Source organism: Paracraurococcus lichenis, from assembly GCF_030657435.1.
In the GTDB taxonomy this organism is placed as follows: domain Bacteria; phylum Pseudomonadota; class Alphaproteobacteria; order Acetobacterales; family Acetobacteraceae; genus Paracraurococcus; species Paracraurococcus lichenis.
Genome location: NZ_JAUTWS010000007.1, coordinates 1 through 219,308, shown reverse-complemented (window position 1 = coordinate 219,308; position 219,308 = coordinate 1). Strand labels below are relative to the sequence as shown.

The following is a 219,308-nucleotide window of genomic DNA, read 5'->3' as shown; positions in this document are numbered from 1 at the left end:
GCCCTGCTCCTGCAGCGCGCGCACGATCTTGCCCTGGGTCTCCAGCGGCATGTCGGCGACCTCGTCGAGCAGCAGCGTGCCGCCATGGGCGCGCTCCAGCACGCCGGCGCGGCGCGGCTGGGCGAGGGGGTCGGTGCCAGCCTCAAGGCCGAACAACTCCTCCTCGAAGCGGCCGGGGTTCAGGGTCGCGCAGTTCAGCGCGACGAAGGGCCCGTCGTTGCGGCGGCTGCGGGCATGGATCATGCGCGCCGCGACCTCCTTGCCCGATCCGGCGGGGCCGGTGATCAGCACGCGCGAGCCGGTGGGCGCGACCCGCTCGATCGCCCCGCGGAGCTGGTTGATCGACTGCGAGATGCCGACCAGCTCCGTCTCCGGCCCGGCGCGCAGCTTGAGCTCGGAATTCTCCCGCCGCAGCCGCGCCGCCTCCAGCGCGCGGGCGACGACCAGCAGCAACCGGTCGGAGTTGAAGGGCTTCTCGATGAAGTCGTAGGCGCCCTGCTGGATCGCCCGCACCGCGGTCTCGATGGTGCCGTGGCCGGAGATCATCACCACCGGGACCTGCGGCTCCTCCCGCGCCAGGGCGTTCAGGATGCCCAGGCCGTCGAGCCTGGAGTTCTGCAGCCAGATGTCGAGCACCACCAGCGAGGGGCGCCGCTGCTTGAAGGCCGCGAGCGCCGTGTCGCTGTTGTGGGCCTGCCGCGTCTCGTAGCCCTCATCCGTCAGGATGCCCTCGATCAGGGCGCGGATGTCCGGCTCGTCGTCGACGATCAGGATCTCATGCGCCATGCGCGCGCCTCATGCTCCCGTCCGGACGGTCAGTCTCGCTTGCCATAGGCCGGTCCTGCGCCGGCCGCCAGGGCAGGGTCAAGGTGGCCCGGGCCCCGCCGGAGGCCGAATCGGAGGCCGGATCGCGGGGCCTGTCCTCCAGCCCCAGCCTGCCGCCATGGTCCTCCATGATCTTCTTCACGATGGCAAGCCCGAGCCCCGTCCCCTTCGCCTTGTGCGTCACATAGGGTTCCGCCAGCCGCTCGCGCTCCTCGCCCTGCGGCAGGCCTATTCCGTCATCCTCCACCGCTATCGCCACCATGTCCTCGCCCGGCTCGATGCGCACGGTGATGTGTCCGATGACCTCCCCCGGTGCGCGCGACGGTGCATCAAGGGCCTCCGCCTGCGCACGCATGGATATCGCATCCGCCGCATTCTGCAGCAGATTCGTCAGCGCCTGGCCCAGCAGGCGGCGGTCGCAGGGGACCATCGGCGCCGCCTCGGGCAGCTCGATTCGGTACTCCAGCTCGGGATGCGCATCGCGCTGCAGCACCAGCGCCTCCCGCACCACCTGGCCCAGATCCTCCGGCCGGATCACCGGCTGGGGCATGCGGGCGAAGGCGCTGAACTCGTCCACCATCCGGCCGATGTCGCCGACCTGGCGGACGATGGTGTCGGTGCAGGCCCTGAAGGTGTCGGGGTCCGACTGGATCTCCTTGAGGTAGCGCCGCTTCAGCCGCTCCGCCGAGAGCTGGATCGGGGTGAGGGGATTCTTGATCTCGTGCGCGATGCGCCGGGCGACATCGGCCCAGGCCGCCTTGCGCTGGGCGCTCAGCAGCTCGGTGATGTCGTCGAAGGTGAGGACATAGCCGGCGACGCGCGGCGCGTCGCCCTCCGGTGCCGCCAGCCATTCCGTGCCGACCTGGGCCAGCAGCGTCCGGCGGTTGGAGGGCGGGCCGATCCGGATCTCGGCCGTGCCCGGCCGCGCCGGGCCCGCCGCATCCTCCTCGGCCGTCCCCCGCAGCAGCGGGGCGAATTCCGGCGCGACGGCCGCCATCGGCAGGCCGATCGCGGCGTCGAGGTCGAGGCCCAGCAGCTCGCTCGCGCGACGGTTGGGCAGGTTGATGCGGCCATCGGGCTCCAGCCCGACCACCCCGGCGGAGACGCCGGCCAGCACCGTCTCGGTGAAGCGGCGGCGGTCGTCGATCTGCCGATAGGCCTGCATCAGCTCCGAGCGCTGGGCGGCAAGCTGGTTGGTCATGCGATTGAAGGCGCGGGTGAGGCTCGACAGTTCCTCGTCGGTCGCCGACTCCTCGACGCGCGTGGCCAGGTCGCCCGCCCGCACGCGCTCCGCCGCGACGATCAGCCGCCCGATCGGCCGGGCGAGCTGGTTGGCGAGCACCAGGCCGATCAGTACCGCCGCCAGCAGCACCAGCAGCGCGGCCACGGCGAAGATCATGATGAAGGTGAACTGCAAGCCGTAGCGGTTGCGGTCGAGCTGCTCGTACTGCGCGACCTCGCGCTCCGCCCGCTGCTGGTTGTTCACCACCTCCGGGTCGACGGGGCGGCCGATCGCCAGCATCAGCATCGGCCGGCTGTCGAGCGCAACCACCGCGCGGACGCGGCCCGATTGCTCGTCGGGCAGGACCGCGACATCGCCCTGCCGGGCGATGTCGATGGCCCAGTCGGGCGGCGGGTCGAGCTCGAAATTGGCGGTCGGGCCATACTGCGCCATGGGGCGGCGGAGCGTCGGGTCGAAGACCACCGCCTCGGTCAGGCCGCGCAGCAGCGTGTGGGTCGCCAGCACCTGGGCGAAGGTCCGGCCCTGGTCGGCCAGCAGCAGGCTGCCGGCGCGGTTCAGGTCGTTGGCCATGGCCAGCGCATCGCCGCGGATGTTGTTGCGGTGCTCCTCCAGATAGGCCTGCGCGACCTGGCGGCTGGCCTCGAGCGCCGTCCGCACCCGGTCGCCGAACCAGGCCTGGATGCCAAGGTTGAAGAAGGCTGCCGCAAAGCCGGCGACCAGGATGGAAGGCACCACCGAGACCACGCTGAACAGCATGACCAGGCGCACATGCAGCCGGGCGCCGGCCGAGCCGCGACGCCGCTCCGCCCAGACCCGCACCAGCCGGCCGGCGAGCGAGGCGCCGAGCAGGCAGAGCACGAGGACGCTGACCAGCATCATCGCCAGCTCGACCCCCGGCCGGGTCGGGCCGAAGGGGCTGGCATTGGAGAGCACGGCGAAGGTGGCGATGCCGAGCAGCAGCGCCCCGACCGCGAGCCCGAGCGTCATCCCCCGGCCGAGCAGGATATCGGCGACGCGGCGGAGCAGGCCGCGCCGCCCGGGCGCCGCCTCCGGCGCCTCCGCCTCCCGCCGCGCCGCCGGGCGCAGGACCGGCATCAGCCGAGCCCGCGCACCACGGGCAGGTCGAGCTCGCGGATCTTCTTGCGCAGCGTGTTGCGGTTGAGGCCGAGCATGGCGGCCGCCTTGATCTGGTTGCCGCGCGTCGCGCCGAGGACGAGCCGCAGCAGCGGCCGCTCCACCTCGGCGAGCACCCGGTCATAGAGGTCGCGCACCGGCAGCCCGTCCTTCTGCGCCGAGACGAAGGCCTTGAGGTGGCGCTCGACCGCCTGCTCCAGCGTCTCCGGCCCGCGGGCGCCGGCCTCGGCCGGCGGCTCGGCCTCGGACAGCTCGGCGCTGACCGCCTCGGCGTCGATGGTCTCCTGCGGGTAGAGGGCCGCGAGGCGGCGCATCAGGTTCTCGAGCTCGCGGGCATTGCCCGGCCAGGAATGGCCCTTCAGCCGCTCCACCGCCTCCCCGCTGAGCTGCTTCTGCGGCAGGCCGGCGGTGCGGGCGCGGTCGAGGAAGTGGCGGGCGAGCAGCGGGATGTCCTCCAGCCGCTCGCGCAGCGGGGGCAGGCGGATGGGCACGACGTTCAGGCGGTAGAAGAGGTCCTCGCGGAACAAGCCTTGCCGGATGGACTGCCGCAGGTCGCGGTGGGTGGCGGCGACGATGCGGACATTCGCCTTGATCGGGTTGCGGCCGCCGACGGTGGTGAACTCGCCCTCCTGCAGGACGCGCAGCAGGCGGGTCTGCGCCTCGGGCGGCATGTCGCCGATCTCGTCGAGGAAGAGGGTGCCGCCGGCCGCCTGCTCGAAGCGGCCGATGCCGCGGTTGAGCGCGCCGGTGAAGGCGCCGCGCTCATGGCCGAAGAGCTCGCTCTCGATCAGCTCGCGCGGGATGGCGGCCATGTTGATGGCGACGAAGGGGCCGCCGCGGCGGCGGCCATAGTCGTGCAGGGCGCGCGCGACCAGCTCCTTGCCGGTGCCCGACTCGCCGGTGATCATCACCGTCAGGTCGGTGGTCGTGAGCCGCGCGACGGTGCGGTAGATCTCCTGCATGGCCGGGCTGCGGCCGACCAGCGGCAGGCGCTCCCCGGCCTCCTCGCCCTCCTCCTCGGCCGGCGGGGCGGCGGGGGCGGCGAGCGCCCGTTCCACCACCGCCAGCAGCTCCTTCAGGTCGAAGGGCTTGGGGAGGTATTCGAAGGCGCCGCGCTGGGCGGCCTTCAGCGCCGTCATGAAGGTGGACTGGGCGCTCATCACCACGACGCGCAGGTCGGGCCGCACCCGCTTGATCCGCGGCACCAGGTCGAGGCCGTTCTCGTCCGGCATGACCACGTCGGTGATGACCAGGTCGCCCTCGCCATCCTCCACCCAGCGCCAGAGGGTGGAAGCGGAGGAGGTGGCGCGCACCTGGTAGCCGGAGCGTCCGAGTGCCTGACTGAGCACGGTTCTGATGGCCCGGTCGTCATCGGCGACCAGGATGGTACGGCTGTCGTTCATCATCGACCCTTGGGGCGGATGCCGGGGCCCTTCACGGCCTCGGCGCGGCGCGGCGCGCTGGGCGGCATGGCCAGCGAAAGGCGGAAGACGGTGCGGCCCGGGCGGCTGTCGCACTCGATGAGGCCACCCTGGTCGGCGACCAGCTTGGCGACCAGCGCGAGGCCGAGGCCCTGGCCGCCGCGCTTCGTCGTCACGAAGGGCTCGAACAGGGTGGCGCGCACGTTCTCGGGGATCCCGGGGCCATTGTCGCGAACGCTCACCTGCAGCGGCAGGTGCACGCGCTCCCGGCTCCCCGGCACGGCGATCCGGACGCCGTGGTGATAAGCGGTGGAGAGGACGATCTCCCCGCCCAGTGGATCGACGGCCTCGGCGGCATTCTTCACCAGGTTCAGCAGGACCTGCACGAGCTGGTCGCGGTTGCCCCAGACCTGCGGCAGGGAGGGGTCGTAATCCTCGACCATGCGCAGATGCGTGGCGAAGCCGGTCTGGGCGACGCGCTTCACGTGGTCGAGCACCTGGTGGATGTTCACCGGGCCGAGCTCCACGGGGCGGTCGGAGAACATGTCCATCCGGTCCACCAGGCCGCGGATGCGGTCGGCCTCGTCCTGGATGAGTTGGCAGAGCTCCCGGTCGCCGTCGTCGGTGGCGGCCTGTTCCAGCAATTGCGCGGCGCCGCGGATGCCCGAGAGCGGGTTCTTCACCTCATGCGCCAGCATCTCCGCCATGGCCGAGGCGCCGCGGGCGGCGCCGAGGAAGTTGAGCTGGCGGTTCATCATCTGCGCGGTGGAGCCGTCCTGCAGCGTCAGCACCACGCCGCCCGGCATCTCCGGCAGCGGGCCGCCATGGGCGGAGACGCCGCGGCGATGCAGGCGCGGGCTGTCCAGCAGCAGGTCGTGGTCGGAGACCGGCGCCTCATGCTGGCGGACCTGGGCGAGGAGCGCGAAGAGCCGGCTGTCCTCCGGCAGCAGGTCGCCGAGCCGGAGCGTGGCGAGGGAGGGCAGGGAGAGCTGGAAGAAGATCTCGGCGGCCGGGTTGGCGTAGCGGAAGCGGTTCTCCGCATCCAGCACCACCGCCGGCATGGGCAGCGCCGAGAGGATCGCCGCCGCGTCCGGCAGCGGCTGGTTGCGGGCGGGCCGCACGGAGTCGGGCCGCAGGCGCGAGAAGAGGACGTCGCTCATGCCGCGATGCGCCCCATCTCGCCGCGCTCGTCCAGGGTTTCGGCATGGCCGCGGGCGTGGAACTCCGCCCGCACCTGCTCCAGCCCCTTGTCGAGCAGCGGCTGGTAATAGGCCTGGATCAGCCCCTCCACCGCCTCGGGCGTGTCGACCTGGTTGATGCGGGAGCGGAACTCGGCCGAGCCGGGCAGGCCCTTCGAGTACCAGGCGACGTGCTTGCGGGCGAGCCGCACCCCGGTCTGCCGGCCGTGGTGCGAGAGCATGTCGCGGTAATGCGCGAGCAGGATGTCGAGCTGCTCGGCGAGCGTGGGCTCGGCCGGCAGGACGCCGGTGCGGAGGTAGTCGGCGACCTGGCGCGGGAACCAGGGCCGGCCGTAGCAGCCGCGGCCGATCATGACGCCGTCCGCGCCCGAGAGCCGCAGCGCCGCGGCGGCATGCTCCGGGGTCAGGATGTCGCCATTGACGAGGACCGGGATCGAGACCGCGTCCTTCACCTGCCGCACGAAGCCCCAGTCGGCCTGGCCGGTATAGAGCATCTGCCGGGTGCGGCCATGGATGGTGACGAGGCGGATGCCGCAATCCTCGGCGATGCGGGCGAGGCGCGGGGCGTTCAGCGAGGCATGGTCCCAGCCCATGCGCATCTTCAGCGTCACCGGCACCGGGACGGCCCTGACCGTCGCCTCGAGGATCGCGGCGGCCTTCGCCTCGTCGCGCATCAGCGCGCTGCCGGCCTGCTGGCCGAGCGCGACCTTCTTCACGGGGCAGCCGAAATTGATGTCGACGATCGCGGCGCCGCGATCGACCGCGAGGCGGGCCGCATCGGCCATGACGGAAGGGTCGCAGCCGGCGAGCTGCACGGCCGAGGGCGCGCCGAAGCCGTCGACCTCCGCCATCTTCAGGGTCTGGCGGTTCTCCCGGACCATGGCCTGGGATGCAATCATCTCGGAGACGACCATGCCCGTGCCCTGGGCGCGGGCGAGCCGGCGGAAGGGCAGGTCGGTGACGCCCGACATGGGCGCGAGATAGACCGGCGTCGCGATCCGCACAGATCCGAGGTCAAGCGACCGCAAAGCGGGCACGGAGTCGGGCCGGGCGTCGCCGGGCGGCGGGGGGATGCTCATGATTTGGGCAAGGTAGGCGAAGTGATGTCGGACGGCAACGCGCCCCGACGCCCTGGACGCGGTTTTCCCGCAGCGACTCTCGCCCGCCCCAGCGTTCCCGCCGCGGGGCGTGCGGATGGAGCAGATTCGCGCCTCCGGCCGTTTCCGCCCTGCGGCGATCTGCTCTAGGGTCCGCCGCGATGACGACCGCCGCTCTCCTGATGGCCGCCGGCCAGGGCACCCGCTTCGGGGCCGACCAGCCGAAACAGTACCTGCCCCTGCTCGGCCGCCCGGTCCTGCGCCATGCCGCGGAGTCGCTGCTGGCCGAGGGCGGCGTCGCGCTGCTCCAGCCGGTCTGCGCCGCGGGCGAGGAGGCGCGGGTGGCCGCCATCCTCGAGGGGCTTCCCGTGCTGCCGCCGGTGCGCGGCGGGGAGACGCGGCAGGAGAGCGTCCGCGCCGGGCTGGAGGCGCTGGCCGCGCGCGACCCGGCGCCGGCGGTGGTGCTGGTGCATGACGCGGCGCGGCCGGTGGTGCCGCGCGGCACCATCCCCGCGCTGCTCGCGGCGCTGGACCGGGTGCCGGGCGCCATCCCGGCGCAGCCGGTGGCGGATACGCTGAAGCGCGGCGAGGCGGGGCTGATCGCGGAGACGGTGCCGCGCGCCGGGCTCTACCGCGCCCAGACCCCGCAGGCCTTCCGCTTCCCCGTGCTGCTGGCCGCCCACCGCGCCGCGGGCGGCGAGGCGACGGACGATGCGCAGTTGCTGGAGCGCGCCGGCGAGGCCGTCGCCCTGGTCCCGGGCGCGGAGACCAACGTGAAGATCACCTTCCCCGAGGACCTGGCGCGCGTGGAGGCGCAGTTCATGACCCGCCTGCTGCCCCGCATCGGCACCGGCTTCGACGTGCACCGGATCGAGGCGGGGCGCCCGATGGTGCTCTGCGGCGTGACCATCCCCTGCGAGTTCGGACTCGAGGGGCATTCCGACGCTGATGTCGGCATCCATGCGCTGTGCGATGCCATCTACGGCGCGCTGGCCGAGGGCGATATCGGCCGCTGGTTCCCGCCGTCCGAGATGAAGTGGAAGGGCGCCGACAGCGCGCAGTTCCTGCGCCATGCGGCCGGGCGCATCGCGGCGCGCGGCGGCGTGCTGGCCAATGCCGATGTCACGCTGCTCTGCGAGCGGCCGAAGATCGGCCCGCACCGCGACGCCATGCAGGCGCGGCTGGCGGAACTGCTAGGCGTCGAGCCGGGGCGCATCGGCGTGAAGGCGACCACCACCGAGCGGCTCGGCTTCACCGGGCGCGGCGAGGGAATCGCGGCACAGGCGGCGGCCATGGTGCTGCTGCCGATGGGCTGATGCGGCCCGGCGCTACCTGCCCGGCGCGACCTGCTCCCGCACCCAGGTGAGGAAGTCGGCATCGCCCTCCGCCGCCGGCAGGGCGAGGATCGCCGGCGTCTCGTAGCTGTGCAGGGCGCGGATGCGGCTGCGGAGATCCTCGAAGCGCGCGGCCGTGGTCTTGGCGATGAAGGCCACTTCCTCGTTCTCGTGCAGCGCCCCGTCCCAGCGGTAGATGGCGGTATGGCCGGGCAGGATGTTCACGCAGGCGGCCAGGTGCTCGCGCACCAGGGCGCGGCCGATCTGCCGCGCCTCCTCGGCATCGGCGGCGGTCACATAGACCCAGAGCACCTGGTCAGTCATGGCGCAGACCCACGGGATCCAAGGGCCTTAAGCCCTTGGCGGATGGGGTTTGGGGAAGGCAGAGCCTTCCCCAGGGATGGTCAGGCCCGCTCCAGGATGGAGACGTAGTTCGCCACCGCCGCCCCGCCCATGTTGAAGACGCCGCCGAGCTCCGCCTTCGGGAGCTGCATGGCGCCCGCATTGCCGGTGAGCTGCATCGCCGTCAGCACATGCATGGAGATGCCGGTTGCGCCGATCGGGTGGCCCTTCGACTTCAGGCCGCCGGAGCGGTTCACCGGCAGCCTGCCGTCCGCCGCGGTCCAGCCTTCCAGCACCGCCTTCGCCCCCTGGCCCTCGGGCGCGAGGCCCATCGCCTCGTATTCGATGAGCTCGGCGATGGTGAAGCAGTCATGCGTCTCGACGAAGGAGAGGTCGGTGACGGCGTCGAGGCCCGCCTGGTCGAGCGCGCGCTTCCAGGCCTCGCGCGGCCCCTCGAAGCGGATGACGTCGCGGGAGGCGATGGGGAGGAAGTCGTTCACCTGCACGGCGGCGCGGAAGCGGACCGCCTTCTGCATGGCCTTCGCCGTCTCGGCATCGGTGATGACCAGCGCCGCGGCGCCGTCCGAGACCAGGCTGCAGTCGGTGCGCTTCAGCGGCGGGGCGACGAAGGGGTTCTTCTCGGACTCGGCGCGGCAGAAGGCGAAGCCGAGGTCCTTGCGCATCTGCGCCCAGGGGTTGTCCACGCCGTTCTTGTGATTCTTCGCCGCGATGGCGGCCAGCGCGTCGGACTGGTCGCCGTGGCGCTGGAAATAGGCCTCGGCGATGCGGGCGAAGACGCCGGCGAAGCCGCCCTGGATGTCCTGCTCGGTCTTGCGGTAGCTGGCGTTCAGCAGGATGTCGCCGACCTGGGGCCCCGGGGTCGCCGTCATCTTCTCGGCGCCGAGGACGAGCGCGAAGCGGCCGCGCCGCGCCGCCAGGAAGTCGAGCGCGCCATGGATCGCCGCCGTGCCGGTGGCGCAGGCATTCTCGTAGCGCGTGATGGGCTTGAAGCGCAGCTCCGGCACGCTCTGCAGGATGAGCGAGCTCGGGAAGCCCTGGTTGGTGAAGCCCTCGCCGAAGACGCCGACGAAGCCGGCATCGATCTCGGCCGGGGAGATGCCGGCATCCTCGATGGCGGTGCGGCCGACCTGGGCGAGCAGGGTCTCGAGGTCCGGCGCCTCGCTGCGGCCGAAGGGAGTATGGGCCCAGCCGACGATGCAGGCGTCCGGGGCGGCCATGGTGGGGGCGGGCATGGGGTTCCTCCGTGCGGTTGGCGGGGAGGATAGGCCGCCCCGCCGGCCCCCGCCACCTCCCTACCCCTTGCGCCTCCCGCGTGCTGCAATGCGCGGAAAGAAGGGGATGGAGACGCATGAGCTGGCAGCCCGAACTGGACGAGCTCGCCCGCCGCCAGGCCATGGCGGAGGCGATGGGCGGGCCCGACAAGGTCCGCCGCCAGCATGAGGGCGGCCGGCTGACGGTGCGGGAGCGCATCGGCGCCATGCTCGACGCCGGCTCCTTCCATGAGGTGGGCGCCATCGCCGGCCGCGGCGAATACGGGCCGGACGGGAGGCTGGCGGGCTTCACCCCCTCCAACTGCGTCATGGGCCGAGGGCTGGTCGAGGGCCGCCAGGTGGTGGTGGTCGGCGACGACTTCACCGTGCGCGGCGGCAGCGCGGACGCCACCATCCGCGAGAAGCCGATCATGGCCGAGCGCATGGCCGCCGACCTGCGCCTGCCGATCATCCGGATCATCGAGGGCTCGGGCGGCGGCGGCTCGGTCAAGACGATCGAGACGACGGGCCGGGCCAACCTGCCGGGCGGCATCGGCGGGAACTGGCTGTACCACCACACCGGCGACAATCTCTCCCGCGTGCCGGTGGTGGGGCTCGGCCTCGGCTCCGTCGCCGGGCTCGGGGCGGCGCGGCTGGCGGCGACGCATTTCAGCGTCATGACCAAGGAGACGAGCGCGATGTTCGTCGCCGGCCCGCCGGTGGTGAACGCGCTCGGGCGGACGCCGGTGAGCAAGCAGGAGCTGGGCGGCTGGGAGATCCAGACGAAGTCCGGCGCGGTGGACCATGCGGTGGAGACCGAGGAGGAGGCTTTCGAGGCGGCCCGCCGCTTCCTGAGCTACCTGCCCTCGAACGTCTGGGAGCTGCCGCAGCGGCTGCCGAGCGAGGACGACCCGGACCGCACCGACGAGGGCTGGCTCTCGGTCATCCCGCGCGACCTCAGAAAACCCTACCGCGTCAGGCCGATCATCGAGGGGCTGATGGACCGCGGCTCGGTCTTCGAGATCGGCCGGTGGTTCGGCCGGCCGGTCGTGACCTGCCTCGCTCGGCTGGGTGGGATGCCGGTCGCGGTGCTGGCGGGCGACCCGATGCACTATGCCGGGTCCTGGACGGCGGATGCCTGCGCCAAGGTCATCCGCTTCGTGGACCTCGCCGAGACCTTCCACCTGCCGGTCGTCTACCTCATGGACTGCCCCGGCTTCATGATCGGCCTGGAGGCGGAGCAGCGCGCCACCATCCGCTGGGGCGTGCGCGCCATGGCGGCGGTGAACCAGACGACGGTGCCCTGGTGCACGGTGATCGTGCGGAACGCCTTCGGCGTCGCCGGCGTGGTGCACCAGCCGGCCAGCCGCTACTCCGTCCGCTATGCCTGGCCGAGCGCGCGCTGGGGCAGCCTGCCGCTGGAGGGCGGGATCGAGGCGGCCTATCGCGCCGATCTCGACGCCGCCGCGGACCCGGCGGCGAAGCTGGCGGAGATCGAGGCGCGGCTGCAGCAGCTCCGCTCGCCGCTGCGGACGGCGGAGGCCTTCTGGGTGGAGGAGATCATCGACCCGCGGCAGACGCGACGGCTGCTCTGCGAGTTCGCCGGCCTTGCGGAGCGGGTGCTGGAGCCGGGGATGCGGGCGCACGGGATCCGGCCCTGAGCAGGTTTTTGCGGGTTGGGCCACGCTTCTTGCGGCCCAACCCTTTGCAGCGAAAGCCTGCTCAGGGTTCTATTGCAGCGCAAACCCGAAGGGGTTTGCTTGGGGCCTTCCCGCGCGGATGACGCAGTGCGAGAACGCCCCGGGTTCGTCCCGGGTCGAGCGGCAGCGCGCCCAGGTGCGTGTCCGTTCCTCCAGCAACCCGGGCGCCGGGCGCGGCGCCGCGGTCAGCGCATCTCGAAGCCCTGGTAGCCGCTCGCGGCCACCTCGGCGCATTTCTGCCGGTAGGTGCCGACGCCGCCGGTATAGGAGAGCACGCGGCGCGGCTTACCCTGCACGTTGGATCCGAGATACCAGGACACCGTCTTCGAGATCAGGTTGGCGCTCGCCGTCTCGTCATGGTGCGCGACCCAGCGGTCCTCCATCTCCTTGCTCGGCTCGCAGACCGTCAGCCCCTTCGCCCGCATGTGCCGGATGCAGTCGCTGATCCACTCGGTCTGCTGCTGCAGGCAGGTGGTCATGTTGCAGAGCGCGGCCGAGGGGGCGAGGGGAGTCGCCGTCGTGAAAAGGTTCGGGTAGCCATGGACCTGCAGGCCCATGGTGGTGCGGATGTCGCGGCTCCAGTCCTCCTTCAGGCTCCGCCCGCCGCGGCCGCGGATGTCGATCCGGGTCAGCGCGCCGGTGCCGGCATCGAAGCCGGTCGCCAGGATGAGGATGTCGAGCGGATGCACCGTGCCGTCCGCAAGTTGGACGACCTCCGGCACCACCCGCTCGATCGGGTTGTCCCGGACATTCACCACCTCGACATTCGGGCGGAGATAGGCCTCGAGGTAGTTCATCTCGAGCGGCACCCGGTGCGTGCCGAAGCCGTAGTCCTTCGGGATCAGCAGGTCGATCAGCTTCGGGTCCTTGAGGCGCGCGCGCATCTTCTCGCGCACGAACTCCGACACCTCGGCATTCACCGCCGCGTCGAAGAACATCTCGGCGAAGGAGGCGAGCCAGAGCTTGAGCGAGCCGTCCTGCCAGCAGGCCTCCAGCACCTCGCGCCGCTGCGCGGGCGTGAGGTCGGCCCATGTATGGGTGAAGTCGTACTCGAAGCCGGTGAAGGTGTTCGGCAACGTCCGCTGCAGCTCCGCGAACCGCGCCTTGTAGGCCTCGGCCTCCCGGGGACCATAGGCCGGGTTCTTCATCGAGACGACGTATTGCGGCGTGCGGACGAAGACCGTGAGGTGTCCGACCTCGGGCGCGATGGTCTGGATCACCTGGATCCCGGTGGCGCCGATGCCGACGACGCCCACGCGCTTGCCGGCGAGGTCCACGGGCTCCTTCGGCCAGCGGCCGGTATGGATGACGCGGCCCTTGAAGCTGTCCTGCCCTGGGAAGACCTCGGTCAGGGGGGCGGAGAGCATGCCGCCGCAGGTCACCAGGAACTGCGTGTCTATCGTCTCGCCGGTGTCGGTCCGCACCGTCCAGCGGTCGGTCGCCTCGTCGAACCGGGCGCCGGTGATGGTGGTGCCGAACTGGATGTCCTTCTTCAGGTCGAGCCTGTCGGCGACATAGTTGAGCCAGCGCTCGATCTCCGGCTGGCCGGGGAATTTCTCGCTCCAGCTCCAGCCCTTGTAGAGCTCCTCCGAGAACAGGTACTGGTAGATATAGGATTCGGAATCGAACCGGGCGCCGGGGTAGCGGTTCCAGTACCAGGTGCCGCCGACGCCCGAGGCGGCGTCGTAGGCGCGGACCTTCAGCCCCTGCTGGCGAAGCTGGTGCAGCATGTAGAGCCCCGCCACGCCCGCGCCGATGATCAGCGCATCGAGGGTCCGCGCGGGCGCGGCGCCTTCCGCCGGCTTGGTGTCGAGAGTCGACTCGGTCATGTCTCGCTCCCCGTCCGTCGTCTTGCTTGGCGCGGGGGCGCGTCCTCTCGCCGCGCTGCCGCGGGCGGGGCGTCCCTCCGGCGCGCCCGGGCCGGTGGCCGATGCGGCGGCGCAGCCGGGCGCCGCACCGCGCAACCGGCCTGGGCACATCCGAGACTATTTGAAAATCTATGCTTCCGCCAAGCATCTCGTGCCTGGCCGGCCCCGACCCGGTGGCCCCCGCTTCCCTTTCCGCCCGCCCTCGGCCACACCATCCCCCGACCCACACCACCGCCGGGACGCCGCATGTCGCGCATCGCCTATGTCAATGGCCGCTACCTCGACCAACGCCTGGCCGAGGTGAACATCGAGGATCGCGGCTACCAGTTCGGCGACGGGATCTACGAGGTGGTGCACCTCCACCACGGCCGCTTCGTGGACGCGGACCGGCACCTCGACCGGCTGGAACGCTCGCTCGGCGAGATCCGCCTGCCCATGCCGATGACCCGCGCCGCGCTGCGCCACGTCCTTGCCGAGGTCGCGCGCCGCAACCGCGTCACCGAAGGGCTGCTCTACATGCAGGTCACCCGCGGTGTCGCCCGCCGCGACCATGCCTTCCCGGCGAAGCCGGTGCCGCCCGCCCTGGTCGTCACCGTCAAGCGCATCGCACCCTATCCGCAATCCGTGGAACGATGGGCCGCCGCCTGCATCACCCATCCGGACCTCCGCTGGGCGCGGCGGGACATCAAGTCGGTGAACCTGCTGCCCAATGTCCTTGCCCGCCAGGCGGCGCGGGAGGCCGGGGCGATCGAGGCCATCCTCTACGAGGAAGCGACGGGCATGGTGACGGAGGGCGCCGCCACCAGCTTCTGGATCGTCGACGAGCAGGGGGTGATCCGCACCCGCCACCTCGACCAGGTCATCCTGCCCGGCTGCACCCGCGGCGCGCTGATCGCTGAGCTCCAGGCAGCCGGCATCCGCTTCGAGGAACGCGCCTTTTCGCTCGAGGAGATGCGCCGCGCGCGGGAAGCCTTCCTGACCTCCGCGACCTCCTTCGTGAAGCCGATCACGCGCATCGACGGCGCCCCGGTCGGCGACGGCCAGGTCGGGCCGGTGGTGCGGCGGCTCTTCGACCTCTTCGCCCGGCACGTGAAGGGGAATGCGGCGTGAGCCTCCCGGCGCCGCGCGCGGTCCTCTGGGACTGGGACAATACCCTGGTGGATGGCTGGGCAGCGATCCATGCCGGCCTCAACGCCGCCTTCCGCGCCCATGGCCTGCCGGAATGGACGCTGGACGAGGTGAGGGGCCGTGTCCGCCGCTCGCTCCGTGAGACCTTCCCCGAGATGTTCGGGACCGCCTGGGAGGAGGCCCGCGACACCTTCTATGCCGAGGTCCGCGCGCGCCATCTCCAGGTCCTCACCCCCATGCCCGGCGCCGCCGCGGCGATCGAGGCCGTCGCGGCGGCCGGCCTCGGGCAGGGCGTCATCAGCAACAAGCAGGGCCCGCTGCTGCGGGCGGAGGCGGCGCATCTCGGCTGGGACCGGCATTTCGCCGCCCTGCTCGGCGCCGGCGATGCCGCGGCCGACAAGCCCGATCCGGCCCCCTTCCGCATGGCGCTCGCGGCGCTCGGGACGGAGGCCGGGCCGCAGGTCTGGTATGTCGGCGATACCGCGCTCGACATGCAGGCGGCGCGTGCCGCGGGCTGCACCGCCGTGCTGCTCGGCGATGCGGCGCATGACGGCGGCGTCGCCAATGCCCTGCCGGACCATGCCTTCGCGGACGGCGAGGCGCTGGCGGCCTGGCTGCGGCAAGGGTGACGCTGCCGCTCGCGCCTGCGCTTAATGCAATGCTGCAACGCAGCAAAATTCCGCACGGATGCGTCATCCATCCCTTGCAACCCGGCGGCCGGTATCGGATGTTCCCAACTGCCTGCGATATGGGGCATCCTGCCCCGGCACGCCGCGTCACGCGGCTGCCAAGAACAAGAAGGACCGCGCCGTGGCCGCCGAGAAGTCCCAGAACGTGCAGGACGTGTTCCTGAACCACGTTCGCAAGAGCAAGACTCCCGTGACGATCTTCCTCGTCAACGGCGTCAAGCTGCAGGGCATCATTACCTGGTTCGACAATTTTTCCGTCCTGCTGCGCCGGGACGGACATACCCAGCTCGTCTACAAGCATGCGATCAGCACCGTGATGCCGGGCGCGCCGATCCAGCTCTTCGACCCGAACGCCCCGCGCGAGGGCGCGACCGTCCGGACCGAGGGGACGACGCTGACCATGAGCAGAGAGGCCAATCCTGTCGGAAGCTGACCGCCACGGGCTGCCTTCGCCCGCCAATGACCGCGGCGACGGATCGGACGAGGGGCCGACCCGCGCCGCCGTGATCCTTCCCTATGATCGTCCCGGCCGCGCCGCCCCCGGTGGCGCGGAGGGCGCCGCGCGCGCGGCGGAAGCCCGGCTGGCCGAGGCCGTGGGCCTCGCCGCCAGCATCGGCGTGACCATCGTCCACGAGGCCATCTTCCCGCTGCGCGAGCGCCGCCCGAGCACGCTGCTCGGCGAAGGCCAGGTGCAGCTCGCGAAGCAGGCGATCACCGAGCACCGCGTCGGCGTCGCCGTGGTGGATGCCGCCCTGACCCCGGTGCAGCAGCGCAACCTCGAGCGCGAGTGGCGCTGCAAGGTCATCGACCGGACCGGGCTGATCCTCGAGATCTTCGGCGAGCGCGCCCGCACCCGGGAAGGCTCGCTGCAGGTCGAACTCGCCCATCTCGACTACCAGCGCACGCGGCTGGTGCGGTCCTGGACCCATCTCGAGCGGCAGCGGGGCGGCTTCGGCTTCCTCGGCGGCCCTGGCGAGTCGCAGATCGAGATCGACCGCCGCCTGATCGGCGAGCGGATGGTGAAGCTGAAGAAGGAGCTGGAGCAGGTCCGCCGCACCCGCGGCCTGCACCGCCGGGCACGGGAGCGCGTGCCCTATCCGGTGATCGCGCTCGTCGGCTACACCAATGCCGGCAAGTCGACGCTGTTCAATGCGCTGACCGGCGCCGGCGTCTATGCCCAGGACCAGCTCTTCGCGACCCTCGACCCGACCATGCGCGGCATCCGCCTGCCCTCGGGCCGGCGCGCCATCCTGTCGGACACCGTCGGCTTCATCTCCGACCTGCCAACGCAACTGGTGGAAGCCTTCCGCGCCACGCTCGAGGAGGTGGCGGCCGCCGACGTCATCCTGCATGTCCGCGACGTCGCCCATCCCGACACCGCGGCGCAGCGCAACGACGTCTTGCGGGTGCTGCAGGAGATGGCGACCGGCCCCGACCCGGCGCTCGACGAGGGCTGGGAGGGCCGCGTCATCGAGGTGCTGAACAAGGCCGACCTGCTCGGCGGCATCGGCGCCGTCGAGGGCGTGACCGGCGAGCAGGCCGTCGCCGTCTCGGCGCTGACGGGGGAGGGGCTGGACGCGCTCCGCGCCACCCTCGATGCCAGGCTGGCGGCGGGGCTGGAGACGGTGGATTACGCCATCCCCGCGGCCGACGGCGCCCGCCTCGCCTGGCTCTACCGCCATGGGGAGGTGCTGTCGCGCGCCGATGCGGAGGGCGACGTGCACGTCACCGTCCGCCTCAGCCCCGCCGACCGCGCACGCTTCGAGCAGCCGCCGGCCTGAGGCCTGACGCCGGGCCATGCGGCAGGGCGTTTTCGCGTTGCACCATGGCCGGGAAGCGGCTCTATCGGGCGGCGCGGCAGCGGAGCGGGATGGGATGCGGTTCGACCAAGGGGCGATGCAGGATGTCGCCCGGCTTTTGCGCGATGCTGCCATGGCCGAGATCATGCCGCGCTTCCGCCGCCTCGCGGCCGGCGCGGTGCGGGCCAAGACCGGGCCGCTCGACCTGGTGACGGATGCCGACGAGGCAGCGGAACGGGCGATCGCCGCCGGCCTCGCCCGGCGCTTCCCTGGCTGCCTGGTGGTGGGCGAGGAGGCGACGGCCGCCGATCCCGCCCTGCTCGACCGGCTCTGCCAGGCCGACCTCGCCTTCGTGGTCGATCCGGTGGACGGCACCGCCAATTTCGCCGCCGGCCTGCCGCTCTTCGGCAGCATGGCCGCGGCGGTGGTGCGCGGCGAGGTCGTCGCCGGCTGGATCCACGACCCGCTCGGCGACGACACGGCGATGGCGCTGCGCGGGGAAGGGGCCTGGATCGAGGCGCCGGACGGCCACCGCCACGACCTGCGCGTCGCCGCGCCGGTGCCGGTTGCCGAGATGGTCGGCGCCTTCAACTGGGGCTACCTGCCGGAGCCGCTGAAGAGCCGCGTGACTTCGCGCCTGCCGCGCATCCGCGCCTCCGTCACCTTCCGCTGTGCGGCGCACGAGTACCGAATGGTGGCCGGCGGCCATGCCCATGCGCTGCTCTACAACCGGCTGATGCCCTGGGACCATGCGCCGGGCTGGCTGCTGCACCGGGAAGCCGGCGGCTACAGCGCCCGCTTCGACGGCAGCGCCTATGGCCCGCATGTCACCGGCGGCGGTATGATCGTCGCGCCCGACCGGGCGAGCTTCGAGGCGCTGCGCGAGACACTGCTTGACCCCTGAGCAAACCCCTCGGGGTTTGCGCCGCAACGAAACCCTGAGCAGGCTTTCGCTTCAAAGGCTTGGGCCGCACGACGTGTGGCCCGACCTGCGAAAGCCTGCTTGGCGCGGCACCCCCGGCCGACAGCCTGCGGCCGGCTCGCGCGCCGCCGGGTGCGCCCGGCCGCGGGCCGCCTTGGCTGCCGTCCCGGCGCGGAGGGCGGTCTGCCCTTCTCCGGCGCCGGGCTCGATTCGGGCTTGCGTGGCGCGCCGCAATGCGCGAATGCAGGGAGTTAGCATCGCGAAGTCCCGCATCCTTGGAGCCTCCGTTCCGCGAGGCGGTCACCACCGCGCAGCTCGCCATTCTCTTTGCCGACATTGCGGGCAGCACCGAGCTCTACCACAGGCTTGGTGACCAGCCGGCGCGCGGCCTGGTCGGAGACTGCCTCGGTGCCATGGCCTCCGACGTCGCCCGGGGCGGCGGCCGGGTGGTCAAGACCATCGGCGATGAGGTCATAGCGACCTTCCCGACGCCCGAGGCGGCCTTGCGTACGGCGGCCGCCCTGCAGCAGGGGGCCGCCGACCGACCGCCGGTCGGCGGCAAGCCCCTCGCGATCCGCATCGGCCTGCATTTCGGCCCGGTGCTGCTGGAGGACGGCGACGTCTTCGGCGATGCGGTGAATGTCGCGGCGCGGCTGGTGGCCGGCGCCAAGGCCGGGCAGATCCTGACCAGCGGTGCGACCATCGCCGCCGCCGGCGGGGACTGGGGCCGCACCGCCCGGCTGGTCGACGTGACCGCTCTGCGCGGCCGGCGCGAGCCGATGGAGATCTTCGAGTGCCTCTGGGCCACGGGCGAGGAGACGCTGATGCGTGCGCCGCCGCGCGCCCCATCCGCCGACGTCGTCGCCTGGCTCACCCCGCCCCGCGGCGGCAGGCCGATCGGCCTGAGCGACCGGCAGCCCTCCCTGACCGTCGGCCGTGGCGAGGCGAGCGATCTGGTGCTGTCGGGCACCTTCGTGTCCCGGCTGCATGCCCGCATCGAGGTGCGCCGCGGCCGCTGCGTGCTGACCGACCAGAGCACCAACGGCACCTATGTGCGCGGGGAGGTGGGCCAGCCCGTCTTCGTCCGGCACGACAGCCAGGTGCTGACGGGACGCGGCCTGATCGGCTTCGGCGAACTGCCATCCGAGGGCGGTGCGACCGTCCTCCGCTTCGAGGTGCCGGAGACGATGTAACCGCCGGCCGTGTTGCAGCGCGAGCGCGATGCCCCAGGATGGCGGCCGGAGCGAGAGAGGACACGCGCATGAGCTGGCAACCTGCCGACGACCCCACCTGCACCGAGGCCTTGCCGCAGGACGTCTCGCTGGTCATCGTGCCGCGGGCGCATGACATCGGCGGCTTCGAGGTCCGCCGCGCCCTGCCGGCCAAGGAGCGGATGCTGGTCGGCCCCTTCATCTTCTTCGACCAGATGGGCCCGGGCGAGTTCCTGGCCGGCACCGGCCTCGATGTCCGGCCGCACCCGCATATCGGTCTCTCCACCGTCACCTACCTGTTCGAGGGGGCGATCCAGCACCGCGACAGCCTGGGGTCGAACCTGGCGATCCGGCCGGGCGATGTGAACTGGATGACGGCGGGGCAGGGGATCACCCATTCCGAGCGCTCCGCCGCCGCGGAGCGGGCCGCTGCCCGCAGGCTCTCCGGCATCCAGTCCTGGGTTGCGCTGCCGAAATCGGCCGAGGAGACGGCGCCCGCCTTCGCCCACCACCCGGCCTCCAGCCTGCCGGTCGGCGAGGAGGCCGGGCTGCACCTGCGGCTGATCGCCGGCGAGGGTTGGGGGATGCGGGCGCCGGTCGCCACCGCCTCGCCGCTCTTCTACGCTGATGCAGTGCTGGCGCCGGGCGCCCGGGTGCCCTTGCCCGACCAGCATGAGGAGCGCGCCGCCTATGTGCTGGAGGGCGAGGTCTCGGTCGGCGGCGAGAGCCACGCGCCGGGGCGGATGCTGGTCTTCCGCGCCGGCGACGGGCTGGCGCTGACGGCGGGGCCGCAGGGGGCGCGGCTGCTGCTGCTGGGCGGCGCGGCGATGGACGGGCCGCGCTACGTCTTCTGGAACTTCGTCAGTTCCTCGCGCGAGCGGATCGAGCAGGCCAAGGCCGACTGGCAGGCGCAGCGCTTCGCCAAGGTGCCGGGGGACGACCAGGAGTTCATCCCGCTGCCGGAGACGGTGCGGGTCCGGGGTGGGACCGCGAACTACCCCTGAGGCAGTGCCGACTACCGATCGGCCGCGCCCTTGCGCCGGCGCGGCTGAGGAGGCTCCGGGAGCGCCGCCCGGAGCCTGCCGCGTGACCCGACGACGGGCGCGAGGCCGCAGGCGCACCGACCCGACTTCCTTCACTGCGACATCCGAAGGCTGGTCCTGCGGGGGCGCGCCCGCTGCGGGCCGCTGCTGGCATGAAGCTTGTTCATGTTTTGTTCTGCATAGGTTCTGACGGAGGGTCTCCGGCACCCGCATCGGCACGCTTTGCGTAAAGAATTCTCAGGCGGCGTGTATTCTTTCCAAGTGTCGGCACGCCGAATGCGGTCGCGGCCTGGACGCCGCGACCGCGTGTGAACCGCTTTACAGTGTGTCGGGCGGCGTGCTCAGGCGCCGCCGCGCTCGGCCGCCTTCACCGCCTGCCACTCCGCCTCCATGGCCTCGAGCCCGGCATCCGCCGGGCTCTGCCCCTGCGCGGCGAGCCTCGACTCGACCGCCTCGAAGCGACGCGTGAACTTGGCATTGGCGCCACGCAGGCATTCCTCCGGGTCGAGGTCGAGCTTGCGGGCCAGATTGGCCAGGACGAAGAGCAGGTCGCCCACCTCGTCGGCCAGCCGGGTCGGATCGGCGGCCGGCAGCTCGGCACGCAGCTCGGCGGCCTCCTCCTCCAGCTTGTCGAGCACGGCGCCGGCATCGGGCCAGTCGAAGCCAACCCGGGCGGCGCGCCGGGTCAGCTTGTTGGCGCGCATCAGGGCAGGGAGGGCCGGCGGGATCCCGGCGAGGGTCCCGGTTTCGGCCCGGGCCGCCCGTTCCTGCGCCTTCTGCGCCTCCCACGCCGTGGTCTGCTCGGCCGCCGAGCGGGCCGATTCGTCGCCGAACACATGTGGATGGCGAGAGACCATCTTCCTGTGAATACTTTCCGCAACATCCGTAAAGGAAAAAATTCCTTCCTCTTCCGCCATGCGGGCGTGATAGACGACCTGGAACAGCAGGTCGCCGAGCTCGTCCAGCAGCGCCGGCCGGTCGCCGCGGCGGATGGCGTCGGCGACCTCGTAGGCCTCCTCGATCGTATAGGGCGCGATGGTCTCGAAGCTCTGCACCTGGTCCCAGGGGCAGCCGCCCACGGGGTCGCGGAGTCGGGCCATGGTGGCGAGCAGGCGCAGCAGCGCTTCGGCGGGGGCGGACGTCTCGGGCATGGGGCTCTCCGGCGGGACGCGGCGGCCCATGGCGAAGGCGGCGCAGGCTGGCAAGGCCCGGCGGCGCGGGGCCAGGGTCGGTGCCGCGGGCATGGGCCGGAGCGGCCGCGCCCGAGGGTGCCGTACCCGGGCGTCGGGACGGCCGCGCCGGGATGCAGCATGGCGCCGTCGGTGCCTCAGGCGTGGCGCGCTCGCATCACCGTGGTAACGCAGACACGTTGCGACATGCAGCGTCAGTGGACGGCAGGCCGGTTGGTGGGATAGCCAGGAAGTCGGGGGCCTGTGGGGGGTTCCGTAGACATGCTGGGTTGGAGGGACGGGCGGCCGCGCAGCGCGCGCGCCCGGGAATCCCCGGCTTATCCCCAGAGCGACCTTGCCGCATAAGATATATTATGGAAAAAAGAACCTGTGGATGGTAACGGGAAATCCTGCCTCCGGCCGTCCACCGGGTCCTGCCGGCCCTCAGCCCTCCGGCACCTCCAGCACCATGCCGTCGTAGCCGGGCTCGATGCCCGGCGGCAGTTCCCGCAGCAGGCTCCGGTAGTCCATGGCCGTGCCCATATGCGTCAGCACCGTCCGCCGCGGCCGCAGCACCTCCACCCAGCGCAGCACCGTCTCCAGGTTCGCGTGCACGGCATGCGGCCTGCGTTGGAAGCAGCCGACCACCCAGGTGTCGAGGCCCTCGAGCGCCCGCAGGCTCTCCTCCGGCAGCGCCACGACGTCGGTCGAATACGCGAACTTGCCGATCCGCAGCCCGAGGCTGTCCATGACGCCATGGTCCTGGCGGAAGACCTCCACGGTCATGCCCGCAGCCTCGAAACGTTCCCCGAACGCGATCCGTCGCGGTTCCAGCGCGGGACGAAAGAAGAACTCCGTCGGGCCGATGAAGGCGTAGTCGAAGCGCTCGTCCAGCTTCTGCAGCGTGATCCGCGTCCCCCAGGCATCGATTGCCCGGTTCAGGTTGCGGTTGACCTGGCGGATGTCGTCGATGCCCAGGATGTGGTCGGCATGCGGATGGGTGAAGAGCACCGCCTCGAAGCGGCCGAGCCGGCAGGCCAGCATCTGCTGCCGCAGGTCCGGCCCGGCATCCACCAGCAGCCGCTGCCCGCCCGGCCCCTCGATCATCGCCGAGGTCCGGGTGCGGCGGTTGCGCGGCTCGGCGGGGTCGCAGTCGCCCCACTGCCCGCCCTCGTCCTTTCCGCCGAGCAGCGGCACGCCGCCCGAGCCGCCGCAGCCGAGGATGGTGACCTTCAGCAAGCTCAGGCGGCCTTCCGGAACAGCCGGTGGAAGTTCTCCGTGGTCAGCGCCTCGACCTCCGCCTGGCCGATGCCGCGGGTCTCGGCGAGCACCTTCGCAGTGTGCACGACATAGCCCGGCTCGCAGCGCTTGCCGCGCAGCGGCACCGGCGCAAGGTAGGGGCTGTCGGTCTCGACCAGGATGCGATCGGCCGGCAGTTCCGCCGCGATCGCCCGGATCTCCGGGGATTTCGGGAAGGTCAGGATGCCGGAGAAAGAGACATAGCCGCCCATCGCGACCGCCTGCCTTGCAAGATCGGCGCCGGAGGAGAAGCAGTGCAGCAGGAAGTCGTAGGGACCGCCCTGCTCACGCTCCTCCCGCAGGATGCCGATCACGTCCGCATCCGCCTGCCGCGCATGGATGCAGAGCGGCAGGCCGGTGAGTCGGGCGGCCCGGATGTGCCGGCGGAAGCCTTCCTGCTGCGCCTCGCGCGGCGCCTTGTCGTAGAAGTAGTCGAGGCCGGCCTCGCCTATGCCGATGATGCGGGGGTGGTCGGCGAGCGCCACAAGCGCCTCGACCGTCGGCATCCCGTCCTCCTCGCCGGCATTGTGCGGGTGGACGCCGACGGTGCCCCAGACATCGTCGAAGCGCTCGGTCAGCGCCTTGACGGCCGCGGCCTGGTGGACGCGGGTGCCGATGGTGACCATGCGGCCGACGCCCGCCTCCCGGGCGCGCGCGACGATCTCCCCGACCTCCTCCTCGGAGAAGTAGTCGAGGTGGCAATGACTGTCGATCAGCATGGGTTACGCGGCGACCTCGATCTTCCGGAACAGCGGCGCCGGCGGCGGCAGCGGCCTGCCCTCCGGCAGCGGGGTCGCGAGGGCGGCGAGCCCCCTCGCCTCCTCCGGCACGCCGAGCTGGTCGAGCATGGCGGCCATGGTGCCGGGCATGAAGGGCTGCAGGACGGTGGCGAAGACCCGCAGCGCCGTGTGCAGGTGGCGCAGGACCACTTCCATGCGGGCCGGGTCGGTCTTCCGCAGCGCCCAGGGCTGCTGCGCCGTGATGTAGCCATTGGCGGCGCGGGCCTGGGCCATGATGGCCTCCAGCGCCAGGTGGAACTCCTGCGCCTCCAGGTGGCCGGCGACCGCCGCGGGCAATGCGGCCAGGGCCTGCAGCAGGTCGGCATCCGCCGGCGCGGCCTCCGCCACCGCCGGCAGCCTGCCCCCGCAGTTCCGCTGGATCAGCGACAGCGTGCGGTTGGCGAGGTTGCCGAGCGTATCCGCCAGCTCCCCGTTCACCCGGCCGATCAGCGCGGCGCGGGAGAAGTCGCCGTCATTGCCGAAGGGCACCTCCCGCAGCAGGAAGTAGCGCAGCGGGTCGAGCCCGTATTCCTCGATCAGCGCCAGCGGGTCGATGGCATTGCCGAGGGATTTCGACATCTTCTGCCCCTCGATCGTCCACCAGCCATGGGCGAAGACCCGCCGCGGCGGCTCGAGCCCCGCCGCCTTCAGGAAGGCCGGCCAGTAGATGGCGTGGAAGCGGACGATGTCCTTGCCGACGAAATGCACGTCGGCCGGCCAGAAGCGCCAGCGGTCGGCGCCGGTATCCGGGTAGCCGGCGGCGGTGATGTAGTTGGTCAGCGCGTCCAGCCAGACATACATCACATGTGCCGGGTCGCCCGGCACCGGGATGCCCCACTTGAAGGAGGTCCGGCTGATCGAGAGGTCCTGCAGCCCCGACTTCACGAAGCTGATCACCTCGTTGCGGCGGCTGCCCGGGGCGATGAAGCCGGGGTTCTCCTCGTAGAAGCGCAGCAGCCAGTCCTGCCATTTCGACAGGCGGAAGAAGTAGGAGGGCTCCTTCACCCAGGCGACCGGCGCGCCGGAGGGCGCGTACTTCACCCCGTCCCGCTCGGTCAGCTCGTCCGGGCCGTAGAAGGCCTCGTCGCGGACGGCGTACCAGCCCTCGTAATGGCCGAGATAGATCTCGTCGCGCCGGACCAGCTCCTCCCACAGCGCCTGGCAGGCGCGTCGGTGACGGGGCTCGGTGGTGCGGATGAAGTCGTCGTTGGAGTAGCCCATGCGCTCGGCCAGCACCCGGAAGCTCTGGCTCACCTGGTCGGTGAAGGCCTGCGGCTCCATCCCGGCATCCTGCGCCGCCTTCTCCACCTTCTGGCCGTGCTCGTCGGTGCCGGTCAGGAAGAAGACTTCGTGTCCCTCCAGCCGCTTCCAGCGCGCCAGCACGTCGGTGGCGAGCGAGGTATAGGCGTGGCCGATATGCGGCTTGTCGTTCACGTAATAGATCGGGGTCGTGTAGTAGACGCGTGCCATCCGGCTGCCCTTCGATCGGCCCGGCGCATCCTAAGGGTGCGCAGGGGCCAACGGTATGTCCTTTCGGGCATGCCCGGCCTGCGGGGCCGGCCGGCATGCCCGTCCTCTCCGGTCGCCTAACGCATGGAGAGCCAGCCGAGGCCCGTGAGCACCGCCTGCTTGCGGTCCAGGTTCAGTCGCTCGGTCTCGTCGGCCAGGCGGCCGAGCTTGTCCCACAGGGTGGACCACTCGGCAAGCGATCGCCCGGCGAGCCAGGGGGCGGCCTTACCCCCTCGCCCGGCCTGCCGCAGGCCGGCGGCGAGCGCCCGGCGAAGGAGGGAGAAAAAGACGGCCAGCGCCGCGGCGTCGCGCCGGCCGGCGACGCCGTCGGCGATCACATGCACCCGCCGCGCATCGAGCCGCGGCAGGCCCTCCAGGACCTGCTCCACCAGCCCCTGCAGCGCCAGCCCCTCGCCTTCCGCCAGCGCCAGCGCGGTGCCCGGGCAGCCATCGGCGATGCCGGCGAGGCGTATGCGGTCCGGCCCCGACATCTCCGGCAGCCAGCGGGCCAGCAGCGCCTTCATGACCGGCTGCGGCAGCGGGGCGAGGTCGAGCCGGCGGCAGCGGCTGCGGATGGTCGGCAGCAGCCGGTCCGGTGCGGCGGTGACGAGGAGCTGGACGGTCCGCGGCGGCGGCTCCTCCAGCGTCTTGAGCAGGATGTTCTGCACCGCCTGGGTGTCGGTGCGCTCGACATCCTCCATGACGATGGCGCGCCAGCCGCCCTCGGCGGCGGTCAGCGACATGAAGCGGACGGCGCCGCGCGCGTCGTCGGCGCGGAGGATCTCCTTCTTGCCCCGCTCCCCGGCATTGGGTGCGAGGGTGAAGAGATCGGCATGCGCGCCGGCGGCGATGCGGCGGAAGGCCGGGTGCGACTCGGGCAACTCGAGCGGCGGGCGGCCGGGGATCGCGTCCGGCAGGCCGGCCAGCAGCCAGCGGGCGAAGCGGTAGGCGAGCGTCGCCTTGCCGACGCCGGTCGGGCCGGCGATCAGCCAGGCATGGTGCAGCCGGCCGGAGCGCGCCGCTTCCTCCAGCGTGCGCGCGGGGTCGTCATGCCCGACCAGATCGGGATTGGCACGGGGTTCGGGGGGGAGGGTCACGCGGCGAGGTTAGGGCAGGCAGGTCCTGGCGGGAACGGGAGCGGCGGTCACCCCTTCGCCGCAGCCGGACGCGCCGCATGCTCCCGGGCACGACGGCGGCGTTGCCGGCGCTCCTCCCACAGCACATAGCCCCAGACGGAGACGACGAGCGGAAGCCCGATGCCCAGGGAAGCCGCGAGCAACTCCAGGTTCAGGGTCATGCCAGGCTCCGGAGCAGGCGTCGCGCCGCGAGATGGAGGACGAGGGCGAACACGGCAAAGATGTAGGCATTGGCCAGCACGTCCACCAGGGAGATTCGCCCGGGCAGCAGGGTCACCCCCGCCAGCGGCAGGATCACCCCGGCATTCAGCGTCGCCGTGGAGGCGCGGTCGATGGCATTCGCGGTCAGCTTCAGCCGCTCGGCCTCGCCTGGGCTCATGCCCCGAGCCGCGCCCGCACGACCTTCATGATCTCGGCCGCCACGCCCTCCGGCGCCGCCGTCGCGTCCACCATTGCGCAGCGCGCCGGCTCGGCCGCGGCGATGGCGCGGAACCCGGCGCGGACGCGCTCGTGGAAATCCGGGTCCAGCGCCTCGTAGCGGTTGGTCTCGCCGCGGGCCGCGGCGCGGGCCAGCCCCTCCGCCGGCCCGATATCGAGCACCAGCGTCAGGTCGGGTGCCAGCCCCTCCAGCGCCACCGCGGCGAGGGCGTCGAAGACCGCCCGCGGCACGCCCTGGCCGAAGACCTGATAGGCCATGGTCGAGTCGGCGAAGCGGTCGCAGACCACCCAGGTCCCGGCCTCGAGCGCCGGGCGGATGGTCCGCACCACATGCTCCCGGCGCGCCGCGAAATGCAGCATGCATTCCGCGATGCCGTCCCATTGCGCGATCCCCTGGGGACCCTGCCCGAGCAGCACGCCGCGGATCGCCTCCGCCCCCGGCGCGCCGCCCGGCTCGCGCGTCCGGAGCACGCGGCGGCCCTCGGCAGTCAGCGCCGCCTCCAGCAGCCGCGCCTGGGTGGACTTGCCCGCCCCCTCCCCGCCTTCCAGCGTGATGAAGCGGCCGCGGGCCACGCTAGCTGCCCGCGATCCAGGAGCCGATCACCGCGGGGATGCGCGGGATCAGGCCCAGCCGGTCGACATCGGCGCCGGCCAGCAGCGGCAGCGACAGGGTCGGCACGCCCTGGCCGCTCACCTCCAGCCGGCCGAGCTCCTGGCCCTTCAGCACCGGGGCGACGACCGGCGTCTCGTAGCGCAGCCGGGCCTGCAGCCGGTTCCGCCAGTTGCGCGGCAGGGTCACGACCATGTCCTTGCCGCCGACCAGCGGCACGGTACGGCTGCTGCCGAGATGCACCGGCACCTCCTCCACCACGTCGCTGGCGCGGAAGAGCACGACGTTCTCGAACTCGCGGAAGCCCCATTCCAGCAGCCGCTCGCTCTCCTCCGCCCGCGCCTTCATGCTGGGCAGGCCGTTGAAGACCAGGATCAGCCGGCGATCGCCGCGCTTCGCACTCGCGGTCAGGCCGTAGCCGGCCTCCTCGGTATGGCCGGTCTTCAGGCCATCGGCGCCCGGGACGCGCGCCAGGGTCGGGTTGCGGTTCTCCTGGCTGATGTTGTTCCAGGTGAAGCTGCGCTCGTTATAGATTCGGTAGTATTCGGGGAAGTCGCTGATCAGCCGCCTGGCCAGCCGGGCCAGGTCGCGGCAGGTCATCCGGTGCTCCGGGTCCGGCCAGCCGGTGGCGTTGCGGAAGGTGCTGTCGGTCAGCCCGATCTCCTTCGCCGTCTGGTTCAGCAGCTCGGCGAATTGCTGCTCGGAGCCGCTGATCGCCTCGGCAAAGACCACGCAGGCATCATTGCCGGACTGCACGATGACTCCGCGCATCAGCGCCTCGACCGGCACCTGGTTGCCGATCTGGACGAACATCTTGCTGCCGCCCATGCGCCAGGCGCGCTCGCTGACCGGAAGCTGCTGGTCGAGCTGCAGCCTGCCCTTCTTCAGCATGTCGAAAACGACATACATCGTCATCAGCTTCGACATGGAGGAAGGCGGCATCCGCTCGTCCGCGTTCTTCTCCAGCAGCACGGCGTCGGTATCGGCATCGATGATCAGCGCCTGCCGGGCGATGGTCTCGAAGGGGCCGAGCGGCGTGGTGGCGGGCGAACCCGGCGGCGGCGCGGGCTGGCGATTGGCGCCGGGGCGGCCGGGCGCCTGCGCGCGCGACTGCGCCAGGGCGGGCAGCGGCAGGGCGCCGGCGGCGAGCGCCGCGGCGGGCAGCAGGACGGCGCGGCGGGTGGTGCCCCTGGTGTCGGCGCGGGAACTCATGGCGGGGCGTGACTCCGGTGGGTCTCTCGCAGCACCGCATACGCCCGCGGGCCGCTTGCGCTCAAGCGTTTGGCGCGGACTACTCGACCAGAAGCTTAACCTCCGGCAAGCCGGCGGACAGCACCGCGGCGACGGCGCGGTCCGCGGCCGCCACGTCGCGGAACGGTCCCAGCCGCACGCGCCATTGCGGCGTTCGGCCCTCCCCGAAGGGCTCCACCCGGGCGCCGATCCGCGATGCCTGGCGCAGCGCGAGGTCGCGGCGGAAGAAGCTGCCGGCCTCCACGTAGAGATGGCCGGGCATGGCGGCGCGCTGCACCACCTGCTCCGGCAGCGGATCCGGCGGCAGGTCCCGGCTGCCGGCCGCGAGGGTGGCGACCGCCGGGCCGCGCGGCGCCTCGCGCACCCGCTCCGCCTGGCGGGCGCCGGGCGGCGGCGGCAGGCTCTCGCGCTCGACCGTGCCGACCTGCACCGCCTCCACCTGCGGGCCGAGGCGCTCGGTGCTCGGCAGGGCGCGGGCGAGCGCCCGGCTCGGCGCGTCCTCGACCGCGACGCGCACCTGCGCCGCCCCGCCGGGCGGGATGCCGAGCAGCGCGGCGGCGCGGGCCGAGAGGCCGATCACCCGCCCGGGCTGCGCCGGCCCGCGGTCGTTCACCCGCAGCCGCAGCTCGCGCCCCGTCTCCAGGTTCCAGACCGTGACGATGGCCGGAAGCTGCAGGGTGCGGTGGGCGCCGACCAGCCGGTCCGGGTCGAAGATCTCGCCATTGGCGGTGCGCCGCCCGGCGCGGCGGTCCGGCAGCACGGCGGCGAGGCCGGTCTCCACCCGCCCGAACTCCTCCTTCGGGTAGGACCAGAGCCCGCGGAGGCTATAGGGTTCGCCCAGCATGTAGCGGGCATCGGGCTTCGGTGCCGGCGCGCGCTCGCAGGCGGCGAGCGCCAGGGCCAAGCCCAGGGCAGCGAGCCTCATCCGAAGCGGTCGGAGAGCAGGCCGACCGCGAGGCCGTAATTGACCGGCGGGTTGTAGCGGCGGATGACCCGGAGGTTGTGGTGGCCGAGGAAGACCTGCCCGTTGGTGCGGTTCGGCAGCACCAGCCGCGCCTCGAGCTCCGAGCCCGGCAGCGGGCTGCCATCCTCGGAGCGGAAGCCGAGCCGCGCCCAGTCGCGCAGGCTCCGCGCGCTCTCGGTATCGGCGCCGTCCAGGGCGAAGCCCGGCGGCGGCAGGACGGCGCGGCCCCAGGGCTCGCCCTCCCGCCAGCCGGATTTCTGGAAGTAGTGGGCGATGGAGGCGAGCGCATCCGCCCGGCTGTCCCAGATGTCGCGGCGCCCGTCGCCGTCGAAATCCACCGCCATGCGTTCGAAATTGGTCGGCATGAACTGGCACTGGCCCATGGCGCCGGCCCAGCTTCCGGTCATGCGGGCGACCGCGATGTGCCCGCCCTCCAGCACCCGGAGCGCGGCCAGCAGTTCCTTGCGGAAATACTCGGCGCGGCGGCCCTCCCAGGCCAGCGTCGCCAGCGCCTCGATCACCCCGAAGCCGCCGGTATTGCCGCCGAAATTCGTCTCGACCCCCCAGATGGCGACGACGACGCGGGGCGAGACCCGGTAGCGCGCCTCGATGGCGCCGAGCAGGCTGCGGTTCTCCGCGTAGTTCCGCTGGCCGTTCTGGATCCGCGTCGGGCTGAGCATGATCCGGTCGCGGTACTCCTCCCAGGTCAGGAAGCCCTCCGGCTGCTTCCGGTCCAGCTCGATGACGCGCTGGTTCGGGCGGAGATTGGCCAGCGCCCGCTGCAGGGTGCCGGCGGAGATGCCGGCCCGCCGCGCCTCGGCGCGGACCCCTTCGAGGAAGGCGTCGAAACCACCCTGGGCGAGAGCGGCCGAGGCGGCGAGGCTGCCGACTCCGCCGAAGAATATGCGCCGTGAGACCATGGCGCGGGGCAATGCCATGCGGGCGGGGCTGTGCGCAACGCAGAGTTGCGGCGCTTGGCCCCGCCGCGGGCGGGGCCTAGGATCGCGGCAATCTCTGGGAGGACCGCCATGGCCGCCGTCACCGCCACCCTCGCCGAATACTGCGCCAGCCTCGACTTCGCCGCCCTGCCGGCCGAGGTGCAGGAGCGCACGCGCTTCCTCGTCCTCGACCTCGTCGGCAACATCGTCCGCGGCCGGCACGATGCCGAGAGCACCGCGCCGCTGCTGGAGGCGGTGCGCGCCCTCGGCCTCGCCGCCGGCGGCTCCGCCGTGCTTGGCGATTCCGCCCGCTACACGCCGGCCGGCGCGGCGCTGCTGAACGGGGCGCTGGCCCATTCCCTCGATTTCGACGACACCCATGCCGCCGGCACGCTGCATCCGGGCGCGCCGGTGATCCCGGCGGCGCTGGCCGCGGCCGAGATGGCGGGCGCCAATGGCCGGACCGCGCTCTCGGCCATCGTCGCGGGCTACGAGGTGACCTGCCGGCTCGCCCTCGCGCTGCCCGGCGGCGACCACTACGACCGTGGCTACCACCCGACGGCGACCTGCGGCGCCTTCGGCGCGGCGGCAGCGGCGGCGCGGGTCTTCGGCCTCTCCGCCAAGGCCATCGAGGATGCCTTCGGCATCGCCCTCTCGCAGGCGGCAGGCTCGCTGCAGTTCCTCGCCAACGGTGCCTGGACCAAGCGCTTCCAGGTCGGCTGGTCCGCCATGAACGGGCTCGCCGCCGCGACGCTGGCCCGCCAGGGCTTCCGCGGCGCCGCCGAAGCCTTCGAGGGCAAGGCCGGGTTCCTCCGCGCCTATGCCCCGAACCCGGTGCCGGAGCGCGCGCTCAAGGGCCTAGGCACCGAGTTCGAGCTGATGCAGACCGCGGTGAAGCCTTACCCGTCCTGCCGCTATGGCCATGCCTGCGTCGATGCGGCCATCGCGCTGCGCGCCGAGCACAACCTGCAGCCGGAGGAGATCGAGAGCGTCACCATGGGCCTGCCCAACAAGGGCATGCTGCTGGTCGGCGCGCCGCTGGCCTACAAGCAGAACCCGCAGAATGTCGTGGACGGCCAGTTCAGCGGCCCCTTCGTGGTGAGCTGCGGCCTGGCCCATGGCCATATGGGCTGGGACAGCTATGCCCATCTGCAGGACCCGGTGATCCGCAGCCTGCTGCCGAAGATCGACTGCGTCGAGGACCCGGAGATGCAGGCGCTCTTCCCGACCTACATGGCGGGCAAGCTGACGGTGAAGGCGCGCGGCCAGAGCTTCACCAAGATCGTTAAGGTGGCGAAGGGCGAGCCGGAGAACTTCCTGACCGAGGCCGAGCTGCGGGCGAAGTTCCACGGCCTAGCCGATGCGGTGCTGGGCCGGGAGCGGGCGACGCAGCTCGCGGATGCCGCCGTCAACCTGGACCGGGCGGGCGACGTGAACGGGCTGATGCGTCTCGGCGCGCCGATGATGGCGGCGCGGCTGGCCGGGGAATAGGCCCCGCCCGGCCTTTCCGGCATGGCCGGGCTTGACCCGGCCATGCGCCTCGCCGCATCTGCGCCGCGCGGGCGCTGGACAGGTGGCCGAGTGGTTTAAGGCAGCGGTCTTGAAAACCGCCGTGGGTTCACGCCCACCGTGGGTTCGAATCCCACCCTGTCCGCCAGCGCGGCACCCGGCCCCGCCCGGCCGGCGACGGCCTGCCCGTCCGCGGGCCCCTCCACATAGGTCGCGAGAAGCCGCGTCGGCTCGCCCTCGACCAGGGTCAGGAAGCGCCCGTCGCGCAGCACGGCGTGGCATCCCTCCCCCTCCACGCAGAGCCGGTCCCCCTCCACCCACCAGCGCTGGCTGGCCAGGCGCTGGCCGGGGTGTGCCGGCTGGTACTGGTCGCGCTGCCCGCCCTCGCCCCAGACGGTCGAGAGCGCGGCGCGGGTGCCCCAGTGGGACCAGGTCACCCCCTCCAGCCGCTGCCCCGCGAAGGCGGCGCGGATCTCCGCCCCGCTCAGCCTTTGCCCCCGCGGCTGCAGGATCGGCGTGCCCGCCTGCAGCGCGGCGCGCAGCCGCTCCGCCGTCCAGCCGGTGGCGCAGCCATAGGCCACCTCCAGGCTCCAGCGCGCGGTGATGTGGTAGGTCGGCCCGCCGCCGAGTTCCGGCCGGTCGCCGCCGCGGATCGCCGCCTCCGTCACCGACAGGCCCTCGGCGCGCGCCGCCCGGACCCAGGCGCCCCAGGCGGCATGCGGCACGCTGCGGTCGCGGCTGTCGCCGATGACGAAGATCTCGGCGCCCGGCCGGATCTCGTCCACCGAGCGCATGGGATCGGCGAGCGCGGCCTCGCGCAGCGCGAAATCCTCCGTCAGCATCCCGTTCGGGCCGCGATGGAAGAGCGTGAGGTCGAGCGGCGCCGAGGCGATGACGGCGCAGCGGATGTCGTGCCGCCGCGCCAGCAGGTTGGCGACGATGAGCCCGCCGGAGGAGAAGCCGGACAGCACGAAGTCCCGGAGGCCGTGGCGCTGCTTCAGCGCCGTCAGCGCGGCGTCCAGCAGGTCGACCTCCGCCAGGGTGTGGCGGTCCTCGCCATGATTGCCGGAGGAGCCGTACATGCCCGGTCGCGCCATCAGGAAGACCGGCACGCCCTCCATGGCGCCCGCCAGCGTCTCGGCCGCCACGCGGCGCGACTCGGCCGTCGCCTCGTAGATGGGGTTGACGCGGTCCACCTGCATGCGCCCGCCGGCATAGCGGTAGGCGATGCCGGCGGGGTCGCCCGGGATGTAGACGATCGCGGTGGTCGCGCCATGGCCGGTGCCGCCAACGGCGTAGCGCAGGCATTCGCGCCGGCCCCGCGCCTCGATCCAGACCGCATCCGGCAGGGCGCGGCAGCCCGCCTCGGTCGCGGTCGCGCCGCTGACCAGCCCGTCGCGGGTGAAGGTATCGGCGGAGAAGCCGGGCGGCGCCGTGGCGTCGCCCGGCGGCGCCGTGCATCCGGCGAGGATGGGCGCCAGCAACAGGGCCGCGGCACGGCGCAGCGGCGGCAGCCTGGGCCGGCGCGGTTGCATGTCGGACCTCCTCCCCGAGGTCCGCAGCATATGGGCCGCGCCGCGACCATGCCCAGCCCGATGAGGGGCCGGACGGCCAGGCTCTGCCCGCCCGCCGGGTCACGGCGCGAGGCGGGCGAGCACCGCGCAGAGCTCCGCCTGGCGTCGAACGCCGGTCTTCTCGAAGACGCGGTGCAGGTGCAGCCGCGCGGTGCCCTGCGTGATGCCGAGCGCGGCGGCGATGGTCACCGCGTCCTCGCCCAGCGCGGCATGCGCCGCGACCTCCGCCTCCGCCCGCGTCAGGCCGAAGGCATCGCGCAGCAGGCCGGTCGGCGGCGGCTCCGCCGGCAGTCCGGGCGAGGCGGCGAGCAGCAGTGCCACCGCCGCCGGCGGCAGGCCGGATGCCGCGCCGCCGCAGGCGCCGAGCGGCAGCACGGTCACCACCAGCGGTGGCCGCGGCGCCGGCCGCGCGAGGCAGAGCCGCGTCCCGCCCTGGACGCCCTGCCCCGCGCCATTGGCCGCGGCCACCAGCCGGCGCAGCGCCGCGGTGTCGGATGGCAACGCGGCGCGCAGCGCGCCGCCGCCACCATTGTCGTTCTGCAGCCCGTCGCGCGCCGCGAGCAGCGCGGCACCGGCGGCATTCGCCCGCAGCACCGTGGCGGCGGCGTCCACCACGAAGGCCGCGGCGGACAGCCGCTCCAGCGCCTCGGCCAGCGCATGGCGCTCGCCCTCGGCTTCCGCCACGCGGATCTCGACCGCGGCGGCGCGGCAGAGATGCGGTGCGAGACGGCGGTAGCGCGCGACCTCTGCCGGCCCGAAATCGCCCTGCGCGGCGGTGCGGAACAGGCAGATATTCGCCAGCAGCCCGTTCGGCTGCTGCGCGGCGCGGCAGTTCATCAGCGCATGCAGGCCGGCCGGCTGCAGGCAGTCCTGATAGAAGGACATGCGCATGAACTCGCCCTTCGGCATGATATCCGCGTCGGTGACGACGGCGCCGGCCGGCAGCGTCGAGGTGCGCAGCGCCAGCTCATTGCGGCCGGCATGCCGCTCCAGGTAGCGGGCGACGAGGACCGGGTCGGTGCCGGTATGCAGGATGCGGCCGGGCAGATGCGGCCCGACGATGCTGAAGGCGCCGACCGTCGCGTCGAAGTCCCGGACCAGCGTGTTCAGCGCCGCTTCCCAGCCGGTGATCCCGGCTGCCGCATCGTAGAGCAGGTCGACCACAGCATCGAAGCTGTCATCCTCGCCCGGCATCGGAGCACCACAGGTCTCGACCGCGTGACCCTAGACGCGTTGCGCCGCGACAAGTTTGGCGCGACCGCGCCGCGCCAGGCCGGGCTGTGACGCGGCGCACGCGCATCGCGCCGGTTGCAATGCCGCCTTGCGAGCAACGAATCGTCGCATATTCATTGTTTGGAAACGAGAACGGGTTTCATGCGGGTGGGCACACCCTGGCGCCGAGACATGATGACAAGCAAGGACTTGCGCGAGTTGCGGGACCCCTTGACGGGCACCGCGACGGCCGAAGCGACCCGGCGCTTCCTGGAGGCGGCGCTCGATCTCTCCGAATCGCATGGGCCGAGCGTGGTGCTCTTCGCCGTCGGCATCGACGGCCTGAGCCTGATCGAGGTCAGCCACGGCCCGGCGGTGGCGGATGCCGCGCTGCTCGGCGTCGCCGACCGGCTGCGGGCCGGGCTGCGCACGCATGACCTGGTCGGGCGGTTGCCGGCGGGCTTCACCGTCTGCCTGCCGGAGATCTTCACCGCCGAAGCGAGGCCTGCGGCGGAACGGCTGCGGCGGGTGCTGGAGGCAACGCCGGTCGCGACGGGGACGGGCCCGCTCGCCCTCCGCTGCAGCATCGGCCTGGCCTTCGGGCGCGGGCCGGGCAGTTCGGCCGACGACCTCATGGCGCGGGCGACGGCGGCGCTGGCCGCCGCGCAGGAGGCCGGCGGCAGCCGCATCGTCGTCAATTCCTGACGGCGGCTCGGCGGCGCCCGCAATTCGCCAGCCTGCGCCGCTTTCTGCTAGTGGCCTCCCGGGGCCGATCCGGCGCCCCCGGCCGGGATGCTGGCCCGGCCGTCGCAGACAGGCATGGTGCGTCAGGACATGGGCGAGGCGTCGTGGGATCCGTCGCGGCTGATCGGCAACGGCGAGGCCTACCAGGACATCGTCGCCCGGCTGTGCCGCGCCCTGCTGCGGCCCGGTGACCTCGCGCTCGACGGCGGCGCCGGCCAGGGCCGGTATGCCTTCGCCATGGCCGGACTGGTCGGCGAGAGCGGCCGCGTCATCGCCTGCGAGCCGATTCCCGGGCTGGCCGAGCGGCTGCGGATCGAGCGGCGGCGGCGCGGCATGCCGCACATGGCGGTGCATCGCGTGGCGCTGGCCGAGCAGGCCGGCGAGGCGGATTTCCTGTGGGTGTGCAATGCCGAAGGCTACAGCGCGCTGCGGCCCCGCCCCTATCCGATGACGCCCGAGATCGCCGAGATCCCGGTCACCCTCGCCACCATCGACGACCTGCTGGCCGGCGCGACGCGGCCCTGGCGCCTCGGCGTACTCGACCTGCAGGGCGGCGAGGTGCCGGCGCTGCGCGGCGCCGCGCGGGCGGTCGCGGCGCATCGGCCGGTGCTGGTCTTCCACCACTCGCGCGAGATCGCGGCGAGGGCGCATGACTACGATGCGGCGGCCTTCTTCGCGCTGTTCGAGCAACTGGGCTACCAACTGACGGACATACTCGGGCGCGCGTTCGGGCCGGCGGACTGGGACGATCCCTCGGTGCCATGGTTCGCCGTCGCCGCGCCGGCCGGGTCCGAGGCGCAGGCGGCGCTGCCGGACCTGCTGCGCCGGCTTGCCGCCGAGGTCGCAGGCTGCCACGGCCAGGCCGCGACGGGCGATCTGGAGGGCTGGCTGGCGAGGCAGGAGCAGGCGGAATCGCCCGCGCGGGACCGCGTCCTCGCCCTCGAGACATGGCAGCGCGTGGCGGGGCCGCTGCTGCGGGCGCGCGAGGTGGCCGAGCTTGGCGAGCCTTCCCCGATCGGCCGGTATCTCGAGGAGGAGCGGGGCGCGGCGCTGCGGTGGCTGCCGCTCGACCATCGGCATCCCCTCCCCCCGCTCGATGCCAGCGTCGATGCGGTGCTGGCGCTCGAGGTCCTGCAGCGCCTGCCGGACCACGCCGTCCCCGGCGCGGCGGCGGCAGCAGCGGGCGATCGTCCGGCCGGCGCGCGGCACCTCTTCGCCGAGGCGCAGCGGGTCCTGCGGCCGGGCGGCTGCCTGGTGGTGACCACGCCCAACCCGACTTCCCTGCAGGCGATCGGGCGGCTGCTGCGACGGCGGCAGGTCTTCGGCGATCCCGAGACCGTGCGTGAATACAGCCCGCGCGAGGTGCTGGGCCTGGCGGAGTCGGCCGGCTTCGCGACCGAGGCCGCCGGCCTCTTCGAGGCCCGGGAGCCGGAGCCCGACATCCATCCCGGCGCGCTGGCGGCCGGGCTGCGGGCCATGGGCTACGACATGCGCGACCGGGAGGAGCATGCCTGGTTCCTCTTCCGCAAGGCGTGAGAGGCGGCCGGCGGCGGCGCCGGGATCGGGATGGCTTCCGGACAGGGGGCGCGGCTAGACTGCCGGGGTGAACATCCTTGCCCCGCCCCGCGCCCGCCTGCCGATCGAGGTCGTCTTCGACCTGGTCTGTCCCTGGTGCTTCCTCGGCATCCGCCGGCTGCGGCGGACCTTGCGCAGCCGGCCGGACGTGGCGGCGGAACTGCTCTGGCGGCCCTTCCTGCTGAACCCGGACCTCGCCCCGCAGGGGGTGCCGCGGCAGGAATACCTCGTCCGCAAGTTCGGCGGCGAGGAGCGCGCCCGCCGCCTGCACGGCACCATCGCCGAGCTCGGCCGGGCGGAGGGGCTGGAGTTCCGCTTCGACCGCATCCGCCGCGTGCCGCATTCGCTCGACGCCCATCGGCTGGTGCGCTGGGCCGGCCGCTTCGGCCTGGCGGATGCGATGGTGGAGGCGCTGTTCGAGGCCTATTTCATGGATGGGGCCGATATCGGCGACCCGGCGACGCTGGCCGGCATCGCCGGGCGGCTGGGGCTGGAGGCCGCGGCGGCGCGGCGCTTCCTGGCCACCGTCGCCGAGGTGGAGGCGGTGCATGCCGACAACCTCCGGGCGCATCGGCTGGGCATCAACGGGGTGCCGTGCTTCGTGGTGGCGGGGCGGCACGCGATCGCCGGGGCGCAGGAGCCGGAGGTGCTGGAGCGGCTGCTGGACGTGGCGCTGGTGGAGGGGTAGCAGCGGCGGGGCATTGGGTTGCTTGATCGTCGCGGCGGGCGCTTGGCGAGCCACGGGCATCAGCGCCGGGTAGAGCATGCCTCCTCGCGGTTCGACGCGGTGATGTGCGCGGCATTCCCACTTTTTAGTGAGCACGCGCAGTGGCGAGGTTACGCCCGGGCAGCTAAACTCCTGGGCGAGGACCAGCCTGGAGTTCAGCCACATGCGCTGTGCGGTGTTCTGCAAGAGTTTCCGGGACGACTTCGACCGCCTGACCGCGCTTGTGGAGAGCTATGAGCGGTTCGTCGATCCCGCAGTGACCATGCTGGTTTCGGTGCCGGACCACGACATGGCGCTCGCCCGGCTGGTGCTGCGGGGGCACGACCGGGTCACCCTGGTGACCGATGAGTCCTATACCGGGGTGTCCGCCCGCAGCATGGGCGGCTGGGTGCATCAGCAGCTCTGCAAGCTTTCGGTCCATCGGACCGGTCACGCGGACAGCTACTTCGCTCTGGACTCCGACAGCTACTTCATCCGCCCCTTCGGACCGGCGGATTTCGTGAACGCCGACGGCTTACCACGCTTCGTCGCCTCCCCCGTCTATACCGTGTACCAGGCGGGTAATGACCTGCTGTTTCGGATACTCGAAGGGGCTGAGGTGCCGACGCTGCCGCCGGTCCTGGCCATTGAGGACGGGCCGCGGATCGACCTCAGAGCGGCGCGTGCTGCGTCTGCGGCGCAGCAGGACAACTCGCCGGGAGCCCGCGGTCCGTTGTTGGACCTTGTCTTCGGCGCCGAACTCCGCAGCCTTGCCTTCCAGCCGAGCCAATTCCTGATCGCCCCCGTGCTGCAGGCGATGGAAGAGGAACTTGCCGCTCAGGGCGGCAGCTTCGCTGAAGTGCTGAGCATCGCGCCGTGGGAGTACAATTGGTTCGCCAGCTACTGCCTGTATTCGCGTCGCTTCTCCTGCGCACCGATGATGTCACCTACTATTGCTTTTGTCAGTTCAGATACGGTGGCGGAGGCTCGACGGAAGGGCGTGACCCATACCTCGCTGTCGCGCCACTTCGCTGCTGTTCAGATGGCGGCGCGACATCACGAAGAGACAAGCCTCGATCGTTAATATGAAGTTATTTAATTGAGTTTGCACTTAGTATGCTGGCAGAAGCGCTCCGGACGGGCGCTGTCGCTAGCTTTTCCGAAAGCTCAATCGCGTCATGCGATGCAGACGAACTTGGTTCTGAATTCAATTCGCGGCAAGCGACGAATCCTACCAATGCAGCAGATGGAGGAAAGCGTTTTAGCGAGTCATAGACCGCGACAACGGCATCCGCGTTAGTTTTAGGAAGTACATTTATTCTCAGGAAATTTCTATGCGGTTTCACATGGTGTCGGAGCGGCCAAATCCCAAAAACTAGCGAATCCGAATCGCCTCTAAAGTGCTCGCTGGAAATTCCGAGACGGAAATTCGTTTCACCGCTAATGCTTAGTACGCCTTCGCTGTGGGCGAAGTCCATAACGACCGCTGCGAGTTCCCACTGGTCAGACAGGTAAACGTCGTATCCCATTGCCGGACCGAAATCGTGCACAGAGGCACTTACTAGTGACGTGGCACGCATCACCGGATGCGGCAACTCTTTTCCCAGCTCGGAACACGAAAAAAATCGATACTCTCGTCCTGCCAGCAAATGTCTTCTACTGGAGATTTTTTGATCCCATACAGCTTTGATCCGCTCACCAAGAGCTTGAGCTATCCCCTGAGCAACTGCTATATTAACGTGCATATAATCTTGGAATAGATCATTTTGTGTGATTCTACTATCAAAGCTCAGAATCTCTTCAGCGAAATGATAAGCATCAAAAAAAAGTACGCCCGACCGCTCACATATGTCTCGATACACTCTTCGAATCCAACTGGTTGTCAAAGAACCTGCATCGATCGGTAGTATAAGAACAATAGGTGTACTTCCAGCCATAATAACTTGACGAATTGCATCACTGACTGTACTCTGAATTTCCTGTTCAGAGAGAGCGTCCGAGTACAAAAGTGACCCATCGTTGCACGCAAAATCTAGAATGACATAGTCAAAATTAAGTAATTTTTTCTGATTTAGTGCATAGAAAAAAAGATGACTCGAAGAAAATCCAATGGATCTGTTCTCAAAATAGGAAAAATATGGCTGCTTGGCGAGCTCCGCCGCGTAACCATTCCTCATCACACCATTCGATGTTCCGATCAGGCACACGCGGGGCAGTATCTCATTACTCATAGGCAATTTCTCCGCTCTTCTCAACTTCAACCTTTTAGTCGGCAAAGATGACTGGTGGTCGACTGCGCGCTTGAGTCATCCCCACCAGCCACCGCGGCCCCTGCCACGGCCACACCAACACCCGGTAGGCCAGCAGCGACGCCACCGTCGCCCCGGCGGCGATGGCGAGCACCGAAGCCCCCTCCCCCCACCCCAGCGGCAGCACCGCCACCCCCAGCGCCAGCACCGGCACGTGGTGCAGCACATAGACGGGCATGGTCGCCTCCCCCAGCCAGGCCAGCAGCGGGGAGGGCCGCGGCGGGTGCCGCCCGGCAAAGCCGAGCCCCGCGCCGATGCAGCCCCAGGCGCAGAGCCCGACGCCGACCCGCCCGATCAGCCCCGGCCCGGCCAGCACCACCAGCGCCAGCCCCGCCGCCGCCAGCGCCAGCAGCCCCCAGGCCTCCGCCCGCAGCCGCGCCTCCAGCCCCGGCCAGGCCGCCAGCACGCCGCCCATGGCGAAGCAGGCCGCGAAATAGGCCAGGTTCGCCCCGTCCTGCACCAGGTTCGGCAGGAAGGGCCAGTAGCCCCCCGTCCCCGCCACCTGCGCCGCCAGCAGCCCGGCCGGGACATAGGCCATCGCCCGCCCGGGCACCGAGGCCTCCGGCGTCTGCCGCGCCAGCCAGCGCAGCAGCGGCAGCAGGACCAGCGAGATCAGGAAGAGGTAGGCCAGGAACCACAGATGGCTCCAGGTCATCAGGTTCATGCGGGTGAGATAGCGCGGCAGGAATTCGAGGAAGCCGTAGTCCGGCGGCGCCACCAGCCGGAACCCGCCGAGGCGGAGGTCGCGGCCCTGCCGCAGCTCGATCCACTTGATCACCGGCCCGAGCAGCAGGATGCCGGCCAGCAGCGGCACCAGCACCCGCGCCACCCGGTCCCGCACATAGCGCCCCATCGGCCGCCGGCGGAGCGAGGCGACGGCCGACCACCCCGCCAGGGTGAAGAAGATCGCCAGGGTGGCGATCCGCAACCCCTCATAGGCGATGGTCGCGGGCAGCCAGGGCACCGCGCTCTTGACGTGGTAGCGCGGCTCCTCCGCGAAGATCAGCAGCGCATGCGCCAGGATCACGGTGAAGCAGACCAGGACGCGCAGCAGGTCGAGGTCGGTGCGGCGGGCAGCGGCGGACATGCCGCCGGAATGACCTCGCCGCTGCCGCTGCCGCTAGTGCCCGCGCAACACAGCCGGCAGAAATCCGCGCGCGGGTTGGCGGATCAGGCCGCCCTGGCCTGCCCCGCCACCCGCGCCAGCGCCACCAGCAGGTCCTTCGCCACCCGCACCCGCTGCTCCAGCCCCATCTCCCGCAGCAGGGCCAGCTTGTGGTCCGGCCGCAGCTTCACCAGGCCCTTCTGCGCCGCGACCCAGCTCACCAGCCCGGCCGGATTGCGGAAGTGGTTGCGGAAGAAGCTCAGCACCACGCCCTTCGGCCCGGCATCCACCTTCTCCACCCCCGCCTCCCGGCAGAGCGCCTTGATGGCGACCACCTGCAGCAGGTTCTCGACCTCGGCCGGCAGCGGGCCGAAGCGGTCGGCGAGCTCGGCCGCCATGGCCTCGATCTCCGCCTCCGTCCCCAGCGCGCCGATGCGGCGGTAGAGGCCGAGTCGGACCGGCAGGTCGCGCACATAGCCTTCCGGGATCAGCACGGGCAGGCCGAGATTGATGTTGGGCGTCCAGGCGCCGGCATAGTCCAGCTCGGACTTCTTCTTCCCCTGCCCGGCCTTCAGGTCGGCCACCGCCTCCTCCAGCATCTGCTGGTAGAGCTCGATGCCGACCTCGCGGATATGGCCGGACTGCTCGTCGCCCAGCAGGTTGCCGGCGCCGCGGATGTCAAGGTCGTGGGAGGCCAGGGTGAAGCCGGCGCCGAGGTTGTCGAGGGTCTGCATCACCTCCAGCCGCTTCTGCGCCGCGGCCGAGAGGCGGTGGGTGGCGGGCCAGGTCAGGTAGGCATAGCCGCGCTGCTTGCCGCGCCCGACCCGGCCGCGGAGCTGATAGAGCTGCGCCAGGCCGAACATGTCGGCGCGGTGGATGATCAGCGTGTTCACCGCCGGCATGTCGAGGCCCGACTCGACGATGTTCGTCGCCAGCAGGATGTCGTGCTTGCCGTCGCCGAACTCGGTCATGACCTTCTCGAGGTGCGTCGGCGCCATCTGGCCATGCGCCTGCACCACGCGGGCATCCGGCACGATCTCGGCGAGGCGCGCCGAGACCTTCTCCATGTCCTCGAGCCGGGGGACGACGCAGAAGATCTGCCCGCCGCGGAACCGCTCGCGCTGGATCGCCTCCCGCAGCACCACGCCGTCCCAGGGCATGATGAAGGTGCGGACCGCGAGGCGATCGACGGGGGGCGTCGCGATGATGCTCATCTCCCGCACGCCGGTCAGTGCCAACTGCAGGGTGCGCGGGATCGGCGTCGCGGTCAGGGTCAGGACATGGACGTCGGTCTTCAGCGCCTTCAGGCGCTCCTTGTGGGCGACGCCGAAATGCTGCTCCTCGTCGACGATGACGAGGCCGAGATCGGCGAACTCCACGCCCTTGGCCAGCAGGGCATGGGTGCCGACGACGATGTTGATGCGGCCGTCCTTCAGCCCCTCCCGCACCTTGGCCGCGTCCTTGGCGGTGACCATGCGGGAGAGCTGCGCGACCTCGATCGGGAAACCGGCGAAGCGCGCCGTGAAGGTGCGGGTGTGCTGGCGGGCGAGCAGCGTGGTCGGCACCACCACCGCCACCTGCGCGCCGGACATGGCGACGACGAAGGCGGCGCGCAGGGCCACCTCGGTCTTGCCGAAGCCGACATCGCCGCAGACGAGGCGATCCATGGGCCGGCCGGCCGCCAGGTCCTCCAGCACGTCGCCGATGGCGCGCTGCTGGTCCTCGGTCTCGGCGAAGGGGAAGCGGCTGCAGAACTCGTCCCAGGCGCCCTCTGGCGGCGCTGCCAGCGTGCCCTCGCGCGTCGCCCGCTCGGCCGCGATGCGGATGAGCTGCCCGGCCATGTCCTGGATGCGCTGCTTGGCCTTGGCCTTGCGCGACTGCCAGCTCGATCCGCCGAGCTTGTCGAGGGCGACGCCCTGGGTTTCAGACCCAAATCGCGAGAGAACCTCGATGTTCTCGACCGGCAGGAAGAGCTTGTCGCCGCCGTCATAGACCAGCCGCAGGCAGTCATGCGGCGCGCCGCTGACCTGCAGCGTCTCGAGGCCGTCATAACGGCCGATGCCGTGGTCCTGGTGAACGACCAGGTCGCCCTGCTCGATGCCCGTGGCATCGGCGATGAACTGGTCGGCGCGCTTGCGCCGGCGCGGCGGGCGGGCGATGCGCTCGCCCAGCAGGTCCTGCTCCCCGACGACGGAGAGGCCGAAGCCGGTGCCGGTGGCCGTGGCGGGCGCGAGGAAGCCGCGCTCCAGCCCCAGCACCGCGAGGCCGACCACGCCCTTCGGCAGCCTCGCCACCTCGGCAAAGCTCTCCACCGCCTGGGCGGCCACCCGGTTCTCCCGCAGCAGGTTGCCCAGGCGCTCGCGGGAGCCGCGGGTCCAGGCCGCAACGACCGGGCGGCGGCCCTGTTCCAGCATCACCTGGGCGTGCTCGGCGAAGGCCTGGAAGACATTGCCACCGGTGTTGCGCACCTCGGTGAAGAGCCGGCCGGGGCGGCCGCCGGCCTCGACGCCCTCCGCCCCATCCGGCTGGGCGAAGGGGAAGAAGCGCAGCAGCGGCCCGCCCGAGAGCATCCGGTCCCAGGCGGCGCGCGTCAGGTAGAGGGTGCCGGGCGGCGCCGGGCGGTAGGGCACCTCGCCCTCGCTGCTGCGAACCGGCTGGCGGCGGGCCTGGTAGTGGTCCTCGATCATCTCGAGGCGGGCGGCCAGCACCTCGTCGGCCTGGTTGTCCAGGCTGACCGAGGCCCCCAGAGGACCGGTATTCAGATAGTCGAGCAGGGTCTCCATCGCCTCGTGGAACAGCCCCGCCCAGTGCTCCATGCCGGGATGCTTCCGGCCGGCGCTGACCGAGACATAGAGCGGGTCCTCCGTCGCCGCGGCGCCGAAGAGGTCGCGATAGGCCGTGCGGAAGCGGGCAATCGAGTCGGGGTCGAGGAAGACCTCCCCCACCGGCCGCAGCCAGAGTTCCGTCAGCGCCTCGCCGCTCCGCTGCGTCCCCGTGTCGAAGCGGCGCAGGCTCTCGATCTCGTCGCCGAAGAGGTCGAGGCGGACCGGATCCGGCTCGCCCGCCGGGAAGAGGTCGATGATGCCGCCGCGGACGGCGTATTCGCCCGGCTCCATCACCGTGCCGGTGCGGCCATAGCCATTGGCCTCGAGGAAGGCGGTCAGCGCCTCCGGCCTCACCCGCCCCCCCTTCTTCAGGAACAGGGTGGCGCCCGAGAAGGCCTCGCGTGGCGGCACCTTCTGCACCAGGGCATTGACCGTGGTGACGACGATGCGCGGCCGGTCCCCGGGCTCCAGCAGCCGGGTCAGGGTGGCGACGCGTTCGGCCACGATCTCCGGGTTCGGCGAGACGCGGTCATAGGGCAGGCAGTCCCAGGCCGGGAAGCGCAGCACCTCGACCTCGGGCGCGAAGAAGCCCAGCGCCTCCGTCAGCCGGGCGGTGCGGGCATCGTCGCGGCAGACATGCAGGACCGGCCCCTCCGTCTCCGCCCGCCGCCGCGCCAGCAGCAGGGCGTCGAACCCCTCCGGCGCGCCGTGGACGGTGAGCCCCTGGGTCCGCTCCCGCGTCTCGCTCATCGGGGCCGCAGCTCCTCCGGCAGGCCGGCGCCGCTGCCGGCGCATTCCACCGCCATGCGGTCCAGCATCGGCGTGCGGCATTCCGGCGGGATGGGCCGGCGGCCGGAGAGCCAGTCGGCCAGGTCCACGTCGGGGTATTCCAGCACCGCCTCCAGCTCGTCCAGCTCGGCTTCGGTGAAACCGGCGATGTTGCTGGCCACGAAGCGGCCGATCATCAGGTCCGCCTCCTTCGTGCCGCGGTGATGGGCGCGGAAGAGGAGGCGGCGGCGGCGGGGGTCGAGGGTGTCCGTTTCGGTCGGCATGTCGTCATCGGGCAATGTCGCTGGCATATAGGGGGGTGTGGGAATCCTGTCAGCCCGACGCGGCACCAGCGGTGGAAGTTGCGCGTGACCGAGCAGAGCGTGCCTGGGCAGGGCCTGGCCGATCCGCGCCTCGACCCCCTCCTTGCCCCCCTGGAGTCGCTGCCGGGCGTCGGGCCGCTGATCGCCAAGCGCCTGAGGGAGGCGGTGGGCGGAGAGCGGGTGCTCGACCTGCTCTTCCACCTGCCGGAGCGCTATGCCGAGCGCATCCGCATCGAGAGCCCGGTCGAGGCGCCGCTCGAGGCCGAGGTGATCCTGCCGGCCCTCGTGGTCTCGCTGCGGGCCGCCCGCTCGAAGCTCGGCCGCCCCTATGTCGAGGTCCGCACCGAGGCGGCCGGCCGGCGCCTGCTGATCCGCTACATCAACGGCAACCTGGGCTGGCTGCAGAAACTGCTCCCGGAAGGGACGGAGCGGCTCTTCGCCGGCAAGGTGAAGACCGAGGGCGGCATCTGGTCGATGATCAACCCCCTCTCGGCCAGCGGGCCGGAGGGCATCCCGGAACTGGAGCCGATCTGGCCGCTGGTGAAGGACCTGCGGCTGTCCCAGGTGGCCAAGGCCATGGCGGCGGCGCTGGAGCGGCTGCCGGACCTGCCGGAATGGCAGGACGCCGCCCTGCTGCGGCGGGAGGGCTGGCCGCCCTTCGCCGCGGCGCTGCGGGCCGTGCAGCAGCCGGAGCGGGCGCCCGAGCCGCCGGTGCGCGCGCGGCTCGCCTATGACGAGGCGCTGGCCGGGCAGCTTGCGCTCGCCCTGGTCCGCCGGCGGGTCCGGCAGCGCGCCGGGCGGCCTCTGGCCGGCGACGGGCATCTCCGCGCCCAGGCGTTGGCCGCCTTCGGGCATGCGCCGACCCCCTCCCAGGCGCATGCCCTCTCGGAGATCGATGCCGACCTCGCGGCGCCGCACCGGATGCTGCGCCTGCTGCAGGGCGATGTCGGCAGCGGCAAGACGCTGGTCGCGGTGCTCGCCATGCTGCGCGCCGTCGAGGCCGGCGCCCAGGCCGCGCTGATGGCACCCACGGAAATCCTGGCGCGGCAGCATATCCGCACGCTGGACCGGCTCTGCACCCCGGCTGGGGTACGGGTGGAGCTGCTGGCCGGCAGCGTGAAGGGGGCGCAGCGCAAGCGGGTGCTGACCGGCCTCGCTAGCGGTGCCGTGAACATCGTGGTCGGCACCCATGCCCTGTTCCAGGAGGGGGTGCAGTTCCGCGACCTTGGCCTGGCGGTCGTGGACGAGCAGCACCGCTTCGGCGTGGCGCAGCGGCTGATGCTGGCGGAGAAAGGCGATGCCGCCGACATGCTGGTCATGACGGCGACGCCGATCCCCCGCACCCTGCTGCTGACCCAGTGGGGCGAGATGGCGGTCAGCCGCCTGTCGGGCAAGCCGGCCGGGCGGCAGGCCATTAAAACGACGGTCCACAAACAAAAAAAAATAGAAGAAGTAATAAAAGCGGTAGGCCGGGCTATAACCAAAGGAGCAAGAGTTTATTGGGTCTGCCGCAGTATTACTGGAAAAGAAGAAGATGATGATGTTGCGGCATGCGATCGTTATGAAGAACTGCGAAAACGATTTGGAAGCTCCGTTGAAATTGCTCACGGCCAGCAACCTACCGACGTTCGTGAAGCCAGCCTCGGTAAGTTCGCGGCAGGTGAAGCCAACCTGCTAGTTGCGACCACAGTTATCGAAGTCGGTGTTGACGTGCCTCAGGCTACCGTAATGGTAATTGAGCACGCTGACAGGTACGGCTTGGCTCCTCTCCACCAACTTAGAGGCCGTGTGGGACGCGGGACCGAGCCAAGCTACTGCATGTTGCTCTATAATGAGGATGATTTGGGACCAATTTCAAAAGAACGGCTAGAAATACTACGTGACACAGAAGACGGATTTTTGATCGCAGATGCTGATTTTCACATTCGTGGAGGCGGTGACCTTCTGGGCACGCGCCAGTCCGGCGCGCCGGTCTTCCGCCTCGGCCTTTCCGAGGCGGAGGCGCAGGAGGGGCTGATCATCATGGCCAACCGCGACGCCGCCCTTCTGCTGGAGAAGGACCCGCTGCTGCAGGGGCCGCGCGGCCAGGCGGCGCAGGTGCTGCTGCGGTTGTTCGGCCGGGCGGAGGCGATGGCGACGCTGCGGGCGGGTTAGGGAACGAGCGCCCGGAGCCGCGCGATGGCGGCGTCCAGGTCGAATTCCTCGCCGAGGACGTCCTGCAGGGCAAAGGGGCAGGCCGCGGGGCAGCGCGGAACCCTGTTCCTGCAGGGCAGGACCGGCCTCGCGCAGCGCCCGGCGCCAGAGCGCGTCCATGTCCACCCGCTGGTGCATGAAGGCCGTCATGTTGTCCTGCACGTCGCCGTGACAGGTGACGATCTCCGTCCGCCAATGCGCCTCGTCCCGCGAGCCCGGCACGAAGGCGATCTTCAACAGGTGCAGCAGGATCAGCCGGATCGGGCTGGTGGCCGATTTCAGCTCCGTCCGCCCCAAGGCCTCGATCTCCTCGATGACGTTCGGCAGGTCGAGCGCGTTGGGCAGGTCCGGCCGGCCGGCGAGCGCCCGCAGCGCCGCGGCCTGCCGCTCGGTCCATTCCAGGATATCGGTCTCGTAGAGGCTGCTGTCGCCCATGGGGCCCTCCGTCGCGGAATCTGGCCCCGACGTCACGCGGCTGCAACCGCCGCATGAGCCTCCCCTTGCAAAGCCCTGTCAGGCTTGTACATCGGCCGGCCGTCGGCCTGCGATCGTCCCGGGCGACCAAGCCTGGGGCACCACTTGCCGGCGCAGCGAAGGTTGACACGGGGGGACCGGCATTGGCCGCGCTGATCGAGATCGACCACCTGACCAAGCGCTTCGGCGCCTTCACCGCCGTGGACGACGTCAGCTTCACGGTGGACCGGGGCGAGGTGCTGGGCTTCCTCGGGCCGAACGGCGCGGGCAAGTCCACCACCATGCGCATGCTCGCCGGCTTCATGCCGCCGACCACCGGCACCGCCCGCATCTGCGGCGCCGATGTCGTCGCCCGGCCGGTCGCCGCCAAGCGCAACCTCGGCTTCCTGCCGGAGGGCGCGCCGACCTATCCCGAGATGACGGTCACCGGCTTCCTCGCCTTTGCCGCCCGCATCCGCGGCTACCGCGGGTCGGAGCTGGACGATCGCGTCGCCGGGGCGATGCACCTCACGCAACTCGAAGGCGTCCGCCTGCAGCCCATCGAGACATTGTCGAAAGGCTTCAAGCGCCGCGTCGGCCTGGCCCAGGCCCTGCTGCACGACCCGCCGGTGCTGGTCCTCGACGAGCCGACCGACGGCCTCGACCCCAACCAGAAGCATGAGGTCCGCGAACTGATCCGCCGCATGGCGCCGCAGAAGGCGATCGTCATCTCGACCCACATCCTCGAGGAAGTCGGCGCCGTCTGCAGCCGCGCCATCATCATCGCCCGCGGCCGCGTGGTGGTGGACGCCCCGCCCTCCGTGCTGGAGCGCGAGGGCCGCAGCCTCGAGGATGTCTTCCGCAGCCTCACCCTCGGCGAACCCGCGCCCGCCGCAGCGAAGGAGGCCGCCTGATGCGCCCTGCCCTGGCCGTCGCCCGGCGGGAACTGGCCGGCTACTTCGCCACGCCCGTCGCCTATGTCTTCATCGTCATCTTCCTCGTCCTCGCCGGTGCGCTGACCTTCACGCTCGGCAATTTCTTCAACCGTGGGCAGGCGGACCTGCAGCCCTTCTTCTCCTTCGTCCCCTGGCTCTTCCTGTTCCTCGTGCCGGCGCTGACCATGCGGCTCTGGGCAGAGGAGCGCCGACTCGGCACGATCGAGCTTCTGCTCACGCTGCCGCTGGCGCAGTGGCAGGCGGTGCTCGGCAAGTTCCTCGCCGCCTGGGCCTTCTGCGGCATCGCGCTGGCCCTCACCTTCCCGCTCTGGATCACCGTGAACGTGCTGGGCGAGCCCGACAACGGCGTCATCCTGGCGGGCTATGTCGGCTGCCTGCTGGTGGCAGGCGCCTATCTCGCGGTCGGCGCCGCGGCCTCGGCGCTGACCAAGAACCAAGTGGTCGCCTTCGTCCTCGCGGTCGCCATCTGCTTCCTCTTCGCCGCCGCGGGCAGCCCGGTCGTGACGGAGTTCCTCACCCAGCGCCTGCCGGTGCTGGCTGATGTCTCGCGCGCCCTCTCGGTCTCCGACCGCTTCATGGGCTTCACCCGCGGCGTCATCGGCGCCCGCGACCTGGTCTTCTTCGCCTCCTTCATCGGCTTCTTCCTGTTCGTGAACGCGGTGGTGCTCGACCACCGGAAGGCTGACTGAGCGATGAGCGCGACGACCTCTTCCGCCGCCCGTCCCGGCACCGCGCGCCCGGGGGCGCGGCGCCTCTGGTCCTCGGCCATCGGCCTGCTGCTCGCGACCGTGCTGGCCGTCGGCGTGAACATGCTGGCCGACCGGCTGCTGCCGCGCGCCCGCCTCGACCTGACCGCGCAGCATCTCTACACGCTGTCGGACGGCACGCGGCAGGCGCTGGCCGGCCTCAAGGACCCGATCACGCTGCGGCTCTTCTACTCCCGCCGCCTCGGCGCCGCGGTGCCGGTCTACGGCGCCTATGCCGACCGTATCCGGGAGATGCTGGGCGAATACGTCTCTCTCTCCGGCGGCAAGGTGAAGCTCGAGGTCTACGACCCCGAACCCTTCTCCGAGCTCGAGGACCGCGCCATGGCGCTCGGCCTCCAGGGCGTGCCGGTCGACCAGTCCGGGGAGCAGGTCTATTTCGGCCTCGCCGGCAGCAACTTGGTGGACGACGAGCGCTCCATCGGCTTCTTCCAGCCGGACCGCGAGCGGTTCCTGGAATACGACCTGACGCGGCTGGTCTACGAGCTCTCCAACCCGCAGCGGCCGGTCCTCGGCGTCATGTCGCCCCTGCCGCTGAACGGCGATCCGCGGGCGATGATGATGCGCAACCCGGCGCTCGGCCAGCCGGCGGTCGTCATGACCCAGCTCCGGCAGTTCTTCACCGTCAAGGACATCCCGCTCGACGCCCAGGTGATCGAGCCCGACGTGCAGGTGCTGGTCGTCGCGCATCCGCAGGGCCTCGGCGAGGCCGCGCAATACGCCATCGACCAGTTCGTCATGCGCGGCGGCAAGCTCTTCGTGCTGGTCGACCCGCACAGCGAGAGCCAGGCGAGCCGGCCGGGCCCGACCGGCCAGCCGCCGGCCAATACCGCCTCCTCGCTCGACCGGCTGCTGAATGCCTGGGGCGTCGAGGCGCCGTCGGAGAAGGTGGTTCTCGATCTGCGCGGCGCCTGGCGGGTGCGGGCGAACCCGGGCGACCGGGTGCAGGCGGTGGACTACGTCGCCTGGTACAACCTGCAGGGCGACAGCCTGAACCGCGACGAGGTCTCGCTGGCGCAGCTCGACCAGGTGACGGTCGCCTCGGCCGGCGAGCTGCGCAAGAAGGACGGCGCGACGATCGACTTCGTGCCGCTGCTGACGACCTCGCCCGAGAGCATGGTGGTCGATGCCGCGCGGGTGCGGCAGGAGCCGAACCCGGTCCGCCTCCTCGCCGATTTCCGCAGCGGCAATGCGCGCCACGTCATCGCGGCGCGCCTCCGCGGCGAGCTCGCCTCCGCCTTTCCGGACGGCCCGCCCGCGCCGGCCGAGGGCCAGCAGCGGCCGGAGGGATTCCCCGCCCATCTCGCCCGCAGCCAGGGCGTGGCCAATGTCGTCGTCGCCAATGACAGCGACATCCTGGAGGACCGCTTCTGGGTCCGGGTACAGGACTTCTTCGGCCAGCAGGTGGCGACGCCCTTCAGCGGCAACGGCTCGCTGGTGGTGAACCTGGTCGATACGCTGGCCGGGTCGGATGCGCTGATCTCGCTGCGCTCCCGCGGCGAGAGCCTGCGCCCCTTCAACCTGGTCGAGGACATCCGCCGCAATGCCGATGCCGAGTACCGCCAGACCGAGCGGCAGTTGCAGCAGAAGCTGGAGGAGACGGAGAAGCGGCTGCGCGAGCTTCGCCAGGGGACGCCCGCGGCGCCGGGCGCCGAGCGCAACCAGAACCAGGCCGTCATCACGCCGGAGCAGCGCGCCGAGATCGACCGGGCGCGGGAGGAGATCATCGCCACCCGCCGGCAGCTCCGCGCCGTGCAGCTCGACCTGCGGCGGGACATCGAGGGGCTGGAGACGGTGCTGCGCATCGTCAACATCGCCCTGGTGCCGGCGCTGCTGACCGCCTTTGCCATCGGCCTCGCAGTGGTGCGGCAGCGCCGCCGCGCCGCGGCACGGGCCTGAGGGGAGGCGCGTCATGAACCGCCGGACCCTGGTGATCCTGGGCGGCGCGGCCGCCGCCTCGGTCGCCGCCGCCCTGCTGCTGACGCCGCGGACGGTCGAGAAGCAGGCGATGACGGAAGGCGGCCTCGCCTTCCCCGGCCTCGCCGCGAAGCTGCAGGACGCCCAGCGGATCGAGGTGACGAAGCCCGACGCCAGCCTGGTGCTGCAGCGCAGGGGCGAGACCTGGGTGCTGCCGGACAAGGGCGGCTATCCCGTGCGCGCCGGGAAGGTGCGGGAGATGCTGGTCGGCCTGACCGAGCTTCGCCTGGTGGAGGCCCGCACCGCCGACCCCGGGCAGCATGAACGCCTCGGCGTGGACGACCCGAAGCGGCCCGGCAGCACGGCGCTGCTGCTGCGCGTGCTGGACGGCGCCGGCGCGCCGATCGCGGAACTGGTGCTCGGCCGCCGGCGCGTGCGCACCCAGGGCGAGGTGCCGGAGAGCATCTATGTCCGCCGCCCCGCCGAGGCGCAGGCCTGGCTGGCGGAAGGACGGCTCGCGGTCGATGCCGACCCGCAGCTCTGGCTCGACCGCGACATCGCCAACCTGCCGCAGGACCGCGTGCAGCGCGTGGAGGTGCAGCGGACCGGCGAGCCGGAGCTGGTGCTGGCGCGGCCCGAGCCCGGGGCGAAGCTGCGCATCGAGGTGCCGGCGGACGGGCCCGAGCCCGACGAGACCTCGGTGGACGAGGTGGCGCGGGCCTTCGAGTACCTGACCTTCCTCGACGTGAAGCCGGCCGACCAGGTGCCCGGCGAGGCGGTGGGCGAGACGCGCGTCGCGCTCACCGACGACCTCCGCATCACGGTCTGGCCGAATGTCGCGGCGGGCGACGTCTGGATCCGCCTGCGGGCCGAGGGCGCGGGGGAAGAGGCGGCGCGGCTGAACGCGCGGTGGCAGGGCTGGGCCTATCAGGTCGGCGTCTGGAAGCTGAAGGCCTTCGCGCCGCGGGCCGAGGACCTGAAGCCACACGAGGTGACGCCGCCCGGTGCCGCCGCGCCGCCGAAGCCATGAGCCGGGAGTATCCGGACCGCCCCTGGGTCGGCATCGGCGTGGTCGCCTTCGACGGCGCCCCGGGCGAGGAACGCGTGCTGCTGGTCCGCCGCGGCAAGCCGCCGCGGGAGGGCATGTGGTCGCTCCCGGGCGGCGCGCAGCATGTCGGCGAGCGGGCCGAGGCGGCGGCGCGGCGCGAATTATTCGAGGAAACGGGGATCGAGGTCGGCGGGCTCGAACTGGCCGCAGTCTTCGACTCGATCAGCCATGACGAGGCCGGCGCAGTGCGCTGGCACTACACCATCATCGACTATTGCGGCCGCTGGACCGCGGGCGAGGCACGGCCGGGCGACGACGTGGCGGCGGTGGCCTGGGCGTTGCCGGAGGAACTGCCGACTTACGACCTGACGCCGGACGCGCTGCGGGTCATCGCGGAGTCGCGCGAACGGCTGAAGCGGGCCTGACGCCCCGCGATCCGGGGCGTCAGGCGACCCCAGGCCGAGGCCGTGTTTCCGGAGCGACGTCAAGGATCTGCCGAGGGTGGACCGCGCGCGGCGCGGCTGAGCGCTGGGCGTCGCTCCGGGACCATGGAAGCCATGCCGGGCACCGTCCCGGGATCGCCGGCATCGTCATGGCGGCAGGCAGGACGCCCATGCCGGCCTATGCTCATTCCCCTCATCCATGACCGGGAAGCCGCGCATGCCGGGACGCCGTTCCATCCTGCTCGGGGCCGCGGGGCTGCTGGCCGCGCCCGCCAACGTTACCGCTCCCTGGGCCCAGCCCCTCGCCGGCGGGCGGCCGATCCGCCTGATCGTCCCCTTCACGCCCGGCGGCGCGGTGGACATCCTCGGCCGGCTGCTGGCCGAGGCGCTGCCGGCGGCGCTCGGCCAGCCCGTGGTGGTGGAGAACCGCGGCGGCGCCGGCGGCAATATCGGCGCGGATGCCGTGGCGAAGGCCGTGCCGGACGGCAGCACCCTCGGCGTGATCGGCGTCACCACCCTCTGCGCCGCGCCCTTCCTCTACCGCAGCATGGCCTTCGACCCGCAGAAGGACCTCGCGCCGGTCGGCCAGGTCGTGACCGGCGCCGTGCTCTGCGTGGTGAACGCGCAGACGGCGGCGAAGCGCGGCTGGACGGATTTCCCGGCCCTGATCGCCTGGTCGAGGGCGCATCCGGAGGAGGTGCGCATGGGCTCCTCCGGCACCGGCACCACCAGCCACCTGACGATCGAGGCGGTGAACCGCGCGACCGGCGCGCGCATCACCCACATCCCCTATCGCGGCGGCGGGCCGGCCATCAACGACCTGCTGGCCGGCACCATCGACATGATGTTCGACGTCATGCCCGCGCTGATGCCGCATGTGGAGAGCGGGGCCTTCCGTGCCCTCGCGGTCAGCAGCGCGCAGCGGCTGCCGATCCTGCCGGAGGTGCCGGGGATGAGCGAGTTCGCCGCGCTCGGCCTCGGCGACCTCGACATCCAGAGCTGGAACGCGGTCATGGCCCCGGGCGGGACGCCCGGGCCGGTCGCGGCCAGGCTGCACGCGGCGCTGGGCCAGGTGGCGGCCGATCCCGCCTTCGTCGAGCGGCTGCGGCCGCTGGGCTACACGGTGGCGACCAGCGAGAGCCCAGCGGCCCTGGCAACCAGGATCCGGGCCGAGACGCCGCGCTGGCGGCGGCTGGTGGAGGTCTCCGGCGCCCGGCTGGACTGATGGCGGGATCTTGCCGCGACGGGCCTTGCGGCTGCTAGCATCGGGGCGGCCCAGCAGAAGGGAACGTCCATCATGCCGCTCGAGACCCATGCCGCCGCCGATCTGTCGCTGTCCGACCAGCGGCGGCAGGCCCGCATCGACCTCGCCGCCGCGCATCGCCTGGCTGTCAGGCACGGCTTCAACGAGGGGATCTTCAACCACTTCACCCTGCGCGTCCCCGGCACCGACGACCGCTACTACCAGATCCCCTTCGGCCTGCACTGGTCGGAGGTCACCGCCTCCTGCTTCATGGAGGTGGGCTATGACGGCACGCTCCTGGCCGGCGAGGGGCATGTCGAGCGCAGCGCCTACTGCATCCACGCGCCGATGCACCGGCTGCTGCCGAACGCGGCCGCGGTGTTCCACACCCACATGCCCTATGCCAGCGCCCTTGCGCGCCTCGAGGACCCGCAGATCCTGCCGATCGGCCAGACCGAGCTCGGCACCTCCATGCGCACCGCCTATGACGACATCTACACGGGTCCCGCCTTCGACCCGGCGGAGGGCGAGCGGCTGGCACGCGTGACCGGCGACAAGACCGTGCTGATGATGGCGAACCACGGCATCGCCACGGTCGGGAAGACGGTCGCGGAGGCCTATGACCGCCTCTACTACGCCGAGCGCGTGGCGCAGGTGCAGCTCTATGCCATGTGGACCAACCGGCCCCTGAAGATGCTGCCGAAGGAGGTGGTGGACCACACCATCGCCACCTATCGCGGCACGGCGCCGACCTATGGCGGCCGGTCCAATGCCGAGTGGCATTTCGACGCGCTGAAGCGGATCCTCGACCGCAAGGAGCCCGACTACCGGGACTGAGCCCCCCGGGCGCCGCGGCGCCCCGGCCGGTGCCCCCACTCCGCGGGCGGCGCCGGACGGGGTGACTGCGCCTGCATCCCGGGCAGTGTTGCACTCCGATCACAGCGGCCATGCCGGCCGGCGCGCCTCGCCTGCGCCATCGGGAGCCTGCGAGGCGGCGGTGCCGGCGGGACGGGCCTGTTTTGCGATGCCTGCCGATCCGTCATCCGACGGCAACCTGACGTATCCGGAACGTCCGTCGAAAAGCCTTCCTGGTCAATAGACTGTACAGGAATTCCCGCGACTGCCCCCAGGCTTGCCCCAAGCGCTGTGGGTAACGCGCACAGGCCCCGGTCGCCGGCCCAGCGCCGCCGCCGTCGATTTTTCCCGGCGGCCCTGCCGCCCCAGCGGCGCGGCGCCAGCTTTCATCGGCATTTCCGCGGCTCCGCCATGGCTTTGGCGCCCGGCGATCGTGTCCTGCCGGCCACAGTCCATCCCTGCTGCGGCGTCGGTCCGAGGCGGCGGAGAACGCCTCGGCAACCCGGGCCCGGAACAAGGGCTTGCGGGGCGATCCTCACAGCCTGTCCCCAGGCTTGTCCCGAGACCTGGGGAAAACCCTCGGACGGCCGCACTGCGGCACCGGGGACTTGCGTGCCGGGCCATGCCGCGCTCACAGAGCGGCATCCCATGCCCCGCCGCCGGCCCTCCCCACCGCCCCTCACCCTGCTGCCGCCAGAGGGCGCCCAGCCCGCCCGCGCGGCCACCCTGCCCCTCGGCGGCACGCGCGGCGTGCGCCTCGTGCTCGAGGCCGGCGACGCCGCCGCGGTCGAGGCGGCGGCCGCCGCGCTCAAGGCGCGCTTCGGGGCACGCTTCGCGGTCACGGGCCGCCGCCGCGGCAAGGCCGGGCTGCGGCTGACCGGCAGCCTGCAGGTCAGCGCCGACGAGGCGCTGGATGCCGGGGCGCAGGAGAGCGACGCGTAAGCCTCGCGGCAGGGCTCTGCCGGTTTCTCGACCCACGCCGCCGCGCAATGATGATTCGCCGGGCAGTTCCGGTCTGCGGGCCCAGGGCGCATCCGATCCGGCGGCTTGACCCGCTGGCGCAGCGACCCGCAGCATCGGCGCTCCACCTTGCCGGAAGGGATGGGCCATGCGCCGACGCAGTCTCCTCGCGTCCCTGGGGGCCACGATGGCCGCGCCGCGCCTCGCCGCGGCGCAGGGGGCGGCCGGGCGGCGCGTCCTGCGCTTCGTGCCGCAGGCCGACCTGGCGCTGCTCGACCCCATCCACTCCGTCGCCTTCGTCACGCGCAACCACGCGCTGATGGTCTACGACACGCTCTACGGCTGGGATGCCGCGCTGAAGCCGCGGCCGCAGATGGCGGACGGCATGCCGCTGGTGGAGGACGAGGGGAAGCGCGCCACCATCACCCTGCGCGAGGGGCTGAAATTCCATGATGGCGAGCCGGTGCGCGCGCGGGACTGCGTCGCCAGCATCCGGCGCTGGGCGACGCGCGACGCCTTCGGCCAGGCGCTCTGGGCCGCGACGGAGGACCTCTCCGCCGCCGACGACCGCCGCATCGTCTTCCGGCTGAAGAAGCCCTTCCCGCTGCTGCCGGACGCGCTGGCCAAGGTCGGCACGCATCTCTGCGCCATCATGCCGGAGCGGCATGCGAGCCTGCCCTCCTCCCAGCCCGTGCCGGAGATCATCGGCAGCGGCCCCTTCCGCTATGTGGCGAATGAGCGCGTGCCGGGCAGCCGCAACGTCTATGAGCGCAACCCCGACTACCGCCCGCGGGAGGAGGCGCCGAGCTACCTCGCCGGCGGCAAGGCGGTGCATTTCGACCGGGTGGAATGGCTGACCATCCCGGACGGCGCGACCGCCAGCGCGGCGCTGCAGCGCGGCGAGGTGGACTGGTGGGAACTGCCCGCGATCGACCTGGTGCGTCCGCTGCAGCGGACGCGCGGGATCAAGGTGGACATCCTCGATCCCAACGGCTCCATCGGCTTCCTGCGCTTCAACTGCCTGCACCCTCCCTTCGACAACCCGGTCATCCGCCGGGCCATCCTGCGCGGGACCAGCCAGGTGGATGCGATGACGGCGGCCGCGGGCGACGACCGCAAGTACTGGCACGTGCCCTACGGCTTCTTCGCCCCGGGCTCGGTGATGGCGAGCGAGGAGGGGCTGGATGCCTTCCGCACCCCGCTCGACAGCGCGGCGACGCAGCGGGCGCTGGCCGAGGCGGGCTACAAGGGCGAGCGGGTGAACCTCCTGGCCGCGACGGACTTCCCGGTCATCAACGCCATGAGCGAGGTCTGCGGCGACATGCTGCGCCGCGCCGGCGTGAACCTCGACTATGTCGCCACCGACTGGGGCACGGTGACGCAGCGCATCCTGAAGCAGGACCCGCCGGCCCAGGGCGGCTGGAACATGATGGTGAGCTGGACCGCCGGCAGCGCGCAGGTGAACCCGGCGGCGAACAACCTGATCCGCGGCCATGGCCGCGGCGCCATCTTCGGCTGGCCGACCATCCCGAAGCTGGAGGAGTTGCGCAACGCCTGGTTCGACGCGGCGGATGAGGCGGCGCAGGCCCGGATCGGGCGGGAGATGCAGCGGGTGGCCTTCGAGGAGGTACCCTATGTCCCGCTCGGGCAGTTCTTCTCGCCGACGGCGCTGCGCTCGGACCTCGAGGGCATGCTGCAGGGCGTGGCGCTGTTCTACGGCATCCGCCGGGCCTGACGCCGAAGGGCGGGACGGCGGCCCTGGCGCGCCGGCCCCGTCCCGCGCTACCCATGGCGCATGCATGATGCAGCGCAAGAGGACGCGGCGGACAAGCTGGACCGGCTCGTCCGCCATGCCGCCACCGGCCCCGCCCTGCCCTGCGCGGTGGTGCATCCGGTGGATGCCGCCGCGCTCGAGGGCGCCATGGAGGCGGCGGCGCATGGGCTGATCCGGCCCATCCTGGTCGGCCCCGCCGCCCGCATCCGCGCCGCGGCGGAGCAGGCCGGCATCGACCTCTCGGCCGCCACGATCGAGGACGTGCCGCACAGCCATGCCGCCGCCGAGCGCGCCGTCGCCCTGGTGCGGGAGGGCCGCGCCGGCGCCCTGCTGAAGGGCAGCCTGCACACCGACGAGCTGATGGCGGCCGTGGTGGCGCGCGAGGCCGGGCTGCGCACCGAGCGCCGCATCAGCCACTGCTTCATCCTCGACGTACCGCGCTACCACAAGCCGCTGGTCGTCACCGATGCCGCCATAAACATCGAGCCGGACCTCGAGACCAAGGCCGATATCGCGCGCAACGCCATCGACCTCTGCCACGCGCTCGGCATCGCCCGGCCGAAGCTCGCGGTGCTGGCGGCGGTCGAGGTGGTGACGCCGAAGCAGCCGGCGACCGTCGATGCCGCCGCGCTGTCGAAGATGGCCGATCGCGGCCAGATCGAGGGTGGGATCGTCGACGGGCCGCTCGCCTTCGACAATGCCATCAGCCTGGAGGCGGCGCGGTCCAAGCACCTGGAGAGCCCGGTCGCCGGCGACCCGGACATCCTGCTGGTGCCGGACCTGACCGCGGGCAACATGCTGGCGAAGCAGTTGCAGTACCTGGCCGGGGCCGAGAGCGCCGGCATCGTGGTCGGCGCGCGCGTGCCGATCGCGCTGACCAGCCGGGCGGAGGGGCCACGGGCGCGCCTCGCCTCCTGCGCCGTCATGCGCCTCGCGGTCGGGATGCGGGTGACGAAGCACGGCGACGATTGAGCTTGCCTGCGGCGCCAGAGGCACCCGCCGCCCCTTTTCCATTGTGCGCCGCGAAGCCGCGCCGCTAGCTTCGCCACGCATGGCCCCCCGGATCGTCACGCTCACGCTCAATCCCACCGTGGACATCGCGGCCGAGGCCGACCAGGTCCGCGCCACCCGCAAGACCCGCACGCGGAACGAGCACTTCGATCCGGGCGGCGGCGGGGTCAATGTCTCCCGCGTGCTGCACACGCTCGGCGGCGACACGCTGGCGGTGATCCTGGCCGGCGGGCTTGCCGGCGCGCTGCTCGAGGAATTGATGGATGCCCAGGGCGTGCCGCGGCACAGCATCCCGATCGCCGGCCGCACCCGCATGAGCCTGACGGTCGACGACCTCTCCACCAAGAACGAGTTCCGCTTCGTCCCCGAGGGCCCGCTGGTCGCCGAGGCCGAGTGGCGCGAGGCGCTGCGGGTGGTCGAGGCCGAGCGCGCGGACTGGGTGATCGCCAGCGGCAGCCTGCCGCGCGGCGTGCCGGACGATGTCTACGCGCTCGCCGCCGACCAGGCGGCGCGGCAGGGGCGGCGCTTCGTGCTGGACACCTCCGGCCCGCCCTTGCAGGCCGCGCTCGGCCACCGGCTCGCGCTGATCAAGCCGAGCCGCGGCGAGTTCGAGACCATGCTCGGCCGCCGCCTCGGCACGCCGCGGGCGCTGAATGAGGCGGCGCTGGAGGTGGTGCGCAGCGGCGCCGCGGAACTGGTCGCCGTCTCGCTGGGCCAGGAAGGCGCGTTGCTGGCCGAGCCGGAGGGCATCCTGCGGCTGCGCGCGCTCGACGTGCCGGTGCATGGCGCGGTCGGCGCCGGCGACAGCTTCCTCGCCGCCATGGTGCTGAAGCTGGCCGAGGGCGAGAGCCCGCGCGAGGCCTTCGCCTGGGGCATGGCCTGCGGCGCGGCCGCGGTCATGCGCGAGGGCACGGCGCATCCGCGCAGGGAGGATGTCGAGGCGCTGCGGCGGCAGATCGGCGAGGTCTGAGCGGGCGTCTCCGAGCGACGGCCGCAGGGGGCCGGCTCAGGCCACGCCGCCGCCCTGGGTGTCGCCGGCTTCCACGCGCTCCGGCTCGAAGGGACCCTCACGCGCCGTCGCGCCGCACCGCACGCAGATCACGGCAGGATCCGGCCGGTGGTCGCCCGGCCGGCGCGCGAAGCCGCGCGTCAGGCCAAGCAGTTCCCGACCCTGGCCACGCAACGCGTCGCGCCGCCAGAAGCCGGTGCCCGTGGCGCCACAATCCGGGCAGGTGATCCGGGCGCAGATGTCGAGGTCGCAGGTCATTCTGTCCAGGACGGCCTCATTGGGGGGGACCGGCCGCCCGGATCGGACTCTGGGCGGCGGAGCCAGGCATTTCAAACCGAAGCACGCGCTCTCACGCGACTGCGAACTGTGTTACAGATACGATCCGGCATGATCACAACATCGGTCACCGTCGGGCCGGCGGGAGGCTCGGCGACTGCGACCGGGGGACACCGCAGCAATCTCCGCCGCAAGGCACTGATGCTCACCATGGCCTGCCCGGCTCCGCCGTCGCTGCGCGGCCGCAACCCCGCCGCCGGCAAATAGCCAGTGGTATCGTGACCAGGGTATTGACCGGCCGGCGCGGCGGGGTGGCGAGGCGCGAGTTTCAGCGCCGGCCGGAGCATCGGGCGTGAGGCGCCGGACTGCGCCCGGAATGCCGGATGGGCCGGACCCGGCACTGGCCTGGCCGACCCGCCGGGCCCTTCGCGGCGGTGCCGCGAGCCCGGGGTCACCGCCCCCTCATACCGGCCAGCATAAATGCTGACCGGTATGGCTTTATGATTGGCGCGCAGCCGCCACACCAACCCTGCGCGCGATACCGGCCTGCAGAAGTCACAACTTCTGCAGGCCGGTGTCAGTCCCGCCGCTTCAGCGCCAGCCGCTTCGCCGGCCGCCCGGTGGCGCGGGCGGCAAAGCGTGCCAGCACATCCTCCGGCCAGGTGGTGACGCGCCGGACGCCGAGATCGACGCAGAGATAGAGAACCTCGTTCTCGGCGGCGAGCCAGCCCTCGGTCGCGTGGTGCATGCGGTGCACCGCGAGCAGCCGCTTGCCGTCATAGGCCAGCACCTCGTTGGTGCAGGCCAGCGGCATGCCCTCCGTCACCTCCCGCACATAGTTCACCCAGGCCTCGGCGGCGAAGGTGCCAAGGTTGCGGGCACGGAAGGGCGCGCCCAGGCCAAGCTCGGGCCAGAGCTGGTCGGTCGCGATGTCGAACACGACCATATAGAAGCCCATGTTCATGTGGCCGTTGTTGTCCACCCAATCGGGGCGGACCACCGCCAGTGGCGGCGGCAGGGCCGTGCTCTCCTCCGTCATGCTCCCCCTTGCTCAACCGCAGGCCGGACGGGCCGGCCAGCCCGGGATGCGCGCATCCGGCGCCTCGACGCGCCGGGCATCGCCGCAGCGACGTTCCAGGAAGGCGGCCGCGGCCGGCAGCAACGCCGCCCTCGCGGCCAGGTCCTCAGCGGATCTCGTCCTCAGCGGATCTCGTCCTCAGTGGATCTCGTCCGCCTTGGACAGCGCGTCCTTCAGCTTGTGGATGTCGAAGTCGTCGCGCTTGGCCATGTCGAGGATCACCGCCTCGCGCCGGGCGCAGAGGTCGATGGCCGCCGGCAGCGCCTTCACCGCCTCGGCCGGGATCACCACCGCGCCGTGCCGGTCGGCATGCACCACGTCGTCATGCATCACCGGCATGCCGTGCACGATCACGTCGCGGCCGAAATCGACCATGTGCACATGCGCATGGCTGGGGTTGATCATGCCGCCGATGATCTGGAAGCCCGGCGCCAGCATGTCGAGGTCGCGGAAGGACCCGCTGGTCACGCAGCCGAGGCAGCCGAGGCCCTTGTGGACGTTGCTGTTCACCTCGCCCCAGAAGGCGCCGAAGCCCGGGGTCTCGTCGAGGTCCTCGATCACCACGATGGTCGGCAGGTCGGCATCCGCCACGTATTCGTACCAGCCGATCCGGGCGGCGCGGTCCTGCTCCTTGCTGCGGCCGGAGGGGGCGGCGGCGCGGATCTGCCCGGTCCGGGCGAGGCCGCAGATCGGCGGCAGCGACGGGTCGGCGCAGACGAAGGGCTGCAGGGTGAAGCCGCGGCCGCGCCGGGCCGGCACCACCAGTTCCAGCGCATTGCAGATGGTGGGCGTGTCCCAGCGCCGCAGCAGGTCCAGGTCCGCGCGGGTGAAGGGGCGATCGGCCATGATGGGTCCTCCCGGAAGGCCCCAAGGATCGGGGACGGCGAGGCGCCGGTCAAATGCCGTGATGGCGTGACACGGCCGCGGCGGTCGCCGCGCCGCACCGGCCGATGCTGGTCGGCACGCGGCGCCGGCGGGCGGCATTCCAGGGGGGCAGCATGCCCGGTGTTGCGTGACGCTTCGGTGACGGACCGCCCGGGGCGGTTGCCCTGCCCGGCCACCGCGCCGTAACAGGCGCCGGGGTCGAGGGGTCGAGTGGATGAGTCTGTTCCGGGGGCGGGTTGCGGCCCTCTGCGGGATGGCGCTGGCCGCCTTGCTGGCCGCGCCCGGCGCCCAGGCCCAGCGCGGCACCGCCGGCCCGATCTACCAGCCGAACATCGACGCGCTGATCGCGGGCGGCGAGGACTGGCTCGCCCGACTGGAGCAGCAGGGCTGGTTCCTGCGCGGCCAGTTCACAGGCATCGTCCAGGCGCATCCCTCCTTCCGCTCGCCCTATCGCGGCCCGGCAAGCCTCAGCCCGAAGGACGAGACGCGGAACACGCAATCCATCGACATCGTCCTCGGCCGCCGCCTTTGGGACAATGCCGAGATCGTCGCGGTGCCCTCCCTCACCCGCGGCTTCGGCCTGTCGAACTCGGTCGGCGTCGCCAATTTCCCGAACGGCGAGGCCTTCCGCCTCGGCACGCGCGACCCCTCGGTCTGGCTCTCGCGCCTCTTCGTGCGGCAGACCATCGACCTCTCCGGCGACACGGTCCTCGGCACCGACCCGGACCCGATGCGCTTCACCGGGCCGCTCGCGCGCGAGCGCATCACCCTGACCGCCGGCCGCGTCTCGGTCTGGGACTTCTTCGACGACAACCGCTATGCGCATGACGCGCGGACGCAATTCATGGGCTGGGGCCAGGTCGGCGCCGGCGCCTTCGACTTCGCCGCCGACGCGCGCGGCTTCACCGACGGCCTGGTGGCGGAATGGGAGAACGGCACCTGGGCGATCCGCACCGGCGCCTTCCGGGTAGCGCGCGAGGCCAATTCGCTGGACCTCGAGCCGCGCTGGCTGAAGGGATGGCAGATCCTCGCCCAGGTCGAGCGCGCCTGGACGGCTGGCGAGCGGCCGGGGATGCTGCGCGTGCTCGGCGGCCTCTCGCGTACCCGCTCCGCGCGCTGGGATGCGCTGACGGGCGCGATCCTGGCCGGCGACGAGGATACCGAGCGGCTGCGCGCCTCCCGCACCAAGCAGATGCTCGCGCTGAACCTCGAACAGGAATTGACCCGCGAGCTCGGCGCCTTCGCGCGCCTCGGCTGGAACGACGGCCGGGCGCAGAACTGGATGTTCACCGAGATGGACTGGTCGGTCTCGGGCGGCCTGTCCCTCACCGGCCAGCGCTGGGAGCGGCCGGGCGATACGGTTGGCCTCGCCTTCAACCTCGGCGGCCTTTCCAGCCCGCACCGCCGCTTCCTCGAGGCCGGCGGCATCGGCTTCATCACCGGCGACGGGCGGCTGAACTACGCGCCGGAGACCACCTTCGAGACCTATTACGACGCGCGGCTGGCGCCCGGCCTCAACCTGGCGCTGGACGCCCAGCTCGTGGTGAACCCGGCCTACAACACGGATCGCGGGCCGGTGCCGATCGTGGCGCTCAGGCTGCACGCGGCCTTCTGAGCGGGCGCCGTCACTCCGCCGCCAGCCGCGCGCGTTCCAGCAGCCCGGCCTCGACCAACGCCGACTCGATCCGCCGGATCTCCGCCGGCTCGAGCTTCTTGAGCGGCGGCCGCACCACGGCGCGCGGCAGCTTGCCCAGCAACACCAGCGCCTCCTTCATGCGGTTGTGCATGTCGAAGAAGGGCTCGGCATAGAAGGCCTGCGCGGTCGGGCGGATGCGGGCGTTGATCGCCTGCGCCGCCGCCATGTCGCCCGCCTGCACCGCGTCGAAGAGCCGCGCCTGGAGATCGGCGATGACGCTGCCGGAGCCGGAGAGCAGCCCGGCCGCACCGGTGACCAGGGACGGGAACAGCCAAGCGCTGTGGGTGGACAGCACATTGACCGGCCGCGGCAGGCCCTGCAGCACCTGGATGTGCCGCTCGGCCAGCGCCGGGTCGTTGCACCAGTCCTTGATGGCGCGGAAGCTCGGGACCTCCTCGGCCAGCCGCACCAGTGTCTCCAGCGGATAGGTCAGCCCCGTCACCGCCGGGTACTGGAAGACGATCAGCGGCAGGTCGGTCGCCGCCGCGATGTGGCGGATATGGTCGGCGAGGCAGTCCGGCCGCGCCGCATTGCCGCGCGCGAGCACCTGCGGCGGGAAGACCAGCAGGGCGGAGGCGCCGTCCGCCGCGGCGCGCTTCGCGATCCGCGCCGCCTGCAGCGTGCCGTCGGCGTAGACGCCGTTCACCACCGGCAGGCGGTCGCCCACCGTCTCGAGCGTGAGCGCGAGCACGCGGTCCTGCTCCTCCGGGTCGCAGGAGGCGACCTCGGAGGCATGCGCATTGGTGGTGATGGCCGTCACGCCCCGCACCGCCGCGACGTCGGCGACATGCGCACGGTAGGCGGCCTCGTCGATCGAGAGATCGGCCTGGAAGGGCAGCAGCACCGCCGGGATCACGCCGCGGGGCTCGAAACCGGGGAAGCGGGCGGGCATGGGGTATCCTCCGTCGCGCCGGCTCTGGCGGCCGGCCAGGGCGGCAGCCTGGGGAACGGCCGCCGCCCCTGTCAAGCAGCAGGCCGGCCCCTCAGCCCGGCTGCAACTCGCCCAGCATGGTCGGGATCAGTTCCGACACGGTCGGATGGATATGCACCGTGCGCTGCAGCGTGGTGTAGGGCACCCCTGCCTGCATCAGGTCGAGCATGCCGTGCACCGCCTCGTCGCCATCGGTGCCGAGGATGGCGGCGCCGAGGATCCGGTGGCTGTCGGCATCGACCACCGCCTTCATCAGGCCGGTGGTCTCGCCCTTCTCCACCGCGCGGTTCACCCGCGTCATCGGCCGCCGGCCGACCAGCAGCCGGTGCCCGGCCTGGCGCGCCTCGGCCTCCGTCATGCCGACGCGGCCGAGCGGCGGGTCGGTGAAGAGGGCGTAGCAAGGGAGCCGGTCCGTCACCCGGCGCTGCTCGCCATCGAGCAGGTTGGCGGCGACGATCTCGTAGTCGTTCCAGGTGGTATGGGTGAAGGCGCCGCGGCCGTTGCACTCGCCGAGCGCCCAGACGCCCGGCACATCGGTCCGCAGCGCATCGTCCACCAGGATGGCGCCGCGCGCATCGCGCGCGATCCCCGCCGCCTCGAGGCCGAGGTCGTCCGTGTTCGGCCGCCGCCCCGCGGCGACGAGGAGATGGGAGGCGCGGATCTCCGGCCCGCCCTCCAGCCGCAGCAGCACGCCCTCCCCGTCCCGCGCCACGGCGGCGACCCTGGCGCCGAGATGGGAGACGATCCCCTCCGCCGCCAGCATGTCGTGGATGGCCTCCGAGATCTCCGGGTCCTCCCGCGCGATCAGCCGCGGCGAGGTCTCGATGATCGTGACCTCGGCGCCGAAGCGGCGGAAGACCTGGGCGAATTCCAGCCCGATATAGCTACCGCCGAGGATCGCCAGGTGGCGCGGCACGGCCTCGATCTGCAGCAGCCTGGCATTGTCGAGCCAGGGCACCGTCTCGAGACCGGGGACCGGCGGCGCCACCGCATGCGCGCCGACATCGAGGAAGATCCAGGGCGCCGCATGCCGCTCCCCGTTCACCTCCATCTCGTGCGGCGCGGTGAAGCGGGCATGGCCGCGGATGAAGGTGATACCCTCCGTGCTGCCGAGGGACTTGGTGAGGCCGTCGCGCGAGCGGGCGACCACCGCCTCCATCCGCGCCCGGACCTTCGGCCAGTCGATCCCGACCTCGCCCGGCAGCGTCACCCCGAAGTCGGCGGCGCGCCGCGCCAGGTGCGCGACGCGGGCGCTGGCGACCAGCGTCTTGGTCGGGGTGCAGCCGGTATTGACGCAGGTGCCGCCCGCCGGCCCGCGTTCGATCATCGCCACGCGCCGGCCGGAGGCCGCGAGCCGGAAGGCCAGCGCCGGGCCCGCCTGGCCCGCGCCGACCACGATCGCATCGAATTCCACCGCCGCCTCCCGCATTGCCGGTGCGAGCCTAGCGCGAGCGGCGGCGCGGCGCCCTTACGGTGCCGCGAGGCCGGCGCAGAGGAAGGGCACGATCTCCGCGACCGCGCGGTCGAAGTCGCCGCTGTCGCAGGCGCCGCCGCTCATCGCCTCCAGCCGCCCCGTGCGCAGCAGCGTGTAGCGATAGGCGCCCATCATGAAATAGAGCCGCCAGCACAGCGTCTCATGCGAGAGGTGCGGCAGCACCTTCCGGAACTCCGCGGTATAGGCGAGCGTGGTCTCGTCATAGACCGTGCCCAGCACCTCCTTGGAGATGTCGTCGGGCTCCGTGTGCAGCCGGGCATGCATGCGCATGGTGGCGCTGCCCTCGGTGGTCTTGCCGGCCAGCATGAAGGGCGTGACGAAGCTGCGGACCAGGTCTTGCAGCGGGATCGGCCCACCCTCATGCGCGGCGCGAAGCTCGGCGAGCGCCCGGCTGCGCGCTTCCGTCACCTGGCTGGCGCCGCGGAGATAGGCCGCCTTGAACAGGTCCCGCTTGGCGCCGAAATGGTAATGCAGCTGCGCGAGGTTCACGCCGGCCGCCTGGGCGATCGCCCGGGTGGAGGCGGCCGAGTAGCCCAGCTCCGCGAACAGCTCCTGCGCCACGCCCAGGATGCGCTCCCGGACGCTCGCCGCCGCCTCCTGCGCCGCCGGCCTGGTCTTCTCGGTCACCGTCATGCGTCGAATCGCCTACCCTCTGCCGGCGGTTGCGGTGCGCGCCCTATAGCGCGCCAGGGCATCCTTGACACGGACCCGCCGTCCCGTCGAGATTTGGTCGGGCGACCGAACACGGCGGGAGGCAGGGATGAGCGCAGCGTTGGAGATGGACGGGGTCACGCCGATGCGGGCCCGCCCCGACCCGGTCGCCCGCGCCCGGTCCATCGCCGCGCTGATCGAGCAGGACTCGGCGCGGATCGAGGCCGACAAGGCCCTGACGCCGGCGGTGCTGGATGCGCTGCACGGCCATGCGCTGTTCCGCACCCTCCTGCCCCGCGCCTACAATGGCGAGGAAGTGAAGCCCTCCGCCTTCTTCCGGATGCAGGAGGTGATCGCCGCCGCCGATGGCTCCACCGGCTGGTGCCTCTGCCAGGCCAGCGGCTGTTCCTTCGCCGCGGCCTATATGGCGCCGGAGGCGGCCCGGGAGGTCTGGGGCGATCCGCGCGCCGTCCTCGCCTGGGGCTTCGGCACCGGCACCGCGAAGGTGGTCCCCGGCGGCTATCGGGTCTCGGGCACCTGGGGCTTCGCCAGCGGCAACCGCCACGCGACCTGGATCGGCGGACACTGCAAGATCGTCGAGCCCGACGGCTCCGTCCGCAAGAATCCCGACGGCACCCAGCACGAGCGCAGCATGCTGGTGCGGCGGGAGAAGGTGCGCTTCCACGATGTCTGGAACGTGGTCGGCCTGCGCGGCACCAACAGCGACACCTATACCTTCGACGACCTCTTCGTGCCGGAGGAGCACGCGGTCTGCCGCGACAGCGACGAGGAACGGCGGGTGGACAGCCCGCTCTACAAATTCACCACCACCAACCTCTACGCCGCCGGCTTCGCCGGCGTCTCCATGGGGATTGCCCGCGGCATGCTGGACGCCTTCGTCGAGATGGCGAGGACCAAGACGGCGGCGGCCATGACGCGGCCGATGCGCGAGAGCGAGGTGATCCAGAATGGCATCGCGCAATGCGAGGCGAAGCTCCGCTCCGCCGGCGCCTGGCTGGTCGAGGTGCTGGACGAGGCCTGGGAGGTCTCGCGCGCCACGGGCCACATCACCATGCACGAACGCGCGCTGGTGCGGCTGGCCACCACCTCGGCGATCCATCGCGCCAAGGAGGTGGCGGAATGGGCCTATCACGAGGCCGGCGCCTCCGCGATCATGACCGGCGGCCCCTTCGAGCGCCGCATGCGCGACATCCACGCCTCCGCCCAGCAGGTGCAGGGGCGCACCGCTCACCTGGAGATGTGCGGCCAGCATTTCCTGGGGATGAACCCGTCCGGCCGCTTCTTCTGACGCGGACCGATCTCGCCCCGCCCGACAAGGAGGACCCGCCATGCCGCTCGAAGGCCTGAACCACTACACCATCCGCCCCGTGGACCTGGAACGGACGAAGACCTTCTACGAGGACGTGCTCGGGCTCGCGGTCGGCTACCGGCCGCCGCTGAACTTCCCGGGCTACTGGCTCTATGTCGGCGACAACCCGACGGTGCACCTGATCGGCCCGCGCAGCGACGACAGCCATCCGCAGCACCGCGAGGCCGGGCCGACCGGGCTGCTCGACCACATCGCCTTCACCTGCTCGGGCCTCGCCGAGATGAAGCAGCGCCTGGCGCAGCGCGGCATCAAGTACGAGGAGCGGGTGATCCCGCGCGACCGGCAGACGCAGCTCTTCCTGTTCGATCCCGATGGCGTCGCGGTCGAGCTGAACTACCCGCCGCAGGAGACGCCCGCCGCGGCCTGAGCCGACGCGGGCGGCAGGCACGGGCGCCATAGATCCCTTGGCGCCCTGCCCCGCCCTGCTATCCTCCACGTCACGGGCCGCGAAAGGCCGGCATGCGGGAGGAGCGGATGACCAGGATCGGAGCGGCCGGGATCGGCCGTCGCGGCGTCTTGGCGGCCGGCGCGGCCCTTGCGGCGCCCGCTGTGCGGGCGCAGGGCATCTTCCCGGACCGCACTGTCACCCTGGTCGCCTGCTTCCCGCCCGGCGGATCCACCGATCTCTCCGCCCGCCTCGTCGCGCCGGGACTCTCGGAGATCCTCGGCAAGCCCGTGGTGGTCGAGAACCGCGCGGGCGCCGGCGGCAATATCGGCATGGGCTATGTCGCGCGCGCCGCGCCAGACGGCCATACGCTGCTCGTCGCCAGCAGCGTCTTCGTCGTCAATGTCAGCCTCTACCGCAATCCACCCTACGACCCTTTCCGCGACTTCGTGCCGGTCGGCACGCTCGGCGCCTCGCCCAACCTCATCTGCGTGCGGACGGACAGCGGCATCACCTCGCTGCACCAGCTCATCGCCATGGGAAAGGCGCAGCCGGACCGCTTCAATTATGCCAGCCCCGGCATCGGCACGACGCCGCACTTGGCGGGCGAGGTGCTGAAGCTGCGCACGGGCCTGCAGATGCAGCACGTGCCCTTCCAGGGCGCGGGACCGGCGGTGCAGGCGATCCTCGCCGGCACGGTGGAGGTGCTGGTGGCCTCTCAGGGCGGCGCGGTGGAGACGGCGCACCGCAATGGCCAGACGCGGGTGCTGGCACAGACCGGCGCGCGCCGCTCGCCCGACCTGCCGGAGATCCCGACGCTCGACGAGCTCGGCGTCACCGAGGCGGTGTCGGAGACCTTCAACGCCATGTATGCGCCCGCCGGCACGCCGCAGCCGATCGTCGACCGCCTCGCCGCGACCGTGCTCGCGGTGCTGGCGCGGCCGGACGTGCAGCTCCGCTTCCGCACCGGTGGCGTGCCGGTGGTGCCGGAAGGGGCGGATGGGCTGCGCGCGCGGGTGGCGCGGGAGGTGCCCCTCTGGCGCGATGTCATCCGGCAGGCGAAGATCACGGCGGACTGAACGGGGAAACGGCGATGGCGCAGGCCTGGCACGAGATCGTGGTGGAGGTGCTGAAGGCGAACGAGGTGCGCCTGATCCCCTATGTGCCCGACAATGTCCTGAAGCCGCTGATCAATGCCATCCATGCCGACCCGTATTTCACCGCCTTCGCGACCGCGCGGGAGGAGGAGGCAATCGGCATCGTCGCCGGCGCCGTCATGGCGGGCATGCGCGGCATGGTGCTGATGCAGACCAGCGGCTTCGCGACGCTGGCCAATGTGCTGGCCAGCCTGCCCTGCGCCTACCAGATCCCGGTGCTGCTGATGGTGAGCGAGCGCGGCACGCTCGGCGAGTTCAACCTGGGCCAGGCTGCGGTCTGGCGCACCATGCGCCCGACGCTCGAGGCGCTGGCGATGGAGCACCATGTGATCACCCGCCTCGACGAATGCGAGTTCATCGTTGACCGAACCATCCGGCAGGCGCTGATGACGCAGATGCCGGCGACGCTCATCCTCTCGCCGCTGCTGACCGGCGGCAAGGCATCGCCCGTGAAGGCGGGGGGCTGAGCGATGTCGGTCACCACCGCTCATAACGCCAAGCGGATGTACCGCTTCGACTGCACGAAGCGCCTGGTCGCGCGCCTGACCCGCGAGGAAGCCGTCATCGGCGGCATCGGCCACAGCAATTTCGACCTCTGGGCCGCCGGCCACCGGCCGCAGAATTTCTACATGCTCGGCAGCATGGGGCTCGCCATTCCCATCGCGCTCGGCGTCGCGCTGGCGCAGCCGCAGCGCAAGGTCTTCGCGCTGGAGGGCGACGGCTCGCTGCTGATGCAGCTTGGCTGCCTGACGACGGTCGCCACGCTGAAGCCGCGCAACCTCGCCATCCTCGTCATGGACAACGGCGCCTACCAGATCACCGGCGGCCAGCCGACGCCGGCCGCGGGTGGCGCCGACTACGTGGCGATCGCGCGGGCCTGCGGGCTGGAGAACGCGGCCTGGGCGGCGGACGAGGAGGATTTCGAGCGGCTGGTGGACCGCTGCCTGACGACGGACGGCCCGCATGTCATCGGCCTGAAGCTCGACGAACAGGGCCCGGCGGCGCAGACCGAGCGCGACCCGCCGCAGATCCGCGACCGCTTCATGCGCGGCATGGGCGTGAAGAAGAGCAGGCTGCCGGGCTGAACCGGCAGGATCCGCAATCGCCCGCGACGCACGCCGCGTTCCGGATCAGCCGGTCGCCGGCACACGCCCCTCGATCGGGTATTGCGGGTCGTTGTAGCCGGGCGTCGAGGGATGGCCGGGCGCGACCAGCCCGTCGATCAGCGCCTCGTCCTCTGCGGTGAAGCGATAGTCCAGCGCCGCCAAGTAGTCCTCCAGGTGCTGCCCGGTCCGCGGGCCGACGATGCAGCCGGTGATCAGCCGGTTGTTCAGCACCCAGTTGATGGCGAGATGCGCCGGCGAGGTCCCGCGCGCCGCGGCATGGTCGCGGATCCTCTGCGCGATCTCGAGCGATTCCGGCCGCAGCTCCGTCTCCAGGATCCGCCGGTCCTGCCGCGCCGCGCGGCTGCCGGGCTCGGGCGCCTCGCCGGGGCGGTATTTCGCCGTCAGCACGCCGCGCGCCAGCGGCGAATAGGGGAACACGCCGAGCCCGTAATGCACGGCCGCCGGGATCTGCTCCACCTCCGGCTGGCGGTTCATGGCGTTGTAGTAGGGCTGCGAGACGATGGGGCGGTCGATGCCGGCCTCGTCGCAGAGCCGGCAGATCTCCGCGATCCGCCAGGAGCGGTAGTTGGAGACGCCGAAATGCCGGATCTTCCCCGCCCGCACCAGGTCGCCGAGCGCGCGCACCGTCACCTCCAGTGGCGTCGCGTGGTCCTCCTTGTGCAGGTAGAGGATGTCGATGACGTCGGTGCCGAGGCGGCGGAGGCAGGCCTCCGTTCCCTGCATCACCCATTTGCGGGACAGCCCGCCCTCGTTCGGCCCCTTGCCGACCCGGTTGGCGATCTTGGTCGCCAGCACCCAGGCATGGCGGTTTGCGGCGATGGCGGCGCCGACCACCTCCTCGCTCTTCCCGCCGTTGTAGGCATCCGCCGTGTCGATGAAGTTGATGCCGGCTTCCGCGGCGCGGGCGATCAGCCCTTCGCTGGTCGCGGCATCGGTCGGCCCGCCGAACATCATGGCGCCGAGGCAGAGCCGGCTCACGGCGATGCCGCTGCGGCCGAGGGTCCGGTACTCCATGGCGCGTCTCCCGATGCGGCGGCGACCGTCGCCGCCCCCGGGCGCGGGCGTCAAGCCATGGCGTAGCGCGACAGCGCGAGGTCGTCCGCGGCGATCTCCGGCGCCCGGCCGGTCATCAGGTCCGCGAGCAGCCGGCCGCTGCCGCAGGCCATGGTCCAGCCCAGCGTGCCGTGGCCGGTATTGAGGTGCAGGTTGCGGTAGCGCGTCGGGCCCACCACCGGCGTGCCATCCGGCGTCATCGGCCTGAGGCCGGTCCAGAAGCTCGCCTGCGCCAGGTCGCCGCCGCGCGGGAAGAGGTCGCCGACGGAATGCGCCAGCGTCTCCCGCCGCGGCTTGCGCAGCCGGAGCGAGAAGCCGGCGAGTTCCGCCGTGCCGCCGACGCGGATGCGGTCGCCGAGCCGGGTGATGGCGACCTTGAAGGTCTCGTCCATCACGGTGGAGACGGGCGCCCCGGCCTCGTCCGTGACCGGCAGCGTCAGCGAATAGCCCTTCACCGGATAGACCGGCACCTGCAGGCCGAGCGGCCGCAGCAGCGCCGGCGAATAGCTGCCCATCGCCACCACATAGGCATCGGCCGTGACCTTGCCCTCGGAGGTGGTCACGCCGACGACGCGGTCGCCCTCCGTCTCCAGCGCCGCGATGGTGACGCCCTGGCGGAACGTCACGCCGCGCGCCGTGGCCATCGCCGCGAGACGCTGGGTGAAGACATGCGCGTCGCCCGTCTCGTCGCCCGGCAGGCGCAGGCCGCCGACGAACTTGCCCTGCACGTGCCGCAGCGCCGGCTCCGCGCCGATGCAGCCGGCGGGGTCGAGCACCTCGTAGGGCACCTTGAAGGCGTCGAGCACCGCAGTGTCGCCGCCGACGCCATCGAGCTGCTTCTGGGTGCGGAAGAGCTGCAGCGTGCCCCTGGTCCGCTCGTCATAGGCGATGCCGGTCTCGGCCCGCAGGTCGCGCAGCACGTCGCGGCTGTACTCGGCCAGGCGGACCATGCGCGCCTTGTTGGTGCCGTAGGCGGCGGCGGTGCAGTTCGCCAGCATCTGGCCGAGCCAGCGATAGAGCCCGTGGTCGAGCTGCGGCCAGAGCACGAAGGGCCGGTGGCGCATCATCAGCCACTTCAGCGCCTTGACCGGGATGCCCGGGCCGGCCCAGGGGGCGGAATAGCCGGGGGAGACCTGGCCGGCATTGGCGAAGCTGGTCTCCATGCCGGCGGCGGGTTGGCGGTCCAGCACCGTCACCTCATGGCCGGCCTTCGCCAGGTACCAGGCGCTGGTCACGCCGACCACGCCGCTGCCCAGGACCACGACCCGCATCGCCGCCTCCGTTCATGTCCTGGCAAGGCTACGCGCCAGCGCCCGCGAATTTCCCGCCGAAGCGTCGAATTCCGTGCCTCGATCTGGCGGAATGCCGCATGATCTGCGAAGATTCCGCAGATAATTCGATGCACCCCCTGGACGAGACCGACCGGGCGATCCTCCGCCTCCTCCGCGCCGATGGACGGATGAGCAATGCCGCCCTGGCCGAGGCCGTCGGCCTCTCCCCCTCGGCCTGCCTGCGCCGGGTCCGGCTGCTCGAGCATCGCGGCGTCATCCGCGGCTATACCGCCATCATCGAGGAGACGGCGCCGCGCCCGGGCGTGGTGGTCATGGTGCGGATCACCCTGGAGCGCCAGACCGACGAGGCCATGCGCCGCTTCGAGGAGGCGGTGCGGCGCTGCCCGGAGGTCCGGGAATGCTACCTCATGACCGGCGATTCCGACTACATCCTGCGGGTCGAGGCGCGCGACGCCGCCGACTACGAGCGCATCCACAAGGAGGCGCTCTCCCGCATGCCCGGCGTCGCCCGCATCCAGTCGAGCTTCGCCATCCGCAGCGTCATCCGGGGCTGAGCTGCTCCGCCGGCGCGGCGACCCGCTGCAGCGCCTGCAGCAGCGTGGCGCGGCTGGCCGGCTTGGCCAGGTGCAGGGTCATCCCGGCCGCCTCGGCCTGCTCGCGCTCCTCGCGGGAGGTGCCGGCGGTGAGCGCGATGATGGGCGTGCGGGCATTCGGGCCATCGCCGAGGCGCAGCCGCCGCGTCGCCTCCAGCCCGTCGAGGCCGGGCATGTTCACGTCCATCAGGATGACGTCGAAGGCCCGCTCCTGCGCGGCGGCGACCGCCGCGATCCCGTCCTCGGCCAGCGTCACGCGGTGCCCCGCGCCGGTCAGGTAGGCGCGGATCAGCGCGCGGTTGGTGGCGACGTCGTCCGCCACCAGCACGTCGAGGGAGGGCCCCGCGCCGATCGCCGGCGCCTCGGCCTTCTCGGGCGCCGCGGCGCTCCGCAGCGGCAGCTCGCACCAGATCGTGCTGCCCCGCCCGATCTCCGAGGCCACGCCGATGCTGCCGCCCATCGCCTCGACCAGCCTTCGGCAGATCGCGAGGCCAAGGCCGGCGCCGCCGAGGCGGCGGCCGGATTCCGCCTGCTCGAACATCCCGAAAAGGCGCAACTGGGCCTCGGGCGGGATGCCGATGCCGGTATCCTCCACCTCCAGCCGCAGGCGCACCGCCTCCGGCCCTGCCGGGCCGAGGACCCGGGCGCGCAGGGTGATGCCGCCCCGCTCGGTGAACTTCACGGCGTTCGAGAGGAAATTGCCGAGGATCTGCCGCAGCCGCGTCGCATCGCCCAGCAGCCAGGCCGGCAGCGCGGGGTCGAGCTCGAGCGCCAGCCGCAGCCCCTTGCCGGTCGCCAGCGTCCGGTTGAGCGCGAGCGACTGCCGCAGCACCTCGGCCGGCTCGAAGGGCTGCAGCTCGATGCTGACGCGCCCGGCCTCGATCTTGGCGAGGTCGAGGACGTCGTTGACCACCGAGAGCAGCACCCGGCCGGTCTCCACCACCAGCTCGGCATGGCGCCGCTGCTCCGGCGGCAGGTCGCCGGCGGCCAGCAGCTCGCCGAAGCCCAGCACGCCGGTCAGCGGCGTGCGGATCTCATGCGCCATCACGGCCAGGACCTCCGCCCGCTGCCGCGCCAGCGCCTCCGCGGCCGCGATGCGCTCGCGCGCCAGCCGCTGCTGCCCGGCCCGCACGCGCTCCCGCGCCGACCAGAGCGTGAAGAGCGTGACCGCGAGGAGGGACAGGGCGGCGGCCCCGGCCAGCACGGCATTGCGCTGCTGCCCCCAGGGACGCAGTTCCTTGCTCAGTTCGAAGGCCACGGCGACGACCAGCGGCAGGCCCGGCGGCACCTGATAGGCCGTCAGGAGGTTCCGTCCGTCGCGGCTGCTGCTGTAGGTGATGCGCCCGGACGGCGCCGCCCGCGCCGCGATGACGAGGGCATGGTCGGGGCTCGGGTCCCGCCCGAGGGTCTGTTCCGGGTCGCGCCCGCGGAGGATCAGCGAGCCGTCCTGCAGCCGCCGCACCACCACCATGCGCCCGACGCCGTCGAGCTGCTTCTGCAGGGTCGCCGACAGGGCGATGGGATCCAGCGAGACGATCGCCACGCCATCGAATTGCCCGTCCGGTCCCTCAAGCGCCCGGGTCACCTGCACGCTCCAGCGGCCGGTGGTGCGGCCGATGACCGGCCGGCTGATGGCGAGGCCGCGCTCGCCCCCGAAGGCATGATCGCGGACATGGTCGCGGTCGGCGAGGTACGTGCCGACCGCCGCCGGCGCGGAGCCCCAGGGCATGATGCCGTCCGGCCCGACCACGCCGACCTGGACCACGCCGAAGCGGTCGTCCGCCGCGATCGCGACCAGATGCGCCTCGATGGCGCGGCCGCCGGCCGTGTCACCCTTCCGCAGCAGCGCCTGGCGGATGCGGATCAGGTCATGCAGGGCGTTCACGAGCTCGAAGGCGCGGGAGACCGTCTGGCCGGCGATGGCGGCCTGCGCCTCCGCCCAGCCGAAGGCGGCGTCCAGCGCGGCGGCACGGCTGCGGACCAGGAACACGGCCGCGCCGCCCCAGGTCGCGGCGAGCAGGCCAAGGAGGACGGCCAGCGCGAGCCGCCGTCGCCCGGACGCCAAAGCGGCCTCGTCCTGACTGGGACTCTGCATGCCGGTGCCTGTCCGCCCGATCCTTCGACAATGCGAACCGGGGCCGGCGATCAGCCTGCCGGCGAGTGGCCGCGCCGGGACATATCACGCAGATTCATGCCTGGGAACTGAATGGGGTGATGGCGCGCCCGGCAGGACTTGAACCTGCGACCCCACGCTTAGAAGGCGCGTGCTCTATCCAGCTGAGCTACGGGCGCGGACGCCGCCGGGACGAGGCGCGGCGGCACAGGTAAGGGTGGCGTGGCGGCGTCCGGCGCCGCCGGCCATCAATGCGTCCAGTTGTCGGTCCGGCCGAAGCGGAAGTTATCCGCATAGACCTTGGCCTTGATGCGGACCGGCTTGGGCTCCTCCACCTCGTAGCGCAGGCCGTTCGCCTCGGCATAGGCGATCGCTTCCTCCCGGGTGGGGAAGCGCAGCCGGACCTGGCCGCGGGTATCGCCCGAGCCCGACCAGCCCATCAGCGGGTCGAGGCGCTGCTTCTCGCCCGGCTCGAATTCCAGCACCCATTCCTGGGTGCGCCCGCGGCCGGACTGCATGGCATTCCGGGGCGGCATGTAGATGCGGGCGGTCTGGGCGGGGCCGGGCATGCGTCGTCCTTGGCAACACGAATCGGGGCGACTGGATTCGAACCAGCGACCCTCTGCTCCCAAAGCAGATGCGCTACCAGACTGCGCCACGCCCCGTCGGGCGCAACCTATGGGCCCGGCGCCCGCGGGGCAATGGGCAGGCGCTGGACTTTGCCGTTCCGCCGCTGTTTTGTCCGCCGATGCGCGCGCCCGCTCTGCCCCGCCGTGGCCTGATCGGCGCCGGCCTCGGCCTCGCCGCCTGCGCCGAGCCGCCGCCCGCTGGCCCGGGGCCGCAGGGCGGCGAGGGCTGGGAATTGCGCGAGCAGGTCTGGCGCATTCCCGTGCCCCGGCGCCGCGGGGCGGTGGAGACGGTGCTGCTGGAGGCGACGCTGTTCCGCCCGCCCGGGCCGGGCCCCTTCCCGCTGGTCCTGTTCAGCCATGGCCAGCCGCCGGGCGGCGAGGCCGGCCGGCGCCAGATGCAGCGGCCTCGCTACCTGCCGGCCAGCCGCTTCTTCACCGGCCAGGGCTTCGCCGTGCTGCTGCCGGTGCGCCGCGGCTTCGGGGGGTCCGAGGGCGAGTATCGCGGCGGCACCGGCGGGTGCGACCGGCTCGACCTCGAGAACAATGCCGACACCGCGGCCAACGACATCCTGGCGGCGCGGACCTGGGCGGTGGCCAATATGGGGTTCCTCGACCCGCGCCGCTGCCTGCTGGCGGGCCAGTCGGCCGGCGGGTTCGGGTCGCTGGCCGCGGCCGGCCGGGCGGAGGCGGCGGTCGCCGGCGTGGTCAGCTTCTCCGGCGGGCTGCGGGCGGGGGACGGCACCGCGCCCGGCGGCCGCTTCTGCGAGGGCTGGCAGGACCGGCTGATCCTGGCCATGGAGCGGCTGGGCGGCCGGCCCGGGGCCCGCGGCCTGCCGACGCTCTGGCTCTATGCGGCGAACGACGCCTATTTCGGCTATGGCCTCGCCGCGCGGCTGGCGGAGGCCTGGCGCCGCGGCGGCGGCCTGGCGCGCTTCGAGGAGGTCGCCTCCGCCGCCCGCGATGGCCACGGCTTCGTCGAGGACATCGCCACCGTCAGCCAGTGGCAGGGGCCGGTGCGCGAATTCCTCGCCTCGCTGCGCGCTGAAGGGCGGCTTTAGGCAGGGTCAGGGCGCATTGCCGAAGATCCGCTGCAGCACCCGGTCGCCCACCCGCAGCCCGAGCCGCTCCGCCGTGCCGGCCGCCACCTCCAGCGTCGCCCGGACCGGGCCGCGGCTCTCGATCGATGCCAGGGAATAGGGAACGGTTCGTTCCGCGATCCGGATGATGCGGCCATCCTGGGCGATGAAGAGCATGTCGAGCGAGGTGATGGTGTTGCGCATCCACATCGCCGATTCGCGCGGGCTGCCCCAGTCGAAGAGCATGCCCTCATCCGGCGCGACGCTCGGCCGGAACATCAGCCCGACCATCTGCTGCTCCGGCGTCAGCGCCATCTCCACCTCGAAATCATGGCGTTTCCCATCGCGGGTGACGATCGCCAGCGGCTCCTCCGGCAGCTTCGGCTGCGGCTGGGTCTGGGCGGCGACGGGTCCGGCGGCGGCAAGCGCGGCCAGGAGGAGGAGGGCGCGACGGAGCATGGCCGCACCATGCCACCCGGAACGGAGCCGGCCAACGCCCCTTCCCTGCCCCGCCCGGCCCGTCCCAGGATGCGGCCATGGCCACGCTCCGCACCGCCCGCACCCCAACCCTCGAGATCGCTTACCGGGAGCACGGCCCGCCCGACGGCCCGCCGGTCCTGCTGCTGCACGGCTTCCCCTACAGCCCGCGCGGCTATGATGCGGTCGTGCCGTCCCTGGTCGCGGCAGGGCGGCGGGTGATTGTGCCCTGGCTGCGCGGCTATGGGCCGACGCGCTTCCTCTCGGCCGCGACGCCGCGCTCCGGCCAGCAGGCGGCGCTGGGCCAGGACCTGCGCGACCTGCTGGACGCGCTGGCGATCCCGCGCGCGGTGCTGGCCGGCTATGACTGGGGCGGCCGCGCCGCCTGCATCCTCGCCGCCCTCTGGCCGGAGCGCTGCGCCGGCCTCGTCACCTGCACCGGCTACAACATCCAGGACATCGCGGCCTCGGCGCGGCCGGCCTCGCCCGAGCAGGAGCATCGGCTCTGGTACCAGTACTACTTCCACACCGAGCGCGGCCGGGCCGGGCTGGCCGCCAACCGCGCGGGGATCGCGCGGCTGCTCTGGCGGCTCTGGTCGCCGGAGTGGGATTTCGACGAGGCGACCTTCGCGGCGAGCGCGGCCGACTTCGACAACTCGGATTTCGTGGAGGTGGTGATCCAGTCCTACCGCCACCGCTACGGCTATGCCCCGGGCGATCCGGCGCTGGAGGGTATCGAGGCCCGGCTCGCCACCCAGCCGCCGATCGCCGCGCCGACCATCGCGCCGCATGGCGAGGCCGATGGCGTCGGGCCGGTCGAGGGCTCGGCCAGCCATGCCCGCTTCTTCACCGGCCCCTATGAGCGCCGGGTCATCCCGCGCGTGGGCCACAATGTGCCGCAGGAGGCGCCGGACGCGTTCGCCCGCTGCATCCTGGACCTGCCCGCTCAGTAGAGGCCGGTCAGGTAGTAGAGCGCGATCACCACGAAGACGGCGGCCGTCTTCAGGCAGGTGACGGCGAAGATGTCGCCATAGCTCTGCCGATGCGTCAGGCCGGTCACCGCCAGCAGGGTGATCACCGCGCCATTGTGCGGCAGGGTGTCCATGCCGCCGCTCGCCATGGCGGCAACGCGGTGCAGCACCTCGAAGGGGATGCCGGCCGCGGTCGCGGCGGCCTTGAACTGCTCCGCCATGGCGGCCAGCGCGATGCTCATGCCGCCGCTGGCCGAGCCGGTGACGCCGGCGAGCGCGGTGACCGTGATCGCCTCGTTCACCAGCGGGTCGGGGATGGCCGACAGCGCCTCCCGGATCACCAGGAAGCCCGGCAGCGCCGCGATGACCGCGCCGAAGCCGTATTCGGAGGCGGTGTTCATGCTGGCCAGCAGCGCGCCGCCGACCGCGGCCTTGCTGCCCTCGGCGAAGCGCGCCGAGACCGGCCGCCAGGCGAAGGCCAGCACCGTGAGGATGCCGCAGAGCAACGCAAGCTGCACCGCCCAGATGGCCGCGACCGGCGCGACCTGCGTCGTGATGGGGTGGTCGAGGCCGGCCAGCACCGCCTCGTGCCGGGCGCCGTACCAGGCCGGGATCCAGCCGGTGAAGAGCTTGTTCAGCACGCCGACCACGACGAGCGGCGCGACCGCGATGGCCGGATGCGCGAGTCGCTCATCCGTCGCCACCACCGGCTCCTCCGCATGGCCGGTGCCGTAGCCCTCCCCGCGCGCGGCGGCCTGGCGGACGCGCCAGGTCAGGTAGGCGATGCCGGTCGCGAAGATGAAGGCGGCGCCGGCGAGGCCGAGGATGGGCGCGGCCCAGCTATCGGTGCCGAAGAAGGCGCTCGGGATGATGTTCTGGATCTGCGGCGTGCCGGGCAGGCTGTCCATGGTGTAGCTGAAGGCGCCGAGGGCGATGGTCCCGGGGATCAGGCGCTTCGGGATGTTCGACTGGCGGAAGGCCTCGGCCGCGAAGGGATAGACCGCGAAGACCACGACGAAGAGCGAGACGCCGCCATAGGTCAGCAGGTTGCAGACCAGCACGATGGAGATGATCGCCCTCTCCCGCCCGACCAGGCCGATGACGGCCGAGACGATGGCGCGGGAGAAGCCCGAAAGCTCGATCAGCTTGCCGAAGACCGCGCCCAGCATGAAGACCGGGAAGTACAGCTTCACGAAGCCGACCATCTTGTCCATGAAGAGGCCGGTATAGACCGGCAGCACGGCGGCGGGATCGGTCAGCAGCACGGCGCCGAGCGCGGCGACGGGCGCGAAGAGGATGACGCTGTAGCCGCGATAGGCGACGAGCATCAGGAAGCCGAGCGCGGCGAGCGCGATGGCGAAGCTCATGGGGTTCCTCCCAGGCGGGTGCCGCCCGCCGCGGGTTGCGGAACCGCACAGGGGCGATCCGGTTCCGCCGGGGTCGTCGGTGTCCATGAAGGCGCGCAGAGGTGCCTGCGACGGCGTCGAAGACGGCCAATGCCAAGCCATGCGGCAGCGGCGGCGTCAAGGCTGCGCCTTCGGCGCAATGCGCGAGGTCGGGCGCGATGCCGCTCCGGCCGGATGGGGCGGGTTTCGGGGCGCCCGGTGCCAGCCGGGCGCGCATTGCGCGCGCCCGCTACGCGGCCTTCGCCGGCGCGGGCAGGTCGCGCAGGGCCGCCGCCGTCACCCGCTGCACCTCCGCCCGCACCACGCCCGGCCGCGGCGCGTCGCGCAGCGTTGTGAACCAGTGCTCCGGCGGGTTCCGCCCCGCGGCGCGATGCCAGGTCAGCGCCCGCAGCACCCGCTCGGCCGCCGGCGTCGCCCGTTCCGGGATCTCGATGCCGTTCAGCACCGCCCAGATCCCGGCCCAGCAGCGTCCGACCGCCCAGGGGTTGTAGCCGCCGCCGCCCAGCACGACGAGGCGCGGCGCCTGCCCCATCAGCGCCCGCACCACGCCCCAATGCGCGTTGTTGGAGAGCGCGAGGCGCGAGAGCGGGTCCTCCTCCAGCGCATCCGCGCCCGCCTGCAGCAGGATCGCCTGCGGCCTGAGGTGCCGCACGATGGGCAGGATCGCCTGGTGCAGCACCCAGAGCATCTCGCTGTCGTTGAAGCCGGCGGGCACCGGCAGGTTGCGGGCATGCCCGCCGGCACGGTCCGTCACCGCGCCGGTGAAGGGCCAGCGCGCGGCCTCATGCACCGAGAGCGTGAAGACGCGCGGGTCGTCGTGGAAGGCGTCCTGCACGCCATCGCCGTGATGCGCGTCGATGTCGATGTAGAGGATGTTGTCGAGCCCCCGGTCGAGCCAGGCGAGCAGCGCCAGCACCACGTCGTTCAGGTAGCAGAAGCCGCTCGCGCGGTCCGGCCGGCCATGATGCGTGCCGCCGCCGGGGCAATGCACCACCCCGCCCCCGGCCGTCAGCCGCGCCGCCAGCATGCAGCCGCCGGCGCTGGTCGCGGGGCGCGAGAAGACCTCGCGGTAGACCGGATTGCCATGCGCGCCGATGTGAAAGCGCGCCCTGTCCGCCGGATCGGCCTGCTGCGTCGCCTCCGCCCGCAGCAGCGCGGCGACGTAGTCCGGGTGGTGGAAGCGCGTCAGTTGCGCCGGCATCGCCTTTGGCGCCGGCACCCAGCCGCCCTCCGGCAGCCAGCCCATGGCCTCGATCAGGTCGAGCGCGGTCGAGACGCGCGGGATGGCCAGCGGGTGCTTCGGGCCATAGGTGGAGCGGCGGTAGATCTCCGACCCGATCAGGACGGGACGGAGGCGCGGATCGGGCAGCATCCCTGCCGATATGCGGCGCGCCGCCGCGAACGCAAGCGACCCGCCCGCCACGCAACTCTCCGGTTCTCGTGAATTCCTTCGGCGCAGCCGGCCCCGCAGGTTGGTCCCCGCGCCTGCCTCGGCGGGTGGAGGCGCGGGAGCATGCAACCAAAAGTCGAAGAGCGGCGTGCCCGGCCCAGGCGCCGGCATTCCCCGGGAATCGAGGCCGAGATCCGGGCGGAACGGGTCGCCGCCCTGTTCCGTCAGGTGCCACTGGCGGCGCTGGTCGGGGTGGTGACCGCCGGCCTGATGACGGCGCTGCTGACCTTCCGCGAGCACGACCAACGCGCCGTCTGGTGGTTCGGCCTCGTGCTGCTGGTCGCGGCGGCGCGCCTTGCTTCCGCCATGGCCTGGCGCCGCGACCCGGGCGCCCGCGGGCGGGCCGGCCGCTGGGGGGCCATCGGCACGGCCGGGGCGGTCGCCGCGGGCGCGGCGCTCGGCGGGGGCGCCGCCTGGCTCTGGCCGGAGGCCGAGGCCTGGCAGCTCTTCTGGGTCTTTCTCGGCGGCGGCATGTGCGCCGGCGCCGCCGCCCTGCACCACGCGCATCTTCCGGCGGCGCTCGGCTTCATCCTGCCGACGGGCCTCCCCTTCGTCGCCCGCTACGCGCTGGACGGCTCGCTGCAGGGCCTGATCGCGGCTGCCATGATCCTGGTCTTCCTCGCGGCGATCGCCGCCAGCGCCTGGCGGGCGAGCTGCGACTTCGGGACCAATGCGCGCCTCCGCCTCAACCTCGCGCAGCAGGCACGGGAGCTGGACGGGGCCAACCAGCGCCTGCGGGAGGAGATGCTCCGCCACCGCGCGACCGAGGCCAGCCTGCGCCAGGCGCAGAAGATGGAGGCGGTCGGCCAGCTCACCGGCGGCATCGCGCATGACTTCAACAACCTGCTCACCGCTGTGCTCGGCAGCCTGGCGCTGCTGGCCAAGCGCCTGCCGGCGGAGGATGCGCGCGCCGCGCGCCTGCTCGGCACCGCGCTGCAGGGCGCCCAGCGCGGCGCCGCCCTGACGAAGCGGCTGCTCGCCTTCGGGCGGCGGCAGACGCTCGAGCCGAGGGTGGTGGAGCTGCCGGCGCTGGTCGCCGGCATGGCGGAGCTGCTGCGCGGCGCGCTCGGCGGCGCCGCGCATCTCCGCACCGAATTCCCGCCCGGCCTGCCGCCGGTGCATGTCGATGCCAACCAGCTCGAGCTCGCGTTGCTGAACCTCGTCGCCAATGCGCGGGACGCCATGCCGGCGGGCGGCGAGATCGTCATCGGCGCCGCGGCGCGGGAGGCCGCGCCGGGCGAGGCCGAGGGCCTCGCGCCCGGCCCCTACGTGGTGCTGAGCGTCACCGATGCCGGCGAGGGCATGGACGAGGCGACGCTCGCCCGCGCCATGGAGCCCTTCTTCACCACCAAGGGCACCGGCAAGGGCACCGGCCTTGGCCTTGCCATGGTGCATGGCCTCGCCGCGCAATCGGGCGGCCGCCTCGCGCTGCGCAGCACGCATGGCCTCGGCACGGTCGCCGAGCTCTGGCTGCCGCGGGCCGCGGCGGCGGCGGAACCGCCCGCCGCGCCCGGGCCGGCGCCGACCGCGGCGGCGCGGCAGGCGAGCATCCTGCTGGTGGACGACGATCCGCTGGTCCTCGCCAGCACCGCCGCGCTGATCGAGGACATGGGGCATGTGGTGGTCGAGGCCGGCTCCGGCGCCGCCGCGCTGGAGCGGCTGCGCGGCGGCCTCGCCCCCGACCTCGTGCTCACGGATTATGCCATGCCGGGACTGACCGGGGTGCAGCTCGCGGCCGAGATCCGCCGGCTGCGTCCCGGGCTGCCCGTGCTGCTGGCCACCGGATATGCCGAGCTGGAGGGCGAGGCGCTGGCCGGCCTGCCCCGCCTCGCCAAGCCCTTCGAAGCCCCGGCGCTGGCCCAGGCCATCGCCGGCTGCCTGGAGCAGGTCGCCGCGGCCTGGAGGCGCTCCGAGGCGTGATCCTGCCCCGGCCCGGGCCGGGACGCGAGGCGGCGCCCGCTCAGCCCGCGGCGGCGGCGATCGCCAGGAAGTCGGCCGCGACCAGGCTGGCGCCGCCGACCAGTGCGCCATCCACATTCGCCAGTGCCAGGATCGCCCTGGCATTCCCCGGCTTCACCGAGCCGCCATAGAGGATGCGGAGCGACTCCCCGGCCTGGCCGAAGCGGGCGACGAGCCGGGCCCGGATGGCGCCATGGATCGCCGCGATGTCGGCCTCCGTCGGGGTGCGGCCGGTGCCGATGGCCCAGACCGGCTCGTAGGCGACGACGCCGCCGGCGGCGGCGAAGCCCTCCGGCAGGCTGCCCTCGAGCTGCGCCGTCACCACCGCCTCGGCCTCCCCGGCCAGGCGCTGCGCCTCGCTCTCCCCGACGCAGACGATGGGCGTCAGGCCGGCGGAGAGCGCCGCCTCCGCCTTGGCCCGCACCGCGGCATCGGTCTCGGCATGGTCGGCCCGCCGCTCGGAATGGCCGAGGATGACATGGCTGGCGCCCACATCCCTGAGCATGGCGGCCGCGACGTCGCCGGTATGGGCGCCCTTCGCCGCGGCGTGGCAGTCCTGCGCCCCGACCGCGACCGGCTGGCCGAGCATGGCGGCCGCGATCACCTGGACATAGGGGAAGGGCGGGCAGACCAGCAGGTCCACCCCCGGCGCGCCGCCGGCGCCGGCGCGGACCGCCTCGGCCAGGGCCGCGCCCTCGCGCAGGGTCCCGTGCATCTTCCAATTGCCGGCGATCAGCGGGCGCACTCCGGGGGTCATGCCGTCCTCCATTCCAACGCCCGCCCCTATCCGCCGTGACCTTGTTTGGCAACACGCCCCGGCCTCGGCTATGCCAGCCGCCGAACGCGCAGACGGACACCGATGCTCACCGCCCTTCGCCGCCTGGCCGGCACCTGGGTCGCCAAGGCCCTCTTCGTCCTGCTGATCCTCTCCTTCGGGATCTGGGGCATCGGCGACATGGCGCGCAATCTTTTCGCGCCCGACACCTCCCTCGCCCGCGTCGCCGGCCAGCCGGTGACGCTGGAGGAAGGCCAGCAGGTCCTGCGGCGGGAGATGCAGCGCATCGCCCGCCAGCTCGGCGGCCAGTTCGAGAACGACCCGCGCGTCCGCCGCGCCCTGGCCGAGCAAGCGGTGGACCAGCTCGTCCTCGACCGCGTGCTGCAGGCGGAGGCGGCGCGGCTGAAGCTCGCCGTGCCGGACGACGCGGTGCGCGAGGTGATCGTGAACGCCCCGGCCTTTCGCGGCGCGGATGGCCAGTTCTCCCGCGCCGTCTTCCAGAACTACCTGCGCAACGCCGACCTGACCGAGGACCGGCTGATCGCCTCGCTGCGCAGCGACATCGCCAAGCAGCAGATCGCCATGGCCATCCGCTCCGGCGCCGTCGGGCCGGATGCGCTGGCCAAGCCGCTGATGCGCTGGGTGGAGGAGCAGCGGACCGTCACGCTGGTCACCCTGCCCACCGCCACGGCACCCGAGCCGCCGGCGCCGGAGGAGGCGCAGCTCCGCCGCTTCCACGAGAACAACCCGGAGCGCTTCTCCTCCCCCGAATACCGGGAGGCGACGGTCGCGGTGCTGACCGCCGACCTGCTGTCGCGGGAGGTGGAGGTGACCGAGGCCGACATCGCCGCGGCCTATGAGGCGCGCCGCAGCCAGTACGAGACGCCGGAGCGCCGCAGCCTGGCCCAGGTGCTGGTCCCGGACGAGGCCAAGGCGCGCGAGATCGCCGCCGCCTGGACCGGCGGCGCGGATTTCGAGGCCATCGCCGCCCAGGCCCAGGCCGCCGGCGGCCAGGCGCTCGAGCTCGGCCAGGTGGACCGCGCCGGCCTGCCGGTGCCGGAACTCGCCACGGCCGCCTTCGCCGCGCCCGAGGGCGGGGTGACCGCCCCGGTGCAGAGCCCCTTCGGCTGGCACGTCTTCAAGGTGGAGAAGGTCGAGGCCGGCATCAGCCGCCCGCTCGCCGAGCTGCACGATCAGATCAAGCGCGACCTCGCCATGGAGAAGGCGGCCGACATCGCCTTCGAGCGGGCGAACAAGGTGGAGGACGCGCTGGCCGGCGGCGCGACCGTCGCCGAGGTGGCGAAGCAGTTCGGCCTCGGCCTCGCCACCGTCAGGACGGATGCCGACGGACACGACCCCGAGGGCAAGCCGGTCGAGTTGCCGGTGATCGAGGCCTCCCGCGCGCCGCTGCTGAAGGCGGTCTTCTCGACCGAGAAGGGCGCGGCGCCGCGGCTGCAGGAGACCGAGGCCGGCTTCGTCGCGATCGACGTCAAGGAGGTCATCCCGCCCACGCTGAAGCCCTTCGAGAGCGTGGAGCCCGCCGTGCGGGCGGCCTTCGAGGAGGACGCGAAGCGGCGCGAGCAGGAGGAGCGCGCCGCCGCCCTGCTCAAGGCGGCGAAGGACGGCAAGCCGCTGGCCGAGGCGGCGCAGGAGGCCGGCCTCGGCAGCCGCGAGATCGGCGCGGTCGGCCGCAACCCGCAGCAGGGCGCCGCCGTGCCGCAGGAGCTGCTGGCGCCGCTCTTCGAGTTGCCGGTGAAGGATGCCACCATGGTCCGCACCCGGGACGGCTTCGCCGTGGCCCAGGTGGTGGAGATCACGCCCGGCAATCCCGAGGCCGATGCCGCCGCCCTCGACCGCATCCGCCGGGAGCTGGAGCAGTCCATGGCGCAGGACCTGGAGGTGCAGTTCCTGACGGCGCTGCGCGCCCGCTCCGATGTGCGGCTGAACCCGCGGATGCTGGACGCGCTCGCGCAGCCCTAATGCAGCCTTGCAGACGGCGTGAGGTCTGCAAGGCTGCATGGCGCGCAGGGTTGGCGTGGCGGCTGCGTGCCTGACACACGCTCGGACCGGCCGGTCCGATGGGGGCGGGCGCCGCCCGCCCCGGATACGCTCAGGCGACGCTGCCCTCCATCAGCTCGCCGAAGCGGTCATAGGTCTTCCCGTTGAAGCGCTGGAGCTGCATCTGCCGGATCGGCCGGTAATTGGTCGGCGAGGAGTTCAGCCTGATGCCCGGCAGCAGCGTCGGGATCTCCACGTCTTTCAGGTTCGCGGCCTGGCGCATGATGTTCTCGCGCGAGGCGTCCTGGCCGCATTGCCGCAGCACCTGCTCCATCGCCCGCGCCGCGGTATAGCCATAGACCGAGTTGGCGTCCGTCAGGTCGGCATCCGGCATGTACTTCGCCATGAAGGCGCGCCATTCCAGCATGCCGGCGTCCTGCGCCCAGCTAGGATCGGTCGGGTCCTTGAGATAGGCCGCGGTGGTCAGGCCGACCGCCTTCTCCGGTCCCGCCGGGTTGATCACCACGCCGACGGAATTGGCGCCGTAGTGCACGCAGGTGGTCGGCTTCCAGCCGATCTCGTGCAGCTTGCGGATGGCCATGGAGGCGAACTTGGCCGTCATCGCCAGCACCAGCCCCTGCGCCCCGCTGGCCGAGAGGGTGATGAGTTGCTGGTCGATGGTCGGGTCGGTGCTCTCGTAGCTCAGCACCCGGGTCGAGTCCTCGAACCGCGCACCCAGCACGTCGCGTACGCCATGCACGTAGTCGCGGCCGAAATCGTCGTTCTGGTGGAGGATGGCGATCTTGCCGTTCGGATGCGTCGCCAGGATGTGCTTGGCGTAGAGCTGCGCCTCGATCCGGTAGGAGGGCGGCAGGCCGATGGTCCAGGGGTATTCCTGGTAGTTGCTCCACTTGTCGGCGCCGGTGGAGGGGAAGAGGTTCGGCACCTTGCGCTGGTTCAGGTAACGCAGAACGGCGCTGTTGGTCGGCGTGCCGAGGTTGCTGAAGAGGCAGGCGACCTGGTCCTGCTCCACCAGCCGCCGCACCTGCTCGACCGTCTTGGGCGGGCTATAGGCGTCGTCATAGGTCAGGAACCTGATCTTCCGCCCGGCGATCCCGCCCTCCTCGTTCAGCTTGCGGAAATAGGCGTCCATGGTCTTGCCCTGGATGCCGAGCGCCGAGACCGGCCCGCTATAGGACATGGTATTGCCGATGCGGATCTCGGTGGCGGTGACGCCGGGCGAGTCCTTCGCGGCGGCGAGCCTGGGCGCGGCCAGCGCGGCGGCGGCGCCCGCCAGCAGCCTGCGTCGCATAGTCATGAACGTTCTCCCTCTGTGTCTCTTGGGCGAAGCCGGTCGAGCGCCCCCGCCTGCCGCGAGCCTAGACTCGGGCGGGCGATCCTCGCCACGCAATCCGGCAGCCGCTAGAACCGGCATCGGAGGGGGCGCCGCCCCCTCCGAACCACCCCCGCCAGGGGGCCGTTGATCGCCTTTGGCGCTCAACCCCCTGGACCGGCCTGAGTCAGCAGGAACCAAACCGATGTCCGCTCCCGATTTCGCCAGCTTCAGCGCAGGTCTTGCCGCCGGGCAGGGCCAGGTGCTGTGGCGGGAGAGGGTCGCGGATCTCGACACGCCGGTCGGCACCTTCCTCAAGCTCGCGCATGGCAAGCCCAACAGCTTCCTGCTCGAGAGCATCGAGGGCGGCGCGGCGCGCGGCCGCTACTCCGCCATCGGCATGGAGCCGGACCTGATCTGGCGCTGCCGCGAGGGCCGCGCGGAAGTCAACCGCCACGCCCTCGCCGCGCCGCATGCCTTCGAGCCGGCCCGCGAGCCCGCCCTCGACAGCCTGCGCGCCCTGCTCGCCGAGATGCGCATGCCGCTGCCCGCCGGCCTGCCGCCGATCGCCGCCGGCCTCTTCGGCTATCTAGGCTACGACATGGTCCGGCTGATCGAGCGCATCCCGGCCAAGAACAGCGACGTCCTCGGCATCCCCGACGCCGTGCTGATCCGCCCGACCCTGGTCGCGGTCTTCGACCATGTGCGGGACGCGCTGAGCCTCTTCACGACAGTCTGGCCGCAGCCCGGCCTCGATGCGAAGGCCGCCTGGGAGGCGGCGCAGGCGCGCCTCGACGAGGCCGAGGCGGCACTCGACCGGCCCCTGCCCCGCCCGGCCGCGCCGGTCAGCCTGCCGACCCTGCCGGAGCCGAGCAGCAACTTCACCAAGGACGGCTTCATCGCCGCGGTGGAGACGGCGAAGGAGTACATCCGCGCCGGCGACTGCTTCCAGATCGTCCCCAGCCAGCGCTTCTCCGTCCCCTTCGCCCTGCCGCCCTTCGCGCTGTATCGCGCGCTGCGGCGGATCAACCCGGCGCCCTTCCTCTTCCACTTCGACTTCGGCGGCTTCGCCGCGGTCGGCGCCAGCCCGGAGATCCTGGTGCGTCTGCGCGACGGCACCGTCACCATCCGCCCCCTCGCCGGCACCCGCCGCCGCGGCGCGACGCCGGAGGAGGACAAGGCGCTGGAGATCGAGCTGCTGGCCGACCCGAAGGAGCGGGCCGAGCACCTGATGCTGCTCGACCTCGGCCGCAACGATGTCGGGCGCGTCGCCGCGATCGGCAGCGTCCGCGTGCCCTATTCCTTCCAGATCGAGCGCTACAGCCAGGTGATGCATATCGGCTCCGAGGTGCAGGGCGCGCTGCGCCAGGGCCTGACCTCCCTCGACGCGCTGGCGGGCGGCTTCCCCGCGGGCACGCTGACCGGCGCGCCCAAGGTCCGCGCGATGGAGATCATCGAGGAGCTGGAGCCGAGCCGGCGCGGCATCTATGCCGGTGGCTTCGGCTATTTCGGCGTCGATGGCGGGATGGATACCTGCATCGGGCTGCGGACGGCGCTGGTGAAGGACGGCGTGATGCATGTGCAGGCCGGCGCCGGCGTGGTGGCCGACAGCGACCCGGAGGCGGAGTACGAGGAGACGCGGCAGAAGGCCCGCGCGCTGTTCCGCGCGGCGGAGGAGGCGGTGCGCTTCGCGGCGGGGCGGAAATAGCCCGCCCGGCGGCGGGACGGTCCTCCCGCCGCCACACATCCTGGCCGGCCGGGGTTTGACAGCCGGCCGCACCCGCTCCCTACTGGCCGGGAGAGGCGGCGCAGGAGCCGCCCGACGTCCAGGAATCCGCGTTCGGGCCACCCTGCCGGGGGCGTGCACCCGCGCGCGCCAAGGGAGGGACTCCGGCCATGTTCGGCTGGCTACGCGAACTCGACGACAAGGAACGCAGGACGATGATCGGCTGCCTCGGCGGCTGGTCGCTCGATGCGCTCGACGTGCAGATCTTCAGCTTCGTCATCCCGACGCTGCTGACGCTCTGGGGCATCAGCCGCGCCGATGCCGGCCTGCTCGGCACCGTTACCCTGCTTGTCTCGGCGCTCGGCGGCTGGCTGGCCGGCGCGCTGTCCGACCGCTACGGCCGCGTCGCGGTGCTGCAGGTCACCATCCTCTGGTATGCCGGCTTCACTTTCCTCTGCGGCTTCGCGCAGGACTTCAACCAGCTCTTCATCTTCCGCGCCCTGCAGGGCCTCGGCTTCGGCGCCGAATGGTCGGCCGGCGCGGTGCTGATGGGCGAGGTGATCCGCGACCGCTACCGCGGCCGCGCCGTCGGCTTCGTGCAATCGGGCTGGGCAATCGGATGGGGCGCCGCGGCGCTGCTCTATACCGGCATCTTCGCCCTGCTGCCGGAGGCGACGGCCTGGCGCACCCTGTTCTGGATCGGCCTCGCCCCCGCCCTGCTGGTCTTCTGGGTGCGGAAGCACGTGGACGAGCCGGCGGTCTTCCAGGCCCGCCGCGCGAGCGGCGCGCATCGGGAGCGCTCGCCCCTCGCCCAGCTCCTGGTCGTGCTGAAGCCGCCCTATCTCGGCACCACCTGGAAGGTCGCGCTGATGGTCACCGGCGCGCAGGGCGGCTCCTATGCCCTATCGGTCTGGCTGCCGACCTTCCTCAGGACGGAGCGGCACCTCTCGGTGCTCAACACCGGCGGCTATCTCTTCGTCCATATCCTCGGCGCCTGGGTCGGCTTCATCACCGGCGCGGTGCTGGCGGATGCGATCGGGCGGAAGAACACCTTCCTGCTCTCGGCCATCGGCTCGGCGGTTTCCGTCGTCTGCTACGTCACCCTGCCGATCTCGGACGGGCTGATGCTGGTCCTCGCCGCGCCGCTCGGCTTCATCCTCTACATGATGTTCTCGGCCATGGGCCCCTTCCTGACCGAGCTCTACCCGACCGAGGTGCGCGGCAGCGGCCAGGGCTTCTGCTACAATGTCGGCCGGGCCTTCGGCGCGCTCTTCCCCGCGCTGGTCGGCTTCCTCTCGGCCAGGCTCGGCCTCGGCCCGGCCATCGCCGCCTTCGCCTTCGCCGGCTATGGGCTCATGGTCATCGCCCTGCTGATGCTGCCGGAGACCCGCGGCAGGCAGGTCGCCGCCATTCCCCAGGCCGATGACGCGGTGGCCGGCCCCGTCCTGCGGGGCGGCGCCAGCGCGGACGGCTAGACCGCGCGGTGCCGGTCAGCGCGCCAGGAAGGCGCGCGCCCGGGCGAGCTCCGGCCGATCCTGGCCCTCCGCCGCCAGGGTGAGCAGCCGGCCATAGTAGAGCGCCGCCTTGTCGCGGTCCCCGGCCGCCTCCGCCGCCTGCGCCGCACCCGACAGGCCGCGGAAGCGATTCGGCTCGCGCTGCTGCGACCGCTCGTATTCCGTGAGGGCGTCGGCCGGCCGCCCGGCCGCGACCAGCATGTCGCCCAGCAGCTCGCGCGCCGGCAGCATGCGGCCGGGGGTGACGATGTGCTTCTCGCTGCGGTCCTCGAGATCCGCGGCCTGCCGCATCTCCGCGATCGCGGGCGCGGTCCGGCCCTCGGCCTGGGCGATCCAGGCGGCGAGGACGTGCTGCTGCACCTCCACCTCGCGCGCCCAGTAGGCATTGCCGGCCTCGACCAGCGCGGTGCGCTGCTGCGCCAGTTCCGCCGCGGCGCGGCCCGCCGCCTCCACCTCACCAGCGCGGGCGGCGCCGAGGCCGCGGGCGAAGCTGCGCTGCGCCTGGGCATAGGGCAGCGTGCCGGGCGCGGGGCCGAGGGCCATGGCGCCGCGCCAGTCGCCGCGCTCGAGCGCGTAGCGGGACGGCATGGCCGCCGCCGCATAGGCCCAGGCGGGCGGCGAGGCGCCCGTCACCTGCACCTGGAACACCGCCGCGATCGCCGCCCGCGCCGCCTCGTCGCGCGCCATCTGCAGGTCGGCATACACGGCGTAGTCGCTGGCGTGATAGGCCTCCGCCCGGTCGCCCGCGCGCACCGCGACCTCGAAGGACCGCTGGTTGGTCGCCGCCGACTCTGGCCAGGCGCCGACGCGGGTGAAGATGTGGGAGGGCATGTGCAGCGCATGCGGCGCATCGGGCGCGATCGCCGCGTAGCGCCGCGCCGCCTGCAGCCCCTGCGCCGCCAGCGGCGGCGCGTCGTAGACATGGATCAGGTAGTGCGCGACCCCGGGATGGTCCGGATGCCGGGCGAATTGCGGCTCGAGGATCGCGGCGGCGCGGGCATAGGCGGCGTAGCTCTGATCGGCCTGCGACTGCGTGCCGGCGATGTAGAGCGCGCTGAAGATCTGCGCCTCGTCGTCATCGGGGTAGCGGGCGGCGAGCGCCTCGAAGGCCTTCGCGCGGCTCTCCTGCCGCTGCCGCTCCGGCCGCGCGGCCCAGTCCTCATAGTAAGCGGCGACCGCCTCGATGTAGTCCCGCTCGCGCGGCGTGCCGGCGCCGATGCGGCGGCCGAGCGCGATCGCCTCCTGCGCCCGCGCCGCCTCGGCCGGGCTCGGCCCGATGCCGGCGAGCGGGTTCTGCATCAGCAGCGCGGCGATGCCCCAGGTGGCGACGCCGCAGCCCGGGTCCTTCGCCAGCGCCTCGCGGAAGCTCTGCTCCCCGGCGCCGTACCAGAAGGAATGCAGCATCGCCACGCCCTGCAGCAGCGGCTCCTGCGCCGCGGGCGCGCAGGAATTGGCGAAGGCGACCTGGCCGACCATGTGGTGGCCGGCATGCTCGTCATGCGCGCGGGCCGCCGAGGCGGAGAGCAGGAGCGCCGCCGTGCCGGCGACGATGGCGTTGCGGCGCATGCTGGCCTCTCCTCTGTTCGGTGCCGGCGAGGCAGGCCCGGGCGGCGCCTCGCCGGGCCGCAGCATGCGCCGCGCGCCCGGCGCGATTCAAGCGCGGTCGGCGGCCCGGCGCTGCCGGGGGATTCCGCCGCGCCGGCCGGCATGGGAGGCTGGCCGCTCCCAATGAACCGGAGGAACCGCCCATGACCCGCCCCTGCCCCGGCCCGCGCGCCGTCACCTCCCGGCCCGGCTGGCGGGCGCCGCCCGGCGCCGCCGACTGCCACATGCACATCTTCGGGCCCTATGACCGCTACCCCCTCAGCCCGGGCCGCGGCTACACCCCGCCCGAGGCGAGCATCGCGATGTACCGCGACATGCTCTCGACCATCGGGCTGGAGCGCACGGTGGTGGTGCAGCCCAGCATCTACGGCACGGACAATGCCGTGACGCTCGACGCGGTGGAGGCGCTCGGCCGCGACCGGGCGCGGGCCGTGGTCGTGGTGGATGACGGCGTCGACGCGGAGGCACTGCGGGCCATGGGCGCGCGCGGCGCCTGCGGCGTGCGCTTCAACGCCGTCTCCGGCAATGGCACGCCGCTCGGGCAGCTCGAGGCGCTGGGCGAGCGGCTGAAGGCGCTCGGCTGGCACCTGCAGCTCTATGCCCATGCCGCCGAGATGGTGGCGCTGGAGAGCGTGCTGGCCCGCCTGCCCGTGCCGGTGGTCATCGACCATATGGGCGGCGTGCAGGCGGCCGAGGGCGGGGTCGGGAACCCGGGCTTCAGGGCCATGATCCGGCTGCTGGAGAAGGGCGCCTGGGCCAAGCTCTGCGGCTATCGCTCCTCGGCCGGCGCGCCCTATGCCGATGTGGCTGAGATGGCGCGGGCCATGATCGCCGCGGCGCCCGAGCGCTGCGTCTGGGGCACGGACTGGCCGCACCCTTCGCTGCATAGCCCGGAGGAAGTGCCCGACGACGGCGTGCTGCTGGACTGCCTCGGCGCCTGGGCACCGGCGGAGGCGCAGCGGCAGGCGATCCTGGTGGACAACTCGGCGCGGCTCTACGGGTTCTGAGCCAGGCTCGAACGCTTGGGTGCCGGTCGCGCAGGCCGGCCCCATGATAGTCCGGGCAGCGCATCGCCAGGATGCGTCACGCTCATGCCACGATCCTATTGCCCGGTTCTTCGCCGCGCATTAGTCTTCGCGGCATGTCCAGGGACACAGCCCCCGTCGCGCGATTTTGGTACCGCTGGTACACACCGGCGGCCTAGGACCTCGCGCACAGCAGAGAGACACCCAAGCCGCCACTCCCTGGCGGCTTTCGCGTCTCTGGACCCTATCTCCCGCGAAGCTGCCGGCCCGGTGACGGCCCCAAGGATCAAGAGGCCAGCATGCAGCGCAGCGATTTCGACTTCGACGTCATCGGCGGACCCTCCGCTCCGCCCCTCGCGGCCATCCTGCCGCCCCGCCCGGCCGTGCCGCGGCCTGCCGACGCCCGCCTGCCGGGAGCACCGCAGGACCGCTCGCTTGACCCGGCCGCGCACCGGCCCGAGAGTCGCACGCCATGATCCTGCTGATCGATAATTACGACAGCTTCACCTTCAACCTCTACCACTTCCTGGGCGACCTGGGGGTGGAGATCGAGGTCCGGCGCAACGACGCCATCACCAGCCAGGAAGCGTTGGCGATGCGGCCGGACGCCATCCTGCTCTCGCCCGGCCCCTGCACGCCGAACGAGGCCGGCATCTGCCTCCCCCTGATCGGCGCCTCGGCCGCGGCGCGGGTGCCGCTGCTCGGCGTCTGCCTCGGCCACCAGGCGATCGGCCAGGCCTTCGGCGGCACTGTCATCCGCGCGCCGGAGCCGGTCCATGGCAAGGTCTGGGACATCCGCCACCGCGGCACGGATGTCTTCGCCGGCCTGCCCGACCCCTTCCAGGCGACCCGCTACCACTCCCTGGTCGTGCGGCAGGAGGACCTGCCCCCGGCGCTGGAGGCCACGGCCTGGACCACGGACGGGCTGATCATGGGCCTCGCCCATCGCGACCTGCCGATCTGGGGCGTGCAGTTCCACCCCGAGAGCATCGCCAGCCAGCACGGCCATGACCTCCTCCGCAATTTCCTCCGGCTGGCCGGGGCGAAGGTCGCGGAGCCGGCATGAACTCGCTGAAGCCGGTCCTCGCCCGCCTCGCCGCCGGCGAGCGCCTGGCGGAGAGCGAGGCGGAGGCCGCCTTCGGCATCATCATGGCCGGCGAGGCGACGCCGGCCCAGATCGCCGGCCTGCTGATGGCCATGCGCGTCCGCGGCGAGACGGTGCCGGAGATCACCGGCGCGGTCCGCGCCATGCGGTCCCGCATGGCGGCGATCGAGGCGCCCCCCGGCGCCATCGACATCGTCGGCACCGGCGGCGACGGCTCCGGCAGCCTCAACATCTCGACCGCGACGTCCCTGGTGGTCGCCGCCTGCGGCGTGCCGGTGGCCAAGCACGGCAACCGCGCCCTCTCCTCGAAATCCGGCGCGGCCGATGCGCTGGCCGCCCTCGGGATCAACCTCGAGGTGCCGCTGGACCGGCTGGAGGGCGTTCTGGCCGAGGCCGGCATGGTCTTCCTCTGGGCGCCGCGGCACCACGCCTCCATGCGCCATGCCGCCGGCCCGCGGGTCGAGCTCGGCACCCGGACCATCTTCAACATCCTCGGCCCGCTCGCGAACCCGGCGCGGGTGACGCGCCAGCTCACCGGCGCCTTCTCCGCACAGTGGCTGCGGCCGATGGCCGAGACCCTGGCGCGGCTGGGCACCGAGGCCGCCTGGGTGGTGCACGGCCAGGGCCTCGACGAGATCGCCCTCTCCGGCGAGACCCGGGTGGCGGCGCTGGAGCACGGCACCATCCGCGAGTTCACCATCGCCCCGGAGGATGCCGGGCTGGAGCGCGCCCCGCCCGAGGCCATCCGCGGCGGCGAGCCGGCGGAGAACGCCGAGGCCCTTCGGGCGCTGTTGCAGAGCGCCCCGGGCGCCTACCGCGACATCGTCCTGCTGAATGCGGCGGCCGCCCTGGTCGTCGCCGGCCGGGCCCCGGACCTGCGGGCCGGCGCGGCCCTCGCGGCCCGGGCCATCGACAGCGGGGCCGCGTCCGGCGTACTCGCCCGGCTGAAGGAGGCCACCGTCGCATGACCGCCCCCCGCTCCCGCATCACCGCAAAGCCATGAACGCCCCCCAGATCATCGCCCCCGACCTCGACGTGCCGGACACCCTGGCCCGGATCCTGGCCGACAAGTACGAGGAGGTGCGGGAGCGGATCGCCGCCACGCCGCTCTCGGACATGGAGCGCCAGGCGCGCAACGCCCCGAAGCCGCGCGACTTCGTCACCGCCCTCTGCCACGCCGTCGGCGAGGGCCGGGTCGGGCTGATCGCCGAGATCAAGCGCGCCTCCCCCTCGGGCGGGCTGATCCGCGACCCCTTCGAGCCCGTCGCCCTGGCCGAGGCCTATTGCGCCGGCGGCGCCACCTGCCTCTCGGTCCTGACCGATGCCCCCTATTTCCAGGGCTCGCCCGAGCACCTGAAGGCCGCCCGCGCCGCCTGCGACCTGCCGATCCTGCGCAAGGACTTCATGGTCCATCCCTGGCAGGTCTTCGAGGCCCGGGCGATGGGCGCCGACTGCATCCTGCTGATCATGGCGGCGATCACCGACGCGGTTGCCGAGGAGCTCGAGGACATCGCCCGCAGCCTCGACATGGCTGTCCTGGTCGAGGTGCACGAGCGGAAGGAGCTCGACCGCGCGCTCGGCCTGGAGACGCGGCTTGTCGGCGTGAACAACCGCAATCTCAGGACCTTGAAGACCGATCTTGCGACGGCGGAGGAGCTGGTGCCGCTGATCCCGGCCGACCGCATCCCGGTCGCCGAGAGCGGCATCCGCACGCCCGAGGATGTCCGCCGCATGGCCGCCGCCGGGTCGCGCTGCATCCTGGTCGGCGAGCACCTGATGCGCCAGGCGGATGTGGCCAAGGCCGCCAACGACCTGGTCCATGCGCTCTGAGGCCGGTTGAGCCATGTCGCCCAGGGCGCTGATTTTGCAGCAATACTTGCGGGGAGCCTGGGCGCGCTGATGTCAGGCTTCACGCATTTCGACGAGCAGGGCCGCGCCGCCATGGTGGATGTCTCCGCCAAGGCGGAGACCGAGCGGGTGGCGATCGCCCGCGGCCGGGTTGTGATGGCGCCGGAGACGCTGGCCCGCATCCAGGAGGGCCAGATCGGCAAGGGCGACGTGCTCGGCGTCGCCCGCCTCGCCGGCATCATGGCGGCCAAGCGCACGAGCGACCTGATCCCGCTCTGCCATCCCCTCATGCTCTCGAAGGTCGCGGTGGACCTGACGCCGGCACCGCCTGACGCGGTGGAGATCGAGGCCCTGGTGAAGCTTACGGGGCGGACCGGAGTCGAGATGGAAGCGCTGACCGCCGTCACGGTGGCGGCGCTGACGGTCTACGACATGTGCAAGGCGATCGACCGCGGCATGCGGATCGAGGCGGTGCGCCTGTCCCACAAAAGCGGCGGCAAGTCAGGCACCTACGAGGCGGAGTGACCATGGCCCGCGAATCCCGCGGCATGGGATGTGCCGCGGGGGCAAGGGCTTGGGGGGGAATGCGATGATCTCGGTCGAGGACGCCCGCAGCCGCATCCTGGCGGCGCTCGCCGCCACCCCGGCCGAGACGGTGCCGCTGGCCCAGGGCTGGAACCGCGTCCTCGCCCAACCCGTGCTCTCCCGCGTCACCCAGCCGCCGGCCGATGTCTCGGCCATGGACGGCTATGCGGTCCGCGCGGCCGAAGCGGTGGAGGGTGCGAGCCTGGCGGTCATCGGCAGCGCCCCCGCCGGGCACCCCTTCGAGGGTCAGGTCGGGCCGGGCGAGGCCGTCCGCATCTTCACCGGCGCCCTCGTCCCGGCCGGTGCCGATGCCATCCTGCTGCAGGAGGATGCCGAGGCCGGCGAGGGGCGCGTGCGGGTGAAGGAGACGGTCCGGCAGGGCCGCTGGATCCGCCGCCGCGGCCTCGACTTCGCGGAGGGCGAGGAATTGCTGCCGGCCGGCCGGCGCCTCACCGCCCGCGACATCGGCCTCGCCGCCGCCGCCAACCATCCCTGGCTCGCCGTCCACCGCGCCCCGCGCATCGGCATCCTGGCGACCGGCGACGAGATCGCCCTGCCCGGCGACCCGATCCCGGCCGGCGGCATCGTCAGTTCCAATGCCCATGCGCTGGCCGCCCTGGTCCGGGCGCTCGGCGCCGATCCGCTGGTCCTGCCCATCGCCCCGGACGACAGCCAGGCGATCGCCGAGGCCGCCCGCGCCGCCCGGGTCTGCGACCTGCTGGTGACCACCGGCGGGGCGAGTGTCGGCGACCACGACCTGGTGCAGTCCGCGCTCGGGCCGCAGGGCTTCGAGCTCGACTTCTGGCAGATCGCCATGCGGCCGGGGAAGCCGCTGATCTGGGGAAGGCTGGGCGCCACCCCCGTGCTCGGCCTGCCGGGCAACCCGGTTTCCGCCCTGGTCTGCGCGGTGCAGTTCCTGGCCCCGGCCATCGAGCGCCTCTCCGGCCTGCCGGGCGGGCCGCCGCGGACGATTCGCGCCCTCGCCGGCGCGCCGCTCGCCGAGAACGACCGCCGATTCGACCACCTGCGGGCGGCTCTGGCGCCAGGGGCGGAAGGACACATGGTGGCGACGCCCTTCCCGCTGCAGGACAGTTCCATGCTGAAGGTGCTGTCGCGGGCGGAGGGTCTGATCCTGCGCGCGCCGCGTGCCCCGGCCCTGCCCGAAGGCGCCCCGGTCGAGGTTATCCCCTTGGGAGACCTCGGAATTTAGCACCGGATCCGGGGACGGACGACCCTAGCCGCAGGGCCGATCCGCGTCGCAATTTCCGGCAGCCGTCCCGTCCGCCGTCACCGGGTTGCATGCCCCCGGCTGTGGAAAACCGTTTGACCCGACGCGGAGAACCTATCTAGAACAGGCGTGTCCGGTTGCCCCTTTGTTCCCGCGCGGCGGGAGGGGGCGCTGCCCGGCGACGGAGGGACGCGGTGCTCACCCGTAAGCAGCACGAGCTGCTGATCTTCATCGACAAGCATCTGCGCCAGACCGGCTTCTCGCCTTCCTTCGAGGAGATGAAGGAGGCGCTGAAGCTCAAGTCCAAATCCGGCATCCACCGGCTGATCACCGCGCTCGAGGAGCGCGGGTTCCTGCGCCGGCGCGCCCACCGCGCCCGGGCGCTGGAGGTGATCCGCCTGCCGGACAACATGGCGCCGCGCCGCGTGGCCGAACCCGCCACGGCGGCGGCCGCCCCTGCCCCGGTGCGCGAGCCCGGCTTCGCGCCGAACGTCATCCGGGGCAATTTCGCCACCAACCTGCCCGGCGTGCAGAAGGCGGCGAACGAGGCCGCGGCGGTCCACCTGCCCCTCTATGGCCGCATCGCCGCCGGCCTGCCGATCGAGGCGCTGCGCGATTCCGGCAGCAGCGTGGAGGTCCCGGCCGCGCTTCTCGGCACCGGGGAGCATTATGCGCTCGAGGTCGCCGGCGATTCGATGGTCGAGGCCGGCATCCTCGACGGCGACACGGTCGTCATCCGCCGGGGCGACACGGCGGATAACGGCGCGATCGTGGTGGCGCTGGTGGACGAGAACGAGGTGACGCTGAAGCGGCTGCGCCGCCGCGGCAACTCCATCGCGCTCGAGGCCGCGAACCCGCGCTACGAGACGCGGATCTTCGGGCCGGACCGGGTGCGGGTGCAGGGCCGCCTCATCGCGCTGCTGCGGAAGTACTGAACCGGCCGAGGAACCGGAGCGGCTCGCGGCACGGCCGCGAACGCCCGGAGCCGGGGATCGGCCTATACGGCAGGGTCGCGAGGGCCGGGAGTGGGCCTCGGCCGGCCATCGCCGCGGGGCGGCGCGGTCCGAGGCCGCGCCTTCAGCCCAGCGACCAGCGCCCCCGCTCGACCGTCGAGAGGAAGGCCGCGACCTCCCGGTTGAAGGCGGCCGGCTCCTCGAGGTTGATCGCATGGCCGGTGCGCGGGCACATCCAGAGCCCGGCATTCGGCAGGACCGACTTCAGGAAGATGTTGGTCTCGATGCAGGGGCCGTCCTCGTCGCCGACCGCGAGCAGGGTCGGCACCGCCATCCGGCGCAACTCGGCCTCCCAGTCGAAGATCGAGTCCCGCTCCCCCTGGTAGTGCTTCATGGTCAGGCCGGTGCCGGGGCCGGAATGCTCCGAGAGCCGCTGCATATAGGCCGCCCAGCCGCGCGGGTCCTTCTTCTTGAGCTGGATGCGGGTCGGGCTGTGGCCCGTCTCCTCCGCCATCTCCCCCGGCCAGCCCTTCGCGATCAGCGTGTCGCCGCGCCCCTGGCAGGCCGTGCGAAAGGCGGCCTGCTCCTGCCTCGGCGAGCCTGAGCCGACCCCGGCCAGCACGAGCGACGTCGCCACGCCGGGGTGCCGGAGGCCGAAGAGCAGCGCGGCGAAGGCGCCCATGGAGAGCCCGACGACATGCGCCTTCGGGATGCCGAGATGCCGCAGCACGGCGACCGCATCCTTCACCGCGTAGTCCTGGCCATAGAGCTTCGGGTCGCTCGGCACCTCGGAAGGCGGGTAGCCGCGCGCCGCATAGGCGATGCAGCGGTATTCGCGGGAGAAGAACCGCATCTGGTCCTCCCATTCCCGGTGGTCGGCGCCGAATTCGTGGATGAACAGGATGGGGTGGCCGGTCCCGGCCTCCTCGTACCAGAGGCGAGCGCCTTCGGATGGGGCATGCGGCATCGCGCGGGTCTCCTCCCACTCTCGTTCCGCCCATCCTGCACCGGCCGGCGCGGCTTGCCAGCCCCCGTGCCGCGGGCGAGGCTGGCGGCAACGCCAGCCATGCCACGTGACCTCGAACCGAGCGCCCATCCCCTGCGGCGCCTGCTCGCCATTCCTGCCTTTCGCCGCCTCTGGGCGGTGGGCGGCATCGCCAATGCGATGCGCTGGGTGGAGACGCTGGTCGCAGTCATCTGGACCTTCGAGGCGACGCACTCCGCCCTCGCCGTCTCCCTCGTCGCGCTGATGCGGGCGCTGCCGATGCTGCTGCTCGGCGCGACGGCCGGCGCGCTGGCCGAGGTGCTGGACCGGCGACGCTTACTGATGGCCGGCCAGGCCGCGGCCTGCATCGGCGCCGCCGCCATCCTGGCCCTGGCGCTCGCCGGCGCGCTCGAGGTCTGGCACCTCGCGGCGCAGGGCTTCCTCGGCGGCCTGGTCTGGACGGGCGAGATGGCCTCCCGCCGCCGCATGGTGACGGAGGTGGCCGGCGAGCGCGACGTGGTGACGGCCGTTGCCTTCGACAGCCTGACCGCCAATACCACCCGCATGGCCGGGCCCTTGCTCGGCGGGGCGATCTACCAGTTCCTCGGCCTGCCCGTCGCCTTCGGACTGGCGGCCTGCTGCTATGTCCTGACCTTCGGCCTGCTGGCGGGCGTCGCGCACCGGCAGGCGCGTCGGCGCTTCGGGCCGCGGCTGCTGGCGGCCGAGATGGCCGAGGCGGTGATGGTCGTGCGGCGGATGAAGGTGCTGCAGGCGGTGATCCTGATCACCCTCGCCATGAATGTCTTCGGCTTCTGCGTCACCGCTGTCCTGCCGGCCTTCGGCATCGCGGCCTTCGCCGCCAGCCCCGTGCAGATCGGCATGCTGACCGCGGCCGAGCCGGCCGGCGCGCTGCTGACCGGCCTCGTCATGGCGACGCGGCGCGGCCTGCCGCTCTCGCCGGCGCTGATGCTCGGTGGCGGCGGCTTCTTCATGCTCTGCCTGCTGCTGCTCGCCCTGGCGCCGAGCCTCTGGCTCGCGGTCGGCGTGCTCATGCTGGGCGGCATCGGCACGGCGCTCTTCGCCGCGCTGCAGACGGCGCTGCCGGTCACCCAGGCCCCGGCCGAGGCGCGCTCGCGCGTGCTCGGCCTGGTCACCACCTGCATCGGGATGGGGCCGGCGGGCCAGCTCACCATCGGGGCGCTGGCCGATTCGCTGGGGCCGGGCACGGCGATCCCGGTCATGGCCGCACTCGGCCTGGCGATGGTCGGCGCCACGGCCTGGCAGACGCTGCGCGCCTGAGGCTGTCTGCCGGCGAGAGGCCGCGCGCCAGCCGTGCGTGTTCAGTACCGAACGCCAATCCGGTTTCGGCTATGGAATGCAGAGCGGATGCACGCTCCCGGAGGTTCGCGTCCGACCGCGATCCGCGTCAGCGCCGGGCCTGGGCGCGCCGCAGCGGCTCCAGCCGGCGCTCGGGCTCCCACCCCTGCTTCACGCAATCCGCCGCCGTGACCGGCTGCTGATGCGGCTGCCGCTGCCAGAGCGGCGCGATCCGCGCCCAGGTGGCCTGCGCCGTGCGCGACCAGCCCATGCGCCGCCGCATATCCGTCCCGTCCATCCTGGCCTCCTCTCGCTGTCCGGGAGGGACCCAACGCGCGACGGCGGCGGGCGCTCCCCGTCAGCTCCGCACCAGCGGGCAGCCGCCCTCGCTCAGGGGCCGCCAAGCCTGCTCGGGCGGGATGGTGGCGAGCAGCGAGCAGAAGTCGAAGGGCTGCTTCGCCTCGGCCTGCTTCTTGATCTCCCAGAGATACATGGTGTGGAGGGTGCGGCCGTCCTCCCGGATCCGAACATCGGTATTGTACATGTCGTTCACCGGCGTCGCCTTCATCCGCGCTGCCACCGCCTCGGCCTCGGTCGATCCGACCTCGCGCACCGATTTCAGCCAGTGCGTCACCCCGGTATAGACCGCGGCATGCTGCAGCCCGGGCGGGGACTTCATGCGGGCGACATAGCGCTGCGCCCAGGCGCGGGTCGCGTCGTTCAGGTCCCAGTAGAAGCTGTCGGTCAGGACCATGCCCTCGCAGGTGCGCTGGCCGAGGGCGACGATGTCGGTGATCTGGACCAGCAGCGTGGCAATGCGGGCGCCGCCGCGGGTCAGGCCGAACTCCGCCGCCTGCTTGATGCAGTTCTGCAGGTCGAGCCCCGCCAGGGCGAAGCCGATCACCTTGGCGCCGGAGGCGCGGGCCTGGATGAGGAAGGAGGAGAAGTCGGCATTGTTCAGCGGCGCCCGCACCGCGCCGAGCACCTGCCCGCCATTGGCCCGCACCGCGGCCATGGTGTCGCGTTCCAGTGCATGGCCGAAGGCATAGTCGGACGTGATGAAGTACCAGCTATTCCCGCCCGCCTTGGTCAGCGCCGTGCCGGTGCCATGCGCCAGCGCGTAGGTATCGAAGCCGAAATGCATCCCATAGGGCGAGCACTTGGCGCCGGTCATGTCGGAGGTGGCAGGGCCGGTGATGATGTAGATCCGCTTCTTCTCCCGGCAGACCTCCTGGATGGCGAGGCCGGAGGAACTGGCGGCGCCATCGGCCAGCACATCGACGCCGAGATTGTCGATCCATTCGCGCGCCAGCGCGGCGGAGACATCGGCGCGGTTCTGCCCGTCCGCCTGCCGGACGGTGACCGGCCGGCCGAGCACGCTGCCGCCGAAATCCTGGACGGCGAGTTCGGCGGCGATGCGGTTGCCAGGGCCGCCGACGTCGCGGAAGGGCCCGCTCATGTCGCTGAGCAGCCCGATCTGCACGGGGCGCGGCTGGGCGCGGAGGGTGGCGGGCGCGGCCAGCGGCAGTGCCGCCAGCGCGCCGACGATGGTGCGGCGCTCGGTCCTGGACATGATGGTTCTCTCCCTGCCGTTACGATGCGCCGGATTTCGGCCCGGCCCAAGGGGGTGCTGCTCGCGCTGGTCCTGCTCGCGCTGGCCGGGGCGGCCGGGGCGGCGCCGGCCGGACGCAGCCGGCCCGATGCCGCGGCGATCGAGGCGGCGCGGCGCTTCCTCTGCCCGCATGGCGGCATGCCGGTGCGCGGCCGGGGCGGGCTGTGCCGACCCGGGACGGGCGCAGCCCCGGGCGGTTCCCTCGGCGGGACGGAGGTGCGGGGCTGGGATCTCGGCCTGCCCGCGCCGGCCCACCGCCAGGCGCCCTGCCCCGCGGGCACGAAACCCATGGCGGCGATCGCCCGGCCGGAGGCGGTGCGCTGCGTGCCGGAGTAGCAGCGGGCCGTACGGCGGGATCCGCGGCCGGTGCGATCCTTCGGGGTGTCCGAGCGCGAGCGGACACTACCCGGGCATCCGCCAGTCGGTGCCCCGAGAGATGGACAGTGGATCGGCGGGCATCATGGCCGGCGTGGCGCGGTCGAGGTCCGGTGCGGCTCGATGCCCGGCCTCGGACCGCCCGGCGCCGCCGCTAGCCGCCGCGCAGCCAGTCCCGCAGCAGGTCCGTGACCTGGGCCGGCGCCTCCATCGGCGGCAGGTGGCCGCAGCCCGGGATCGCCAGGTAGCGCGCGTCGGGGATGCCGGCGGCGATCTCCTCGGCCAGCGCCGGCGGGGTCAGCGCATCCGCCTCGCCCACCGCGACCAGCGTGGGCACGGCGATGCCCGGCAGGTCCGGCCGGCTGTCCCGCCGGCCGAGGATCGCGGCCTGCTGGCGCAGGAAGGCCTCCTTGCCCACCCGCTCGGCCATGGCGATCACCTCCTGCCCGACCGGCCCCTCGAGGTTCGCGGGATGCACGAGTTGCGGCAGCAGCCGCGGCGTGACGCCGCGGAACTGCCCGGTGCGGGTCAGCGCCATCAGCCCGCGCCGCCGCCGTGCCTGCTCCGGCGTGTCCGGCCGGGCGGAGGTGTCGAGCAGCGCCAGCCGCTCCACCCGCTCCGGCGCCTGGCGCAGGATTTCGAAGGCGAGGTAGCCGCCCATGGAGAGGCCGCAAAGGGCGAAGCGCGGCGGCGCCGCGGCCAGCGCCCGCGCCGCCATGGCGGCGAGGCTGTCGTCGAGCGTCGTCTCGGCGACCAGGCACTCGGCCTCCCCGGCCAGGCCTGCGACCTGGTCGCGCCAGAGGCGGGCATCGCAGAGCAGTCCGGGCAAGATGAGAAGGCTGGAGATGGCGGGCATGGCGCGCATGCCCCATAGGCGCGACCGACCTGCGGTGCAATTCTCGGCAAAGCTTGATTTTCCCGCGCTACAGGGGCATATGGCGGCCGGACCTGGAGCGGCGGCCGCAGCATTGGGCACGCCGGGCGTCGGTTTCGGCCTCTGCCGCGCAGCGCAGTCTGTGGGAGCACCGGCCGCCATGCCGCCGCCGTCCCGGCGAAGGAACCGACCGCGCTTGACCGATACCCCCGAGCGGCCCGCCACCGAGGCGGCCGAGACTCCGCACAACGTCACCACCGAGCCCATGGCCGCCGCCGTCGAAGCGGCGCCCGAGGCCGCGCCGCCCGCCGAGGAGGAGCCCATCGCGCTCGCCCCGGCGGAGGCCGCCGAGGCGCCGGCCGGGGACGAGGCGGAAGAAGACGAGGACTCCGCTGAGGACGAGCCGGAGGAGGCTTCGGCCGAGGACGCGGACGGGTCCGAGAACGATGACGAGGAGGATGACGAGGACGACGAGGAGGAGGCCGAGGAGGCCGCCGCCCCGCGCGTCACCTTCGCCGATCTCGGCCTCTCCGAGCCCATCCTGCGCGCGGTGGCCGAGGCCGGCTACGTCACCCCGACCCCGATCCAGGAGCAGGCGATCCCCGTCGTGCTCATGGGCCGCGACGTGCTCGGCACCGCCCAGACCGGCACCGGCAAGACCGCCGGCTTCACCCTGCCGATGCTCGACATCCTGGCCAATGGCCGGGCCAAGGCGCGCATGCCGCGCAGCCTGATCCTCGAGCCGACGCGCGAGCTGGCGCTGCAGGTCGCCGAGAATTTCGTCAAGTACGGCAAGCACCTCAACCTGGTGCATGCCCTGCTGATCGGCGGCGAGAGCATGAACGACCAGCGCGCCGTGCTCGAGAAGGGCGTGGACGTGCTGATCGCGACCCCCGGCCGGCTGCTCGACCTCTTCGACCGCGGCCGCATCCTGCTCGCCGACTGCAAGATCCTCGTCATCGACGAGGCCGACCGCATGCTCGACATGGGCTTCATCCCGGATGTCGAGCGCATCGTCTCCCTGCTCCCCGGCATGCGGCAGACGCTGTTCTTCTCGGCGACCATGGCGCCGGAGATCAGGAAACTCGCCGACGCCTTCCTCTCCAACCCGAAGGAGGTCAGCGTCTCCGCGCCCGCGAGCGTGGCGACGACGATCACCACCGGCCTGCTCTGGACGCGCGAGCTCGACAAGCGGGAGGCGCTGCGCCGCCTGATCCGCCGCGAGGACGTGCAGAACGCCCTGATCTTTTGCAACAAGAAGATCGAGGTCGACATCCTCTACAAGTCGCTCAAGCGGCACGGCTTCTCGGTCGGCGCCCTGCATGGCGACATGGACCAGTCCACGCGCTTCGCCACGCTGAACAGGTTCAAGAACAACGAGCTGCAGCTCCTGGTCTGCTCCGACGTCGCGGCGCGCGGCATCGACATCGGCGGCCTCAGCCACGTCTTCAACTTCGACGTGCCCTACCGGGACGAGGACTATGTCCACCGCATCGGCCGCACCGGCCGGGCGGGCAAGCAGGGCCACGCCTTTACCATCGCGACCGCTGACGACGCGCGGAACGTCGCCGCCATCGAGAAGCTGACCGGCATGCCGATCCCGCGCATCGAGATTGAGGGGCTGGATCCGGTGAGCAACGAGGAGATCGCGGAAGCCGCCGCGCGGCCGAAGGGCCGCGGCCGCGGCGGGCGCGACGCGGCGAAGGGACGCGAGCGCGAGCGTGACCGCGGCGGCCGGGACCGCGACCGCGGCCGGCCGGAGCGCGGCGAGCGCGACCGCGGCGGACGTGACCGGGATCGCGACCGTGCCCGTCCGGAGCGTGCCGACCGCGAGCGCGGGCCGAACCGCGAGCGCGAGCGCGACCGCCCGGTGCGTGCGAGCGAGGGGCGTGCGAGCGAGGGGCGCGCGAGCGAGGCACGGGTCGGCGAGGAGCGGGCCGAGCGCTACGAGCGCGAGCGCGGCGCCCGCGATGACCGTGACCGCGGTGCGCGCGACGACCGCGCCCCGCGCGACGACCGCCGCCGCGACCGGGACCGCGACGACTACCGCCGCCGCGACCGCGACGATCTCGGCCCGCCGGTGCGCGGCTTCGGCGATGCGGTGCCGGCCTTCATGCTGATCCCGATCCCCCGGCCGCGGCGCGATGCCGCGCCGGAGCAGGACCAGGAGCAGGAAGCCGCCTGATCCGGGCGCGGCGCCGCCGCGTTCCTGCCATCGGACGGATGCATGCGGCCAGGGCCTCCCTGGCCGTTTCCGCATCCGCCGCCCGGTTGCGGGGCCCCGGCCCCCGCGCCAGAGTCACGCCATCCGCCGCATGCCCGGACGGGCCATCGAGGAGACCGCCATGAACGTCCAGAATCCCGTCGCCATCCCGTCCACCGGCGCCTCCGACACCGCGGTCGTCGCGCCGCCGAGCGCCCGGCAGCCGCGCGCCGCCTTCGACTGGGCGGATCCGCTGCAGCTCGAGGGCGTGCTGACCGAGGACGAGCGGATGATCCGCGACGCCGCGCACCAGTTCTGCCAGGAGAAGCTGCTGCCGCGCGTGCAGGAAGCCTTCCGCAAGGAGCACTTCCACCGCGAGATCATGAACGAGTTCGGGGAGATGGGCTTTCTCGGCGCGACGCTGCACGGCTATGGCTGCGCCGGCATCTCCTATGTCGCCTATGGCCTGATGGCGCGGGAGGTGGAGCGCGTCGACAGCGGCTACCGCAGCGCCTTCTCCGTCCAGTCCTCGCTCGTCATGTACCCGATCTACGCCTTCGGCTCGGAGGCGCAGAAGGAGAAGTACCTGCCGAAGCTGCGTACCGGCGAGTTCGTCGGCTGCTTCGGCCTGACCGAGCCCGATGCCGGCTCCGACCCCTCCTCCATGCGCACCCGCGCGAAGAAGGTCGACGGCGGCTACCTGCTGAGCGGCAGCAAGACCTGGATCACCAACTCCCCGATCGCCGATATCGCCGTGGTCTGGGCCAAGGACGACGAGGGCGTGCTGCGCGGCTTCATCCTCGAGCGCGGGATGAAGGGCTTCGAGACGCCGAAGATCGAGGGCAAGTTCAGCCTCCGCGCCTCCACCACCGGCATGATCATGATGGACGAGGTCTTCGTGCCGGAGGAGAACCGCCTGCCCGGCGTGAAGTCGCTCGCCGGCCCCTTCTCCTGCCTCAACCGCGCCCGCTACGGCATCGCCTGGGGCGCGATGGGCGCGGCGGAGGACTGCATGCACCGCGCGCGCGACTACACGCTGCAGCGCAAGATGCTCGGCCGGCCGCTGGCCAATACCCAGCTCATCCAGCTCAAGCTCGCCAACATGCAGACCGAGATCGCGCTCGGCCTGCATGCCGTGCTGCGGGTCGGCCGGCTCTTCGACGAGGACAAGGCGGCGCCGGAGATGATCAGCCTGGTCAAGCGCAACAATTGCGGCAAGGCGCTCGACATCGCCCGCGTGGCGCGGGACATGCACGGCGGCAACGGCATCGTGGACGAGTACCACGTCATCCGCCACGTCATGAACCTCGAGACGGTGAACACCTATGAGGGCACGCACGACGTGCATGCGCTGATTCTCGGCCGTGCCATCACCGGGCTGAACGCCTTCGGGTGACACGCGCCGGCCCCCGGTGCCGCGGCGCCGCGCCGAAGCGTGGCGCCGCCAAGGCCGGACCTGATCCGGCCATGACAGCCGCGATCCGCAACCGCGGCCGATGCCCCGTCGGGCTAGGCCATGGCTGACAGTCTCGACCTGCGGATCGAGGATCTGGGCGCCGCTGGCGACGGCATCGCGCGGCTCGAGGGTCGCACCGTCTTCGTCCCCGCGACCCTGCCGGGCGAGCAGGTCCGTGCCGCCCTGACCGGCAAGCGCGGCGACGCCCTGACGGCCGAGGCGGAGGCCATCCTCGTCCCCTCCCCCGACCGGGTCGCGCCCGCCTGCCCGCACTTCCCCGATTGTGGCGGCTGCACGCTGCAGCACTGGGCCGATGCGCCCTATGCCGCCTGGAAGCGCGCCAAGCTGGTGGACGCGCTCGCGCGGGCCGGCTTTGGCGATGCGCCGGTCGCGCCGCTGGCGCGCACGCCGCCGGCCGCGCGACGCCGCGCCGATCTGGCCCTGCGCCGCGGCCCGGGCGGCGCCGTCGCGCTCGGTTTCCATGCCCGTGGCAGCGGCAGCATCGTCGACCTCGCCACCTGTGCCGTGCTCGACCCGCGCCTCGTCGCGCTGTTCGAGCCGCTGCGCGCGCTGCTGAAGCGGCTGCCGGCGCTGAAGCGCGACGGCTCGGCCGTGGTGAACCTGCTCGACACCGGTCCCGACCTGCTGCTGCGCACCGATGGCGCGCTGGACGCGCCGGGCCGCGCCGCGCTCGCGGCCTTCGCGGCCGAGCACGGCATCCCGCGCATCGCCTGGGCCCAGGGCAATGGCGCGCCGGAAACCGCGGCGCAACTCGGCGCCGCCGCGATCGCCTTCGCCGGGGTCTCCGTCTCGCCGCCGCCGGGTGCCTTCCTGCAGGCGAGCCGCGAGGGCGAGGCGGCGATCGTCGGCGCGGTCCTTGCCGGGCTGCCGGATAAGCTGCCGCCGCGGGCCGCCCTCGCCGACCTCTTCGCGGGCAACGGCACGCTGAGCTTTCCGCTTGCCACGCGGGCGCGGGTGACGGCCTTCGAGGGCATGGCGGAGTCGGTCGCGGCGCTCTCGGCCGCGGCGGGCAAGGCCGGGGCGCGGGTGAAGGCGGTGCGGCGGGACCTCGACCGGCAGCCGCTGGCGGCCAAGGAGTTGCACGAGTTCGCGACTGTCGTGCTCGACCCGCCCTATGCCGGCGCGCCGGTGCAGGTGCCGCTGCTGGCCCGGGCGCAGGTGCCGCGCATCATCTATGTCTCCTGCAACCCGGCGGCGCTGCAGCGGGATGCGCAGGTCCTGGCGCGGGCCGGCTACCGCGTCGCGGCGGCGACGCCGGTGGACCAATTCCTCTGGTCGCCGCACCTCGAAAGCGTGGTCGTCTTCACGCGGTAGACGCGGGCCGATGCTTGATACCGCGGCGTAACTGCCCATTCATAACGGCAGCCGCTTCGGGGGATTCGTCCATGACCGTCAGCCTCAACCGCCGCCTGGCCCTCACCGGGCTGTCCGGCCTGCTCGCCGCGCCGGCCCTGCCGCGCGGCGCCGCGGCCCAGACCGCGCCTGCCGCGCCCGCCGCCACCCAGGCGCCCGGCTTCTACCGCTTCAAGGTCGGCGGCTTCACCGTCACGACGGTGCATGACGGCTTCCGCGACATGCCGCTGCAGGGCTTCGTGCGCAACGCGCCGCTCGAGGAGGTGCAGAAGGTCCTGGCCGAGAGCTTCCTCTCCACGACGACCTACCGCATTCCCTTCACCGTCACCTTCGTGGAGACGCCGCGCGGCCTGGTGGTCTTCGATGCCGGCAACGGCGTGACGCCGGCCGGCGCCACCATGGGCCGGATGATCGAGAACATGGCCGCCGCCGGCCTCGACCCGGCCAAGGTGACCACGGTCATCCAGAGCCATTTCCACGGCGACCACGTCAACGGCCTGCTGGATGCGCAGGGCGGCCGCGCCTTCCCGAATGCCGAGGTGGTGGTGCCCGCCGTCGAATGGGCCTGGTGGAGCGACAGCGGCAACGAGACGCGCAGCCCCGAGGGGCAGCGCGCGAACTTCGCCAACAGTCAGCGCCGCTTCGCGCCCTACAATGGCCGGGTGCGGCAGATCGCGGACGGGGCCGAGGCGGTGCCGGGCATCCGCGCCATGGCGGCCTATGGCCATACGCCGGGCCACACGGTCTATCACGTGGCGGATGGCGGGGCGGAAATGGTGTTCCTCGCCGACATCACCAACCGTCCCGAGCTTTTCGCGCGGCGGCCCGACTTCCATGCGATCTTCGACTTCGACCCGGCGATGGCCGAGGCCTCCCGCCGGCGCGTCTTCGACCGCGTGGCGGCCGACCGTGTGCGCGTCACCGGCTACCACTTCCCCTTCCCGGCCAATGGCTATGTCGTACAGGAAGGCAGCGGCTACCGCTTCGTCCCTGCGGACTGGTCGAGCGCGGTCTGACTCCGGGCGGGGTCCAGGGCCAAGCCTTGGCCCCGGCGGGGATCGGCGGCGCTGCCGCGGATGGGGGCAGCGTCGCCTTCCTCGGTCAGAACGCGGCGTCCTCGAAGGCCTTCAGCGTCTCCCCGCCCGCCAGCACCTTGGCCGCGAGCGAGGACGTCTCCGGCAGGATGCGCTGCATGAAGAAGCGCGCCGTCGCCAGCTTGGCCCTGTAGAAGGCGTCGGCCTCGGCCTTCTCCAGCGCGATCTCCGCCATGCGCGCCCAGGCATGGGCGAGCGCCGTCAGGCCGAAGAGCCGCAGGTAGTCGGTCGCGCCGGCGCCGGCCTCGAAGGGGTCGCGCAACCCGCGCTGGGCGAGTTCCGCCGTCACCTGCTGCAGGCGGCCGAAGGCCTTTGCCAGTGGCAGGACGAACTCCTCCATCGCGGCGTCGTCTTGCCTGGCTTCGATGAAGGCCAGCACCGGGTGGAAGAAGCTGCGGAGGTAGCGGCCGCCATGCGCGCCCAGCTTGCGGCCGACAAGGTCGAGGGCCTGGATGCCGTTGGTGCCCTCGTAGATCTGGGTGATGCGGGCGTCGCGGGCGAACTGCTCCATGCCGTTATCGCGGATATAGCCGTGACCGCCCCAGACCTGCATGCCCATCACAGCCGCGTCCCAGCCGGTATCGGTAAAGACCGCCTTGATGATGGGTGTCATGAGCTGGACGAAGTCGTCGGCCGCTTTCCGCGTCTCCGGGTCCGGGTGGCGGAGGGAGACGTCGTGCTCCAGCGCCGTGATGGCGGACAGCGCGCGGCAGCCCTCCGTCATGGCCCGCATGGTCAGCAGCATGCGCCGGACATCCGGGTGGACCAGGATGGGGTCAGCCGGCTTGTCCGGTGATTTGGTGCCGTCCAGGCCACGGCCCTGGATGCGGTCCCGGGCATAGGCGACGGCGTTCTGGTAGGCGATCTCGGCGATGCCGAGCCCCTGCACGCCGACGCCGAGCCGCGCCTCGTTCATCATGGTGAACATGGCGGAGAGGCCCTTGTGCGGCCGTCCGACCAGCCAGCCCTTCGCATCCTCGAAGGCCAGGGCGCAGGTGGCCGAAGCCTTGATGCCCATCTTGTGCTCGAGGCCCGTGCAGGTGACGCCGTTGCGCGGGCCCGGCCTCCCATCCTCGGTCGGCAGGAACTTCGGCACGACGAAGAGCGAGATGCCGCGCGTCCCCGGCGGCGCATCCGGCAGCTTGGCGAGGACCAGGTGGATGATGTTGTCGGCCAGGTCATGCTCGCCGGCGCTGATGAAGATCTTGGTGCCGGTGATGCGGTAGCTGCCGTCGTCCTCCGGCACGGCGCGGGTACGGATGAGGCCGAGATCGGTGCCGCAATGCGGCTCGGTCAGGCACATGGTGCCGGACCATTCGCCGCTGGTGAGCTTGGGCAGGTAGAGCGCCTTCTGCGCCGGCGTGCCGTGCTTCTCCAGCGCCATGTAGGCGCCGTGCGACAGGCCGGGATACATGCCGAAGGCCATGTTGGTGGAGCAGATCATCTCCTCGACCAGCAGGCCGATGGATTTCGGCAGGCCCTGGCCGCCATAGGCGGGATCGGCGCCAAGGGCGGTCCAGCCGCCCTCGCAGAAGGCCCGGTAGGCCTCGGGGAAGCCCTTCGGCGTGCGGACCACGCCGTTCTCCAGCGTGCAGCCCTCGATGTCGCCGGACTGGTTGAGCGGCAGCAGCACCTCGGCGCAGAACCTCGCCGCTTCCTCCAGCACCGGGTCGACGAGGTCCGGGCCGATCTCCTCGCAGCCGGGCAGGCTGCGCAGGCGCTCCGTGCCGGCAAGCTCGGTCAGGAGGAAGCGCATGTCGCGCAGCGGGGCGGTGTAGCTAGGCATGGCGCGATCCCTAGTTCCTGAGCGGCCGGCCGGTCTCGAGCATGTGCTCGACCCGGGCGAGCGTCGCCGGCATGCGCAGCAGGGCCATGAAGCTCTTGCGTTCCAGCGCGTGCAGCTCGGCCTCCGTCGTCTCCTCGGTGTGGTCGCGGCGAGCCCCGGTCAGCGTCTCCGCCAGGTGCTCGCAGACCACGATGTCATGCGGCGTGGCGCGGCCGAGCGCTGCCTGCTGCCGCACCGCCATGCCGAGCGCGACGCGGCCGGTCTCACCCGGCAGGCGCAGCGGCTTCACCTCGGGCGGGGCATAGCCCTCGACCAGCGAGAGCGCCCTGGCCTTGGCATCCGCCAGCAGCCGGTCGCGGTTGAAGGTGATGCCGTCGGTCGGGCGGAGCAGCAGCATCTCCTTCGCCTCGAAGGCCGATTTGGCGATCTGCGCGGTCGAGATCATCTCGAAGGCTTTGGCGACCGGCGGCATCGGGCCCTTGGGCGCACGCGGGTTCTCCGCCCAGCGCCGTAGCATCGTGGTGCAGCCGCCCCAGCCGGGGATGAGGCCGACGCCGACCTCGACCAGGCCGATATAGCTCTCGGCATGCGCCTGCACCGCGTCGCAATGCAGCAGGATCTCGCAACCACCGCCGAGCGCCATGCCGGAGGGCGCGCCGACCACCGGGAAGGGCGCGTCGCGCAGCGACCGCATGGCCTTCTGCCCCTGCTCGATCAGCCCCTCGATCTCGCCCCAGGCGGCGATGTTGGCGGCGAACAAGGCGAGGCCGATATTGGCGCCGACGCTGAACTGCTCGCCCTCGTTGTGGATGACCAGCGCCTTGAAGGCGCCCTTCTTCCCCATCGCCACCGACTTGCCGATCATCTCGACCGTGCCGGGGTCGATGGCGTTCATCTTGGTGTGGAATTCGAGGCAGGCGACGCCCTCGCCGATGTCCCAGAGCGAGGCGGAGCCATTCCTCGCCAGCGGCCTGCTGCGGCGCTTCACGTCGGCCAGCAGCAGCACGCCCTCGGGCCGCGGTACGGCGTGCCAGCCGCCATCGGTGCCGATGTATTCCAGCCTGCCGTCCTGAACGTGGTAGAAGCTGCCCTCCCCCACCTGCCGCAGCAGCGGCGGTACCGGGCGGCCATCCTCGGCCAGCGCCTTGGCAAGCCAGGCGGCGCCGAGCCTGTCGATGAGTTCGAAGGGCCCGTAGGTCCAGTTGTAGCCGAGCCGCATGGCGGCATCGACATCGGCGATGCTGTCGGCGATCTCCGGCACCAGGGACGCCGCATAGCCCAGCAGGTCGAGCAGCACGGCGCGGGCATAGCGGCCGCCGCGGTCCGGGTGCTCGGCCAGCGCCCGCAGGTCGCGGAGCGAGAGGCTTTCCAGTTGCGGTTTCTCGCTCTCGCGGTACTCGCCGGTCCAGAGGTCGATGGCGCGCTTCAGGCTTTCGCCGCCCGGCCCTTTCTGCCGCGTGTAGAAGCCGCCCTTGCCCTTCCGCCCCGTGCGCCCCTCGGCGATCATGCGCAGGATGACGTCATGCTCGCGCAGCCCGAGGACATAGGCGTCCCCGGCTGGCAGCGTCGCCTTCATGCTGGCCGCGACATGCGGCATCAGGTCAAGGCCGACCAGGTCCAGCAGGCCGAAGACGCCGGTCTTCGGAATGCCCAACGGCCGGGACATGACGGCATCGGCTTCCTCGACCGTCAGCTTCAGGTCGAAGGCGCGGTTGATCGCGCTCTGCATCCACAGCCCGCCGATGCGGTTGGCGATGAAGCCCGGCCGGTCCTTGCAGGGGATCACCGTCTTGCCGAGGGTCCGGTCGCCGAATTCGGTGATGGCAGCGACAGCCTCGGCGCGCGTCGCGGGCCCTCGCACCACCTCGAGCAGCCGCATGTAGCGCGGCGGGTTGAAGAAATGGGTGATGAGGAAGTCGGCGGCGAAGCCCTCGCCCAGCCCCTCGGTCAGCGCGGCGAGCGGGATGGTGGAGGTGTTCGACGATACGATCGAACCGGGCTTCCGCACGCCTTCCAGCTTTGCATAGAGGTCGCGCTTGGCCTCCGGCCGCTCGATGATCGCCTCGCAGATCCAGTCGCATTCGGCGAGCAGGCCGAGATCCGTGCCGACATCCCCCGGCGTGACCAGCCGCGCGGCGCCCTTGTGCATGAAGGGCGCCGGCTCGGTCTTCAGCATCCGCTCGATCGCCTTGGCGGCGCCGCCTGGGACGATGTCCAGCAGCACCACCGGCACGCCGGCATTCGCCACCTGCGCCGCGATGCCGGCACCCATGACGCCGGCGCCGACCACGCCGACCTTCCTGATCGGCGTCGGCGGCACCGCGCGCGGGGCCGGCGCCGTGGCGCGCAGCTCCGTCTCCACCATCGGGGCACCCGTGGTGAGCGCGCCGCCCGGCGGCCGATTCACGCTGCGCTCCTCGCTGTGCTGCGGTGCTCCGCGATCGGACGCCGACATCACACCCCCTCCAGCACCGTGGCGATGCCCTGGCCGCCGCCGATGCATTGCGTCGCCAGCGCATAGCGCCCGCCCTCCCGCTGCAGGATCTGCGCCGCCTTACCGGTGATGCGGGCGCCGGTCGCGCCCAGCGGATGGCCCAGCGCGATGGCGCCGCCGTCCCTGTTCACCTTCGCCTCGTCGAGGCCGAGCTCGCGCATGCAGGCGATGGCCTGGCTGGCGAAGGCCTCGTTCAGCTCCACGACATCGAGGTCGCGGGCCGAGATGCCGGCGCGGGCCAGCGCCTTGGCCGAGGCCGAGACGGGCCCCATCCCCATCACCTCCGGCCCGCAGCCGGCCACCGCTACAGCTTTCACCTTGGCGAGCGGCGTCAGGCCGTGCGTCCTGGCATACCCGGCCGAGCAGACGAGCACCGCGACGGCGCCATCGGTGAGCGGCGAGGAGGTGCCGGCGGTGACGGTCCCCTCGGCGCGGAAGGCCGGCTTCAGCCCGGCGAGCGTCTCGGCCGAGGTGTCCGGCCGGATGCAGCCATCCTGTGCCACGCGCCCGACCGGCGCCTCGATCGGGACGATCTCCGCCTCGAGCCGTCCCTCGCGCTGCGCCGCGGCGGCCTTCCGGTGGCTCTGCACCGCGAATTCCTCCTGCTGCGCCCGGCCGACCTGGTGCAGCTTCGCCACGTTCTCCGCCGTCTCGCCCATCGAGACATAGGCTTGTGGGAAGTCCTTCGCGAGGCCGGGATGCGGCATGGGGTTGAAGCCCATCATCGGCACGCGCGTCATGCTCTCGACGCCGCAGCAGAGGAAGGCATCGCCCGCGCCCATCCGGATCGCGCCGGCCGCCTGGTGCACCGCCTGCATGGAGGAGCCGCAGAAGCGGTTCACCGTGGCGCCCGCCACGCTCTCCGGGAGGCCGGCGATGAAGGCGACCAGCTTGGCGACGTTCAGGCCCTGCTCGCCCTCGGGGAAGGCACAGCCCATCACCAGGTCCTCGATGGTCGCGGGGTCCAGCTTCGTCTCCGCCACCAGGGCGCGCACCACCTGCGCCGCCATCTCGTCCGGACGGACCTTGGTCAGCGCGCCCTTGTGCGCGAGGTGGAAGGGGCTGCGGCGATAGGCCGCGATCACCACATCGGTCATGTCCCGCGTCTCCCTACTCGGCGGCGCGCGTCGCGTCCGCCGCCTTCTCCTGCCTCGCCGCCAGCGCCTCGGCCTCCACCGCCCGCAGCTCGCGCAGCGTCTGCTCCAGGTCGCGCTGCTGCTGCTCCAGCTCCTCGATCCGCGTCCGCACCTTGCCGAGCAGCAGGGCGAGCTGGCTGTGCTGCGTCCGGTCGGCGTCGTAGAGGTCAAGGAATTCCCGGATCTCGGCCAGCGAGAAGCCGAGCCGCTTGCCCCGCAGCACCAGCATCAGCCGCGCGCGGTCGCGCCGGTCGAAGACCCGGGTGGTGCCGGCGCGGCGCGGGGCGATCAGCCCCTTCACCTCGTAGAAGCGGATGGCCCGGGGCGTCACGCCCAGCTCCTCCGCGAGCTGGTTGACGCTGAACAGGTCGGTCACGCCGCCGCCCCCCGCTGCCGTAGCTCCGCCTTCAGCTCCTTCTTCGAGAGCTTGCCGATCGCGGTGCGCGGCAGTTCCTCGCGGATCTCGATCAGCTTCGGCATCTCGATGGCCGAGAGCCGGTCCTGCAGATGCGCCCGCAGCGCCTCCGCCGTCACCGTGCTGCCGGGCTGCAGCTGCACGAAGGCCGCCGGGCTTTCCCCGCGATAGGCATCGGGCTGCCCCACCACGGTCGCCGCGACGACATCGGGATGGGTGTAGAGCGCTTCCTCGATCACCCGCGGATAGACGTTGTAACCGCTGCAGAGGATCAGGTCCTTGATGCGGTCCACCAGGGTCACGAAGCCGTCCTCGTCCATGATCCCGACATCGCCGGTGTGCAGGACCCCATCCGGCCCGATCACGGTGGCGGTCTCGGCCGGGCGGTTCCAGTAGCCGGCCATCACATGCGGCCCGGCGATGCAGAGCTCGCCGCGCTCGCCCGGCGGCAGCGGACGCTGCGGGTCGTCGAGGGAACGGATCTCGGCGCGCACGCCCGGCAAGGGCAGGCCGATGGTCCCGTCCTTCTGCAGCCCCTCGAGCGGGTTGCAGAAGCAGACCGGGGAGGCCTCGGTCAGCCCGTAGCCCTCCACCACGCGGCAGCCGCTCCGCACCTCGAAGGCGCGCTTGATCTCGAGCGGCAGCGGTGCGCCGCCGGAGATGCAGATCGTCACCGAGGCCAGGTCCTCCCGCGTCGCGCCGTGGTCGATCACCGCCTTCAGCAGCGTCGGCACGCCATGGAAGACCGTCGGCCGCCTGCGGCGCAAGGCGGCGATGAGGGAGGCCGGCTCGAAGCGCGGCAGCATGACCAGCTCCGCGCCGTCCAGGATGGCGGTGCCCAGCACCGAGGTCAGGGCGAAGACATGGAAGAAGGGGAGCACCGCCAGCATGCGCTCCTCGCCCGGCCGGCACTGCGGCGACCAGGCCGCGACCTGGCGGCAATTGGCGGCGAGGTTGGCATGGGTCAGCATCGCGCCCTTCGGCGTCCCCGTGGTGCCGCCGGTGTATTGCAGCACCGCCACGTCCTCCGGCCGCGGCATCGGCAGCGGCATCGGCCCGCCCTGCAGCAGCCGGTCCCAGCGCAGCACGCGCGGATCGCCCCGCGGGATGCGGCCGGTCGCCCTCCGCTTCAGCAGGCGGAACAGCAGGCTCTTCGGGAAGGGCAGCGTCGCCGCGAAGGGGCAGGCGATGACCTGCCGCACCGGCCCCTCCTCCGCCAGCAGCCCCAGCACGCGGTCCAGGATCGGCGCGAGGTCCGGCGCCACCATGATCTCCGTCCCGCTGTCGCGCGCCTGCGCCGAAAGCTCGGCCGCGACATAGAGTGGGTTGAAGTTCACCACCGTCGCGCCGCAGCGCAGCGCCGCGAAGAAGGCTATGACGTAATGCGGCCCGTTCGGCAGGCAGAGGCCGATGCGCGTGCCCGGCCCCGCCCCCAGCCGCCGGAAGCCCGCCGCCGCGCGCGCGACCAGCGCGCCGACTTCGGCATAACGCCATCGCCGGCCCATGAAGTCGAGGCAGGGCCGCGCGCCGAAGCGGGCGACCGAGGCCTCGAAGACCTCCACCATGGTGGAGGGCGGCAGCGGCATGTCCCAGGCGATGTCCGCGGGATAGGCGCGCAGCCAGGGCAGCGCGATCTCCGGGGAAAGCGTGTCCATGCCGCCGATCCTCCCTGCGTCAGAAGGCGAAGCTGAGCTGCGCGGTCACGATGTCGACCGAGGCCTGGTAGGTGGCGTTCAGGTTGCCGCGGAACAGATTCGTATTGTTCGGCCCGGGATCCCGCAGAGTCACGCTCGTGTCAGATGCGAAGATGTGCGTATAGGCCGCGCTCAGCGTGACCTTCGGCATGATCTGGTAGCTGGCACCGACCGAGAGCCAGTAGCGGTCGTTGTCCGGGATGCGCGGCGTGCGGTAGGCATCGCGGACCGGCGTCTGGTCGTAGGCGAAGCCGGCGCGGAGCGTCAGGTCCTGGCTCCAGTGATACTCGGTGCCGATGGAGACGAAGACGGTGTCGCGCCACTTCTCCTCGGTCACCGAGGGTGGGCGGCCATTGTCGAAGGTGACGACGAGGTCCGGGAAGCGGGACCAGTTGGTCCATTCCAGCCCGCCGAGCAGCGTCCAGCGGTCGTCGAGGCGATGGCTCGCGCCGAGGGTCAGCGTCTCCGGCGTCACCAGCTTCGCCTTCCCACCGGTATTGGCGAAGCCGGGCGAGAGGGAGAGCGGGAAAGGCACGCCCTGGAAGGTCGCGTCGCCGCTCAGCTCATGCCAGACGGCGGAGCGGAAGGCGAGGCCGAGCCGCGTGCCTTTCAGCGGCTCCCATTGCGCGCCGAGCTGCCAGCCGACCGAGGTGTCGTCGCCGGTGACGGTGGAGCGGCCGTCGCGTGCGCCGGGCAGAAAGCCCGGGATGCGCTGCGCCGCGCCGATGGCGCCAAAATCGACGCCGGTCGAGAGCCGGGCCGTGGCATACTGGATCTGCAACCCGGCCCCGAGGGAGAGGTTGGGCAGGACCTGCCAGGACACCGCCGGCGTGATGTTGACGGTCTTCAGGGAGGAGGTGAGGGCGTGGTAGCGGGCGATGCTGTCGGCCGGGCTCTTGGTCACCAGCCCCCAGGGCGAGCCGACGGCGAGGCCGAAGCGCCAGTCCGGGGCGAGCTCGATGGTCGCGTAGCTGGCCGGTACGAAGGCATCGAGGGCGATGTCGCCGCCAAGGCCGCCGCGGATGGGCGAGCCGCCGAGCGCCGCATTGCGCGTGGCGCTGCCGGAGACCGCCTCGCCATTCGGGAAGATGCCGGAGGCGACGAGCGCGCCCTGGATGCCGCGGAGGCCGCTCATCGCCGCGGGGTTGAAGAACATCATGCTCGGATCGTCGTTGCGCGCCGCGGCGCCGGCGAAGGCCGCCCCCTGCCCGACCGCGCTCTGCTCGCGCAGTTCGTAGCCGGTCGCGCCCGCCGTGCCGGCGCAGGCGAGCGTGCCGAGGCCGAGGCCGGCTGCCCGCAGCAATGGCGAAGTCATCGTATTTCCTCCCGTCCTGGGGGTCGCGCCCGAACCGGCGCGGGCCTGCCGTCCGCCTTGCTGGCGGATCGGCTGCCTTGACCGAGCTTACGGTGGGTGACCTATAGGTCAATAAGTTTCTGTAAGCGGCAGCGGCCCGCGCGAGACGGAGGTACAAGGGATGGATGCTGAGACCCTCATGGCGGCGATGCGGGAGAAGGCGGGCGTGCTGAAGCGCCTCGGCTACCGGATGCGCTTCGACCTGACCGATACCGGGGAGAGCGTGCTGCTCGACGCCACCGGGCCGGAGCCGGAGATCGCCTCGGCCGACGAGGCGACCAAGGCGGATACCGTGCTGCGTCTGACCGGCGAGAACCTGGCGCGGCTGATGGCCGGCCGGCTCAGCCCGATGCTCGCCTTCTCCACCGGCAAGCTGCGGGTGGAGGGGTCGAAGGGCGTGGCGCTGAAGCTGGCCAGCCTGCTCGACGAGGATTGAACCCGGGCGGCATCCCGCGCACGGCGCGGCCACGATGCGCGGAGAGCGTGGCGGCGCGCCCGGACGGAGATCCTGGCGACCCGCGTCGCAGCGGGCCGCTCCGGGTTATTGTCGCAAGCAACGACACGCCGAAGGTGGAAGGCGCACCACCTTGCTCAACTCGGCCGCGGGGGCCTCCGTCGAGGCGCTCCGCTCCGTTCTGGAACAAGACCGGTTGCGTCTAAAACGCGAGAAAAGCAACTACAGAGCGTTTTGCGTATTGTATAAACTATTCGCGACCGAGTAGGGTCCGCCTGTCGCTGATCACAGCGGCGTGAGGACGACAGACGGGGACCCGATCATGACCTTTGTCCGCAGCCCGATGGCCGCCGCGCCTTCCGCCATCGCTCACCCGGCATTGGCCCAGATCAGCCTCTCCGCCCGGTCGGCCTCGACGCATGAGACGCTGGACACCGCCTATGACGCCGAGCGCGGCGTCTATTGGTGCCGGCTGCGCCCGACCGGCCGCCCCTGCTTCAGCCGGGAGCTGCTGCGCGACATCGCCAGCATGCATGCGGCGATCCCCGAGCTCTTCGCGGCCGATGCGCCGCTGCCGCCGCCGCGCTGGTTCGTCTGCGGCTCCGCCATTCCGGGCATCTACAACCTCGGCGGCGATCTCGGCCTCTTCCGCGAGCTGATCGCGGCCGGCGACCGCGAGGGGCTGGTGCGCTACGGCCATGCCGCCGTGGAGGCGATCCATCGCAACCACACCGCCCTCGAGCTGCCGATGATCACCGTCGCCCTGGTGCAGGGCGATGCGCTGGGCGGCGGCTTCGAATGCGCCCTCGCCCATGACATCATCGTCGCCGAGCGCAGCGCGAAATTCGGCCTGCCGGAGGTGCTGTTCAACCTCTTCCCCGGCATGGGCGCCTACAGCTTCCTCTCCCGCCGCCTCGGCCGCGCCGCGGCGGAGACGCTCATCCTCTCGGGCGAGGTGCACACCGCCGAGCAGATGCACGCCATGGGCCTGGTCGATGTCCTCGCCGAGGACGGCGAGGGCGAGGCCGCCCTGCACGCCTTCATCGACAAGCAGGACCGCTTCCACAATGCGCGCCAGGCCATGCTGCGGGCGCGCCGCAAGGTGGACCCGGTGACGCTCGCCGAGCTGCGCGAGGTGGTGGAGGTCTGGGCCGAGGCGGCGCTGCGGCTCTCGGAGCAGGACCTGCGGCGCATGGCGCGGCTCTGCGGTGCGCAGGACCGCCGGATGGGCCTGAGCTGACACACGCTACGGCGGCCTGCGCGGTGACACGTGTCGCCGGGCCTGGGCGCCTGCCGCCATCGACGTCCACCTCCACCACGCCCCATCGCCATGAGGGCGCCCGCGCCGCGCAGCCCACGGTGGTGAGCGAAGCCGCCGGTCACGTGGCCGTGGCAAGGCCGAGGATGTGCCGAGGCCGCGCCGCGCGTCTCGCCTGAGGCGCGCTCCACCTGCAATATGCCCGATGCGCGCCGCTCTTGCGGTGCACGGAAGCCGCGCTCCTCATCCGATGTGCCGGACCTGCGTCCCTCATGCGGCGTGGCGAAGCCCCGCTCCCCGCATGACGTGCCGAAGCGGCACTCCCGCCGAATGCGCGGCGACGTCCTCGACCTCCCGATCCATGGCCCGAGGCCCCGGCGCATGCGACGCGGTCGCGCGGGCCGATGCACCGCCCTGCGACGGCAGCGTCAGGCGGCGCCGTCCGCCGCGTCACGGCCGGCCGCGCACACGCGCTCCAGCTCCTCGGCCAGCAGCGCGGCCTGCTTGCGGCCCGCGACCGGCACCTCGCCCGCCGGCATGGCCTCCGCCGCGCTGCTCAGCGCGAAGACGCCGCGGGCGCCGATATTCGCCGCGCTGCTCCGCAAGGCATGCGCCGCCGCCCGGAAGCGCGCCGCATCGCCCTGCGCCGCCGCCGTCTCCAGCGTCCGCAGCACCTCCCGCGCATCGGCCAGGAAGTCCGCCGTCAGGTCCTGCGCGAAGCGCGCGCCCCCCAGCGCCACCAGCTCCGCCCGCACCGTCGGGTCCAGCGCCGGCGGCGCGGCCGGGCGGTAGCGTGGATGCGAGCCGATCGGCGTCACGGCCGGCGGCAGCGGCGCCGCCTCGGCCCGCTGCGGCGCATGCGCCGCGACCGCCGCGGCAAGCTGTGCCGGCTCGATCGGCTTGACCAGGCAGCCATCCATCCCCGCCGCGCGGCAGCGCTCCGCCGCCTCCGGCGTCGCATCCGCGGTCAGGCCGAGGATCGGCAGGTGCGGCCGCCCGAGCGCGGCGAAGCGATACAGCCGCGTCGCCGTGGCGCCGTCCGTCCCCGGCATGTTGAGGTCCATCAGCGCCAGGTCGAAGTGTCCGGCCTCCAGCGCGTCCAGCGCCTCCTCGCCATCGGCGACCAGCGTCACGCTATGGCCCTCGCGCTCCAGGATCTTCTGCACCACCAGCCGGTTCACCCGGTTGTCGTCGGCGACCAGCACGCGCATGGGCGCGACCTGCGGCGCCCGGGGCGCCGGCGCCGCCGGCCGCGGCAGCATGGCCCGGGCGAGCGCGAGCGGCATGGCCCAGTCGGCCGGCCCCGGCGCGCCCGGCAGCCAGGCCGCGATGCGGCGTCGCGCTCCCGGCTCCGGCAGCCCCCGGGGCGGCGCGCCGCCCAGGGCGAAGACCGGCAATTCCGCCGCCGGGCCGGCGCCGCGCAGGGCCGCCGCCACATCCTCCGGCGCCGGCAGCCCGGCCGGCCCGGCGAAGGCGAGCAGATGCTCCGGCGGCGCACCGGCGCCCGCGCCCCAGACGGCGGCGAAGGTCTCCTCCGGCACCAATCGCGGCACCGCCGCGATGCCGAGTTCCGCGAGCCCCGCCGCGACCGGCGCCGCCCTCTCCATGGCGGTGGTCAGCAACAGCGCCCGCAGTTCCGCCCCACCGGGCGCTGGCGGGGCCGGGTCGCGCCTTGCCGGGACCGTGACGTGGAAGCTGCTGCCCTCGCCCGGCCGGCTGGCCACGCCGATGCTGCCGCCCAGCAGCCCGGACAGCCCCTTGCACAGCGCGAGGCCGAGGCCGGTGCCGCCGAAGCGGCCGGCAATGGTCTCGTCCGCCTGGGAGAAGCGCTCGAAGATCCGGGCCTGGGCCGCCGCGTCGATGCCGATGCCGGTGTCGCTGACCTCGAGCCGCAGCAGCAGGGCCTCGCCCTCCCCCGGTTCGGCATCCACCGCGATGGTCACGCTGCCTGAGGCGGTGAACTTCACCGCATTGCCGCCGAGGTTGAGCAGGATGTCGCGCAGCGCCGCCGGATCGCTCATCACCCGCGCCGGCGTGCGCGGGGTCGCGTGCAGCCGCAGCGCCAGGCCCTTCTCACGCGCCTGGGCCAGCAGCAGCCCCCGGATCTCCGCCAGCAGCCCTGGCAGGTCCACGCTCTCAGACCGCATCACCGTCGCTCCGGCCTCGATCCTCGATATGTCGAGCAGCCCGTTGATCTGTCCCAGCAATCCGCGCGCCGCGCCGTCGATGGTGCGTGCCATCTCCTGCTGCTCGGCATCGAGCGGGGTGTCCCGCAGCAGCCCGCCCATGCCGATGATGGCATTGAGCGGCGTGCGCAGCTCGTGGCTGACGCCGGCGAGGAAGCGGGTCTTGGCCTCGCTCGCCTGCTCCGCCGCCAGCCGCGCCTGCGACAGCTTGCGGATCAGCGTGCCGGCATAGAGGGCGAGGATCACCGGCCCGACCAGCAGGCCGATGGCGAGGTGCGGCAATCCCTGCCAGTAGGGCGTGGTCAGCACCACCGCCCCGAAGCCGACAACGAAAGCCGACATGCCGGCGAGCAGCCAGCGCGGGCCGAAGCGGAAGCCGTTGCCGAGCGCGACCCAGAGATAGACCGGGAAGAAGGGCGCGGCCAGGTCCCCGCCCAGGTGCAGGAACCAGGACAGGCAGCCGATGTCGAGCAGCAGGGCGAAGGCGCGGCGCAGCATGCTCGGCCCGCGGGTCAGCCGGATATGCGCGAAGATGCCGAGCGCGCAGAGGCCCCAGGCCAGCAGGATCGGCATGCCCTGGCGAAGGAGGTCGCCACCCGCCGCCGGCAGGTAGGCAGCGAAGGCGAGCGCGAAGAGGAGCCGGTTGAAGCTCATCTCCCGCTCCGACCCCGTCGGTCCGCGCAGGCCGCCCAGCAACAGCCGGCGCGGCGCGGCGCGGGCGGTCACCGCTCCGGCTCCGGCCCGAGCGGGATGGAGGTGGTGATGACGGCCGTGACCGTACCCCGCGCGTCGCGCAGCGGTGCCTTGCTGGTCAGCAGATGGCCGCCCGCGCCTTCCTCCCGGTAGGGCGGCAGCGGGGCGCCGCGGGCGAGGACCTCGAGATCGGCGCGGCGGCTGCGCTCCCCGCGGTCGGGGCCGAAGAGCAGCGTCGGGCCGGCGCCGAGCAGTTCGGAAGGCCGCGCGCCGACCGCCGCGGCGAAGGCGGCATTGGCGTAGATGCAGCGCCCGTCGCGGTCGGCGGCGCTGACCTGGGCGGGCAGGCTGTCGAGGATGCGGGCGAGGCCCTCCGCCCCATGCACCTGCAACGGATCGAGCGCGGCGGGCCGGGCCGGCGGCTCGGCGGCTGCCACCGGCTCGCCCTGCACCCGGCGCCCGAGGGCGAGCAGGTTGCGGGCGCGCGTCACCAGCTCGAAATGGTCGATCGGGCTCTGCAGGAAGTCGGTGGCGCCGGCATCGAGCGCGCGCACGCGGAAGCTGCGGTCGTCATGCGCCGTCACCACCAGCACCGGCACCCCGGCGCCGCCCGGCAAGGCCCGGAAGTGCCGGGTGAACTCGGCACCGTCCATCTCCGGCATCTTGAAGTCGGTGATGACTAGGTCGACGCGGTTGCCCTCCAGCCATTCCAGGGCATCGACCGGGTTCCCGAACACCTCGACGCTGACATTGTCCTCGATGACCGAGGCCAGCCTTGCATAGATGCTGCGGTTGGTCGCGCGATCGTCCAGGATCAGGATCATCGCCATCCAGTGGGCCCTCAGCCGCGGCGGCCGCCATCCGCACGGGCAACCACGCGCCCGAGCGGCAATTCGATAAGGCATACAAGGCCCGAGGGTTGCCAGTCGAGCGTGACCTCGCCGCCAAGCTGGTCATGGATCGTCGTCCGGATCACCCGCGAGCCGAAGCCGCGCCCGGCCGGCGGCCCCGCGACCGAGGGGCCGCCGGATTCGGCCCAGCGCAGGCGCAGCCGGTCGGCCACCGGATCTACGCTCCAGGACAGGTCCAGCGCCCCGCCCGGGAGCGACAGGCTGCCGTATTTCGCCGAGTTGGTGGCAAGCTCGTGCAGGGTCATCGAGAGCGGCTGCGCCGCCATCGGCGCCACGGTCAGCGGCGGTCCGTCCAGCGTGACCCGCGTGCTGCCGGCATTGCCGAGGAAGGGGTCGAGTTCGCCGCGCAGCATGGCCATCAGGTCGGCGCCCATCCAGCGGCTCTCGGTCAGCAACGTCTGGGCGCGGGCCAGCGCCGCGACCCGTCCCTCGATGGCGCGGCCGAAGGCCTGCGGGCTGTCCGCCTTGGTCAGGCGCAGCACGGCCTGCACCACGGCGAGGGCATTCTTCGCGCGGTGGTCGACCTCGCGCATCAGCAGCGCCTGGCGCTCCTCGGCCTCCTTGCGGGCGGTGAAGTCCATATGGACGCCGAGGATGGGGCCGAGCCGGCCGGCCGGCCCCGGCATGCGGCGGCCGCGGCCGAGCAGCCAGCGCGTATCCTCGCTGCCGTCGCGGCCGGGGCGGAGGATGCGGAACTCGGCCTCGTATTCCCCGCTCTCGAGGGCGCGCCAGGCGCCGGCGCGGACCCCGGCCCGGTCGTCCGGATGCACCAGGGCCAGGAAGCCCTCCAGCGTCGCCGGCGGGGTGCCGCCCGGGGTGCCGAAGAGCGCGGAATGCTCCGGCGACCAGACGAAGCTGTCGGCCTCCGGGTCCCATTCCCAGGTGCCGATGCCCGCCACTTCCTGGGCGAGGCGGAGCCGCGCCTCGCCGGCCCGCAGCGCCGCCTCGGCGGCCTTCAGCGCGGTCGCATCGGCATGGACCTCGACCACCGTGCCGGCCACGCCGGCCTCCTGCCGCAGGGTCCAGTGCGACGCGACGATCACCGCCTCCCCGCCCCGGCGCCGGTGGCGCAACTCGCCCTGCCACTCGCCATGCGCCAGCAGCGCGTCCTGGACGCCGCGGCGGCCGCCATCGGGGAAGCGGGTGCCCAGCAGCTCATGCGCCCGCTGGCCGAGCGCCTCGGCCGCGGTGAAGCCGAAGAGCCGCTCGCAGCCGGCCGACCAGCGCCGGATCGTGCCGTCCAGGTCGCGCAGGATGACGGCGCTGACCTCGAAGGCATGCGACAGGTCGGCGACGGTGCGCAGCCTCTCCTCGAGCGCGGTCTTCTCCTGCCGCAGTGCCTTCTCCCGCACCCGGACGCGCCGCAGCAGCCCGGCCCCGACCAGGGCGAGGATGCCGACCCCGATCCAGGGCAGGGCCGGGTGCGGGGCCGAGACGGCCTCCGGCAGGTCGGCGACGGGCATCGCGCCGAACAGCAAGGCGACGGCGAAGGGGGACAGGGCGAGCAGGACCAGGATCAGGACGGCACCACGCGACGGACCTCCGACCGCTTCGGCAGGGCCGAAGGCCAGGCCGGAACTGGGGACGCCAAGGCGTCCGGTTGCACGCCACGGGCTGGACATCGAGCCTCCGGACGAACTGAGGAGCCGGGACCGGAGCCAATGCGACCCGCCACGGCCATGCGGAGAAGGTAGCGCAAATTATCGCATTGTTGTGTACAATACTCTATCACGAATGCGTTTGTTGAGTGAACGGTATCGCATCCGTGCCAAAATACCAGCCGTGACGCGCTGGCCATGACCGGCAGTTTTTGCCGTGGGCGCGTCCGGGCCTCAAGCCTCGATCGGCCCTCCACCTCACGGAGCCGAGGCCGGGTGGCGGCGGCCAGGCGGGCGGCGCCGAAGGGTCCGGCGCACCGCCAGGAACGGGCAGCCCCACAAGCAAGACGCGATACAAGCACATCCGATGTCCGTCAAAGGCGATTGTCCGACGGCAAGGAGCCAGGACGGATGGCCGGCACCGCCCGGCAGCGGCGGCGATGCCAGGCCAGATCATTGAGGGCCAGATCGTCGAGGGCCAGATCGTCGAAAGCCTGCCGGCCCGGGGCCCCTCGCCCGGACGTCCCGGCGCCTGCAGGGAAGGTCGCGCCCGAGCCGATCCCCGTCCGCGGCGCGTTCGGGGACCGCGCCTCGGCGCCAGCCATGGCGCATCCGCCCCGCGGCGCCATGCTCAATGCAGTGCCAGCACCCGCTGCGCCAGAATCGCCGCGGCCGCCGCATCCTGCGTCAGCGCATCCGCCCCCAGCGCCTCGGCCGGCGGCGGCGGCGCCGCCACCTGCCAACCGGAGAGCACGCGGAGGCCGCGGTTGCGGGATGCATGCCGCACCGAGTTCACCGTCGCGCGGAGGCGCGGCAGATCCGTGGCATCGTCCACGCTGAACCAGGCGAGGTCGAAGCGCCGGCTGCCCGCGGCGGCAGAGGGATCCTCTTCCGCCTGCCGGCCGCAGCACTGCACCGTCCAGCCGGCGCGCTGGAACAGGCGCTGCACCATCGAGTGTTCCAGCGTCGGCGCGACGGAAGCGCCGGAGACGATCAGCGCGGTGGCACCGCGATGCGGCTTCCGCGCCGTGGTCCGCCCGTCATCCTCCAGCCCCTTCAGCAGCATGCGCAGCCGCCAGACCCCCGTGAGATAGCCGGAGAGGTCGGCGCCCTCTCCGTCCCGCCGCCGGCGCAACTCGGCCGCGGCGGGCAGCAGCACGTCGTGGCAGATCGCCTCGAAGCGCGAACCGGAGGGGTTGAGGGCACGCAGTGCCCGGGCGCCCTCGGCGAGGTCCAGCGCCGGCAGGCTGCAGGCCAGCGACAGCGCGGATTGCTGCCAGGCGCGCGCGACCGAGCCGGCATCGATCGCCGGCCCCGGCGGGCGGTGCAGATGCGCGAGCCTGGGCACGACCACCTGCCGCGCCAGGCTTTCCAGCGCGGGATGCCCCTGCAGGCCGCGGCTGCGGGTCTCCTGCGCGCGCGTCAGCCGCCGGCTGCGGACCGGCGGCGCGACCCCGATATCGCTCGACATGATGCGCCCCCCTTCCGCATCAGGTCGGGATCGCCGGGGGCATGCCCCGGGGTCGCCGCCGCTGGCAGGCGCATGGCCGCATCCGTCGCGGCGTCAGGGCAGCCTCATCGGCCTCGGTCCGATGCCACTGCATCGGGCAGGGGTCGCTGGCCGTCAGGCGAATACCGTGGCCCATCATCCCCTCCATGGCTGCGCCAGCCGCCTCTCCCGGCGGGCGCAGTTCTTCAGGGAGTACGTCACCGTGCCGGTCAGCGACGCCTGATCCCGGCGCGTCCTGGTCCCGCTGCGTCCTGGGCCTTCCGCCCGGTCCGGGCCGCCGCGCGCCGCATGCGGGGCAGCCTTCGGCAGACCAGGTCGTCGGCGCGGTGCATTCCCTCCCTGCCCCGCATCCCGCGGGGACTTCGAAGGGAAGCTTTGCTCGCTTCGCTGCTGAAAGCAATGGCAGTCTGCGCCTGGGTTGCGCGAAAGCCGCATGACGATCGGGCAATCCGCAGGCCGGGCGCGGCGCATCGCCGGCTGTTGGGATGGGGCGCCCGCATCATGCCGGTCCCGCCCCGCGGCCATCCCGGAACGTGGCACGCGGGTTGCAGAAACCGGCGCAGCGCAGCGCCGCGGCCGCGGCAGCTACGGTGGGCGTGCCAACGTCATCCAGCGAGGAGCGGCGGGCCGATCACCATCGCCCGTCCGCGGAGGGGACCAGCGATGTGTGACCGCGACGGAACCACGATCCTGCCCGAGGACTACGCCGCCATCGGCCGCGCCGCGAAGGCGGGCCGCCGCGGCGTACTGAAGGCGACCGCCGCCAGCGTGCTGACCTTCGCCGCCGGCTTCGGCCACGAGGCCTTCGCCCAGGCGAAGGGCAGCCTGAAGTCGACGCATGGCACCGGCTTCTGCAACCTCAACCTCTTCCTCGCGCATGCGCTGCAGATGGCGAAGGAGGACGGGCTCGAGATCCAGTTCGTCAACACGCCGACCTTCGCCGAGCAGGTGACCTTCCTCGGCATGGGGCAGGTCGATCTCGGCCTGATGCCCTACACGTCGTTCATCGCGCTGTTCAATGCCGGCGCGCCGGTGAAGATCATCGCCGGCGGCGGCGTCGAGGGCTGCGCCATCGTCGCCCGCCCCGGCCTGACCACGCCGGCGAGCCTGAAGGGCAAGACGCTCGGCACCTTCCAGCTCGATACGCTCGAGGTGATGCCCTACGACTACCTGAAGAAGAACGGCGTCAGCTTCAAGGACGTCAAGGTGCGCTACATGGGCACGACGCCCGAGGCGGTGGAAGCCTTCAAGGCCGGCGCCATCGACTGGATCTGCACCATCGAGCCCTATGCGACCGCGTTGGTGAACGACGTGCCGGGCGCGACCATGCTGACCGATGGCCGCGACCTCTACGGTCCCGGCTACACCGATTGCGTCCTCGCCTGCCGCGCCAGCCTGATCAAGGAAAACCCCGCGGCGCTGAAGGCGGTGATCAAGGGCATGATGAAGGCCCAGCTCATGGCCGAGACGAAGCAGGAGGAGACCCTGCAGAAGCTGGTCGGCACCTACTACAAGACCAGCATGGCGAATGCGACGATCGCCATGTCGAAGCAGCCGGCGGTGGTCGATGCCCGCAGCCAGACCGACTTCATCCTCGGCCGCACCGACAGCCTGGTGGAGATGGGCTACATCAAGAACAAGCCGGGCCGCGACGCGATCGACTGGACCCTGCTGGAGCAGGTGATCGCGGAGAACGCCGCGCTCTACGGCCAGCTCAAGCACAAGTCGGCCTGAGGCCGGCCATGGCAACGCAGGCAACGGGCGCGGCGGCAGTGCCGCGCCCGGCGGGCCTCGGCGGCGCGCTCGGCCTCTCGCCCGGCGCGCGCAAGGCGCTGGCCCGCTTCGGCTGGGCCCTCGTCTCGGTCGGACTCTTCACCGCGATCTGGGAGCTGCTCTGGCTGCTCGGCTGGGCCGACCCGAAGCTGCTGCCGCCGCCGCACATCTTCCTCGGCAATATCCCGGACCAGGCGCGCTTCTTCAATACCGCGACGCGCTGGCAGATCGGCGTGAACCCGGCGGACGGGCCGAGCCCCTACGAGGCGGTCTTCATCACCATCGGCGCGACGGCCATGCGCGTCTTCGCCGGCCTGGCGATCGCCGCGGTGCTGTCCATCAGCATCGGCGTGCTGGTGCGCTATTTCGGCATCTTCGAGAAACTCGTGCTGCCCACCATCACGCTGCTCTCGCCGGTCTCGCCCATCGCCTGGCTGCCGGTGGCGATCTTCATCTTCGGCATCGGCAATGCGCCGGCGATCTTCATGGTCGTCGTCGCGCTCTTTTTCCACATGGTGCTGTCCACCATCAGCCAGATCGACAATGTCAGCCGCAACTTCATCAACGTCGCCCGGACTATGGGCGCCACCAAGCGGCAGATCTATACACGGGTGATCATCCCGGCGATCCTGCCGCAATTGCTGATCGTGCTGCGGCTCAACCTGTTTGGCGCCTGGATGGTGGTGCTGGTCGCCGAGAGCACCGGGGTCGGGTTCGGCCTCGGCCAGGTCATCATGATGGCGCGCAACACCTTCAACCCGTCGCTGGTCTTCTTCACCATCGCGCTGATCGGGCTGCTCGGCTTCCTCTCGGACTGGCTGCTGCGCCTGATACAGAAGCGGGTCCTCTTCTGGGTGCCGGAGACGGCGGGGGTGCTCCGTGGCCTCTGACAGCTATGCCAACTGGTCGTCGCAGGACGCCGTGGTCTGCCGCGGCGTCGGCAAGACCTGGGCCGAGGACACGGCGCGGGCGCATGAGGCGCTGCGCGGCATCGACCTCGACATCGCCCCGGGCGAGTTCGTGGTCCTGCTCGGCCCCTCGGGCTGCGGGAAATCGACCCTTCTCTACCTGATTGCCGGGCTGGAGCGGCAGACACAGGGAAAGATCTGGGCCTTCCGCGACCCGGTCGAGGGTCCCTCCCCCGACCGCAGCCTGATCTTCCAGGAGACCTCGCTCTTTCCCTGGCTGACGGTCTGGCAGAACGTCTCCTTCGGCCTCTCGATCAGGGGCGCGCCGGAGGCGGAGCGCCGCGCCGTCGCCAGGGAAGCGCTGCAGCGCGTCGGCCTCGCCGAGGCGATGGACAAGCGGCCGGACGAACTCTCCGGCGGCATGCGCCAGCGCGTCGCCGTGGCCCGGGCGCTCGCCATGCGGCCGAAGGTGCTGCTGATGGACGAGCCCTTCGCCGCGCTCGACGTCCAGACGCGGGCCAAGATGCAGGACTTCCTGCTCGATGTCTGGCGGGACAGCGGCGCCTCGGTGCTCTTCGTCACCCACCATATCGACGAGGCGGTGGCGCTGGCTGACCGCGTGGTGGTCTTCACCGCCCGCCCCGGCCGGATCAAGAGCATCGTCCCGGTGGACCTGCCGCGCCCGCGCGATCCCTTCTCGCCCGAGGCGGAGGCGCTGCGGCGGCAATTGACCGAGGAGCTGCGGTCCGAGGTGGACCGCGCCTTCGCCGAACAGGAAGCCCTGGCGGCGGAATAGGGTGGATCGCGGCGGGCCGCGAAAGGCCCGAAGCGAGGCTCCGCCCTGCAGAGAATGGACCGCAGCGGTGCGGCGCTCACGCGTGAGCGCCGCACCGCCGCAACCCGACGCCACACCCAACCGAACCAGACGAGGAAGCCGGCCATGGCCGTGTCCCTGGTGCGCAGCCGCGCCATGATCACCAGAACCCTCTCCGCCACCGAATGGGAGGAGATCGAAGACGGCGCCGTCCTGCAGGAGGACGGCATCATCACCGCGGTCGGGACCTACAGCGACCTGCATGCCAGGCACCCGAGCGTGCCGGTGATCGGCACGGGCAGGGAGATCCTGCTGCCCGGCTTCGTCAATGGCCACCACCATGTCGGCCTGACGCCGGTGCAGCTCGGCTCGCCCGACATGCCGCTCGAGCTCTGGTTCGTCACGCGCATGGTCTCACGCAACCTGAACCTCTATCTCGACACGCTCTACTCCGCTTTCGAGATGATCGCCTCCGGCATCACCACGGTGCAGCACATCCATGGCTGGATGCCGGGCACCCTGCCGGAGGTGGAGAAATTCTCCAACGAGGTCATCCGTGCCTATGAGGATATCGGCATGCGGGTGTCCTACTGCTTCGCGCTGCGCGACCAGAACCGGCTGGTCTACCAGGCGGACCAGGACTTCGTGGCGAGCCTGCCGGACGAGCTGAAAGGCCCGATGAGCCGCTGGTTCGAGCGGTTCAGGATGGGGCTGGAGGAGAGCTGCGATCTCTTCCGCAACCTGCACCGGTTGCACAACGCCAAGCGCCGGGTGAAGGTCCAGCTCGCGCCGGCGAACCTGCACTGGTGCTCGGACGCGGCGCTGGCGGCGCTCTCGGAGCTGTCGCGCACCCATGACGCGCCGATGCACATGCACCTGGTGGAGACGGCCTACCAGAAGGAATACGCAAGGCGCCGCGGCGGCGGCACGGCGCTCGACTATATCGAGCGCTTCGGGATGCTCGGCCCGAACCTGACGCTGGGCCATGGCGTCTGGCTGAACGAGAGCGACATCCAGAAGGTCGCGGCGAGCGGCACCTGCATCTGCCACAACTGCTCCTCCAATTTCCGGCTGCGCTCCGGCGTCGCGGCGCTGAACCGCTTCGAGGCGGTGGGCATCAATACCGCCATCGGCCTCGACGAGGCGGGGATCAACGACGACCGCGACATGCTGCAGGAGATGCGCCTCGTCCTGCGCGCGCATCGCGTGCCGGGGATGGAGGAGAAGGACGTCCCGGCCATGGCGCAGGTGCTGCGCATGGCGACCGTGGGCGGCAGCCGGACCACGCCCTACCGCGAGTCGCTGGGCACGCTGGAAGTGGGCAAGGGCGCCGACCTGTCGCTGATCGACTGGCACAGCGTTTCCTACCCCTATCTCGACGAGCTGACCCCGACGCTGGACGCGGTGATCCAGCGCGCCAAGGCCAGCGCCGTCACGACGGTGATGTGCGACGGCGAGGTCATCTACCGGGACGGCAGGTTCACCAAGGTGGACCGCGACGGCGCGCTGAAGGCGCTGCATGACGACCTCGCCAGGGCCCTGTCAGACGATGAGGTGGAGCGGCGCCGCCTCTCCAAGGCCCTGCTGCCGCATGCCCGCCGCTTCTACGCCGACTACATCGACCCGGCGCAGCACGAGCCCTTCTACCGGCCCAGTTCCCGGGTCTGACCGCTTCGCCATGGCCGCGTCCTGGTCGGGGATGCGGCCATGCGCCAGACTGGGATGGCCATGGGCGGCGCGCTGCGGTCCCTCACCCGCGCTGCGCCGACCCGAATTCGGAGAGAGGCGGCATGCCGCAACCGCGCCAGATGCATCTTGGCGTCTTCGTCCTGGGCACGGGGAATCACATTGCCGGCTGGCGCTGGCCCGGGGCGGCGCAGAGCTTCGAGGACCTTTCGGTGGTCCAGGAAATCGCCCGCATCGCCGAACGCGGGAAGTTCGACCTGATCTTCCTCGGTGACAACCTCTCGACCGATCCCGGGATGCATCCGAGCTTTGCGGCGCGGTTCGAGCCGATCACCATGCTGGCGGCGCTGGCCGCGACCACGACCCATGTCGGCCTCGGCGCGACGGCGAGCACCACCTACAACGAGCCCTATACCGTCGCGCGGCAATTCGCCTCGCTCGACCATCTCAGCGGCGGCCGCGCCGCCTGGAACGCGGTGACCAGCAGCGGCGAGAAGGCGGCGCTGAACTATGGGCGGGAGCATCCGCGCCACGACGCCCGCTACGAGATTGCCGAGGAATTCGTCGACGTCGTCCGTGGCCTCTGGGATTGCTGGGATGACGGCGCCGTGGTGCGGGACCACGCCACCGGCCGCTACATCGATCCGGCCAAGGTGAAGCCGCTGGACCACGAAGGCCGGTTCTTCCGGGTGAAGGGACCGCTGCCGACCAGCCGCTGCCCGCAGGGCCAGCCCATCGTCCTGCAGGCGGGGTCGTCCGAACCCGGCCTCAACCTCGCGGCGCGCACGGCCGATGTGGTCTTCACCGTCGTGCAGGATCTCGGCGAGGCGCAGGCGGGCTATCAGGCGCTGAAGTCGCGCATGGCGCGCTTCGGCCGCCATCCCGATGAGATCGCGGTGCTGCCGGGCGTGATGCCGGTGCTGGGCAGCACGACGGCCGAGGCGCGGGAGAAGCTGAACCGGCTGCAGGGTTTCGTGAATCCCGGCAATGCCCTGGTGATGCTCTCCTCCCGACTCGGCCAGGATGTCTCCCACTACCCGCTGGATGCGCTGGTGCCGGAGGATCTGCCGCTTCCCGACACCTCGCATGGTTTCGCCGGTGCGATGCTGGCCAAGGCTTGGCGGGAGCGGATGACTTGGCGCGACCTGTTCAACCTGGCCGGCGCGGCGCGCGGGCACTGGGTCGTGGCGGGCACGCCGGAGGAGGTGGCGGACACGCTGCAGCAGTGGTTCGAAAGCCGCGCCTGCGACGGCTTCAACATCTTGCCCGCCTGGTTCCCCGGCGCCTTCGAGGAATTCGTCGACCAGGTGGTGCCGCTCCTGCAGCGGCGCGGGCTGTACCGGCGCGACTACCGCGGCAACATGCTGCGCGACCATCTCGGCCTGCCACGGCCGCGCAGCCGCCTGTTCTAGACGGCGCGGATCCAGCCGCCATCCACGTCGAGGATCGCGCCCTGGATATAGCCCGCCTCGGCGCTGGCGAGGAAGGCGACGGTCGCCGCGATCTCCTCCGGCTCGCCGAAGCGCGCGACGCCGGTGGACTTTGCCAGGAAGGCGGCGGCGCCGGCCTCGTCCAGCCCCTGCTCCTGCATGGCGGTGCGGATGCGGCCGGTCAGCCGGTCCGTCCGGATGCTGCCGGGATTGATGCAATTCACCCGCACGCCATCCTGCACCCCACGATCCGCCAGCGCCTTGGTCAGGTTCATCAGCGCGGCATTCACCGAGCCGCCGATGGTGAAGTCGGCGCTGGCGATCTTGCCGCCGGCGCCGGCGATATGCACCACGCTGCCCTGTGCCGCCTTCAGGTGCGGCCAGGCCGCGCGGGTCAGCCGCACGGCCGCGAAGAATTTTCCTGCGTAGCTGTCCGCCCAGGCCTCGTCGGTCAGCGCCAGGAAGTCGCCGCGCTGCGTCGCGCCGGCGCTGTTCACCACGAGGTCCAGCCGGCCGAAGTCGCGCACGGCATGCCCGACCGCCGCCTCCGGCGCCGCCGGGTCCCGCAGGTCGAGCGCGAAGCCGATCGCGCCCGGCACGTCGCAGCCGCCGCGCGCGATGCCCAGCACCTGCATCCCCTCCGCGACCAGGCGCTGCACGATGGCGCGGCCGATCCCCTTGCTCGCGCCGCTGACCAGCGCCGCCTTCCCCTTCAAGCCGCGATCCATGCCCGTCACTCCGCCCTGATATTGGCGCTGCGGATCAGCGCCTCGGTCCGTGCCATGTCGGCGCGCAGGAAGGCGGCAAAGCCGGCCGGCGTGCCGCCCACCACCTCCGCGCCCAGGTCCAGCAGCTTCGCTCGCCCCTCCGGCGTGCCGACGATCGCCATGATCTCGCGGTTCAGCCGCTCCACGATGGGTGCCGGCATGCCGGCCGGGCCGAGGAAGGCATACCACTCGCTCACCGCGAAGCCGGGCAGCGCGACCTCGGCGATCGTCGGCAGGTCCGGCGCATAGGCCTGGCGGGTCGCCGCCGTCACCGCCAGCGGCCGCACCGCATCGCTGCGGACGAAGGGCAGCGTCGAGCTGGCATTGCCGAACATGAGCTGGATATTGCCGGCAACAAGGTCCGCCAAGGCCGGCCCGCCGCCGCGATAGGGCACATGCACCATCTGCGTGCCCGTCGCCTGGGCGAAGAGCTCGCCCGAGAGGTGCACGGAACTGCCGATGCCCGGCGAGCCGTAGGCGAGCATCCCCGGATGCGCCCTGGCATGCGCGATGAGGTCGGCCACGCTGTGGATGGGCAGCGCCTTGTTCACCACCAGGATATTGCCGACATTGGCCAGGTGCAGGATGGGCGTGACGTCGGCGATGGGGTCGTAGGGCTGCTTCGTCAGCAGCGCCTGGGTGATGAGCGTGCTGATCGAGAGGCAGATGGTGTAGCCGTCCGGCGCGGCGCGCAGCGTCTCCACCACGCCGACCGCGCCGTTGCCGCCGGTGCGGTTCTCCACCACCACGGACTGGCCGAGCGCCGCGGCGAGCGGCGGCGCGAGATAGCGCCCGAGGATGTCCGTGGTCCCACCCGGCGGGAAGGGAATCACCATGCGGATCGGCCGGCTCGGCCAGGCGGGCTGCGCCCGGGCCAGGGCGGGCATGGCCAGCATCGCGACCAGGCTGCGTCGTCTCATGCCCATCTCCTCCCGGGGCTTTGCCGCATCGTTCCACGCTCCGGCCCGGCCGCAAAGGGCTGGCGGCGCACCGCGGATGGGCTATGCCGTCCCGGTCCAGGAACAACGAGGCGCAGCATGCCCGACCCCACCGCGACCGAGACGCTCGGCCGCTTCGTCGCCGCGAGCCGCTGGGAGGACATCCCCGAGGCCCTGCGGCATGAGGCGAAGCGGAGCCTGCTGAACCATATCGGCTGCGCCCTGGGCACGGCGCGCGACCCGGTGGTGCGGATAGCGGCGAAGGTCATGCGCGGGCTGTCGGCCGCGCCGGCGGCCACCGTCTTCGGCCAGGGGCTGCAGCTGGATGCGATGGGCGCGGCCTTCGTCAATGCCGTCGCCGCCAACCTGCTGGATTACGACGACACGCATCTCGACACGGTGATCCACCCGGCCGCGCCGGTCGCGCCGCCGCTCTTCGCCCTCGCCGAACAGCGCGGCCTGTCGGGCGCCGCTGTCCTGCATGCCTTCCTGCTGGGCGGCGAGGTCGCCTGCCGGATCGGCAATGCGGTCTCCCCCGGGCATTACGCGCGGGGCTGGCACATCACCTCCACCTGCGGCGCCTTCGGGGCGGCGGCCGGCTGCGCCCGCCTGCTGGGGCTGGATTCGGCGCAGGCCGCGCAGGCGATCGGCATCGCCAGCAGCGAGGCCGCCGGCACGGTCGAGAACCTGCCGACCGCGGCGAAGAATGTCGGCGTCGGCAATGCCGCAAGGCACGGCATCCTCGCCGCCCTCTTCGCCGCCGAGGGCTGGCAGGCCGCGCCCGCCGCGATCGAGGGGCCGCTCGGCTGGGCGCGTGCCTGCGGCGACGAAGCCGACATGGCCGCGATCACGACCGGTCTCGGCGAGCGCTGGGAGATCGGCCGCAACACCTACAAGCCCTATCCCGCCGGCATCGTCTTCCACGCCGTCATCGATGCTTGCCTGGCGCTGCGGACCCGTCCGGGCGTGGCGCCCGAGGCGATCCAGTCCGTCACCGTCGCCGGCGATGCGCTGCTGCTGGCGCGCGGCGACCGCACCGTGCGGAACGAGCGCGACCTACGCGTCAGCATCCACCACAGCGCCGCGCTCGGCCTGCTGCGCGGCCGTGCCGGTGTTCTGGATTTCGAGGCGCCGGCGCTGGCCGATGCCGCGCTCGCGGCCATGCGCGCCAGGGTGACGGCCGTGCTGGACGAGGCGCTGCCGCGCGGCGCCGCCCGCGTGACCCTGCGGCTGGCGGATGGGCGAGTGGAGACGGCCACCGTCATCCACCCCCGCGGCAGCGAGGCGACGCCGCTGACCGATGCCGAGCTCGAAACCAAGTTCCGCGACAACGCCGCGCTCGGCGGCTGCGCCGAACGGGCCGCGGCGCAGATCGAGGCCATCTGGGCGCTGGACCGGGCACCGGACCTCACGCGCCTCATGGCCCTGCTCGCCTGACGATGGATCGCTTCATGGCGCTGACCGTCTTCGCCCGCGTCGTGGAACAGGGCGGCTTCACCGCGGCGGCGAGGAAGCTCGGCCTCTCGCCCTCCGCCGTGACGAAGACCATCGCGCGGCTGGAGGACGAGCTGGGCACGCAGCTCTTCACCCGCACCACGCGCCGGCTGCGCACCACGGATGACGGCCAGGGCTTCTACGAACGCTGCGTGCAGATCCTCTCCGACCTCGAGGAGGCCGAGACGGCGCTGACCCGCGGCAGCGCCGTGCCGCGCGGCCGCATCCGCGCCGTCATGCCCTTCAGCTTCGGCCGCGTCACGCTGATGCCGGAACTGCCGCGCTTCACCGAACGCTATCCGGAGCTCACCCTGGAGCTGCATTTCAGCGACGGGCCGGTAGACCTGATCGCCGAGGGCTTCGAGTTGGCGGTGCGCACGGGCAGCGTCACCGACTCCCGCCTGACCACGCGCCTGCTGACCCGCGGCCCGCAGGTGACGGTGGCGGCGCCGCGCTACCTGGACCGGCATGGCGAACCGCGGACACCGGAGGATCTCCGCGAGCATAATTGCCTGATCAGCCGCTTCGGCCCGGAATGGGGCTATCGCGGCGCGGAGGGCCGCCCCATCTCCGTGCGGGTGCGCGGCAATGCCGTCATCAACAGCGGCGACGCGCTGCGCGAGGCGGTGGTGGCCGGCACCGGCATCGCGCAGGGCACCTACTGGTTGTACCGCAAGGACCTGGAACGCGGCGAGGTGCGGGCGATCCTGAAGGACTACGAGCTGGAAGGCGCGCCGGTCTCGGTGCTCTACCCGGCGCAGCGGCATGTATCGGCCAAGCTGCGGGCGCTGATCGACTTCCTCGTGCAGATCACGCGCAACGGCTAGGGCCGCACCGCCGGCGTCTCCACCAGTAGCCCGCGGGCCCGGGCGACGAGATAGGCCTCGAGCGCCACGTATTCAGGCGCGCCGGTCGGAAAGGGCTCGGACCGCACGCCCGCGATGCAGTTGCGCAGGCGTCGCTGCAGCGAGCCCAGCGCCTGCCATTCCAGCCGGTACATCGGATAGCCGTTCGGATGGCCCTCCGGGATCACGCTGCCCGCCAGATGCCGGCCGGCATGGTCGTCATGGCATTGCGCGCAGGAGAGGTTGAGCTGGCCGCGGCGCTCGCGGAACAGCGCCTCGCCCTCGCGGCGCGCCTCCTCCAGCCGCGGGTCGGGCTGCAGCGGCATGCCGCGCGACTGGTGCGCGACGAAGGCGGTGAGCGCGAGCATCTCCCGGCCCTCGCGTGGCAGCGGCGGGCGGTGCTGCCGCGCCTCCCGGCACTGCGCGATGCGGCCCGTCAGGTCGATCGGCGCGCCGCTCGCCGCGTCCAGCGCCGGGTAGCGCGCCGCGACGCCGCGCATGGCCTCCACCGCGTGGCAGCCGGTGCAACCCTGCGCCGCGAAGAGCGCCTCCCCCTCCGCGACGGAGAGCATGCCGGGATTGGCGAGGTCGTCGTCCTGCATCGCCCGCAATTCGGGCGTCATGGTCTCGTAGCCCGAGCGCGGGCCGGCACCGATGGCCAGTGCGGCGAGCGCGAATGCGGCGACCCGCCCGGCCTGCCGCACGGGGCCTTCGGCCCTGCGATCGCCGGACCGCCTCATGCCACCGATAGGGCGCGGGTTTCCGTCTGGCTGAACCCGTTGTCGCCTTTCCAGGTGAAGGCGAGGATGCCGCTCTCCTCCACGCGGAGGGTGAAGGTCAGGTAGGGATTGGCGGCGATCGCGGGATGCAGTTCCGCCTCGAAGACCGGGCGGTTGTTGTAGAGGCAGGTGAAGCGCCGGATGATGTCGCGCGGCAGCATCCGCCCGTTCTCGCCGGGGCGGAAGCCGGTTTCCATCGGATGCGCGATCAGGGTGCGGATCTCGATCACCTCGCCCTTCTGTGCGGTGCTGGGAACGCGGAGTAGCGTGCGCGCCAAGGCTCAGCCCTCCACGCAGGCGGCGAGGGTGACGATCACGTTCGTCTCGGCGACGCGGTAGCTGCCATCCGACATCGCCGCGACGGCGACCAGGCGCTGGGTGGTGGAGAGGCGGATGCGGGTGCTGATGCGCGCCGCGCCCGACCAGGGGCCGAGCTTCGCGGTCAGCACATGCGGCAGCGGGTTGCGTTCGTTGAAGAGGCCGATGGCACGGACATGGTCGGCCTCGGTCATGGGGCTCTCCACCTCGATCGAGACGGGGACGGTATTGCCGTTCTCGACCAGCGCCGGGATGTCGAGCGTGACGCCGCCCGGGCGCGGCTCGACGCCGCCGGTGAAGTCGTGGATGGCGCCGGCCAGCGCCTCCGGCGTCGCGCCCGCGGGCCGCACCAGCGCGACGGCCAGCAGGCCGCCGAGCAGCACGCGCCGCTCAGTCGCGCAGCGTGGCGAGATAGGCGACGACATCCTCGATCTCCTGCGCGCTCAGGATGGTTCTTCCCTGCCAGGCGCGGCCGACCTGCCGCAGCCCCTCGGTGCTGTAGTAGGAGGGCATGATGGTGTCCGGGTTCAACCGCCGCCCGTCCACCATCCGCAGGCGCAACTGTCCCTCCGTCAGCCGCGCGCCGACCCCGGCCAGGCTGGGCGCGAGGTCGCCCTGGAACCGCTCCTCGGCGATCGGCGCGGCGTGGCAGAGCAGGCAGAGCCCGCGCTGCCGGTCCGCGACGATGGCCCGCCCGCGTGCCGGATCGCCGGGGAGGCCGGTGAGCGGCGCCGCCATCTCCTCGCCCGGCTGCGCCGCCGCTGCCCCGCCGAGGAGCAGCAGCGCCGCGAGCGTGAGCCTCAAGCCTTGCTGAGGTCGGTGTGCTTCAGCGGCAATTGCCGCACCCGCTTGCCCGTGGCGGCGGCAATGGCGTTCAGCACCGCCGGCGCCGCGACCGCGATGGTCGGTTCGCCCACGCCGCCCCAGAAGCCGCCCGAGGGCATGATGATGCTCTCGACCGCCGGCATCTCCGCCAGCCGCATGATCGGGTAGCTGTCGAAGTTCGTCTGCTCCATGGCGCCGTCCTTCACGGTGCACTCGCCATAGAGCATCGCGGTCAGGCCATAGGCAAAGCTGCCCTCGATCTGCGCCGCGATCTGCTGCGGGTTCACGGCATGGCCGCAATCCGTCGCCGCGGTGATCTTGTGGATCGTCACCTCGCCCTTGGGCGAGACCGAGACCTCGGCGCAGGCCGCGACATAGCTGCCATAGCCCATGATCTGCGCGAGGCCGAGATGCCGCCCCGCCGGCAGCGGCTTGCCCCAGCCGCCCTTCTCCGCGACCGCGTTCAGCACCGCGAGGTGCTTCGGGCTGTTCTTCAGCAGCGCGCGGCGGAACTCCAGCGGGTCCTTGCCGGCGGCCTGCGCCACCTCGTCCATGAAGCATTCGACATAGACGGCGTTCTGGTTGACGTTCACGCCGCGCCAGAAGCCCGGCGGCACATGCGGGTTGCGCATGGCGTGGTCGATCAGCAGGTTCGGGACGGCATAGCCGAAGGCGCCCTCCGCCCCGCCCGGGTTCAGCCCCTGGAAGACACGGCTGTCGGCGCCGCCCTGCAGCATCTGCGGCGCGATGCCGGCGATGATGGACTGGCCGGAGATGCGCATGTGCAGGCTGTCGAGATTGCCCTGCGCATCCAGGCCCGCCGTCAGCTTGCAGGCCGTGATCGGGTGGTAGCGGCCATGCAGCATGTCCTCCTCGCGCGACCAGAGGAGTTTCACGGGTGTCCCCGGCATCTCCTTCGCGATCGCCACCGCCTGCCGGACGAAGTCCTGCCAGCCGCGCCGGCCGAAGCCGCCGCCGAGCAGCACCTTGTGCACCTCGCATTGCTGCGGCTTGAGGCCGGCGGCTTCCGCGGCGGCGGCCAGCGAGGCCTCGCCGTTCTGGGTCGGGCACCAGACCTCGCAGCGGTCGGCGGTCCAGATCGCCGTCGCGTTCATCGGCTCCATGGTCGCGTGGTTCTGGAAGGGGAAGCCATAGACCGCCTCCACCTTGCGCGCGGCCTTATCGAGCCCCGCCTTTGCATCGCCCGCCTTGTTGCCGACGAAGGCTTCCGGCGCGTCCAGGCCCTCCTTCAGCGTGGCTGCGATCTGCGCCTGGGAGATCGCCTGGTTCGGCCCGGCATCCCACTGGATGTTCAGCACGTCCAGCGCGCTGTTGGCCTGCCACCAGGTCTCGGCGACGACGGCGACCGCGGTCTCGCCGACCTTCACCACCTTCTTCACGCCCGGGCGCTTCAGCGCCGCGGCCTCGTCATAGGACCCCAGCTTGCCGCCGAAGACCGGGCAGTCCCGGATGGAGGCATTCAGCATCCCCGGCAGCTTCAGGTCGACGCCATAGACCTGCTTGCCCGTGGTCTTGTCCACCGTGTCGAGCCGCGGCAGCGGCTTGCCGGCGATGGTCCAGGTCTTCGGATCCTTCAGCGGGATCTCGGTCGGCGGCGTCAGCTTCGCGGCGGCGGCGGCCAGGCTGCCATAGCTGGCGGTGCGGCCGGAGGGACCATGCGTCACCACGCCCTTTGCCGCGCGGCACTCGGCGACGGGCACGTTCCAGGACTGCGCCGCCGCCTGCACCAGCATCATGCGCGCGGCCGCGCCGCCCTTCCTGACATACTCGTTCGACTCGCGGATGCCGCGGCTGCCGCCGGTCGAGAAATCGCCCCAGACGCGGTTGCGCGCCAGGCTCTGGCCCGGCGTCGGGTATTCGGTCGTGACCTTGGCCCAGTCGCAGTCCAGCTCCTCGGCGACGAGCTGGGCGAGGCCGGTCAGCGTGCCCTGCCCCATCTCGGACCGCGCGATGCGGATGACGACGGTGTCGTCCGGCCTGACCACGACCCAGGCATTGATCTCCGGCGCGGTGGCCGCGGGCGCCGCCGCAGTCTGCGCCAGCGGGGCGCGGATGCCGAGGGTGAAGGCGCCGGCGGCGGCCGAGACGGAGAGGAAGCCGCGGCGGGAGAGCGGTGCGATCGCGTTCATCGGTGCCTCCTCCCTCAGCCGTTCGCGCTGGTGCCGGCCGCGCGCTGCACGGCGGCCTGGACGCGGTTGTAGGTGCCGCAGCGGCAGATATTGGTGATGCCCGTGCGGATATCCTCGAGGCTCGGCTTGGCGTTCTCCGCCAGCAGCGCCGCGGCAGCCATGATCATGCCGGACTGGCAATAGCCGCATTGCGGCACGTCCAGCGCCACCCAGGCCTTCTGCACGGGATGGCTGCCATCGGGCGACAGGCCCTCGATGGTGGTGATCTTCTGGCTCTCCGACACCGCCGAGACCGGCATGGAGCAGGAGCGGACGGCCTGGCCGTCGATATGCACGGTGCAGGCGCCGCACTGGGCGACGCCGCAGCCATATTTGGTGCCGGTGAGGCCGATCTGCTCCCGGATCACCCAGAGTAGCGGCGTCTCGGGATCCACCTGGACGTCATGCAGACGCCCGTTCACGGTCAGCTTGGCCATCGTCTTGACCCCCCTCGCGCCCCGGCCGGGGCGGGCTGTTTGCCCGCAGCATAGGTGGAAATGGGGCCGGGGCGGTAGGGGGTCGGTCGATCGGCCTAGGACGCCAAGCGCCCGGGCATGGGCAGGCCGGCAAAGAACGCGGCGAGCGAGCCGGCGGCAGCCAGTTCGATCTCCCGGCGCAGCCCGGCCACCGCCGAGCCGAGATGCGGCGTGAACAGGGTCCGCGGATGCGCCAGCAACCCCGGATGGATGACGCGGGGCCGGTCCGGGCGGGCCCAGTCCTCCAGCTCGAAGACATCGGCGGCATAGCCGCCGAGGCGGCCGGCGCCGAGCGCCGCGGCGACCGCGGCCTCGTCCACCAGGGAGCCGCGGGCGATGTTCACCAGCAGCGCGCCCGGGCGCATGGCGGCGAGCGCCGCCGCATCCACGACATGCAGCGTCGCCGGCGTCAGCGGCGCGGCCAGGACCAGCCAGTCGCTCTCGGCCAGCAGGTCGGGCCAGGCGCGGCGGCCGGTGCCGGGCGGCGGCGCGGCGGCATCGTCGGTGTAGAGGATGCGGCAGCCGAAGCCGGCAAGGCGCGCCGCGATCGCCTGCCCGACCGCGCCCATGCCGAGGAGGCCGACCGTGCTGCCCGCGAGGCCGGTGCCGTAGAGCACCGGCCGCCAGCCCTCGAAGCCGCCGCCGCGCACCAGGGCATCGCCGGCCCGGACATGCCGGCCGAGCGCCAGCATCAGACCTATGGCGAGTTCCGCGGTCGGCACCGTCAGCAGGTCCGGCAGCACGGAGACGGCGATGCCGCGCGCCGCGCAGGCCGCGAGGTCGAAATTATCGGCGCCCTTCAGCGCGCAGCCGACCGCCCGCAGCCGCGGCGCGGCGGCGAGGAAGGCCGCATCGACATGGTCGGTCATGAAGGCCAGCAGCCCGTCCGCCCCGGCGGCGCGGCGCAGCAGCTCCGCGCGCGGCCAGGGCGCCTCGCCGGCATTCGCCTCGACGGTGGCGAATGCCTCCAGCCGCGCCAGCGTCTCGGGGAAGGCGCGGTTGGTGACGAGGATATGCGGCCGGATCACGCGCCGCGCGTCAGGCAGCGCGCGACATGGGGCAGGAAGTGCTCGACGGGCGGGGTCTCGAGGTCCCTGACCTTGGCCTGCTCGTCGAAGCGGCGCAGCGTCACGGCATCCCGTGCGCCCGGCAGGGCGGCGAAAGCGGCGGCCTCCTCGGCCGACATCGGTCCGCCCTGCAGCGAGAGGCTGAGCACGGAATCCCGGGAGAGCCTGGCGAAGTAGTCGGGCTCGGTGCCGCAGAGATAGCGCTTGGCCGCGACGTGCAGCCGCACGGGCTCGGTCACCTCCGGCCCGAACCAGGCCTTGAGGAATTCATGGCCGCGCTCCTCGTGCAGGTCGTCGACGCCCTGCTCGGCCGGGTTCTCGCCGAGGTCATGGACCATGTGGCCGATATCGTGCAGCAGGCTGGCGGCGATCAGCGCCGCGGAGCAGCCCTGCTTCTCCGCCAGCCAGGCCGCCTGCAGCGCATGCTGCCGCTGGTTGATGTCGGAGAGGCCGTATTGCCCCTCCGCCTTGAGGGTCAGCAGCTCGGCGATGCGCTGCAGCCGGGGATCCGTCATGGAAGCGTCATCCGTGGATGGGTCGCGGGGCGCGCGGACCCTACCGGCGCGCCCGCCCCGCGTCCACGGATGTCACTCGCGGATGTCTGCGCGATAGACCTTGCTGACGATCCTCCAGCCCTCGGCCGTGCGGTTCAGCACGAGGTAGTCCGTGAAGTAGCGCGGCGGCAATTGGCAGGCGACCTTCACGAAGGCGGTCTCCGGCCCGCTGATGTCCATCATCATGATCCGGTCGTCGCGCGCGAGGCCCCTGCTCGCCGCGCTCTCGCGCTTGCGCACCGCCTCGAACCACTGCTCGCGCGGCACGTCCAGCACGCCGCCATCCTTCTCGCAGTAGAGATGGCTGACGGGGTGGAAGGCGCTGGCGAGCTTGTCGACGTTGCCCTCGTAGAGGCCGTCGAAATAGGTCTGGATCACCGCCTCGATCTCGGCGACGGCGCTGGCCGCAATCGGGCGGCCACTGGCATCGGGCATGGGCGTCCTCCTCTGTCCCGCGGCGGAGGATGGCACGGACGGGCGGGGCCTTGCATCCCTCCCCATGGGCCCGATACTCGGCGGCCAATCAACCGGGGAACGTCCATGCCCTTCGGCCGCCGCGCGCTGCTGGCCGCCCCTGCCCTGCTGAGCCTGCCCGCCGCCGCGGAGGGCTGGCCGAGCCGGCCCATCCGCCTGATCGTGCCCTATGCCGCCGGCGGCGGGACGGACCTGCTGGCGCGGGCGCTGGCCGAGGCGCTGCGCCCCGCCCTGCCGCATCCCGTCGTCGTGGAGAACCGGGCGGGCGGGGCCGGCGTCATCGGCTCGGAGGTGGTGGCGCGGGCCGAGCCGGACGGGCACACGCTGATGGCGGTGGTCTCCACCCATGTGGCCAACAGATATTTCCTGGCCTCCCTGCCCTATGACCCCATCCGGGACTTCACCCCGGTCGCCCTGCTGTCGCGCAACACCATGATGCTGGTGACCGGCACGGTGCAGCCCTATGTCGATCTCCGCGCCATGCTGGACTTCGCGCGGCGCAACCCGGGCCGGGTCGGCACCGGCAGCACGGAAAGCCTTTCCTCCTTCATCGGCCAGGAACTGGCGCGGCGGGCCGGCGTCGAGATGCCGGACGTGCAGTACCGCTCCGGCGGGCAGTTGATGAACGACATCGTCGCCGGCCACCTGCCGGTCGGCTGGACCAGCACGGCCAGCGTCATGCCGCACATGCCGACGGGACGGGTGCGGGTGCTCGCCGCCTCCACCGCCACGCGCACGCCCTTCTTCCCCGAGGCACCGACCGCGCAGGAACAGGGCATCGCCGATTTCGACCTCGCGGGCTGGGTCGGCCTCTATGGCCCCGCCGGCCTGCCCGACCAGGTCGGGCAGGTGCTGTTCGCGGCACTGACCCGCGCCTTCGCCGATGCCACGCTGCAGCAGCGCTTCACCGCCATGGGCATCGAGCCGAACCTGCAGCCCGGCGCCGGCCTCGCGGAGGCAGCGCGGCGCGAGGACCGCCTCTGGGCCGCGGCGGCCGCCGCCGGCACCATCCGGAAAGAACAGTAGGGGAGCCACCAGCATGGCCGATCCGCGCCTGAAGGCCGCCTTCGAGGCCCGCCGCTTCATCCTCGCCCCCGGCATCTTCGACATGATCTCCGCCCGCGTCGCGGACGGGATGGGCTTCGAGTGCCTCTACGTGACGGGCTTCGGCACCGTCGCCTCGCATCTCGGCGTCGCCGATGCCGGCATCGCCACCTACACCGACATGGTCTCCCGCGTCGGGCAGATGGCGCGCGGCTGCCGCACGCCCGTCATCGCGGACGCGGACACCGGCTATGGCGGGCTGCTGAATGTCCGCCACACCGTCCTGGGCTATGAGGCCGCGGGCGTCTCCGGCATCCAGCTCGAGGACCAGGAGATGCCGAAGAAATGCGGCCATACGCCGGGGCGGCGGGTGATCCCGGCCGAGGAGATGGTCCTCAAAATCCGCGTCGCGGCCGAGGCGCGGCGCGACCCGAATTTCCTCATCGTCGCCCGCACCGATGCCCGCACCACGCTCGGCCTCGACGAGGCGATCCGCCGCGGGCGGATGTTCGAGGAAGCGGGCGCCGACGTCATCTTCATCGAGAGCCCGGAGAGCGAGGCCGAGATGCAGGCGATCGGGAAGGCGATCCGCAAGCCGCTGCTGGCGAACATGGTCGAGGGCGGCCGCACGCCGATCCTGCCCGCGCAGCGCCTGCAGGAGATCGGCTATGCCATGGCGATCTACCCGGCCATCGGCTTCCTCGCCGCCGCGGCGGCGCTGGAGAAGGCCTATGCCCATCTCAAGGCGGCCGGCGACAGCACGGCGATCGGCGAGAGCTACGGCTTCCGGCGGATGACCGAGCTGATGGGCTTCCCCGAGGTCTGGGAGTTCGAGACGCGCTGGGCCCAAGGGAACAAGGTGGGGGACAAGGCATGACCCGGTTCGAGAGCGTGAAGGCGCTGGTCTTCGACGTCTTCGGCACGGTGGTGGACTGGCGGGAGGGCGTGGCGCGCGACGCGGCGCCGGTGCTGGCGAAGCTCGGCCGCCGCGACATCGACCCGCGCGCCTTCGCCGATGCCTGGCGCAAGCGCTACCAGCCCGCGATGGAGGCCTGCCGCAGCGGCCGCCGGCCCTTCACCCGCCTCGACGTCCTTCATCGGGAGAACCTGGAGGGCGTGCTGCAGGACCACGGCATCGCGCCGGAGACGCTGGGCGAGTCGGCGCTCGACGAGCTCAACCGCGCCTGGCATCGCCTCGATCCCTGGCCGGAGGCCGTCGCAGGCCTGACGCGGCTGAAGCGGAAGTTCATCATCGCGCCGCTGTCGAACGGCAACATCGCGCTCATGACCAACATGGCCAAGCGCGCCGGCATTCCCTGGGACGCCATCCTCGGCGCCGAGGTGGCGCAGGCCTACAAGCCGCAGCCCGAGGCCTATCTGCGCACCGCCGAGATCCTCGGCATCCGCCCGGCGGAGCTCTGCCTGGTGGCGGCGCACAACGGCGACCTCAAGGCGGCGCGGGGCTGCGGCCTGGCCACGGCCTTCGTCCACCGCCCGACCGAGCACGGACCGGACCAGACGAGCGACCTGGCGCCGAGCGAGGCCTGGGACGCGGTGGCGAAGGATTTCCAGGACCTAGCCCACCAGCTCGGCTGCTGACGGAGATCCCGCGGCCGCTGCCAGTGCCGGGCCGCGGGATCCTGGCAGCCGGGCGCGTCAGCCCTCGCCGAAGCCCTCCGGCCGCCGCGCATGCCTCTGCCGGTGCGGCCGCCGGTGGCGCCACCAGTCCAGCACCGGCCCGATGCCGACCAGCGGCGCCGCCGCCAGCGTCGCCAGGGCGAGGCCCGCCGCCAGGATGCGGGCCCCCATGGCCAGGGCCGCCACCGTCAGCCCCGCCAGGATGCCGGTGATGCCGATGCCGAGCGCGACCCAGCCCAGCACCTGCCGGTGCCGCAGGCTCAGCCATTCCGGCGGCGCGCCGTGCTCCGTGCCGGTGCGGGGCGTGCCGTCCGGGGCGACGTCGTAGAGGCGGCTGGGATCGATCTCGAAGGGCGCGGGCAGGCGGGACCTCGGGCGTGGCGCGTGGGGCCCGCCTCAGCGGCGCAGGACGACGAAGCGCACAGCCCCCGGCCCGCCCGCGCGCCGCAGCCGGCGCATCCGCCACCAGAGGGAGACGAAGGCGACCAGCCCCGCGCCCACCGCGATCGGCAGCAGCAGGCCGAGGAAGAGCATCGCCAGCGCGACCAGCAGCAGCCCGCCCGCCGCCAGCGTGACCAGCAGCGCCGCCCCGCCCAACTGGCCGAGCACGCGGTCGAGGCCGCCCGCCCGCCGCTGCGGCGGGTCGCGGAACTCCCCGTCCGGCGTCATGTCGAGGACGGGCGGGTTGGGGTCCCGGAGGGGCGAGCCGGGTCGCCTGTGCGTGTCCATGCCCCGGATGTTGCCCGCCGCCGCGCCGGGTTCAAGCCCGGGCGGCATCCTCCCCGCGGCGGAGGCTGTCGAGGTGGCGGAAGACGTCGGCGGCCGGGCGCTGGGTGAAATCCCCCGCATGCTCGGCGACCAGCACCTGCTTCAGGTCGGTCGGCAGGCGCGCGGTCAGGCGGTGCAGCAGCGGCGCCGGCGCGACGAGGTAGAGGCCCGAAAGCTCCCGCCGCCGCAGGGCCTGGGTCAGGTCGTCCACCAGCACGTCCTCGAAGGGGTCGAGCGTATTGCCCTTGGGCGAGCGCTCCAGGTCCTCCGTCTCGATGCCCACGCGCTTCACGCCCTCCGGCGCCTCGGGCAGGTCCTCGCCGCGGTCGGCGCTGGTCATGCGCATCCCGGGCGAATCCCACGCGCGGATGACGTCGTATCCAGCTTCGCCAATGCGCTGGACATAGGCCTTGGCGCGGCTGCCATTGGCCACCACGAACCACCGGTGCGAGCCGGGCTCTGCCGGTGACGGGTTCTCGTTGCTTGCCATGCGAGTCCTCCATGGCGGCGGCCGCCGGACCGCCTTGCCGCCGCATTGCGGGAGTTTCATCTTGCCGGGCGTTGCCGTGCCGCAGCGACCGGCCGTAGGAGCGGCGAGAACGCGGCGACCGCCCGCGTCGTTCGATGCGACGCCGCGCGCCATGGGCACGGGCGGGCAACGGCGCCGCTTGCGCTCGCCTTCGGGGAAGCGTTCCACCGCAACACGAGGCGCCAAGACCAGTCCATGGACACCTGGAACCAGCTCTACGATCCCTTCGGGTCGATCCTGCTCTCGGCGCTCGTCGCCGCGCTGCCGGTGGCGACGATGCTCATCGCCCTGGCCTTCCTGCACATCGCCGCGCATGTCGCCGCCATCGCCGCGCTGGTGGTGGCGCTCGCCGTCGCCATCGTGGTCTTCGGCATGCCGGCGGCGATCGCCGCCAAGGCCGCCGGATTGGGTATCGCCAGCGGGCTCTTCCCGATCGGCTGGATCGTGCTGAACATCATCTTCCTCTACCGTTTGACGGTGGCCAATGGCTCCTTCAACCGGCTGCAGGAGACGATCGCCGGCGTGACGCCCGACCGGCGGCTGCAATTGCTGCTGATCGCCTTCGCCTTCGGCGCCTTCTTCGAAGGTGCGGCCGGCTTCGGCACGCCGGTCGCGGTCACCGGCGCGGTGCTGATCGGCCTCGGCTTCTCGCCGCTCGCCGCCTCCGGCCTGTCACTCATCGCCAATACCGCCCCCGTCGCCTATGGCGCGCTGGGCACGCCGGTGATCGCGCTGGCGGGCGTCACCGGCCTCGACCTCATGGACCTCTCGGCCATGATCGGGCGGCAATTGCCCTTCTTCTCGCTCATCGTGCCCTTCTGGCTGATCTGGGCCTTCGCCGGCTTCCGCGGTATGATCCAGATCTGGCCGGCGATCCTGGTGACGGGCGTCTCCTTCGCGGTGCCGCAGTACCTCGTGTCCAACTACATGGGCCCCTTCCTGGTGGACGTGATCGCGGCGCTGTCCTCCATGGCCTGCCTCAGCCTCTTCCTGCAGGTCTGGCACCCCAAGGAGATCTGGACCTCCACGCGCCTCGGCGGCCGCGCCGCGGCGGTCGAGGAGGCGACGGCCGGCAGCAAGGGCCTCTCGCCCATCGGCGCCGGCGGCGGAGCAGAGGCAGTGACCTTCCGGGGCAGCACCATGCTCGCCTGGATGCCCTGGCTGGTGCTGACGGTCTTCGTCTTCCTCTGGGGCCTGGCCGACATCAAGGCCTTCCTGAACGGCCTGTGGAACCCGGCCTTCCCGATCGACGGGCTGCACCGCGCCGTCATCAAGGTGCCGCCGGTGGTCGCGGCGCCGACGCCGGAGGCCGCGGTCTTCGCCTTCAACTTCCTGTCCATGACGGGCACCGGCATCCTGCTCGCGGCGGTGCTCGGCGGCCTCGCCATGGGCTTCGGGCCGCTGCGGCTGGTGCGGGAATACGGTCGGACGCTCTGGGTCGTCCGCTATTCCCTGCTGACCATCGCGGCGATGCTCGGCCTGGGCTACCTGACCCGCTATTCCGGGCTCGACGCCACCATGGGCCTCGCCTTCGCCGCAACCGGCGTCCTCTACCCCTTCTTTGGCACGCTGCTGGGCTGGCTCGGCGTGGCGCTGACGGGGTCCGACACCGCCTCCAACGTGCTCTTCGGCGGGTTGCAGAAGATCACCGCGCAGCAGATCGGGCTCTCGCCGGTGCTGATGGCCGCGGCCAATTCCTCGGGCGGCGTCATGGGCAAGATGATCGACGCGCAGAGCATCGTCGTCGCCTCCACCGCGACCAATTGGTTCGGGCATGAGGGCGAGATCCTGCGCTACGTCTTCTTCCACTCCATCGCGCTGGCCTGCCTGGTCGGCGTGCTGGTGACGCTGCAGGCCTATGTGCCGCCCTTCACCGCGCTGGTGGTCGGCGGGTGAGGCCCCGGCGCGCGGTCCCAGCCGGGGCCGCGCGCAACCCGCCCCGCGCGGGCGGCGTTGGCCCTCCCCTGACCAGGAAGGCCAAGGCGATGAGCGACAGGAAGCCACCGGACGACACCCACGGCGCGGCGCCGCCCAAGGACGCGCGGCACGGGACCGAGCATTCCCACCCCGCGATCAGCGAGGAGCGTGGCGACGACCCCGCTTCCGGCAGCATCGATAGCCCGACCCCGCCGGGCGAGGCCCAGGCGGGCGACCTCTCGGAACTCGGTGCCAATCTCGGCGGCCCGGTGGACGTCTTCCCGACGCGCGGCCGGCCGCGCAAGGAGCGGCCGGCGGGCTGAGCCTCCCCGCGGCCATATGGCCGGGCGGACGCCCCGCCTGTACCCTGCGGCCCGACGGTCCTGCCGGAAGGAGACAGCGATGCGCACCGCCCCTGCCCTCATCCTCGGGGCGTTGCTCGTCCTGGCCGCGCCCGTCCGGGCCCAGGTGACGCGGCCCGACTGGTCGCCCTGGGGTGGGCCGGACAGCCCCGGCGGGCTCTTCGGCGGCAATCCGCTGGAGACGGTGCCGGAGCGCTCCGCGGAGGTAACCCATGACCAGGTCTGGACCTGGCTGCGCAACCGCTTCGACCAGGCCGACCGCGACCGCAGCGGCACGCTGACGCCGGATGAGATCCGCGGCCGGCCCGAGGCGCAGGCGACCTTCCGCGCGGCCGATGCCGACCGCAACGGCCATGTCACGCCGGAGGAGTTGCGTCCTCTCTCGGAAAGCTGGTTCCGCGCGCATGATGCCGACCGGAACGGCAAGCTGACCCGGCGCGAACTGCAGCGCGCCCGGCAGCCGGGCGGCGGCTGAGGCAGGGGCGGGCCGTCGATCGGCGGCGGGTCGTGCCTTCTGCACCGCCTTGGCGGCGCGAAGCGCCGCTATTCGATCTGATTGGTCTGGAGGAACAGTGCCTGCGACAAGGCGTCGTAGAAACGCTGGAAGGGCGCCGGATCCGAAAGCTCATGCTGGTTAAGCTGACCGGAGGCGCGGACGATGGTCCGCACCTCACCGGCAGGCCGCACCGTCACGGTGAAGCGCACCACCCCGCCGCCATAGCGCGTGGCGCTGACCGTACCGAGGGTGGCATCCGCACGGTCGACGACAAAACCGAGGTCCTGCAGCGATGCGATCACGCTCTGGAACACCCGCGCCCTGTCGCCCGTGTCGAAGGAACGCGTGGAGATGGCGCGCTGCGCGACCTGGGTGTTGGTGGTCGCCAGCACCTGCTGCCGGCTGTCGAGTTGGCAGGCTGCAAGCGCCAGCGGCAACAGCGCGGCGCCGAGGGCGAAACGGTGCATCACTCAGATCTCGTGCGCGGTCAGGAACAGGGACTGTGCGAGCTTCTCGAAGAAACCCTGGTATATCGCGGGATCATCCAGCGTCTCACCATAGGCGAGCATCGCGCCAGGGCGGGGCACCACACGCTGGAAGGTGGCACGCACGATCGTCGCGCCGCGATCCGCCGCCGGCCGCAGCACCACCTGCGCGCGGACGCGCCCGCCGGCGATCCGGGACGCCACGACAACGCCCTGCTGTGCCTGGCTCTCCTCGATGCTGTAGCCGAGGTCCTGCAGCACGCCGATGACGGACTGCAGCAGCAAGGTCCTGTCGCCGGTGTCGAAGCGGCGCGACTCGCGGGCGCGAACCGCGGTGGCCGCCGCGCTCGGCGTCAGCGCAGCGGCCTGCTGCTCCGCCGTCGGCGCGCAGGCGGACAGTGCGGCGAGAGCCGCAAGCGCCGCGCGACGCGACATGCCCTGCATCAGAAGCTGCTGGAGCGATAGGAGAAGTCCCGGACCTTCCGCGCCTCGTCGAAGCGGATGATGACGGTCAGGGTGCGCTGCGTGGTCTGTGCGGCGCCGGCACGCGCGGACGCGCCCGCGAGGAACAGCGCATTCACCCCGCCCGCCGAGGAGGAATAGACCTGCTCGGTCGCCAGGCGGTCGTAAACCCAACTCTCGCGGCGCTTCTCGTCGCTCGTCACCATGTTCGGCGCGCCGAGGATACCGACCACCTCCTCGCCGCTCATGCCGACGCGGATTTCGCGCTGCACCGTACCCAGGGTGAGGCGATCCTGTGCCGCAGTACCGGCGGCCACCTGCTGGGCATGCTCGCTGGCCGACATGCAGCCGCTCAGCAGCAGGACGAGTGCGGCCGCGGGGAGAATGCTGGAAGGCGTCATCGCGTGGGTGTCCCTGTCGCCGGAGTTGCGGAGGCGGGCGCAGAGGCGGTCTTCGCGGCCGCCTCGCGTTGCTTGGCCGTGTTCAGTTCGGCGACCGGCCGCACCGCCTCCGGGACGGCCAGATCCTCCGGCACCGCGGCGAGCTGCCTTTGCAGCGTCGCCGAGAGCGGCTCGAAGAAATTGCGGGCGTAGAATTCCGGCGCGTCCACCTGTGCCTCCTGCACCGAGACGATGGTGGCGTTGGCTCGCACGACGGCCTCATCCGCACCGCGTGGTTGCACCACGGCGGCAAGCCGGAGGGCAGTTGCGCGCGTACCTGAGATTGTGCCGCTCTCGGCATCCGCCTTGGTGATGCGGTAGCCGAGATCGTGCAACGTCGCCGCGACGCCCCGCATGACGGTGATCTTGTCCGCCGGGACCAGCCTCGTCTGCATGGCGCGGAGCTCGACGGCGCTCTTCGTGCTGGGGATGAATTGCTGCTGCGGCGCGCAGCCACTGACCAGCGTGAGAGCGCCGAGAACGGGAAGGATCAGGCGCATGGCGCTCAGCCCCCGCTCGCCAGGCCGCTGCGGATCTTCTCGAAGAAGCCCGCGGAGTATTCGGGGCCGGTCAGGATTTCGACCCGTGAGGCGCCCTGGTTGTTCGTCACGATGCGTTCGAAGGAGACACGCAGCGCGCTGTCCCGCGGCCCGCGCGGCTGAGTGGTCAAGGTCGTGCGGATGACCTGGTCCGTGTCCCAGACCGGCTGGTAGCGCACGCCGATCAGGGCGAGGGCAACCGTCGCCGCGACCTGCACCGCGACCTGCCCGGCCTCGGTCGCATCGCGGTCCTTACTGCCGGCGAGCACACCGATCTGCGGCGCGCTCTCCTCCACGGTGAAGCCAAGATCCTGCAGAACCTGGGTAGCCTCGACCAGCAGGGGCTGCTCGGGCGCGGTGACCTGGGTGGTCTGCGCGGCGCGGATCTCGGCGGCGTTGGGAGGCGGCGCGCCGATCTGCAGCGCGAGGGTATTCTGCCAGCCTGGCGGCCGCTCGCAGGCGGACAACATGGCAAGGGACGTGGCGAGCAGGGTGGCGCGCAACCAAGGTCGTGACATTCGTTTTCACGCCGGACGTTTTCGGTGGCGATCCGTACAAGGTCCCTCTGCCATGGTCAACAAATCGTTATTGCTTGATCGTCACACCGGCCGCACCACCAGCACCGTCCCGTCCACGCCCTCCACCCGCACCCGCATCGGCGCCTCCGGCACCCGCACGTCCTGCGGCAGCCGTGCCGGCCAGTCGCTGTCGCCGAGCCGCACCCGCAGCTCCGGGCCGTCCATCGGCAGCAGCATGCCATGCCGCCCGACCAGCCCCGCCGCCGGCGTGTTCACCTGCGCCGACCGCCGCGGCCGCTTCAGCCGCAGCGCCAGCGCGATGCCGCCGCCGAGCAGCAGCAGGAAGACCAGCGCGGTCGCGCCCAGCCCCGGCACCGCCGCCAGCACGAAGAAGCCGGTGCCGATCGCCGCCAGCCCGACCCAGAGCAGGAAGATGCCCGGCAGCGCCAGCTCGGCCGCCAGCAGCAGCAGCCCGCCGAGGATCCAGATCAGCCCTGGTTCCATGGCCCGCTCCCCGGCACGGAGGCGGTGGCCGGCCGCGGCGGTGCGGGCGGCGGCGCGCCGCCCGCGGGCCGCAGCAGTTCCAGCGCCTGCGCGATGCCGCCCGCCAGCGCGGCCGATTCCATCGGCACCACCACCAGCTTGTTCGCGGGATTGGTGCCCAGCGCCTCGAAGGCCTTCACGTAGCGGTCGCTGATGAAGTAGCGCAGCGCCGCCTCGCCGGCGCCGGCCGCGCTCTCGGCCACCATGCGCGTCGCCGCGGCCTCCGCCTGCGCCAGCCGCTCGCGCGCCTCGGCATCGCGCATCGCGGCTTCCCGGCGCCCCTCGGCGGCGAGGATCAGCGCGGATTTCTCCCCCTCCGCCCGCACCACGGTGGCCCGCCGCTCGCGCTCGGCGGTCATCTGCAGGTTCATGGCGCGCACCAGGTTCTCCGGCGGCTCCACCTTGCGCAATTCGACGCGGCTGACCTTCACGCCCCAGGGATCGGTCGCGCCGTCCAGGATCTGCAACAGGGAGGAGTTGATGCGCTCCCGCCCGCTCAGCGTCGCATCCAGGTCCATCTCGCCGATCACGCTGCGGATATTGGTCATGGTCAGCGCGGTCAGCGCCTGCTGCAGGTTCTGCACCGCATAGGCCGCCTTGGCCGGGTCCATGATGCGATAATAGACGATCCCGTCCACCGCGACGGAGGCATTGTCGCGGGTGATCACGGACTGTTCCGGGATGTCCAGCACCACCTCCTGCACGTTCATCCGCCGCCCGATGGCATCGACGAAGGGGATGATGAGGTTCAGGCCGGGCTGCAGCAGGCGAGTGAAGGCGCCGAAGCGCTCCACCGTCCAGACCTCGCCCTGCGGCACGGTGCGCACGCCGCGCGCAGCGGTGAGCACCGCGAGCAGCAACAGGACGATGAGGACGATCTCGATGCCGGTCATCGGCGGCTCCCGGAACTCGTTCCGCGTCCAGGTAGCACACCATGCCCCGGCAAGGCACGCACGGTTGGGAGACGCGGCGGCTTGCGCGCGCGGCGCCGCCGCCTACCATCCCGGCGATTCGGGAAGGAGACGGGCATGTCGGGCAATACCTCGCCGCTGACGGTGCGGCTGGACGGCCTCAGGGTCGCCATCACCGCGGGCGCCGGCGGCATCGGCCGCGCCATGGCGGACGGCTTCGTGGCCTGCGGCGCCCGCGTCTTCCTCTGCGACGTGGACCGGGAGGCGCTGGCCGCCTCCCCCCACCCCTCCATGCTCGCGGACATGGAGACGGTCGCGGGCTGCGAAGGCTTCGTCGATGCCGCCATCGCGCATCTCGGCGGGCTCGACGTGCTGGTGAACAATGCCGGCATCGCCGGCCCGACCGCGCGGGTCGAGGACGTCACGCCCGAGGCGCTGGAGCGCACCCTCAAGATCGACCTCGAGGCCATGTTCCACTGCGCCCGCCGCGCCGTGCCGGCGCTGCGGGCCGCCGGAGGGGGTTCCATCGTCAACCTCTCCTCCGCCGCCGGGCGCTTCGGCTTCCCGCTGCGCAGCCCCTATGCCGCGGCGAAATGGGGCGTCATCGGCTTCACCAAGTCGCTCGCCATCGAGCTTGGCCCCGAGCGCATCCGGGTGAACGCCATCCTCCCGGGCCTCGTCGCCGGCGACCGCATCCGCCGCGTCATCGAGGCGAAGGCGCAGAGCAACGGCCGCAGCTTCACCGAGCAGGAGGCGGAGACGCTGAAGCCCGTCTCCCTCCGCTGCTACGTCACGCCCTGGGACATCGCCAACATGGCGCTCTATCTCTGCAGCCCCTTCGGCGCGACCATCAGCGGCCAGGCCCTGGCCGTCGACGGCGACATGCAGAGCCTCGTCTGATGCGGCCGCTGGAAAGCTTCGACGAGCTCGCGGTCGGGCAGGAATTCGAGTTCGGCAGCATCCGGATGGACCTGGAAGACATCCTCGACTTCGCCCGGCGCTGGGACCCGCAGCCCTTCCATATCGACGCGGCGGCGGCAGCGGCCGGCCCCTTCGGCGGCATCATCGCCAGCGGCCTGCACACCCAGGCCGCGGTCTTCAGCCACATCATCCGCACGGGCTGGGTGGCGAAGGTCTCGATGGGCGGCGCGGACCAGCTCGTCCGCTGGCCGGCGCCGGTGCGGCCGGGCGACGAGATCGCCGTCTCCGCCCGGATCGAGGAGCTGACGCCGAGCCGCAGCAAGCCCGACCGCGGCATCGCCAAGGTGCGCTACACCGGTCGGCGCCTCGCCGACGGCGCGGTCGTCATCGACATCCTCGGCACGCATATCCTGCGGCGCTGATCAGCCGCCGGCTTCCGGCAGGGTGATGACCACCCGCCCGCCGCGCGCCGCAGTGTCCACCGCCAGCCGCCCCCCCGCCTGCCGGACCAGCGTCGTCGCCACCCGCATGCCGAGGCCGCGCGAGGCCGCCGGGTCGAAGCCCGGCGGGAAGCCGGGCCCCTCGTCCTCGACGGCCAGCACCAGCCCCTCCGCCCTGCGCCCGAGCCGGAGCGTCACCTGGCCTGCGCCGTATTTCAGGGCATTGGTCATCAGCTCGGTCGCCACGATGCCGAGCGGCGCGAGGCGCTCCGGCGCCAGGTGCAGGCCGGGCGCGGCGACCAGCCGCAGCCCGCGCCCCTCCTGGCTCTCCGCGAGCGAGGCGCCGAGATCCTCCACCAGCCCGGCGAGGTAGTGGCCGGCGTCGGTCGCGCCCTCCGCGCTGTCCTCGTAGAGCCGGCGGTGGACCGCGGCGACGGTGCCGACCCGGCGGGCGGCGTCGCGCAGGGCCGCGGTCGCCTCCGCCGGCGCCCGCCGCGCCTGCATCAGCAGCAGGCTCAGGACGAGCTGCAGGCTGTTCTTGACGCGGTGATGGATCTCGCCGGCGAGGAATTCCTGCTGGCGCAGCAGCGCCTCCCGCTCCTCCTCCAGCCGCCGGCGGGTGGTGACGTCGATCAGCGCGCCGAGGGCCTTCCGCCGGCCCGACCCGGCCGGCAGCAGCGTGCCCTGGCCGCAGACCCAGCGCAGCGCGCCATCACCGCGGCGGATGCGGAACTCGGCGGCGAAGTCGGGGCGCTCCCCGCTGAGCGCCCGGGCCAGCGCGGCATCCAGCGCCGGCCGGTCCTCCGGCAGCACGCGGGCGCGCAGCCGCCGCCAGGCACCCGCCGGCAGCGGCCCGGGCGGGATGTCCAGCAGGGCGGAGAGGCCCTCCGACCAGCGCGCCGCATCCGCCTCCACCTCCCATTCGAAGACGCCGAGCACGGCCGCGCGCTGGGCCGCCTCCAGCCAGGCGCTCCGCTCGCGCAGCGCGACCTCCGCCTGGTCGCGCGCCTGCCGCTCGGCGGCGAGCGCGGTGCCGAGCTCGGCCACCTCCCGCAGCCGCGCGCCGGGCGCCGCGGGCTGAGCGAGGCCGCGCAGCGCCTCGGCGACGCGGCGGGCCAGCAGCAGGGCGAGGCCGAGCGCGGCGGCGACCGCGGGCAGCACCAGCCAGGCGAGCTGCCGGAGGGCCTGCCAGCGCGTGGCGTCGAAATCCGCCTCCGGCGCCAGGATGGCGACGATGTAGTCGGTGACCGGCGCCCGCGCATAGGCGAGGACCGAGGGCTCCCCGTCCATGCTGGTGGCGTTCCGGATGATCCCGTCCGGGTCGCGGCCGAACTGCGCCGCATAGGGCTGCGGCACCGGCCGGCCTGTCTGGCGGTCGTCGTTGTGGGTCCGCGCCACCACCGTCATCTGGCGGTCGACCAGCGTCGCCACCCATCCCGCCGGCAGGTGCTGCTCCTGCAGCGCGGCCAGCAGCCGCTCCCGCGGCAGGACGAGGCCGAGGGCATAGCGCACCTCCCCGCCCGGCGCCGCCCGCACCGGCACGCCGAGGACGATGCGCCGCCGGCCGGGATCGTTCCCCTCGGTGAAGTCGCCGACGCTGGTGGCGCCGGTCTCGAAGACCCGCATGACCGCCGGCGCGGCGGGCAGGCCGGCGGCGATGCGCTCGGGGGTGGCGAGGCTGCTGGCGAGTTGCCGCCCATCCGGGCCGGCGACGCCGATGATGGGCAGGTCGAGCGCCTCGGCCCGGGCGAATTCGCGGTCGATGACGCGGGCCATGGCGCGGGCGGTGCCGAGGAGCTGCTCCGTCACCTGGCGCTGCGCCGCGTCCTGCGCCTGCCAGAGGGCGAAGGCGGCCAGCCCGGCCATGGTCGCGGCGAGGCAGAGGACGAGGGCGAGCAGCGCGGCGCGCAGGCTCGGCCCGCGTGCCGCGCCGCCCCGGCCGCCCGGCCCCGCCACCCTGATCCGCCGATCGAACACCCAGACCCGCCTGAACCGTATCGGTGCATGATGCGCCGGCCCGCGGCGGCGGTCTGCCCCTCAGGTGCCGCTCACGACAATGTCGGTGCGCCCGCGAGCCGTTCGACCAGCGCCGTGGTGGACCGGCCGGGGACGAGCTCGATCAGCGCCACCTCCCCGCCCGCCGCCTGCACGAGATCGGCGCCCACCACCCGGTCGATGCTGTAGTCGGCGCCCTTGATGAGCACATCGGGCATGAGCAGGCGGATGAGCTCGAGCGGCGTGTCCTCGGCGAAGGCGACCACCGCATCCACCGCGGCGAGCGCCGAGATGACCGCGGCGCGGTCGGCGAGGCCGTTCACCGGCCGCGCCGGGCCCTTGAGCCGCGCCACGCTGGCATCGGTGTTGAGCGCGACGACCAGCCGGTCGCAGCGCCGGCGGGCGGCGCGCAGCAGCGCGACATGGCCGGCATGCAGGATGTCGAAGCAGCCATTGGCGAAGCCGACGCGCAGACCATGCGCCTGCCAGTCCCGCACCAGCCGCAGCGCCGCCGCGTGGTCGAGCAGCGCCTCCTCCCCCGGCGCGGAGCCGCTGCCGGCGCGGAGCGCGTGGCTCAGCTCATCCGCCGTGACGGTCGCGGTGCCGAGCTTGCCGACCACGATGCCGGCGGCGGCATTGGCGATACGCATCGCCTCCGGCAGCGGCTGGCCGGCGGCATGCGCCAGCGCGAGGGCGGCGATGACCGTGTCGCCGGCGCCGGAGACGTCGAAGACCTCCCGCGCCTCGGCCGGGACGGAATGCACGCCGCCCTCCGCCAGCACCAGGGTCATGCCCTTCTCGGCGCGGGTGCAGAGCAGCGCCGGCAGGCCGGCGGCCGCCATGACCTGCCGGGCGGCGGCGGCGACCTCGGCCTCCGTCCCGACCGGCATCCGGGCGGCGCGGGCGAGTTCCTTCGCATTCGGGGTGAGGCAGCCGGCGCCGCGATACTGGGCGAAGTCGTCGCTCTTCGGGTCGGCGAGCACCGGCAGCCCGAGGCGCCCCGCCGCGGCGATGGCGGCGGCGATGACCTCCGGCGCCAGCACACCCTTGGCGTAGTCGGAGAGGATGAGCGCGGCGCAGCCGGGCAGCGCGGCCTCGACCGCGGCGACCAGCGCCGCGCGCTCCGCCGCATCCGCCGCGGCCGCCACCTCGTCATCCAGCCGCACCACCTGCTGGTTGCCGGCGATGACGCGCATCTTGCAGATGGTGGGGCGGGCCGGGCTGCCGACCAGCGCATCGGCGATGCGCGGGTCCGCGGCCAGCAGGGCGCGCAATTCGGCCGCCGCCGCATCCTGCCCGACCAGGCCCACCAGCACCGCCTCCCCGCCGAGGGCGGAGATGTTGCGCGCGACATTGCCGGCACCGCCCGCCATGGCGAGCGTCCGGCCCAGCCGCACCACTGGCACCGGCGCCTCGGGCGAGATCCGGTCGACCGCGCCATAGAGGAAGCGGTCGAGCATGACGTCGCCGAGGACCAGGATGCGAAGGCGGGAGAAGTCGAGCATGGCGGCCACGCCATAGACCCTGGCGCCCGGCGGCGTCCATCCCGCCGGCTTGACGGCGCCGATGCCCCCGCCGACCGTGGCGTCGCGCATCGCCAGGGAGGAGACGCCATGCTGACGATCTACGGGTGCTACCGCTCGCGCGCCACGCGCCCGATCTGGCTGGCGATGGAGGCGGGCCTCGCCTTCCGGCATGTGCCGGTGATCCAGGCCTATCGCCTGCCGGATCCGGCGGCGCCGGACGCGCCGCTGCACACCCGCTCCCCCGCCTTCCTGGCGGTGAACCCGAACGGCCATATCCCGACGCTCGAGGATGACGGGCTGGTGCTGCACGAGTCGATGGCGCAGGTGCTCTACCTGGCCAAGCGCCATGGCGGCGCGCTGGGGCCGAACGACCTGGCCGAGGATGCCACGATGACCATGTGGGCGCTCTGGGCCGCGACCGAGGCCGAGCCGCATGCGCTGACCATCCTGTCCCACCGGGCCGGGCTGCCGCCCGACCAGCGCGACCCGGCCAGGGCGGCGGAGGCGGTGGCGGCGCTGCGGGCGCCCTTCGCGGTGCTGGACAGGGCGCTGGCCCAGGGCGGCGGCCATCCCGTGGGCGGGCGCTTCACCGCGGCCGATGTCTGCCTGGCCGAGGTGGTGCGCTACGCCCAGCCGGCGCCGGACCTGTTCGAGGCGCACCCGGCGCTCGCGGCTTGGCTGTCCGCCTGCCAGGCGCGCCCGGCCTGGCGCGCGATGATGGAGGCGCGGAACGCCGAGCCGGCCTGACCCGCCGGATCCGCCGTCCGGACATGCGAACGGCGCCGGGTTGCCCCGGCGCCGCTGCCCATACCGTCGCGGAGAAGCCGCTTACGCGGACTTCGCCATGATCTCGTCCGCGATGTTGCGCGGCACCGGATCGTAGTGGTGGAACTGCATCGAGAAGGACGCACGCCCCTTGGTCATGCCGCGGAGGTTGGAGATGTAGCCGAACATCTCCTTCAGCGGCACATGCGCCCGGACGATGACCGAGGTGCCGGCCATGTCCTGGCTCTGGATCACGCCGCGGCGGCGGTTCAGGTCGCCGACGACGTCGCCGACATGGTCCTGCGGCGTGGTGATCTCGACATCCATGATCGGCTCGAGGATCACCGGGCCGGCCTTCTTCATGCCCTCGCGGAAGCAGGCCTTGGCGGCGATCTCGAAGGCCAGGGCCGAGGAGTCGACGTCGTGGTACTTGCCGTCCACCAGGGAGTACTTGAAGTCCACCGTGGGGAAGCCGGCCAGCACGCCGGTATCGGCCTGCACCTTGATGCCCTTGTCGACCGCCGGGATGTACTCCTTCGGCACGGCGCCGCCGACCACGGCGTTGACGAACTCGATCCCCTCGTTCCGCTCCTTCGGCTCGAAGGTGATCTTCACCTCGGCGTACTGGCCCGAACCGCCCGACTGCTTCTTGTGGGTATAGGTCTCGGTATGGGACTTGGTGATCGTCTCGCGGTAGGCGACCTGCGGCGCGCCGATGTTGCAGTCCACGCCGTATTCGCGGCGCAGCCGGTCGACGATGATCTCGAGGTGCAGCTCGCCCATGCCGGAGAGGATGGTCTGGCCGGTCTCCTGGTCCGTGCGCAGGCGCAGGCTCGGGTCCTCGCCGGCCAGCTTCTGCAGGCCGAGCGACATCTTCTCCACGGCGTCCTTGGTCTTCGGCTCGACCGAGATGTCGATGACCGGGACCGGGAAGGCCATGCGCTCGAGCACCACCGGATCCTCCTGCGAGGCCAGCGTGTCGCCCGTGCCGGTGTCCTTCAGGCCGACGAAGGCCGCGATGTCGCCGGCGAAGACCTCCTTGATCTCCTCGCGCTTGTCGGCATGCATCTGGAACATGCGGCCGACGCGCTCCTTGTGGCCCTTGGTGGTATTCATCACCTGGTCGCCGGAGCGCAGCACGCCGCGATAGACGCGGACGAAGGTCAGGTTGCCGTACTTGTCGTTGATGATCTTGAAGGCGAGGCCGGCGAAGGGCTCGGTCTCGTTGGCGGGGATCACGCGGCGGTCGGCGTCCTCCTCCTGGCCCTCCTCCGGCGCGACCTTGATGCCCTCGACGTCCACCGGGCTCGGCAGGTAGTCGATGACGGCATCGAGCAGCGGCTGCACGCCCTTGTTCTTGAAGGCGGTGCCGAGCAGGACCGGGCGGAACTCGCCGGTGATGGTCCCCTTCTTGATGGCGCGCTTGAGCAGGTCGAGCGGCAGCTCCTCGTCCTCGAGGTACTTCTCCATCGCCTCGTCATCGGCGGCGGCGACGGTCTCGAGCAGCTTCGCGCGGTACTCCGCGGCCTTGTCCTTCAGGTCGGCCGGGATCTCGGTGTACTCGAACTTCGCGCCGAGCTCGTCGCCCTTCCAGATGATGGCGCGCATCTCGACCAGGTCGACGACGCCCTGGAAGGTGTCCTCGGCGCCGATCGGAAGCTGCAGGGTGACCCAGTTGATGCCGAGCTTCTCCGTCAGCGTGTCCGCCGCGCGGTAGAAGTCGGCGCCGGTGCGGTCCAGCTTGTTGACGAAGATGATGCGCGGGACGTTGTAGCGGTCGGCCAGGCGCCAGTTGGTCTCGGACTGCGGCTGCACGCCGGCCACGCCCTCGATGATGAAGATGGCGCCGTCGAGCACGCGCAGCGACCGGTTCACCTCGATGTTGAAATCGATGTGGCCAGGCGTGTCGATGATGTTGATGCGGTGGTCGTTCCACTCGGCGGTGACGGCGGCCGAGGTGATGGTGATCCCCCGCTCGCGCTCCTGCGCCATGTAATCGGTGGTGGTGTTGCCGTCGTGCACTTCGCCGATCTTGTGGGACTTGCCGGTATAGTAGAGGATCCGCTCGGTCGTCGTGGTCTTGCCGGCGTCGATATGCGCCGTGATGCCGATGTTGCGGATTCGCTCGAGCGGGGTGCGCGCCACGTGGGCCTCCATAGGCGAAGGCGGGCCCGGCCACGAGGCTATCCCCCGTGCCGCCCGCCGAACGGTCTGACTCGTCGGTGTGGTATCGCGGGGGAGATGCCCCCTTCGTCCACGGATTGCAAGCATGAACCGTCGGTCGAGGGTTGTGCGCCGCGCATTCCGGTGTTGAGCAGGGCCCCCGCGGCCCGCCGTTTCCGCCGGCGTCCGCGCCTGTGCTGCCGGCGGGGCGCGGTCGGGCCGCCCCGGCCGCCCTGTTTCAAGCGGACGGCCGGCTGATCTACCCTGCCGGAAAGCCCCGCCCAGGGGCCGGGGGAGGACATCCATGGATCGCGTCCGATCGCTCGCGCTCGCGGCGGCCTTTGCCGCGGCGCTGGCCCTGCCCGCCGCCGCCCAGACGGCGCCCGAGGCGTCCAACATGCGCCTGCTCGGCCATCACGACCTGCAGGCCCGCAGCGCCTACCAGCCCACGATCCACCGCCAGGGCGACCGCTGGATCCTCTATGTCGGGCACCACGGCGGCACGCAGGCCGAGCCGAAGCCGCTGAACCCGATGACCGGGCAGCGCGAGTTCAACGGCACCTCCATCCTCGACGTCACCGACCCGGCGAAGCCCGCTTACCTCGCCCATATCCCGGGCGAGGAAGGGCTGGACGAGGATGGCGGGGCGCAGATGGTGCGCGTCTGCGACGGCAAGGGGCTGAGCAAGGCCGACCCGGCGCGCTTCTACATGCTGCGCACCCAGGGCAATGCCGGCCACCAGGTCTTCGACGTGACCGATCCGGCGCAGCCGAAGTTGCTCGCGCGCATCCCGGCCGGACACACCCACAAGAACTGGTGGGAATGCGATACCGGCATCGCCTACCTCGTCTCCGGCAACCAGCCGCCCTGGAAGGTGCGGCGGATGACACAGGTCTTCGACCTGAACGACCCCGCGCATCCCCGCCACATCAGGGATTTCGGCCTGCCCGGCCAGCAGTTGCAGGAGGGCGAGGCGCCGAGCCAGCAGCATGGCGAGCACGGCGCCATCCCGACCGAGCTGCACGGCGGCATCTCCACCGGGCCGGTCGGCAACCGCATCTACTTCGGCTACGGCACGAACGCCGGCGGCATCGTGCAGATCGTGGACCGCCGCAAGCTGATCGAGGGGCCGGCGACGCCGACCGACGAGAACCTGCGCGCGCCCGAGGTCGGCCGCTTGGTGATGATGCCCTGGGTCGGCGCCCATACCGCCTATCCGCTGCTGCGGATGCCCATCGCCGAGTTCGCGCATGACGGCCGCGGCGCGGTGCGCGACTTCGTCATGATCGTGGACGAGGCGCTGAAGAACGAATGCCAGGACGAGGCGCGGCAGATGGTCTGGTTCGCCGACATCACCGTGGAGAGCCAGCCCATGGTCGTCTCCAACTGGACGGTGCCGGAGGTATCGGGGAATTTCTGCTCGCGCGGCGGCCGCTTCGGCTCGCATTCCTCGAACGAGAGCATGGCGCCGGTCTTCCACGGGAAGCTGGCCTTCATCGCTTTCTTCAATGCCGGCGTCCGGGCGCTCGACATCCGCAACCCCTACCAGCCGCGCGAGGTCGGGCACTACATCCCGGCCATCACCGACCGCACCGCGCCGCGCTGCGTGACGGTGGAGGGGCAGCCGCGCTGCAAGCGGGCGATCCAGACCAACAACGTCGAGACCGACGAGCGCGGCTATGTCTACATCGTCGACCGCGCCAATACCGGCGTGCACATCCTGGAGGTGACGGGCGAGGCACGGGCGATCGCCGGGATACGTTGAAAAAAGATTGGGGAGGAAAGCATTTCCTCCCCGTTGGACGCCAAGGGCGTCCAACCCCTCCTTGGTTTTCTCCGAGTCGGGACGCGCCGCGCGTCAGGTGCCAGACTCACAGAAATAGAGGTGGGGCCCGGGGAGGATACTTCCTCCCCGGACTTTTCTTCCTTAAAGCGGCGACCCGCCCTCCCCCGCGCCATGCGCCGGCGCCAGCTTCGCCGCGACCTGCGCCACGTGCCGCCCCTGGAAGCGCGCCAGCTCCAGCTCGTTCGCGCTCGGCTGCCGCTCGCCCTTGCCGCCGGCGATGGTGCTCGCGCCATAGGGCGTGCCGCCCGAGACCTCGTCCAGCACCGTCAGCCCCGCGGCGCTGTAGGGCAGCCCGACGATGACCATGCCGTGGTGCAGGAGCTGGGTATGGATCGCCATCAGCGTCGTCTCCTGCCCGCCATGCTGGCTGGCCGTGGAGGTGAAGGCCGCCCCAACCTTCCCGATCAGCGCGCCGCGCGCCCAGAGCCCGCCGGTCTGGTCCCAGAACTGCGCCATCTGCGCCGCCATGCGCCCGTAGCGCGTCGGGCAGCCGACGATGATGGCGTCGTACTGGTCGAGCTCCTGCGGGGAGGCCTCGGGCGCCGGCTGGTCGAGCTTGGCATGCGCCTTCTCCGCCACCTCGCGCGGGACGAGTTCCTGCACCCGCTTGATCACCACCTCCGCGCCGGCGCCGCGCGCGCCCTCGGCGATGGCGCCGGCCATGGTCTCCACATGGCCGTACATGGAGTAGTAGAGGACGAGGATGCGCACCATCGCCGGGACCCTTTCGCTGGTCCCGCTGAGACGCGCATGGCGCCGCCGCGGTTGCGTCAGCCCGGCGCCGGGATGCGGCCCGGCCGGTCCTCCGCCAGCGCCGCCTCCAGCGCCGCGAGCTCCCCGGGCGGCAGGGCGATGCCGAACTGCCCGCGCAGCGTCTCGCCCAGCGCCGGGCCCTCCAGCAGCGTCACGCTCTCGCCGCCCGTCGGGTCGCGCCGCGTCAGGCGGCGGTTCAGCAGCACCACCTGCTCGCCCGGTGGCGCGCGGGTGACGATGAGGTTGGCGGTGAAGATCCCGCCCGGCCGGTTCGCCACCAGCCAGTTCGCCGCGTCGATGTCCACCGCCTGCTGCGGCTCCGACCCCACTAGGTAGAGCGCGGTCCACTCGGCGCCGAGACGCGCCTTCAGCATCAGTCCGTCCGGCCGCTCCGTCAGGCGCACCGGCCCGTGCGGCGTCGGCTGCGCCGGCCCGGTGCGGAGCGCCAGCGGCGCCGTGACCGTCACCCCGCCGAAGCCGACATCGGCGAGGTGCGGCCCCTCCGGCAGGTCGACCCGCAGGACCAGGTGCGTGCGCGGCATCGCCACCTCCGCCGGCACGCCGTAGCGCACCCGCGCCAACAGCGGCGCGCTGCGGAAGCCGATGGCGCGGAGCGCCAGGGCGAAGAGCGAGTTCTGCTCGAAGCACCAGCCGCCGCGGCGGGCGCCGACCAGCTTGGCCTGCAGCCCGGCGGGGTCGAGCGCCGGCGTCCGGCCGAGCAGCGCCTCGATGCCCTCGAAGGGAATGGCGGCGGCGTGGCGGGCGATGAGGCCGCGCAGCGTGGCAAGGTCGGGCGCGGGCGGCCCCTCCCAGCCGATGCGCGCGAGATAGGCGTGCAGGTCGAATGGCATGGCGGTCAGCCTAGCCCCGCGGCGGGGCACGGCCCAGGGCCGCCGGCGCCGGCGCCTTCTTCGACGCGCCGCGCTGCCCGAAGACGCTGCTGCGCCTCACCGCCGAGGCAGGCGCGAGCGGCAATTGCGAGATGCGGAACCGGTCGCTCCTCAGCCGGCGCGCCCTGGACCGGCTCGACGAGCGGCTCCAGGCGAACCGGTGACCAGGCCTGACGGAGAGCAGCGCTGCCCGGGAGGGTGCACACCCTTCGCCCGGGCAGGATCGGGGTCATGCCGGCCCGCCGGCTACGAAGCGGGCATCGCCGCGCTGGAGAGCGGCGGCGGCGCGAAGCCGCCGAACGCCTGCGCGACCAGCCCGGCGAAGGCGATGGTCGTGCGGTCCTCGAGGAAGGGCCCGATCGCCTGCAGCCCGATCGGCAGCCCCGCCGCGCTGCGCCCGACCGGGAAGGCGGTGGAGGGCAGGCCGGGCATGGTGGAGATCCCGGCCCAGCCCAGTTGGTCGCCCTCCCGGCAAAGCGTGCCGTCGATCTCGCACATCCGCGGCGCCGGGGAATGATCGTGCGGGAGAGCGGGCAGCGCGAAGGCCGGCGCCACCACCACGTCCCAGTCGCGGAAGAACACCGACCAGCGGTGACGGAAGCCGGTGCGGATGCGGTCGGCGCGGATCCACTCGCCATGGTCCATCAGCAGGCCGCGGAGGCTGTGGGCGCGCAGGCTGTCATCCTCCGCGGCCATCGCCGCCACCGCCGCCCGGCTGCGTGACAGCACCTCGGCCGAGGCATCCGCCGCGAAGCCCGCGCTCAGCAGCCGCATATAGACCCTGGCGCCGGTCGAGAGGTCCGGCAGCAGCCCGGCATCCCGGCCCAGCCGCTTCACCTTCGGCGCCAGCCGGTCGGCGAAGCCCTCGACCGCCGCCGCCACCTCCCGCCCCAGCGGCACCAGCGGATGCTCCGTCACGACCAGCACGCGGCACTCCGCCAGGCTTTCGAAGCGCGGCGGCGGCAGCGCCAGCCGATAGCCCGCCGCCTGCGGCCCGTCCGGCCCGGCGATGACGTCGAGCAGCAGCGAGAGGTCCGCGGCGCTGCGGGCCATCGGCCCCGCCACCATCAGGTCGCTCTCGCGCGGGATGGCCGGCACCCCGGGCGGCACATGGCCGCGGACCGGCACCAGGCCGAGGCTCGGCGCATGCGCGAGGACGCCGCAGAAATGCGCCGGGACGCGGAGCGAGCCGCCGATATCGGTGCCGAGCTCGAGCGGCACGAAGCCCGCCGCCAGCGCCGCCGCCGAGCCGCCGGAGGATCCGCCCGGCGTCCGCCCGAGGTCCCAGGGGTTGCCGGTGGTGCCGTAGACCGGGTTGAAGCTCTGCCAGTCGTCCAGCATGAAAGGCACATTGGTCTTGCCGAGGATCACCGCGCCCGCCGCCCGCAGCCGCGCGACCGCCGCCGCATCCTCGGCCGGGCGCCAATCGCGGTGGCTGGGCAGGCCCCAGCTCGTCGGCAGCCCCGCGAGGTTGAAAGACTCCTTCACCGTCATGGGCAGGCCGAGCAGCGGTGCCCGCTCGCCCCGCCGGCGCGCCGCATCGGCCGCGGCCGCCTCCGCCAGCGCCGCCTCGAAGCGGCGGAGCACGACGGCGTTGATGGCGCCGTCCAGCGCCTCGATCCGGGCGATGGCGGCGCGGGTCAGGTCGAGGGAGGAGACCGTGCCGGACTCGAGCAGGGCGAGGAGCCCGGTCGCGGTGCGGTAGGCGAGGTCCTCGGGCATGGCGCGGTCCTCTCGGCTGCCGGGCCAGCTTACGCAGGCCGTGCCGGCCTGGCCCGCGCGATCTGCGGGCAGGCCTGCTCGAGTCCAGTCCGAACGCCGCGCCGGCCGGCCGGCGCGGCGCCGTCTACCGCAGGATGCGCTCGGCCTCCGCGGCGGTCTTCAGCCCCTGCGCCACCTCGGCATGCCCGGCCTCGCCGGCATGGTCCGCCGCGGTCCGGCCGGCCGCATCCTGCGACGCCGGGTCGGCGCCGCGCTCCAGCAGCAGCGCGACCGCGGCGGCATCGCCCGCGGCGGCGGCCTGCATCAGTGCGGTCGGCCGGTCGCCCTCGGCCGCCGGCAGCCCGCCGGCCTCGACCAGCAGCCGCAGCACCTCCAGCCGCCCATGCCGCGCCGCCAGAGCCACCGGGTCCGACGCGCCCTCCCCGCGCGGCCGCGCCAGGCCCGGCGCCGCCCGCAGCATGCGCGCGACCGTCGCCGCGTCGCCCGCGCGCACGGCGCGCTCGAAGATCTCCTCGTCCTGCATGGCCTCACCCTTCCCGCGCGGAAAGGGAGAACGTCAGGACCCCCGATAGGTTGTATAGCCATAGGGCGAGCAGTTCAGCGGCACGTGGTAGTGCCCCTGGCCGGCATGCAGGGTCACCCGCACCGGCACGATATCGAGATAGGGCGGGTCCTGGGTCAGGCCGCTATCGGCGAAATAGGCGCCGATGTGGAAGCGCAGCTCGTAACGGCCCGGGACGAAGCCGGCTTCGGGTAGCAGCGGCTCGCCCGCCCGGCCATCGGCATTGGTCACGACGGTGCGGAGGTGCCGCGGGTCCGGGTCCAGGCGCCAGAGCTCCACCGTCACGCCGGCCCCGGGCCGGCCGCGCGCGGTGTCGAGGACATGGGTGCTGAGATAGCTGTCATGCGCCATATGCGCCGGCTCCCGTTGGACGCACCTGCTTACCATGTCTCGCCGGCGCGGGCGCTTGACGCCCCGCGGGTCGCGCGCTCTAGCGCGTCGAAGGACCGGGACGAGGGCAGCATGGGCAGGACGGTGGCGCCGAACGCGGTGGCGGCGGTCAGCGAGCAGCGGCAATGGGACCGGCTGATGGAGATGGCGAAGCTCGGCGCCATCACCGGCGCGGACGGCTCGCCCGGCGTGAACCGCCCCTGCCTCTCGCCGCTGGACCGGGAGGCGCGGCGGCTGCTGATCGGCTGGGGCGCGGCGATCGGCCTCAGGCCCTCCATCGACGCCCTCGGCAACCTCTTCCTCCGGCAGGAGGGGACGGAGCGCGGCCTCGCCCCCGTCCTCGCCGGCAGCCACATGGACAGCCAGCCGGCCGGTGGCCGCTTCGATGGCATCTGGGGCGTGGTCGCGGCGCTCGAGGCGGTGCAGGCGCTGCACGAGGCCGGCATACGCACCCGCCGCCCGATCGAGGTCGTCGCCTGGACCAACGAGGAAGGCGGCCGCTTCGCCCCGGGCTGCATGGGCAGCATGGCCTATGCCGGCTTCCGCCCGCCGCAGAGCTGGGATGCGGTGACGGATGGCGAGGGCATCCGCTTCGGCGACGCGCTGCGCGAGCACCTGGCGCTGGAGGCCGACCTCCCCCGCCGCGGCCTCGGCGTGGTCGAGGGGCCGAAGCCGCATGCCTATGTCGAGGCGCATATCGAGCAGGGGCCGATCCTGGAGAAGGAAGGGCTCGACATCGGCATCGTCACCGGCATCCAGGGCAGCCGCTGGTTCCTCGTCGAACTGACCGGCGAGAGCGCGCATGCTGGCACCGCGCCGGTTTCGACCCGGCGCGACGCGGTGCAGGACATGGTCCGCGCCATCACCGCGCTGAACGCGCTGATGGAGGACCCGACCGACGTGCTGCGCTTCACCGTGGCGCGGATCGAGGTCGCGCCCAACAGCTCCAACAGCGTCGCCGAGACCGTCCGCTTCACCATCGACTTCCGCCACCCGGACAAGGCGGTGCTGACGGAACGCGGCGACGCCATCGAGGCGACGGTCAAGGCCGCGGTGAGGACCTGCGACGTGACGGTGACGGAGCGCTTCCACGCCCTGCCCGCGGCCTTCGCGCCGGAGGTGACCGAGGCGGTGGCGCGCGCCGCGGCGGCGCAGGGGCTCTCCGCGAAGCGCATGCCCTCCGGCGCCTTCCACGACGCGCAGTTCATGGTGCCGCTCTGCCCGACGGGCATGATCTTCGTGCCCAGCCGCAAGGGTATCAGCCACAACCCGGCGGAGTATTCCTCGCCGGAGCAATTGGCGAAGGGGGCGCGGGTGCTGGCGCAGGTGCTGGCGGAACTGGCGAACGGCTGACCGGTCGCCGCGGATGCGCGGCGGCCGCGCGATGCGCTATGCTGGGGCCATGGAGCCCGACGTCCCAGCCCTCGCCGCATCCGCCGATGCGTTGGCGGCGCTGTGCCGGCGCATATTTCGGCCTGCGCGAGGGGCCGGAAGCCCTGTTCGGCCGGCCGGTCGACCTCCTTACCTCGCCCGCGCTGAAGAACCCTTTCATCCGTGCGCGGATCGAGCGCTAGCGGCGACCTCACTTTCCGCCGGGATGATGGCCGGCGACGCGGCGAAATACCGCTGGGATGCCTGGCGGGCCGCGGAGCGGATCCGCCGCTTCACGGCCGGCCGGGACCGGGCGACCTATCCGGCGGACGATTTGCCGCGCTCAGCCGTGGAGCGGCAATTCGAGATCGGGGGCGAGGCCCTGGCCGGATTGCGCAGGGTCGATCCCGACCTCGCCGCCGCGATCCCCGACCTGCCGCGGATCATTGCCTTCCGCAATGTTCCGATCCATGGCTATGCGACGGTGGACGATGAGTTGGCCTGGGGCGTGTGGTCGAGGGGCAGGTGCCCGGGTTGTCGCCCACCCTCGCCCGTCTGCTGGACGACCAGGCCGACTGATCGAGAGCCCGCGCCGTCATCTCTTCGACGCGGTGAGGCAGGCCAGCGAGTGGCGAGTGCGCTTCGTGCATGCGTCCGGATCACGGGCCCACAGGCTTTGTTGCGTCAGCCTCCGCTCCCCGCCTGGCGGGGTGGCCGCGGAGGCCATCCCATGCCGCCTGCAGGCGTTCCACGAAGTGTCGGACGCGAGCAAACCACGCCGGCACGCGCCAGTCTTCAGGCCCGTTCCCGGACGGCGGTTTGAATTTGAGGTCCCTCTTGAGGCAGCAGATCCGCTGCCAGAGCACGTCCTGCGGGGTTCCCGAGGCATCCTGCCCATTCAGCGTCGAAAGAACGGCCCGCCAAGCCTTCGCCAGGATCAGGGGCGCGCTGCGATGGATCTCCTGCCGCCGGGCACGCAAACGCTTCAACTCCTCGGTCGGCAACGCCATGCAGTCCGGTTTACAGCTGCTCCCCTCCGGGCTCAGACTGACCGTTCGAAAGAAGCGGACATCTTCGGCCAGCGTCTGATACTGCCTTCCCGTATTGCAGTGGTCGTTGGCCCGCTTCTCCGGGTCGATCGCCTTGCCAATGGCGGTCGCGACCCCGCTGACCAGGGCCGCCCATCCCAACAAGCTGAAAACGGTGCGGTCTGCGGGTTTCGTGGGTTCGGTGGGGGAGCCGGAGTTCTGCTTCGTGCCGGCAACCGCCGCGGACGGGGCGGTGCTCGCCACCGACGTGGCGATGGTTGCGCCGCTCGATGTGCCGAAGCCCGCGATCACCACCGTGAGCACGAGAGCCCGCCTTTCCCAGACCTCGGCTGCCTTGAAGTGGCCGACGGTCGCGATCAGCGAGTCTAGTTCAATCGCCTCGGCCTCGCGGTGGAGGGCCTCGCCTTTGCCCTCCTTTCGGCCGCCCTGGACTTCCTCCGGACTGCCTTCTCCGCTTCCGCTCATGCCCGGTCTCCTCCGAGGCGTTGCATGCCTGGGAAGAAACTGTGCGATCATGAAACCCTGGGGCTGTCACCAAGCGCACACAGCATCATTGGGGTATCAACCCTCAACTGCGGTGCGCCCCCGGGTCACCCGACCTCGAACATCCCCTCGACCTCCACCGCCGCATCGCCGGGCAGCGAGGGCACGCCGATGGTCGTCCGGGCATGCCGCCCGGCCTCGCCGAAGACCTCGACCGCGAGGTCGGAGGCGCCATTCATCACGACGGCATGCTGGGTGAACTCGGCCGGCGCGGCGATGAAGCCGCCGAGGCGCACCACCCGCGTGACGCGGTCGAGGTCGCCGCCGCAGGCGGCCTTCACCTGCGCGAGCAGGTTGACGAAGCAGAGCCGGGCGGCGGCCTTGCCGTCCTCGACCGAGACGCCGGCCCCCACCTTGCCGGCATAGGCGATCTTGCCTTCCTGCAGCGGGATCTGGCCGGAGACGACGACGAGGTTCCCCGTCACGTTGAAGGGGATGTAGTTCGCCACCGGCGCCGCCGGCTGCGGCAGGGTGATGCCGAGTTCCTTGAGCCGCGCCTCGATCCTGCCCGCCATGGCATCCTCCGCAATCCTGTCTGCCGCCCCGTCATGGCCGGGCCGCGCGCCGGCCACAAGCCCCACGGATTGTTCCTATTTCGTTCGCGTTTTCGGTCGGCTTGCTGTAGGCTGGCCTATGGGTCGGCATGGTGCCGGCGGCGGAGGCGCGCATGCGGCGGCGAGCCGGAGACGGAGCGACGAAGAACCGGCCGGGCCATGCCCGCCCGGGTGGGCGTCCCGGCACCAGGCCGGGCGAAGCCAGGCTCGGGCCTTACCCACACGCCATCCGCGCCACCGCCCCTGCCCCGCGCCGCCGCGCCACGATCCCGCCGCAATCCGGGCCGGGACTTTGTCCGAAAACGCCCCGTCGACGCCTTTGCGCTGTGGAATCCGCGGCTCCGGGGCGGCCGCCCGGACGCCTCCTACCCCACGACCCGCAGCGAGCGGCGCCGCCCGCGCGGCGTCGCCGCCGTCGGCAGGTCGAGTGGCAACAGCGGTGCGACCTGCGCCGCCTGCCCCACCGTATCCCCCAGGCAATCCTCCTCGGAGGGCTGCGGCAGGTCGCGGCGGCCGAGATAGTCCAGCGCCAGCCGCCGGAAGGCCCAGTCGAGCACCGAGGTCGCCCGCGGGATGGCCGGGTCGCCCTCCACCGCGCCGGCGGGGCCGAAGCGGGTATAGGCGAAGGCCTCGACATACTCGGCCAGCGGCACGCCCCGCTGCAGGCCGAGCGAGACGGACTGCGCGAAGGCATCCATCAGGCTGCGGAAGGCCGCGCCCTCCTTCGACAGGGTGAAGGCGATCTCCAGCAGCCGCCCCTGCGCGTCCTCGGCGGTGCGCAGCGCGACCCGATGGCCGCCGACCGTGACATGCAGCGTGGTGCCGGCATGCCGGCGGATCGCCGCGGCCGGCTTCGGCAGCGGCTTCGCCGGGGCCGGCAGGGCGATCGGGGCCGGCGGCGCGACATGCAGGAAGGGGGCGACGGCCTGCCGCATCGCCTCCCGCGCCGTCTCGGCGACCGGGCCGAGGAGTTCCGCCGCCCGCTCGGGGCCGAGCAGCCGCGCCGCGCGGGTCGGCAGCTCGGCCGGGCCCTCGGCGGTCAGCACGCTGCGGGTCGGGCCGGCGGCAGGGGCGATGCCGGCGGTCCCGGCGCCGAGCAGCGCCTCCACCGCATCGGCCGGGGCGAGGGAGACCAGCGCCTGGTGCCGCAGGCCGGGCGAGGCGGCGGCGGCATCGAGCGCGGCGCGGGCCGCGGCGGCGAGGCCGGGCAGCACCGTCTCCCCCGCCGGGGCGGGCCAGAGCAGCGCGACCGGCTCCCGCGCCCCGAGCCGGGCGGCGAGGCGGCCCGATTCCGCCTCGGCCGCGCCGCGGGTGAGCGCGGCCAGCGCCGAGGCCACGTCGCGCGCGGCCGGCGAGTCGTAGGCGAGGCCGAGCGCGGCCAGCAGCCCCGCGAGGTCGGCGAAGCCGAGCCGCAGGCGCAGCGCCTTGCCGGCGCCGAGCGCGTCCATCGTCCGGACCGCGAGGGCGCAGGCCTCGGCGTAGCCCTCGAGGTCGAAGCCGCCCTCGGGCTCGAGGAAGGCCGGCAGGTTCAGCACGAAGCGCGGCGGCTCCGCGGGCGCGCCGCGCGCCACCTTCGGCTCGCCGCGCCAGGCCTCGACGCCCGGGGCGCCGCGGCGGGTCAGCAGCAGGGCGCGCAGCCCCTCGGCGAGCCGCCTTCCCTCTGCCGCATCGAACAGCCCGGCCTTCTGGCCGCGCGACGCCGCGCGGAGGATCCAGGCCTCGGCCAGGCGGGGCAGCGCCGCCGGCCCCTCCCCCGGCGCGAGGGCGGCGAGGGCCTCGGCCGCCTCCCTCTCCCAGCCGGAGGGCAGGGCGACGGGACGGAGCGGGGCGTCGGGATCGGCGCCGGCGCGGCTCCGGCGCAGCGCGACCCCTTCCCACAAGGTGCCATGGATGCGTGCCATGGCCCGATGCTAGGGGGACCGTTGCAGCAAGGAAAGCCAGATCTGGTGATTCTTTTCGCGACGGACCGCAACATGCTGTGGATAGCGGGGAGAACCGCGGCACTTTGCACCGCAGCAGGCGTTATGCGATTGTGCCCTCGCGCGCCGGCCCCTGAGGAGCTATCTCGGCCCCATGTCCTTCCTGCTTCGCCTCACCTCGCCCCTCAGGGGGCGCAAGGTCGGCACCGACCGCTTCGGCAATATCTATTACGAAGCCAAGACCAGCCAGCCGATCTACGACCGGCCGCGGCGCTGGGCGATCTATGCCGGCGGCGGGCGCGAGCCGACCGTCGTGCCGCCGGAATGGCATGCCTGGCTGCACCACACCGTGCCCGCGCCGCTGGCCGAGCAGAAGCGCCACCCCTGGCAGCAGGAGCACCGGCCGAACCTGACCGGCACCCCGCATGCCTATCGTCCGGCCGGCCATGACTATGTCGGCGGCACGCGCCGCATCACCGGCGGCGACTACGAGGCCTGGACACCGGGGTCGTGACGCGGCCGCACGGATACTGACCGCCATGAAGGGACGCAGTCTCGCCGAGGTCGGCGCGGGCGCGGCCGTGCTGCTCGTCGCCGCCGTCTTCCTCGTCTATGCGGTGCTGCACAGTGGCCGCGGCGCGGTGACGGCGGAGGGCATGCAGCTCACCGCCGGCTTCGACCGCATCGACGGCCTGGCCAATGGCGCCGATGTGCGCATCGCCGGCGTCAAGGTCGGCACCGTCACCGACAGCCGCATCGATCCGACGAGCTTCGCCGCGGTGCTGACGCTGAAGGTGGACCGCAGCCTGAAGCTGCCGGCGGATACCTCGGCCGAGATCACCTCGGAGGGGCTGCTCGGCGGCAAGTATGTCTCGCTGGTGCCGGGCGGCAGCGACAAGCTGCTGGCCGATGGCGGCCGCATCACGGAGACGCAGGGCTCGGTCAGCCTTGAATCGCTCCTCGGCCGGTTCATCTTCTCGGTCACGCAGATGAACGGCAATGCGCAGCAGCAGGGCGGCGGCGCCGCCCAGGGCCAGGGCGCGGCGGCGGGCGCGGGCGCGACGCGATGAGCCTCGCCCCGCCCGAGACCTGGCCGGGCGCCGATGGCGCGCCCCTCTCCTGCCGGGAGAAGCTGAAGGTCCTCGCCGAGAACCACGCGGAGCTCGCGCAGGTGATGCGCGACGCCTTCGAGGACGCGGTGCTGATGGGCGTGGATGAGGCCGCGATGCGCCGCATCCTCGCCGGACTGGTCGAGGCGCTGCCCTCCCCGAAGCGCCGGGCATGAGGCGCGCGGTCCTGGCGGCGCTGCTGCTGGCCGCGCCCTGCCTGGCGAGCGCACCGGCAGCGGCGCAGGAATGGGAGCCGAAGCGCACGGCCGAGCTGCAGATGCTCGACAAGGTGACGGCGCGCGTCTCCGTGCTGCAGGCGACCGTCGGGCAGCCGGCGCAATACAATACCCTGACCATCGCGGTGCGCGCCTGCAACGCCCGGCCGGTCGGCGAGGTGCCGGATGCCGCGGCCTGGATGGAGATCACCGACAGCCGCAAGCCCGACGAGCCGGCCTTTCGCGGCTGGATGTTCGCCAATGCGCCGGGCGTCAGCATGCTGGAGCATCCCGTCTATGACGTGCGGGTGCTGGACTGCAAATGAGCCCGCCGGCGCGGCCGGCCCACCACACGGACCACGGCTTCCGCAACCCCTATGACGACACGGTGCGGACGCTGCGCGACGTCTGGCGCTGGCGGCGCGAATCGACCCCGGCGCCCTGGCCCGCCTGGATCGAGGACCCGCCGCAGCCGGCGCCCCCGCGCCTCGGGCCGGACCGCATCGCCGCGACCTTCATCGGCCATGCCAGCTTCCTGCTGCAACTGGGCGGGCGCTGCCTGCTGCTCGACCCCATCTGGTCGGCGCGCGCCAGCCCCCTGCCCTTCGCTGGGCCGAAGCGCGTGCGGGCGCCGGGCCAGCGGCTCGAGTCCCTGCCGGGCTGCGACCTGCTGCTGGTCAGCCACAACCACTACGACCATCTCGACCTGCCGACGCTGCGCGCGGTGCGGCGGCGGTGGGCACCGCCGGTGGTCACCGGCCTCGGCAATGCGCGACACCTGGCCAAGGCCGGGATTCACGGCGCGCGGGAGCTGGACTGGTGGCAGCATGCGGAGGTCGCGGGGCTGCGGGTCACCTATGTGCCGGCGCAGCATTTCTCGGCGCGCACGCCGTGGGACCGCAATCGCAGCCTCTGGGGCGGCTTCATCCTCGAGGCACCGGGCGCCTGCGTCTATGTCGCGGGCGACAGCGGCTGGTGCCCCTATTTCGAGCAGATCGGCCGGCGCTTCCCGCGCATCGACCTCGCGCTGCTGCCGATCGGCGCCTATGCCCCGCGCTTCTTCATGCGCACCCAGCACATGGACCCGGCGGAGGCGGTCAAGGCGCATCGCGCGCTCGGCGCCCGGCGCAGCATCGGCATGCATTTCGGCACCTTCGGCGGGCTGACCGACGAGCCGATCGGCGAACCGGCCGAATGGCTGGCGCGGGCGAAGGCGGAGCAGGGCGTCGCCGAGGATGCCTTCGTCACCCTGCCCTTTGGCGCGACGCTGGACCTGCCGGCCGGCGGCTGACGCGGTAGCCGGGCGCCACCTGCCGCCCGTCCCGCTTCCGATGCACGGGACGAGGCGGCGACGGCGGGCCGGAGCGCTTCACGCCGGGCCCGGCACCTGCTCTGCTGCGCGCAACGAGACCACAGGGGAGGAATCACCCATGCGCCGCCGGAGCCTCGCGCTCGCCACCCTCGCCTCCCTGCTGCCGGCCGCGGCCGGGGCCTTCCCCGACCGCCCGATTACGCTGGCCACCGGCTATGCGCCGGGCGGCAGCACCGACATCGCGGCGCGCATCCTGGCGGACCGGCTGCCGGCCTATCTGGGGCCGGAGGCGCGGGTGGTGGTGGAGAACCGCCCGGGCGCCGCCGGCGCCATCGCCACGGAATGGCTGAAGCGCCAGCCCGCCGATGGCCATACGCTGATGGTGACCGAGACCGGCGCCGCAGCCGCCGCGCCCGCCGCCATGGTCGGCGGCACGCGCTACGACCCGGTCACCGACTTCACCCATATCGGCCTGATCAGCACGCCGCCCGCCGTGCTGGTGGTGACCGAGCGCTTCCCCGGCGACACGCCGGCGGAGGCCTTGCAGGCGCTCCGCACCGCGCCGCCGGACCGGCTGACCTATGCCAGTTCCGGCGTCGGCGGGGTGCTGCACCTGCAGGCGGAGATGCTCGCGCAGGCCTTCGGTACGCGCTACGTCCATGTGCCCTATCGCAGCGGCGCGCAGATGCTGCAGTCGATCCTGACCGGGGAGTCCCAGTTCGGCGTTGCCGCGCTCGCCTCCGCCGTGCCTCTGATGCGGGAGGGCAAGGTGCGCGGCATCGCCATGCTGGGCGACCGGCGCTTCCCGCTCTTCCCCGACATCCCGACGCTCGGCGAGCTTGGCGTGCCGGGCTTCGAGAATGGCGGCTTCTTCATGCTGATCGCGCCGGCCGGCCTGCCGCCGGCGGTGGCGGAGGCGCTGAACCGCGCCCTGAATGGCGTGCTGGCCGAACCGCCGGTGCGCGAGCGCCTGCTGAGCGCGGGGCACGCGCCGCCGGCCGGCCCGAACGGCCTGGCGGAGACGCGCGCCTTCATGGTGCGGGAGTTCGAGAAGATGAAGGCGATCGTGGCGAAGACGGGGGTGACCCTGCAGCCCTGAGGCGGAAGCGGTGCCACCACGTGCCACCCTGCGGCGTTATCGCCCGGCCTGCCGGCAGCTCCGGCGGGCGCAGGAGGAACCCTCATGACCGGCAAGCACGGCACCGACCACCAGAAGCAGGGTGGCCAGCAGCAGGGCCAGCAGAACCGCGGCCAGATGGCGCAGGACGACCGGCGGCAGGAGAGCGGCCGCGCCGCCGGCACGCCGCCGACCCAGGACCAGCAGGCCGACCGGCAGAGCCATCAGATGCAGCGGGACAAGGCCGGGAAGGGCAAGGACAGCCCGGCCTGACGGGAAGGGGCGGGGCCGCGGCGCCCCGCCCGCGCCGTTGCGTGCGATGCCGGCCCGCGGAGGCCGGGACGGCTGCAGGCCGGCATCAGGCCTCGAAGACGGCCGGGCGCAGGCGCAGCGCCTGCCGCGGCACCGGGGTCCAGCCGCGGGCGCGGATCACCGCATTGCTCTCCACCGGCCTCCGCCCCTCGGCGAGCGACCAGGTGACGTGCCAGGTCGAGCCGTCCGGGCGGCGGGTGGTGCCGTCGATCTCGACCACCAGCGCCTGCACGCCGGCCCCGTCATCGGCCAGGCCGACCACTGCGCCCTCCTCCGGCGGCGGCCGCGGGAAGTCCGGCTGCACGCCCGCGCGCAGCGTCACATGGTGCGCGATCACCCGCGGATAGGCCGGCGGGACCAGGGCGAGCAGGCGCTCGCGGTCCTCCGCCTCCAGCAGCCAGCCGGCGACATGCATCCCCTGCCCTCCTCCGGCGCAGGAAACGCCCGGGGACCGCATCCGGATCAGGCCTTGCGGAGGCTCTCGTAGACCATCATGCGGCGGCCCCGGTAGAGGAACTCGTCGCATTCGGTCATGCCGATATCCTGCAGCACGAGGCGCGAGGCGACATTCTCCGACCAGGCGACGCCGATGATGCGCGCGAGGCCGGCGCGATGGCCGAATTCCAGGCCGGCCTTCGCCGCCTCCCGCGCATAGCCCTTGCCGCGGCATTCCGGCCAGAGCGCGAAGCGCATGGCGACGCCGCGCCCGTCCGGCCGCTCCATCAGGCCGGCGATGCCGAGGAACTCGCCCGTCTCGGTCTCGAAGACGCACCAGGTGCCGTAGCCCCGCACCCGCCAGAACTCGATGTCATCCTCGAGCTCGTCGCGGGTGCGTTCCGGCGTGCGGGTGCCGTGCAGCATCAGCTCGAAGACGCGCGTGTCGCCCTTCAGGCGGATGAGGTCGGGCAGGTTCTCCTTGTCCGGGGGGACGAGGGTGAGGCGCGGCGTCCGCACGACCCGCCCCGGCATCGGGATGGGCGGCGCAACGCGCATGGCCGGACCGGCGCCATCCATCCCCGCCATCCCTAGCGCGTCAGCGGCCGGTACTTGATGCGGTGCGGCTGGTCCGCCGCGGCGCCGAGGCGACGGCGCTTGTCCGCCTCATAGGCCTGGAAGTTGCCCTCGAACCACTCGACATGGCTGTCGCCCTCGAAGGCCAGGATATGCGTCGCCAGGCGGTCGAGGAACCAGCGGTCGTGCGAGATGATGACCGCGCAGCCCGCGAAGTCCTGCAGCGCCTCCTCCAGCGCCCGCAGCGTGTCGACGTCGAGGTCGTTGGTCGGCTCGTCCAGCAGCAGCACGTTGTGCGGGCGCTTCAGCATCTTCGCGAGATGCACCCGGTTCCGTTCACCACCGGACAGGACACCCACGGGCTTCTGCTGGTCGCCGCCCTTGAAGTTGAAGGCGGCGCAATAGGCGCGGCTCGGCACGTTGCGCTTGCCCATCGGGATCACGTCCATCCCGTCCGAGATCTCCTGCCAGACCGTGCGGTCGTCGCGCAAGGAGTCGCGGCTCTGGTCGACATAGCCGAGGTCGACGCTGTCGCCGACGGTCAGCGAGCCGCCGTCCGGCGTCTCCTGGCCGGTGATCATGCGGAACAGGGTGGTCTTGCCGGCGCCGTTGGGCCCGATCACGCCGACGATGCCGCCGGGCGGCAGCTTGAAGGAGAGCTCGTCGATCAGCAGGCGGTTGCCGTAGCCCTTGCGGATGTTCTCGGCGACGATGACGATGTTGCCGAGACGCGGCGCCGGCGGGATCTGGATCTCGGTGGGATCGGGCGCCTTCTCCTGGCTGCGGGCCAGCAGCTCCTCATAGGCCTGGATGCGCGCCTTGCTCTTGGACTGGCGGGCGGCGGGGCTGCGGCCGATCCACTCCTGCTCCTCAGCCAGTTGGCGCTGGCGGGTGCTCTCCTCCTTCTCCTCCTGCGCCAGGCGCTTGCGCTTCTGCTCGAGGTAGGCGGAGTAGTTGCCCTGGTAGGGGATGCCCCGGCCGCGATCCACTTCCAGGATCCAGTTCGTCACGTTGTCCAGGAAGTAGCGGTCGTGGGTGACGATCAGCACCGCGCCCGGGTAGTCGCGCAGCGTCTTCTCGAGCCAGGAGACGCTCTCGGCATCGAGGTGGTTGGTCGGCTCGTCCAGCAGCAGCAGGTCCGGCTTCTCGAGCAGCAGCTTGCAGAGCGCGACGCGCCGGCGCTCGCCGCCGGAGAGATTGGTCACCGGCAGTTCGGCTGGCGGGCAGCGCAGCGCATCGAGCGCGATGTCGATGGTGCGGTCGAGCTCCCAGCCATTGGCGGCGTCGATCCGCTCCTGCAGCTCGCCCTGCTCGGCCAGCAGGGTGTTCATCTCGTCGTCCGACATCGGCTCGGCGAACTTCATCGAGATCTCGTTGAAGCGGTCGAGGTCGGCCTTCAGTCCCTTGAAGGCGAGCATGATGTTCTCGCCGACCGTGAGGTCGGGGTCGAGATGCGGCTCCTGCGGCAGGTAGCCGACCTTGGCGCCCTCGGCGGCCCAGGCCTCGCCGCCGAACTCCTTGTCCTGCCCGGCCATGATGCGCATCAGGGTCGACTTGCCCGCGCCGTTCGGGCCGAGCACGCCGATCTTGGCATCCGGCAGGAAGGACAGGGTGATGCCTTTGAAGACCTCGCGCCCGCCCGGATAGGACTTGGTGAGGTCTTTCATCACATAGACGTACTGGTAGGCGGGCATCGGCAAGATCCTGGGGGCGTGGGGTTGGGGCGGTTTCTAGCGGCCGGGGCGGCCGGGGCCAAGCAGAAGGGCCCGGCCGGGCCTCAGCGCCATTTCGGGGTCCGGCCCTTCGCCCTGCGGGTCGGGGCATGGAAGTCGTCCGGCCTGGTCCGCACCCAGGCGAGGAAGCGGGCGATCTCCGGATCTGCCCGCAGGCTGTCGATATCCGCGAGGCGGCGGGCCAGCTCGGCCTCGGTGAAGCGGGCATGGATGGCGCTGTGGCAGATCTGGTGCAGCCGGGCGGTGCCGAGATGCGTGCCGCCCTTCAGGCGGGGGACCAGGTGGTGGCGGCTGGATCGCGCGCCGGGCGGGATCGGCCGGTCGCAGAGGGGGCAGAGGACGGGCTCCGCCGCAGGGGGCGGCGGATCGGCCCGGCGGGACGAACGGGGCATGGATGCCCCTGACATGGGCGCACGGGCGGCACTCCGCCAGGGGACCGCGCTATCCCAGGGTGATGCCGGCCTCCCGGATCACCTGTTCGCAGATCTCGCGCTGCGTCGCCAGCCAGGCGCGGAACTCGGCCGGCCTATTGCCCACCATGATGGCGCCCGCCGCATCCATCCGCTGCCGCACGCCCGGATCGGCCGTGGCCTTGGCGATGGCCGACGCCAGCTTCTCGATGATGGGCAGCGGCGTGCCGGCGGCGGCGAAGACGCCGTTCCAGTCGTTCATGTCGTAGCCGGGGAAGCCGCTCTCGGCCAAGGTCGGCACATCGGGCAGGGTCGGCACGCGCTGCAGGCTGGTGACGGCGAGGATGCGCGCCTGCCCCGCCTGCACCGGCGGGCGGATGGAACTGGTGGTGATCAGCACCGCGTCCAGCACGCCGGCCGCGATGTCCCGCGCCGCATCGGCGCCGCCGCGATAGGGCGTGTGGACCAGCCGGATGCCGGCACGGCGCTGGAAGACCTCCCCGGCCAAATGCGCCATGCCCGCCGCCGGCGGCGTGCCGTAGCTGATGCTGTTCGGCTTCTCCCTGGCGATGGCGATGAATTCCTGGATCGTCCGCGCGGGGAAGTCGCGCTTGACCGCGATGACCTGCGGGAAGAGGCAGAATTGGCTGACCGGGACGAAGGCGGTGCGGTAGTCGAAGGAGAGGTCCTTCATCAGCGGCGGATTGGTCAACTGGTTCGCCGCATCCACGAGGAAGGTGTAGCCGTCCCGCGGCGATTGCAGCGTCGCATTGGCGGCGATGACCGCATTGCCGCCGGTGCGGTTCTCGATGATGACGGACTGGCCGAGGATCTCCGCCATCTTCTGGCCGCAGGTGCGCGCCGCGGTATCGGCGGCGCCGCCGGCGGCGAAGGCGACGATCAGGCGGATGGGGCGGTTCGGCCAGTCCTCGACCCCCTGCGCGAGGGCCGGCGACGCGAGGACGAGGCCGAGCGCCGCGCGTCGCCCGAGCGTCACAGCCTGTTCTCCCGGCCGTAGCGGCGCTCGAAGGCGGCGATCTCGTCCTCATAGGTCGCGGTCAGGCCGAAATCATCGAGGCCTTCCAGCAGGCAATGCTTGGCGAAGGGATCGATGTCGAAGCCATGCACGCTGCCGTCAGGCGCCGTGACGGTCTGCGAGGGCAGATCCACCGCGATGCTAGCGCCAGGGTCGGCTTCCAGTTGCGCGATGATCGCGTCGACCGTCTCGGCCGGCAGCACCACCGGCAGCAACCCGTTCTTGGTGCCGTTATTACGAAAAATGTCGCCGAAGCTGGGGGCGATGGCGCAGCGGAAGCCGGCATCGAAGAGCGCCCAGACCGCGCTTTCCCGCGAACTGCCGCAGGCGAAATTGCGGCCGGCGACGACGATCCGCGCCGCCTGCCAAGCCGGGCGGTTCATCGGGAAGTCGGGGTCCTGCGAGCCGTCGGGCAGGCGGCGCGCGTCGTGGAACAGGAACTGGCCGTGATCGACCTCCCGTGGGCGGGAGAGGAAGCGGGCCGGGATGATCCGGTCCGTGTCGATATTCGGCTGCGGCAGCGGCACCGCGACCGCGTCGAGGTGGCGGAAGGCTTCCATCGCTCAGGCCCCCACCAGGCGGCGGACATCGGCGAAGCGGCCCGTCACCGCCGCGGCCGCGGCCATGGCCGGGCTCAGCAGATGGGTCCGCGCGCCCGGGCCCTGGCGGCCCATGAAGTTGCGGTTCGAGGTCGAGGCCACCCGCTCCCCGGGTGCTGCGATGTCGCCATTGGTGCCGAGGCACATGGAGCAGCCGGGCTCGCGCCATTCGAAGCCGGCGCCGCGGAAGACCTCGTGCAGCCCCTCGGCCTCGGCCTGGCGCTTGACCGGTTCGCTGCCCGGGACGACCCAGGCGCGCACGCCCTCCGCCACCTTGCGGCCCTTCGCCACCGCCGCGGCGGCGCGCAGGTCCTCGATCCGGCTGTTGGTGCAACTGCCGATGAAGACGCGGTCCACGGCGATCTCGGTCAGCGGCGTGCCGGGGGTCAGGCCCATATAGGAGAGCATGCGCTCCATCTGCGCCCGGCGCTCGGCATCCGCGGCCTCGGCCGGGTCGGGGATGGCGCCGTGGATGGGCAGCGCGTCCTCCGGACTGTTGCCCCAGGTGACCATGGGCTCGATGGCGCTTCCGTCCAGCGAGACCTCGGTATCGAAGGTGGCGCCCGCGTCGCTCGGCAATTGCCGCCAGCGGGCGAGGGCATCGTCCCAGTCGGCGCCCTGCGGCGCGAAGGGCCGGCCATGGAGATAGGCGAAGGTGGTCTCGTCCGGCGCCACCATGCCGGCGCGGCCGCCCGCCTCGATCGACATGTTGCAGAGCGTGAGCCGCCCCTCCATCGACAGGCCACGGATGGCGCTGCCGGCATATTCGATGACATGCCCCGTCGCGCCCGCCGCGCCGATGCGCGCGATGATGGCGAGGATCACGTCCTTGCCCGTCACCTGCGGGCCGAGCGTCCCGTCCAGCGTGATGCGCATGGTGCGGGGCTTGCGCTGCCAGAGCGTCTGGGTCGCCAGCACATGCGCGACCTCCGTGCTGCCGATGCCGAAGGCGAGCGCGCCGAGCGCGCCATGCGTCGAGGTGTGGCTGTCGCCGCAGACCATCAGCAGCCCGGGCTGGGAGATCCCGGTCTCCGGCCCCATCACATGCACGATGCCCTGGTTGGGGTCGCCCAGGCCGAATTGCCGGATGCCGTGCTCGGCGGTGTTGCGGGCCAGCTTCTCCACCATCTCGCGGTGGCGGGGATCCTCGATCTCCTCCAGCTTGCGGCCGGCGGTCGAGACATAGTGGTCGGGCGTGGCGAAGATGCGCTCCGGCGCGCGCGGCTTCAGGCCGCGGCGGCGGAGCACGTCGAAGGCGGTGGCGCCGCCGTCATGCAGCAGGTGGCGGCCGACATAAAGCAGCGTCTGGCCATCCTCCCGCTCCAGCACCCGGTGCCTCGACCAGATCTTTTCGAAGAGCGTGCGCGGCGATTCCGCCATGACGTTTTCCCTTATTCAATCGGCTCCAGGTCCAGCCGCACCGCGATGCCTTCCAGCCCCGGCACCGCGGGGTAGCGCCGCATCACCTCCGGGTCATGGCCCGGCACGATGTGGCGCGGGCCGGGCGCCAGGGCGCGCAGCCGGTCGAAGCCCTCAAGCATGTCGCCGACATGGAAGGCTGTCGTGAAGGGCCGCCTGGCCTCCAGGTTCTCGTAGAAATGCGCGACGTCGGAGGCGAGCACGACCGCCCCCCGCGCCGTCTCCACGGTCACGCATTGCAGGCCCATGGAGTGGCCGCCGCAGGCATGGATCCGCAGCCCCGGCGCCAGTTCGGCATCGCCGTCATGGAAGGTGACGCGGTCGGCGAAGGTCATCCGCACGATGCCGGCGACGTCCTCGACCTCGAAGGAGTGCCGCAGGCGGTGGTGACACATGTAGCGGCCGGTCGCGTAGCGCATCTCCGCCTCCTGCAGGTGGAAGCGGGCCCGTTCGAACTTATGAAAGCTGCCGACATGGTCGTAGTGCAGGTGGCTGATGACCACGTCCTCGACGTCGTCGGGCTCGATGCCGAGCAGGCGCAGCCCCTCCACCGGGCAGCGGAGCCAGTCGCGCTTGCGCCGCGCGGCGACCTCCGCGGTGAAGCCGGTGTCCAGCACCCAGGCGCTGCCGTGCCGCACCATCACCCAGACGAAGTAGTCCATGGGCATGGGCGCATCATGCGGGTCGCCGCCGATGAAATGCTCGTGCCGCCGCGCCGCGCGCGTCGCGTAGCGCAGCGCGTAGACCTGCCAGTCGCCGGACACGGCCTCAGCCCTTGTCCGAATCCAGCACCGCCTGCACGGCGGCCGGATCGCAGGCGACCTCCACCCCGGCCCGCTCGAGCTGCAGCCGCATCGGCACGCGGCTGTCGAGCTGGCCGAGCCCGCGGCCGAGCGCCTCGTTCATCTCCTCGAGCGTCAGTTGGCAGAAGCGCATCGGCACGCCGAGGTCGCGCCCGAGGTTGGTCGCCAGCGTGACATCCTTGTGGGCGAGGCGCAGCGCGAAGGCCGGCGGCTCGTAGCGGCCGGTCAGGAACTGGTCGGCCAGCCGGTCGAAGGTGCGGCGCCGCCCGAGCGCCCCCTGCCGCACGGTCTTCCAGAGGTCGAGCGGATCGAGCCCCGCCTTCACGCCCATGGAGAAGACCTCGGCCAGCGCGGTCTGGATGGCATAGCCCGCCATGTTGTGCACCAGCTTGGCGACGGTCGCCTGGCCGATCTCGCCGACATAGGCGGCCTGGTCGCCGATCGCGTCCAGCACCTTCTTGTGGCGGTCATAGGTCGCGCGGTCGCCGCCGACCCAGATGGCGAGCTTACCGGTCTCCGCCCCCTTCGGCCCGCCGGAGACCGGCGCGTCGAAGGCCTGCGCACCCTTCTCCGCGAAGGCGGCATGGATGCGGCGCATCAGCGCCTGGCTGTTGGTCGAGAGGTCGAAATAGGCGAGGCCCGGCCGCGCGCCTTCCAGCAAGCCGTCCGGGCCGAAGACCACCGCCTCCACCTCCTTCGGGCCGGGCAGGCTGGTGAAGACCACGTCGCAGGCTTCGGCGATCGCGCGCGGCGTCGTGCCCCATTCCGCGCCGGCCTCGAGGTGCTGCGACGCGGCCTCCCGCCGCACGTCCAGCACCATGAGCTTGTGCTGCGACTTCTGCAGGTTGGCCGCCATGAAGGCACCCATGGTGCCGAGGCCGATGAACCCGATCTTCATGGCCTCAGCTCCTTGCCCTGTCCTGGTCGTCGAAGACATCCACCGCGACCTGCGAGGCGGTCATGGCCGCCGGCCAGCCGGCAGCCATCGCCGGATACGCGCTGGCCTCGGCGACCTCCTCCCGCGTCGAGGGTTGCGGGCGTTCCCAGACATCGCCGTAGGCATGGTCGTGGGTCGTCTCGACCAGCTTCGGGACATGCGGCTTCAGGCGGTCACGCCATGCGGAAGGCGGTGCGGCCATGGTTGTTCCTCTCCTGCGTCAGCTCGTGGCCGGGGGCGCCAGCACGCCTCCGACAGGACGGGCGGGATGGGGAACGGGCCGGCCGCACGGGACGGCATGGCCCTCGGTGGGCTGCCGGCGCGCGGCGGGGCAGCGCGGCCGCAGCCGGCGCATCGGACATTTCCCCAGGCTCATCCTTACTTGCCGTTGATCCTAGGTCATTCGACCAGGGGCGCAATACGGCACCGCCGGCGCCTCCGTGCCTGGTCGGACGGGTGAGGCGGCGGCCCCTGGGCGGTTCCGCGGCACTGGATGCCCGCGCCGTCGCCCGCACAGGTCAGGGGATCCTCGGCCTGCGGCGCGGCGGGACGCTAAAGGCATCCGCTCCCGCGGCCAGCGCCGCGGCGAGACTGCGGGGCGTGGTGGGGGAAGTGCGGCACGACAGGCATGGCCTGCCCTGAGCGAACCCCTCGGGGTTTGCGCCGCAAGAGGATCGGAAGCAGGCTTCCATCACAGGGGATTGGGCCGCACGCCATAGGCCCCAAGCCGCGAAAGCCTGCTGAGAGCCTACTCGACCTGGTGCTGGCGAGAGGCCTCCTGCCGCGGTGGCTGGCCTGACGCGGTGACGGCGGCGAGGAAGTTCTTCGCCAGCGCATGATAGACCCCCTCGTGGCAGACGAGACGCGAGGCGGCATAGCCGGTGAAGGCCGCGGCCATGAGGGGAATGACCATGGCATGGTCGCCGGTCATCTCGGTGACGATCACGAACGCGGTGATAGGCGCCTGAACCACTCCGGCGAAATAGGAGACCATTCCGAGCAGGATCAAGGCCTCGAAGGGGATGCCGGGAAAGAGCGTGGACAGATTGAACCCAATGCCCGCCCCGATGGCCAAGGAAGGCGAGAAGATGCCACCCGGAATGCCGCTGATGGCGGCAAGCGTCGTGGCTGCCATCTTCACTAGGCCGAAGGACTGCGGCAGCGGCACGCCATGGTCGAGCAGTGCCCGCACCTGGCCATAGCCGGTCCCGTAAATGGTATCTCCCGAGACGAGACCGCAGATTGCCGTGCCGAGGCCGCACAGCATGGCGAAGAGAATCGGGTGGCGCTTGATGGCGCGCCCCACGACGCCAGGAAATCCCCTTGCAGCCTCGATCAGGATGCGGCTGAAGACGCCGCCCAGCAGTCCGCCGACGGCGCCGCAGACCGGCACTGCGAGCCAACCGAAGGGGCCCTGCAGGGTGGCCGAGGTGGTGCCGAAGTAGGTGTAGTCGCCGAACAGGGCCAGTGAGGTCAGGCCGGCGGCGACAATACCGCCGATCAGAAGCCCGCTCGTCTTGGCCTCGTAGGCTCGGCTCATCTCCTCGATCCCGAAGACGATGCCTGCAAGCGGGGTGTTGAAGGCGGCGGCGACCCCCGCCGAGGCGCCGGCAAGGATCAGACCGGGTTGCCGCCGCGGCGACAGGCGGCCGATAGCGAACATGATGGAAGCACCGACCTGCACCGTCGGCCCCTCTCGGCCGATGGAAGCGCCGCAGAGCAGCCCGAACAGCGTCAGCAGTATCTTGCCGATGGCGATCCGAATGGACACCAGAGTCCCGCGGGCCCTTTGGTCCCGCAGGTGTCTGGCCGCAATCGCCTGGGGGATGCCGCTGCCTTGGGAGTTGGGAAAGAACCGCCGCGTCAGATAGGCCGCGATCCCGAGACCGAGCGGCGTGACAACGAGAGAGGCGTAGCGCCAACGCGAGATGAGGCGTTGGAACGCGTCCTGCGCCTCGTCCGCCAGCAAGGCCAGTGCAACCGCGGCGGCGCCGACAATGACTCCACCCAGAAGGAAAATGAGTCTCCGCTGAGTGCGTCCGGAATGAAGCCGAAGGCGCCTGGAGGATGGAAAGGAGGCGAGGAACATAGCGATGTACCTGACGGGATTTCTGCCCCTTACCGTTCCCGGGGAGGACCGTCACCACCGATCGGACGCGCCCCTTCTGGCCAAATCCGTTGGACGCAGTGCGTCCAACCGTCCTGGAACCACGGCGTCAGCCGCTTGTCCGGGTGTGCCGCACGCGCAGCACCGAGGGCGGCCTGCAGCCCCCTTGCATGAGGCCTACCGCGTCAGGCGTCATCTCCTCCGCGCGGTTCGTGAACGCAGGACGAACCTGGGATCGGTCTCGCTGCATCTGTGTGGCGGATCACCGCACCACCTCAGCTCAGCGCGCCGTAGACGAGCTGCCGCATGGCGTAGCGGTACTGCACGCGGTCGGACGGGCCCTGCAGCATGAGGACGGCGTAGAGCTCCTCCTTGGGGTCGATCCAGAAATAGGTGCCGAAGGCGCCGGCCCAGAAATAGTCGCCGACATTGCCCGGCACCGGGCTGCGTCCCTCCAGGGTGCGGACGGCGAAGCCGAGGCCGAAGCCATAGCCGGTGACCGGCGCCGGCGCGAGGCCGCCGAAGAGCCGCAGCAGGCCGGGGCCGAACTGCACCCCCGGCGGCTGGTGGTCGGAGGCCATGAGCGCGACGGTGCGGCGGGAGACGAGCTGCGCCTCCCCCAGCCGGCCGCCATTGAGGAACATCTGGCAGAGCCGCACATAGTCGCCGGCGGTGGAGACGAGGCCCTGGCCACCCCAGAACCACTTCGGCCGGTCGGTGACAGGCAACATCGCCTGGCGGCGGTTCGTCACGGGATCCACCTGCGCGGCGGCGAGGCGCGCGGCCTTCTCCGGCGGCACCCAGAAAGCGGTGTCGGCCATGCCGAGCGGGCCGAGGATACGCTCCTGGAAGAAGGCGTCGAGCGGCTGGCCGGAGGCGACCTCGACCACGCGGCCGAGCACGTCGGTGCTGTGGCTGTACTCCCAGAGCGTGCCGGGCTGCGCCATCAGCGGCTGGCGGGCGATGTTGGCGGCGAACTCGGCGCCGGTCTGGCCGAGGTCGTTGACCTTGGCCGTGCCATAGGCCTCCTGCACCGGATGCACGCCGGCGCCGCCCGGCACCGGCAGCGCGCCATAGGTGAGGCCGGAGGTGTGGCGCAGCAGGTCGAGCACGGTCGGCTCGCGCTCGAGCGGCGCGCGCTCCGTGCCGACCTTCGTCTCCTTGAACTCCGGGATGTAGCGGCTGACGGGATGCCAGAGCATCAGCCGCCCCTCCTCCACCAGCATCATCGCGGCGAGCGAGGTGACGGGCTTGGTCATGGAGGCGATCTGGAAGAGCGAATCGCGCTGCATCGGCGCCTTCGCGTCGCGGTCGCGGAAGCCGACGGCCTCCAGCATCGCCAGTCGGCTGCCGCGGCCGATGGCGACAACCGCGCCCGGGATGCGGTTGGCCTCGACCTCCGCCTGCAGCCAGGCGGGGATGCGGGCCAGGCGGTCGCGGGCGAGGCCGACATCCTCCGGTCGGGCGGCGCGCTGCAGGTCGCCCTGGGCGGCGGCGGGGCGGGCGAGGCCGGTGGCGGCAGCCCCGGCGACGAGGGTGAGGGCGGCGCGGCGTGGCAGCATGGCGGTTTCCTTCCCTGGCGGTATTCCTTGCCGGGAAGCATCCGGGACCGGAGCGCCGGGGGTCAAGCGGCGGCTGCGTGCCGGTCAGGCATCGCCCAGGCGAAAGGCGTCGGCGATGCGGCGGACCGTGCCGTCGGCAGCGACCAGCAGGACATCGAAGCGGATTCCGGCCTGGCCGCGGCCGGGGTTCTCCGCCAGCCAGCACTCGGCGGCGACGGTCAGGCGGGCCCGCTGGCGCGGGCCGAGGGCGCCGGCGGCCTCGGCGAGGCTCGGCCGGGCCTTCACCTCGACGAAGGCCAGCAGCCCGTCGCGTTCGGCGACGAGGTCGAGTTCGCCGGCCGACGTGCGGACGCGCCGCGCGAGGACGGTCCAGCCATCGCGCCCGAGTGCCTCAGCCGCCGCCTCTTCGGCGGCGCGGCCGGTGCTGTCGGCGCGCGCGCCGCGGATCCGTCTGCCCGTGTCCGTCATCGAGTCGGATGATGCCGCCGGCAGACCCGGAGAAAAAGGAGAGAGGGGGGATGCAAGGGGGGAGAGAGTTCGCTCTCTCCCCCCTTGCGGCTAGGCGGCGAGCGCTTCCCGGATATGCCCCACGGCCTCCTCGATCATCGGCGCGGTGACGTCGAGATGCGTGCAGGCACGCACCCGCCCGCCGAGGCCGCTGACCGCGACGCCCTTCAGCATCAGCCTGCGCTGCAACTCCTCCACCGTCGTGCCGGCGCCTCTGACGTCGAAGAAGACCAGGTTGGTGTCCGGCTCCTCCACCACCACGCCCGGGATCTGCGCCAGGCCGCGGGCCAGTGCCCTGGCATTGGCGTGGTCCTCGGCCAGCCGATCCACATGATGGTCGAGGGCGTGGAGGCAGCCGGCGGCGCAGAGGCCTGCCTGGCGCATGGAGCCGCCGAGGCGCTGCTTCCAGCGCCAGGCGGCGCCGATGAACTCGCTGCTGCCGCAGAGCACGGCGCCGAGCGGCGCGCCGAGGCCCTTGGTGAAGTCGAGCCAGACGCTGTCGTAGGAGGCCACCATGTCCTTCGGCGCGATGCCGGCGGCGACGCAGGCATTCATCAGGCGGGCGCCGTCCATATGGGTCGCCCAGCCCTGCTCATGCGCGACGGCGGCGACGGCATTGAGTTGCTCCAGCGGCCAGACCGCGCCGCCGCCGATGTTCGCCGTCTGCTCCACCTCCAGCAGGCGCTGCGGCGGGGCGTAGCGCGTCCGCGGGCGGATGGCGGCGCGGACCTGGTCGGCGGTGAACATGCCGCGCGGACCCTTCAGCGGGGTGATCTGCGCGCCGGTCAGCGCGGCATGGGTGCCGCCCTCGCTGGTCAGGATATGCGCCGTCTCGTGGGCGATGACCTCGTCGCCCTTCTGGCAATGCGTGAGGATAGCGACGACGTTGCACATGGTGCCGCTGGGCAGGAACATCGCGGCCTCCTTGCCCATCAGCGCGGCCATCCGGTCGCAGAGGGCATGGACGGTCGGGTCGTCGCCATGCTGCTCGTCGCCGACCTCGGCGCGCATCATCGCCTCCTTCATCGCCGGCGTCGGGCGGGTCTGGGTGTCCGAGTAGAGGTTGATGCGGACGGGCGGGGCGCCGGCGGGGGGACGGGCGGGGGCATGGACCATGGGACGGCTCCGTGAAAAGGCGCGCAGGCTGCGGCGATCGGCCGGGCCTGTCCACCCGGGCCTGTCCACCCGGGGGCGAGTTCAAGCCCTCCCCGAATCCGCGGCGGCGTGGCATGAGCGCAGCCTCTCCAACGGATGACGGGAAATCCATGGCCGGGCACGCCCATGTCGACCATAGCGGCGACAAGCGCATCGCGCTGCTGATCGCCATCCTCGCGCTGTTCCTGGCGCTGGCCGAGACCGGCGCGAAGAGCGCGCAGACCGAGGCCATCACGCGCAACGTGGAGGCGGCGAATCTCTGGTCCTTCTTCCAGGCGCGGACCATCCGCCAGACCACGCTGCGGACCGCCGTCGAGGAGACGGAGCTGGACCGGGCCGCCGCATCCGACCCGGCGCTGCGGACGGCGATCGAGGCGCAGCAGAAGGTCTGGCGGGACACCATCGCGCGGTGGGAGAGCGAGCCCGCGACCGGCGACGGTCGCAGGGAACTGACCGAGCGCGCCCGCGCCGCCGAGGCGAAGCGCGACCGGGACATGGCCGCCTATCACCACTACGAGTACGGGGCGGCGGCCTTCCAGGTGGCGATCGTGCTCGCCTCCGCCTCCATCATCACCGGGGTCCCGCTGCTGGCGGTGGGCGGCATCGTGCTGGGCCTGGTGGGCGTGGCGCTGACCGGCATCGGTTTCTTCGCGCCGGAGGCGGTGCACCTCTGACGATGGTCAGGCCGGCACCTCGAAATGCCGGCCCCAGGCGGCCGCGAGGCGCGGCCGCGTGGCGACGGCACGGGCCAGGGCCTGGATGCGGGGGCAATGGCCCGGCATCCAGGCCTCGTTCCCCATCCAGCGGGACAGCACGGCAAGGTAGATGTCGGCCAGCGAGAAGCGCGCGCCGAGCACGAAGGGGTCCGGCCGCGCGCCGTCCTCGATCAGCCGCCAGATCTCGCGCGCCATCTCCGTGGCGCGGGTGCGGATGGAGGGCGCATCGGCGCCGAAGCGATCCGGGTAGTCGAAGCGGGTGACGCAGGGATAGATCTCGGAGGCCGCGAGCATCATCCAGCGCAGCGCCGTAGCACGGCCGGGATCGTCGCCGGGCGGCAGCAGGCCGGCCCCGGGATGGCGGGCCTCCAGCGTCAGCAGGATCGCCGTGCTCTCCGTGACGGTGGTGCCGTCCGGCAGCAGCAGCGTCGGCACGCGGCCCATGGGGTTGATGCGCCGGTACTCCGCGGCGAGCTGGGCGTCGCGCTCCAGCGGCACGGGTCGAAGCTCGGCCTCGGCGCCGATCTCGGCCAGCGCCAGTTCGACGGTCGAGGAACCGGATCGCCGGTCCCCGTAGAGGACGTATCCCATGCGGCAAGGCTGGCCCGACCGCGGCGCTTCGGTCCAACGCAAAGCGGTGATGCCGCGATCAGCGGCGCTGATGCGGCCGGCCGGTCAGACCCAGACGTCGCGCAGCCAGCCGGTGACCCGGATGGTGGCGCGGAAAGCCGTGCGGAGGATGCCGACGACGAGCACCACGGCGACGATGCCGGCGGTCATGACCGCGAGGGTGTACCAGGGATCCGGCAGGTTTCGCAGGGTGCCGGAGAGGCTCATCCACATGAGAGGGCCGAGGCCCTGGACAATCGCCAGGCCATCCATCCCACCCTCCCCCACCAGCGCGGGATTCGCCCCGAACAGGCCGGCGACGAAGCGGGTCCCGGCCTGCAGCCAGCCCTGCTGGACGGCGGTGCCGAGCACGATGAGGGTGACGAGGAGCTTGAGGAGCGATCTCATGCCCCGCAGTCTGGCGACGGCGGGGTAAAGAAAGGGTTCAGGCCCGCGGCGAAGCGTCCATGCCTGCGGCGAGCGCCTTGCGCCTGCGGCGGGCTCGCTACGCCTGCGGTGAGCCTTTCACGCCTGCGGCGAGCCCCTTACGCCTGCGGCGCTGGGGCCGCCGCCGGCGGCGCGGCCGTGGGCCGGCCGTAGAGCTGCATCGCCCGCCTCTCGAAGGCACGGACCATCAGCCGCACCGCCTCGTTGAACACGGTGCCGATGACGGCCTGCAGCAGGCGGGAGCGGAACTCGAAATCGACGAAGAAGTCGACCTCCGTCCAGGTCTCGCTGCCGTGCTGGCGCGGATGGAAGCGCCAGTGGTTGTTGAGGTAGCGGAAGGGGCCGTTCAGGTACTTCACATGCACATGGTCCGGCCGTTCCAGCAGGACCTGGCTGCGGAAGGTCTCGCGGAACATCTTGAAGCCGATGGTCAGGTCGGCGATCAGCTCATGCTCCTTGCGGGAGATGACGCGGGCGCCGACGCACCAGGGCAGGAATTCCGGGTAGCGGCGGACATCCGCCACCATGTCGAAGAGCTGCTCCGGCGTGTAGCGGAGCAGCCGTTTCTCGGCATGGGTGGGCATCAGGCGGCCGCCAACTTCGCCTCACGCGCCGCCTTCAGCGCGGCAAAATCGCGGTCCGCGTGGTAGCTGCTGCGGGTCAGCGGCGTGGCGGAGACCAGCAGGAAGCCCTTCGAGCGCGCCATGCGGGCATAGTCCTCGAACTCGTCGGGCGTGACGAAGCGCTCCACCGCGGCATGCTTCACGCTGGGCTGCAGGTACTGCCCGATGGTGAGGAAATCCACCTCCGCCGAGCGCAGGTCGTCCATCACCTGCAACACCTCGATCCTCGCCTCGCCCAGGCCGACCATCAGGCCGGACTTGGTGAAGATGGTGGGGTCGAGCTGCTTCGCCCGGTCGAGCAGGCGCAGCGAGTGGTAGTAGCGCGCGCCCGGGCGGATGGTGGGGTAGAGCTTCGGCACCGTCTCCAGGTTGTGGTTGAAGACGTCCGGGCGGGCCTCGACCACCACCTCCAGCGCGCCGTCCTTGCGGAGGAAATCGGGCGTCAGGACCTCGATCGTCGTCTCCGGCGCCGCGGCGCGGATGGCACGGATGGTCCTGGCGAAATGCTCCGCCCCGCCATCGTCCAGGTCGTCCCGGTCGACGCTGGTGACGACGACGTGCCGCAGGCCCATCTTGGCCACCGCATCGCCGACCCGGCGCGGCTCGTCCGCATCCAGGGCCTTGGGCAGGCCGGTCGCCACGTTGCAGAAACTGCAGGCGCGGGTGCAGGTCTCGCCCATGATCATCATGGTGGCGTGGCGCTGCGACCAGCATTCCCCGATATTGGGGCAGGCCGCCTCCTCGCAGACCGTGGTCAGCTTGTTGTCCCGCATCAGCGCCCGGGTCTCGTGATAGACCGGGTGCGTCGGCGCCTTCACCCGGATCCAGGCGGGTTTCCGCTGGATCGGGTTGTCGGGCCGGTGGGCCTTCTCGGGGTGCCGCAGCGCCGGATCGGGCCGGCCCGCCGCAGGCCCGGCTCCGAGGGTCGTCCCCCCGGCGCGGTGGTCGATCTCGATCCGTGTCGTCATACCCGTCCGACCGCCTTCCATCAGGGCGCCTCGTCCACCACGGCGTAGTGGAGCACCTCCCGGTCGAAGGCGACCAGCGCCGCCTCGGCCTCCGGCTCCACCACCGCCCGGTCCGGCTCCGGCCCGGCGAAGCGGCGGACGGCGTCCATCGACTCCCACCTGGTCAGGACCAGGAACTCCACCAGCCCCTCCGCCTCGCGCTCCAGCAGTTGCGCGCCGCGGAAGCCCGGCAGCCCGCGCAGCGCCGGCAGCACATTCTGCCGGAAATGCGCGGGATAGGCTCCCCGGTTGCCCGGAGAGGCCCGGCCTGACCATTGGCGGATGACCATGACCTAGATGTGGATCACCCGGCCGTAGGCATCAAGCACCGCCTCGTGCATGGCTTCCGAGATGGTCGGATGGGGGAAGACCGTCTCCATCAGCTCGGCCTCGGTCGTCTCCATGGTCTTGGCAATGGTGTAGCCCTGGATCATCTCCGTGACCTCGGGCCCGGCCATATGGGCGCCGAGCAGCTCGCCGGTCTTGGCATCGAAGACGGTCTTGATCATGCCCTCCGGCTCGCCCATGGCGATGGCCTTGCCGTTGCCGATGAAGGGGAAGCGCCCGACCTTCACCTCGTGCCCGGCCTTCTTCGCGGCCTCCTCGGTCAGCCCGACGCTGGCGACCTGCGGGCGGCAATAGGTGCAGCCCGGGATGTTGCCGGTGTCCATCGGGTGGACGTCGTTCCTGCCGGCGATGGCCTCGACGCAGAGCACGCCCTCGTGGCTCGCCTTGTGGGCCAGCCAGGGCGGGCCGGTGAGATCGCCGATGGCATAGACCCCGGGCTCGCCGGTGCGGCAGAACTCGTCGACCACCACATGGGTGCGGTCCACTTTCACCCCGGTGCCCTCGAGACCGATATCCTCGACATTGCCGACGATGCCGACCGCCGAGATGATGCGGTCCGCCACGATCTCCTGCACCTTGCCCCCGGCCTCGATGACCGCCGTCACCTCGGCGCCGTTCTTGCGCAGGCCCTGGACCTTGGCGCCGGTCAGGATCTTCATGCCCTGCTTCTGGAAGGCCTTCTGGACGAAGGCGCTGATCTCGGCATCCTCGACCGGCAGGATGCGGTCCAGAACCTCCACCAGCGTCACCTCGGCGCCGAGATTGAGGTAGAAGCTGGCGAACTCGGCGCCGATGGCGCCGCTGCCGATGACGACCAGGCGCTTCGGCATGCTGTCGGGCACCATGGCCTCGCGGTAGGTCCAGACCAGCTTGCCATCCGGCTCGATCCCCGGCAGCACGCGCGCCCGGGCGCCGGTCGCCAGGATGATGTGCTTGGCCGAGAGATCGGCGACCGGCTTGCCGTCCTTGGTGACGGCCAGCTTGCCCTTGCCGGCCAGCTTGCCATGGCCGTCGAAGACCGTGACCTTGTTCTTGCGCAGCAGGTGCTTCACCCCGCCCGAGAGCTGGTTCGCCACGGCACGGCTGCGCTTGACGATCTTGCCGAGGTCGAAGCGGATGTTGTCGGCGGCGAAGCCGTAGGCATCCAGCGTGTGCAGCAGGTGATTGATCTCGGAGCTGCGCAGCAGCGCCTTGGTCGGGATGCAGCCCCAGTTCAGGCAGATGCCGCCGAGGTGCTCGCGCTCCACGACGGCGGTCTTCATGCCGAGCTGGGCGGCGCGGATGGCGGCGACGTAGCCGCCGGGGCCGCCGCCGAGGACGATCAGGTCGAAAGAGGTGTCGGCCATGATGTGCGTCTCCTGATCTCAGTGCGCGGCCGGGGCGCCGCCCGGCGGCGGGGCGGTGGCGGCCAGTTCGCGGAGCGCATCGCCGCTGAGGCGTTGCAGCGTCCAGCCCTCCCGCGGGAGGGCGCCGATGGAGCGGTAGAAGGCGATGGAGGGCGCGTTCCAGTCCAGCACGGACCACTCCATCCGGCTGCATCCCTCCGCCAGGGCGCGGCGCGCAAGCTCGGCGAAGAGGGCCTTGCCGATCCCCTGCCCGCGCGCCCCGGGATTCACGAAGACATCCTCGACATAAAGCTTGGCGCGCCCGTCGAAGGTCGAGACGCTGTAGTACCAGAGGGCGAAGCCGGCCGGCGCGCCCTGCCATTCCGCGATCATGGCCGAGGCCCGCGCCGGCGTGCCGAAGAGCAGGTTGCGGAAGTCCTCCTCCGTCGCCTGCACCTCATGCAGCAGCTTCTCGTACTCCGCCAGCGCGCGGACGAAGTGGACGACCAGCCCGAGGTCGCCGGGCCTGGCCTCGCGCAGCCGGAGGCTCATGCCGTCGCCCCGTGGCAGACCGCCTCGATCCGGTTGCCCGCGGGGTCGCGCAGGAAGGCGGCGTAGTAGTGCGGGTGGTAGTGCGGGCGCAGGCCCGGCGGGCCGTCATCCGCCCCGCCCGCCGCCAGGCCCGCCTGCCAGAACCCGTCGACCGCCGCCCGGTCCGGCGCCTTGAAGCACCAGTGCCGGCCCTGCGCCGCCTCGGGCGCCGGGCCCGGCCGCACGGTCAGGTAGCTGCGCTGCGGATGCTCCGCGTCGCAGCGCTCCCCGTAGCGCAGCCGCGTGTCGTCATGCCCGACCGCCGGGACGCCGAGCGCCGCCATCACCGCGTCGTAGAAGCGCGCGGCGATGGCGAGGTCCGGCACCGTGATCGAGACATGGTCGATCACAGCATCAGGCTCAGCGGGTCCTCGATGACGCCCTTCAACGCCTGCATGAACTCGGCCGCCAGCGCGCCGTCGATGACGCGGTGGTCGACCGAGAGGGTGCAGGTCATCACGGTGGCGACCGCCAGCTCACCCTTCCGCACCACCGGCCGCTGCTCGCCGGCGGCCACCGCCAGGATGCCGGCCTGGGGCGGATTGATGATGGCGCTGAAATCCTTCACGCCATACATCCCCATGTTGGAGATGGAGAAGCCGCCGCCCTGGAATTCCTCGGGCTTCAGCTTGTTCGCCTTGGCGCGGGAGGCCAGTTCCTTCATCTCGTTGCTGATCGTGGACAGGCCCTTCTGGTCGGCCTTGCGGATGATCGGCGTGATCAGGCCGGCGGGGGTCGAGACAGCGATGGAGATGTCCACGTCCTGGAACTGCAGGATCGCGTCGTCGGTCCACATGGCATTGACGTTGGGGAAGCGCCGCAGCACCGCCGCCACCGCCTTGATGACCATGTCGTTGACCGAGAGCTTGAAGGCGGAGGGGCCTTCCTTCGGCGACTTGGCATTGAGGTCGGCGCGCAGCTTCAGCAGCGCGTCGATCTCGAAATCCATCGAGACGTAGAAATGCGGGACGGTCTGCTTCGACTCCGCCAGGCGCCGGGCGATGACCTTCCGCATGCTGCTGTTCGGCACCGGCGTGTGCGGCGCGGTGACCACCGGGGCGGGGGCAGCCGGCTTCGGCGCGGGCGCCGCGGCGGGCGCGGGCTGCGCAGCCGCCTGCGGGGCGGGCGCGGGCTTCGCGGCCGGACCCTTGGCGAGCGCCGCCTCGATGTCCGACTTCACGATGCGGCCGCCAGGGCCGCTGCCCTTCAGCGCGGCGAGGTCCAGCCCGGCCTGCTGCGCCATGCGCCGCGCGAGCGGCGAGGCGAAGACGCGCTCCCCATGCGACGAGGTGTCGTGCCCGTTCGCCTTCGGCGCCGGGGCGGCCGAGGGCTGCGGCCCGGGCATGGAGACCGGCTGCTCCGCCGCGCCGGCGACCTTGCCGCCGCGCGTCGCCTCCAGCGCCGCCGCCTCGCTCGGGCTCGCCGATTGCGCCGCGCCGCCATCGCCCTTCGGGGCGGGCGCGGGCGCCGCCTCGGCGCTCTCGCCCGGCTCGACCAGCACGGCGATCGGGTCGTTCACCTTCACGCCCTGGGTGCCGTCGCCGACCAGGATCTTGCCGAGGATGCCCTCGTCGACGGCTTCCACTTCCATGGTCGCCTTGTCGGTCTCGATCTCGGCGATAATGTCGCCGGCCTTGACCTGGTCGCCTTCCTTCTTCAGCCAGCGCGCCAGGTTGCCCTCCGTCATGGTGGGCGAGAGGGCGGGCATCAGGATATTGGTGGCCATGCGGACGCCCCCCTACTTGTAGGACACGCGCTTCGCCGCCGCGACGATGTCGGCGACGGAGGGCAGCGCCAGCTTCTCCAGGTTGGCGGCATAGGGCATCGGGATGTCCTTGCCCGAGACGCGCAGCGGCGGCGCATCCAGCCAGTCGAAGGCGGCCTCGATCGCCTGCATGGCGATCTCGGCGCCGGTGCCGGCGAAGGGCCAGCCTTCCTCCACCGTGACCAGGCGGTTGGTCTTCTTGACCGAATTGGCGATGGTCTCGGTATCCATCGGCCGGATGGAGCGGAGGTTGATCACCTCGGCCTCGATCCCCTGCTTCGCCAGCTCCTCGGCCGCCTGCATCGCCCAGGTGACGCCGATGGAGAAGGCGACGATCGTCACGTCCTTGCCGGCGCGCTCCACCTTCGCCTTGCCGATCGGCAGGATGAACTCGTCATCCGTCGGCACCTCGAAGCTGTGGCCGTAGAGGATCTCGTTCTCGAGGAAGACGACCGGGTTCGGGTCGCGGATGGCGGCCCGCAGCAGCCCCTTGGCATCCGCCGCCGACCAGGGCGCCAGCACCTTCAGCCCCGGCACATGCGCATACCAGGAGGAGAACTCGCCGGAATGCTGCGCCGCGACGCGCGCGGCGGCGCCGTTCGGGCCGCGGAAGACGATCGGGCAGCCGAGCTGGCCGCCGCTCATGTACAGCGTCTTGGCGGCGCTGTTGATGATGTGGTCGATCGCCTGCATGGCGAAGTTGAAGGTCATGAACTCGACGATGGGCTTGAGGCCGGTGAAGGCCGCGCCCACCGCCATGCCGGTGAAGCCGTATTCGGTGATCGGCGTGTCGATCACCCGCCGCGGCCCGAACTCGTCCAGCAGACCCTGGCTGATCTTGTAGGCGCCCTGGTACTGCGCGACCTCCTCGCCGAGGAGGAAGACGTCCTTGTCGCGCCGCATCTCGAGCGCCATGGCGTCGCGCAGCGCCTCGCGCACCGTCATCGACTTGGTCGGGCCCCAGTCCTTCTCCGGCGCCGCGGCGGCCTCGCCCTCCTTGGCCGCGCCCTCGCGCCGCTCCTGGCCGCGGGCGGCGACGGCGCCGTAATCCTCGGCCTGCTTGGCGACCTGGCCGACCTCCGGGCTCGCCGCCGCGGGCGGGGCCGGATGCTGCGGCATGGCGGTATCGGCGCCGGGCGCCGCGCCCTTCGATGCGGCCTCGCCGCCGCCATCCAGCTCAGCGATCGGGGAGTTCACCGAGACGCCCTCGGTGCCCTCGGGCACCAGGATCCGGGTGAGCTTGCCCTCGTCGACCGCCTCGACCTCCATGGTGGCCTTGTCGGTCTCGATCTCGGCGATGACGTCGCCGGAGCGGACCTCGTCGCCTTCCTGCTTCAGCCACCGCGCCAGCTTGCCCTCCGTCATGGTGGGCGACAGCGCGGGCATCAGGATCTGTACGCCCATCTCAGCGGGCCTCCCCGGCGGCGGATTCGATCAGGACATCGGTCCAGAGATCGCTCTCCGGCGGCTCGGGCGACTGCTGCGAGAAGTCGGCGGCGTCCTGCACGATCCGCTTCACCTCGTCGTCGATCCCCTTGAGGTCCGCCTCGGTCACTTCCTGCTCCAGCAACATCTTGCGCGCGGTCTCGATCGGGTCGGACTGCTCGCGCATCTTCTGCACCTCCTCCCGCGTGCGGTACTTCGCCGGGTCGGACATGCTGTGGCCGCGGTAGCGGTAGGTCTTCATCTCCAGCAGGTAGGGGCCGTTGCCGGCGCGGCAGTGGGCGACGGCCCGCTCGCCGGCCTCCTTCACCGCCATCACGTCCATGCCGTTCACCTGCTCGCCCGGGATGCCCCAAGGGGAGCCGTTCTTCGACAGGTCGCGGGAGGCGCTGGCGCGCTCCACGCTGGTGCCCATGCCGTACTTGTTGTTCTCGATGATGTAGATGCAGGGCAGCTTCATCAGGGCGGCGAGGTTGAAGCTCTCATAGACCTGGCCCTGGTTCGAGGCGCCCTCGCCGAAATAGGTGAGCGACACGTTGCGGCTCTCGCGGTACCAATTGGCGAAGGCGAGGCCGGTGCCGAGCGAGACCTGCGCGCCGACGATGCCATGGCCGCCGAAGAAGCCCTTCTCGCGGCTGAACATGTGCATCGAGCCGCCCTTCCCCTTGGAATAGCCGCCGATGCGTCCCGTCAGCTCCGCCATGACGCCGCGCGCCTCCATGCCGGTGGCGAGCATGTGCCCGTGGTCGCGGTAGGAGGTGATGACCTGGTCGCCGGGCTCGAGGCAGGCCTGCATGCCGACCACGACCGCTTCCTGGCCGATATAGAGGTGGCAGAAGCCGCCGATCAGGCCCATGCCGTAGAGCTGGCCGGCCTTCTCCTCGAACCGTCGGATGAGGAGCATGTCCCGGTAGGCCTGGAGGAGTTCGTCCCGGGTCATCGGCGCTTCCTTCGCCGACCGGGGCCGGCGCTTCGCGCCCGCGGTGTCCGTGGCCTGGGCCATTCTGCGGCTCCCTTCTCGTCTCCGGTGGGCGTGATCTACGCGGCTCGCCGCTTTGCGACAAGCGTCAGCGGCATGAAAAAAGCCCGATGTTGCAACGCAATACAGGCCTTAACCGGATATCGGTTAACGCAATTCCGGTCGCGTCGGGAACCGTTGCGCGACGGCCCGCCAGCACGCAAGAACCAGGATGGTGACTGGGGTCGCCGCGCAGCTTTCGCCGGCCGTGGACAGGAGGATGCTCTTCCGCAATATCACCTCGCGATATCGCGTGACGGCAGGACAGGAGATCGGATGCCCGGCTGGGCCCAGTGGCTGCTCGCGCCAATCCATGCCTTGGCCCTCGCCAGCGGCGCCAAGAGCTTCGAGGCCAATCCCGTGCTCGGCAGCGCCACGCTCAACCGGTATGGCCTGCATATCGCGCGGAAGCGCCTTGCGTTGCGCCTGGGCGCACGGCGCCGCGCAAGCCTTGCCGATGCGCTGACGCCGGAGGAACGCGCGGCCTTCGACCGCGACGGCTTCCTGGTGATCCCGAACCTCCTGCCGCCCGCGGATTTCGAGGCCCTGCGGGCCGAGATCCTCGGCCATCGGACCGCGGCGCGGGAATTCGCCGACGGCTCCACCCTGACGCGGCTGATTCCGCTCGACGCGCGTGCGCTGCGCGACCTGCCGGCGGCGCGCGCCGCGCTGCTCGGCGCGCGCTACCAGGGGCTGCACGCTTATGCCGGCAGCTTCCGCAGCGCGCCGCATCTCTTCATCCAGACGGTGTTCAGCGGCGTGCGCGACGCGCCGGTCGATGTGCAGAGCCACTGGCACAGCGACACCTTCCACCCGACGGTGAAGTCCTGGCTCTTCCTGACCGACGTGGGAGAGGACGAGGCGGGTTTCACCTATGTCCCCGGTTCCCACCGCCCGACCCGGCGCCACCTGGCCTGGGAACGGCGGATCTCGGTCGGCGCCGCGACCTCGCCCGACCGGATGACGCGCGAGGGCTCGCTGCGGATCGAGGAGGTGGTGCTCGCCCGCCTCGGCTATCCGCCACCGCGCAAGCTGGCCGTCGCGCCGAACACCCTGGTCATAGCCGATACCAGCGGCCTGCACCGGCGGGGCCATGCCACGGGCGCGGCCTGCCGCATCGCTATCTGGGCCTATGGCCGCGGCAGCCCCTTCTGGCCCTGGCCGGGCGGCCTGCCGCCCCTGCCCGGCCGCGGCCATGCGGTGCGAGCCTTCTGGGCGCTGCAGGACATGGCGAGGCGGCTCACGCGCCGGCGCGGCGGCTGGCGCTGGGTGGGGGAGCGGACGCCGGCCATGCCGCCACCGGGCTGACCGGCGGCGGGAATCGCGCCACCTTCGTCACGGCCAGGGAAGGACGGCGCGGCGCCGCGTCAGTACAGCCGCTTGCCGGGCTCGTAGGGGATGACGAGTTCGTCCTTGCCGACGAGGTTCAGCAGCGCCCGCGCCCGCTCGTCGAGCTGGTCGCGGTCGATTCGGTCGCCGCGCAGGCCGGCGACCCGGCGCTCCATGGCGTCACGCTCGGCTTCGGCCTTCGTCAGCGCGTCGCGGGCCTGGGCGATGTCGGCCAGCTTCCGGTCGCGCGCCTCCAGCCCGAAATCGCCATGCTGGGAATGCCAGGCGAAATAGCCGCAAAGCGCCGCGAAGGCGACCGGCAGCATCGCATCGCGGACCCGGCGCTTGAGCGCACGGCCAAAGGACATATCCGGCACTTCCCCAGCAAGACCGGCCGCAGGGAATCAGCGGCAGCGGGATTTTACAAGAAGAATTGTATGCCGATCGTGGATCAGGCGCCAGCCCGAAGCGGCAGGTCGCGCAGCAACGCGCCCAGTTGGTGCAGCGCCATCTCTCCCGCTTGCAGCATCGGCCGGAAGCTGTCCCCGGCCAGCGGCGGGGGCGGGTTCTCCAGGTAGGGCCGGAGGTCCCGGCCGGCTGGGATGAAGCGGTCCGCCTGGCCCAGCGTGTCGAAGAGCACCCAGGTCTTGCCGACCGCCGCGGCCAGGCATGGCACCCCCGCGAGGAGGCCGGCGATGCAGCCGTGGTAGCGGGCGGACACGACCACCGAGGCGGCGGCGCAGAGCGCCTCGAGTTCCGCCCAGTCGGTCACGAAGCGGATGCCCGGCCAGCGCGCGGCGAGGTGCTGTTCCCGACACGGCTCAATGGCCGCGACGTCGCAGTCCGAGCCGAGCGCCGCGACCTGATCGAGGAACTGCGCCTCGGCCGCATCCTGGGCGTGCTTGACGATGCAGAGCGGCCGCGCGCCGGGGCGCGGCGGCCGGGGCGTCCCGCGCCCGGCCCGCAGCCAGGCCAGCAGGACCGGATCGGCCAGCCAATGCGCCTCCGGCATGGCCGAGAGCGAGGCAAGGTCGCGGCCCGACAGGAAGGCGGCGCCGGCCCGCAGCCCGTCCCAATGCGGCCCGAGCTGCGGCTCCTTCGGCAGCATGCTGTCGGCGCCGACGCCGACCAGGGCATAGGGCAGCGGCAGCCCGGCCAGCACCGCATGCCATTCGGGGTCGAGGAGCGGATGGTGGACCGCGCCGAACAACCCGCCGCCGCCGATCACCAACAGGTCGTAGAGGCGCAGCGTATCCGGGGCAGTGATCGCCTCGGCCGGCAGGCGGGAGGCCGGGTCGAAGGGGTAGTCGGGCGCCGCATCGATCCAGGAGACCGCGTGCAGGTGGAGCGGCACGCCCGCCGCCTGCTGCAGCAGCGCCGCAACAGCCTCCGCCTGGGCAGCATCGCCGAGATTGCCATTGCCGTAGGCGCCGAAGAGCAGGATGCGGCGCGCCCCGGGCGGGAAACCCGAGCGCCGGCGCCAGGCCTGCATGCGCGCCGCCGCCGCCGAGCGGCGCTGCCGCTCCCGCGCCTCGTCGGAGCCCGCAATCGTGGCGATCAGCGCGTCCAGGCTGCCATGGCGGGCGACATGCCCGGCCACGGCCTCCTCGCTCTCGGCCTCCCGGCCGAGATGCTGGCGATAGAGCGCCCGGACCAGCGCCGGCGTGACCGCCGGCCCGGTCACGCCCGCCGCTCAGCGGCGCAGGATGTTGCGCCCGGCATAGCGCGCCGCCGGGCCGAGCTGCTGCTCGATCCGGATGAGCTGGTTGTACTTGGCGAGCCGGTCGGAGCGGCTGAGCGAGCCGGTCTTGATCTGCCCGCAATTCGTCGCCACCGCGAGGTCGGCGATGGTCGCGTCCTCGGTCTCGCCGGAGCGGTGGCTCATGACAGCCTTGTAGCCGGCGCGATGCGCCATCTCGACCGCTTCGAGCGTCTCGGTGAGCGTGCCGATCTGGTTCACCTTGACCAGGATGGCATTGCCATAGCCGCCCTCGATGCCGCGGCGCAGCCGCTCCGGGTTCGTCACGAAGAGGTCGTCGCCGACGAGCTGGACCTTCTGGCCCAGCCGCTCCGTCAGCAGCTTCCAGCCCTCCCAGTCATCCTCGGACATGCCGTCCTCGATGGAGATGATCGGCCACTTCGCGCAGAGGGCGGCGAGGTAGTCCACCATGCCGCCCTGGTCGAGCGTCTTGCCCTCGCCCGCCATGACGTACTTGCCGTCGTGGAAGAACTCGGTGGAGGCGCAGTCGAGGGCGAACATGATGTCCTCGCCCACCTTGTGGCCGGCCGCCTCGCAGGCCTTGGCGATGAAGCCGAGCGCCTCGTCGGCCGAGCCGATGTTCGGGGCGAAGCCGCCCTCGTCGCCGACATTGGTGTTGTGGTGCGCGTCGTGGAGCTGCTTCTTCAGCGCGGCGAAGCACTCCGCGCCGATCCGCGCCGCATCGGCGCCGGTGCCGGCGGAGACCGGCATGATCATGAATTCCTGGATGTCGATCGGGTTATCCGCGTGCTTGCCGCCGTTGATGATGTTCATCATCGGCACCGGCAGGGTGCGGGCGAAGACGCCACCGACGTAGCGATAGAGGGGCTGGCCGAGGTCCTCGGCGGCGGCCTTCGCCACCGCGAGGGAGACCGCGAGGATCGCATTGGCGCCGAGGCGTGCCTTGTTCGGCGTGCCGTCAAGATCGAGCATGGTCTCGTCGATCCGGACCTGCTCGGTCGGGTCCATGCCGGAGAGGGCATCGAAGATCTCGCCCTCGACATTGGCGACCGCCTTCAGCACGCCCTTGCCGCCATAGCGGGCCTTGTCGCCGTCGCGCAGCTCGACCGCCTCATGCGCGCCGGTGGAGGCGCCGGAGGGGACGATGGCGCGGCCGACGGCGCCGCTGTCCAGGATGACCTCCGCCTCCACGGTCGGGTTGCCGCGCGAATCCAGGACCTCGCGGGCGATGATGTCGACGATGGCGGACATGCGGCTCTCCGGCTGGGGACTCGTGCGCCGCGCATAAGACGGGGCGCGCCGGGGGGCAAGGGGCTGCGCGGGGCCGCAAGCCATTGCGATGGCGGCTAGTCCGGGCCGCCGGAATCGCCGCCCTCGCCGGCATCCGCCTCGGAGCCGTGCCCGCCGGCGTCGCCCGCGCCGGTGCCGCCGCCCTCGGACGGACCAGGATCGCTGTCCGGTCCCTCACCCGCCTCCTCCACCGGGTTCCGCAGCGCCAGGCCGGCCAAGCCGGCGGCACAGGCCGCGAAGGCCCAGGCGGGCGCGAAGGGATGCAGGCCGAGCAGCGCGGCGACCGCCAGGCCCGCCACGGCCAGCAGGCCGCCGAGGAGCAGCGTGGTCCCGGCGGCGCGGCGCATCTCAGCCCCGCCGCGAGGCCTCCGCCAGGGCGCCGAGGCGGGCCACCGCGGCCTCGAAGGCGGCGACCTTCTCCTCGGCATCGGGGCCGCCGGCGACGAGGGCGGCCTGCGCGGCCTCCAGCCCGTCCAGCACCGCCGCCAGGGCGGCGAAGCTGCCCTGGGCGGGGTCCTCCTCCCGCAGCGCGGCGACGCTGCGGAAGATGGCATAGCGCTCCCCCGGGCCGAGTCGGTGATCGGCGGCGACGGAGGCGAGGAATCGGGCATGCAGGGCGTCGAGCCCCTCCCGCCGGGCCCGCAGGGCGCCGCGGGTCCCCTCCCCCGGCTGCGCCCCGATCACGGCCCGCATCAGGCCGGTAACGGCGGCGACATGCGGCGCGGCCTCCTGCAGCATGGCCTGCACCGTGGCGCCGGGGGTCGCGGCGATGCGGTCCGGCAGGTCGGAAAGCGCGGTGATGCCGGCGAGACCCACGCTGCGCACGGCCTCCGGCACCGCCGTGCCGCTCGTCGCCCGGACCGCCTGCAGGCCCTTCTCGGCGTCGCGGGCGAGCAGGGCGCCGGCGGGGCCGCCGCGGGGCTCGATCTCCCCGCCGCCGGCAAGCTGGGCGAGGCCATGGGCATAGTCGCCGAGGGCGGTGAGCGCGGGCATCAGCACCTGCCCGGCGGCGTCCGCGGCGCCGCTGCCGGCGGGCAGCAGGCGCGGCGGGCCGGCCTGGCGGCCGCCGGAGGCAAAGGCGATGGCGGCGTCCTCGCGCATGGCCAGGTGCTCGAAGGCATCCATGCGGAGGATCAGGGTATCGGCCTGCGGATCGGCCGCCTCCAGCGCCAGGCCGAAGCGCTGCGCCAGCGGCGCGGGAGGCGGATGGGCCGTGCCGGCGCAGCCGATGGCGGCGAGCGGGAGGAGGAGGACCAGGGCGCGGCGCAGGGACATGCAGGAACCGCCTTCAGGAAGGGCCGCCAGTGACGCCGGCCATGCCGCCGCCGTCAAGCGAACGATCGGTCAGGAGGCGGCAAGGCGGACCCCGCCGGGCGCCGGACCGTGCCCCCCAAAGGAGAACGATCCGGCCGTGGCCGATCGCAGGTGTCGCGGGCTCAGACCAGCCGGGCCTGCCGGACCGCGGCGCCGACGAAGCCGCGGAAGAGCGGATGCGGCTCGAAGGGCTTGCTGCGCAGCTCCGGATGGAACTGCACGCCGATGAACCAGGGGTGGTCCGGATATTCGACGATCTCGGGCAGCGCGCCGTCCGGCGACATGCCGGAGAAGCGCAGCCCGGCATCCTCGAGCTGGTCCTTGTAGTTGACGTTCACCTCGTAGCGGTGGCGGTGGCGCTCGCTGATCTCGGTGGCGCCGCCATAGACCTGCTGCACCAGCGACCCGTCCGAGAGCCGCGCCAGGTAGGAGCCGAGCCGCATGGTGCCGCCGAGGTCGCCGGCGGCATTGCGCCGTTCCAGCGCATTGCCGCGCAGCCACTCGGTCATCAGGCCGACGACCGCATGCTCGCAGGGGCCGAATTCGGTGGAACTCGCGCCCTTCAGGCCGACCAGGTTCCGCGCCGCCTCGATCACCGCCATCTGCATGCCGAAGCAGATGCCGAAGAAGGGCACCTTGCGCTCCCGCGCGAAGCGCACCGCTTCCAGCTTGCCGGCGGTGCCGCGTTCGCCGAATCCGCCGGGCACGAGGATGCCGCTCGCGCCCTCGAGCCGCGCCACGGCCTCGCCGTCGCGCTCGAAGACTTCCGAATCGACCCAGTCCAGCTTCACCCGGACATTGTGGGCGATGCCGCCATGCGCCAGCGCCTCGGCCAGCGACTTATAGCTGTCCAGCAGGTTGGTGTACTTGCCGACGACGGCGATGGTGACCTCGCCCTCCGGCTGCTTGATCGCGTGGACGATCCTCTCCCAGCGGCGCATGTCCGGCTCGCCATAGGCCGAGAGGCCGAAATGCCGCAGCACCTCCTGGTCCATGCCTTCCGCATGGTACTGCAGGGGCACGTCGTAGATGGTGCTGGCGTCGAGGGCGGGGATCACGCTCTCCGGCCGGACGTTGCAGAAGAGGGCGATCTTGCGCCGCTCGTTCTCCGGGATCGGCCGGTCGCAGCGGCAGAGCAGCACCTGCGGCTGGATGCCGAGGCCGAGCAACTCCTTCACGCTGTGCTGCGTCGGCTTGGTCTTCAGCTCTCCCGCGGACGGGATATAGGGCAGCAGGGTGAGGTGGACGAAGAGGCTGCGCTGCGGCCCCATCTCATTGGCGAGCTGCCGAATCGCTTCCAGGAAGGGCAGCGACTCGATGTCGCCGACCGTGCCGCCGACCTCGACCAGGACGAAGTCGTAGCCGTCGGTCTCGGCCTGGACGACTTCCTTGATCTTGTCGGTGATGTGGGGAATGACCTGGACGGTGCCGCCGAGATAGTCGCCGCGGCGCTCGGCCGCGATGACGTCGGAGTAGATCCGTCCGGTCGTCCAGTTGTCCGCCTTGGTCGCATGCACGCCGGTGAAGCGTTCATAGTGGCCAAGGTCGAGATCGGTCTCCGCACCGTCGTCGGTGACGAAGACCTCGCCGTGCTGATACGGGCTCATCGTGCCCGGATCGACGTTGAGATAGGGGTCCAGCTTGCGTAGCCGGACCTTGTAGCCGCGTGCCTGCAACAGCGCGCCAAGCGACGCCGCCGCGATGCCCTTACCAAGGGAGGAAACCACGCCGCCGGTGATGAATACGTACCGCGCCATGGGCGGCCTCCATAGCGCGCGCCGCGTGATGCCGCTAGCGGCCCGACGAGGTGCCGCCATGCGTGAAGGGGGGCTCTGCCCCCCTTGCACCCCCCGCCGGGGGGTCAAGCGACCCCCCGGACCCCGGCCTGAGTCCAAACGAAGACGGGGAGACCCCCGATGGGGTCTCCCCGTCTTCGTCAAACCCCTGGGATCCAAGGGCCTTAAGCCCTTGGCGGGTGGGTGCAGGGAGGGCAGCGCCCTCCCTGCCCACCGGATCAGCGCGTCGGCACGCTCGGCGCCGGGGCAGGCGCCGGCGCGGTCGGCGCGGGCGTGGCCGGGGCCGTGTCGAGGATCGAGCGCGGCGCGCCGGTGCCGCGGCCGAGCAGGGCAAGAGCCAGCGACAGCAGGAAGAAGGCCGTGCCGAGGACGGCCGTGGTGCGCGTCAGCAGGTTCGCCGTGCCGCGGCCGGTCATGAAGCCGCCCATGCCCTGGGAGGAGCCGATGCCGAGCCCGCCGCCCTCGCTGCGCTGCAGCAGCACGACGCCAATCAGCGCCAAGGTCACGAAAAGGTGAATGATGAGAAGGACGGTGGCCATGGGCTGCGGGCGATTCCGGAACGGAGAGGGCCTGGGTTCTAACCGCTGGCGAGGGCCGGCGCCAGTTTCGCCCGAGTCGCCTCCGCGGCCGCATCGCGCGCGGCTTCCGCCAGGTCGTGGCTGGCCAGGTTCTTGGCCTTCGCCTCCACCTCCAGGTCCGTCCAGGCGAGGTGGCCGAGGGCCCAGTCGTTGACGGCGCGGTTCCACATGCGGTCGGAGTGGCGGCGGAGCTCTCGCGCCGGGACGCCGGCGGCGCGGAGGGCCGCGTAGTTGGGCAGCATGTCCGGGTCGAGGCCGCCGGGCAGCAGGTCCTCCCGCGGGGCGCTGAGATGGCCGAGCGGGCGGGTGCCGCGCCAGCTTGCCGCGATGCGGGCAATGCGCGGGTCGTCGGGGGCGATGTGCTCACCCGCCGTGAAGCACCAGTGGTGATGCAGGTCGAACACGATCGGCAGCAGGTCCGCGAGCGGCAGGAGGTCGTCGAGGCCATAGGCGGTTTCGTCGTTCTCGACCGTCAGCAGGCCGCGCGTGTCCTGCGAGAGCAGGGCGAAGCCGCGGCGGAAGCCCTCGATGCCCGGGGCGCGGGCGCCGCCATGGATGTTGATATGCGCGCCCATGGGGTGCCAGCCGCCGGCGAGGCCGAGCCAGCGCATGACCTGCGTGTGGTAGTCCAGGTCCTCGAGGCTGTTGAGCAGCGCTTTCGGATTCGCCGTGGAGAGGACGCAGTACTGGCCGGGATGCATGGAGAGGCGAATCCCGGCCTCACGGGCGCGTGCACCGATGGCGGCGAGGCCGGTCTCGACCAGGCTGCGCAGCGCCGGCTCGGCATAGCGCGGGCGGGCGACGGGGTGGGTATAGACGGGCAGGACACTGCTGATGATGCGCAGGCACCGCTCGAGCGGCGGGGCGGCCGCCGCCTCCTCCACCTGCGCCGCGAGGGCTTCGAGGTTGCCCTGGACGAGGCCGAGCAGCTTCTCCGTCGCCTGCGCGGGCGAGAGGCGGGACAGGGCGGCGACGGTGGTGTCGCGGAGGTTCAGGGCGGTGGCCGGGCGCGGGTCGCCGGGCGGGGGAAGCCATTTGCAGCACCAGCCGATTCGCATGGGGGCGCGAACGCGGGGTGACAGGGCGGGTTTGCCGCGCGGCGGCGTCGCGCCACTCTGGCCGGGGCGGGAACCGGCGGGCCGGGATGCGTTGCCCTCCCCGCAGCCAGGAGACGAGCGATGACCCATCCCGCCCTTGCCCCGGACAGCGTGGCCGTGATCACGGGCGGCGCCTCCGGCATCGGCCTCGCCGCGGCGACGCGGCTCGCCGGGCTCGGCCTGCGCGTCTGCATCGCCGACCTCGGCGAGGATCGGCTGGCGCAGGCGGCTGAGGCCGTCGCGGCCGCGGCGCCGGGCGGGCGGTCGAGCGTGCTGGCGGTGCCCACCGATGTGAGCCAGGCCGAGGCGGTTGAGCGTCTGGAGGCGACGGTCCGCGAGCGCTTCGGCGGCACCGACGTGCTGATGAACAATGCCGGGGTGCAGCCCGGCAGCGCCCTGCCCGGCACCGCCGAGGCCTGGGCGCGGATCATCGGCGTGAACCTCTGGGGCGTGATCCACGGCACGCGGATCTTCATGCCCGGCATGGTGGCCCGGGGCCGGCCGGGGCTGATCATCAACACCGGCTCCAAGCAGGGGATCACCACGCCGCCGGGCGACCCGGCCTACAACGTCGCCAAGGCCGGGGTGAAGGCGCTGACCGAGGCGCTGCAGCACACGCTGCGGAACACGCCGGACTGCCGGGTGAACGCGCATCTGCTGATCCCGGGCTTCGTCTTCACGCCGCTGACGGCGAATGGAAGGACGGAGAAGCCGGCCGGCGCCTGGACGCCGGAGCAGACGGTGGAGTTCATGCTGGAGCGGCTGGATGCCGGCGATTTCTACATCCTCTGCCCCGACAACGACGTGCCGCGGGCGCTGGACGAGCGGCGCATCCTCTGGGCGGCAGGCGACATCGTGGAGAACCGGCCGCCGCTGTCGCGCTGGCATCCCGATTATGCGGAGGCGTTCAGGGCGTTCGTGGAGAGGGGCGGCGACGGCTGATTGCGCAAAGCTGGTTCACGCCTCCACCACCACATAGGCATCCTCGACCCGCACCGGGAACGTCTCCGCCGTGTACGGCCCCTCCACCAGCGCCGCGCCGCTCTCCACATGCGCCGGGAATTGCCTGACCTGCACGCGCTTCGGATCGAACCAGCTTTTCCCCGTGCGGATGTCGAATTCCCAGTAATGCCAGGGGCAGCGGATCATCTCGCCGCGGCGGGCGTAGTGGTAGACGCCGGGCTCGTGGCTCTCGACATGGCCGCTGACCAGCCCGGCGCAGAGGCTACCGCCCTGGTGCGGGCAGCGGTCGGAGAGCGCGTAGAACTCGCCCGCCAGATTGAAGACGACGATGCGCTTCCCCTCGGCCTCCACTAGCTTCCGCCCGCCCGGCGGAATCTCGGAGACAGGGCAGACGACCAGCTTGGGCACGGCAGACTCACAGAAAAAGGGTGGTGGGGTTCGGGGAGGAGGTTCTCCTCCTCCCCGATGCTGCGTCAAAGCCCGTACAGGGCTTTCGCATTCCCCCCATAAATCCCCGCCCGCCTCTCCTGCGGGATCGTCCCCGGCAGCGCCTGGCGCGGGTCGTCGAAGTCCCAGTGCGGGTAGTCTGACGCGAAGAGGATCCGGTCCCAGCCGATCCACTCGCAGATGTCGAGCAGGTGTCCGCCGCGCTCCGGCTCCTCCATCGGCTGGGTGGAGACCCAGATGTGCTGGCGGATCTGCTCGGAGGGCAGCCGCGTCAGGTGCGGCACCTCGGATTTCAGCGACTTCCAGGCATTGTCCAGCCGCCAGCCGACGCTCGGCAGCCAGGCAAAGCCGCACTCGATCAGGATGACCTTCAGCGCCGGGAAGCGCTCGAACACGCCCTCCACCACCAGGGAGATCACCTGGTTCTGGCAGGAGGTCGCGTGCTCGCTCACCTCCTCGATGTAGAAGCTCGGCCAGCCGCCATTCGTCATGGCCCAGCCGCTATAGCCGAAGGCGTGGAAGGCGACGGGCAGGCCGATTTCGGCCGCGGCCTCGTAGATCGGCCAGTAGCGCGGGTTGCCGCAGGGCTCGGCCGTGCGGCTCATCATCAGGACCTGGGCGAAGTTGGGGTCGCCGGCGCGCTTGCGGATCTCGGCTGCCGAGGCCTGCGGGTCCTCATAGGGGACGACGATGCTGCCGCGCAGCCGCGGCTCCTTGCGCAGCCAGTGCTCGAGCTGCCACTCGTTCACCGCATGCGCCATGGCGGCGGAGAAGGCGTTGTTGCGGTCGCCCTGCCCGCTCGGCTGCAGCGGGTTCAGCACGCCGACATCGATGCCGTAGTTGTCGAGCAGCTGGAAGCGCAGGAAATCGAGGTCGCTGGCCGGCGTGCCGCCATTGGGCGGCCAGGCGTCGCGGCGCGATGCCAGCGGCTGTGCCTTCGGGAAGGGCGGCTGGCCACCGGTGAAGCCGTGGCGCTGGCGCATGCCCCAGGTCTGCAGGTGCTGCCACCAGCGCTCGCTCATGAAGGGCCTGAACTCGGTGATCGACTTGGGCCGCGGGTGGATGTCCACGTCGATCAGGCCGAGCGTCGCGGCGGGCGGCTTGCCCGGCACCTGGATGGGCTGGATGACGTTCATGCGGGAACTCCCTCCCGGATACGGCTGTAGGTCTCAAGCGCGTTCTCGCGCAGCAGGTTCGGCAGCAACGCGTCGGGGAAGCCCGGCGGGATGGCGGCGTCGCCATCGAACTGCCAGTGCGGCCAGTCGGAGGCCCAGAGGAGCATCCTGTCCGACCGCAGGTGGTCGAGGACGCGCGGCACGGCCTCCGCCGGGGCGTCGAAGGGCTGCACGGTCAGGCGCACCTGGTCGCGGATGATCTCGGCCGGCAGCCGGTCCACCCAGGGGATCTCGAAGCGCACGCCCTTCCAGACCTTCTGCAGGCGCCAGAGGAAGGCGGGCAGCCAGGACACGCCGCTCTCCAGCAGCACGACCTTCAGCGCGGGGAACTTCACCAGCGCGCCCTCGGTCAGCAGGCTCGCCAGCGTGCTCTGGAAGCCCTGCTGGTTCGCCGCGTATTCCTCGAGATACCAGGAGGTCCAGCCCACCGAGGTCTGCGGGTGCCGGTAGGCGCTGCCGGCATGGATGCCGAGCGGCAGGCCGTGCCGCACGCAGGCCTCCCAGATCGGCCAGTACTGCCGCTTGCCCAGCGGGTCCTCACCGAGCGCCAGCGCCAGCACCTGCACGAAGCGGCGGTCGGGGGCGAGGCGCTCGATCTCGGCGACCGCCGCCTCGACATTCTGCATCGGCAGCACGATGGAGGCGCGCAGCCGGTCGTCGCGGTCCAGCCACTCCGCCCGCGTCCAGTCGTTCAGCGCCCGGGTGAAGGCGACCGCCATGTCCTGGTTGAGGACGAGCTGCACGCCATAGAGCGGGTTGAGGATCGCCGTCTCCGCCCCGAAGGCGTCCAGCGCCTGGGCACGCAACTGCTCCACCGTCTCCGCCCCGCGGCCGTTCGGGCCGCGCCAGTCCGCCCGGATGGTTTTCGGGGAGGCGACAGGCCAGGACTGGCTGTCGAGCGTTGTGATCCCCCGCTCCACCACCTGGTCCGCCCAGAAGGCGTCCATGTAGGGGGTCAGGGCCTTCATGCCCGGGACCATCGGATGGAGGTCGCAATCAATCGGGCGATACCCGCGCAGCATGCCGTTTCCCGTTCCCTCGGCCCCCTTGCCGGGGCCGGCTGGTATATCAGCCCCAACCGGCCTCGGCCGCAAGCGGCGGCTTGGTCGAACGACCATGGAACGCGGCACGCGCTGTCCGGGCCCCCGCAGCAGGGGGCTCTGCCCCCTGCACCCCCGCCGGGGGGTCAAGCGACCCCCCGGACCCCGGCCTGAGTCTATGCCTCGACCTTCGGAGGCAGCGGGAACCACCCGACGAAGCGCTCGGCCAGGGCGCGGTCGCCCGTGACCGCCAGCGCGCCTTGCACCTCCAGCACGTCCAGCGGCACGCCGCCATAGATCGCCGCCGCCATCACGGCCGGGCTGCCGGCGAAGACCACATCCGCCCCGGCGACCGACCCCGCCTCCACCAGGATCCGGCCATCGGCGACCTGCGCGATGAACGCCTCCTCGCCCAGGCGGAACCCGACCCGCGCCCGCAACCCCTCCGCCCGCGCCGGGTCGAACATGGTCCGCAGCGACAGCAGGAAGGACACCGCGCTGATCGGCAGCCTCGGATCATGCCGCGGCGACCGCGCCGCCCAGCGTCCCAGCGCCTGGAAGATCGGCTCGCTCTCCATCCCCCAGGGCGTCAGGGCATAGACCTGGACCCGCGCCGGCGGCGGCAGCACCCGCCGCTCCACCACGCCGATCGCCTCCAGCTCCGAGAGCCGCTGCGTCAGGATATTGGCGCTGATCCCCGGCAGGCTCGCCCGCAGGTCGCCGAAGCGCCGCGGCCCCAGCAGCATCTCGCGCATCACCAGCAGCGCCCAGCGATCGCCCACCAGGTCGAGCGCATGCGCAGCGCCGCAGGCATCCTCGTAGCGGCGCGGACGTGGCGGGGCTTCGCGAGGCATGTTTCCTGACATTGCAGTTGCTTTTCTTAACCAAAACGGCGAGGCTGTCAATGCCATGAGGGGGGAGAGGAACGCCCGATGCCGAAGCTGATCTTCGTCAACCTGCCGGTCGCCGACCTGCCGCGCGCCAGGGCCTTCTACGAGGCCATGGGCGCCCGCAACGAGCCGATGTTCACCGACGAGACCGCGGCCTGCATGGTCCTCTCCGAGACCATCCACGTGATGCTGCTGACCCATGGCAAGTTCCGCCAGTTCACCAGCAAGCGGATCCCGGACGCGAAGGAGACCTGCCAGGTGCTGCTCTGCCTCTCCGCGGCGAGCGCGGCGGAGGTGGACGCCATCGTCGCCCGCGCCGCGGCTGCCGGCGGCCGCGCCGATCCCGGCCCGAAGCAGGACCACGGCTGCATGTACGGCCGCAGCGTCGAGGACCCGGACGGCCATGTCTGGGAGGTGATGTGGATGGACCTCGCCGCGGTCAAGGCCGCCATGGGGAAGGCCTGACGCCATGGCGACGCTCGCACCCTGCATCTGGGTCCCCGGCCAGGCCGAGGAGGCCGCCGGCTTCTACCTCGCTGCCTTCCGCGCCGCCGGCCAGCCGGCCGAGCGCCGTGGCGAGATGCGCATGGGCGCCGAGGGCGCGCTCATCGCCGTCACGGTGGCGCTGGCGGGGCAGGAGATCATCCTGTTCAACCCGCCGGGCGAGGAACGCCCGTCCAACGGCATCTCCCTCTTCCTCACCTGCCGCACGCAGGCGGAGGTGGACGCGCTCTGGGATCGCCTGCTCGAGGGCGGCTCACCCATCTGCTGCGGCTGGCTGAAGGACCGCTACGGCGTCGCCTGGCAGGTCGTGCCGGGCGCGGTCGCCGAGATGCTGCGGTCGGCCGACGCGGCGCAGGCCGCGCGGCTGATGCAGGCGATCCAGGGCATGGTGAAGCTCGACCTGCCCGCGCTGCAGCGCGCCTGCGAAGGCTGACGTCGACGACACCTTCGGGGAGGCAGGACGATGCGCGTGATGGTGCTGGTGAAGGCGACCGAGGACAGCGAGGCAGGCACCCTGCCCTCAGCCGAACTGCTGGAGGCCATGGGCCGCTTCAACGAGGAGCTGGCCAAGGCCGGCATCCTGCTGGCCGGCGAGGGCCTGAAACCCTCCTCCCTCGGCAAGCGCGTGGCCTTCGACGGCGCGGCGCGCACGGTCAGGGACGGCCCCTTCCCCGCGACCGACGAGCTGGTCGCGGGCTTCTGGCTCTGGCAGGTCGAGGACATGGAGGAAGCGCTGGCCTGGGTGCGGCGCTGCCCCAATCCGATGCCTGGCCCGAGCGAGATCGAGATCCGCCCGCTCTACGAAATGGCCGATTTCGGCGAGGCGATGACGCCCGACCTCGCGGCGCAGGAGGCCGCGCTGCGGCAGCCGGTGGCGGGCGGCTGAGCGCCACGGTCCCGGCCGGTCCGGGCGGATTGTCGGTGCCCCTCCACCCATCCGCCCCCCTCTCGCGGCTGGGGCAGACGCAACCGTCTTCGCCGACGCCCGCACTCGCTCCGATCACGTCCGAGCCAGGAATGCCGCGGATCGGTACCACCGCTCCGGACATCCGGGGAATGCGGGCTAGAATATGCCGAAGCATAATCCATTGGTTGTGGAGAGGGAATGGCGTCGATTTCGGAGTCCGCTGCCCCGTCGCTCGGCGGCGCGGCGCAGATGCGGGTCACGTACAGTCAGGTCGTGATCGATCCGGCGCCCGACCTGGGCGGCGCCCAGCCGCTGGAGAAGGCCCTGGGCGACCTCAACCTCGATGGCCGGCCCGATGCCATCCTGGGCGCGGGGAATGCGGGCGGCGGCGGGCTCTACTGGTACGCATCGCCCGGCACGGGCGCGCTGACCGACCCCTGGGCCAAGCATGTCATCGCCGAGACCGGCGACTTCTACGAGGACATGGCCATCCTCGACGTCAACCGCGACGGCGCGCCGGACATCGTCGCCAGCGTCGATGACGGGCTGGCCTGGTTCGAGAATCCCCTGCGCCAGGGCGGCGATGCCGTGAACGGCCCCTGGACCCGGCACACCATCCGCACGGACGGCGCCGCCCACGCCATCGCGGTGGCCGATATCGACGGCGACGGCCGGCAGGACATCGTGATCGCCGGCAGCGTCGGCCGCGGCTCCCCACCCGCCATCCTGTTCCAGGACGGCCCGGATGCCTGGACGCAGCGGAGCTTCGGCCAGGTCGGCGACGGCATGGCCTTGCTCTCCATCGGTACCGGCAAGGGCGCCATCAACATCGTCGGCGGCGACGGCGACAGCGTCGTCTGGTACGAGAACCCGCGGGAGACCGGCGGCAATGCGCGGCTCGACGCCTGGGTGCCGCATGTCGCCGCGACCTTGCCGCACGCCTTCTACGACGCCTTCGCTGCCGGCGTGTTCACCCCGGGCGGCCGCATGGACCTGGTCGTCGCCAGCAGCGAGGACTACCCGGACAATCCCAGCGGACTCTACCGCCTCGTCGCACCCGCGGACCCGCGCCAGGCCTGGAGCATCCAGGTCATCGACCCGAGCTACACGGCGGTGCACCGGGTCAACCTGGCCGACATGAACCGCGACGGGCTGCTGGACATCGTCGTCGCCGAGCAGGAGCAGGCCCACAACAGCCCACCCGACTTCGACCAGGATTTCGGGCAGCAGCGCGTCGCGGTCTTCCTCAACCAGGGGAACGGCAGCTTCGCCGAGCAGCGCATCGCCATGACCGGGGGGCACAACCAGGTGGCCGTCGATGTCAATATGGACGGCTATCCCGACATCCTGAACGCCAATCACGGCGTGTTCGGCGCGCCGCATCCGCTGGAGCTCTGGGTGAGCCAGCCCGTCATGGCGGCGGACTGGCCCTGAGCAAACCCCTCGGGGTTTGCGCTGCGACAAG

Annotated in this window: 210 protein-coding genes, 3 tRNA genes and 2 pseudogenes (1 of these 215 running past the window's edge); 89 read left to right on the top strand and 126 right to left on the bottom strand. The window is 72.0% G+C overall.

Annotation, left to right across the window (positions count from 1 at the left end; all coding sequences use genetic code 11):
• The 5 genes in view from ntrX to dusB are tightly spaced (each overlapping or abutting the next) and all read right to left on the bottom strand, a layout consistent with a single transcriptional unit that may run on beyond the window.
• A protein-coding gene (ntrX, locus tag Q7A36_RS09905; protein WP_305103521.1) for a nitrogen assimilation response regulator NtrX crosses the window boundary here: on the bottom strand, positions 1 to 786 show its 5' portion. Its footprint begins 645 nt before the window's first position; 786 of the gene's 1,431 nt are visible here — the first part of the coding sequence; it begins with the start codon at positions 784 to 786; the stop codon falls past the left edge of the window.
• Positions 776 to 3,163, bottom strand: coding sequence for a sensor histidine kinase NtrY-like (locus tag Q7A36_RS09900; RefSeq protein ID WP_305103520.1), 2,388 nt, complete (start codon positions 3,161 to 3,163; stop codon positions 776 to 778). The genes ntrX and Q7A36_RS09900 overlap by 11 nt, the downstream gene beginning before the upstream one ends.
• Positions 3,163 to 4,605 (bottom strand): nitrogen regulation protein NR(I), encoded by a 1,443-nt coding sequence (ntrC, locus tag Q7A36_RS09895; protein WP_305103519.1) that lies wholly within the window; start codon positions 4,603 to 4,605, stop codon positions 3,163 to 3,165. The genes Q7A36_RS09900 and ntrC overlap by 1 nt, the downstream gene beginning before the upstream one ends.
• The gene (locus tag Q7A36_RS09890) at positions 4,605 to 5,783 is read right to left on the bottom strand and encodes a two-component system sensor histidine kinase NtrB (RefSeq protein WP_305103518.1); all 1,179 of its coding nucleotides are present in this window, start codon (positions 5,781 to 5,783) and stop codon (positions 4,605 to 4,607) included. Before Q7A36_RS09890 ends, ntrC begins: the two co-directional genes overlap by 1 nt.
• On the bottom strand, positions 5,780 to 6,901 hold the full coding sequence (gene dusB / locus Q7A36_RS09885) for a tRNA dihydrouridine synthase DusB (RefSeq protein WP_305103517.1): 1,122 nt from the start codon (positions 6,899 to 6,901) through the stop codon (positions 5,780 to 5,782). Before dusB ends, Q7A36_RS09890 begins: the two co-directional genes overlap by 4 nt.
• A gap of 179 nt (positions 6,902 to 7,080) precedes the next feature.
• On the opposite strand from dusB, the gene Q7A36_RS09880 reads away from it, so the two are divergent.
• Positions 7,081 to 8,235, top strand: a complete 1,155-nt coding sequence (locus Q7A36_RS09880) for a bifunctional 2-C-methyl-D-erythritol 4-phosphate cytidylyltransferase/2-C-methyl-D-erythritol 2,4-cyclodiphosphate synthase (RefSeq protein ID WP_305103516.1) — start codon at positions 7,081 to 7,083, stop codon at positions 8,233 to 8,235.
• Between the two features lie 12 nt (positions 8,236 to 8,247).
• Here Q7A36_RS09880 and cutA read toward each other — a convergent pair whose 3' ends face one another.
• Positions 8,248 to 8,577, bottom strand: a complete 330-nt coding sequence (gene cutA, locus Q7A36_RS09875) for a divalent-cation tolerance protein CutA (protein WP_305103515.1) — start codon at positions 8,575 to 8,577, stop codon at positions 8,248 to 8,250.
• An 80-nt stretch (positions 8,578 to 8,657) separates the two neighbouring features.
• Complete coding sequence (locus tag Q7A36_RS09870; RefSeq protein ID WP_305103514.1) at positions 8,658 to 9,848, bottom strand: acetyl-CoA acetyltransferase; 1,191 nt, start codon at positions 9,846 to 9,848, stop codon at positions 8,658 to 8,660.
• 116 nt (positions 9,849 to 9,964) lie between these two features.
• Here Q7A36_RS09870 and Q7A36_RS09865 point away from each other — a divergent pair, with 116 nt between their 5' ends.
• Positions 9,965 to 11,527 (top strand): acyl-CoA carboxylase subunit beta, encoded by a 1,563-nt coding sequence (locus Q7A36_RS09865; protein WP_305103513.1) that lies wholly within the window; start codon positions 9,965 to 9,967, stop codon positions 11,525 to 11,527.
• Between the two features lie 224 nt (positions 11,528 to 11,751).
• Here the strand turns inward: Q7A36_RS09865 and Q7A36_RS09860 are convergent, their stop codons facing one another.
• Positions 11,752 to 13,395: a flavin-containing monooxygenase gene (locus tag Q7A36_RS09860; protein WP_305103512.1), complete on the bottom strand. Its 1,644-nt coding sequence runs from the start codon at positions 13,393 to 13,395 to the stop codon at positions 11,752 to 11,754.
• A gap of 285 nt (positions 13,396 to 13,680) precedes the next feature.
• Here Q7A36_RS09860 and Q7A36_RS09855 point away from each other — a divergent pair, with 285 nt between their 5' ends.
• From Q7A36_RS09855 to Q7A36_RS09825, 7 genes are all read left to right on the top strand, one after another.
• Positions 13,681 to 14,544, top strand: a complete 864-nt coding sequence (locus tag Q7A36_RS09855; protein ID WP_305103511.1) for a D-amino-acid transaminase — start codon at positions 13,681 to 13,683, stop codon at positions 14,542 to 14,544.
• Positions 14,541 to 15,191: an HAD family hydrolase gene (locus Q7A36_RS09850; protein WP_305103510.1), complete on the top strand. Its 651-nt coding sequence runs from the start codon at positions 14,541 to 14,543 to the stop codon at positions 15,189 to 15,191. Before Q7A36_RS09855 ends, Q7A36_RS09850 begins: the two co-directional genes overlap by 4 nt.
• A 181-nt stretch (positions 15,192 to 15,372) precedes the next feature.
• The gene (gene hfq / locus Q7A36_RS09845; RefSeq protein ID WP_305103509.1) at positions 15,373 to 15,684 is read left to right on the top strand and encodes an RNA chaperone Hfq; all 312 of its coding nucleotides are present in this window, start codon (positions 15,373 to 15,375) and stop codon (positions 15,682 to 15,684) included.
• Positions 15,685 to 15,754: 70 nt separating this feature from the next.
• Positions 15,755 to 17,032 carry a GTPase HflX gene (gene hflX, locus Q7A36_RS09840; protein ID WP_305103508.1) on the top strand — a complete coding sequence of 426 codons (1,278 nt, stop codon included), beginning with the start codon at positions 15,755 to 15,757 and terminating at the stop codon, positions 17,030 to 17,032.
• Between the two features lie 94 nt (positions 17,033 to 17,126).
• Entirely contained in the window at positions 17,127 to 17,954 is an 828-nt protein-coding gene (locus Q7A36_RS09835) for an inositol monophosphatase family protein (RefSeq protein WP_305103507.1), read from the top strand.
• Between the two features lie 293 nt (positions 17,955 to 18,247).
• Positions 18,248 to 19,165, top strand: coding sequence for an adenylate/guanylate cyclase domain-containing protein (locus Q7A36_RS09830; RefSeq protein ID WP_305103506.1), 918 nt, complete (start codon positions 18,248 to 18,250; stop codon positions 19,163 to 19,165).
• Between the two features lie 68 nt (positions 19,166 to 19,233).
• Positions 19,234 to 20,187: a pirin family protein gene (locus Q7A36_RS09825; protein ID WP_305103505.1), complete on the top strand. Its 954-nt coding sequence runs from the start codon at positions 19,234 to 19,236 to the stop codon at positions 20,185 to 20,187.
• 380 nt (positions 20,188 to 20,567) lie between these two features.
• Here Q7A36_RS09825 and mazG read toward each other — a convergent pair whose 3' ends face one another.
• The 11 genes from mazG to Q7A36_RS09770 all read right to left on the bottom strand — a co-directional run bounded on the left by mazG (position 20,568) and on the right by Q7A36_RS09770 (position 30,319).
• The gene (mazG, locus tag Q7A36_RS09820) at positions 20,568 to 21,377 is read right to left on the bottom strand and encodes a nucleoside triphosphate pyrophosphohydrolase (protein WP_305103504.1); all 810 of its coding nucleotides are present in this window, start codon (positions 21,375 to 21,377) and stop codon (positions 20,568 to 20,570) included.
• A 462-nt stretch (positions 21,378 to 21,839) separates the two neighbouring features.
• The gene (locus Q7A36_RS09815; RefSeq protein ID WP_305103533.1) at positions 21,840 to 22,631 is read right to left on the bottom strand and encodes an MBL fold metallo-hydrolase; all 792 of its coding nucleotides are present in this window, start codon (positions 22,629 to 22,631) and stop codon (positions 21,840 to 21,842) included.
• 5 nt (positions 22,632 to 22,636) lie between these two features.
• On the bottom strand, positions 22,637 to 23,413 hold the full coding sequence (locus Q7A36_RS09810; protein ID WP_305103503.1) for a TatD family hydrolase: 777 nt from the start codon (positions 23,411 to 23,413) through the stop codon (positions 22,637 to 22,639).
• A gap of 3 nt (positions 23,414 to 23,416) precedes the next feature.
• Complete coding sequence (metG, locus tag Q7A36_RS09805) at positions 23,417 to 24,943, bottom strand: methionine--tRNA ligase (RefSeq protein WP_305103502.1); 1,527 nt, start codon at positions 24,941 to 24,943, stop codon at positions 23,417 to 23,419.
• Between the two features lie 116 nt (positions 24,944 to 25,059).
• Complete coding sequence (locus Q7A36_RS09800) at positions 25,060 to 26,079, bottom strand: DNA polymerase III subunit delta' (RefSeq protein ID WP_305103501.1); 1,020 nt, start codon at positions 26,077 to 26,079, stop codon at positions 25,060 to 25,062.
• A gap of 47 nt (positions 26,080 to 26,126) precedes the next feature.
• Positions 26,127 to 26,279 carry a hypothetical protein gene (locus Q7A36_RS09795; protein WP_305103500.1) on the bottom strand — a complete coding sequence of 51 codons (153 nt, stop codon included), beginning with the start codon at positions 26,277 to 26,279 and terminating at the stop codon, positions 26,127 to 26,129.
• Complete coding sequence (locus Q7A36_RS09790) at positions 26,276 to 26,497, bottom strand: hypothetical protein (protein ID WP_305103499.1); 222 nt, start codon at positions 26,495 to 26,497, stop codon at positions 26,276 to 26,278. Before Q7A36_RS09790 ends, Q7A36_RS09795 begins: the two co-directional genes overlap by 4 nt.
• Positions 26,494 to 27,129 carry a dTMP kinase gene (gene tmk, locus Q7A36_RS09785; protein ID WP_305103498.1) on the bottom strand — a complete coding sequence of 212 codons (636 nt, stop codon included), beginning with the start codon at positions 27,127 to 27,129 and terminating at the stop codon, positions 26,494 to 26,496. The genes Q7A36_RS09790 and tmk overlap by 4 nt, the downstream gene beginning before the upstream one ends.
• 1 nt (position 27,130) lies before the next feature.
• Positions 27,131 to 28,378, bottom strand: coding sequence for a D-alanyl-D-alanine carboxypeptidase family protein (locus tag Q7A36_RS09780; protein ID WP_305103497.1), 1,248 nt, complete (start codon positions 28,376 to 28,378; stop codon positions 27,131 to 27,133).
• A gap of 79 nt (positions 28,379 to 28,457) precedes the next feature.
• On the bottom strand, positions 28,458 to 29,342 hold the full coding sequence (locus tag Q7A36_RS09775) for a septal ring lytic transglycosylase RlpA family protein (RefSeq protein WP_305103496.1): 885 nt from the start codon (positions 29,340 to 29,342) through the stop codon (positions 28,458 to 28,460).
• On the bottom strand, positions 29,339 to 30,319 hold the full coding sequence (locus Q7A36_RS09770; protein WP_305103495.1) for a lytic murein transglycosylase: 981 nt from the start codon (positions 30,317 to 30,319) through the stop codon (positions 29,339 to 29,341). Before Q7A36_RS09770 ends, Q7A36_RS09775 begins: the two co-directional genes overlap by 4 nt.
• A gap of 90 nt (positions 30,320 to 30,409) precedes the next feature.
• Between Q7A36_RS09770 and Q7A36_RS09765 the strand changes: the two genes are divergently transcribed.
• A complete protein-coding gene (locus Q7A36_RS09765) occupies positions 30,410 to 31,810 on the top strand; it encodes an MmgE/PrpD family protein (RefSeq protein ID WP_305103494.1) in 1,401 nt (466 codons plus the stop codon).
• A gap of 76 nt (positions 31,811 to 31,886) precedes the next feature.
• Positions 31,887 to 31,976 (top strand) — tRNA-Ser (locus Q7A36_RS09760).
• 1,486 nt (positions 31,977 to 33,462) lie between these two features.
• Here Q7A36_RS09760 and Q7A36_RS09755 read toward each other — a convergent pair.
• On the bottom strand, positions 33,463 to 34,596 hold the full coding sequence (locus Q7A36_RS09755) for a helix-turn-helix transcriptional regulator (RefSeq protein WP_305103493.1): 1,134 nt from the start codon (positions 34,594 to 34,596) through the stop codon (positions 33,463 to 33,465).
• A gap of 210 nt (positions 34,597 to 34,806) precedes the next feature.
• Here Q7A36_RS09755 and Q7A36_RS09750 point away from each other — a divergent pair, with 210 nt between their 5' ends.
• From Q7A36_RS09750 to Q7A36_RS09735, 4 genes are all read left to right on the top strand, one after another.
• Complete coding sequence (locus tag Q7A36_RS09750) at positions 34,807 to 35,319, top strand: GGDEF domain-containing protein (protein ID WP_305103492.1); 513 nt, start codon at positions 34,807 to 34,809, stop codon at positions 35,317 to 35,319.
• A 114-nt stretch (positions 35,320 to 35,433) separates the two neighbouring features.
• Entirely contained in the window at positions 35,434 to 36,894 is a 1,461-nt protein-coding gene (locus Q7A36_RS09745; RefSeq protein WP_305103491.1) for a class I SAM-dependent methyltransferase, read from the top strand.
• A gap of 67 nt (positions 36,895 to 36,961) precedes the next feature.
• Positions 36,962 to 37,621, top strand: a complete 660-nt coding sequence (locus Q7A36_RS09740; protein WP_305103490.1) for a DsbA family oxidoreductase — start codon at positions 36,962 to 36,964, stop codon at positions 37,619 to 37,621.
• A gap of 202 nt (positions 37,622 to 37,823) precedes the next feature.
• Complete coding sequence (locus tag Q7A36_RS09735; RefSeq protein WP_305103489.1) at positions 37,824 to 38,723, top strand: DUF6492 family protein; 900 nt, start codon at positions 37,824 to 37,826, stop codon at positions 38,721 to 38,723.
• Positions 38,724 to 38,730: 7 nt separating this feature from the next.
• On the opposite strand, the gene Q7A36_RS09730 is transcribed toward Q7A36_RS09735, so the two are convergent.
• The 4 genes from Q7A36_RS09730 to Q7A36_RS09715 all read right to left on the bottom strand — a co-directional run bounded on the left by Q7A36_RS09730 (position 38,731) and on the right by Q7A36_RS09715 (position 44,930).
• Complete coding sequence (locus Q7A36_RS09730) at positions 38,731 to 39,870, bottom strand: SGNH/GDSL hydrolase family protein (protein WP_305103488.1); 1,140 nt, start codon at positions 39,868 to 39,870, stop codon at positions 38,731 to 38,733.
• Between the two features lie 34 nt (positions 39,871 to 39,904).
• On the bottom strand, positions 39,905 to 41,035 hold the full coding sequence (locus Q7A36_RS09725; RefSeq protein WP_305103487.1) for an acyltransferase family protein: 1,131 nt from the start codon (positions 41,033 to 41,035) through the stop codon (positions 39,905 to 39,907).
• 83 nt (positions 41,036 to 41,118) lie between these two features.
• The gene (mfd, locus tag Q7A36_RS09720) at positions 41,119 to 44,628 is read right to left on the bottom strand and encodes a transcription-repair coupling factor (protein ID WP_305103486.1); all 3,510 of its coding nucleotides are present in this window, start codon (positions 44,626 to 44,628) and stop codon (positions 41,119 to 41,121) included.
• The gene (locus Q7A36_RS09715) at positions 44,625 to 44,930 is read right to left on the bottom strand and encodes a succinate dehydrogenase assembly factor 2 (RefSeq protein WP_305103485.1); all 306 of its coding nucleotides are present in this window, start codon (positions 44,928 to 44,930) and stop codon (positions 44,625 to 44,627) included. The genes mfd and Q7A36_RS09715 overlap by 4 nt, the downstream gene beginning before the upstream one ends.
• A gap of 84 nt (positions 44,931 to 45,014) precedes the next feature.
• Here Q7A36_RS09715 and recG point away from each other — a divergent pair, with 84 nt between their 5' ends.
• Entirely contained in the window at positions 45,015 to 47,123 is a 2,109-nt protein-coding gene (gene recG, locus Q7A36_RS09710; protein WP_305103484.1) for an ATP-dependent DNA helicase RecG, read from the top strand.
• Between the two features lie 87 nt (positions 47,124 to 47,210).
• On the opposite strand, the pseudogene Q7A36_RS41565 reads toward recG, so the two are convergent.
• Positions 47,211 to 47,597, bottom strand: a pseudogene (locus Q7A36_RS41565) (DUF29 family protein); the annotation flags it as partial.
• A gap of 182 nt (positions 47,598 to 47,779) precedes the next feature.
• Between Q7A36_RS41565 and Q7A36_RS09705 the strand changes: the two are divergent.
• From Q7A36_RS09705 to Q7A36_RS09655, 11 genes are all read left to right on the top strand, one after another.
• Positions 47,780 to 48,529 carry an ABC transporter ATP-binding protein gene (locus Q7A36_RS09705; protein ID WP_305103483.1) on the top strand — a complete coding sequence of 250 codons (750 nt, stop codon included), beginning with the start codon at positions 47,780 to 47,782 and terminating at the stop codon, positions 48,527 to 48,529.
• Positions 48,529 to 49,260, top strand: coding sequence for an ABC transporter permease (locus Q7A36_RS09700; RefSeq protein ID WP_305103482.1), 732 nt, complete (start codon positions 48,529 to 48,531; stop codon positions 49,258 to 49,260). Before Q7A36_RS09705 ends, Q7A36_RS09700 begins: the two co-directional genes overlap by 1 nt.
• Before the next feature lie 3 nt (positions 49,261 to 49,263).
• Positions 49,264 to 51,234 (top strand): GldG family protein, encoded by a 1,971-nt coding sequence (locus tag Q7A36_RS09695; RefSeq protein ID WP_305103481.1) that lies wholly within the window; start codon positions 49,264 to 49,266, stop codon positions 51,232 to 51,234.
• 13 nt (positions 51,235 to 51,247) lie between these two features.
• Positions 51,248 to 52,282 carry a DUF4340 domain-containing protein gene (locus Q7A36_RS09690; RefSeq protein ID WP_305103480.1) on the top strand — a complete coding sequence of 345 codons (1,035 nt, stop codon included), beginning with the start codon at positions 51,248 to 51,250 and terminating at the stop codon, positions 52,280 to 52,282.
• The gene (locus Q7A36_RS09685) at positions 52,279 to 52,725 is read left to right on the top strand and encodes an NUDIX hydrolase (protein WP_305103479.1); all 447 of its coding nucleotides are present in this window, start codon (positions 52,279 to 52,281) and stop codon (positions 52,723 to 52,725) included. The genes Q7A36_RS09690 and Q7A36_RS09685 overlap by 4 nt, the downstream gene beginning before the upstream one ends.
• Positions 52,726 to 52,960: 235 nt before the next feature.
• Positions 52,961 to 53,968: a Bug family tripartite tricarboxylate transporter substrate binding protein gene (locus Q7A36_RS09680; RefSeq protein WP_305103478.1), complete on the top strand. Its 1,008-nt coding sequence runs from the start codon at positions 52,961 to 52,963 to the stop codon at positions 53,966 to 53,968.
• 72 nt (positions 53,969 to 54,040) lie between these two features.
• Positions 54,041 to 54,823, top strand: coding sequence for a class II aldolase/adducin family protein (locus Q7A36_RS09675; RefSeq protein WP_305103477.1), 783 nt, complete (start codon positions 54,041 to 54,043; stop codon positions 54,821 to 54,823).
• A 666-nt stretch (positions 54,824 to 55,489) separates the two neighbouring features.
• Positions 55,490 to 55,783: a hypothetical protein gene (locus Q7A36_RS09670; protein WP_305103476.1), complete on the top strand. Its 294-nt coding sequence runs from the start codon at positions 55,490 to 55,492 to the stop codon at positions 55,781 to 55,783.
• 166 nt (positions 55,784 to 55,949) lie between these two features.
• Entirely contained in the window at positions 55,950 to 57,536 is a 1,587-nt protein-coding gene (locus Q7A36_RS09665) for an ABC transporter substrate-binding protein (RefSeq protein ID WP_305103475.1), read from the top strand.
• A 60-nt stretch (positions 57,537 to 57,596) separates the two neighbouring features.
• A complete protein-coding gene (locus Q7A36_RS09660; RefSeq protein ID WP_370655645.1) occupies positions 57,597 to 58,547 on the top strand; it encodes a bifunctional enoyl-CoA hydratase/phosphate acetyltransferase in 951 nt (316 codons plus the stop codon).
• A 79-nt stretch (positions 58,548 to 58,626) separates the two neighbouring features.
• The gene (locus Q7A36_RS09655) at positions 58,627 to 59,556 is read left to right on the top strand and encodes a 1-phosphofructokinase family hexose kinase (protein ID WP_305103474.1); all 930 of its coding nucleotides are present in this window, start codon (positions 58,627 to 58,629) and stop codon (positions 59,554 to 59,556) included.
• A gap of 36 nt (positions 59,557 to 59,592) precedes the next feature.
• Here the strand turns inward: Q7A36_RS09655 and Q7A36_RS09650 are convergent, their stop codons facing one another.
• The 3 genes from Q7A36_RS09650 to Q7A36_RS09640 form a co-directional block, all read right to left on the bottom strand.
• A complete protein-coding gene (locus Q7A36_RS09650) occupies positions 59,593 to 59,853 on the bottom strand; it encodes a hypothetical protein (RefSeq protein ID WP_305103473.1) in 261 nt (86 codons plus the stop codon).
• Positions 59,854 to 60,448: 595 nt separating this feature from the next.
• Positions 60,449 to 60,910: a thioesterase family protein gene (locus Q7A36_RS09645; RefSeq protein WP_305103472.1), complete on the bottom strand. Its 462-nt coding sequence runs from the start codon at positions 60,908 to 60,910 to the stop codon at positions 60,449 to 60,451.
• A 177-nt stretch (positions 60,911 to 61,087) separates the two neighbouring features.
• On the bottom strand, positions 61,088 to 61,795 hold the full coding sequence (locus Q7A36_RS09640) for an RraA family protein (protein WP_305103471.1): 708 nt from the start codon (positions 61,793 to 61,795) through the stop codon (positions 61,088 to 61,090).
• A gap of 253 nt (positions 61,796 to 62,048) precedes the next feature.
• Between Q7A36_RS09640 and Q7A36_RS09635 the strand changes: the two genes are divergently transcribed.
• Complete coding sequence (locus Q7A36_RS09635; RefSeq protein WP_305103470.1) at positions 62,049 to 63,449, top strand: carbohydrate porin; 1,401 nt, start codon at positions 62,049 to 62,051, stop codon at positions 63,447 to 63,449.
• Positions 63,450 to 63,459: 10 nt separating this feature from the next.
• On the opposite strand, the gene Q7A36_RS09630 is transcribed toward Q7A36_RS09635, so the two are convergent.
• The 3 genes from Q7A36_RS09630 to Q7A36_RS09620 all read right to left on the bottom strand — a co-directional run bounded on the left by Q7A36_RS09630 (position 63,460) and on the right by Q7A36_RS09620 (position 66,589).
• Positions 63,460 to 64,422, bottom strand: a complete 963-nt coding sequence (locus Q7A36_RS09630; RefSeq protein ID WP_305103469.1) for a dihydrodipicolinate synthase family protein — start codon at positions 64,420 to 64,422, stop codon at positions 63,460 to 63,462.
• 91 nt (positions 64,423 to 64,513) lie between these two features.
• Positions 64,514 to 65,875, bottom strand: coding sequence for an FAD-containing oxidoreductase (locus tag Q7A36_RS09625; RefSeq protein ID WP_305103468.1), 1,362 nt, complete (start codon positions 65,873 to 65,875; stop codon positions 64,514 to 64,516).
• Between the two features lie 54 nt (positions 65,876 to 65,929).
• Positions 65,930 to 66,589: a TetR/AcrR family transcriptional regulator gene (locus Q7A36_RS09620; protein WP_305103467.1), complete on the bottom strand. Its 660-nt coding sequence runs from the start codon at positions 66,587 to 66,589 to the stop codon at positions 65,930 to 65,932.
• 127 nt (positions 66,590 to 66,716) lie between these two features.
• Between Q7A36_RS09620 and Q7A36_RS09615 the strand changes: the two genes are divergently transcribed.
• From Q7A36_RS09615 to Q7A36_RS09595, 5 genes are all read left to right on the top strand, one after another.
• The gene (locus Q7A36_RS09615; RefSeq protein WP_305103466.1) at positions 66,717 to 67,916 is read left to right on the top strand and encodes an acyl-CoA dehydrogenase family protein; all 1,200 of its coding nucleotides are present in this window, start codon (positions 66,717 to 66,719) and stop codon (positions 67,914 to 67,916) included.
• A gap of 40 nt (positions 67,917 to 67,956) precedes the next feature.
• Entirely contained in the window at positions 67,957 to 68,364 is a 408-nt protein-coding gene (locus tag Q7A36_RS09610) for a VOC family protein (RefSeq protein ID WP_305103465.1), read from the top strand.
• A gap of 107 nt (positions 68,365 to 68,471) precedes the next feature.
• The gene (locus Q7A36_RS09605; RefSeq protein ID WP_305103464.1) at positions 68,472 to 69,461 is read left to right on the top strand and encodes a Bug family tripartite tricarboxylate transporter substrate binding protein; all 990 of its coding nucleotides are present in this window, start codon (positions 68,472 to 68,474) and stop codon (positions 69,459 to 69,461) included.
• Between the two features lie 14 nt (positions 69,462 to 69,475).
• Complete coding sequence (locus Q7A36_RS09600) at positions 69,476 to 70,006, top strand: thiamine pyrophosphate-binding protein (protein ID WP_305103463.1); 531 nt, start codon at positions 69,476 to 69,478, stop codon at positions 70,004 to 70,006.
• A 3-nt stretch (positions 70,007 to 70,009) separates the two neighbouring features.
• Positions 70,010 to 70,624, top strand: coding sequence for a thiamine pyrophosphate-dependent enzyme (locus Q7A36_RS09595; RefSeq protein ID WP_305103462.1), 615 nt, complete (start codon positions 70,010 to 70,012; stop codon positions 70,622 to 70,624).
• A 45-nt stretch (positions 70,625 to 70,669) separates the two neighbouring features.
• Here Q7A36_RS09595 and Q7A36_RS09590 read toward each other — a convergent pair whose 3' ends face one another.
• On the bottom strand, positions 70,670 to 71,680 hold the full coding sequence (locus Q7A36_RS09590; RefSeq protein WP_305103461.1) for an aldo/keto reductase: 1,011 nt from the start codon (positions 71,678 to 71,680) through the stop codon (positions 70,670 to 70,672).
• Between the two features lie 50 nt (positions 71,681 to 71,730).
• Positions 71,731 to 72,990 (bottom strand): D-amino acid dehydrogenase, encoded by a 1,260-nt coding sequence (locus Q7A36_RS09585; RefSeq protein WP_305103460.1) that lies wholly within the window; start codon positions 72,988 to 72,990, stop codon positions 71,731 to 71,733.
• A gap of 128 nt (positions 72,991 to 73,118) precedes the next feature.
• On the opposite strand from Q7A36_RS09585, the gene Q7A36_RS09580 reads away from it, so the two are divergent.
• Positions 73,119 to 73,565, top strand: coding sequence for an Lrp/AsnC family transcriptional regulator (locus tag Q7A36_RS09580; RefSeq protein WP_305103459.1), 447 nt, complete (start codon positions 73,119 to 73,121; stop codon positions 73,563 to 73,565).
• Here the strand turns inward: Q7A36_RS09580 and Q7A36_RS09575 are convergent.
• The 4 genes from Q7A36_RS09575 to Q7A36_RS09560 form a co-directional block, all read right to left on the bottom strand.
• The gene (locus Q7A36_RS09575; protein WP_305103458.1) at positions 73,552 to 75,699 is read right to left on the bottom strand and encodes a hybrid sensor histidine kinase/response regulator; all 2,148 of its coding nucleotides are present in this window, start codon (positions 75,697 to 75,699) and stop codon (positions 73,552 to 73,554) included. The two genes, Q7A36_RS09580 and Q7A36_RS09575, sit on opposite strands and share 14 nt — an antisense overlap.
• Positions 75,700 to 75,819: 120 nt before the next feature.
• Positions 75,820 to 75,896 (bottom strand) — tRNA-Arg (locus Q7A36_RS09570).
• A 69-nt stretch (positions 75,897 to 75,965) separates the two neighbouring features.
• Positions 75,966 to 76,286, bottom strand: coding sequence for an ETC complex I subunit (locus Q7A36_RS09565; protein ID WP_305103457.1), 321 nt, complete (start codon positions 76,284 to 76,286; stop codon positions 75,966 to 75,968).
• Positions 76,287 to 76,308: 22 nt separating this feature from the next.
• A tRNA-Pro gene (locus Q7A36_RS09560) sits at positions 76,309 to 76,382 on the bottom strand.
• Positions 76,383 to 76,465: 83 nt separating this feature from the next.
• On the opposite strand from Q7A36_RS09560, the gene Q7A36_RS09555 reads away from it, so the two are divergent.
• On the top strand, positions 76,466 to 77,404 hold the full coding sequence (locus Q7A36_RS09555; RefSeq protein WP_305103456.1) for an alpha/beta hydrolase family protein: 939 nt from the start codon (positions 76,466 to 76,468) through the stop codon (positions 77,402 to 77,404).
• Positions 77,405 to 77,410: 6 nt separating this feature from the next.
• Here the strand turns inward: Q7A36_RS09555 and Q7A36_RS09550 are convergent, their stop codons facing one another.
• Positions 77,411 to 77,881, bottom strand: coding sequence for a DUF192 domain-containing protein (locus tag Q7A36_RS09550; RefSeq protein ID WP_305103455.1), 471 nt, complete (start codon positions 77,879 to 77,881; stop codon positions 77,411 to 77,413).
• 77 nt (positions 77,882 to 77,958) lie between these two features.
• Here Q7A36_RS09550 and Q7A36_RS09545 point away from each other — a divergent pair, with 77 nt between their 5' ends.
• Complete coding sequence (locus Q7A36_RS09545) at positions 77,959 to 78,852, top strand: alpha/beta fold hydrolase (protein ID WP_305103454.1); 894 nt, start codon at positions 77,959 to 77,961, stop codon at positions 78,850 to 78,852.
• Here the strand turns inward: Q7A36_RS09545 and Q7A36_RS09540 are convergent.
• Positions 78,846 to 80,237 carry a GntP family permease gene (locus Q7A36_RS09540; protein WP_305103453.1) on the bottom strand — a complete coding sequence of 464 codons (1,392 nt, stop codon included), beginning with the start codon at positions 80,235 to 80,237 and terminating at the stop codon, positions 78,846 to 78,848. The two genes, Q7A36_RS09545 and Q7A36_RS09540, sit on opposite strands and share 7 nt — an antisense overlap.
• Positions 80,238 to 80,505: 268 nt before the next feature.
• Positions 80,506 to 81,648 carry an acetoin utilization protein AcuC gene (locus Q7A36_RS09535; protein ID WP_305103452.1) on the bottom strand — a complete coding sequence of 381 codons (1,143 nt, stop codon included), beginning with the start codon at positions 81,646 to 81,648 and terminating at the stop codon, positions 80,506 to 80,508.
• Between the two features lie 141 nt (positions 81,649 to 81,789).
• Between Q7A36_RS09535 and Q7A36_RS09530 the strand changes: the two genes are divergently transcribed.
• A complete protein-coding gene (locus tag Q7A36_RS09530) occupies positions 81,790 to 83,646 on the top strand; it encodes an ATP-binding protein (RefSeq protein WP_305103451.1) in 1,857 nt (618 codons plus the stop codon).
• A 40-nt stretch (positions 83,647 to 83,686) separates the two neighbouring features.
• Here the strand turns inward: Q7A36_RS09530 and tpiA are convergent, their stop codons facing one another.
• The gene (gene tpiA, locus Q7A36_RS09525; protein WP_305103532.1) at positions 83,687 to 84,430 is read right to left on the bottom strand and encodes a triose-phosphate isomerase; all 744 of its coding nucleotides are present in this window, start codon (positions 84,428 to 84,430) and stop codon (positions 83,687 to 83,689) included.
• 114 nt (positions 84,431 to 84,544) lie between these two features.
• Here tpiA and Q7A36_RS09520 point away from each other — a divergent pair, with 114 nt between their 5' ends.
• Positions 84,545 to 86,440, top strand: a complete 1,896-nt coding sequence (locus Q7A36_RS09520; RefSeq protein ID WP_305103450.1) for a peptidylprolyl isomerase — start codon at positions 84,545 to 84,547, stop codon at positions 86,438 to 86,440.
• Positions 86,441 to 86,570: 130 nt separating this feature from the next.
• Here the strand turns inward: Q7A36_RS09520 and Q7A36_RS09515 are convergent, their stop codons facing one another.
• A complete protein-coding gene (locus Q7A36_RS09515) occupies positions 86,571 to 87,776 on the bottom strand; it encodes an ABC transporter substrate-binding protein (protein ID WP_305103449.1) in 1,206 nt (401 codons plus the stop codon).
• Between the two features lie 220 nt (positions 87,777 to 87,996).
• Between Q7A36_RS09515 and trpE the strand changes: the two genes are divergently transcribed.
• Together trpE and Q7A36_RS09505 are read left to right on the top strand one after the other, a co-directional pair.
• Positions 87,997 to 89,499 (top strand): anthranilate synthase component I, encoded by a 1,503-nt coding sequence (trpE, locus tag Q7A36_RS09510; RefSeq protein ID WP_305103448.1) that lies wholly within the window; start codon positions 87,997 to 87,999, stop codon positions 89,497 to 89,499.
• 188 nt (positions 89,500 to 89,687) lie between these two features.
• Entirely contained in the window at positions 89,688 to 90,992 is a 1,305-nt protein-coding gene (locus Q7A36_RS09505) for an MFS transporter (protein WP_305103447.1), read from the top strand.
• 15 nt (positions 90,993 to 91,007) lie between these two features.
• Here Q7A36_RS09505 and Q7A36_RS09500 read toward each other — a convergent pair whose 3' ends face one another.
• Positions 91,008 to 92,597 carry a tetratricopeptide repeat protein gene (locus tag Q7A36_RS09500; RefSeq protein WP_305103446.1) on the bottom strand — a complete coding sequence of 530 codons (1,590 nt, stop codon included), beginning with the start codon at positions 92,595 to 92,597 and terminating at the stop codon, positions 91,008 to 91,010.
• 182 nt (positions 92,598 to 92,779) lie between these two features.
• On the opposite strand from Q7A36_RS09500, the gene Q7A36_RS09495 reads away from it, so the two are divergent.
• The 8 genes from Q7A36_RS09495 (at position 92,780) to lexA (ending at position 99,362) form a co-directional block, all read left to right on the top strand.
• The gene (locus Q7A36_RS09495) at positions 92,780 to 93,643 is read left to right on the top strand and encodes an amidohydrolase family protein (protein WP_305103445.1); all 864 of its coding nucleotides are present in this window, start codon (positions 92,780 to 92,782) and stop codon (positions 93,641 to 93,643) included.
• A 317-nt stretch (positions 93,644 to 93,960) separates the two neighbouring features.
• Positions 93,961 to 94,137 carry a hypothetical protein gene (locus tag Q7A36_RS09490; RefSeq protein WP_305103444.1) on the top strand — a complete coding sequence of 59 codons (177 nt, stop codon included), beginning with the start codon at positions 93,961 to 93,963 and terminating at the stop codon, positions 94,135 to 94,137.
• Positions 94,134 to 94,727: an anthranilate synthase component II gene (locus tag Q7A36_RS09485; protein ID WP_305103443.1), complete on the top strand. Its 594-nt coding sequence runs from the start codon at positions 94,134 to 94,136 to the stop codon at positions 94,725 to 94,727. Before Q7A36_RS09490 ends, Q7A36_RS09485 begins: the two co-directional genes overlap by 4 nt.
• On the top strand, positions 94,724 to 95,734 hold the full coding sequence (trpD, locus tag Q7A36_RS09480; RefSeq protein WP_305103442.1) for an anthranilate phosphoribosyltransferase: 1,011 nt from the start codon (positions 94,724 to 94,726) through the stop codon (positions 95,732 to 95,734). Before Q7A36_RS09485 ends, trpD begins: the two co-directional genes overlap by 4 nt.
• Positions 95,735 to 95,765: 31 nt before the next feature.
• The gene (trpC, locus tag Q7A36_RS09475; protein WP_305103441.1) at positions 95,766 to 96,596 is read left to right on the top strand and encodes an indole-3-glycerol phosphate synthase TrpC; all 831 of its coding nucleotides are present in this window, start codon (positions 95,766 to 95,768) and stop codon (positions 96,594 to 96,596) included.
• Positions 96,597 to 96,665: 69 nt separating this feature from the next.
• A complete protein-coding gene (moaC, locus tag Q7A36_RS09470) occupies positions 96,666 to 97,139 on the top strand; it encodes a cyclic pyranopterin monophosphate synthase MoaC (RefSeq protein WP_305103440.1) in 474 nt (157 codons plus the stop codon).
• Between the two features lie 64 nt (positions 97,140 to 97,203).
• Positions 97,204 to 98,409 carry a molybdopterin molybdotransferase MoeA gene (locus Q7A36_RS09465; protein ID WP_305103439.1) on the top strand — a complete coding sequence of 402 codons (1,206 nt, stop codon included), beginning with the start codon at positions 97,204 to 97,206 and terminating at the stop codon, positions 98,407 to 98,409.
• A gap of 212 nt (positions 98,410 to 98,621) precedes the next feature.
• A complete protein-coding gene (gene lexA, locus Q7A36_RS09460; protein WP_305103438.1) occupies positions 98,622 to 99,362 on the top strand; it encodes a transcriptional repressor LexA in 741 nt (246 codons plus the stop codon).
• Between the two features lie 142 nt (positions 99,363 to 99,504).
• Here the strand turns inward: lexA and Q7A36_RS09455 are convergent, their stop codons facing one another.
• Positions 99,505 to 100,347 carry an alpha/beta fold hydrolase gene (locus Q7A36_RS09455; protein WP_305103437.1) on the bottom strand — a complete coding sequence of 281 codons (843 nt, stop codon included), beginning with the start codon at positions 100,345 to 100,347 and terminating at the stop codon, positions 99,505 to 99,507.
• Positions 100,348 to 100,446: 99 nt separating this feature from the next.
• On the opposite strand from Q7A36_RS09455, the gene Q7A36_RS09450 reads away from it, so the two are divergent.
• Positions 100,447 to 101,664 carry an MFS transporter gene (locus tag Q7A36_RS09450; protein WP_305103436.1) on the top strand — a complete coding sequence of 406 codons (1,218 nt, stop codon included), beginning with the start codon at positions 100,447 to 100,449 and terminating at the stop codon, positions 101,662 to 101,664.
• Positions 101,665 to 101,791: 127 nt separating this feature from the next.
• Here the strand turns inward: Q7A36_RS09450 and Q7A36_RS09445 are convergent, their stop codons facing one another.
• Together Q7A36_RS09445 and Q7A36_RS09440 are read right to left on the bottom strand one after the other, a co-directional pair.
• Positions 101,792 to 101,980, bottom strand: coding sequence for a hypothetical protein (locus tag Q7A36_RS09445; RefSeq protein ID WP_305103435.1), 189 nt, complete (start codon positions 101,978 to 101,980; stop codon positions 101,792 to 101,794).
• A 60-nt stretch (positions 101,981 to 102,040) separates the two neighbouring features.
• Positions 102,041 to 103,255 (bottom strand): ABC transporter substrate-binding protein, encoded by a 1,215-nt coding sequence (locus tag Q7A36_RS09440; RefSeq protein ID WP_305103434.1) that lies wholly within the window; start codon positions 103,253 to 103,255, stop codon positions 102,041 to 102,043.
• Between the two features lie 24 nt (positions 103,256 to 103,279).
• Here Q7A36_RS09440 and Q7A36_RS09435 point away from each other — a divergent pair, with 24 nt between their 5' ends.
• Entirely contained in the window at positions 103,280 to 103,630 is a 351-nt protein-coding gene (locus Q7A36_RS09435) for a hypothetical protein (RefSeq protein ID WP_305103433.1), read from the top strand.
• A gap of 193 nt (positions 103,631 to 103,823) precedes the next feature.
• Here Q7A36_RS09435 and Q7A36_RS09430 read toward each other — a convergent pair whose 3' ends face one another.
• A complete protein-coding gene (locus Q7A36_RS09430) occupies positions 103,824 to 104,525 on the bottom strand; it encodes an alpha/beta fold hydrolase (RefSeq protein WP_305103432.1) in 702 nt (233 codons plus the stop codon).
• Positions 104,526 to 104,808: 283 nt separating this feature from the next.
• On the opposite strand from Q7A36_RS09430, the gene Q7A36_RS09425 reads away from it, so the two are divergent.
• From Q7A36_RS09425 to Q7A36_RS09410, 4 genes are all read left to right on the top strand, one after another.
• A complete protein-coding gene (locus Q7A36_RS09425) occupies positions 104,809 to 106,728 on the top strand; it encodes a DEAD/DEAH box helicase (RefSeq protein ID WP_305103531.1) in 1,920 nt (639 codons plus the stop codon).
• Between the two features lie 160 nt (positions 106,729 to 106,888).
• On the top strand, positions 106,889 to 108,142 hold the full coding sequence (locus Q7A36_RS09420) for an acyl-CoA dehydrogenase (RefSeq protein ID WP_305103431.1): 1,254 nt from the start codon (positions 106,889 to 106,891) through the stop codon (positions 108,140 to 108,142).
• A gap of 120 nt (positions 108,143 to 108,262) precedes the next feature.
• A complete protein-coding gene (locus Q7A36_RS09415; RefSeq protein WP_305103430.1) occupies positions 108,263 to 109,537 on the top strand; it encodes a class I SAM-dependent RNA methyltransferase in 1,275 nt (424 codons plus the stop codon).
• Between the two features lie 71 nt (positions 109,538 to 109,608).
• Positions 109,609 to 110,592, top strand: coding sequence for an MBL fold metallo-hydrolase (locus tag Q7A36_RS09410; RefSeq protein ID WP_305103429.1), 984 nt, complete (start codon positions 109,609 to 109,611; stop codon positions 110,590 to 110,592).
• 85 nt (positions 110,593 to 110,677) lie between these two features.
• Here Q7A36_RS09410 and Q7A36_RS09405 read toward each other — a convergent pair whose 3' ends face one another.
• From Q7A36_RS09405 to Q7A36_RS09380, 6 genes are read right to left on the bottom strand one after another with little or no spacing between them, the layout of a single operon-like run.
• Positions 110,678 to 112,456: an acyl-CoA dehydrogenase C-terminal domain-containing protein gene (locus tag Q7A36_RS09405; protein WP_305103428.1), complete on the bottom strand. Its 1,779-nt coding sequence runs from the start codon at positions 112,454 to 112,456 to the stop codon at positions 110,678 to 110,680.
• Between the two features lie 10 nt (positions 112,457 to 112,466).
• Positions 112,467 to 114,911, bottom strand: a complete 2,445-nt coding sequence (locus Q7A36_RS09400) for a 3-hydroxyacyl-CoA dehydrogenase NAD-binding domain-containing protein (protein ID WP_456306785.1) — start codon at positions 114,909 to 114,911, stop codon at positions 112,467 to 112,469.
• Positions 114,911 to 116,047: a thiolase family protein gene (locus tag Q7A36_RS09395; RefSeq protein WP_305103427.1), complete on the bottom strand. Its 1,137-nt coding sequence runs from the start codon at positions 116,045 to 116,047 to the stop codon at positions 114,911 to 114,913. Before Q7A36_RS09395 ends, Q7A36_RS09400 begins: the two co-directional genes overlap by 1 nt.
• Before the next feature lie 13 nt (positions 116,048 to 116,060).
• Positions 116,061 to 116,462 carry a MerR family transcriptional regulator gene (locus Q7A36_RS09390; RefSeq protein ID WP_305103426.1) on the bottom strand — a complete coding sequence of 134 codons (402 nt, stop codon included), beginning with the start codon at positions 116,460 to 116,462 and terminating at the stop codon, positions 116,061 to 116,063.
• Positions 116,459 to 118,156 carry a long-chain-fatty-acid--CoA ligase gene (locus Q7A36_RS09385; RefSeq protein ID WP_305103425.1) on the bottom strand — a complete coding sequence of 566 codons (1,698 nt, stop codon included), beginning with the start codon at positions 118,154 to 118,156 and terminating at the stop codon, positions 116,459 to 116,461. Before Q7A36_RS09385 ends, Q7A36_RS09390 begins: the two co-directional genes overlap by 4 nt.
• Positions 118,157 to 118,175: 19 nt before the next feature.
• Positions 118,176 to 119,510: an OmpP1/FadL family transporter gene (locus tag Q7A36_RS09380; RefSeq protein ID WP_305103424.1), complete on the bottom strand. Its 1,335-nt coding sequence runs from the start codon at positions 119,508 to 119,510 to the stop codon at positions 118,176 to 118,178.
• A gap of 160 nt (positions 119,511 to 119,670) precedes the next feature.
• On the opposite strand from Q7A36_RS09380, the gene Q7A36_RS09375 reads away from it, so the two are divergent.
• Positions 119,671 to 119,985 carry an SCP2 sterol-binding domain-containing protein gene (locus tag Q7A36_RS09375; protein ID WP_305103423.1) on the top strand — a complete coding sequence of 105 codons (315 nt, stop codon included), beginning with the start codon at positions 119,671 to 119,673 and terminating at the stop codon, positions 119,983 to 119,985.
• Positions 119,986 to 120,325: 340 nt separating this feature from the next.
• Positions 120,326 to 121,243, top strand: coding sequence for a crotonase/enoyl-CoA hydratase family protein (locus Q7A36_RS09370; protein WP_305103422.1), 918 nt, complete (start codon positions 120,326 to 120,328; stop codon positions 121,241 to 121,243).
• A 446-nt stretch (positions 121,244 to 121,689) separates the two neighbouring features.
• Here the strand turns inward: Q7A36_RS09370 and Q7A36_RS09365 are convergent, their stop codons facing one another.
• The 4 genes from Q7A36_RS09365 to Q7A36_RS09350 all read right to left on the bottom strand — a co-directional run bounded on the left by Q7A36_RS09365 (position 121,690) and on the right by Q7A36_RS09350 (position 128,120).
• A complete protein-coding gene (locus Q7A36_RS09365) occupies positions 121,690 to 124,173 on the bottom strand; it encodes a response regulator (protein ID WP_305103421.1) in 2,484 nt (827 codons plus the stop codon).
• Positions 124,170 to 124,970 carry a response regulator gene (locus tag Q7A36_RS09360; protein ID WP_305103420.1) on the bottom strand — a complete coding sequence of 267 codons (801 nt, stop codon included), beginning with the start codon at positions 124,968 to 124,970 and terminating at the stop codon, positions 124,170 to 124,172. Before Q7A36_RS09360 ends, Q7A36_RS09365 begins: the two co-directional genes overlap by 4 nt.
• Positions 124,971 to 124,981: 11 nt before the next feature.
• Positions 124,982 to 126,673 (bottom strand): sensor histidine kinase, encoded by a 1,692-nt coding sequence (locus Q7A36_RS09355; RefSeq protein WP_305103419.1) that lies wholly within the window; start codon positions 126,671 to 126,673, stop codon positions 124,982 to 124,984.
• A 607-nt stretch (positions 126,674 to 127,280) separates the two neighbouring features.
• Complete coding sequence (locus tag Q7A36_RS09350; protein ID WP_305103418.1) at positions 127,281 to 128,120, bottom strand: hypothetical protein; 840 nt, start codon at positions 128,118 to 128,120, stop codon at positions 127,281 to 127,283.
• Positions 128,121 to 128,822: 702 nt separating this feature from the next.
• Between Q7A36_RS09350 and Q7A36_RS09345 the strand changes: the two genes are divergently transcribed.
• The 5 genes from Q7A36_RS09345 to Q7A36_RS09325 all read left to right on the top strand — a co-directional run bounded on the left by Q7A36_RS09345 (position 128,823) and on the right by Q7A36_RS09325 (position 134,752).
• The gene (locus tag Q7A36_RS09345) at positions 128,823 to 129,893 is read left to right on the top strand and encodes an ABC transporter substrate-binding protein (protein WP_305103417.1); all 1,071 of its coding nucleotides are present in this window, start codon (positions 128,823 to 128,825) and stop codon (positions 129,891 to 129,893) included.
• Positions 129,894 to 129,901: 8 nt separating this feature from the next.
• Positions 129,902 to 130,822, top strand: coding sequence for an ABC transporter permease (locus tag Q7A36_RS09340; protein WP_305103416.1), 921 nt, complete (start codon positions 129,902 to 129,904; stop codon positions 130,820 to 130,822).
• Entirely contained in the window at positions 130,812 to 131,636 is an 825-nt protein-coding gene (locus tag Q7A36_RS09335; RefSeq protein WP_305103415.1) for an ABC transporter ATP-binding protein, read from the top strand. The genes Q7A36_RS09340 and Q7A36_RS09335 overlap by 11 nt, the downstream gene beginning before the upstream one ends.
• Positions 131,637 to 131,780: 144 nt before the next feature.
• Complete coding sequence (locus Q7A36_RS09330) at positions 131,781 to 133,322, top strand: amidohydrolase family protein (RefSeq protein ID WP_305103414.1); 1,542 nt, start codon at positions 131,781 to 131,783, stop codon at positions 133,320 to 133,322.
• Between the two features lie 122 nt (positions 133,323 to 133,444).
• The gene (locus Q7A36_RS09325) at positions 133,445 to 134,752 is read left to right on the top strand and encodes an LLM class flavin-dependent oxidoreductase (RefSeq protein ID WP_305103413.1); all 1,308 of its coding nucleotides are present in this window, start codon (positions 133,445 to 133,447) and stop codon (positions 134,750 to 134,752) included.
• On the opposite strand, the gene Q7A36_RS09320 is transcribed toward Q7A36_RS09325, so the two are convergent.
• Positions 134,749 to 135,498: an SDR family NAD(P)-dependent oxidoreductase gene (locus tag Q7A36_RS09320; RefSeq protein WP_305103412.1), complete on the bottom strand. Its 750-nt coding sequence runs from the start codon at positions 135,496 to 135,498 to the stop codon at positions 134,749 to 134,751. The two genes, Q7A36_RS09325 and Q7A36_RS09320, sit on opposite strands and share 4 nt — an antisense overlap.
• A gap of 5 nt (positions 135,499 to 135,503) precedes the next feature.
• Positions 135,504 to 136,457 (bottom strand): Bug family tripartite tricarboxylate transporter substrate binding protein, encoded by a 954-nt coding sequence (locus Q7A36_RS09315; protein ID WP_305103411.1) that lies wholly within the window; start codon positions 136,455 to 136,457, stop codon positions 135,504 to 135,506.
• Between the two features lie 117 nt (positions 136,458 to 136,574).
• On the opposite strand from Q7A36_RS09315, the gene Q7A36_RS09310 reads away from it, so the two are divergent.
• Positions 136,575 to 137,912: an MmgE/PrpD family protein gene (locus Q7A36_RS09310; RefSeq protein ID WP_305103410.1), complete on the top strand. Its 1,338-nt coding sequence runs from the start codon at positions 136,575 to 136,577 to the stop codon at positions 137,910 to 137,912.
• A 14-nt stretch (positions 137,913 to 137,926) separates the two neighbouring features.
• Complete coding sequence (locus tag Q7A36_RS09305; protein WP_305103409.1) at positions 137,927 to 138,796, top strand: LysR family transcriptional regulator; 870 nt, start codon at positions 137,927 to 137,929, stop codon at positions 138,794 to 138,796.
• On the opposite strand, the gene soxA is transcribed toward Q7A36_RS09305, so the two are convergent.
• From soxA to Q7A36_RS09260, 9 genes are all read right to left on the bottom strand, one after another.
• Positions 138,793 to 139,518 (bottom strand): sulfur oxidation c-type cytochrome SoxA, encoded by a 726-nt coding sequence (gene soxA, locus Q7A36_RS09300; RefSeq protein WP_305103408.1) that lies wholly within the window; start codon positions 139,516 to 139,518, stop codon positions 138,793 to 138,795. The two genes, Q7A36_RS09305 and soxA, sit on opposite strands and share 4 nt — an antisense overlap.
• A gap of 32 nt (positions 139,519 to 139,550) precedes the next feature.
• A complete protein-coding gene (soxZ, locus tag Q7A36_RS09295) occupies positions 139,551 to 139,871 on the bottom strand; it encodes a thiosulfate oxidation carrier complex protein SoxZ (RefSeq protein ID WP_305103407.1) in 321 nt (106 codons plus the stop codon).
• Positions 139,872 to 139,874: 3 nt separating this feature from the next.
• Positions 139,875 to 140,336, bottom strand: a complete 462-nt coding sequence (locus tag Q7A36_RS09290; RefSeq protein WP_305103406.1) for a SoxY-related AACIE arm protein — start codon at positions 140,334 to 140,336, stop codon at positions 139,875 to 139,877.
• Entirely contained in the window at positions 140,302 to 140,715 is a 414-nt protein-coding gene (gene soxX, locus Q7A36_RS09285; protein WP_305103405.1) for a sulfur oxidation c-type cytochrome SoxX, read from the bottom strand. The genes Q7A36_RS09290 and soxX overlap by 35 nt, the downstream gene beginning before the upstream one ends.
• Positions 140,712 to 142,886 (bottom strand): xanthine dehydrogenase family protein molybdopterin-binding subunit, encoded by a 2,175-nt coding sequence (locus Q7A36_RS09280; protein WP_305103404.1) that lies wholly within the window; start codon positions 142,884 to 142,886, stop codon positions 140,712 to 140,714. The genes soxX and Q7A36_RS09280 overlap by 4 nt, the downstream gene beginning before the upstream one ends.
• A gap of 14 nt (positions 142,887 to 142,900) precedes the next feature.
• Positions 142,901 to 143,362, bottom strand: coding sequence for a (2Fe-2S)-binding protein (locus tag Q7A36_RS09275; protein WP_305103403.1), 462 nt, complete (start codon positions 143,360 to 143,362; stop codon positions 142,901 to 142,903).
• 95 nt (positions 143,363 to 143,457) lie between these two features.
• On the bottom strand, positions 143,458 to 144,429 hold the full coding sequence (locus Q7A36_RS09270; RefSeq protein WP_305103402.1) for an NAD(P)-dependent oxidoreductase: 972 nt from the start codon (positions 144,427 to 144,429) through the stop codon (positions 143,458 to 143,460).
• Positions 144,426 to 144,983 carry a phosphonate degradation HD-domain oxygenase gene (locus Q7A36_RS09265; protein WP_305103401.1) on the bottom strand — a complete coding sequence of 186 codons (558 nt, stop codon included), beginning with the start codon at positions 144,981 to 144,983 and terminating at the stop codon, positions 144,426 to 144,428. The genes Q7A36_RS09270 and Q7A36_RS09265 overlap by 4 nt, the downstream gene beginning before the upstream one ends.
• A gap of 72 nt (positions 144,984 to 145,055) precedes the next feature.
• On the bottom strand, positions 145,056 to 145,457 hold the full coding sequence (locus tag Q7A36_RS09260) for a nuclear transport factor 2 family protein (protein ID WP_305103400.1): 402 nt from the start codon (positions 145,455 to 145,457) through the stop codon (positions 145,056 to 145,058).
• A gap of 105 nt (positions 145,458 to 145,562) precedes the next feature.
• Between Q7A36_RS09260 and Q7A36_RS09255 the strand changes: the two genes are divergently transcribed.
• Genes Q7A36_RS09255 through Q7A36_RS09245 form a run of 3 tightly spaced genes read left to right on the top strand, consistent with a single transcriptional unit; the run spans position 145,563 to position 148,139 of the window.
• On the top strand, positions 145,563 to 146,522 hold the full coding sequence (locus Q7A36_RS09255) for a Bug family tripartite tricarboxylate transporter substrate binding protein (protein WP_305103399.1): 960 nt from the start codon (positions 145,563 to 145,565) through the stop codon (positions 146,520 to 146,522).
• 13 nt (positions 146,523 to 146,535) lie between these two features.
• Positions 146,536 to 147,417, top strand: a complete 882-nt coding sequence (locus Q7A36_RS09250) for an isocitrate lyase/PEP mutase family protein (protein WP_305103398.1) — start codon at positions 146,536 to 146,538, stop codon at positions 147,415 to 147,417.
• Entirely contained in the window at positions 147,414 to 148,139 is a 726-nt protein-coding gene (locus Q7A36_RS09245) for a haloacid dehalogenase type II (protein ID WP_305103397.1), read from the top strand. The genes Q7A36_RS09250 and Q7A36_RS09245 overlap by 4 nt, the downstream gene beginning before the upstream one ends.
• A gap of 57 nt (positions 148,140 to 148,196) precedes the next feature.
• Here the strand turns inward: Q7A36_RS09245 and Q7A36_RS09240 are convergent, their stop codons facing one another.
• The 3 genes from Q7A36_RS09240 to Q7A36_RS09230 all read right to left on the bottom strand — a co-directional run bounded on the left by Q7A36_RS09240 (position 148,197) and on the right by Q7A36_RS09230 (position 149,436).
• Positions 148,197 to 148,421 (bottom strand): hypothetical protein, encoded by a 225-nt coding sequence (locus Q7A36_RS09240; protein WP_305103396.1) that lies wholly within the window; start codon positions 148,419 to 148,421, stop codon positions 148,197 to 148,199.
• A 153-nt stretch (positions 148,422 to 148,574) separates the two neighbouring features.
• A complete protein-coding gene (locus Q7A36_RS09235; protein WP_305103395.1) occupies positions 148,575 to 148,907 on the bottom strand; it encodes a hypothetical protein in 333 nt (110 codons plus the stop codon).
• 31 nt (positions 148,908 to 148,938) lie between these two features.
• Positions 148,939 to 149,436: a host attachment protein gene (locus tag Q7A36_RS09230; RefSeq protein ID WP_305103394.1), complete on the bottom strand. Its 498-nt coding sequence runs from the start codon at positions 149,434 to 149,436 to the stop codon at positions 148,939 to 148,941.
• Between the two features lie 234 nt (positions 149,437 to 149,670).
• Between Q7A36_RS09230 and Q7A36_RS09225 the strand changes: the two genes are divergently transcribed.
• From Q7A36_RS09225 to Q7A36_RS09215, 3 genes are all read left to right on the top strand, one after another.
• Positions 149,671 to 151,371, top strand: a complete 1,701-nt coding sequence (locus Q7A36_RS09225; RefSeq protein WP_305103393.1) for an L-lactate permease — start codon at positions 149,671 to 149,673, stop codon at positions 151,369 to 151,371.
• A gap of 89 nt (positions 151,372 to 151,460) precedes the next feature.
• Entirely contained in the window at positions 151,461 to 151,715 is a 255-nt protein-coding gene (locus Q7A36_RS09220; RefSeq protein ID WP_305103392.1) for a hypothetical protein, read from the top strand.
• A gap of 79 nt (positions 151,716 to 151,794) precedes the next feature.
• Positions 151,795 to 152,229: an EF-hand domain-containing protein gene (locus Q7A36_RS09215; RefSeq protein ID WP_305103391.1), complete on the top strand. Its 435-nt coding sequence runs from the start codon at positions 151,795 to 151,797 to the stop codon at positions 152,227 to 152,229.
• A 68-nt stretch (positions 152,230 to 152,297) separates the two neighbouring features.
• On the opposite strand, the gene Q7A36_RS09210 is transcribed toward Q7A36_RS09215, so the two are convergent.
• From Q7A36_RS09210 to Q7A36_RS09180, 7 genes are all read right to left on the bottom strand, one after another.
• Positions 152,298 to 152,717, bottom strand: coding sequence for a hypothetical protein (locus Q7A36_RS09210; protein ID WP_305103390.1), 420 nt, complete (start codon positions 152,715 to 152,717; stop codon positions 152,298 to 152,300).
• A gap of 3 nt (positions 152,718 to 152,720) precedes the next feature.
• Positions 152,721 to 153,179, bottom strand: coding sequence for a hypothetical protein (locus Q7A36_RS09205; RefSeq protein WP_305103389.1), 459 nt, complete (start codon positions 153,177 to 153,179; stop codon positions 152,721 to 152,723).
• On the bottom strand, positions 153,179 to 153,598 hold the full coding sequence (locus Q7A36_RS09200) for a hypothetical protein (protein WP_305103388.1): 420 nt from the start codon (positions 153,596 to 153,598) through the stop codon (positions 153,179 to 153,181). Before Q7A36_RS09200 ends, Q7A36_RS09205 begins: the two co-directional genes overlap by 1 nt.
• Positions 153,595 to 154,137, bottom strand: coding sequence for a hypothetical protein (locus Q7A36_RS09195; RefSeq protein WP_305103387.1), 543 nt, complete (start codon positions 154,135 to 154,137; stop codon positions 153,595 to 153,597). Before Q7A36_RS09195 ends, Q7A36_RS09200 begins: the two co-directional genes overlap by 4 nt.
• Before the next feature lie 5 nt (positions 154,138 to 154,142).
• Positions 154,143 to 154,694, bottom strand: a complete 552-nt coding sequence (locus tag Q7A36_RS09190; RefSeq protein ID WP_305103386.1) for a hypothetical protein — start codon at positions 154,692 to 154,694, stop codon at positions 154,143 to 154,145.
• Positions 154,695 to 154,775: 81 nt separating this feature from the next.
• Positions 154,776 to 155,198 carry an NfeD family protein gene (locus Q7A36_RS09185; RefSeq protein WP_305103385.1) on the bottom strand — a complete coding sequence of 141 codons (423 nt, stop codon included), beginning with the start codon at positions 155,196 to 155,198 and terminating at the stop codon, positions 154,776 to 154,778.
• On the bottom strand, positions 155,183 to 156,130 hold the full coding sequence (locus tag Q7A36_RS09180) for an SPFH domain-containing protein (RefSeq protein WP_305103384.1): 948 nt from the start codon (positions 156,128 to 156,130) through the stop codon (positions 155,183 to 155,185). The genes Q7A36_RS09185 and Q7A36_RS09180 overlap by 16 nt, the downstream gene beginning before the upstream one ends.
• Positions 156,131 to 156,265: 135 nt before the next feature.
• Here Q7A36_RS09180 and Q7A36_RS09175 point away from each other — a divergent pair, with 135 nt between their 5' ends.
• Positions 156,266 to 157,048, top strand: coding sequence for an SDR family oxidoreductase (locus tag Q7A36_RS09175; protein WP_305103383.1), 783 nt, complete (start codon positions 156,266 to 156,268; stop codon positions 157,046 to 157,048).
• Complete coding sequence (locus Q7A36_RS09170) at positions 157,048 to 157,491, top strand: MaoC/PaaZ C-terminal domain-containing protein (protein WP_305103382.1); 444 nt, start codon at positions 157,048 to 157,050, stop codon at positions 157,489 to 157,491. The genes Q7A36_RS09175 and Q7A36_RS09170 overlap by 1 nt, the downstream gene beginning before the upstream one ends.
• On the opposite strand, the gene Q7A36_RS09165 is transcribed toward Q7A36_RS09170, so the two are convergent.
• Together Q7A36_RS09165 and hldE are read right to left on the bottom strand one after the other, a co-directional pair.
• Positions 157,492 to 159,486, bottom strand: coding sequence for a sensor histidine kinase (locus Q7A36_RS09165; RefSeq protein ID WP_305103381.1), 1,995 nt, complete (start codon positions 159,484 to 159,486; stop codon positions 157,492 to 157,494).
• Between the two features lie 71 nt (positions 159,487 to 159,557).
• Positions 159,558 to 161,009 carry a bifunctional D-glycero-beta-D-manno-heptose-7-phosphate kinase/D-glycero-beta-D-manno-heptose 1-phosphate adenylyltransferase HldE gene (gene hldE, locus Q7A36_RS09160; protein WP_305103529.1) on the bottom strand — a complete coding sequence of 484 codons (1,452 nt, stop codon included), beginning with the start codon at positions 161,007 to 161,009 and terminating at the stop codon, positions 159,558 to 159,560.
• 108 nt (positions 161,010 to 161,117) lie between these two features.
• Between hldE and Q7A36_RS09155 the strand changes: the two genes are divergently transcribed.
• Entirely contained in the window at positions 161,118 to 161,777 is a 660-nt protein-coding gene (locus tag Q7A36_RS09155; RefSeq protein ID WP_305103380.1) for a glutathione S-transferase family protein, read from the top strand.
• A gap of 81 nt (positions 161,778 to 161,858) precedes the next feature.
• Here the strand turns inward: Q7A36_RS09155 and fusA are convergent, their stop codons facing one another.
• Positions 161,859 to 163,952 (bottom strand): elongation factor G, encoded by a 2,094-nt coding sequence (gene fusA, locus Q7A36_RS09150; protein WP_370655643.1) that lies wholly within the window; start codon positions 163,950 to 163,952, stop codon positions 161,859 to 161,861.
• A gap of 310 nt (positions 163,953 to 164,262) precedes the next feature.
• Here fusA and Q7A36_RS09145 point away from each other — a divergent pair, with 310 nt between their 5' ends.
• Positions 164,263 to 165,723 carry an LVIVD repeat-containing protein gene (locus Q7A36_RS09145; protein ID WP_305103378.1) on the top strand — a complete coding sequence of 487 codons (1,461 nt, stop codon included), beginning with the start codon at positions 164,263 to 164,265 and terminating at the stop codon, positions 165,721 to 165,723.
• A gap of 162 nt (positions 165,724 to 165,885) precedes the next feature.
• Here the strand turns inward: Q7A36_RS09145 and wrbA are convergent, their stop codons facing one another.
• From wrbA to uraH, 5 genes are all read right to left on the bottom strand, one after another.
• Positions 165,886 to 166,518 carry an NAD(P)H:quinone oxidoreductase gene (gene wrbA, locus Q7A36_RS09140; protein ID WP_305103377.1) on the bottom strand — a complete coding sequence of 211 codons (633 nt, stop codon included), beginning with the start codon at positions 166,516 to 166,518 and terminating at the stop codon, positions 165,886 to 165,888.
• 56 nt (positions 166,519 to 166,574) lie between these two features.
• The gene (locus Q7A36_RS09135) at positions 166,575 to 167,408 is read right to left on the bottom strand and encodes an arylamine N-acetyltransferase family protein (RefSeq protein WP_305103376.1); all 834 of its coding nucleotides are present in this window, start codon (positions 167,406 to 167,408) and stop codon (positions 166,575 to 166,577) included.
• 285 nt (positions 167,409 to 167,693) lie between these two features.
• Positions 167,694 to 169,169 (bottom strand): amidase, encoded by a 1,476-nt coding sequence (locus Q7A36_RS09130; RefSeq protein WP_305103375.1) that lies wholly within the window; start codon positions 169,167 to 169,169, stop codon positions 167,694 to 167,696.
• A gap of 124 nt (positions 169,170 to 169,293) precedes the next feature.
• Positions 169,294 to 169,692, bottom strand: a complete 399-nt coding sequence (locus Q7A36_RS09125; protein WP_305103374.1) for an ankyrin repeat domain-containing protein — start codon at positions 169,690 to 169,692, stop codon at positions 169,294 to 169,296.
• Between the two features lie 33 nt (positions 169,693 to 169,725).
• Positions 169,726 to 170,082 carry a hydroxyisourate hydrolase gene (gene uraH, locus Q7A36_RS09120; RefSeq protein WP_305103373.1) on the bottom strand — a complete coding sequence of 119 codons (357 nt, stop codon included), beginning with the start codon at positions 170,080 to 170,082 and terminating at the stop codon, positions 169,726 to 169,728.
• Between the two features lie 111 nt (positions 170,083 to 170,193).
• On the opposite strand from uraH, the gene Q7A36_RS09115 reads away from it, so the two are divergent.
• Together Q7A36_RS09115 and Q7A36_RS41560 are read left to right on the top strand one after the other, a co-directional pair.
• Entirely contained in the window at positions 170,194 to 171,474 is a 1,281-nt protein-coding gene (locus Q7A36_RS09115; protein WP_305103372.1) for a M20 family metallo-hydrolase, read from the top strand.
• Between the two features lie 13 nt (positions 171,475 to 171,487).
• Positions 171,488 to 171,943, top strand: a pseudogene (locus Q7A36_RS41560) (HepT-like ribonuclease domain-containing protein); the annotation flags it as partial.
• Between the two features lie 208 nt (positions 171,944 to 172,151).
• On the opposite strand, the gene Q7A36_RS09105 reads toward Q7A36_RS41560, so the two are convergent.
• The 3 genes from Q7A36_RS09105 to Q7A36_RS09095 all read right to left on the bottom strand — a co-directional run bounded on the left by Q7A36_RS09105 (position 172,152) and on the right by Q7A36_RS09095 (position 175,539).
• On the bottom strand, positions 172,152 to 173,006 hold the full coding sequence (locus tag Q7A36_RS09105) for a hypothetical protein (RefSeq protein ID WP_305103370.1): 855 nt from the start codon (positions 173,004 to 173,006) through the stop codon (positions 172,152 to 172,154).
• 125 nt (positions 173,007 to 173,131) lie between these two features.
• Positions 173,132 to 173,599, bottom strand: a complete 468-nt coding sequence (locus Q7A36_RS09100; protein WP_305103369.1) for a RidA family protein — start codon at positions 173,597 to 173,599, stop codon at positions 173,132 to 173,134.
• A 404-nt stretch (positions 173,600 to 174,003) separates the two neighbouring features.
• Positions 174,004 to 175,539, bottom strand: a complete 1,536-nt coding sequence (locus Q7A36_RS09095) for a TSCPD domain-containing protein (RefSeq protein WP_305103368.1) — start codon at positions 175,537 to 175,539, stop codon at positions 174,004 to 174,006.
• 172 nt (positions 175,540 to 175,711) lie between these two features.
• Here Q7A36_RS09095 and Q7A36_RS09090 point away from each other — a divergent pair, with 172 nt between their 5' ends.
• The 7 genes from Q7A36_RS09090 (at position 175,712) to Q7A36_RS09060 (ending at position 179,583) form a co-directional block, all read left to right on the top strand.
• Positions 175,712 to 176,071 (top strand): NADH-ubiquinone oxidoreductase subunit NDUFA12 family protein, encoded by a 360-nt coding sequence (locus Q7A36_RS09090; protein WP_305103367.1) that lies wholly within the window; start codon positions 175,712 to 175,714, stop codon positions 176,069 to 176,071.
• A gap of 25 nt (positions 176,072 to 176,096) precedes the next feature.
• A complete protein-coding gene (gene mlaD, locus Q7A36_RS09085; protein ID WP_305103366.1) occupies positions 176,097 to 176,627 on the top strand; it encodes an outer membrane lipid asymmetry maintenance protein MlaD in 531 nt (176 codons plus the stop codon).
• The gene (locus tag Q7A36_RS09080) at positions 176,624 to 176,842 is read left to right on the top strand and encodes a hypothetical protein (protein ID WP_305103365.1); all 219 of its coding nucleotides are present in this window, start codon (positions 176,624 to 176,626) and stop codon (positions 176,840 to 176,842) included. The genes mlaD and Q7A36_RS09080 overlap by 4 nt, the downstream gene beginning before the upstream one ends.
• Positions 176,839 to 177,207 (top strand): DUF2155 domain-containing protein, encoded by a 369-nt coding sequence (locus Q7A36_RS09075; protein ID WP_305103364.1) that lies wholly within the window; start codon positions 176,839 to 176,841, stop codon positions 177,205 to 177,207. The genes Q7A36_RS09080 and Q7A36_RS09075 overlap by 4 nt, the downstream gene beginning before the upstream one ends.
• Complete coding sequence (locus tag Q7A36_RS09070) at positions 177,204 to 178,172, top strand: MBL fold metallo-hydrolase (RefSeq protein ID WP_305103363.1); 969 nt, start codon at positions 177,204 to 177,206, stop codon at positions 178,170 to 178,172. The genes Q7A36_RS09075 and Q7A36_RS09070 overlap by 4 nt, the downstream gene beginning before the upstream one ends.
• Before the next feature lie 139 nt (positions 178,173 to 178,311).
• Entirely contained in the window at positions 178,312 to 179,292 is a 981-nt protein-coding gene (locus Q7A36_RS09065; RefSeq protein ID WP_305103362.1) for a Bug family tripartite tricarboxylate transporter substrate binding protein, read from the top strand.
• Positions 179,293 to 179,376: 84 nt separating this feature from the next.
• Positions 179,377 to 179,583 carry a hypothetical protein gene (locus tag Q7A36_RS09060; RefSeq protein WP_305103361.1) on the top strand — a complete coding sequence of 69 codons (207 nt, stop codon included), beginning with the start codon at positions 179,377 to 179,379 and terminating at the stop codon, positions 179,581 to 179,583.
• A gap of 85 nt (positions 179,584 to 179,668) precedes the next feature.
• Here Q7A36_RS09060 and Q7A36_RS09055 read toward each other — a convergent pair whose 3' ends face one another.
• From Q7A36_RS09055 to Q7A36_RS08990, 14 genes are all read right to left on the bottom strand, one after another.
• The gene (locus tag Q7A36_RS09055) at positions 179,669 to 180,037 is read right to left on the bottom strand and encodes a hypothetical protein (protein ID WP_305103360.1); all 369 of its coding nucleotides are present in this window, start codon (positions 180,035 to 180,037) and stop codon (positions 179,669 to 179,671) included.
• A 47-nt stretch (positions 180,038 to 180,084) separates the two neighbouring features.
• A complete protein-coding gene (locus Q7A36_RS09050; protein ID WP_305103359.1) occupies positions 180,085 to 180,636 on the bottom strand; it encodes a GNAT family N-acetyltransferase in 552 nt (183 codons plus the stop codon).
• Between the two features lie 11 nt (positions 180,637 to 180,647).
• The gene (ettA, locus tag Q7A36_RS09045; protein WP_305103358.1) at positions 180,648 to 182,327 is read right to left on the bottom strand and encodes an energy-dependent translational throttle protein EttA; all 1,680 of its coding nucleotides are present in this window, start codon (positions 182,325 to 182,327) and stop codon (positions 180,648 to 180,650) included.
• An 83-nt stretch (positions 182,328 to 182,410) separates the two neighbouring features.
• Entirely contained in the window at positions 182,411 to 182,758 is a 348-nt protein-coding gene (locus tag Q7A36_RS09040) for an HNH endonuclease family protein (RefSeq protein WP_305103357.1), read from the bottom strand.
• A 49-nt stretch (positions 182,759 to 182,807) separates the two neighbouring features.
• Positions 182,808 to 183,773, bottom strand: coding sequence for a Bug family tripartite tricarboxylate transporter substrate binding protein (locus Q7A36_RS09035; RefSeq protein WP_305103356.1), 966 nt, complete (start codon positions 183,771 to 183,773; stop codon positions 182,808 to 182,810).
• Positions 183,770 to 184,372, bottom strand: coding sequence for a 3-isopropylmalate dehydratase small subunit (leuD, locus tag Q7A36_RS09030; protein WP_305103355.1), 603 nt, complete (start codon positions 184,370 to 184,372; stop codon positions 183,770 to 183,772). The genes Q7A36_RS09035 and leuD overlap by 4 nt, the downstream gene beginning before the upstream one ends.
• Before the next feature lie 3 nt (positions 184,373 to 184,375).
• Positions 184,376 to 185,791 carry a 3-isopropylmalate dehydratase large subunit gene (leuC, locus tag Q7A36_RS09025; protein WP_305103354.1) on the bottom strand — a complete coding sequence of 472 codons (1,416 nt, stop codon included), beginning with the start codon at positions 185,789 to 185,791 and terminating at the stop codon, positions 184,376 to 184,378.
• Positions 185,792 to 185,802: 11 nt separating this feature from the next.
• Positions 185,803 to 186,594 (bottom strand): N-acyl homoserine lactonase family protein, encoded by a 792-nt coding sequence (locus Q7A36_RS09020; protein ID WP_305103353.1) that lies wholly within the window; start codon positions 186,592 to 186,594, stop codon positions 185,803 to 185,805.
• Positions 186,595 to 186,598: 4 nt separating this feature from the next.
• A complete protein-coding gene (locus Q7A36_RS09015) occupies positions 186,599 to 187,531 on the bottom strand; it encodes an NAD(P)-dependent oxidoreductase (RefSeq protein ID WP_305103352.1) in 933 nt (310 codons plus the stop codon).
• Between the two features lie 4 nt (positions 187,532 to 187,535).
• On the bottom strand, positions 187,536 to 187,772 hold the full coding sequence (locus Q7A36_RS09010) for a hypothetical protein (RefSeq protein ID WP_305103351.1): 237 nt from the start codon (positions 187,770 to 187,772) through the stop codon (positions 187,536 to 187,538).
• 546 nt (positions 187,773 to 188,318) lie between these two features.
• Positions 188,319 to 189,659 carry a chloride channel protein gene (locus Q7A36_RS09005; protein WP_305103350.1) on the bottom strand — a complete coding sequence of 447 codons (1,341 nt, stop codon included), beginning with the start codon at positions 189,657 to 189,659 and terminating at the stop codon, positions 188,319 to 188,321.
• Positions 189,660 to 189,952: 293 nt separating this feature from the next.
• Entirely contained in the window at positions 189,953 to 191,239 is a 1,287-nt protein-coding gene (locus Q7A36_RS09000; protein WP_305103349.1) for a serine hydrolase domain-containing protein, read from the bottom strand.
• 84 nt (positions 191,240 to 191,323) lie between these two features.
• Positions 191,324 to 191,707, bottom strand: coding sequence for a YraN family protein (locus tag Q7A36_RS08995; protein ID WP_305103348.1), 384 nt, complete (start codon positions 191,705 to 191,707; stop codon positions 191,324 to 191,326).
• Between the two features lie 90 nt (positions 191,708 to 191,797).
• Positions 191,798 to 192,862: a threonine aldolase family protein gene (locus tag Q7A36_RS08990; protein ID WP_305103347.1), complete on the bottom strand. Its 1,065-nt coding sequence runs from the start codon at positions 192,860 to 192,862 to the stop codon at positions 191,798 to 191,800.
• 149 nt (positions 192,863 to 193,011) lie between these two features.
• Here Q7A36_RS08990 and Q7A36_RS08985 point away from each other — a divergent pair, with 149 nt between their 5' ends.
• Positions 193,012 to 193,575, top strand: a complete 564-nt coding sequence (locus tag Q7A36_RS08985) for a DUF4337 domain-containing protein (protein WP_305103346.1) — start codon at positions 193,012 to 193,014, stop codon at positions 193,573 to 193,575.
• Between the two features lie 6 nt (positions 193,576 to 193,581).
• Here Q7A36_RS08985 and Q7A36_RS08980 read toward each other — a convergent pair whose 3' ends face one another.
• The 11 genes from Q7A36_RS08980 to pdhA all read right to left on the bottom strand — a co-directional run bounded on the left by Q7A36_RS08980 (position 193,582) and on the right by pdhA (position 202,715).
• Positions 193,582 to 194,208: a glutathione S-transferase family protein gene (locus Q7A36_RS08980; RefSeq protein WP_305103345.1), complete on the bottom strand. Its 627-nt coding sequence runs from the start codon at positions 194,206 to 194,208 to the stop codon at positions 193,582 to 193,584.
• Positions 194,209 to 194,292: 84 nt separating this feature from the next.
• A complete protein-coding gene (locus tag Q7A36_RS08975) occupies positions 194,293 to 194,634 on the bottom strand; it encodes a hypothetical protein (RefSeq protein WP_305103344.1) in 342 nt (113 codons plus the stop codon).
• A gap of 137 nt (positions 194,635 to 194,771) precedes the next feature.
• Positions 194,772 to 195,257: a type II toxin-antitoxin system RatA family toxin gene (locus Q7A36_RS08970; protein WP_305103343.1), complete on the bottom strand. Its 486-nt coding sequence runs from the start codon at positions 195,255 to 195,257 to the stop codon at positions 194,772 to 194,774.
• The gene (gene lipA / locus Q7A36_RS08965) at positions 195,257 to 196,264 is read right to left on the bottom strand and encodes a lipoyl synthase (RefSeq protein WP_305103342.1); all 1,008 of its coding nucleotides are present in this window, start codon (positions 196,262 to 196,264) and stop codon (positions 195,257 to 195,259) included. Before lipA ends, Q7A36_RS08970 begins: the two co-directional genes overlap by 1 nt.
• A 20-nt stretch (positions 196,265 to 196,284) precedes the next feature.
• A complete protein-coding gene (locus tag Q7A36_RS08960) occupies positions 196,285 to 196,593 on the bottom strand; it encodes an antibiotic biosynthesis monooxygenase family protein (RefSeq protein WP_305103341.1) in 309 nt (102 codons plus the stop codon).
• A 3-nt stretch (positions 196,594 to 196,596) separates the two neighbouring features.
• Positions 196,597 to 197,997 (bottom strand): dihydrolipoyl dehydrogenase, encoded by a 1,401-nt coding sequence (gene lpdA / locus Q7A36_RS08955; protein WP_305103340.1) that lies wholly within the window; start codon positions 197,995 to 197,997, stop codon positions 196,597 to 196,599.
• Between the two features lie 18 nt (positions 197,998 to 198,015).
• Positions 198,016 to 198,528: a GNAT family N-acetyltransferase gene (locus tag Q7A36_RS08950; protein WP_305103339.1), complete on the bottom strand. Its 513-nt coding sequence runs from the start codon at positions 198,526 to 198,528 to the stop codon at positions 198,016 to 198,018.
• Positions 198,525 to 198,917: a VOC family protein gene (locus Q7A36_RS08945; protein ID WP_305103338.1), complete on the bottom strand. Its 393-nt coding sequence runs from the start codon at positions 198,915 to 198,917 to the stop codon at positions 198,525 to 198,527. The genes Q7A36_RS08950 and Q7A36_RS08945 overlap by 4 nt, the downstream gene beginning before the upstream one ends.
• Positions 198,914 to 200,293, bottom strand: coding sequence for a pyruvate dehydrogenase complex dihydrolipoamide acetyltransferase (locus Q7A36_RS08940; protein ID WP_305103337.1), 1,380 nt, complete (start codon positions 200,291 to 200,293; stop codon positions 198,914 to 198,916). The genes Q7A36_RS08945 and Q7A36_RS08940 overlap by 4 nt, the downstream gene beginning before the upstream one ends.
• 12 nt (positions 200,294 to 200,305) lie before the next feature.
• Positions 200,306 to 201,736 carry a pyruvate dehydrogenase complex E1 component subunit beta gene (locus Q7A36_RS08935; protein ID WP_305103336.1) on the bottom strand — a complete coding sequence of 477 codons (1,431 nt, stop codon included), beginning with the start codon at positions 201,734 to 201,736 and terminating at the stop codon, positions 200,306 to 200,308.
• Between the two features lies 1 nt (position 201,737).
• A complete protein-coding gene (gene pdhA, locus Q7A36_RS08930) occupies positions 201,738 to 202,715 on the bottom strand; it encodes a pyruvate dehydrogenase (acetyl-transferring) E1 component subunit alpha (RefSeq protein WP_305103335.1) in 978 nt (325 codons plus the stop codon).
• Positions 202,716 to 203,069: 354 nt separating this feature from the next.
• Between pdhA and Q7A36_RS08925 the strand changes: the two genes are divergently transcribed.
• Positions 203,070 to 204,101, top strand: coding sequence for a phytanoyl-CoA dioxygenase family protein (locus Q7A36_RS08925; protein ID WP_305103334.1), 1,032 nt, complete (start codon positions 203,070 to 203,072; stop codon positions 204,099 to 204,101).
• A gap of 59 nt (positions 204,102 to 204,160) precedes the next feature.
• Here the strand turns inward: Q7A36_RS08925 and Q7A36_RS08920 are convergent, their stop codons facing one another.
• From Q7A36_RS08920 to Q7A36_RS08885, 8 genes are all read right to left on the bottom strand, one after another.
• Positions 204,161 to 204,490: an FtsB family cell division protein gene (locus Q7A36_RS08920; RefSeq protein WP_305103333.1), complete on the bottom strand. Its 330-nt coding sequence runs from the start codon at positions 204,488 to 204,490 to the stop codon at positions 204,161 to 204,163.
• An 83-nt stretch (positions 204,491 to 204,573) separates the two neighbouring features.
• The gene (locus Q7A36_RS08915) at positions 204,574 to 205,806 is read right to left on the bottom strand and encodes a polysaccharide pyruvyl transferase family protein (protein ID WP_305103332.1); all 1,233 of its coding nucleotides are present in this window, start codon (positions 205,804 to 205,806) and stop codon (positions 204,574 to 204,576) included.
• Between the two features lie 9 nt (positions 205,807 to 205,815).
• Entirely contained in the window at positions 205,816 to 207,093 is a 1,278-nt protein-coding gene (eno, locus tag Q7A36_RS08910; protein WP_305103331.1) for a phosphopyruvate hydratase, read from the bottom strand.
• Between the two features lie 95 nt (positions 207,094 to 207,188).
• Complete coding sequence (locus Q7A36_RS08905; RefSeq protein ID WP_305103330.1) at positions 207,189 to 207,479, bottom strand: hypothetical protein; 291 nt, start codon at positions 207,477 to 207,479, stop codon at positions 207,189 to 207,191.
• A gap of 1 nt (position 207,480) precedes the next feature.
• Positions 207,481 to 208,407 carry a hypothetical protein gene (locus Q7A36_RS08900; RefSeq protein ID WP_305103329.1) on the bottom strand — a complete coding sequence of 309 codons (927 nt, stop codon included), beginning with the start codon at positions 208,405 to 208,407 and terminating at the stop codon, positions 207,481 to 207,483.
• 161 nt (positions 208,408 to 208,568) lie between these two features.
• Complete coding sequence (locus Q7A36_RS08895) at positions 208,569 to 210,203, bottom strand: CTP synthase (protein WP_305103328.1); 1,635 nt, start codon at positions 210,201 to 210,203, stop codon at positions 208,569 to 208,571.
• A gap of 257 nt (positions 210,204 to 210,460) precedes the next feature.
• Positions 210,461 to 210,781, bottom strand: a complete 321-nt coding sequence (gene secG, locus Q7A36_RS08890) for a preprotein translocase subunit SecG (protein ID WP_305103327.1) — start codon at positions 210,779 to 210,781, stop codon at positions 210,461 to 210,463.
• A gap of 38 nt (positions 210,782 to 210,819) precedes the next feature.
• Positions 210,820 to 211,878: an apurinic/apyrimidinic endonuclease family protein gene (locus Q7A36_RS08885; protein WP_305103326.1), complete on the bottom strand. Its 1,059-nt coding sequence runs from the start codon at positions 211,876 to 211,878 to the stop codon at positions 210,820 to 210,822.
• Positions 211,879 to 211,998: 120 nt separating this feature from the next.
• On the opposite strand from Q7A36_RS08885, the gene Q7A36_RS08880 reads away from it, so the two are divergent.
• The gene (locus tag Q7A36_RS08880) at positions 211,999 to 212,859 is read left to right on the top strand and encodes an SDR family NAD(P)-dependent oxidoreductase (RefSeq protein ID WP_305103325.1); all 861 of its coding nucleotides are present in this window, start codon (positions 211,999 to 212,001) and stop codon (positions 212,857 to 212,859) included.
• Between the two features lie 15 nt (positions 212,860 to 212,874).
• On the opposite strand, the gene Q7A36_RS08875 is transcribed toward Q7A36_RS08880, so the two are convergent.
• The 4 genes from Q7A36_RS08875 to Q7A36_RS08860 form a co-directional block, all read right to left on the bottom strand.
• Positions 212,875 to 213,288, bottom strand: coding sequence for a Rieske (2Fe-2S) protein (locus Q7A36_RS08875; RefSeq protein WP_305103324.1), 414 nt, complete (start codon positions 213,286 to 213,288; stop codon positions 212,875 to 212,877).
• 65 nt (positions 213,289 to 213,353) lie between these two features.
• Entirely contained in the window at positions 213,354 to 214,463 is a 1,110-nt protein-coding gene (locus tag Q7A36_RS08870) for an amidohydrolase family protein (RefSeq protein ID WP_305103323.1), read from the bottom strand.
• Positions 214,460 to 215,524 carry an amidohydrolase family protein gene (locus tag Q7A36_RS08865; protein ID WP_305103322.1) on the bottom strand — a complete coding sequence of 355 codons (1,065 nt, stop codon included), beginning with the start codon at positions 215,522 to 215,524 and terminating at the stop codon, positions 214,460 to 214,462. The genes Q7A36_RS08870 and Q7A36_RS08865 overlap by 4 nt, the downstream gene beginning before the upstream one ends.
• Positions 215,525 to 215,718: 194 nt before the next feature.
• On the bottom strand, positions 215,719 to 216,396 hold the full coding sequence (locus Q7A36_RS08860; protein WP_305103321.1) for a winged helix-turn-helix transcriptional regulator: 678 nt from the start codon (positions 216,394 to 216,396) through the stop codon (positions 215,719 to 215,721).
• A 78-nt stretch (positions 216,397 to 216,474) separates the two neighbouring features.
• Here Q7A36_RS08860 and Q7A36_RS08855 point away from each other — a divergent pair, with 78 nt between their 5' ends.
• From Q7A36_RS08855 to Q7A36_RS08840, 4 genes are all read left to right on the top strand, one after another.
• Positions 216,475 to 216,897, top strand: a complete 423-nt coding sequence (locus Q7A36_RS08855; RefSeq protein WP_305103320.1) for a VOC family protein — start codon at positions 216,475 to 216,477, stop codon at positions 216,895 to 216,897.
• Between the two features lie 4 nt (positions 216,898 to 216,901).
• Complete coding sequence (locus Q7A36_RS08850; RefSeq protein WP_305103319.1) at positions 216,902 to 217,369, top strand: VOC family protein; 468 nt, start codon at positions 216,902 to 216,904, stop codon at positions 217,367 to 217,369.
• A gap of 30 nt (positions 217,370 to 217,399) precedes the next feature.
• Positions 217,400 to 217,822, top strand: a complete 423-nt coding sequence (locus tag Q7A36_RS08845; RefSeq protein ID WP_305103318.1) for a YciI family protein — start codon at positions 217,400 to 217,402, stop codon at positions 217,820 to 217,822.
• Between the two features lie 219 nt (positions 217,823 to 218,041).
• On the top strand, positions 218,042 to 219,277 hold the full coding sequence (locus tag Q7A36_RS08840; RefSeq protein WP_305103317.1) for an FG-GAP repeat domain-containing protein: 1,236 nt from the start codon (positions 218,042 to 218,044) through the stop codon (positions 219,275 to 219,277).
• Positions 219,278 to 219,308: the final 31 nt, after the last annotated feature.

What these genes read in the sequence shown, in the direction of transcription:
- Q7A36_RS09900 (WP_305103520.1), bottom strand. Translation starts at nt 3,163, where the DNA reads ATGCCGGTCCTGCGCCCGGCGGCGCGGCGGGAGGCGGAGGCGCCGGAG.
- ntrC (WP_305103519.1), bottom strand. Translation starts at nt 4,605, where the DNA reads ATGAACGACAGCCGTACCATCCTGGTCGCCGATGACGACCGGGCCATC.
- Q7A36_RS09890 (WP_305103518.1), bottom strand. Translation starts at nt 5,783, where the DNA reads ATGAGCGACGTCCTCTTCTCGCGCCTGCGGCCCGACTCCGTGCGGCCC.
- dusB (WP_305103517.1), bottom strand. Translation starts at nt 6,901, where the DNA reads ATGAGCATCCCCCCGCCGCCCGGCGACGCCCGGCCCGACTCCGTGCCC.
- Q7A36_RS09880 (WP_305103516.1), top strand. Translation starts at nt 7,081, where the DNA reads ATGACGACCGCCGCTCTCCTGATGGCCGCCGGCCAGGGCACCCGCTTC.
- cutA (WP_305103515.1), bottom strand. Translation starts at nt 8,577, where the DNA reads ATGACTGACCAGGTGCTCTGGGTCTATGTGACCGCCGCCGATGCCGAG.
- Q7A36_RS09870 (WP_305103514.1), bottom strand. Translation starts at nt 9,848, where the DNA reads ATGCCCGCCCCCACCATGGCCGCCCCGGACGCCTGCATCGTCGGCTGG.
- Q7A36_RS09865 (WP_305103513.1), top strand. Translation starts at nt 9,965, where the DNA reads ATGAGCTGGCAGCCCGAACTGGACGAGCTCGCCCGCCGCCAGGCCATG.
- Q7A36_RS09860 (WP_305103512.1), bottom strand. Translation starts at nt 13,395, where the DNA reads ATGACCGAGTCGACTCTCGACACCAAGCCGGCGGAAGGCGCCGCGCCC.
- Q7A36_RS09855 (WP_305103511.1), top strand. Translation starts at nt 13,681, where the DNA reads ATGTCGCGCATCGCCTATGTCAATGGCCGCTACCTCGACCAACGCCTG.
- Q7A36_RS09835 (WP_305103507.1), top strand. Translation starts at nt 17,127, where the DNA reads ATGCGGTTCGACCAAGGGGCGATGCAGGATGTCGCCCGGCTTTTGCGC.
- Q7A36_RS09825 (WP_305103505.1), top strand. Translation starts at nt 19,234, where the DNA reads ATGAGCTGGCAACCTGCCGACGACCCCACCTGCACCGAGGCCTTGCCG.
- mazG (WP_305103504.1), bottom strand. Translation starts at nt 21,377, where the DNA reads ATGCCCGAGACGTCCGCCCCCGCCGAAGCGCTGCTGCGCCTGCTCGCC.
- Q7A36_RS09810 (WP_305103503.1), bottom strand. Translation starts at nt 23,413, where the DNA reads ATGCTGATCGACAGTCATTGCCACCTCGACTACTTCTCCGAGGAGGAG.
- metG (WP_305103502.1), bottom strand. Translation starts at nt 24,943, where the DNA reads ATGGCACGCGTCTACTACACGACCCCGATCTATTACGTGAACGACAAG.
- Q7A36_RS09795 (WP_305103500.1), bottom strand. Translation starts at nt 26,279, where the DNA reads ATGACCCTGAACCTGGAGTTGCTCGCGGCTTCCCTGGGCATCGGGCTT.
- Q7A36_RS09790 (WP_305103499.1), bottom strand. Translation starts at nt 26,497, where the DNA reads ATGAGCCCAGGCGAGGCCGAGCGGCTGAAGCTGACCGCGAATGCCATC.
- Q7A36_RS09780 (WP_305103497.1), bottom strand. Translation starts at nt 28,378, where the DNA reads ATGAGTTCCCGCGCCGACACCAGGGGCACCACCCGCCGCGCCGTCCTG.
- Q7A36_RS09775 (WP_305103496.1), bottom strand. Translation starts at nt 29,342, where the DNA reads ATGAGGCTCGCTGCCCTGGGCTTGGCCCTGGCGCTCGCCGCCTGCGAG.
- Q7A36_RS09770 (WP_305103495.1), bottom strand. Translation starts at nt 30,319, where the DNA reads ATGGCATTGCCCCGCGCCATGGTCTCACGGCGCATATTCTTCGGCGGA.
- Q7A36_RS09765 (WP_305103494.1), top strand. Translation starts at nt 30,410, where the DNA reads ATGGCCGCCGTCACCGCCACCCTCGCCGAATACTGCGCCAGCCTCGAC.
- Q7A36_RS09755 (WP_305103493.1), bottom strand. Translation starts at nt 34,596, where the DNA reads ATGCCGGGCGAGGATGACAGCTTCGATGCTGTGGTCGACCTGCTCTAC.
- Q7A36_RS09750 (WP_305103492.1), top strand. Translation starts at nt 34,807, where the DNA reads ATGATGACAAGCAAGGACTTGCGCGAGTTGCGGGACCCCTTGACGGGC.
- Q7A36_RS09745 (WP_305103491.1), top strand. Translation starts at nt 35,434, where the DNA reads ATGGTGCGTCAGGACATGGGCGAGGCGTCGTGGGATCCGTCGCGGCTG.
- Q7A36_RS09735 (WP_305103489.1), top strand. Translation starts at nt 37,824, where the DNA reads ATGCGCTGTGCGGTGTTCTGCAAGAGTTTCCGGGACGACTTCGACCGC.
- Q7A36_RS09730 (WP_305103488.1), bottom strand. Translation starts at nt 39,870, where the DNA reads ATGAGTAATGAGATACTGCCCCGCGTGTGCCTGATCGGAACATCGAAT.
- Q7A36_RS09725 (WP_305103487.1), bottom strand. Translation starts at nt 41,035, where the DNA reads ATGTCCGCCGCTGCCCGCCGCACCGACCTCGACCTGCTGCGCGTCCTG.
- mfd (WP_305103486.1), bottom strand. Translation starts at nt 44,628, where the DNA reads ATGAGCGAGACGCGGGAGCGGACCCAGGGGCTCACCGTCCACGGCGCG.
- Q7A36_RS09715 (WP_305103485.1), bottom strand. Translation starts at nt 44,930, where the DNA reads ATGCCGACCGAAACGGACACCCTCGACCCCCGCCGCCGCCGCCTCCTC.
- Q7A36_RS09700 (WP_305103482.1), top strand. Translation starts at nt 48,529, where the DNA reads ATGCGCCCTGCCCTGGCCGTCGCCCGGCGGGAACTGGCCGGCTACTTC.
- Q7A36_RS09695 (WP_305103481.1), top strand. Translation starts at nt 49,264, where the DNA reads ATGAGCGCGACGACCTCTTCCGCCGCCCGTCCCGGCACCGCGCGCCCG.
- Q7A36_RS09690 (WP_305103480.1), top strand. Translation starts at nt 51,248, where the DNA reads ATGAACCGCCGGACCCTGGTGATCCTGGGCGGCGCGGCCGCCGCCTCG.
- Q7A36_RS09685 (WP_305103479.1), top strand. Translation starts at nt 52,279, where the DNA reads ATGAGCCGGGAGTATCCGGACCGCCCCTGGGTCGGCATCGGCGTGGTC.
- Q7A36_RS09680 (WP_305103478.1), top strand. Translation starts at nt 52,961, where the DNA reads ATGCCGGGACGCCGTTCCATCCTGCTCGGGGCCGCGGGGCTGCTGGCC.
- Q7A36_RS09675 (WP_305103477.1), top strand. Translation starts at nt 54,041, where the DNA reads ATGCCGCTCGAGACCCATGCCGCCGCCGATCTGTCGCTGTCCGACCAG.
- Q7A36_RS09670 (WP_305103476.1), top strand. Translation starts at nt 55,490, where the DNA reads ATGCCCCGCCGCCGGCCCTCCCCACCGCCCCTCACCCTGCTGCCGCCA.
- Q7A36_RS09665 (WP_305103475.1), top strand. Translation starts at nt 55,950, where the DNA reads ATGCGCCGACGCAGTCTCCTCGCGTCCCTGGGGGCCACGATGGCCGCG.
- Q7A36_RS09660 (WP_370655645.1), top strand. Translation starts at nt 57,597, where the DNA reads ATGCATGATGCAGCGCAAGAGGACGCGGCGGACAAGCTGGACCGGCTC.
- Q7A36_RS09655 (WP_305103474.1), top strand. Translation starts at nt 58,627, where the DNA reads ATGGCCCCCCGGATCGTCACGCTCACGCTCAATCCCACCGTGGACATC.
- Q7A36_RS09650 (WP_305103473.1), bottom strand. Translation starts at nt 59,853, where the DNA reads ATGACCTGCGACCTCGACATCTGCGCCCGGATCACCTGCCCGGATTGT.
- Q7A36_RS09645 (WP_305103472.1), bottom strand. Translation starts at nt 60,910, where the DNA reads ATGACGGAGGAGAGCACGGCCCTGCCGCCGCCACTGGCGGTGGTCCGC.
- Q7A36_RS09640 (WP_305103471.1), bottom strand. Translation starts at nt 61,795, where the DNA reads ATGGCCGATCGCCCCTTCACCCGCGCGGACCTGGACCTGCTGCGGCGC.
- Q7A36_RS09635 (WP_305103470.1), top strand. Translation starts at nt 62,049, where the DNA reads ATGAGTCTGTTCCGGGGGCGGGTTGCGGCCCTCTGCGGGATGGCGCTG.
- Q7A36_RS09630 (WP_305103469.1), bottom strand. Translation starts at nt 64,422, where the DNA reads ATGCCCGCCCGCTTCCCCGGTTTCGAGCCCCGCGGCGTGATCCCGGCG.
- Q7A36_RS09620 (WP_305103467.1), bottom strand. Translation starts at nt 66,589, where the DNA reads ATGACGGTGACCGAGAAGACCAGGCCGGCGGCGCAGGAGGCGGCGGCG.
- Q7A36_RS09615 (WP_305103466.1), top strand. Translation starts at nt 66,717, where the DNA reads ATGAGCGCAGCGTTGGAGATGGACGGGGTCACGCCGATGCGGGCCCGC.
- Q7A36_RS09610 (WP_305103465.1), top strand. Translation starts at nt 67,957, where the DNA reads ATGCCGCTCGAAGGCCTGAACCACTACACCATCCGCCCCGTGGACCTG.
- Q7A36_RS09605 (WP_305103464.1), top strand. Translation starts at nt 68,472, where the DNA reads ATGACCAGGATCGGAGCGGCCGGGATCGGCCGTCGCGGCGTCTTGGCG.
- Q7A36_RS09600 (WP_305103463.1), top strand. Translation starts at nt 69,476, where the DNA reads ATGGCGCAGGCCTGGCACGAGATCGTGGTGGAGGTGCTGAAGGCGAAC.
- Q7A36_RS09595 (WP_305103462.1), top strand. Translation starts at nt 70,010, where the DNA reads ATGTCGGTCACCACCGCTCATAACGCCAAGCGGATGTACCGCTTCGAC.
- Q7A36_RS09590 (WP_305103461.1), bottom strand. Translation starts at nt 71,680, where the DNA reads ATGGAGTACCGGACCCTCGGCCGCAGCGGCATCGCCGTGAGCCGGCTC.
- Q7A36_RS09585 (WP_305103460.1), bottom strand. Translation starts at nt 72,990, where the DNA reads ATGCGGGTCGTGGTCCTGGGCAGCGGCGTGGTCGGCGTGACCAGCGCC.
- Q7A36_RS09580 (WP_305103459.1), top strand. Translation starts at nt 73,119, where the DNA reads ATGCACCCCCTGGACGAGACCGACCGGGCGATCCTCCGCCTCCTCCGC.
- Q7A36_RS09575 (WP_305103458.1), bottom strand. Translation starts at nt 75,699, where the DNA reads ATGCAGAGTCCCAGTCAGGACGAGGCCGCTTTGGCGTCCGGGCGACGG.
- Q7A36_RS09565 (WP_305103457.1), bottom strand. Translation starts at nt 76,286, where the DNA reads ATGCCCGGCCCCGCCCAGACCGCCCGCATCTACATGCCGCCCCGGAAT.
- Q7A36_RS09555 (WP_305103456.1), top strand. Translation starts at nt 76,466, where the DNA reads ATGCGCGCGCCCGCTCTGCCCCGCCGTGGCCTGATCGGCGCCGGCCTC.
- Q7A36_RS09550 (WP_305103455.1), bottom strand. Translation starts at nt 77,881, where the DNA reads ATGCTCCGTCGCGCCCTCCTCCTCCTGGCCGCGCTTGCCGCCGCCGGA.
- Q7A36_RS09545 (WP_305103454.1), top strand. Translation starts at nt 77,959, where the DNA reads ATGGCCACGCTCCGCACCGCCCGCACCCCAACCCTCGAGATCGCTTAC.
- Q7A36_RS09540 (WP_305103453.1), bottom strand. Translation starts at nt 80,237, where the DNA reads ATGAGCTTCGCCATCGCGCTCGCCGCGCTCGGCTTCCTGATGCTCGTC.
- Q7A36_RS09535 (WP_305103452.1), bottom strand. Translation starts at nt 81,648, where the DNA reads ATGCTGCCCGATCCGCGCCTCCGTCCCGTCCTGATCGGGTCGGAGATC.
- Q7A36_RS09530 (WP_305103451.1), top strand. Translation starts at nt 81,790, where the DNA reads ATGCAACCAAAAGTCGAAGAGCGGCGTGCCCGGCCCAGGCGCCGGCAT.
- Q7A36_RS09520 (WP_305103450.1), top strand. Translation starts at nt 84,545, where the DNA reads ATGCTCACCGCCCTTCGCCGCCTGGCCGGCACCTGGGTCGCCAAGGCC.
- Q7A36_RS09515 (WP_305103449.1), bottom strand. Translation starts at nt 87,776, where the DNA reads ATGACTATGCGACGCAGGCTGCTGGCGGGCGCCGCCGCCGCGCTGGCC.
- trpE (WP_305103448.1), top strand. Translation starts at nt 87,997, where the DNA reads ATGTCCGCTCCCGATTTCGCCAGCTTCAGCGCAGGTCTTGCCGCCGGG.
- Q7A36_RS09505 (WP_305103447.1), top strand. Translation starts at nt 89,688, where the DNA reads ATGTTCGGCTGGCTACGCGAACTCGACGACAAGGAACGCAGGACGATG.
- Q7A36_RS09500 (WP_305103446.1), bottom strand. Translation starts at nt 92,597, where the DNA reads ATGCGCCGCAACGCCATCGTCGCCGGCACGGCGGCGCTCCTGCTCTCC.
- Q7A36_RS09495 (WP_305103445.1), top strand. Translation starts at nt 92,780, where the DNA reads ATGACCCGCCCCTGCCCCGGCCCGCGCGCCGTCACCTCCCGGCCCGGC.
- Q7A36_RS09490 (WP_305103444.1), top strand. Translation starts at nt 93,961, where the DNA reads ATGCAGCGCAGCGATTTCGACTTCGACGTCATCGGCGGACCCTCCGCT.
- Q7A36_RS09485 (WP_305103443.1), top strand. Translation starts at nt 94,134, where the DNA reads ATGATCCTGCTGATCGATAATTACGACAGCTTCACCTTCAACCTCTAC.
- trpD (WP_305103442.1), top strand. Translation starts at nt 94,724, where the DNA reads ATGAACTCGCTGAAGCCGGTCCTCGCCCGCCTCGCCGCCGGCGAGCGC.
- trpC (WP_305103441.1), top strand. Translation starts at nt 95,766, where the DNA reads ATGAACGCCCCCCAGATCATCGCCCCCGACCTCGACGTGCCGGACACC.
- moaC (WP_305103440.1), top strand. Translation starts at nt 96,666, where the DNA reads ATGTCAGGCTTCACGCATTTCGACGAGCAGGGCCGCGCCGCCATGGTG.
- Q7A36_RS09465 (WP_305103439.1), top strand. Translation starts at nt 97,204, where the DNA reads ATGATCTCGGTCGAGGACGCCCGCAGCCGCATCCTGGCGGCGCTCGCC.
- Q7A36_RS09455 (WP_305103437.1), bottom strand. Translation starts at nt 100,347, where the DNA reads ATGCCGCATGCCCCATCCGAAGGCGCTCGCCTCTGGTACGAGGAGGCC.
- Q7A36_RS09450 (WP_305103436.1), top strand. Translation starts at nt 100,447, where the DNA reads ATGCCACGTGACCTCGAACCGAGCGCCCATCCCCTGCGGCGCCTGCTC.
- Q7A36_RS09445 (WP_305103435.1), bottom strand. Translation starts at nt 101,980, where the DNA reads ATGGACGGGACGGATATGCGGCGGCGCATGGGCTGGTCGCGCACGGCG.
- Q7A36_RS09440 (WP_305103434.1), bottom strand. Translation starts at nt 103,255, where the DNA reads ATGTCCAGGACCGAGCGCCGCACCATCGTCGGCGCGCTGGCGGCACTG.
- Q7A36_RS09435 (WP_305103433.1), top strand. Translation starts at nt 103,280, where the DNA reads ATGCGCCGGATTTCGGCCCGGCCCAAGGGGGTGCTGCTCGCGCTGGTC.
- Q7A36_RS09430 (WP_305103432.1), bottom strand. Translation starts at nt 104,525, where the DNA reads ATGCCCGCCATCTCCAGCCTTCTCATCTTGCCCGGACTGCTCTGCGAT.
- Q7A36_RS09425 (WP_305103531.1), top strand. Translation starts at nt 104,809, where the DNA reads ATGGCCGCCGCCGTCGAAGCGGCGCCCGAGGCCGCGCCGCCCGCCGAG.
- Q7A36_RS09420 (WP_305103431.1), top strand. Translation starts at nt 106,889, where the DNA reads ATGAACGTCCAGAATCCCGTCGCCATCCCGTCCACCGGCGCCTCCGAC.
- Q7A36_RS09415 (WP_305103430.1), top strand. Translation starts at nt 108,263, where the DNA reads ATGGCTGACAGTCTCGACCTGCGGATCGAGGATCTGGGCGCCGCTGGC.
- Q7A36_RS09410 (WP_305103429.1), top strand. Translation starts at nt 109,609, where the DNA reads ATGACCGTCAGCCTCAACCGCCGCCTGGCCCTCACCGGGCTGTCCGGC.
- Q7A36_RS09405 (WP_305103428.1), bottom strand. Translation starts at nt 112,456, where the DNA reads ATGCCTAGCTACACCGCCCCGCTGCGCGACATGCGCTTCCTCCTGACC.
- Q7A36_RS09400 (WP_456306785.1), bottom strand. Translation starts at nt 114,911, where the DNA reads ATGTCGGCGTCCGATCGCGGAGCACCGCAGCACAGCGAGGAGCGCAGC.
- Q7A36_RS09395 (WP_305103427.1), bottom strand. Translation starts at nt 116,047, where the DNA reads ATGACCGATGTGGTGATCGCGGCCTATCGCCGCAGCCCCTTCCACCTC.
- Q7A36_RS09385 (WP_305103425.1), bottom strand. Translation starts at nt 118,156, where the DNA reads ATGGACACGCTTTCCCCGGAGATCGCGCTGCCCTGGCTGCGCGCCTAT.
- Q7A36_RS09380 (WP_305103424.1), bottom strand. Translation starts at nt 119,510, where the DNA reads ATGACTTCGCCATTGCTGCGGGCAGCCGGCCTCGGCCTCGGCACGCTC.
- Q7A36_RS09375 (WP_305103423.1), top strand. Translation starts at nt 119,671, where the DNA reads ATGGATGCTGAGACCCTCATGGCGGCGATGCGGGAGAAGGCGGGCGTG.
- Q7A36_RS09370 (WP_305103422.1), top strand. Translation starts at nt 120,326, where the DNA reads ATGACCTTTGTCCGCAGCCCGATGGCCGCCGCGCCTTCCGCCATCGCT.
- Q7A36_RS09360 (WP_305103420.1), bottom strand. Translation starts at nt 124,970, where the DNA reads ATGGCGATGATCCTGATCCTGGACGATCGCGCGACCAACCGCAGCATC.
- Q7A36_RS09355 (WP_305103419.1), bottom strand. Translation starts at nt 126,673, where the DNA reads ATGTCCAGCCCGTGGCGTGCAACCGGACGCCTTGGCGTCCCCAGTTCC.
- Q7A36_RS09350 (WP_305103418.1), bottom strand. Translation starts at nt 128,120, where the DNA reads ATGTCGAGCGATATCGGGGTCGCGCCGCCGGTCCGCAGCCGGCGGCTG.
- Q7A36_RS09345 (WP_305103417.1), top strand. Translation starts at nt 128,823, where the DNA reads ATGTGTGACCGCGACGGAACCACGATCCTGCCCGAGGACTACGCCGCC.
- Q7A36_RS09340 (WP_305103416.1), top strand. Translation starts at nt 129,902, where the DNA reads ATGGCAACGCAGGCAACGGGCGCGGCGGCAGTGCCGCGCCCGGCGGGC.
- Q7A36_RS09330 (WP_305103414.1), top strand. Translation starts at nt 131,781, where the DNA reads ATGGCCGTGTCCCTGGTGCGCAGCCGCGCCATGATCACCAGAACCCTC.
- Q7A36_RS09325 (WP_305103413.1), top strand. Translation starts at nt 133,445, where the DNA reads ATGCCGCAACCGCGCCAGATGCATCTTGGCGTCTTCGTCCTGGGCACG.
- Q7A36_RS09320 (WP_305103412.1), bottom strand. Translation starts at nt 135,498, where the DNA reads ATGGATCGCGGCTTGAAGGGGAAGGCGGCGCTGGTCAGCGGCGCGAGC.
- Q7A36_RS09315 (WP_305103411.1), bottom strand. Translation starts at nt 136,457, where the DNA reads ATGAGACGACGCAGCCTGGTCGCGATGCTGGCCATGCCCGCCCTGGCC.
- Q7A36_RS09310 (WP_305103410.1), top strand. Translation starts at nt 136,575, where the DNA reads ATGCCCGACCCCACCGCGACCGAGACGCTCGGCCGCTTCGTCGCCGCG.
- Q7A36_RS09305 (WP_305103409.1), top strand. Translation starts at nt 137,927, where the DNA reads ATGGCGCTGACCGTCTTCGCCCGCGTCGTGGAACAGGGCGGCTTCACC.
- Q7A36_RS09290 (WP_305103406.1), bottom strand. Translation starts at nt 140,336, where the DNA reads ATGTCGTCGCCTATCTCGCCACGCTGCGCGACTGAGCGGCGCGTGCTG.
- Q7A36_RS09280 (WP_305103404.1), bottom strand. Translation starts at nt 142,886, where the DNA reads ATGAACGCGATCGCACCGCTCTCCCGCCGCGGCTTCCTCTCCGTCTCG.
- Q7A36_RS09275 (WP_305103403.1), bottom strand. Translation starts at nt 143,362, where the DNA reads ATGGCCAAGCTGACCGTGAACGGGCGTCTGCATGACGTCCAGGTGGAT.
- Q7A36_RS09265 (WP_305103401.1), bottom strand. Translation starts at nt 144,983, where the DNA reads ATGACGGATCCCCGGCTGCAGCGCATCGCCGAGCTGCTGACCCTCAAG.
- Q7A36_RS09260 (WP_305103400.1), bottom strand. Translation starts at nt 145,457, where the DNA reads ATGCCCGATGCCAGTGGCCGCCCGATTGCGGCCAGCGCCGTCGCCGAG.
- Q7A36_RS09255 (WP_305103399.1), top strand. Translation starts at nt 145,563, where the DNA reads ATGCCCTTCGGCCGCCGCGCGCTGCTGGCCGCCCCTGCCCTGCTGAGC.
- Q7A36_RS09250 (WP_305103398.1), top strand. Translation starts at nt 146,536, where the DNA reads ATGGCCGATCCGCGCCTGAAGGCCGCCTTCGAGGCCCGCCGCTTCATC.
- Q7A36_RS09245 (WP_305103397.1), top strand. Translation starts at nt 147,414, where the DNA reads ATGACCCGGTTCGAGAGCGTGAAGGCGCTGGTCTTCGACGTCTTCGGC.
- Q7A36_RS09235 (WP_305103395.1), bottom strand. Translation starts at nt 148,907, where the DNA reads ATGGACACGCACAGGCGACCCGGCTCGCCCCTCCGGGACCCCAACCCG.
- Q7A36_RS09230 (WP_305103394.1), bottom strand. Translation starts at nt 149,436, where the DNA reads ATGGCAAGCAACGAGAACCCGTCACCGGCAGAGCCCGGCTCGCACCGG.
- Q7A36_RS09225 (WP_305103393.1), top strand. Translation starts at nt 149,671, where the DNA reads ATGGACACCTGGAACCAGCTCTACGATCCCTTCGGGTCGATCCTGCTC.
- Q7A36_RS09220 (WP_305103392.1), top strand. Translation starts at nt 151,461, where the DNA reads ATGAGCGACAGGAAGCCACCGGACGACACCCACGGCGCGGCGCCGCCC.
- Q7A36_RS09215 (WP_305103391.1), top strand. Translation starts at nt 151,795, where the DNA reads ATGCGCACCGCCCCTGCCCTCATCCTCGGGGCGTTGCTCGTCCTGGCC.
- Q7A36_RS09210 (WP_305103390.1), bottom strand. Translation starts at nt 152,717, where the DNA reads ATGCACCGTTTCGCCCTCGGCGCCGCGCTGTTGCCGCTGGCGCTTGCA.
- Q7A36_RS09205 (WP_305103389.1), bottom strand. Translation starts at nt 153,179, where the DNA reads ATGCAGGGCATGTCGCGTCGCGCGGCGCTTGCGGCTCTCGCCGCACTG.
- Q7A36_RS09200 (WP_305103388.1), bottom strand. Translation starts at nt 153,598, where the DNA reads ATGACGCCTTCCAGCATTCTCCCCGCGGCCGCACTCGTCCTGCTGCTG.
- Q7A36_RS09195 (WP_305103387.1), bottom strand. Translation starts at nt 154,137, where the DNA reads ATGCGCCTGATCCTTCCCGTTCTCGGCGCTCTCACGCTGGTCAGTGGC.
- Q7A36_RS09190 (WP_305103386.1), bottom strand. Translation starts at nt 154,694, where the DNA reads ATGTCACGACCTTGGTTGCGCGCCACCCTGCTCGCCACGTCCCTTGCC.
- Q7A36_RS09185 (WP_305103385.1), bottom strand. Translation starts at nt 155,198, where the DNA reads ATGGAACCAGGGCTGATCTGGATCCTCGGCGGGCTGCTGCTGCTGGCG.
- Q7A36_RS09180 (WP_305103384.1), bottom strand. Translation starts at nt 156,130, where the DNA reads ATGACCGGCATCGAGATCGTCCTCATCGTCCTGTTGCTGCTCGCGGTG.
- Q7A36_RS09175 (WP_305103383.1), top strand. Translation starts at nt 156,266, where the DNA reads ATGTCGGGCAATACCTCGCCGCTGACGGTGCGGCTGGACGGCCTCAGG.
- Q7A36_RS09170 (WP_305103382.1), top strand. Translation starts at nt 157,048, where the DNA reads ATGCGGCCGCTGGAAAGCTTCGACGAGCTCGCGGTCGGGCAGGAATTC.
- hldE (WP_305103529.1), bottom strand. Translation starts at nt 161,009, where the DNA reads ATGCTCGACTTCTCCCGCCTTCGCATCCTGGTCCTCGGCGACGTCATG.
- Q7A36_RS09155 (WP_305103380.1), top strand. Translation starts at nt 161,118, where the DNA reads ATGCTGACGATCTACGGGTGCTACCGCTCGCGCGCCACGCGCCCGATC.
- fusA (WP_370655643.1), bottom strand. Translation starts at nt 163,952, where the DNA reads ATGGAGGCCCACGTGGCGCGCACCCCGCTCGAGCGAATCCGCAACATC.
- Q7A36_RS09145 (WP_305103378.1), top strand. Translation starts at nt 164,263, where the DNA reads ATGGATCGCGTCCGATCGCTCGCGCTCGCGGCGGCCTTTGCCGCGGCG.
- wrbA (WP_305103377.1), bottom strand. Translation starts at nt 166,518, where the DNA reads ATGGTGCGCATCCTCGTCCTCTACTACTCCATGTACGGCCATGTGGAG.
- Q7A36_RS09135 (WP_305103376.1), bottom strand. Translation starts at nt 167,408, where the DNA reads ATGCCATTCGACCTGCACGCCTATCTCGCGCGCATCGGCTGGGAGGGG.
- Q7A36_RS09130 (WP_305103375.1), bottom strand. Translation starts at nt 169,169, where the DNA reads ATGCCCGAGGACCTCGCCTACCGCACCGCGACCGGGCTCCTCGCCCTG.
- Q7A36_RS09125 (WP_305103374.1), bottom strand. Translation starts at nt 169,692, where the DNA reads ATGCAGGACGAGGAGATCTTCGAGCGCGCCGTGCGCGCGGGCGACGCG.
- uraH (WP_305103373.1), bottom strand. Translation starts at nt 170,082, where the DNA reads ATGGCGCATGACAGCTATCTCAGCACCCATGTCCTCGACACCGCGCGC.
- Q7A36_RS09115 (WP_305103372.1), top strand. Translation starts at nt 170,194, where the DNA reads ATGGGCAGGACGGTGGCGCCGAACGCGGTGGCGGCGGTCAGCGAGCAG.
- Q7A36_RS09105 (WP_305103370.1), bottom strand. Translation starts at nt 173,006, where the DNA reads ATGAGCGGAAGCGGAGAAGGCAGTCCGGAGGAAGTCCAGGGCGGCCGA.
- Q7A36_RS09100 (WP_305103369.1), bottom strand. Translation starts at nt 173,599, where the DNA reads ATGGCGGGCAGGATCGAGGCGCGGCTCAAGGAACTCGGCATCACCCTG.
- Q7A36_RS09095 (WP_305103368.1), bottom strand. Translation starts at nt 175,539, where the DNA reads ATGGCACGCATCCATGGCACCTTGTGGGAAGGGGTCGCGCTGCGCCGG.
- Q7A36_RS09090 (WP_305103367.1), top strand. Translation starts at nt 175,712, where the DNA reads ATGTCCTTCCTGCTTCGCCTCACCTCGCCCCTCAGGGGGCGCAAGGTC.
- mlaD (WP_305103366.1), top strand. Translation starts at nt 176,097, where the DNA reads ATGAAGGGACGCAGTCTCGCCGAGGTCGGCGCGGGCGCGGCCGTGCTG.
- Q7A36_RS09080 (WP_305103365.1), top strand. Translation starts at nt 176,624, where the DNA reads ATGAGCCTCGCCCCGCCCGAGACCTGGCCGGGCGCCGATGGCGCGCCC.
- Q7A36_RS09075 (WP_305103364.1), top strand. Translation starts at nt 176,839, where the DNA reads ATGAGGCGCGCGGTCCTGGCGGCGCTGCTGCTGGCCGCGCCCTGCCTG.
- Q7A36_RS09070 (WP_305103363.1), top strand. Translation starts at nt 177,204, where the DNA reads ATGAGCCCGCCGGCGCGGCCGGCCCACCACACGGACCACGGCTTCCGC.
- Q7A36_RS09065 (WP_305103362.1), top strand. Translation starts at nt 178,312, where the DNA reads ATGCGCCGCCGGAGCCTCGCGCTCGCCACCCTCGCCTCCCTGCTGCCG.
- Q7A36_RS09060 (WP_305103361.1), top strand. Translation starts at nt 179,377, where the DNA reads ATGACCGGCAAGCACGGCACCGACCACCAGAAGCAGGGTGGCCAGCAG.
- Q7A36_RS09055 (WP_305103360.1), bottom strand. Translation starts at nt 180,037, where the DNA reads ATGCATGTCGCCGGCTGGCTGCTGGAGGCGGAGGACCGCGAGCGCCTG.
- Q7A36_RS09050 (WP_305103359.1), bottom strand. Translation starts at nt 180,636, where the DNA reads ATGGATGGCGCCGGTCCGGCCATGCGCGTTGCGCCGCCCATCCCGATG.
- ettA (WP_305103358.1), bottom strand. Translation starts at nt 182,327, where the DNA reads ATGCCCGCCTACCAGTACGTCTATGTGATGAAAGACCTCACCAAGTCC.
- Q7A36_RS09040 (WP_305103357.1), bottom strand. Translation starts at nt 182,758, where the DNA reads ATGCCCCGTTCGTCCCGCCGGGCCGATCCGCCGCCCCCTGCGGCGGAG.
- leuD (WP_305103355.1), bottom strand. Translation starts at nt 184,372, where the DNA reads ATGGAAGCCTTCCGCCACCTCGACGCGGTCGCGGTGCCGCTGCCGCAG.
- leuC (WP_305103354.1), bottom strand. Translation starts at nt 185,791, where the DNA reads ATGGCGGAATCGCCGCGCACGCTCTTCGAAAAGATCTGGTCGAGGCAC.
- Q7A36_RS09015 (WP_305103352.1), bottom strand. Translation starts at nt 187,531, where the DNA reads ATGAAGATCGGGTTCATCGGCCTCGGCACCATGGGTGCCTTCATGGCG.
- Q7A36_RS09010 (WP_305103351.1), bottom strand. Translation starts at nt 187,772, where the DNA reads ATGGCCGCACCGCCTTCCGCATGGCGTGACCGCCTGAAGCCGCATGTC.
- Q7A36_RS09005 (WP_305103350.1), bottom strand. Translation starts at nt 189,659, where the DNA reads ATGTTCCTCGCCTCCTTTCCATCCTCCAGGCGCCTTCGGCTTCATTCC.
- Q7A36_RS09000 (WP_305103349.1), bottom strand. Translation starts at nt 191,239, where the DNA reads ATGCTGCCACGCCGCGCCGCCCTCACCCTCGTCGCCGGGGCTGCCGCC.
- Q7A36_RS08995 (WP_305103348.1), bottom strand. Translation starts at nt 191,707, where the DNA reads ATGACGGACACGGGCAGACGGATCCGCGGCGCGCGCGCCGACAGCACC.
- Q7A36_RS08990 (WP_305103347.1), bottom strand. Translation starts at nt 192,862, where the DNA reads ATGGTCCATGCCCCCGCCCGTCCCCCCGCCGGCGCCCCGCCCGTCCGC.
- Q7A36_RS08985 (WP_305103346.1), top strand. Translation starts at nt 193,012, where the DNA reads ATGGCCGGGCACGCCCATGTCGACCATAGCGGCGACAAGCGCATCGCG.
- Q7A36_RS08980 (WP_305103345.1), bottom strand. Translation starts at nt 194,208, where the DNA reads ATGGGATACGTCCTCTACGGGGACCGGCGATCCGGTTCCTCGACCGTC.
- Q7A36_RS08975 (WP_305103344.1), bottom strand. Translation starts at nt 194,634, where the DNA reads ATGAGATCGCTCCTCAAGCTCCTCGTCACCCTCATCGTGCTCGGCACC.
- Q7A36_RS08970 (WP_305103343.1), bottom strand. Translation starts at nt 195,257, where the DNA reads ATGCCCACCCATGCCGAGAAACGGCTGCTCCGCTACACGCCGGAGCAG.
- lipA (WP_305103342.1), bottom strand. Translation starts at nt 196,264, where the DNA reads ATGACGACACGGATCGAGATCGACCACCGCGCCGGGGGGACGACCCTC.
- Q7A36_RS08960 (WP_305103341.1), bottom strand. Translation starts at nt 196,593, where the DNA reads ATGGTCATCCGCCAATGGTCAGGCCGGGCCTCTCCGGGCAACCGGGGA.
- lpdA (WP_305103340.1), bottom strand. Translation starts at nt 197,997, where the DNA reads ATGGCCGACACCTCTTTCGACCTGATCGTCCTCGGCGGCGGCCCCGGC.
- Q7A36_RS08950 (WP_305103339.1), bottom strand. Translation starts at nt 198,528, where the DNA reads ATGAGCCTCCGGCTGCGCGAGGCCAGGCCCGGCGACCTCGGGCTGGTC.
- Q7A36_RS08940 (WP_305103337.1), bottom strand. Translation starts at nt 200,293, where the DNA reads ATGGCCACCAATATCCTGATGCCCGCCCTCTCGCCCACCATGACGGAG.
- Q7A36_RS08935 (WP_305103336.1), bottom strand. Translation starts at nt 201,736, where the DNA reads ATGGGCGTACAGATCCTGATGCCCGCGCTGTCGCCCACCATGACGGAG.
- pdhA (WP_305103335.1), bottom strand. Translation starts at nt 202,715, where the DNA reads ATGACCCGGGACGAACTCCTCCAGGCCTACCGGGACATGCTCCTCATC.
- Q7A36_RS08925 (WP_305103334.1), top strand. Translation starts at nt 203,070, where the DNA reads ATGCCCGGCTGGGCCCAGTGGCTGCTCGCGCCAATCCATGCCTTGGCC.
- Q7A36_RS08920 (WP_305103333.1), bottom strand. Translation starts at nt 204,490, where the DNA reads ATGTCCTTTGGCCGTGCGCTCAAGCGCCGGGTCCGCGATGCGATGCTG.
- eno (WP_305103331.1), bottom strand. Translation starts at nt 207,093, where the DNA reads ATGTCCGCCATCGTCGACATCATCGCCCGCGAGGTCCTGGATTCGCGC.
- Q7A36_RS08905 (WP_305103330.1), bottom strand. Translation starts at nt 207,479, where the DNA reads ATGCGCCGCGCCGCCGGGACCACGCTGCTCCTCGGCGGCCTGCTGGCC.
- Q7A36_RS08900 (WP_305103329.1), bottom strand. Translation starts at nt 208,407, where the DNA reads ATGTCCCTGCGCCGCGCCCTGGTCCTCCTCCTCCCGCTCGCCGCCATC.
- Q7A36_RS08895 (WP_305103328.1), bottom strand. Translation starts at nt 210,203, where the DNA reads ATGGCGCGGTACGTATTCATCACCGGCGGCGTGGTTTCCTCCCTTGGT.
- secG (WP_305103327.1), bottom strand. Translation starts at nt 210,781, where the DNA reads ATGGCCACCGTCCTTCTCATCATTCACCTTTTCGTGACCTTGGCGCTG.
- Q7A36_RS08885 (WP_305103326.1), bottom strand. Translation starts at nt 211,878, where the DNA reads ATGCGAATCGGCTGGTGCTGCAAATGGCTTCCCCCGCCCGGCGACCCG.
- Q7A36_RS08880 (WP_305103325.1), top strand. Translation starts at nt 211,999, where the DNA reads ATGACCCATCCCGCCCTTGCCCCGGACAGCGTGGCCGTGATCACGGGC.
- Q7A36_RS08870 (WP_305103323.1), bottom strand. Translation starts at nt 214,463, where the DNA reads ATGAACGTCATCCAGCCCATCCAGGTGCCGGGCAAGCCGCCCGCCGCG.
- Q7A36_RS08865 (WP_305103322.1), bottom strand. Translation starts at nt 215,524, where the DNA reads ATGCTGCGCGGGTATCGCCCGATTGATTGCGACCTCCATCCGATGGTC.
- Q7A36_RS08860 (WP_305103321.1), bottom strand. Translation starts at nt 216,396, where the DNA reads ATGCCTCGCGAAGCCCCGCCACGTCCGCGCCGCTACGAGGATGCCTGC.
- Q7A36_RS08855 (WP_305103320.1), top strand. Translation starts at nt 216,475, where the DNA reads ATGCCGAAGCTGATCTTCGTCAACCTGCCGGTCGCCGACCTGCCGCGC.
- Q7A36_RS08850 (WP_305103319.1), top strand. Translation starts at nt 216,902, where the DNA reads ATGGCGACGCTCGCACCCTGCATCTGGGTCCCCGGCCAGGCCGAGGAG.
- Q7A36_RS08845 (WP_305103318.1), top strand. Translation starts at nt 217,400, where the DNA reads ATGCGCGTGATGGTGCTGGTGAAGGCGACCGAGGACAGCGAGGCAGGC.
- Q7A36_RS08840 (WP_305103317.1), top strand. Translation starts at nt 218,042, where the DNA reads ATGGCGTCGATTTCGGAGTCCGCTGCCCCGTCGCTCGGCGGCGCGGCG.